General features: G+C 65.9%; 209 protein-coding genes and 2 tRNA genes (2 of these 211 only partly in view). 112 read left to right on the top strand and 99 right to left on the bottom strand.

The genetic code is table 11. The features are described 5' to 3' along the window. Positions 1–1,371, top strand: the 3' portion of a protein-coding gene (locus ABIC32_RS09010) for a cation:proton antiporter domain-containing protein (protein ID WP_354073935.1). It extends 465 nt beyond the left edge of the window; 1,371 of the gene's 1,836 nt are visible here — the last part of the coding sequence; the start codon falls outside the window, past its left edge; it ends in the stop codon at positions 1,369–1,371. Between the two features lie 191 nt (positions 1,372–1,562). Then, positions 1,563–2,204, top strand: a complete 642-nt coding sequence (locus tag ABIC32_RS09015; RefSeq protein ID WP_039243898.1) for a TetR/AcrR family transcriptional regulator — start codon at positions 1,563–1,565, stop codon at positions 2,202–2,204. 66 nt (positions 2,205–2,270) lie between these two features. On the opposite strand, the gene ABIC32_RS09020 is transcribed toward ABIC32_RS09015, so the two are convergent. The 3 genes from ABIC32_RS09020 to ABIC32_RS09030 are packed head-to-tail and all read right to left on the bottom strand — an operon-like array spanning position 2,271 to position 3,718. Beyond that, complete coding sequence (locus ABIC32_RS09020) at positions 2,271–2,852, bottom strand: Smr/MutS family protein (RefSeq protein WP_354073936.1); 582 nt, start codon at positions 2,850–2,852, stop codon at positions 2,271–2,273. Continuing rightward, positions 2,849–3,088, bottom strand: coding sequence for a helix-turn-helix domain-containing protein (locus ABIC32_RS09025; RefSeq protein WP_017504942.1), 240 nt, complete (start codon positions 3,086–3,088; stop codon positions 2,849–2,851). Before ABIC32_RS09025 ends, ABIC32_RS09020 begins: the two co-directional genes overlap by 4 nt. Positions 3,089–3,112: 24 nt before the next feature. After that, the gene (locus ABIC32_RS09030; protein ID WP_055807460.1) at positions 3,113–3,718 is read right to left on the bottom strand and encodes a DUF2975 domain-containing protein; all 606 of its coding nucleotides are present in this window, start codon (positions 3,716–3,718) and stop codon (positions 3,113–3,115) included. A 453-nt stretch (positions 3,719–4,171) separates the two neighbouring features. On the opposite strand from ABIC32_RS09030, the gene rdgB reads away from it, so the two are divergent. Together rdgB and hemW are read left to right on the top strand one after the other, a co-directional pair. Continuing rightward, a complete protein-coding gene (rdgB, locus tag ABIC32_RS09035) occupies positions 4,172–4,774 on the top strand; it encodes an RdgB/HAM1 family non-canonical purine NTP pyrophosphatase (protein ID WP_354073937.1) in 603 nt (200 codons plus the stop codon). Further along, positions 4,767–5,927 carry a radical SAM family heme chaperone HemW gene (gene hemW, locus ABIC32_RS09040; RefSeq protein WP_354073938.1) on the top strand — a complete coding sequence of 387 codons (1,161 nt, stop codon included), beginning with the start codon at positions 4,767–4,769 and terminating at the stop codon, positions 5,925–5,927. The genes rdgB and hemW overlap by 8 nt, the downstream gene beginning before the upstream one ends. On the opposite strand, the gene ABIC32_RS09045 is transcribed toward hemW, so the two are convergent. Then, on the bottom strand, positions 5,924–7,579 hold the full coding sequence (locus tag ABIC32_RS09045) for a GNAT family N-acetyltransferase (RefSeq protein ID WP_354073939.1): 1,656 nt from the start codon (positions 7,577–7,579) through the stop codon (positions 5,924–5,926). The two genes, hemW and ABIC32_RS09045, sit on opposite strands and share 4 nt — an antisense overlap. A 153-nt stretch (positions 7,580–7,732) precedes the next feature. Between ABIC32_RS09045 and ABIC32_RS09050 the strand changes: the two genes are divergently transcribed. After that, positions 7,733–8,224, top strand: coding sequence for a hypothetical protein (locus tag ABIC32_RS09050; RefSeq protein WP_354073940.1), 492 nt, complete (start codon positions 7,733–7,735; stop codon positions 8,222–8,224). Positions 8,225–8,366: 142 nt separating this feature from the next. Here the strand turns inward: ABIC32_RS09050 and ABIC32_RS09055 are convergent, their stop codons facing one another. Next, positions 8,367–8,621, bottom strand: coding sequence for a GlsB/YeaQ/YmgE family stress response membrane protein (locus tag ABIC32_RS09055; RefSeq protein WP_039243891.1), 255 nt, complete (start codon positions 8,619–8,621; stop codon positions 8,367–8,369). Between the two features lie 188 nt (positions 8,622–8,809). Between ABIC32_RS09055 and ABIC32_RS09060 the strand changes: the two genes are divergently transcribed. The 3 genes from ABIC32_RS09060 to ABIC32_RS09070 all read left to right on the top strand — a co-directional run bounded on the left by ABIC32_RS09060 (position 8,810) and on the right by ABIC32_RS09070 (position 10,691). Then, complete coding sequence (locus ABIC32_RS09060; protein ID WP_295184789.1) at positions 8,810–9,190, top strand: helix-turn-helix domain-containing protein; 381 nt, start codon at positions 8,810–8,812, stop codon at positions 9,188–9,190. A gap of 70 nt (positions 9,191–9,260) precedes the next feature. After that, complete coding sequence (gene hisN / locus ABIC32_RS09065) at positions 9,261–10,046, top strand: histidinol-phosphatase (protein WP_354073941.1); 786 nt, start codon at positions 9,261–9,263, stop codon at positions 10,044–10,046. A gap of 75 nt (positions 10,047–10,121) precedes the next feature. Continuing rightward, entirely contained in the window at positions 10,122–10,691 is a 570-nt protein-coding gene (locus tag ABIC32_RS09070; protein ID WP_354073942.1) for a hypothetical protein, read from the top strand. 4 nt (positions 10,692–10,695) lie between these two features. On the opposite strand, the gene ABIC32_RS09075 is transcribed toward ABIC32_RS09070, so the two are convergent. From ABIC32_RS09075 to ABIC32_RS09085, 3 genes are all read right to left on the bottom strand, one after another. Further along, positions 10,696–11,730 carry an alpha/beta fold hydrolase gene (locus tag ABIC32_RS09075; RefSeq protein ID WP_354073943.1) on the bottom strand — a complete coding sequence of 345 codons (1,035 nt, stop codon included), beginning with the start codon at positions 11,728–11,730 and terminating at the stop codon, positions 10,696–10,698. Next, complete coding sequence (locus ABIC32_RS09080) at positions 11,727–12,647, bottom strand: class I SAM-dependent methyltransferase (protein ID WP_091750894.1); 921 nt, start codon at positions 12,645–12,647, stop codon at positions 11,727–11,729. The genes ABIC32_RS09075 and ABIC32_RS09080 overlap by 4 nt, the downstream gene beginning before the upstream one ends. Positions 12,648–12,742: 95 nt before the next feature. Next, on the bottom strand, positions 12,743–13,549 hold the full coding sequence (locus tag ABIC32_RS09085; RefSeq protein ID WP_354073944.1) for a class I SAM-dependent methyltransferase: 807 nt from the start codon (positions 13,547–13,549) through the stop codon (positions 12,743–12,745). 271 nt (positions 13,550–13,820) lie between these two features. Between ABIC32_RS09085 and ABIC32_RS09090 the strand changes: the two genes are divergently transcribed. Continuing rightward, positions 13,821–14,300, top strand: coding sequence for an Hsp20 family protein (locus tag ABIC32_RS09090; protein WP_026108379.1), 480 nt, complete (start codon positions 13,821–13,823; stop codon positions 14,298–14,300). A 49-nt stretch (positions 14,301–14,349) separates the two neighbouring features. On the opposite strand, the gene ABIC32_RS09095 is transcribed toward ABIC32_RS09090, so the two are convergent. Both ABIC32_RS09095 and ABIC32_RS09100 read right to left on the bottom strand, forming a co-directional pair. Next, entirely contained in the window at positions 14,350–14,826 is a 477-nt protein-coding gene (locus tag ABIC32_RS09095; RefSeq protein ID WP_354073945.1) for an RNA pyrophosphohydrolase, read from the bottom strand. Continuing rightward, positions 14,826–16,016 (bottom strand): divergent polysaccharide deacetylase family protein, encoded by a 1,191-nt coding sequence (locus ABIC32_RS09100; protein ID WP_354073946.1) that lies wholly within the window; start codon positions 16,014–16,016, stop codon positions 14,826–14,828. The genes ABIC32_RS09095 and ABIC32_RS09100 overlap by 1 nt, the downstream gene beginning before the upstream one ends. 191 nt (positions 16,017–16,207) lie before the next feature. On the opposite strand from ABIC32_RS09100, the gene ppc reads away from it, so the two are divergent. Further along, a complete protein-coding gene (gene ppc / locus ABIC32_RS09105) occupies positions 16,208–18,907 on the top strand; it encodes a phosphoenolpyruvate carboxylase (protein ID WP_354073947.1) in 2,700 nt (899 codons plus the stop codon). On the opposite strand, the gene ABIC32_RS09110 is transcribed toward ppc, so the two are convergent. Both ABIC32_RS09110 and ABIC32_RS09115 read right to left on the bottom strand, forming a co-directional pair. Then, entirely contained in the window at positions 18,908–19,873 is a 966-nt protein-coding gene (locus ABIC32_RS09110) for a magnesium and cobalt transport protein CorA (protein ID WP_055807418.1), read from the bottom strand. It abuts the gene before it with no gap. Positions 19,874–20,012: 139 nt separating this feature from the next. Further along, positions 20,013–22,199, bottom strand: a complete 2,187-nt coding sequence (locus tag ABIC32_RS09115) for a M3 family metallopeptidase (protein ID WP_354073948.1) — start codon at positions 22,197–22,199, stop codon at positions 20,013–20,015. A gap of 129 nt (positions 22,200–22,328) precedes the next feature. Between ABIC32_RS09115 and ABIC32_RS09120 the strand changes: the two genes are divergently transcribed. Beyond that, the gene (locus tag ABIC32_RS09120) at positions 22,329–23,186 is read left to right on the top strand and encodes a glutamate racemase (RefSeq protein ID WP_045809950.1); all 858 of its coding nucleotides are present in this window, start codon (positions 22,329–22,331) and stop codon (positions 23,184–23,186) included. A gap of 4 nt (positions 23,187–23,190) precedes the next feature. Here the strand turns inward: ABIC32_RS09120 and ABIC32_RS09125 are convergent, their stop codons facing one another. The 5 genes from ABIC32_RS09125 to argH form a co-directional block, all read right to left on the bottom strand. Then, positions 23,191–24,180 carry a cation diffusion facilitator family transporter gene (locus ABIC32_RS09125; RefSeq protein ID WP_354073949.1) on the bottom strand — a complete coding sequence of 330 codons (990 nt, stop codon included), beginning with the start codon at positions 24,178–24,180 and terminating at the stop codon, positions 23,191–23,193. Positions 24,181–24,258: 78 nt separating this feature from the next. Continuing rightward, positions 24,259–24,888 carry a hypothetical protein gene (locus tag ABIC32_RS09130; protein ID WP_354073950.1) on the bottom strand — a complete coding sequence of 210 codons (630 nt, stop codon included), beginning with the start codon at positions 24,886–24,888 and terminating at the stop codon, positions 24,259–24,261. 76 nt (positions 24,889–24,964) lie between these two features. Beyond that, a complete protein-coding gene (gene lysA / locus ABIC32_RS09135; RefSeq protein WP_354073951.1) occupies positions 24,965–26,239 on the bottom strand; it encodes a diaminopimelate decarboxylase in 1,275 nt (424 codons plus the stop codon). A 1-nt stretch (position 26,240) separates the two neighbouring features. Continuing rightward, positions 26,241–26,471: a hypothetical protein gene (locus ABIC32_RS09140; protein ID WP_055807399.1), complete on the bottom strand. Its 231-nt coding sequence runs from the start codon at positions 26,469–26,471 to the stop codon at positions 26,241–26,243. Beyond that, positions 26,468–27,907, bottom strand: coding sequence for an argininosuccinate lyase (gene argH, locus ABIC32_RS09145; protein ID WP_502909324.1), 1,440 nt, complete (start codon positions 27,905–27,907; stop codon positions 26,468–26,470). The genes ABIC32_RS09140 and argH overlap by 4 nt, the downstream gene beginning before the upstream one ends. On the opposite strand from argH, the gene ABIC32_RS09150 reads away from it, so the two are divergent. Continuing rightward, positions 27,906–28,571 (top strand): TlpA family protein disulfide reductase, encoded by a 666-nt coding sequence (locus tag ABIC32_RS09150; protein ID WP_354073952.1) that lies wholly within the window; start codon positions 27,906–27,908, stop codon positions 28,569–28,571. The genes argH and ABIC32_RS09150 overlap by 2 nt on opposite strands. Before the next feature lie 6 nt (positions 28,572–28,577). Here ABIC32_RS09150 and ABIC32_RS09155 read toward each other — a convergent pair whose 3' ends face one another. Next, positions 28,578–28,889, bottom strand: coding sequence for a hypothetical protein (locus ABIC32_RS09155; protein WP_354073953.1), 312 nt, complete (start codon positions 28,887–28,889; stop codon positions 28,578–28,580). 512 nt (positions 28,890–29,401) lie between these two features. Beyond that, positions 29,402–29,478 (bottom strand) — tRNA-Met (locus tag ABIC32_RS09160). 188 nt (positions 29,479–29,666) lie between these two features. Here ABIC32_RS09160 and ABIC32_RS09165 point away from each other — a divergent pair. The 4 genes from ABIC32_RS09165 (at position 29,667) to ABIC32_RS09180 (ending at position 34,802) form a co-directional block, all read left to right on the top strand. Next, positions 29,667–30,902 (top strand): PQQ-dependent sugar dehydrogenase, encoded by a 1,236-nt coding sequence (locus tag ABIC32_RS09165; RefSeq protein WP_354073954.1) that lies wholly within the window; start codon positions 29,667–29,669, stop codon positions 30,900–30,902. 58 nt (positions 30,903–30,960) lie between these two features. After that, positions 30,961–31,182 carry a hypothetical protein gene (locus tag ABIC32_RS09170; RefSeq protein WP_055807382.1) on the top strand — a complete coding sequence of 74 codons (222 nt, stop codon included), beginning with the start codon at positions 30,961–30,963 and terminating at the stop codon, positions 31,180–31,182. A gap of 204 nt (positions 31,183–31,386) precedes the next feature. Further along, positions 31,387–32,592, top strand: coding sequence for an acetyl-CoA C-acetyltransferase (locus ABIC32_RS09175; protein ID WP_039243871.1), 1,206 nt, complete (start codon positions 31,387–31,389; stop codon positions 32,590–32,592). A 17-nt stretch (positions 32,593–32,609) separates the two neighbouring features. Further along, positions 32,610–34,802, top strand: coding sequence for a 3-hydroxyacyl-CoA dehydrogenase NAD-binding domain-containing protein (locus tag ABIC32_RS09180; RefSeq protein WP_354074122.1), 2,193 nt, complete (start codon positions 32,610–32,612; stop codon positions 34,800–34,802). Positions 34,803–35,094: 292 nt separating this feature from the next. Here the strand turns inward: ABIC32_RS09180 and recA are convergent, their stop codons facing one another. The 7 genes from recA to ABIC32_RS09215 all read right to left on the bottom strand — a co-directional run bounded on the left by recA (position 35,095) and on the right by ABIC32_RS09215 (position 42,580). Next, a complete protein-coding gene (gene recA / locus ABIC32_RS09185) occupies positions 35,095–36,177 on the bottom strand; it encodes a recombinase RecA (protein WP_055807377.1) in 1,083 nt (360 codons plus the stop codon). 169 nt (positions 36,178–36,346) lie between these two features. Beyond that, the gene (locus tag ABIC32_RS09190; RefSeq protein WP_307512976.1) at positions 36,347–37,987 is read right to left on the bottom strand and encodes an MHYT domain-containing protein; all 1,641 of its coding nucleotides are present in this window, start codon (positions 37,985–37,987) and stop codon (positions 36,347–36,349) included. Positions 37,988–38,066: 79 nt separating this feature from the next. After that, positions 38,067–39,917, bottom strand: coding sequence for a M20/M25/M40 family metallo-hydrolase (locus tag ABIC32_RS09195; protein ID WP_354073955.1), 1,851 nt, complete (start codon positions 39,915–39,917; stop codon positions 38,067–38,069). A 65-nt stretch (positions 39,918–39,982) separates the two neighbouring features. Then, on the bottom strand, positions 39,983–40,933 hold the full coding sequence (locus ABIC32_RS09200) for a right-handed parallel beta-helix repeat-containing protein (protein ID WP_354073956.1): 951 nt from the start codon (positions 40,931–40,933) through the stop codon (positions 39,983–39,985). Position 40,934: 1 nt separating this feature from the next. Further along, a complete protein-coding gene (locus ABIC32_RS09205) occupies positions 40,935–41,732 on the bottom strand; it encodes a phosphatase PAP2 family protein (RefSeq protein ID WP_354073957.1) in 798 nt (265 codons plus the stop codon). After that, positions 41,729–42,226 carry a hypothetical protein gene (locus tag ABIC32_RS09210; protein ID WP_091751416.1) on the bottom strand — a complete coding sequence of 166 codons (498 nt, stop codon included), beginning with the start codon at positions 42,224–42,226 and terminating at the stop codon, positions 41,729–41,731. The genes ABIC32_RS09205 and ABIC32_RS09210 overlap by 4 nt, the downstream gene beginning before the upstream one ends. Positions 42,227–42,301: 75 nt before the next feature. Beyond that, positions 42,302–42,580: a ribonuclease gene (locus tag ABIC32_RS09215; protein WP_091751419.1), complete on the bottom strand. Its 279-nt coding sequence runs from the start codon at positions 42,578–42,580 to the stop codon at positions 42,302–42,304. 102 nt (positions 42,581–42,682) lie between these two features. Here ABIC32_RS09215 and ABIC32_RS09220 point away from each other — a divergent pair, with 102 nt between their 5' ends. Further along, positions 42,683–43,687: an LLM class flavin-dependent oxidoreductase gene (locus tag ABIC32_RS09220; protein WP_091751423.1), complete on the top strand. Its 1,005-nt coding sequence runs from the start codon at positions 42,683–42,685 to the stop codon at positions 43,685–43,687. Here ABIC32_RS09220 and ABIC32_RS09225 read toward each other — a convergent pair. Continuing rightward, entirely contained in the window at positions 43,684–44,655 is a 972-nt protein-coding gene (locus ABIC32_RS09225; protein WP_091751426.1) for an alpha/beta fold hydrolase, read from the bottom strand. The two genes, ABIC32_RS09220 and ABIC32_RS09225, sit on opposite strands and share 4 nt — an antisense overlap. Positions 44,656–44,702: 47 nt before the next feature. Between ABIC32_RS09225 and ABIC32_RS09230 the strand changes: the two genes are divergently transcribed. After that, positions 44,703–45,539 carry an aldo/keto reductase gene (locus ABIC32_RS09230; protein WP_091751429.1) on the top strand — a complete coding sequence of 279 codons (837 nt, stop codon included), beginning with the start codon at positions 44,703–44,705 and terminating at the stop codon, positions 45,537–45,539. Here ABIC32_RS09230 and ABIC32_RS09235 read toward each other — a convergent pair. Beyond that, entirely contained in the window at positions 45,536–45,937 is a 402-nt protein-coding gene (locus ABIC32_RS09235) for an HIT domain-containing protein (RefSeq protein WP_369818854.1), read from the bottom strand. The genes ABIC32_RS09230 and ABIC32_RS09235 overlap by 4 nt on opposite strands. Continuing rightward, positions 45,934–46,827, bottom strand: a complete 894-nt coding sequence (locus tag ABIC32_RS09240; protein WP_354073958.1) for an SIMPL domain-containing protein — start codon at positions 46,825–46,827, stop codon at positions 45,934–45,936. The genes ABIC32_RS09235 and ABIC32_RS09240 overlap by 4 nt, the downstream gene beginning before the upstream one ends. Positions 46,828–46,965: 138 nt before the next feature. Here ABIC32_RS09240 and mdh point away from each other — a divergent pair, with 138 nt between their 5' ends. Then, positions 46,966–47,928 carry a malate dehydrogenase gene (mdh, locus tag ABIC32_RS09245; RefSeq protein WP_045809972.1) on the top strand — a complete coding sequence of 321 codons (963 nt, stop codon included), beginning with the start codon at positions 46,966–46,968 and terminating at the stop codon, positions 47,926–47,928. Between the two features lie 85 nt (positions 47,929–48,013). Here the strand turns inward: mdh and ABIC32_RS09250 are convergent, their stop codons facing one another. Together ABIC32_RS09250 and zapE are read right to left on the bottom strand one after the other, a co-directional pair. After that, on the bottom strand, positions 48,014–48,514 hold the full coding sequence (locus ABIC32_RS09250; RefSeq protein ID WP_354073959.1) for a YbjN domain-containing protein: 501 nt from the start codon (positions 48,512–48,514) through the stop codon (positions 48,014–48,016). A gap of 34 nt (positions 48,515–48,548) precedes the next feature. Continuing rightward, positions 48,549–49,640 carry a cell division protein ZapE gene (gene zapE, locus ABIC32_RS09255; RefSeq protein ID WP_354073960.1) on the bottom strand — a complete coding sequence of 364 codons (1,092 nt, stop codon included), beginning with the start codon at positions 49,638–49,640 and terminating at the stop codon, positions 48,549–48,551. A 143-nt stretch (positions 49,641–49,783) separates the two neighbouring features. Here zapE and ABIC32_RS09260 point away from each other — a divergent pair, with 143 nt between their 5' ends. From ABIC32_RS09260 to ABIC32_RS09270, 3 genes are all read left to right on the top strand, one after another. Continuing rightward, a complete protein-coding gene (locus ABIC32_RS09260; RefSeq protein ID WP_017506813.1) occupies positions 49,784–50,830 on the top strand; it encodes an aspartate-semialdehyde dehydrogenase in 1,047 nt (348 codons plus the stop codon). Positions 50,831–50,966: 136 nt separating this feature from the next. Beyond that, the gene (gene rarD, locus ABIC32_RS09265; RefSeq protein WP_354073961.1) at positions 50,967–51,893 is read left to right on the top strand and encodes an EamA family transporter RarD; all 927 of its coding nucleotides are present in this window, start codon (positions 50,967–50,969) and stop codon (positions 51,891–51,893) included. 25 nt (positions 51,894–51,918) lie between these two features. Beyond that, positions 51,919–53,433, top strand: coding sequence for an MFS transporter (locus ABIC32_RS09270; protein WP_354073962.1), 1,515 nt, complete (start codon positions 51,919–51,921; stop codon positions 53,431–53,433). Here the strand turns inward: ABIC32_RS09270 and ABIC32_RS09275 are convergent. The 6 genes from ABIC32_RS09275 to ABIC32_RS09300 form a co-directional block, all read right to left on the bottom strand. Continuing rightward, positions 53,418–54,551, bottom strand: a complete 1,134-nt coding sequence (locus tag ABIC32_RS09275; protein ID WP_354073963.1) for a serine hydrolase domain-containing protein — start codon at positions 54,549–54,551, stop codon at positions 53,418–53,420. The genes ABIC32_RS09270 and ABIC32_RS09275 overlap by 16 nt on opposite strands. Positions 54,552–54,636: 85 nt before the next feature. Then, entirely contained in the window at positions 54,637–54,906 is a 270-nt protein-coding gene (locus ABIC32_RS09280) for an ATP synthase F1 subunit epsilon (RefSeq protein ID WP_039243854.1), read from the bottom strand. A 2-nt stretch (positions 54,907–54,908) separates the two neighbouring features. Further along, complete coding sequence (gene atpD, locus ABIC32_RS09285) at positions 54,909–56,444, bottom strand: F0F1 ATP synthase subunit beta (RefSeq protein ID WP_502909326.1); 1,536 nt, start codon at positions 56,442–56,444, stop codon at positions 54,909–54,911. A gap of 37 nt (positions 56,445–56,481) precedes the next feature. Next, on the bottom strand, positions 56,482–57,360 hold the full coding sequence (locus tag ABIC32_RS09290; RefSeq protein WP_066628192.1) for a F0F1 ATP synthase subunit gamma: 879 nt from the start codon (positions 57,358–57,360) through the stop codon (positions 56,482–56,484). Between the two features lie 33 nt (positions 57,361–57,393). Continuing rightward, the gene (gene atpA / locus ABIC32_RS09295) at positions 57,394–58,926 is read right to left on the bottom strand and encodes a F0F1 ATP synthase subunit alpha (RefSeq protein WP_055754289.1); all 1,533 of its coding nucleotides are present in this window, start codon (positions 58,924–58,926) and stop codon (positions 57,394–57,396) included. Positions 58,927–58,998: 72 nt separating this feature from the next. After that, entirely contained in the window at positions 58,999–59,553 is a 555-nt protein-coding gene (locus tag ABIC32_RS09300; protein ID WP_307512989.1) for a F0F1 ATP synthase subunit delta, read from the bottom strand. A gap of 946 nt (positions 59,554–60,499) precedes the next feature. Between ABIC32_RS09300 and ABIC32_RS09305 the strand changes: the two genes are divergently transcribed. Together ABIC32_RS09305 and ABIC32_RS09310 are read left to right on the top strand one after the other, a co-directional pair. Further along, positions 60,500–61,327, top strand: a complete 828-nt coding sequence (locus ABIC32_RS09305; RefSeq protein WP_055807309.1) for a TerC family protein — start codon at positions 60,500–60,502, stop codon at positions 61,325–61,327. A 5-nt stretch (positions 61,328–61,332) separates the two neighbouring features. Further along, positions 61,333–62,106 (top strand): glutaminyl-peptide cyclotransferase, encoded by a 774-nt coding sequence (locus ABIC32_RS09310; protein ID WP_307512990.1) that lies wholly within the window; start codon positions 61,333–61,335, stop codon positions 62,104–62,106. A gap of 66 nt (positions 62,107–62,172) precedes the next feature. Here ABIC32_RS09310 and katG read toward each other — a convergent pair whose 3' ends face one another. Further along, positions 62,173–64,443 (bottom strand): catalase/peroxidase HPI, encoded by a 2,271-nt coding sequence (gene katG / locus ABIC32_RS09315; RefSeq protein ID WP_354073964.1) that lies wholly within the window; start codon positions 64,441–64,443, stop codon positions 62,173–62,175. Between the two features lie 146 nt (positions 64,444–64,589). On the opposite strand from katG, the gene ABIC32_RS09320 reads away from it, so the two are divergent. From ABIC32_RS09320 to ABIC32_RS09330, 3 genes are all read left to right on the top strand, one after another. Continuing rightward, a complete protein-coding gene (locus ABIC32_RS09320; protein WP_066553170.1) occupies positions 64,590–65,489 on the top strand; it encodes a hydrogen peroxide-inducible genes activator in 900 nt (299 codons plus the stop codon). Positions 65,490–65,561: 72 nt separating this feature from the next. Beyond that, on the top strand, positions 65,562–65,813 hold the full coding sequence (locus ABIC32_RS09325; protein ID WP_055807296.1) for a hypothetical protein: 252 nt from the start codon (positions 65,562–65,564) through the stop codon (positions 65,811–65,813). 93 nt (positions 65,814–65,906) lie between these two features. Further along, the gene (locus ABIC32_RS09330; protein WP_354073965.1) at positions 65,907–67,280 is read left to right on the top strand and encodes an NAD-dependent succinate-semialdehyde dehydrogenase; all 1,374 of its coding nucleotides are present in this window, start codon (positions 65,907–65,909) and stop codon (positions 67,278–67,280) included. Between the two features lie 77 nt (positions 67,281–67,357). Here the strand turns inward: ABIC32_RS09330 and acnA are convergent, their stop codons facing one another. Beyond that, positions 67,358–70,084: an aconitate hydratase AcnA gene (gene acnA, locus ABIC32_RS09335; protein ID WP_091751475.1), complete on the bottom strand. Its 2,727-nt coding sequence runs from the start codon at positions 70,082–70,084 to the stop codon at positions 67,358–67,360. 208 nt (positions 70,085–70,292) lie between these two features. Here acnA and ccmA point away from each other — a divergent pair, with 208 nt between their 5' ends. The 6 genes from ccmA to ABIC32_RS09365 are packed head-to-tail and all read left to right on the top strand — an operon-like array spanning position 70,293 to position 73,471. Beyond that, positions 70,293–70,916 (top strand): heme ABC exporter ATP-binding protein CcmA, encoded by a 624-nt coding sequence (gene ccmA / locus ABIC32_RS09340; protein ID WP_354073966.1) that lies wholly within the window; start codon positions 70,293–70,295, stop codon positions 70,914–70,916. Next, positions 70,913–71,623 (top strand): heme exporter protein CcmB, encoded by a 711-nt coding sequence (ccmB, locus tag ABIC32_RS09345; RefSeq protein ID WP_307512995.1) that lies wholly within the window; start codon positions 70,913–70,915, stop codon positions 71,621–71,623. The genes ccmA and ccmB overlap by 4 nt, the downstream gene beginning before the upstream one ends. A gap of 39 nt (positions 71,624–71,662) precedes the next feature. Beyond that, positions 71,663–72,382, top strand: a complete 720-nt coding sequence (locus ABIC32_RS09350) for a heme ABC transporter permease (RefSeq protein ID WP_307512996.1) — start codon at positions 71,663–71,665, stop codon at positions 72,380–72,382. Positions 72,383–72,386: 4 nt separating this feature from the next. Further along, positions 72,387–72,605, top strand: a complete 219-nt coding sequence (ccmD, locus tag ABIC32_RS09355) for a heme exporter protein CcmD (protein WP_354073967.1) — start codon at positions 72,387–72,389, stop codon at positions 72,603–72,605. Then, a complete protein-coding gene (locus ABIC32_RS09360) occupies positions 72,602–73,162 on the top strand; it encodes a DsbE family thiol:disulfide interchange protein (RefSeq protein WP_017506276.1) in 561 nt (186 codons plus the stop codon). The genes ccmD and ABIC32_RS09360 overlap by 4 nt, the downstream gene beginning before the upstream one ends. Positions 73,163–73,207: 45 nt before the next feature. After that, entirely contained in the window at positions 73,208–73,471 is a 264-nt protein-coding gene (locus ABIC32_RS09365) for a hypothetical protein (protein WP_271042314.1), read from the top strand. On the opposite strand, the gene ABIC32_RS09370 is transcribed toward ABIC32_RS09365, so the two are convergent. The 3 genes from ABIC32_RS09370 to ABIC32_RS09380 are packed head-to-tail and all read right to left on the bottom strand — an operon-like array spanning position 73,472 to position 76,203. Then, on the bottom strand, positions 73,472–74,332 hold the full coding sequence (locus ABIC32_RS09370; protein WP_354073968.1) for a M48 family metallopeptidase: 861 nt from the start codon (positions 74,330–74,332) through the stop codon (positions 73,472–73,474). Then, a complete protein-coding gene (locus ABIC32_RS09375) occupies positions 74,296–75,834 on the bottom strand; it encodes a cryptochrome/photolyase family protein (protein WP_354073969.1) in 1,539 nt (512 codons plus the stop codon). The genes ABIC32_RS09370 and ABIC32_RS09375 overlap by 37 nt, the downstream gene beginning before the upstream one ends. A 12-nt stretch (positions 75,835–75,846) precedes the next feature. Then, a complete protein-coding gene (locus ABIC32_RS09380; protein ID WP_161639833.1) occupies positions 75,847–76,203 on the bottom strand; it encodes a thiol-disulfide oxidoreductase DCC family protein in 357 nt (118 codons plus the stop codon). 95 nt (positions 76,204–76,298) lie between these two features. Here ABIC32_RS09380 and ABIC32_RS09385 point away from each other — a divergent pair, with 95 nt between their 5' ends. Further along, on the top strand, positions 76,299–76,763 hold the full coding sequence (locus ABIC32_RS09385; protein ID WP_354073970.1) for a DUF3429 domain-containing protein: 465 nt from the start codon (positions 76,299–76,301) through the stop codon (positions 76,761–76,763). 75 nt (positions 76,764–76,838) lie between these two features. Here the strand turns inward: ABIC32_RS09385 and ABIC32_RS09390 are convergent. Both ABIC32_RS09390 and ABIC32_RS09395 read right to left on the bottom strand, forming a co-directional pair. Further along, positions 76,839–76,913, bottom strand: a tRNA-Gly gene (locus tag ABIC32_RS09390). 118 nt (positions 76,914–77,031) lie between these two features. Further along, positions 77,032–77,814, bottom strand: a complete 783-nt coding sequence (locus tag ABIC32_RS09395; protein WP_284876400.1) for an SDR family NAD(P)-dependent oxidoreductase — start codon at positions 77,812–77,814, stop codon at positions 77,032–77,034. 55 nt (positions 77,815–77,869) lie between these two features. Here ABIC32_RS09395 and ABIC32_RS09400 point away from each other — a divergent pair, with 55 nt between their 5' ends. After that, positions 77,870–78,268 carry a YkvA family protein gene (locus ABIC32_RS09400; protein WP_055754271.1) on the top strand — a complete coding sequence of 133 codons (399 nt, stop codon included), beginning with the start codon at positions 77,870–77,872 and terminating at the stop codon, positions 78,266–78,268. 56 nt (positions 78,269–78,324) lie between these two features. Further along, positions 78,325–79,509, top strand: a complete 1,185-nt coding sequence (locus tag ABIC32_RS09405; protein WP_354073971.1) for a S41 family peptidase — start codon at positions 78,325–78,327, stop codon at positions 79,507–79,509. 4 nt (positions 79,510–79,513) lie between these two features. On the opposite strand, the gene ABIC32_RS09410 is transcribed toward ABIC32_RS09405, so the two are convergent. Beyond that, positions 79,514–80,515 carry an NADPH:quinone oxidoreductase family protein gene (locus tag ABIC32_RS09410; RefSeq protein ID WP_354073972.1) on the bottom strand — a complete coding sequence of 334 codons (1,002 nt, stop codon included), beginning with the start codon at positions 80,513–80,515 and terminating at the stop codon, positions 79,514–79,516. 99 nt (positions 80,516–80,614) lie between these two features. Here ABIC32_RS09410 and ABIC32_RS09415 point away from each other — a divergent pair, with 99 nt between their 5' ends. Beyond that, positions 80,615–81,484 carry an isoaspartyl peptidase/L-asparaginase family protein gene (locus ABIC32_RS09415; protein WP_354073973.1) on the top strand — a complete coding sequence of 290 codons (870 nt, stop codon included), beginning with the start codon at positions 80,615–80,617 and terminating at the stop codon, positions 81,482–81,484. On the opposite strand, the gene ABIC32_RS09420 is transcribed toward ABIC32_RS09415, so the two are convergent. Continuing rightward, on the bottom strand, positions 81,481–83,202 hold the full coding sequence (locus tag ABIC32_RS09420; RefSeq protein ID WP_354073974.1) for an ATP-binding protein: 1,722 nt from the start codon (positions 83,200–83,202) through the stop codon (positions 81,481–81,483). The genes ABIC32_RS09415 and ABIC32_RS09420 overlap by 4 nt on opposite strands. A gap of 247 nt (positions 83,203–83,449) precedes the next feature. Between ABIC32_RS09420 and ABIC32_RS09425 the strand changes: the two genes are divergently transcribed. Then, a complete protein-coding gene (locus ABIC32_RS09425; protein ID WP_354073975.1) occupies positions 83,450–86,314 on the top strand; it encodes a M16 family metallopeptidase in 2,865 nt (954 codons plus the stop codon). Between the two features lie 332 nt (positions 86,315–86,646). On the opposite strand, the gene ABIC32_RS09430 is transcribed toward ABIC32_RS09425, so the two are convergent. The 4 genes from ABIC32_RS09430 to ABIC32_RS09445 form a co-directional block, all read right to left on the bottom strand. Then, on the bottom strand, positions 86,647–87,480 hold the full coding sequence (locus ABIC32_RS09430) for a S1 family peptidase (RefSeq protein ID WP_295188813.1): 834 nt from the start codon (positions 87,478–87,480) through the stop codon (positions 86,647–86,649). Positions 87,481–87,492: 12 nt separating this feature from the next. Continuing rightward, a complete protein-coding gene (locus ABIC32_RS09435; protein WP_091751531.1) occupies positions 87,493–87,933 on the bottom strand; it encodes a DUF350 domain-containing protein in 441 nt (146 codons plus the stop codon). A 111-nt stretch (positions 87,934–88,044) separates the two neighbouring features. Further along, positions 88,045–89,205, bottom strand: a complete 1,161-nt coding sequence (gene rlmN / locus ABIC32_RS09440; protein ID WP_354073976.1) for a dual-specificity RNA methyltransferase RlmN — start codon at positions 89,203–89,205, stop codon at positions 88,045–88,047. An 82-nt stretch (positions 89,206–89,287) separates the two neighbouring features. Continuing rightward, positions 89,288–89,587, bottom strand: coding sequence for a DUF6356 family protein (locus ABIC32_RS09445; RefSeq protein WP_055807241.1), 300 nt, complete (start codon positions 89,585–89,587; stop codon positions 89,288–89,290). Positions 89,588–89,758: 171 nt separating this feature from the next. Between ABIC32_RS09445 and ABIC32_RS09450 the strand changes: the two genes are divergently transcribed. Continuing rightward, the gene (locus ABIC32_RS09450) at positions 89,759–91,090 is read left to right on the top strand and encodes a trypsin-like peptidase domain-containing protein (protein WP_354073977.1); all 1,332 of its coding nucleotides are present in this window, start codon (positions 89,759–89,761) and stop codon (positions 91,088–91,090) included. A gap of 320 nt (positions 91,091–91,410) precedes the next feature. Next, positions 91,411–91,746 (top strand): DUF2794 domain-containing protein, encoded by a 336-nt coding sequence (locus ABIC32_RS09455; RefSeq protein WP_354073978.1) that lies wholly within the window; start codon positions 91,411–91,413, stop codon positions 91,744–91,746. A 1-nt stretch (position 91,747) separates the two neighbouring features. On the opposite strand, the gene ABIC32_RS09460 is transcribed toward ABIC32_RS09455, so the two are convergent. Together ABIC32_RS09460 and ABIC32_RS09465 are read right to left on the bottom strand one after the other, a co-directional pair. Continuing rightward, positions 91,748–92,491 carry a hypothetical protein gene (locus ABIC32_RS09460; RefSeq protein ID WP_354073979.1) on the bottom strand — a complete coding sequence of 248 codons (744 nt, stop codon included), beginning with the start codon at positions 92,489–92,491 and terminating at the stop codon, positions 91,748–91,750. 172 nt (positions 92,492–92,663) lie between these two features. Next, positions 92,664–93,413: a Bax inhibitor-1/YccA family protein gene (locus ABIC32_RS09465; protein WP_185224981.1), complete on the bottom strand. Its 750-nt coding sequence runs from the start codon at positions 93,411–93,413 to the stop codon at positions 92,664–92,666. A gap of 130 nt (positions 93,414–93,543) precedes the next feature. Here ABIC32_RS09465 and thpR point away from each other — a divergent pair, with 130 nt between their 5' ends. From thpR to mmcB, 4 genes are read left to right on the top strand one after another with little or no spacing between them, the layout of a single operon-like run. Further along, a complete protein-coding gene (gene thpR, locus ABIC32_RS09470; RefSeq protein ID WP_354073980.1) occupies positions 93,544–94,083 on the top strand; it encodes an RNA 2',3'-cyclic phosphodiesterase in 540 nt (179 codons plus the stop codon). Then, the gene (locus tag ABIC32_RS09475; protein ID WP_354073981.1) at positions 94,080–94,664 is read left to right on the top strand and encodes a GNAT family N-acetyltransferase; all 585 of its coding nucleotides are present in this window, start codon (positions 94,080–94,082) and stop codon (positions 94,662–94,664) included. Before thpR ends, ABIC32_RS09475 begins: the two co-directional genes overlap by 4 nt. A gap of 57 nt (positions 94,665–94,721) precedes the next feature. After that, positions 94,722–95,246, top strand: coding sequence for a lipocalin family protein (locus tag ABIC32_RS09480; protein ID WP_199060145.1), 525 nt, complete (start codon positions 94,722–94,724; stop codon positions 95,244–95,246). Positions 95,247–95,291: 45 nt separating this feature from the next. Beyond that, complete coding sequence (mmcB, locus tag ABIC32_RS09485; RefSeq protein WP_055754257.1) at positions 95,292–95,735, top strand: DNA repair putative endonuclease MmcB; 444 nt, start codon at positions 95,292–95,294, stop codon at positions 95,733–95,735. Here the strand turns inward: mmcB and ABIC32_RS09490 are convergent. Both ABIC32_RS09490 and ABIC32_RS09495 read right to left on the bottom strand, forming a co-directional pair. Continuing rightward, positions 95,732–96,514, bottom strand: coding sequence for a C40 family peptidase (locus ABIC32_RS09490; RefSeq protein WP_354073982.1), 783 nt, complete (start codon positions 96,512–96,514; stop codon positions 95,732–95,734). The two genes, mmcB and ABIC32_RS09490, sit on opposite strands and share 4 nt — an antisense overlap. A gap of 83 nt (positions 96,515–96,597) precedes the next feature. Then, a complete protein-coding gene (locus ABIC32_RS09495; RefSeq protein WP_354073983.1) occupies positions 96,598–97,980 on the bottom strand; it encodes a leucyl aminopeptidase family protein in 1,383 nt (460 codons plus the stop codon). Between the two features lie 86 nt (positions 97,981–98,066). Between ABIC32_RS09495 and ABIC32_RS09500 the strand changes: the two genes are divergently transcribed. The 7 genes from ABIC32_RS09500 (at position 98,067) to ABIC32_RS09530 (ending at position 104,449) form a co-directional block, all read left to right on the top strand. After that, entirely contained in the window at positions 98,067–98,903 is an 837-nt protein-coding gene (locus tag ABIC32_RS09500) for a tetratricopeptide repeat protein (RefSeq protein WP_354073984.1), read from the top strand. Positions 98,904–98,945: 42 nt separating this feature from the next. Then, positions 98,946–99,605: an HAD-IA family hydrolase gene (locus ABIC32_RS09505; protein WP_354073985.1), complete on the top strand. Its 660-nt coding sequence runs from the start codon at positions 98,946–98,948 to the stop codon at positions 99,603–99,605. Between the two features lie 56 nt (positions 99,606–99,661). Next, the gene (locus tag ABIC32_RS09510; protein WP_354074124.1) at positions 99,662–100,117 is read left to right on the top strand and encodes an iron-sulfur cluster assembly scaffold protein; all 456 of its coding nucleotides are present in this window, start codon (positions 99,662–99,664) and stop codon (positions 100,115–100,117) included. Positions 100,118–100,196: 79 nt separating this feature from the next. Then, on the top strand, positions 100,197–100,433 hold the full coding sequence (yidD, locus tag ABIC32_RS09515) for a membrane protein insertion efficiency factor YidD (protein ID WP_082503497.1): 237 nt from the start codon (positions 100,197–100,199) through the stop codon (positions 100,431–100,433). Continuing rightward, positions 100,430–102,358, top strand: a complete 1,929-nt coding sequence (thrS, locus tag ABIC32_RS09520) for a threonine--tRNA ligase (protein ID WP_354073986.1) — start codon at positions 100,430–100,432, stop codon at positions 102,356–102,358. Before yidD ends, thrS begins: the two co-directional genes overlap by 4 nt. A gap of 99 nt (positions 102,359–102,457) precedes the next feature. Next, positions 102,458–102,958: a YciE/YciF ferroxidase family protein gene (locus tag ABIC32_RS09525; protein WP_354073987.1), complete on the top strand. Its 501-nt coding sequence runs from the start codon at positions 102,458–102,460 to the stop codon at positions 102,956–102,958. 153 nt (positions 102,959–103,111) lie between these two features. Further along, the gene (locus ABIC32_RS09530) at positions 103,112–104,449 is read left to right on the top strand and encodes a sensor histidine kinase (RefSeq protein ID WP_354073988.1); all 1,338 of its coding nucleotides are present in this window, start codon (positions 103,112–103,114) and stop codon (positions 104,447–104,449) included. On the opposite strand, the gene dapD is transcribed toward ABIC32_RS09530, so the two are convergent. The 3 genes from dapD to argB are packed head-to-tail and all read right to left on the bottom strand — an operon-like array spanning position 104,450 to position 106,916. Further along, positions 104,450–105,319, bottom strand: coding sequence for a 2,3,4,5-tetrahydropyridine-2,6-dicarboxylate N-succinyltransferase (dapD, locus tag ABIC32_RS09535; RefSeq protein WP_307513019.1), 870 nt, complete (start codon positions 105,317–105,319; stop codon positions 104,450–104,452). Beyond that, positions 105,316–105,990: a pyrimidine 5'-nucleotidase gene (locus tag ABIC32_RS09540; RefSeq protein WP_354073989.1), complete on the bottom strand. Its 675-nt coding sequence runs from the start codon at positions 105,988–105,990 to the stop codon at positions 105,316–105,318. Before ABIC32_RS09540 ends, dapD begins: the two co-directional genes overlap by 4 nt. Beyond that, positions 105,987–106,916 carry an acetylglutamate kinase gene (gene argB / locus ABIC32_RS09545; RefSeq protein ID WP_017506718.1) on the bottom strand — a complete coding sequence of 310 codons (930 nt, stop codon included), beginning with the start codon at positions 106,914–106,916 and terminating at the stop codon, positions 105,987–105,989. The genes ABIC32_RS09540 and argB overlap by 4 nt, the downstream gene beginning before the upstream one ends. Positions 106,917–107,489: 573 nt before the next feature. Between argB and ABIC32_RS09550 the strand changes: the two genes are divergently transcribed. After that, positions 107,490–108,353 carry a glycosyltransferase family 4 protein gene (locus ABIC32_RS09550; protein ID WP_354073990.1) on the top strand — a complete coding sequence of 288 codons (864 nt, stop codon included), beginning with the start codon at positions 107,490–107,492 and terminating at the stop codon, positions 108,351–108,353. Positions 108,354–108,356: 3 nt separating this feature from the next. On the opposite strand, the gene ABIC32_RS09555 is transcribed toward ABIC32_RS09550, so the two are convergent. Continuing rightward, positions 108,357–109,205 carry an FkbM family methyltransferase gene (locus tag ABIC32_RS09555; RefSeq protein WP_354073991.1) on the bottom strand — a complete coding sequence of 283 codons (849 nt, stop codon included), beginning with the start codon at positions 109,203–109,205 and terminating at the stop codon, positions 108,357–108,359. A gap of 161 nt (positions 109,206–109,366) precedes the next feature. Between ABIC32_RS09555 and ABIC32_RS09560 the strand changes: the two genes are divergently transcribed. From ABIC32_RS09560 to ABIC32_RS09570, 3 genes are read left to right on the top strand one after another with little or no spacing between them, the layout of a single operon-like run. Further along, complete coding sequence (locus ABIC32_RS09560; RefSeq protein ID WP_354073992.1) at positions 109,367–110,554, top strand: glycosyltransferase family protein; 1,188 nt, start codon at positions 109,367–109,369, stop codon at positions 110,552–110,554. Continuing rightward, complete coding sequence (locus ABIC32_RS09565; RefSeq protein ID WP_354073993.1) at positions 110,554–112,092, top strand: glycosyltransferase; 1,539 nt, start codon at positions 110,554–110,556, stop codon at positions 112,090–112,092. The genes ABIC32_RS09560 and ABIC32_RS09565 overlap by 1 nt, the downstream gene beginning before the upstream one ends. Further along, positions 112,089–113,990, top strand: a complete 1,902-nt coding sequence (locus ABIC32_RS09570) for a tetratricopeptide repeat protein (protein WP_354073994.1) — start codon at positions 112,089–112,091, stop codon at positions 113,988–113,990. Before ABIC32_RS09565 ends, ABIC32_RS09570 begins: the two co-directional genes overlap by 4 nt. Before the next feature lie 858 nt (positions 113,991–114,848). On the opposite strand, the gene ABIC32_RS09575 is transcribed toward ABIC32_RS09570, so the two are convergent. Genes ABIC32_RS09575 through ABIC32_RS09585 form a run of 3 tightly spaced genes read right to left on the bottom strand, consistent with a single transcriptional unit; the run spans position 114,849 to position 117,552 of the window. Next, the gene (locus ABIC32_RS09575; protein ID WP_354073995.1) at positions 114,849–115,526 is read right to left on the bottom strand and encodes an ABC transporter ATP-binding protein; all 678 of its coding nucleotides are present in this window, start codon (positions 115,524–115,526) and stop codon (positions 114,849–114,851) included. Continuing rightward, complete coding sequence (locus tag ABIC32_RS09580; protein ID WP_354073996.1) at positions 115,526–116,683, bottom strand: KpsE/RkpR family capsule polysaccharide export protein; 1,158 nt, start codon at positions 116,681–116,683, stop codon at positions 115,526–115,528. The genes ABIC32_RS09575 and ABIC32_RS09580 overlap by 1 nt, the downstream gene beginning before the upstream one ends. A gap of 26 nt (positions 116,684–116,709) precedes the next feature. Further along, the gene (locus tag ABIC32_RS09585) at positions 116,710–117,552 is read right to left on the bottom strand and encodes an ABC transporter permease (RefSeq protein ID WP_242077712.1); all 843 of its coding nucleotides are present in this window, start codon (positions 117,550–117,552) and stop codon (positions 116,710–116,712) included. A 150-nt stretch (positions 117,553–117,702) separates the two neighbouring features. Here ABIC32_RS09585 and gmd point away from each other — a divergent pair, with 150 nt between their 5' ends. From gmd to ABIC32_RS09605, 4 genes are all read left to right on the top strand, one after another. Next, the gene (gmd, locus tag ABIC32_RS09590; protein WP_354073997.1) at positions 117,703–118,776 is read left to right on the top strand and encodes a GDP-mannose 4,6-dehydratase; all 1,074 of its coding nucleotides are present in this window, start codon (positions 117,703–117,705) and stop codon (positions 118,774–118,776) included. Next, positions 118,766–119,710 (top strand): GDP-L-fucose synthase, encoded by a 945-nt coding sequence (gene fcl / locus ABIC32_RS09595; RefSeq protein WP_354073998.1) that lies wholly within the window; start codon positions 118,766–118,768, stop codon positions 119,708–119,710. The genes gmd and fcl overlap by 11 nt, the downstream gene beginning before the upstream one ends. 149 nt (positions 119,711–119,859) lie before the next feature. Continuing rightward, positions 119,860–121,353 carry a hypothetical protein gene (locus ABIC32_RS09600; protein WP_354073999.1) on the top strand — a complete coding sequence of 498 codons (1,494 nt, stop codon included), beginning with the start codon at positions 119,860–119,862 and terminating at the stop codon, positions 121,351–121,353. 8 nt (positions 121,354–121,361) lie between these two features. Continuing rightward, positions 121,362–122,096 (top strand): acylneuraminate cytidylyltransferase family protein, encoded by a 735-nt coding sequence (locus tag ABIC32_RS09605; RefSeq protein ID WP_354074000.1) that lies wholly within the window; start codon positions 121,362–121,364, stop codon positions 122,094–122,096. On the opposite strand, the gene putA is transcribed toward ABIC32_RS09605, so the two are convergent. Then, a complete protein-coding gene (gene putA, locus ABIC32_RS09610; protein ID WP_354074001.1) occupies positions 122,093–125,224 on the bottom strand; it encodes a bifunctional proline dehydrogenase/L-glutamate gamma-semialdehyde dehydrogenase PutA in 3,132 nt (1,043 codons plus the stop codon). The genes ABIC32_RS09605 and putA overlap by 4 nt on opposite strands. Before the next feature lie 109 nt (positions 125,225–125,333). Here putA and ABIC32_RS09615 point away from each other — a divergent pair, with 109 nt between their 5' ends. Continuing rightward, positions 125,334–125,795 (top strand): Lrp/AsnC ligand binding domain-containing protein, encoded by a 462-nt coding sequence (locus ABIC32_RS09615; protein WP_039243792.1) that lies wholly within the window; start codon positions 125,334–125,336, stop codon positions 125,793–125,795. 133 nt (positions 125,796–125,928) lie between these two features. Further along, entirely contained in the window at positions 125,929–128,148 is a 2,220-nt protein-coding gene (locus tag ABIC32_RS09620) for an AGE family epimerase/isomerase (protein WP_354074002.1), read from the top strand. A 34-nt stretch (positions 128,149–128,182) separates the two neighbouring features. Here the strand turns inward: ABIC32_RS09620 and ABIC32_RS09625 are convergent, their stop codons facing one another. After that, positions 128,183–129,037 (bottom strand): FkbM family methyltransferase, encoded by an 855-nt coding sequence (locus tag ABIC32_RS09625; protein ID WP_354074003.1) that lies wholly within the window; start codon positions 129,035–129,037, stop codon positions 128,183–128,185. Between the two features lie 175 nt (positions 129,038–129,212). On the opposite strand from ABIC32_RS09625, the gene ABIC32_RS09630 reads away from it, so the two are divergent. The 5 genes from ABIC32_RS09630 (at position 129,213) to ABIC32_RS09650 (ending at position 133,627) form a co-directional block, all read left to right on the top strand. Continuing rightward, positions 129,213–130,298, top strand: coding sequence for a glycosyltransferase family 4 protein (locus ABIC32_RS09630; RefSeq protein ID WP_354074004.1), 1,086 nt, complete (start codon positions 129,213–129,215; stop codon positions 130,296–130,298). A 35-nt stretch (positions 130,299–130,333) separates the two neighbouring features. Continuing rightward, on the top strand, positions 130,334–131,833 hold the full coding sequence (locus ABIC32_RS09635) for a phosphomannomutase/phosphoglucomutase (RefSeq protein WP_354074005.1): 1,500 nt from the start codon (positions 130,334–130,336) through the stop codon (positions 131,831–131,833). A gap of 69 nt (positions 131,834–131,902) precedes the next feature. Continuing rightward, on the top strand, positions 131,903–132,163 hold the full coding sequence (locus ABIC32_RS09640; protein WP_354074006.1) for a DUF6894 family protein: 261 nt from the start codon (positions 131,903–131,905) through the stop codon (positions 132,161–132,163). After that, on the top strand, positions 132,163–132,906 hold the full coding sequence (locus tag ABIC32_RS09645; protein WP_354074007.1) for a Crp/Fnr family transcriptional regulator: 744 nt from the start codon (positions 132,163–132,165) through the stop codon (positions 132,904–132,906). Before ABIC32_RS09640 ends, ABIC32_RS09645 begins: the two co-directional genes overlap by 1 nt. 52 nt (positions 132,907–132,958) lie before the next feature. Next, complete coding sequence (locus ABIC32_RS09650) at positions 132,959–133,627, top strand: Crp/Fnr family transcriptional regulator (protein ID WP_354074008.1); 669 nt, start codon at positions 132,959–132,961, stop codon at positions 133,625–133,627. On the opposite strand, the gene glmS is transcribed toward ABIC32_RS09650, so the two are convergent. Then, complete coding sequence (gene glmS / locus ABIC32_RS09655) at positions 133,588–135,402, bottom strand: glutamine--fructose-6-phosphate transaminase (isomerizing) (RefSeq protein ID WP_354074009.1); 1,815 nt, start codon at positions 135,400–135,402, stop codon at positions 133,588–133,590. The genes ABIC32_RS09650 and glmS overlap by 40 nt on opposite strands. Before the next feature lie 161 nt (positions 135,403–135,563). Here glmS and glmM point away from each other — a divergent pair, with 161 nt between their 5' ends. Continuing rightward, a complete protein-coding gene (gene glmM, locus ABIC32_RS09660; protein WP_354074010.1) occupies positions 135,564–136,910 on the top strand; it encodes a phosphoglucosamine mutase in 1,347 nt (448 codons plus the stop codon). On the opposite strand, the gene ABIC32_RS09665 is transcribed toward glmM, so the two are convergent. After that, positions 136,907–137,368: a hypothetical protein gene (locus ABIC32_RS09665; RefSeq protein ID WP_354074011.1), complete on the bottom strand. Its 462-nt coding sequence runs from the start codon at positions 137,366–137,368 to the stop codon at positions 136,907–136,909. The two genes, glmM and ABIC32_RS09665, sit on opposite strands and share 4 nt — an antisense overlap. Positions 137,369–137,432: 64 nt before the next feature. Further along, a complete protein-coding gene (gene rph, locus ABIC32_RS09670; RefSeq protein ID WP_354074012.1) occupies positions 137,433–138,158 on the bottom strand; it encodes a ribonuclease PH in 726 nt (241 codons plus the stop codon). 66 nt (positions 138,159–138,224) lie between these two features. Between rph and hrcA the strand changes: the two genes are divergently transcribed. Further along, positions 138,225–139,319, top strand: a complete 1,095-nt coding sequence (gene hrcA, locus ABIC32_RS09675) for a heat-inducible transcriptional repressor HrcA (protein WP_242078544.1) — start codon at positions 138,225–138,227, stop codon at positions 139,317–139,319. 44 nt (positions 139,320–139,363) lie between these two features. Beyond that, entirely contained in the window at positions 139,364–139,951 is a 588-nt protein-coding gene (grpE, locus tag ABIC32_RS09680; RefSeq protein WP_354074125.1) for a nucleotide exchange factor GrpE, read from the top strand. Positions 139,952–139,975: 24 nt separating this feature from the next. Here the strand turns inward: grpE and ABIC32_RS09685 are convergent, their stop codons facing one another. The 7 genes from ABIC32_RS09685 to ABIC32_RS09715 all read right to left on the bottom strand — a co-directional run bounded on the left by ABIC32_RS09685 (position 139,976) and on the right by ABIC32_RS09715 (position 151,030). Continuing rightward, a complete protein-coding gene (locus ABIC32_RS09685; protein WP_354074013.1) occupies positions 139,976–142,018 on the bottom strand; it encodes a S8 family peptidase in 2,043 nt (680 codons plus the stop codon). 297 nt (positions 142,019–142,315) lie between these two features. Beyond that, positions 142,316–143,215 (bottom strand): dienelactone hydrolase family protein, encoded by a 900-nt coding sequence (locus ABIC32_RS09690; RefSeq protein WP_354074014.1) that lies wholly within the window; start codon positions 143,213–143,215, stop codon positions 142,316–142,318. Between the two features lie 137 nt (positions 143,216–143,352). After that, complete coding sequence (gene purH, locus ABIC32_RS09695) at positions 143,353–144,957, bottom strand: bifunctional phosphoribosylaminoimidazolecarboxamide formyltransferase/IMP cyclohydrolase (RefSeq protein WP_354074015.1); 1,605 nt, start codon at positions 144,955–144,957, stop codon at positions 143,353–143,355. Positions 144,958–145,102: 145 nt separating this feature from the next. After that, positions 145,103–146,950, bottom strand: coding sequence for a heparinase II/III family protein (locus ABIC32_RS09700; RefSeq protein WP_354074016.1), 1,848 nt, complete (start codon positions 146,948–146,950; stop codon positions 145,103–145,105). Beyond that, positions 146,947–147,621 (bottom strand): ribulose-phosphate 3-epimerase, encoded by a 675-nt coding sequence (gene rpe / locus ABIC32_RS09705; RefSeq protein WP_354074017.1) that lies wholly within the window; start codon positions 147,619–147,621, stop codon positions 146,947–146,949. The genes ABIC32_RS09700 and rpe overlap by 4 nt, the downstream gene beginning before the upstream one ends. Before the next feature lie 47 nt (positions 147,622–147,668). Further along, positions 147,669–149,057, bottom strand: a complete 1,389-nt coding sequence (locus ABIC32_RS09710) for an RsmB/NOP family class I SAM-dependent RNA methyltransferase (RefSeq protein ID WP_502909327.1) — start codon at positions 149,055–149,057, stop codon at positions 147,669–147,671. Further along, positions 149,054–151,030 carry a potassium transporter Kup gene (locus ABIC32_RS09715; RefSeq protein ID WP_161639767.1) on the bottom strand — a complete coding sequence of 659 codons (1,977 nt, stop codon included), beginning with the start codon at positions 151,028–151,030 and terminating at the stop codon, positions 149,054–149,056. Before ABIC32_RS09715 ends, ABIC32_RS09710 begins: the two co-directional genes overlap by 4 nt. Positions 151,031–151,198: 168 nt before the next feature. On the opposite strand from ABIC32_RS09715, the gene ABIC32_RS09720 reads away from it, so the two are divergent. Continuing rightward, on the top strand, positions 151,199–151,669 hold the full coding sequence (locus tag ABIC32_RS09720; RefSeq protein ID WP_055807840.1) for an Rrf2 family transcriptional regulator: 471 nt from the start codon (positions 151,199–151,201) through the stop codon (positions 151,667–151,669). Positions 151,670–151,676: 7 nt separating this feature from the next. Further along, a complete protein-coding gene (locus ABIC32_RS09725) occupies positions 151,677–152,474 on the top strand; it encodes an SDR family NAD(P)-dependent oxidoreductase (protein ID WP_354074018.1) in 798 nt (265 codons plus the stop codon). Here the strand turns inward: ABIC32_RS09725 and lpdA are convergent, their stop codons facing one another. The 5 genes from lpdA to ABIC32_RS09750 form a co-directional block, all read right to left on the bottom strand. Further along, positions 152,475–153,872, bottom strand: coding sequence for a dihydrolipoyl dehydrogenase (gene lpdA, locus ABIC32_RS09730; protein WP_354074019.1), 1,398 nt, complete (start codon positions 153,870–153,872; stop codon positions 152,475–152,477). Next, positions 153,869–154,327 (bottom strand): hypothetical protein, encoded by a 459-nt coding sequence (locus tag ABIC32_RS09735; protein WP_354074020.1) that lies wholly within the window; start codon positions 154,325–154,327, stop codon positions 153,869–153,871. Before ABIC32_RS09735 ends, lpdA begins: the two co-directional genes overlap by 4 nt. A 130-nt stretch (positions 154,328–154,457) precedes the next feature. Continuing rightward, complete coding sequence (locus tag ABIC32_RS09740; RefSeq protein ID WP_354074021.1) at positions 154,458–156,107, bottom strand: 2-oxo acid dehydrogenase subunit E2; 1,650 nt, start codon at positions 156,105–156,107, stop codon at positions 154,458–154,460. 1 nt (position 156,108) lies between these two features. Next, the gene (locus ABIC32_RS09745) at positions 156,109–157,233 is read right to left on the bottom strand and encodes an alpha-ketoacid dehydrogenase subunit beta (protein WP_200918605.1); all 1,125 of its coding nucleotides are present in this window, start codon (positions 157,231–157,233) and stop codon (positions 156,109–156,111) included. Positions 157,234–157,235: 2 nt separating this feature from the next. After that, the gene (locus ABIC32_RS09750) at positions 157,236–158,471 is read right to left on the bottom strand and encodes a thiamine pyrophosphate-dependent enzyme (protein WP_354074022.1); all 1,236 of its coding nucleotides are present in this window, start codon (positions 158,469–158,471) and stop codon (positions 157,236–157,238) included. A gap of 161 nt (positions 158,472–158,632) precedes the next feature. Here ABIC32_RS09750 and ABIC32_RS09755 point away from each other — a divergent pair, with 161 nt between their 5' ends. From ABIC32_RS09755 to ABIC32_RS09780, 6 genes are all read left to right on the top strand, one after another. Further along, complete coding sequence (locus tag ABIC32_RS09755) at positions 158,633–159,121, top strand: Lrp/AsnC family transcriptional regulator (protein ID WP_055754211.1); 489 nt, start codon at positions 158,633–158,635, stop codon at positions 159,119–159,121. A 39-nt stretch (positions 159,122–159,160) separates the two neighbouring features. Continuing rightward, complete coding sequence (locus tag ABIC32_RS09760; protein WP_269220284.1) at positions 159,161–160,099, top strand: pirin family protein; 939 nt, start codon at positions 159,161–159,163, stop codon at positions 160,097–160,099. Positions 160,100–160,148: 49 nt separating this feature from the next. Then, entirely contained in the window at positions 160,149–161,114 is a 966-nt protein-coding gene (locus ABIC32_RS09765; RefSeq protein WP_205683036.1) for a WD40 repeat domain-containing protein, read from the top strand. Beyond that, complete coding sequence (gene mtgA, locus ABIC32_RS09770; protein ID WP_295185879.1) at positions 161,114–161,806, top strand: monofunctional biosynthetic peptidoglycan transglycosylase; 693 nt, start codon at positions 161,114–161,116, stop codon at positions 161,804–161,806. Before ABIC32_RS09765 ends, mtgA begins: the two co-directional genes overlap by 1 nt. A 64-nt stretch (positions 161,807–161,870) precedes the next feature. Then, entirely contained in the window at positions 161,871–163,766 is a 1,896-nt protein-coding gene (locus tag ABIC32_RS09775; protein WP_354074023.1) for a M2 family metallopeptidase, read from the top strand. A 96-nt stretch (positions 163,767–163,862) separates the two neighbouring features. Continuing rightward, on the top strand, positions 163,863–165,812 hold the full coding sequence (locus ABIC32_RS09780; protein ID WP_354074024.1) for a ubiquitin-activating E1 FCCH domain-containing protein: 1,950 nt from the start codon (positions 163,863–163,865) through the stop codon (positions 165,810–165,812). Between the two features lie 4 nt (positions 165,813–165,816). Here the strand turns inward: ABIC32_RS09780 and ABIC32_RS09785 are convergent, their stop codons facing one another. Continuing rightward, a complete protein-coding gene (locus tag ABIC32_RS09785; protein ID WP_354074127.1) occupies positions 165,817–166,728 on the bottom strand; it encodes an isopenicillin N synthase family dioxygenase in 912 nt (303 codons plus the stop codon). A 226-nt stretch (positions 166,729–166,954) separates the two neighbouring features. Here ABIC32_RS09785 and ABIC32_RS09790 point away from each other — a divergent pair, with 226 nt between their 5' ends. Continuing rightward, complete coding sequence (locus ABIC32_RS09790) at positions 166,955–167,629, top strand: YiaD family glycine zipper/OmpA-like lipoprotein (protein WP_045811096.1); 675 nt, start codon at positions 166,955–166,957, stop codon at positions 167,627–167,629. A gap of 191 nt (positions 167,630–167,820) precedes the next feature. Here ABIC32_RS09790 and ABIC32_RS09795 read toward each other — a convergent pair whose 3' ends face one another. From ABIC32_RS09795 to ABIC32_RS09805, 3 genes are all read right to left on the bottom strand, one after another. Beyond that, the gene (locus ABIC32_RS09795; protein WP_354074128.1) at positions 167,821–168,978 is read right to left on the bottom strand and encodes an outer membrane beta-barrel protein; all 1,158 of its coding nucleotides are present in this window, start codon (positions 168,976–168,978) and stop codon (positions 167,821–167,823) included. 239 nt (positions 168,979–169,217) lie between these two features. Then, entirely contained in the window at positions 169,218–169,685 is a 468-nt protein-coding gene (locus tag ABIC32_RS09800) for a MaoC family dehydratase (RefSeq protein WP_354074025.1), read from the bottom strand. 60 nt (positions 169,686–169,745) lie between these two features. After that, complete coding sequence (locus ABIC32_RS09805) at positions 169,746–170,726, bottom strand: threonine ammonia-lyase (RefSeq protein ID WP_354074026.1); 981 nt, start codon at positions 170,724–170,726, stop codon at positions 169,746–169,748. Positions 170,727–170,763: 37 nt separating this feature from the next. Between ABIC32_RS09805 and glpK the strand changes: the two genes are divergently transcribed. From glpK to ABIC32_RS09820, 3 genes are all read left to right on the top strand, one after another. Continuing rightward, positions 170,764–172,293, top strand: a complete 1,530-nt coding sequence (gene glpK / locus ABIC32_RS09810) for a glycerol kinase GlpK (protein WP_354074027.1) — start codon at positions 170,764–170,766, stop codon at positions 172,291–172,293. A gap of 37 nt (positions 172,294–172,330) precedes the next feature. After that, the gene (locus ABIC32_RS09815; RefSeq protein WP_354074028.1) at positions 172,331–173,407 is read left to right on the top strand and encodes a phosphotransferase family protein; all 1,077 of its coding nucleotides are present in this window, start codon (positions 172,331–172,333) and stop codon (positions 173,405–173,407) included. A gap of 167 nt (positions 173,408–173,574) precedes the next feature. After that, positions 173,575–174,597, top strand: a complete 1,023-nt coding sequence (locus ABIC32_RS09820; protein WP_354074029.1) for a glycoside hydrolase family 62 protein — start codon at positions 173,575–173,577, stop codon at positions 174,595–174,597. On the opposite strand, the gene ABIC32_RS09825 is transcribed toward ABIC32_RS09820, so the two are convergent. The 4 genes from ABIC32_RS09825 to ABIC32_RS09840 form a co-directional block, all read right to left on the bottom strand. Continuing rightward, on the bottom strand, positions 174,587–175,342 hold the full coding sequence (locus tag ABIC32_RS09825) for a DUF1223 domain-containing protein (protein ID WP_295188662.1): 756 nt from the start codon (positions 175,340–175,342) through the stop codon (positions 174,587–174,589). The two genes, ABIC32_RS09820 and ABIC32_RS09825, sit on opposite strands and share 11 nt — an antisense overlap. Before the next feature lie 67 nt (positions 175,343–175,409). Further along, positions 175,410–177,623, bottom strand: coding sequence for a prolyl oligopeptidase family serine peptidase (locus tag ABIC32_RS09830; RefSeq protein WP_354074030.1), 2,214 nt, complete (start codon positions 177,621–177,623; stop codon positions 175,410–175,412). Between the two features lie 164 nt (positions 177,624–177,787). Then, entirely contained in the window at positions 177,788–179,962 is a 2,175-nt protein-coding gene (locus ABIC32_RS09835; RefSeq protein WP_354074031.1) for a prolyl oligopeptidase family serine peptidase, read from the bottom strand. 100 nt (positions 179,963–180,062) lie between these two features. After that, positions 180,063–180,857 (bottom strand): potassium channel family protein, encoded by a 795-nt coding sequence (locus ABIC32_RS09840; RefSeq protein ID WP_165114807.1) that lies wholly within the window; start codon positions 180,855–180,857, stop codon positions 180,063–180,065. A gap of 40 nt (positions 180,858–180,897) precedes the next feature. Here ABIC32_RS09840 and dapF point away from each other — a divergent pair, with 40 nt between their 5' ends. From dapF to ABIC32_RS09865, 5 genes are all read left to right on the top strand, one after another. After that, complete coding sequence (gene dapF / locus ABIC32_RS09845; RefSeq protein ID WP_354074129.1) at positions 180,898–181,728, top strand: diaminopimelate epimerase; 831 nt, start codon at positions 180,898–180,900, stop codon at positions 181,726–181,728. Positions 181,729–181,861: 133 nt separating this feature from the next. Beyond that, positions 181,862–184,192 carry an NADP-dependent malic enzyme gene (locus ABIC32_RS09850; RefSeq protein WP_066553438.1) on the top strand — a complete coding sequence of 777 codons (2,331 nt, stop codon included), beginning with the start codon at positions 181,862–181,864 and terminating at the stop codon, positions 184,190–184,192. Then, a complete protein-coding gene (gene rsmI, locus ABIC32_RS09855; protein WP_197458392.1) occupies positions 184,189–185,061 on the top strand; it encodes a 16S rRNA (cytidine(1402)-2'-O)-methyltransferase in 873 nt (290 codons plus the stop codon). Before ABIC32_RS09850 ends, rsmI begins: the two co-directional genes overlap by 4 nt. Continuing rightward, a complete protein-coding gene (locus tag ABIC32_RS09860) occupies positions 185,058–185,468 on the top strand; it encodes a YraN family protein (RefSeq protein WP_199060916.1) in 411 nt (136 codons plus the stop codon). The genes rsmI and ABIC32_RS09860 overlap by 4 nt, the downstream gene beginning before the upstream one ends. 12 nt (positions 185,469–185,480) lie before the next feature. Further along, entirely contained in the window at positions 185,481–186,296 is an 816-nt protein-coding gene (locus ABIC32_RS09865; RefSeq protein ID WP_354074032.1) for a SirB1 family protein, read from the top strand. Here the strand turns inward: ABIC32_RS09865 and ABIC32_RS09870 are convergent. After that, on the bottom strand, positions 186,293–187,549 hold the full coding sequence (locus tag ABIC32_RS09870) for a UbiH/UbiF/VisC/COQ6 family ubiquinone biosynthesis hydroxylase (protein WP_354074033.1): 1,257 nt from the start codon (positions 187,547–187,549) through the stop codon (positions 186,293–186,295). The genes ABIC32_RS09865 and ABIC32_RS09870 overlap by 4 nt on opposite strands. 140 nt (positions 187,550–187,689) lie before the next feature. Between ABIC32_RS09870 and ABIC32_RS09875 the strand changes: the two genes are divergently transcribed. The 10 genes from ABIC32_RS09875 to ABIC32_RS09920 all read left to right on the top strand — a co-directional run bounded on the left by ABIC32_RS09875 (position 187,690) and on the right by ABIC32_RS09920 (position 200,858). Beyond that, the gene (locus tag ABIC32_RS09875; RefSeq protein WP_354074034.1) at positions 187,690–190,101 is read left to right on the top strand and encodes an FtsK/SpoIIIE family DNA translocase; all 2,412 of its coding nucleotides are present in this window, start codon (positions 187,690–187,692) and stop codon (positions 190,099–190,101) included. 533 nt (positions 190,102–190,634) lie between these two features. Beyond that, positions 190,635–191,318, top strand: a complete 684-nt coding sequence (locus ABIC32_RS09880) for a LolA family protein (RefSeq protein WP_354074035.1) — start codon at positions 190,635–190,637, stop codon at positions 191,316–191,318. Between the two features lie 70 nt (positions 191,319–191,388). After that, positions 191,389–191,937 carry a hypothetical protein gene (locus tag ABIC32_RS09885; RefSeq protein ID WP_354074036.1) on the top strand — a complete coding sequence of 183 codons (549 nt, stop codon included), beginning with the start codon at positions 191,389–191,391 and terminating at the stop codon, positions 191,935–191,937. Continuing rightward, positions 191,934–192,617 (top strand): DUF2459 domain-containing protein, encoded by a 684-nt coding sequence (locus tag ABIC32_RS09890; RefSeq protein ID WP_354074037.1) that lies wholly within the window; start codon positions 191,934–191,936, stop codon positions 192,615–192,617. Before ABIC32_RS09885 ends, ABIC32_RS09890 begins: the two co-directional genes overlap by 4 nt. A 65-nt stretch (positions 192,618–192,682) precedes the next feature. Beyond that, on the top strand, positions 192,683–193,135 hold the full coding sequence (gene rbfA / locus ABIC32_RS09895; protein ID WP_055809765.1) for a 30S ribosome-binding factor RbfA: 453 nt from the start codon (positions 192,683–192,685) through the stop codon (positions 193,133–193,135). Positions 193,136–193,178: 43 nt separating this feature from the next. Further along, on the top strand, positions 193,179–194,108 hold the full coding sequence (truB, locus tag ABIC32_RS09900; protein ID WP_354074038.1) for a tRNA pseudouridine(55) synthase TruB: 930 nt from the start codon (positions 193,179–193,181) through the stop codon (positions 194,106–194,108). 79 nt (positions 194,109–194,187) lie between these two features. Beyond that, on the top strand, positions 194,188–194,457 hold the full coding sequence (gene rpsO, locus ABIC32_RS09905; RefSeq protein ID WP_017506665.1) for a 30S ribosomal protein S15: 270 nt from the start codon (positions 194,188–194,190) through the stop codon (positions 194,455–194,457). A gap of 298 nt (positions 194,458–194,755) precedes the next feature. Beyond that, on the top strand, positions 194,756–196,990 hold the full coding sequence (pnp, locus tag ABIC32_RS09910; RefSeq protein WP_055809759.1) for a polyribonucleotide nucleotidyltransferase: 2,235 nt from the start codon (positions 194,756–194,758) through the stop codon (positions 196,988–196,990). A gap of 149 nt (positions 196,991–197,139) precedes the next feature. Then, the gene (locus ABIC32_RS09915) at positions 197,140–198,972 is read left to right on the top strand and encodes a DUF885 domain-containing protein (RefSeq protein WP_354074039.1); all 1,833 of its coding nucleotides are present in this window, start codon (positions 197,140–197,142) and stop codon (positions 198,970–198,972) included. Positions 198,973–199,049: 77 nt separating this feature from the next. Further along, complete coding sequence (locus ABIC32_RS09920; protein WP_354074040.1) at positions 199,050–200,858, top strand: DUF885 domain-containing protein; 1,809 nt, start codon at positions 199,050–199,052, stop codon at positions 200,856–200,858. Here the strand turns inward: ABIC32_RS09920 and ABIC32_RS09925 are convergent. Genes ABIC32_RS09925 through ABIC32_RS09935 form a run of 3 tightly spaced genes read right to left on the bottom strand, consistent with a single transcriptional unit; the run spans position 200,855 to position 203,117 of the window. Beyond that, positions 200,855–201,763 carry an NAD(P)/FAD-dependent oxidoreductase gene (locus ABIC32_RS09925; RefSeq protein WP_354074041.1) on the bottom strand — a complete coding sequence of 303 codons (909 nt, stop codon included), beginning with the start codon at positions 201,761–201,763 and terminating at the stop codon, positions 200,855–200,857. The two genes, ABIC32_RS09920 and ABIC32_RS09925, sit on opposite strands and share 4 nt — an antisense overlap. Continuing rightward, positions 201,760–202,908, bottom strand: a complete 1,149-nt coding sequence (locus ABIC32_RS09930; RefSeq protein ID WP_354074042.1) for a DUF1176 domain-containing protein — start codon at positions 202,906–202,908, stop codon at positions 201,760–201,762. Before ABIC32_RS09930 ends, ABIC32_RS09925 begins: the two co-directional genes overlap by 4 nt. After that, a complete protein-coding gene (locus tag ABIC32_RS09935) occupies positions 202,905–203,117 on the bottom strand; it encodes a hypervirulence associated TUDOR domain-containing protein (RefSeq protein WP_017506660.1) in 213 nt (70 codons plus the stop codon). The genes ABIC32_RS09930 and ABIC32_RS09935 overlap by 4 nt, the downstream gene beginning before the upstream one ends. 308 nt (positions 203,118–203,425) lie before the next feature. On the opposite strand from ABIC32_RS09935, the gene ABIC32_RS09940 reads away from it, so the two are divergent. The 3 genes from ABIC32_RS09940 (at position 203,426) to ABIC32_RS09950 (ending at position 206,068) form a co-directional block, all read left to right on the top strand. Next, positions 203,426–204,646, top strand: coding sequence for an NADP-dependent isocitrate dehydrogenase (locus ABIC32_RS09940; protein ID WP_039246750.1), 1,221 nt, complete (start codon positions 203,426–203,428; stop codon positions 204,644–204,646). 244 nt (positions 204,647–204,890) lie between these two features. Next, positions 204,891–205,463, top strand: a complete 573-nt coding sequence (locus tag ABIC32_RS09945) for a DUF2939 domain-containing protein (protein ID WP_354074043.1) — start codon at positions 204,891–204,893, stop codon at positions 205,461–205,463. 50 nt (positions 205,464–205,513) lie between these two features. After that, on the top strand, positions 205,514–206,068 hold the full coding sequence (locus tag ABIC32_RS09950) for a DUF2939 domain-containing protein (RefSeq protein WP_017506657.1): 555 nt from the start codon (positions 205,514–205,516) through the stop codon (positions 206,066–206,068). 383 nt (positions 206,069–206,451) lie between these two features. Here the strand turns inward: ABIC32_RS09950 and alaS are convergent, their stop codons facing one another. The 3 genes from alaS to ABIC32_RS09965 all read right to left on the bottom strand — a co-directional run bounded on the left by alaS (position 206,452) and on the right by ABIC32_RS09965 (position 210,873). Next, positions 206,452–209,097, bottom strand: coding sequence for an alanine--tRNA ligase (gene alaS / locus ABIC32_RS09955; protein ID WP_354074044.1), 2,646 nt, complete (start codon positions 209,095–209,097; stop codon positions 206,452–206,454). Positions 209,098–209,366: 269 nt separating this feature from the next. Continuing rightward, positions 209,367–210,227, bottom strand: a complete 861-nt coding sequence (locus ABIC32_RS09960; protein ID WP_354074045.1) for a pirin family protein — start codon at positions 210,225–210,227, stop codon at positions 209,367–209,369. Positions 210,228–210,279: 52 nt separating this feature from the next. Continuing rightward, positions 210,280–210,873: a hypothetical protein gene (locus ABIC32_RS09965; protein ID WP_354074046.1), complete on the bottom strand. Its 594-nt coding sequence runs from the start codon at positions 210,871–210,873 to the stop codon at positions 210,280–210,282. Between the two features lie 206 nt (positions 210,874–211,079). Here ABIC32_RS09965 and sdhC point away from each other — a divergent pair, with 206 nt between their 5' ends. The 7 genes from sdhC to ABIC32_RS10000 are packed head-to-tail and all read left to right on the top strand — an operon-like array spanning position 211,080 to position 216,096. Then, positions 211,080–211,544, top strand: coding sequence for a succinate dehydrogenase, cytochrome b556 subunit (gene sdhC / locus ABIC32_RS09970; protein WP_354074047.1), 465 nt, complete (start codon positions 211,080–211,082; stop codon positions 211,542–211,544). Continuing rightward, positions 211,541–211,945, top strand: coding sequence for a succinate dehydrogenase, hydrophobic membrane anchor protein (sdhD, locus tag ABIC32_RS09975; RefSeq protein WP_091751999.1), 405 nt, complete (start codon positions 211,541–211,543; stop codon positions 211,943–211,945). Before sdhC ends, sdhD begins: the two co-directional genes overlap by 4 nt. A gap of 7 nt (positions 211,946–211,952) precedes the next feature. Beyond that, positions 211,953–213,737: a succinate dehydrogenase flavoprotein subunit gene (gene sdhA, locus ABIC32_RS09980; protein ID WP_017506651.1), complete on the top strand. Its 1,785-nt coding sequence runs from the start codon at positions 211,953–211,955 to the stop codon at positions 213,735–213,737. A gap of 1 nt (position 213,738) precedes the next feature. Then, on the top strand, positions 213,739–214,533 hold the full coding sequence (locus ABIC32_RS09985; RefSeq protein ID WP_055755116.1) for a succinate dehydrogenase iron-sulfur subunit: 795 nt from the start codon (positions 213,739–213,741) through the stop codon (positions 214,531–214,533). Positions 214,534–214,586: 53 nt separating this feature from the next. Beyond that, positions 214,587–214,907, top strand: a complete 321-nt coding sequence (locus ABIC32_RS09990; RefSeq protein WP_354074048.1) for a 2Fe-2S iron-sulfur cluster-binding protein — start codon at positions 214,587–214,589, stop codon at positions 214,905–214,907. A 1-nt stretch (position 214,908) separates the two neighbouring features. Next, a complete protein-coding gene (locus ABIC32_RS09995; protein WP_313446217.1) occupies positions 214,909–215,724 on the top strand; it encodes a kinase in 816 nt (271 codons plus the stop codon). A 9-nt stretch (positions 215,725–215,733) separates the two neighbouring features. Continuing rightward, a complete protein-coding gene (locus tag ABIC32_RS10000) occupies positions 215,734–216,096 on the top strand; it encodes a PilZ domain-containing protein (RefSeq protein ID WP_354074049.1) in 363 nt (120 codons plus the stop codon). 9 nt (positions 216,097–216,105) lie between these two features. Here the strand turns inward: ABIC32_RS10000 and ABIC32_RS10005 are convergent, their stop codons facing one another. Then, the gene (locus ABIC32_RS10005) at positions 216,106–216,975 is read right to left on the bottom strand and encodes an HAD family hydrolase (RefSeq protein ID WP_091751986.1); all 870 of its coding nucleotides are present in this window, start codon (positions 216,973–216,975) and stop codon (positions 216,106–216,108) included. 35 nt (positions 216,976–217,010) lie between these two features. Further along, positions 217,011–217,523, bottom strand: coding sequence for an S-type pyocin family protein (locus ABIC32_RS10010; RefSeq protein WP_354074050.1), 513 nt, complete (start codon positions 217,521–217,523; stop codon positions 217,011–217,013). Between the two features lie 102 nt (positions 217,524–217,625). Between ABIC32_RS10010 and coaBC the strand changes: the two genes are divergently transcribed. The 3 genes from coaBC to ABIC32_RS10025 all read left to right on the top strand — a co-directional run bounded on the left by coaBC (position 217,626) and on the right by ABIC32_RS10025 (position 220,178). After that, positions 217,626–218,855: a bifunctional phosphopantothenoylcysteine decarboxylase/phosphopantothenate--cysteine ligase CoaBC gene (gene coaBC, locus ABIC32_RS10015; RefSeq protein WP_354074051.1), complete on the top strand. Its 1,230-nt coding sequence runs from the start codon at positions 217,626–217,628 to the stop codon at positions 218,853–218,855. Next, positions 218,852–219,307, top strand: coding sequence for a dUTP diphosphatase (gene dut / locus ABIC32_RS10020; RefSeq protein WP_045810990.1), 456 nt, complete (start codon positions 218,852–218,854; stop codon positions 219,305–219,307). Before coaBC ends, dut begins: the two co-directional genes overlap by 4 nt. A 76-nt stretch (positions 219,308–219,383) precedes the next feature. Beyond that, the gene (locus ABIC32_RS10025) at positions 219,384–220,178 is read left to right on the top strand and encodes a helix-turn-helix domain-containing protein (protein ID WP_354074052.1); all 795 of its coding nucleotides are present in this window, start codon (positions 219,384–219,386) and stop codon (positions 220,176–220,178) included. A 27-nt stretch (positions 220,179–220,205) separates the two neighbouring features. Here ABIC32_RS10025 and ABIC32_RS10030 read toward each other — a convergent pair whose 3' ends face one another. Together ABIC32_RS10030 and secB are read right to left on the bottom strand one after the other, a co-directional pair. Then, a complete protein-coding gene (locus ABIC32_RS10030) occupies positions 220,206–221,156 on the bottom strand; it encodes a DMT family transporter (protein WP_354074053.1) in 951 nt (316 codons plus the stop codon). Between the two features lie 9 nt (positions 221,157–221,165). Further along, positions 221,166–221,678 (bottom strand): protein-export chaperone SecB, encoded by a 513-nt coding sequence (gene secB, locus ABIC32_RS10035; RefSeq protein WP_017505358.1) that lies wholly within the window; start codon positions 221,676–221,678, stop codon positions 221,166–221,168. 198 nt (positions 221,679–221,876) lie between these two features. Between secB and timA the strand changes: the two genes are divergently transcribed. After that, a complete protein-coding gene (gene timA / locus ABIC32_RS10040) occupies positions 221,877–222,515 on the top strand; it encodes a TIM44-related membrane protein TimA (protein ID WP_354074130.1) in 639 nt (212 codons plus the stop codon). Next, the gene (locus ABIC32_RS10045; protein ID WP_354074054.1) at positions 222,515–223,639 is read left to right on the top strand and encodes an MltA domain-containing protein; all 1,125 of its coding nucleotides are present in this window, start codon (positions 222,515–222,517) and stop codon (positions 223,637–223,639) included. The genes timA and ABIC32_RS10045 overlap by 1 nt, the downstream gene beginning before the upstream one ends. Here ABIC32_RS10045 and ABIC32_RS10050 read toward each other — a convergent pair. After that, positions 223,636–224,055 carry an organic hydroperoxide resistance protein gene (locus ABIC32_RS10050; RefSeq protein ID WP_502909331.1) on the bottom strand — a complete coding sequence of 140 codons (420 nt, stop codon included), beginning with the start codon at positions 224,053–224,055 and terminating at the stop codon, positions 223,636–223,638. The two genes, ABIC32_RS10045 and ABIC32_RS10050, sit on opposite strands and share 4 nt — an antisense overlap. Before the next feature lie 125 nt (positions 224,056–224,180). Here ABIC32_RS10050 and ABIC32_RS10055 point away from each other — a divergent pair, with 125 nt between their 5' ends. Beyond that, entirely contained in the window at positions 224,181–224,648 is a 468-nt protein-coding gene (locus ABIC32_RS10055; protein ID WP_354074056.1) for a MarR family winged helix-turn-helix transcriptional regulator, read from the top strand. Here ABIC32_RS10055 and ABIC32_RS10060 read toward each other — a convergent pair. After that, on the bottom strand, positions 224,645–224,859 hold the final stretch of the coding sequence (locus tag ABIC32_RS10060; RefSeq protein ID WP_055809688.1) for a universal stress protein. The gene runs 253 nt beyond the window's last position; 215 of the gene's 468 nt are visible here — the last part of the coding sequence; the start codon falls outside the window, past its right edge; the stop codon is at positions 224,645–224,647. The two genes, ABIC32_RS10055 and ABIC32_RS10060, sit on opposite strands and share 4 nt — an antisense overlap.

Genomic DNA, 224,859 nt, shown 5'->3' on the forward strand with positions numbered 1-224,859 from the left:
GGGACGGTCGGCCGTTCCACCTTCGCCATCCTGCTGGCCCAGGATTTGTCGGTCGCCCCGATCCTGATCACCGTCACCGTCCTGGCGGCCCTGGCCCAGCAGGGCGGCGCGCTGGATCCCGCCGTGCTGGGACGCGCCCTGTTCACCCTGGTTCCGGCCGCCATCGGCCTGGGTCTGATGGTGCTGCTCGGGCGGGTGGTGCTGCGGCCGATGTTCCGATCGGTGGCCAAGGCGCGCAAGGCCGACCAGGGCGGCGAACTGTTTGTCGCCGCCTCCCTGCTGGTGGTGGTCGGGGCCGGTCTCGCCGCCCAAGCCAGCGGCCTGTCGATGAGTATCGGCGCCCTTCTGGCCGGCGTGCTGCTGGCCGAGACCGAGTTCCGGCGCGAGGTTGAAGTTTCTATCGAGCCGTTCAAGGGGCTTTTGCTGGGCGTCTTCTTCGTCGGCGTCGGCCTGGGCCTGGACCTGGACGCCATCGCCGCCGATCCGGTCGGCGTCTTCGGCCTGGCCCTGGCCCTGACGATCGTGAAGACCGGCGTCATCTTCGGCCTGGCGCGTTTCTGGGGCCTGGGCGCCCGCCCGGCGCTGGAGACGGCGCTCGTTCTGGCGCCGGCGGGCGAGTTCGCCTTCGTGGTCTTCGCCACCGGCCTGGTCGAGGGCCTCGCACCGCCGCAGTTGACCAACACCGTGGCCCTGTCGGCGACCGTCAGCATCTTTTCGATCCCCCTGCTCGCCCTGCTGGGCCAGAAGCTGGCGCGCAAGTCGGCAGCCGCAGGCCAACCCGTCGAGCTTCCAAAGCTGGAGGCGGCCGACGGCGCGGTCATCATCGTCGGCTTCGGGCGCGTCGGCCGTTTGATCGGGGAAATGCTGAAGGCGCACGATCAGCCCTTCATCGCCCTGGATACCGATGCGGGCGCCGTCGCTGCGGGCCGTCGTGACGGATTCGATGTCTTCTATGGTGATGCAGGGCGGCGCGAGATGCTCCAGCACTGTGGTGTTCAATCCACCCGCGCCCTGATCGTCACCATGGACGCGCCGACGAAAGTGGACGAGGTGGTCACTACGGCGCGGTCGATGCGCGACGACCTGATCCTGATCGCCCGCGCCCGTGACGATCAGCACGCCATTCGGCTTTATGGACTGGGCGTCACCGACGCCGTGCCAGAGACGACCGAGGCCAGTCTGCAGCTGGCCGAAAACACCCTGGTCGATCTGGGCGTGCCCATGGGCCTTGTGCTCGCCTCGGTCCACGAACGTCGCGATCAGTTTCGCAAGGCCTTCCAGTCGGCCATCCCGATCGAGCGTCGCAATCGCCCCAGCCGGGCGCTGCGCCGCACGCTGCGCCCGACGCGCGTCGATCCCGCGTCGGAGTAAGGGAAGCCCCTTACAGACCGTCGCCGGACCCATTTTCGTCATGGTTCCGTGATGCAAGCGCCGCTCTCCATGACTGCATCTGCGGAGCAGAAGCGCCCTTTCGGTTCGATCCAGGGGCTCAGATATTCATTCGAGGTCGCTGCCGGGCTCGCCCCGACCAGAGACCGAAAGTAGAGTAAAAGCCTGATTATATGACAGATACCGTCGCCTCCCTCGCTGTCGAGCCCCGCTTGAACCGCCGCCAGGCCGCCAAGATCCGCACGCGGCAAAAGGTTCTGGACGCCGCCCGCTCGCTCTTCGCCGAGCGCGGCTATGAGCCCGCCACGATCCGCGACATCGCCAAGGGCGCGGGCATGTCCACCGGCGCCGTCTTCGCCAACTTCCAGGACAAGGCCGAACTGTTCGAAGCCGTCCTCACCGAAGACATGACGCGTCTGGCCGAGGTGGTCGAAGCGGCGGCTCCGGAAGGCGAGCCCGTCCGCCAGCGCCTCGTCAGCGCGCTGAGCGCCGGCTATCACTCGTCGCTGGACCAACTGCCCCTGTTCCAGGCCATCGTGGCCCGCTCGTGGTTCCAACCCCTAGCCGCCGAAATGCGCGCCCGCGCCGCGACCAAGAACCTGCTGCTCGCCATCAGCAACATCCTTCAGGATGCGGTGGCCAAGGGCGAACTGTCCAAGGACGCCGACAGCCGTCTGCTGGTCGAGCTAATCTGGGACGCCTATCTGTCGAACTATCGCCGCGCCGCCTATGACGAATGGGACGCGCAGGCCCTGTCGGACCATATGGGCAAGCAGATCGACGTGATCCTGGCCGGCGCCATCGCCGCCAAATAAGCCAGAGCAAAGCCGCTTATCGAAAGGCCGGGGCCGCCAGCGCGGGCCCGGCCTTTTTCGTGAGCGTCAGGTCCGGCGTTTCAGGGTGACGTAGAAGGCGCCGTTTCCGCCGTGCTTCTGGTGGGCGATGGTGAAGCCTGACACCACGCCGCGCAGTGCGGGCGAATGCATCCATTCCGCAAAGGCCGAACGGATCACCCCGTCGCCCATCCGGCCCTGGCCGGTGATGACCAGCACGGCCCGCATGCCGCGCGCCTGGCAGGATGTCAGGAAGCCTCGAAGCTGATCCTCGGCCTCGAACCGGCCAAAGCCATGCAGGTCGATGCGCGCCTCGATGGGGTCGCGTTCGCGCGACAGCCGCTGCTTGCGGCGCGGCTCCAAATCCTCGGGCGCGGGCTTGGGTTTGTTCGGCGGAGGTCGCTTTTCCGCGGGCTGCGCGACATCGGTGCGTTTGGGAGACGCCTTGACCAGAGGGCGCGGGCGCTCGATCGGCGTCACCACGATCTCGGGCGGCGTTTCGGCGCCGGGCGTGACGCGGGCAGCCTTGCGCGTCCTCGGCGTCACGACCGATCCGGCCACACGGGTCCAGATGCGACGGTCTTCGGTCGTCAGTCCGTTCTCATCACGGCTCGAGCCCTTTCGCCTCATGCCTCGCCGTCGTCCTCGATCGTGTCGCCGGGACCAGGCTCGTGCGCCAGCAAGTCACCGGGCTGGCAGTCCAGTTCGCGGCACAGGGCGTCCAGGGTCGAGAACCGCACCGCGCGCGCCTTGCCGGTCTTCAGGATCGACAGGTTCGCCACCGTCACCCCGACCCGGTCGGCGAGTTCGGTCAACGACATGCGGCGTTCCACGAGGACGCGGTCGAGCTGGACGCGGATGGCCATGCGCAAATCCTACTTCTAAACGGCTCAGATCGTCAGTTCGGATTCGCGACGCAGGCGCGCGCCCTCGCGGAACACCTCCGCCAGCACGAAGACGATAAGCACGGAAAAGATGGGGGTCAGCAGTTCGCCAAAGCCCTGCGGATCCATGACGCCGGGCGCCAGCCGCTTGGCGACGAAGCCTTGGGCCACCCAGACGCCGCCGGTCACGACCGCCAGGGTCAGGCCGATCTGGCGCAGACGGCGCACGTTATCGGGCTGGAACGGGTCGCCCATGGTCAGGGTGCGGATGATGCGGCGCAGGCTGCGCAGGATTAGCATGAAACCGCCGAAATAGGCCGTCGCGGCGCCCAGGCCGAACAGCAGCAGGGTGCGCGTCAGCGGCAGTTGCTTGCCGCCGGAATCCCCGCTGACGGTGATGTTCACATTGTCCAGGGGAATGAAGATCGCGGCGATGACCAGCAGCAGCAGCACGCCGGTGATCAGCCAGAGAAGGATGTAGGCGACGTCCAGAACCACCTTCAACACGCTGGACACCGAACCCGGGCCGAGCGCTTTGATCGGCGCGCCCAGCCAGTTCGGAACGCTTGCCTCGCCTCGCTTCAGCGGATTTGGCGGCAGGGGCAGGCGCATGGTCTTTTTGATCTCAAGCCGGGGAAGGCGGGGCGATGGCCACGCGGGGTCCGGCGAACCCGCGCGCGGCGCTATACATCGCGGTCTTCATGCAGGTCGTCAAAGCTCCAGTGATCGAAAAGAAAGAGATCAAAGGGCTTGGAACAGGGTGACGACCAGGGCGGTGGGCAGGGCGGCGATCAGAACGGTGCTGACAAAAGCAGCGCCGACCTTGTCGAGCCACATCGAGGTGTTCATCGTATGCATTGTGGTTCTCCGTCTTTCATGTTTGGGCGATTATCGCCGTTTGGATTTGTTAGCCGCATGATCGTTCCCGGTTTTCCGGAAGTCGTGAACGCCGCGACCTCGTTCCTGACGATCAATAGATAGGCCGTGCAGGCGAAAAAGGCACGTTACATATCGTTTAACGATATTAAACTTTGGCAATAGACTGTTTCAGGAGCGTGATCGACGATGAATCTCAAGCTTATCAAGGGGATGCGGATCGTCGTGGCGACGCACAACGCCGGTAAGGTTCCCGAAATCTCGGCGCTGCTGGGCGGAAATTACGAACTCGTCACCGCCGGCCAGCTGAACCTGCTCGAACCCGACGAAACGGAGAGCACCTTCACCGGCAACGCCATGCTGAAAGCGCGCCACGCGGCGGAACTGTCGGGCGAGGTTTCGCTGGCCGATGATTCCGGCCTGTCGGTCGCGGCGCTGGATGGCGCGCCGGGCATCTTCTCTGCGCGCTGGGCCGGGCCGGGCAAGGATTTCGCCGTCGCCATGAAAAAGGTCGAGGAGCGGCTGGAAGAGATCGGCGCGACGGACCGCGCCGCCTGGTTCACCTCGGCCCTGGCGGTCGCCTGGCCGGACGGCCCCTGTGTGGTGGTCCAGGGCGAGGTTCACGGCCAGCTGACCTTCCCGCCACGCGGCGATCGCGGGTTCGGCTACGACCCGCTGTTCATTCCTAATGGCGGCGATCAAACCTTCGGGGAGATGGAGCCGGCGGCCAAGGACGCCATCAGCCACCGCACCGTCGCCTTCGCCAAGCTGAGAGCCGCCCTGATTGACTGATCCGCTTGATCCGGGATCGGACGTCGGCCTCTACGTCCACTGGCCCTATTGCGCGCGCATCTGCCCCTACTGCGACTTCAACGTCGTGCGCGATCGCGGGCGCACCGAGGAACAGGCCGCGCTGGTCGAGGCGATCCTGGCCGATCTGCGCGCCCAGAGAGATCTGACAGGCCCGCGCCGGCTGGCCTCGATCTTCTTCGGCGGCGGCACGCCGTCGCTGATGGCGCCCGACGCCGTCGCGCGCATCGTGGCGGCGGCCCGCGACCTGTTCCCGCCCGCTGGCGACATCGAGATCACGCTGGAGGCCAATCCCACGGACGCCGAGGCCGGCCGTTTCGCCGCCCTGGCCGACGCCGGGATCAACCGCCTGTCGATGGGCGTCCAGGCGCTGGACGACGCCGCCCTGCGTTTTCTGGGCCGCGACCATTCGGCGGCCGAGGCCCTGCGCGCGGTCGATCTGGCCCGCCGCGCCTTCGACCGTCTGTCCATCGACCTGATCTACGCCCGCCCGGACCAGACGCCTGAAGATTGGGCCGCCGAATTGACGGCGGCGCTGGCGCTCGGGTTCGAACACGTCTCGCCCTATCAGCTGACCATAGAGCCGACGACCGCCTTTGGCCGGGCCTTCGTGCGCGGAACCCTGACCCCGCCGGACGAGGACCGGGCCGCCTCCCTCTACGAAACCACCCAGGACGTCCTCTCCGCCGCTGGCTTCGACGCCTATGAGGTGTCCAACCATGCGCGCGGTCCCGCCGCCCGGTCGTCGCACAATCTGCATATCTGGCGCGGCGGCGATTTTCTCGGCCTTGGCCCCGGCGCCCATGGCCGGCTAACGCTGGACGGGGTCAGGACCGCGACCGTCGCCCACCGCCGCATCGACGATTATGTGGCGGGCGTTTCGGGCCGCACGCCCTGGTCCGAGCGCGACGCCCAGACGCCGGCCGACGCCGCCGAGGAACGGCTGCTGCTGGCCTTGCGCACTACCGAAGGCGCGCCTGTCGCCCTATTGTCGGCGCTCGGCCTGTCGCCTGAAGGCGCGCCGGTCGCGGACCTGATCGCCGACGGATTCCTGATGCTGAAGGCCGAGCGACTGATCGCCACCGAGCGCGGCCGACCTGTGCTGGATGGCGTGCTGAAGGCGCTGCTGACCTAAGCCTTCTTCAGCCCTAGCATCCCCAACCAGCCGCCGCTGGTCAGCAAAGCGACATCCAGCAGGGCCAGCGGCAGGGGCGTCGAAACCGGCGCGGCGATGAAACGCGAACGCCAGTCCGGGCCGAACTTGGCCTTGTAGCTGCGCAGACCCTGGAAGCCGTAGAGCGCCCCGCCCTCTTCGAACACCAGGGCGCCGACGCGGGCGAAGACCGGCGCGATGCGACGATCCTCCAGCCCGGCAAGCGGCGCCATGCCCAGGTCGAAGCTGGCCAAGCCTTCCGCCTTGGCCCACTGTGCGCAGCGAATGAACAGATAGTCCATCACCCCATGCGGCGCGTCCGGCCGATGGCGCATCAGATCCACCGCCGCTTCGTCGGGCGAGGTCAGCAGATTGGCGAAGGCGACGATGCGGCCGCCCTCCCTGACCACCGCCAACGGCGTCAGGTCCAGATAGTCGACGTCGAAGCGCCCCAAGGAGAAGGATTTCTCCGAGCCCTCGTGCATGGCCAGCCAGGCGTCCGAAATCTCGTGCAGCTCGTGCGCGATCTCTGCGGCCGAACCGGGCGGAAGAACCTCAAACGAAGAGCCTTCACGCTCGGCGCGATTGATGGCCGTGCGAAGGTTCTGCTTGCCCTTGCCCTCGATGGAGAAGCGGTGGGCGTCGATCACGGCCGTCTCGCCGACCTTGCGCACCGCCAGTCCCATGGTCGCCAGATCGCCCAGCACCTCTTCGCTGACAGAATAGAAGACCGCCGCCCCACCATAACTGTCGGCCATCTCGGCAAAGGACCACAGCAACTCCAGCCGTTCGCTCTTGAGCCCGGCCGGTTCGCCCATGGCGATCCAGCGCCGTCCCCGCACGCGATAGGCCAGGAAGCTGGAACCCGACGGGCTGAACATCAGCGCCTTGTCGCCCAGCATGGCCAGCCACGCCTCGGGCGTGGCCGTATCGGCCGTCTGCAGCGCCTGGAGCGCGCGATCGATGTCGGCCTTGCTGGCCGGTCCGTGACTGTGGGCGCCCGGCGAGCTCAGTAGCGAGCGGCCGGCCACGACCAGCGTCAGGATCGCCAGAACCAGCCCGGCCCGCAGGAAGCCGGACGCCTGGCGATCACTCAGGAAGCGCCACCAAAGCTCGTCATTATAGGCTACGTCGCGATAGGCGAAGAAGCCCAGCCACAGCATGGCCGCCACCACCGCCGTCAGCAGCAACAGCCAGCTGGGCCGCAGCGGTTCGCTGAGCCGCGAGCGCCGGTTGAAGGCCGTACGGCACGGCGCCAGCAGCGCGGCGACGACCAGCAGATCCGTCGCCTGCTGCCAGTCCAGACCCTTCAGCACCGAGAACACCGCCCCGGCCGCCAGGACGAGCAGGGCGGCCCAATAGGCGCCGCGTCGACGCCGCCATAGACCCGCCGATAACAGCAGAAGAAGGAAACCGGCGATGCTGCCAACAAAGTGCGACAGGTCGATCAGGATGGGAGACACGACGCCTGTCAGCTGACGCAGCCGACTGTCGAACTCGGGCGTCACCGCAGAGGCCAGCATCAGCGCGCCTGCGCCAAAGGCCACCACCGCAAAGATCTGGGGCGTCAGTTCGAAGGCCAGACCCGCCAGTCGGCGGATCAGACCGGATGTGTGCCGGGGGCGGCTGGACAAACGTGGCCTCTCGAATCGCGGATCGCCCGAACATAGACCAAGAATCGTCCATCCGGGGCGCTGCCAAGGTCATTTCGGGGCACACGAAACAATCCGTAACAGAGCGAGTATATAGGGGTGCGGGCGTCGGGCCCGTGCAACTGGGGATGACCCATGAATATCAAGACCGCTCTTCTGGCTGGCGCTGCAGCCGCCTTCATGACCGTCGCGCCGGCTCTGGCGCAAGAAACCACGCCCGCTCCCGCCGCCGCGCCTGCCGCCGCCGCGTCCTCGCAGCAATCGCTGTCGCTGAACCCCGGATCGAGCGTTTCCGGTCCTGACGGCGAGCTGGGCAAGCTGGAAGGCGTTCAGAACAACGCCGAAGGCAAGCAGGAGCTCACCGTTCGCGGCGCCGACGGCCAACTTCGCGCCGTGCCGCTGAGCGGCATCCGTCAGGAAGGAACCGGCGTCGTGGTGGCCTACACCAAGGCCGAGTTTGACGCCGCCGCTCCGATCGCCGGCGCTCCGGCGGCCCCCGCCGCTGATCCGGCCGCCGCGCCCGCTCCGACCTCGGAGCCTGCTGCTGAACCGACCAGTCCGGCGACCACCGAGCCGGCGACCCCGGCTCCGGACAGCGCCACGCCGGCTCCGACCGAGCCGCAATAAGACAGTCTTCCAAGGCTGAATGACCAAGGGCGGTCGGATTTCCCGGCCGCCCTTTCGTCTGTCTGCAACCCGGCGCCGACAATGGCGCAGCAAAAAGGGCGGCTCATGAGAGCCGCCCTTTCCTTATCGACCAACTGTCGGATCAAGCGCGACGCTTGACCAGTCCCAGAAGGAACAGCAGCAGGCAGGCGCCCAGGAACGCCACGATCAGGGTGACGAAGTTGAAGCCGCCAACCGGCGTGCCAAAGACGTTGTTCGAGATGAAGCCGCCGAGCAGGGCGCCGATGACGCCGACGATCAGATTCGTCAGCAGGCCGTGATTACGACCCATGACCTTTTCAGCCAGCCAGCCGGCGACGATGCCGATGACGAGCCAACCAATGATTCCGAGACCCATGCTGTGGTTCCTTCCTTTAAAAGCCAAGCTGTTGCAGTAAATGCGGCTCGGGCCATACGGTTGCGTCCTCGTTCCAACCTCGCCGCAATAAGGCCGAATTCGCTTCAGGCGCGATCCGGCATGGCGATTGCCGTGATCGACGCGTGTCGTCCCGCATCGGGACAGACGTTGAGACGAGGATCACCGTCATGGCCGACGACATCGACCTTCATCTGGGCCGCCGCCTGCGCCGCCGTCGTCGCCTGCTGGGCCTGACCCAGCAGCAGCTGGCCGTTCAGGTCGGCATCCGCTTTCAGCAGATCCAGAAGTACGAATGCGGCGCCAACCGCATCTCCGCCGCGCGCCTGTGGCAGTTGGCCGAGGCGCTCGAAACCCCCGTCGCCTATTTTTATGATGGTCTGGCCGAGGCGATGGACGCCGACGCCCCGCCGCCCAAGGGCGGCGAAGTCTTTTCGCGCAAGGAAACGCTGGATCTGATCCAGGCCTATTATCAGCTGGACGAACGGCCCCGCCGGCGTTTGCTGGATCTGGCCAAGTCCCTGCATGCGGGCGACGCGGCCGCCGCCTGATCGGCGCCTCTCCCTGATCTGCACGTCTCAAGGGGCGCCCATGCCGGGGAAAGCGCGGTAAGGGAGCCCCATGACCGAATATGAAGCCTTCGCCATCGAACTGGCGCGTGAAGCCGCGCGTGTGACCCTGCCCTTCTTCCGCTCGGATATCGGGCATGAGGACAAGGGCGGCGCGGCCGGCTTCGATCCCGTCACAGAAGCCGACAAACAGGCCGAGGCCGCCATCCGCCGCCTGATCGCCGCCCGCTATCCCGACCACGGCGTCATCGGCGAGGAGTATGGCGAGGATCGGCCGGACGCCGAGCACGTCTGGGTGCTGGATCCCATCGACGGCACCCGCGCCTTTATCTCGGGCCTGCCGCTGTGGACGACGCTGATCGCCCTGCGCACCAACGGAAAGCCCACGGTCGGCGTCATCGCCCAGCCCTATCTGGATGAAATCTTCATCGGCGGCCCGTCCGGCGCGCGCCTGTTGCGCGGCGATACCGAGACGCCGCTGGCCGTGCGGTCCTGTGAGACGCTGACCGACGCCGTGATTTCGACCACGGACCCCGACATCTTCAACGGCGCCGAACTGGGCGCCTGGACCCAGGTGCGCGCGACCGCCCGCCTGGCGCGCCTGGGCTGCGACGCCTACGCCTACGCCATGGTGGCGGCGGGCAAGATGGATCTGGTCGCCGAGACCAGCCTGAAGCCCTGGGACTGGTCGGCCCTCGTACCCGTCATCGAGGCGGCGGGCGGCAAGGTCGTGAACTGGCGCGGCGCAGCGCCGGACGACAGGGGTCAGGTCCTCGCCGTCGGCGACGCGCGTCTGATCGACCAGGCCCTGGTGACGCTGAAACGCGCGGCCGCATGAAGCTCTCACCTGGCGCATATTGACGCAGGTCGAGAGACGGCGTCAGGGTGCGAACGGTTGAGGGGACGGATTTCGATGACTGGGCAGTCCAAACTGGTTGTCGGCGTCGACGTGCCCTGGGTCACGAGTTGGAGCGGCGAAGAGATTACGGGCGCCGCTCCATGCCGAACCGTCGGCGGCCGTCTCGCCCTGATGCAGGCCAGTGCGCCCGGCGCGGGCAAGCCGCAATATTCGAAGAACCATCTGGTCCGACAGCGCCTCACCGTCGCGCGCATGCTGTGCCCGATGTGCGGCGAGCCGACCCAGGAGGGCGATCGCTGGACCCAGATCGCCGCGCGACGTTGCGCCGGTCAGCTCAGGGCGCGCGGCGGTCAGGTTCGCGCGGACATCGCCGACGACCGCGTGATGATCGACGCCGGCTCAATCGCGCCCCTGCACCGTCGCTGCGGCGACCGCTCGATGAAATACTGCCCGCACCTGCGCGCCAGCGACGATGTGATGGTCATGCGCTTCCCGCGCGAATGGATCGTCCTGCCGCTGCTGATCAAGGCCGAGACCGGCCCCGGCGTCGCCGTCGCCTTCCTGCAGCTATGCGGCGTCACCCAAACGATCGACCGACGCTGGCGTGCCGAAACCGCCGCCTAAACGATCAAACCGCCGTCACGTCCGCAGTCCTCGCCGAAGGATCGGCGGCCGCGTCGGCCGTAGGCGCGACCAAATCGGCCATGGCGTCGAACTCGTTCAGGAAGACCGCGCGCAGGTCGTCGGCCTCCATGATGACCTCGTGCTTGGCGCCGGCGACCTCGACGTAGCGGCCGCGCGGGATGCGTTTGGCGGCCCATTGATTGGTCTGTTTCCACACCACGTCGTCGGCGCTGGCCTGGACGATCACGACCGGCGCCTTGACCGCCTTCAGGGCCTTGGGCTTCAGCGCGCGCTCGCCGGCGTCCAGCGCAAAGGCCAGCCAGCCGTAGGTGGGACCGCCGATGGCCAGGTGCGGGCAGGCGTAAAGCTGCTGACGCCACATCTCATAGCGGGCCTCGTCCGAGGTCAGGGCGTCTTCGGCGAAGTTGTGGTCGAAGGGATCGTCGGGGTCGCCCAGGATATAGTCGCCGGCCTGGCCGTGGCGAATGTTCCAGCGCACCACCAGCTTGACCGACCACATCGACCGTTTGCCGGTCTTGATGCGCAGCATGGGGCTGGACAGGACCGCGCCGGCGAACCGGTCCTCGCCGCTCTCCAGCGACAACAGGTTCAGGCACGCGCCCATCGAATGGCCGACCATGATCCACGGCTTGGGGCACTGGTCTTCATAGGCGTTCAGTAGGCGATTGTAGTCATCCAGAAACTCCTCGACCGCACGGGCGTGACCCTTCAGCCGGTCGGGCAGCAGGCGGGCCGACAGCCCTTGGCCGCGCCAGTCGTGGGTCAGCACGCACCAGCCGCGCGCCAGGAAGTTGCCGATCACCTCATAGTATTTTTCGATCGGCTCGGTGCGGCCGGGGCTGAGCACCACGGTGCCGCGCACCTTGTCCGCTGCGAGATGAGACGGCTTCCACAGCCCGGCGCGCAGGCGCATTCCGCCCGCGCCGCGAAACCAGTCGCCCTTTCCGCCGGGCGGCGGGGCGGCGCCGGGGACCCCCATCAACGGGGCGTTGGCGGCGAAGGCTTGGGCGCGGTTCACTCGGGCTTCCTGAACTTCAAGGTCATGCGATCGCTCTCGCCGATCGCGTCATATTTGGAGCGGTCGAAGGCGGGGTCCGCCGGTTCGCCGCGCGGCGCCGTCAGGCGCGTGGGCGCCAGGGTGTCGACGCCGAAAGGATGGTCCTTGGTGTCTTCCGGATTGGCATTGATCTCGGACGCCTCGACGAAGACGAAGCCCGCCTCGGCCGCCAACTGGCGCACAAAGGCTTCCTGCACATAGCCGTTGGCCGCGACCGGGTCCTGATCCTGCGCAGGGGCTAGCCGGTGCTGTTCGATGCCCAGGATACCGCCGGGGCGCAGGGCGGCGAAGGCGTCGGCGAAGGCCTTTTCCGCAATGCCCGCCGCCATCCAGCCATGCAGGGTTCGCATGAACAGGCACATCTCGGCCGTACCCGCTGCGGTCACCGGGCCGGACCCCGCGCCGAAGACCGAAAACTGCGGCTCGCCATAAAGCTTCTTGTCGCTGGAGAACCGCGTGCGGAAGGCGGTGTTCAGCACGGCCTGCGCCGGATCGGCGGTCGGTCCTTCGGGGAACAGGGCGGCGACATAGGTGCCCGCCCCCTTGGCCAGATAGGGCGCGAGGATTTCGGTGTACCAGCCGCTGCCGGGCCAGAATTCCACCACCGTCATCTTGGGTTGAAGACCGAAGAACCGCAGCGTCTCCATCGGATGGCGGAAGGCGTCGCGCGCCTTGTCCTGGGCCGAACGCCACGATCCCTCGACCGCCCATTCCAGCGAGCCCTCCGGCGGCCCGGCCGGCGTAGGCGGCGCGGCGGGCGCCTTTGCGGCCTCGTCCTTGCGCCCGCAAGCCGCCACGCCGGTCAGCCCCAGCGCCGCAGCGCCGCTCAGCAGAAACCGACGCGACAATCCGCTCGCGCTCGCCAGACGATCAGCCATTCAAAACCTCCGCAGGACGCCGGGACCCGCGTCCGACGCACCCTGACGCCTTGGGCTTAATCGGGTTCGCAGGTCCGGTCAAAACGCAAGACAGCCTATTCGGGCTTGCGGAAACGCAGGGTCATCCGGTCGCTCTCGCCGATGGCGTCGAAGGCGGCGCGTTCCTCGGGCGTCAAGGTGCGGCCGGATGGATCGTTCCGCGCGGCCGACTGGCGGATCGGCGGCAAGGTCCAGACGCCGAACGGGTGATTGTGGTCGTCCTTGGGATTGGCGTTCAACTCGCTGCGCGCCTCCAGCACGAAGCCGGCGTTGCGCGCCTCATGGATCACGTAGCTTTCGGGCACATAGCCGGTGGAGGCGACGTCAGCGACATTCAGACCCTCCGCGCTGCGGTGCTGTTCGACAGCCAGCACGCCGCCGGGCTTCAAGGCCTTGAAGAAGGCCTGCAGATACGGCTGGGTCCGGCCGTCGCGTGACCAGTTGTGGAAGGCGCGGGCCACCAGAATGAAGTCGGCGGTTCCGTCCGCCACGCCCATGCTTTCCAGCGGGCGATTGACCGGCACATAACGCCCGCCGGTCGCCGCCGCATAGGGTTCAAGGATGTGCCGCCACCAGCTGGCGCCGCCCGGCTCGATCTCCACCACCGTCATGCCCGGCGTCAGGCCCCAGAAGGTCAGGGATTCATACGGATGACGATAGACGTCGCGCGCCCGGTCGGCGGCGGGGCGGGTCTCGGCGGCGATGGCGGTCTGCAAGGCCGTATCGTCGGAGAAGGTCGGCATGGCGCTGGACAGGGCCGAACGCGGCGGCGTCCACGCGCCCTGGGTCTGGGGCGACTGTTGGGCCAGGGCGGGGGCGGCGGACAGCAGGACGGCGGCGAGGCCGTAGACGGCAAGGCGCATGATCGAGGGCTCCAGGTTCAGGTCGTTCTCCATAGGCAGGCGGACCGCCCACGCAAATGAACTTCGCGAGACACAGGCGGATTTGACGCAAGCAAAATCGTGCGGGCGGCGCCCTTGACGCCATTTTACCGGTTCCCATCTTTGCTTCCGAGGACGCCGATTTCGGGTTCTCCAGACTGACGGCGCCGGTTTCGGGTCGTCGATCTGATCTCCTACCGTCCGGGCCAAAACGCCGGGCGGCTCAACCTTGCTGATCCTCAGGAGGATGCTGATGCGTACCTATGATTTCACCCCGCTGTACCGTTCGGCCGTCGGCTTCGACCGTCTGGCCAATCTGCTGGAAAACGCCTCGCGCGCGACCAGCCAGGACACGGGTTATCCCCCCTACAACATCGAGACCACGGGCGAGAACGCCTATCGCATCGAGATCGCCGTCGCCGGCTTCAGCCCCGACGAGCTGAACATCGAGGTGAAGGAAAACCTGCTCACCGTGACCGGCCGCAAGACCGCCAACGACGATACGGCGACGCAGAAGACCTATCTGCATCGCGGCCTGGCCGAGCGCGATTTCGAGCGCCGCTTCCAGCTGGCCGACTATGTCGTCGTCAACGACGCCAATCTGGTCAACGGTCTGCTGTCGATCTCGCTGAAGCGCGAACTGCCCGAGGCGCTGAAGCCCCGCCGTATCGAAATCGGCGCCGGCCAGCCGCTGATCGAAGGCCAGGCTGAGAAGAAGGCTGAAGCGGCCTAAGCCGTTTCAAGGCCAACTATGAAAGGGCGGCGTTCGCGTCGCCCTTTTTCTATGCCGCCAGGTGCGAGAAGGCGGCGACGACCTGTTCATAGGCCGGGCGTTTGAACGGCACGATCAGGTCGCAGGCGTCCGAGAGCGGCCCCCAGCGCCAGGCGTCGAACTCGACCTCGTCGTCGGCCGCCAGATCGATCTCGGCTTCGTCGCCGGTGAAGCGGAAGGCGAACCACTGCTGCTTCTGACCCTTAAAACCGCGCCAGGCCTTGGCGTTGTTCATGGCTTCGGGCGGGAAGTCGTACAGGATCCAGTCGTCCGTCCGCGCCAGCAGTTCGATCGAGGTGACGCCGGTCTCCTCATGCAGTTCGCGGCGGGCGGCCGCTTCCAGATCCTCGCCCGCATCGACGCCGCCTTGCGGGAACTGCCAGCTATGCGGGCCGGGAGTGGCGTGGCGCTGGCCGTACCAGACCAGGCCCTCGCGGTTGAACAGCACGACCCCGACATTGGGCCGATAGGCGTCGAGATCGGACACTAGCGCCCCGGCCGCATCGACATGGACGAGGCCGGCGCCAGTTGCAGGCCGCGCTGTTCCAGGCCGGCGGTCCAGCGGGCGGCGGCCTCGACCGTCACCGGATAGCTGAAGCCGGCCCCTAGGGCCGAACCGCGTAGCTTGGCCTGGGCCTCCAGACCATTCAGGGCGGCGACGATGGCGGCGGGCGACTGGGTCCGGTCGATGACGCGATCCGCGCTGGCCCGCGCCCAGGCGCCCGGCCGACGCTGGAACGAGCCGTCGTCCAAGAAGGCGACGCCGCGCTGGCGCAGGACGCTCAGGAAGGCGTTCATACCCGTGTCCGAGCCGGCGAACCGGTCGCCCAGATAGTTGGTCACGCCGAAATAGCCGGTGGCGCGGCTCAGCAGCCAGTCCATCTTGGCGGTCACGTCGTCGGCGCCGCCGTCGGCCAGCAGCGTATAGGGGCCGGGGTCGTTGTCGGGATAGCCGGTCGGCTCCATCGGCATTTCCAGCATGACCTCATGGCCCTGCGCGCGCGCCTGGTCGATCCAGCCCTGCAGATTGTCGGCATAGGGCACGAAGCTGAGCGTGACCTCCGGCGGCAGGCGTTCGATCGCCGCGCGGGTGGTGACGGCGTTCAGGCCCAGCCCGCCGACGATCAGCGACACGCGCGGCTTGCCGTTGGGACGGAACGGTCGGGCATAGGCCTGGGCCGGCACGCGGCCGTCGGGCGCGATCATCGGCAGGGGACCGTTCGATCCGGGTTGCGACAGGCCGGCGATGGGAGCCTTGGCCAGGGGCGAGGCGGCGTGGACCGGCGCCGTGATGGGCGCGCCCTGACCCGAGACGCTGCCGCCGTCCGGCAGGGTGATGACGGCGTCGCCGCCCGCGGTCGGATCGGCGCCGCCCGCGAGATTCTGATACAGCCCCATCGCGCCCATGGAGAAGGCTTCGAAGCCCGTCGGCGCCGGCGCTTGCGCTGCGGGTGCCTCGCGTTCCAGCGCGACATGGGCCGAGGGTGTTCCCGCCTTGGGATCACCCAGCACCGTCAGGAACAGGGCGCTGGTGCTGAGCAGCAGCAAGCCCGCGAGACCCGCCGCGACCGGCGGCTTCTTCAGGGCGTCGACGACAGGTTTCAGGCTCGGGCCGTCCTTGGCGCGCGGGGCGGTCCCGGCGGTGGCGGCGAGTGCGGATTGGCGTTTGGCGAACATGGGCAAGAGTGGAACCGATCTGGAATCCTACGCCCGCATCATCGCGCGCCGTCGGTTAAGAAACCCTAACGGGCGGTTCACCATGATCGACGCGGTGATTTCTGGTGGCGGCTGTCACGGATCGTGCGTTGACGCGGGCGACGTCGACCTTCCAGATGCCCATCTCCCCGTGCCGACCCAGGATATTTAAGATGATGAGCCCCGCCGCTGATGACGCCCTGCGTGACGAAGTTCGACTCCTGGGCGGCATTCTGGGCGACATCATCCGCGACGAGGGCGGTCAGGCCCTGTTCGACCATGTCGAGGCGGTGCGACAGGCTTCGATCGCCTATCACCGCGACCCGGCCTCGCACCCCGCCAAGCGTCTGGAGAAGCTGCTGACCGCCATGTCGGTGGATCAGGCGGCCGGCCTGGCGCACGGCTTTGCCTTGTTCTCGCTGCTGGCCAATATCGCCGAGGACCGCTCGACTCGCCGTCGCGCCCAGAGCCAGGCCGAGGCCGGCGCCCGGCCCGACACTCCGGAAGGCGCGCTGAAGCGTCTGGCCGATCAGGGTGTGGACCGCGAGGCCGTGCGCGCCCTGCTGGATCAGTCGCTGATCTCGCCCGTCCTGACCGCCCACCCGTCCGAGGTCCGGCGCAAGAGCGTCATCGACCGCATCGCCGCCATCACCGACCTGCTGGACGCCTGCGACAAGGCCGGCGACGCCTGCACCCTGGACGCCATCGCCGAACCGCTGCGCCGCCAGATCGTCATCCTGTGGGCCACGCGTCTGGTCCGCACCCAGGGGCTGGTGGTGCAGGACGAGATCGACACCGTGGTCTCCTTCCTGGACCGCATCTTCCTGCACGTCGCGCCAAAGCAGTTGTCGGCCTGGCGGCGGTTGCTGGAGGCGCCCGAGCTGAAGCCCTTCATGCGCGTCGGCACCTGGGTCGGCGGCGACCGCGACGGCAATCCGAATGTGGACGCCACGGTGATGGCCGCCGCCTTCCGCACCCAGGCGCGGGCCGTGCTGACCTTCTATCTGGACGAGGTCCACGCCTTGGGCGCCGAACTCAGCCTCGCGGCCGAACTGGCCCAGGTGTCGCCCGAGCTTCAGGCCCTGGCCGACGCCGCCCACGACCCCTCGCCCCACCGCGCGGACGAGCCCTATCGCCGCGCCCTGACCGGCGTCTACGCTCGCCTCGCCGCCACGCATGGAAAGCTGGGCGACGCCCCCCCACCCCGTCGCCCGGCGGTCCAGGCCGAACCTTATCCGGGTCCCGACGCCTTTGAGGCCGATCTGAAGACGCTTCACGACAGCCTGGTGTCGCACCACGGCGGCGTCTTCGCCGACGACCGGCTCAGCGACCTGATCACGGCGGTCGAGGTGTTCGGCTTCCATATGGCGACCCTGGACATGCGCCAGAACGCCGACGTCCACGAACGCGTCGTCGCCGACCTGTTGAAGGTCGCGGGCGTCCAGTCCGACTATCTGGCGTTGGACGAGGAAGGTCGCCTGAAGGTGCTGGCCGCCGAACTGGCCTCGTCGCGCCTGCTGTTCAGCCCCTATGCCGACTATGAGCCGGAAACCCTGAAGGAGCGCGCCATTCTTCAGGCGGCCGCGACCGCACTCGCTGCCTTCGGGCCCCAGGCGATCCGCACCCATATCGTGTCCAAGACGGACGCGGCGTCCGACCTGCTGGAAGTCTATCTGCTGCTGAAGGAGGTCGGTCTCTACCGACCCGAAAACCCCGCCGCCTGTCCCATCCAGGCCGCGCCTCTGTTCGAGACCATCGAAGACCTTCGCGCCGCGCGCCCCACCCTGGAGCGGCTGCTGCAGGAGCCCTCCGCCCTCGCCGTCGCCAAGGCGCGAGGCGTGCAGGAGGTGATGATCGGCTATTCGGATTCGAACAAGGACGGCTCCTATCTGACCTCGGGCTGGGAGTTGCACGAGGCCTCGCGCGCCCTGGTCGAGGTGACGCAGAAACACGGGCTGAAGCTGCAACTGTTCCACGGGCGCGGCGGCACGGTCGGGCGTGGCGGCGGCTCGGCCTTCGCCGGCGTCCTGGCCCAGCCCGAAGGCACGGTCCAGGGCCGCATCCGCACCACCGAACAGGGCGAGGTCATCGCCAACAAATACGGCGAGCCGGAGATCGCGCTGCGCAATCTGGACGCCCTGACCTGCGGCGCGATGCTGGCCTCGCTGGGCAAGGGGACGGATCACGCCTTCACCGCCGAACATGGTGCGACCCTGTCGGACCTGTCGGCGCGTTCGATGGCCGCCTATCGCAAGCTGGTCTATGAGACCGACGGCTTCGTCGACTACTACCGCGCCGCCACCCCCATCGCCGAGATCGCCGATCTGAAGATCGGCTCGCGCCCCTCGTCGCGCACCGCCTCGACGCGGATCGAGGATTTGCGCGCCATTCCCTGGGTGTTCAGCTGGTCGCAGAGCCGGGTCATGCTGCCCGGTTGGTTCGGCTTCGGCTCGGCGGTGCAGGGCCAGGACATGGGCGAGCTGAAGGCGATGGCCGAGGCCTGGCCCTTCTTCAAGACTTTGGTCCAGAACATGGAGATGGTGATGGCCAAGTCCGACATGACCATCGCCCGCCGCTATGCGACCCTGGTGCCCGACGCCTCTCTGGCTTCGCGCATCTATGGTGAAATCCGCGAGGAGTGGCAGCGCACCCACGACGCCATCCTGGCCATCACCGGCCATGACGCCCTGCTGGGCGGCCAGCCGGAGCTGGACCGGCTGATCCGGCTGCGCATGCCCTATGTCGAGCCGCTGAACCACGTCCAGATCGAACTGATCCGCCGCCGCCGCGCAGGCGACGACGACCCCCGCGTCCGCGAGGGCATCCTTCTGGCCATCAATGGCGTGGCGGCAGGCTTGCGAAACAGCGGCTGACTACAGCCACTTCGTCCGTTTGAACGTCACATACAGCGCCGCACAGATGGCCGCGATCACGCCCAAGACGGCATAGTATCCGTATTCCCAGCGCAGTTCGGGCATGTGCTCGAAGTTCATGCCGTAGATGCCGGCGATGGCGGTCGGCACGGCCAGAATGGCGGCCCAGGCGGCGAGTTTGCGGGTGATCAGGCCCTGACGCTGCTGTTCGAGCAGGTTGGCCACTTCGAAGACCGACGACAGGATGTCGTTCAAGCCCCCCAGCCGGCTGTTCACCCGCCGCACATGGTCCCCCACGTCGCGGAAATAGGGCCGCACGTCCGGGTCGATACAGGGCAGGTCCAGCGACTGGAGCCGTCCCAGCACCTCCTCCATCGGCCCCAGGATGCGCCTGAACTTCAGCAGCTCGCGGCGAAGGGTGAAGAGCCGGCGGATTTCCAGGCGTGACAGAAAAGCGTCCAGCGTCCGCTGCTCCATCTCCAGAACGCTGTCCTCGACATCGTCGACGATGGGGGCGTAGGCGTCGACGATGAAATCCAGAATGCCGTGCAGGACGAAGTCGGGACCCTTCTTGAGCTGCAGGGGCGAGGCTTCCAGCTGTGTGCGCAAATGGTTGTGGGCGCGGGCCGAGCCGTGACGGATGCTGACCACATGGTCGTCACCGACGAAGACGTGCGTTTCGCCATAGGCCAGCCGGTCATCGATCTTCATCGCCGTGCGCGCCACCACGAACAGCTCGCGGCCATAGACCTCGACCTTGGGCATCTGGTGCGCCGCCAGGGCGTCCTCGACCGCCAGCGGATGCAGCTTGAACCGTTCCACCAAGACGTCGATCTCGGCGTCCGTCGGATCGTATAGCCCCACCCAGACGAACTCGCCCGGCTCCAGCGCCAACCCCTCGGGCGTCAGCGGCGCCTCTCGCACCCGCTGGCCGTCACGATAGACGTAGGAGGCGACGACGGTCATGCGGGGGTTCCGGGATCTGCGCAGGTCTCGACCTGCTCTAGGCCAGGTTTCCGCCAAACGAAACGGCCGGCGGATCGCTCCGCCGGCCGTTAGGTTTACGAATGCGCTCAACTCGCGCGAAGCGCGGTAGCGCCCTTGATCAGGAAACCGGGAAGCCCCGGACCTTCAGCAGGGCCGCCACGTCCGGGTCGCGACCGCGGAAGGCGCGATAGGCTTCGGCGCGATCGGTGGTGTTGCCCGGCGCCAGCATGATCGACTTGAAGCGGCCGGCGATGTCTGGATTGAACACGTCGCCCGACTCTTCGAAATAGGCCCAGGTGTCGGCGTCCATCGTCTCGGACCACAGATAGCTATAATAGCCCGCCGAATAGGCGTCTGACGTGAACAGGTGATTGAACTGCGGAAGGCGGTGCCGCATCACGATCTCCTTGGGCATGCCGATCCGCGCCAGGCTGGCCTTTTCGAACGCGTCGATGTCGGTCGGCGGCACGGCCTGGGTGTGCAGGTCCATGTCGACGATGGCCGAGGACAGATAGCTGACCGTCGCATAGCCCTGGTTGAAGGTGGCGGCGGCCTCGATCTTGTTGACCAATTCGGCCGGCATGGCCGCGCCTGTCTGATAGTGCTTCAGATAGCCGTCCAAGATCGGGCGGCTCAGCACCCAGTGCTCGTGCACCTGCGACGGATATTCGACGAAGTCGCGCGGCGTGTTGCCGTACGACGGATAGGTCACCACCGACGACAGATAGTGCAGGGCGTGGCCGAACTCGTGGAACAGGGTCTCGGCGTCGTCCAGCGAGATCAGAACGGGCTCGCCTGGCTCCGGCTTGGTGAAGTTGTTGTTGTTCGAGGCCAGGATGACCTTGGCGCCGTCGAGCTGCGAGAACGACCGATAGGTGGTCATCCAGGCGCCCGAACGCTTGCCCGGACGGGCGTAGTCGTCGGTGTAGTACAAACCGATCAGTCGGCCGTCCCGGCTCTTGTCATAGACCTCGTAGGCCTCGACGTCGGGCTCGAAGGTCGGCACCGATCCCTTGGGCAGCTTCTTGAACTGGAAGCCGTACAGGCGTTCGGCCATGGCGAAGGAGCCGGCGCGGACCGCGTTCAGCTCGAAGTAGGGCTTTAGCTGGTTCTGATCCAGGTCGTATTTGGCCTTACGCACCTTCTCGGCGAAGTAGAGGTAGTCCCACGGCTCGATGTCGAAGCCGGCGATCGCCTTCATGTCGGCGACTTCCTCGGCGACGCGGGCCTTGGCCGGCGCCCAGACGCGGTCCATCAGGGCCTGAGCATTGGCCGGGGTCTTTGCCATCGTGTCCTGCATGCGCAGTTCGGCGTGGTTGCGATAGCCCAGCAGCTTGGCGCGTTGATCGCGCAGCTTCACGATCTCGGCGATGGTCGAGTTGGTGTCGTTGGCGTCGCCGTTGTCGCCGCGATTGACGAACTTCTTCCAGACCTGCTCGCGCAGGGCCCGGTCGTCAGCGAAGGTCAGGAAGGGATCGACCGCCGAACGCGTGTTCAGGATCGCCCAACCTTGCAGGTTGCGGCTGCGCGCCGCGCCGGCGGCGGCGGCCTTGTTGGAGTCTGGCAGGCCCCGCACGCCGGCCTCGTTGGGGATCAGCGTCCAGGAATTCTCATCAGCGACGACCTTCTGGCCGAAGCGGGTGAAGGCGTTGGACAGGGCGGTGTTGATCCGGCCCAGTTCGGCCTTGCCGGCCGCGTCCAGATTGGCGCCCGAACGGATGAAGGCGTCGCGGCGACGCTCGGCCAGACGCTTCTGCTGAGCGCTGAGGCCTGCTGCATCCGCGGTGTCGGCGACGGTCTTGACCCGCTGGAACAGCTTCTCGTTGAAGGTGATCTCGTCCGAAGCAGCCGACAGCAGCGGCGACAGCTCGGTGTCGACCGCGTCATAGGCTTCGCCCCCGATGTTGGACGTCATCACGCCATAGACGTTGGACGCCCGGTCCAGCGGCTCGCCGGCCAGCTCCAGCGCCGCCATGGTGTTGGCGAACGTCGGGGCCTCAGGGTTGTTCGCGATGGCGGCGATGTCGGCGCGTTGCAGTTCGATACCTTCCAGCATGGCTTCGCGCAGCTTGGCCGGCGTCACCTTGTCGAAGGGCGGAACGCCATCATACTTCCCGGTCCAGGCCTGCAGCAGCTCGGCGCGCGGCGTCTGGCTGGGCAGGACGGCGCGGGCGATGCGCGCTTCCTCGGCCACGCTGGCGGCGGACGGCGCCGCAGCGGACCCGCCCGAGGTCGCGCCTGTGGAAGCGCAGGCCGACAGGGCCATCAGGCTGCCGCCCGCGATGAGAAGCTGGCGTCTATGCATGGAATGCTCCGAAACAAGATCATGGTTGCGATACACTTAGGCGCACGGATCGGCCCCGTCACCTGACGCGGGGATAAACTTGTCGCCAATCCGGTTGGATACGTCGTCGCACTGTTCTAAAGCCGGGCCATGGCTATTGGCGTTTTCGACTCCGGCGTGGGCGGTCTGACCGTCCACCGTGAACTGACCCGACGCTTCCCCCAGCGGGACTTCGTCTATCTGGCCGATCAGGCCCACGCCCCCTATGGCGGGCGCGGCGGCGAAGACATCGTCGAACTGACGAAAACCGGCTGCGAAAGGCTGTTCGACGCCGGCGCCTCCGTCGTCGTCCTGGCCTGCAACACCGCCAGCGCCATTGCGCTTCGCCGCCTGCAACAGACCTGGCTGCCGGGTCTGCGCGAGCGTCTGGGCCGCCCGGTCAACATCCTGGGCATCATCGTCCCGACCATCGAGGCGGCGACCGGCAAGCCTTGGAGCTTCGAGGCCGAGCGCCCGCAGGAAGGCGAAAAGGTCGCCTCCATCGACATCACTGGCGTCTTCTGCACCGCCGCCACGGCCATCAGCCGCGTCTATGAAATCGAGATCGACAAGCGGCGCGAGGACATCGCCGTCTTTTCCGAGCCCTGCCCCGGCCTGGCGGGTTTGATCGAGCTGGGCGCGCCGCCGGAGGAGCTGAAGGTGGTGATCGACGACCACGTCGATGCGCTGCGTCGCCGCATCGGCCGCCACCCGGACAAGGCCATTCTGGGCTGCACCCACTATGAGATCGTCGCCGAACTGTTCGCCCAGGCCCTGCCGGCCGGCACCGTTCTGATCGAACAGCCGACGGCGGTGGCGGATGCGTTGGAGCGCTATTTCAAGGCGCACCCCGAATACGATCTGGGCGACAGCGGGCGTCGCGACTTCCTGACCACCGGCCAGGCCGGGCCTCAGTCGGAACTGGTGTCCCAGTTCTGGGGCGCGCCCGTGACATTCGAACAGGCCTGAGGGCTCAGCAGCCCGGGCAATCCGGCAGCGGCTCGGTCTCCAGCTGCAAGGTCGTATGGCCGATGGCGTAGCGCTTCGCCACCGCCTGGGCCTCGCAGATCAGGGCCGCCGTGTCGGCGCGGTCGTGGACCAGGTGGGCGGTCAGCGCCGTCTCGGTCGTCGACAGTCCCCAGACGTGCAGATCATGCACGGCCCGCACGCCCGGCAGGCCGACCAGCGCCTGTTCCAGAGCCGGCACGTCGACGCCCGTCGGGGCGCCGTCCATGGCCAGATTGACCGAGTCCTTCAGCAGGCCCCAGGTCGACCACAGGATCACGATCACGATCGCCAGGCTGACTAGCGGATCGACCACCGACCAGCCGGTCATCATGATCAGCCCGCCCGCCAGAACCACGCCCAGCGACACGCCCGCGTCGGCCATCATGTGCAGATAGGCGCCGCGCGCGTTCAGATCGTGCTGCGACTTCATGAACAGCAGCGCGGTGCCCAGGTTGATGACGAAGCCGATGCCCGCGACCGCCATGATGACGCCCGACCCGACCGGCGCGGGCTCGTTGAACCGCCGCACGGCCTCGAAGGCGATGGCCCCACAGGCGAAGATCAGCAGCAGCGCATTGGCAAGCGCCGCCAGCACCGTCGCCTTGCCGAAACCATAGGTGCGCCGACCGCCCGCCGCCCCATGTGCGCCGCGTCGCGCCAGCCAGGCCGCGCCGCCCGCCATGGCCAGACCCAGCACGTCCGACAGATTATGCCCGGCGTCGGCCAACAGGGCGGTCGAATCCGCGATCAGGCCGGCGCCGAACTCGCACGCCACGAAAACCAGATTGACCACCAGTCCGACGGCATAGCGCCAGTCGCCGGTGTCCACCGGGCCGTGGCTATGACCGCCGTGGCTGTGGCTGTGTCCGTGGTGGCTGTGGGAATGCCCGTGGTCGTGACCCGCATGATCGTGGTCATGCCGGCGGCTGGGGCTGTGGTCGTGCGCGGCGTTCATGGCTCGCCTATACGCCCTCTGGCGAAACAGCCAAGCCGATACATGATAACGCATTGAATGTTATCATGTAATATCGCGTCAGTGTTGATGCATGGCGACCATGAGGCCAAGACCGATCAGGGCCACGCCCAGCACCGCGCCCTCGTATCGCGCCCATCGCTCCAGCCGCAGGATCGAGGCGCCGGCGCTGGCCAGAGCCGTGAAGACCGCCATGCCGGCGATGGTCCCCGCCGCGAACACCACCGTCAGCAGCGCCAGGGCGCCAAGGCCCGCCGAGGCCGACGACAGATAGATGGGCAGCAGCACTTCACCTGGAGAAACCGCCATCATGGCGACCAGACCGAGGAAGGCGGCCTTATCGGACACGGCCGGCTCGGGCGTCTCGACCGCAGGCCCGCCGGCCATGGCAGGACGCTTAAGGGTCGCGCGGGCCAGATAGAAGGCGCCGAACAGGAACAGCAGCACCGCCGCCAGGTGGGGCAGCACGCCCTCAATCCACTGATCCAGCGCCAGACCCGCCGCCACGATCAGACCACCGACCACCGCCGTCGTGGCGATATGGGCCAGACCCGCCGCCGTCACCGCTATCAGAATCCGCGACGGTCGCCAGCCTTGCGCCCGCCCCACCAGGGTGAAGGGCAGCCAATGCGTCGGCAGGGCCGCATGCAGAAAGGCCGCAACGAAGCCGCCTCCCAGTAGGGAAAGCATGACAGACTGTTCGGGGCCGGGGGACATGACCGGCCCTATAGCGTGTTACTTTATAACAGTCGAGAAGAATCGGCGATCAAAGCCAATCGGCGAACGGCTCGCGGTCCAGCATCTCTTCATAGGTCGGGCGGGGCCGGATCACCGCCCACTGATCGCCATCCACCAGCACCTCGGGGATCAGGGGCCGGCTGTTGTATTCGCTGGACATCACCGCGCCGTAAGCCCCTGCGCCGGTGAAGACGATCAGGTCCTCGGCCTCCAGCGGCGGCAGCGCGCGGTCCCGCGCGAAGGTGTCGCCCGTCTCGCACACCGGCCCGACCACGTCATAGGACGTCGCCGCACCCCCGCGCGGATTGACCGGCTGGATGTCGTGAAAGGCGTCGTACAGCGCCGGCCGCATCAGGTCGTTCATCGCCGCGTCCAACACCAGAAAGCGCCGTCCGTCCGAACGTTCGTTGACCTGGATCACCTGGCTCAACAATACCCCGGCGTTGGCGGCCAGCAGCCGGCCCGGCTCGAACGCCGCCTCGACATCCAGCCCGTTCAGAACCCGCGCGGCCATGGCGACATATTCGGCCGGCGACGGCGGCTCGGCGCCGCCGGAATAGGGCACGCCCAGCCCGCCGCCCAGATCCAACCGGGTCACGGCATGACCCTGCGCCCGTAGTTTGCGCGTCATGTCCGCCAAGACCTCGAAGGCGGCCTTCAGCGGCTCAAGATCGGTGATCTGGCTGCCGATATGACAGGCCAACCCCACCGGCGTGACATGGGGCGAGGCCGAGGCGCGGGCATAGAGGTCCATCGCCTCCTCGACCGGCACGCCGAACTTGTCGCCCTTGCCGCCCGTGGTGATCTTGGCGTGACCGCCCGCGCCCACGTTCGGATTCACCCGGACGGCGATGGCCGGCGACGCATCCATCATGGCTGCAACGGCGATCAGCCGATCCAGCTCGGCGCCGGATTCGATATTGATCTGACGCACGCCGACGCTGATGGCGAAGGCCATTTCCACATCGGTCTTGCCAACGCCGGAGAAGATGATCCGGTCGGACGGCACACCGGCGGCCAAGGCGCGGCGGATTTCGCCCTCGGAGACGGTGTCCGCGCCGGACCCCAGTTTCGCCAGGGTCGCCAACACCGAAAGGTTGGAGTTGGCCTTAACCGCAAAGGCGATCAGGGCCTCGCCCAAAGCGTCCCGATGCGCATCGGCGGCGGCGCGCAGCAGGCCGTAATGCCGCTTCAGGGTCGCGGTCGAATAGACATAAGCCGGCGTGCCGACCTCGTCCGCGATCAGCTCCAGCGGCACGCCCTCAGCATGGAGGGCGCCGTCCTTCAGGTCGAAATGGTGCAACTTACCGCGGGTCGTTCTGGGCGGCGCCGGCGCCGATCGGGTTGGACGGGCCACCGTCGATCGGCACGCTGCTGGACGGACGGTTCATGGTCGCCGGCTCGGGCAGCCCCGGCGCGCGACTGCTGCGCGGCGCACGCTCGGTCTCGCGCACCGGCGATTCCAGATCGGCCATCCGGCCGCAGGCGGAGGTCAGGAGGGCGAGCGCGCCCGCGAGGATCAGAGATTTTTTCACAAGCGGGCTCTCCAGTCGGCGATGCGCGCACGGACCTGTTCCGGCGCGGTTCCCCCATAGCTTTGGCGGCTTTGGCACGAAGCCTCGGCGGTCAGCACCTTGTAAACCGCTTCGGTGATCCCCGGCTCCAGTTTCTGCATTTCTTCCAGCGGCAGTTGCGACAGATCCACGCCCAGCGTCTCTGCCTGTTTGACCGCCGCCCCCGTCACATGGTGCGCCTTCCTGAACGGCAGGTTCAGTTCGCGCACCAGCCAATCGGCCAGGTCCGTCGCAGTCGAAAAGCCCGCGCCCGCCGCCTGGGCCATTCGTTCGGTGTTGGGTTGCAGGGCCGACACCATCGCCGTCATCGCGACCAGGGCCAGATCCAGGGCGTCGAACGCCTCGAACACCGGTGGCTTGTCCTCCTGCATATCCTTAGAATAGGCCAGCGGCAGGCCCTTCATCACCGTGGACAGGGCCACCAGCGAGCCCATGATCCGGCCGGTCTTGGCCCGCACCAGTTCGGCGGCGTCCGGGTTGCGCTTCTGCGGCATGATCGACGAGCCGGTGGTCAGGTCGTCGGGCAGGCTGGCGAAACCAAACATCGGCGTCATCCACACCACGATCTCCTCAGCCAAGCGCGACAGATGCCCTGCCGTAATCGAGGCGGCGGCCAGGCTTTCCAGCGCGAAGTCGCGGTCCGACACGGCATCCAGCGAGTTCGCCATCGGCCGGTCGAAACCCAGATCCGACGCCGTCGCCTGACGATCGATGGGGAAGGGCGAACCGGCCAGGGCCGCCGCCCCCAGCGGGCTTTCGTTCATGCGGGCGCGCGCATCGCTGAAGCGCCCGGCATCGCGGCCAAACATCTCGACATAGGCCATCAGATGGTGACCCAGGGTCACGGGCTGGGCGGTCTGCAAATGGGTGAAGCCGGGCATCAGGTCGCCGGCATGCTGTTCGGCGCGCGTCAGCAGGGCGGCCTGCAAGGCCTTCAATTGCGCGACCGAGCGATCGCAGGCGTCGCGGACCCACAGGCGGAAATCGACCGCGACCTGATCGTTGCGACTGCGCGCCGTGTGCAGCCGGCCGGACGGCTCGCCGATCAGTTCATTGAGGCGCGCCTCCACATTCATGTGGATGTCCTCGAACTGATCGCGGAAGGGGAAGGTCCCGGCCTCGATCTCGGACTGGATGACGTCCAGCCCGCCCAGGATCGCGTCCGCATCGGCCTGCGCGATGATGCCCTGCTTGGCCAGCATGCGGCAGTGGGCCCGCGATCCGGACAGGTCCTGACGCCACAGGCGCTGGTCCACGCCGATGGAGACGTTGATCGCCTGCATGATCTCGGCGGGGCGCGACGAAAAGCGTCCGCCCCACATGTCTTGACCCGCGGGCTTCACCGGCGCAGTCGAACCGCCGGATGGATTGGCGTCGGAAGAAGGTGTTTCGGTCATGAGCGGCTCAAGAAAGGCGATCTGGGCGGTCGTCGGCGCGGTCGTCGTCGTCAGCACCATCGCCGGCGCCGGCGGCATGGCGATGTCGCTATACGCCAATCATCGCCAGAAGGCGCAAGTCGAACAGACGACAACCGCCGCTGCGGCGCCAAAAAGCGACCTGGCGCGCTTCGCGGTCGGATCCCTGGCCGCGCTTTCGACCCCGGCCGAGACGCCGCCGGCGCCCGAATACGCCTTCCGCGACCGCACCGGCACGGCCGTTCGCTTTTCGGCCTTCCAGGGCAAGGTCGTGGTCGTGAATCTCTGGGCGATGTGGTGCGCGCCCTGCAAGGCGGAGATGCCCACGCTCCAGGCGCTGGCGAAGGCTTATGAGACCAACGAGGATCTGGTCGTCTTGCCGATCAACGTGGACGCCACACCCGAAGCCGCAGCCGAGGCGAAACGTTTCCTGGCCGACCACGCCCCCCTGCCCTTCTACAGCGACGCCAAATTCCAGCTGCCGTTCGAGTTTCCCGGCAAGGGCGCCATGCCGCAGACCATCATCCTCGATCGTCAGGGCCGCATTCGCGCCGTGATGAAAGGCGAGGCGGACTGGTCCAGCCCGGAGGCCCGCGCCCTGATCGATGCGATCCTGGCGGAAGGCGGCGCGCCGCCTCCCGCCTGATTGACCTTAGTTGTTATTGGCCGGCACGCGCTGATCGGTCGCGGGATTGATCGCGCCGGGCTTGCCCTCGGCCGCAGCCTCAGCCTGTTCGTTCTCCAGCTTGTCGGCGACCTTGCCGGCGCCGCTCTCGACCGCCTGCGCCGCCTTCATCGCGCCGCCCTCGATCACTTCGCCGGCCTGAGACGCCACATCGGCCGTCTTGTCGGCGGCAGCCTCGGCATGCGCCTCGGTCTTTTCCTGCTCGGCCTGGGTGCAGGCGGCCGCGCCCAGCGTCATTGCGGCCACGGCCGTCATCAGGGCTTTGGTTCGGATCGTCACGACGAAACTCCGGTCAAGGTTGAAAGCTCGACCGAAAAACGCAGCACAACGGCGCAGGTTGCAGCCAGCCAAAGCAACGGCAGTCGTTACGCGCAACTCACGATCGATCGCTGCGCGCGTTGTATTTGCTAGTTGGGACGAGACATGAGACCGTAGATCATCAAGGAGACACGCATGTTCGCAACATCATTGGCCTTTGCATCCACGCTAGCATTGCAAGCATTAGCTCAAACCCCTCCAGCGACGACAGCGCCGTCACCTCAGGTTGCCGCTGAGGACCAAGCAGCGCCCCCTCCCCGGGCGCGCCGCGTCTGCGAGCGGCGAGCCCTGACAGGTCGCAGGCTTGAGCAGACCATCTGCTATACGCCTGAGCAATATGCTGCTCTGGTCGAGGCCAAGCGCAAGGAACTTCGCGAAATTCAGAGCCGAGACGCCGTGCAATACGACCGCTCGATCGTCGGCATTCCGCCTGGACCGCTTTGAACTGACGACTTTGCTCAGCATAGTGGAAATGGTGACTGGAGGCGGGATCGAACCGCCGACCTGTGGGTTATGAATCCACCGCTCTAACCATCTGAGCTACCCAGTCCCGGGCCCTGCGCGAGGCCGGGGCCAGCGCGAAAGAGGCGTGCCTATATCTCCGTCGGGCGCGCGGTTCAAGTCGTCTCGGACCAGAACCTGCGGCGATAGAGCGCAAGACGGCTTGCGGCAGGAACGGTAACGCTGGCCTCGCCGTTTCGTAACGACTGCCTACAGCCCAGCCGGAGCTCGCCCTTCATGCGCCTGATTGTCGCCGCCGCCTCGACATCCCTGCTCGTTCTCGCCGCCGCCTGTGGCGCAAATAGCGAGAGCGCCGGCGCCGCGCCTCAGGCTGGGGCCCCGCTGGAAACCCGTCCGGCGAACAATCCGGATCAGCAACCGGCCTTCGCCGGCCAGACCCGCGCGCCGGGCGTCAAGACCGAACAGGCCATGACCCACACGGTGGTCGCCTCGGGGCTTGTCCACCCCTGGGGTCTGGCGGCCCTGCCCGACGGCCGCTGGCTGGTGACGGAAAAGCCGGGTCGTCTGCGCATCATCACCGCTCAAGGCCAGGTCGGCGAACCGGTCGCGGGCTTGCCCGCCGTCGACGCGCGCGGTCAGGGCGGCCTGCTGGATGTGATTGTCGGGCCGAGCTTTGCGCAGGATCGCATGATCTATTGGAGCTATGCCGAACCCCGCGAGGGCGGCAACGCCACCTCGGTCGCGCGCGGGCGTCTGTCGGACGACGGTTCGCGTGTCGAAAATGTACAGGTCATCTTCCGCGCCCTGCCCGTCTATGACGGCGACAAGCATTTCGGGTCGTCCCTGGCCTTCGCGTCGGATGGCAAGCTGTTCATCACCCTGGGCGAACGATCGGACAAGCCGATGCGGCCCCAGGCGCAGGATCTGGGCTCGCACATGGGCAAGACCATTCGCATCAACGACGACGGCACGGTCCCGCAGGACAACCCCTTCGTCGGCCGCGCCGGCGCTCTGCCGGAAATCTGGAGCCTAGGACACCGCAACGTCCAGGGCGTCGCCGTTCAGCCGGGAACGGGGGCCATCTGGACCATCGAACACGGCACGCGCGGCGGCGACGAGGTCAATCTGGACAAGGCCGGCGCCAACTATGGCTGGCCGGATGCGGCCTACGGCGTCGAATATGCGGGCGGCGCGATCAACAGCGGCGCCACCCAGACCCCTGGCACCGAACAGCCCGTCTATTACTGGGATCCGGTCATCGCACCCGGCGGCGCGACCTTCTATCAGGGTGCCATGTTCCCCGGCTGGGACGGCAACCTGCTGGTCGCGGGCCTGAAGGAAAAACACATTGCGCGTCTGGTCATCCAGAATGATCGGGTGGTGGGCGAAGAGCGCCTGCTGACAGACCTAGGCGAACGCATCCGCGACGTGGCGGTCGGCGCCGACGGGTCGGTCTGGGCCATCACCGACGAGCAGAATGGCAAGCTGGTCAGGCTGTCGGCGACGCAGTAGTCTTCGAGGGCCGGGGGGCTATGTGGAGCGGTTGACGCTCCAAAGGGAGCACCGAACCATGCGTATCCTCATCCTTTCCGCCGCCATTGTCCTGCCGCTGCTTTCGGGCTGCGGCACGATGGGCGCGACCAATAGCTATCAGCAGGAGCTGAACGCCTTGGAAGCCGCCTGCACGCGTGACCAAGGCATTCTGACGCCGACTGGCGTTCAGACCGGCCGTCCGCAGACCGAATACGCCTGCAAGATCACCGGCGGCGCCACGCGTATTCCGCCGCGCTGACAGCGGGCGCTCGGCCGGCGTTTCCACGCTCTCATACCGTCAATTTGGCGAGGCATCCGCCTCAAGCGGCCGCGATCACGCGGCTTATTACTTGACGTTGACGTAAACGTAGGGTTCTTGGCGTCCACGCTTGGAACCGCCTTGTCCGTCGTGCCGCGACCTGCCGCACGTTGAGGATGGGCCCAAAGATGGAGACGCACTTCCATGGCTGACGCCTATATCTACGACGCCGTCCGCACGCCGCGCGGCAAGGGCAAGAAGGACGGCTCGCTGCACGAGATCACCGGCCTCAGCCTGGCGACCCAGGTGCTGGAAGCCCTGCGTGATCGCAACGACCTGGACACCTCCAAGGTCGACGACGTCATCCTGGGCTGCGTCACGCCCGTGGGCGAACTCGGCGCCGACATCGCGCGTACGGCCGTGCTCTCGGCCGGTTGGTCGCAATATACGGCGGGCGTCCAGATCAACCGCTTCTGCGCCTCGGGCCTGGAAGCCGTGAACATGGCGACGGCCAAAGTGAAGTCCGGCGAGGCCGACTTCGCAGTCGGCGGCGGCGTCGAAGTCATGAGCCGCGTGCCCATGGGTTCGGACATGGGCGCCTGGCCGACCGACCCTTCCTCGGCCTTCCCGACCTATTTCGTGCCGCAGGGCGTCTCGGCGGACATGATCGCCACCAAATACGGCTTCAGCCGCGACGACGTGGACGCCTATTCGGTCGAGAGCCACAAGCGCGCCGCCAAGGCCTGGGCCGAGGGCCGGTTCAAGAACTCGGTGATCGGCGTCAAGGACCAGCTGGGCCTGACCATCCTGGATCATGACGAGACGATCCGTCCGAACACGGACATGCAGGCGCTCGGCGGCCTGAACCCCTCCTTCGCCATGATGGGCGAAATGGCCTTCGACGGCGTGATCAACCAGCGCTACCCCGAGGTCGAACGCGTCAATCACGTCCACACGCCCGGCAACTCGTCCGGCATCGTCGATGGTTCGGCCGGCGTTCTGATCGGTTCGCTGGAAGCCGGCCAGGCCCTGGGCCTGAAGCCGCGCGCCAAGATCCTGGGCGGCGCCTCGATCGGCTCGGAGCCGTCGATCATGCTGACCGGCCCGGAATATGTGACCCGCAAGCTGCTGAACAAGCTGGGCATGACGCCCGACGACATTGACCTGTGGGAACTGAACGAGGCCTTCGCCGCCGTCGTCCTGCGCTACATGCAGGCGCTGGACATCGACCACGCCAAGATGAATGTGAACGGCGGCGGCATCTCGATGGGCCACCCGCTCGGCGCCACCGGCGCCATGATCACCGGCATCGCGCTGGACGAGCTGGAGCGCTCGAACAAGTCGACCGCTCTGGTCACCCTGTGCATCGGCGGCGGCATGGGCACCGCCACCGTCATCGAACGCGTCTGATCCAGGAGCAAATGGATATGGAAAACTTCAAGATCGACGTCGACGCCGACGGCATCGCCCTGATCACCTTTGATGTTCCGGGCCGTTCGATGAACACCCTGACCTCCTCGGTGATGAAGGAAATCCCCGAGCTGGTCGAACGCATCAAGACCGACGACGCCATCAAGGGCGCCGTCATCACCTCGGGCAAGGCCTCGGGCTTCTGCGCCGGCGCGGACCTGGGCGACATGGCCGGCGGCGTGCTGTCGGGCGGCGGCGACCTCCAGAAGGCGTTCGACGCCGGCTGGAAGCTGAACGGCGCCTTCCGTGCGCTGGAAACCTCGGACAAGCCGATCGCAGCTGCGATCAATGGCCTGGCCTTGGGCGGCGGGCTGGAGTTCACCCTGGCGGCCCACTACCGCGTGGTCGAGAATGACAACAAGATCCAGCTGGGCCTGCCCGAAATCAAGGTCGGCCTGTTCCCCGGCGGCGGCGGCACCCAGCGCCTGACCCGCCTGGTCGGCGTCCAGAACGCCATGATGGCGATGAGCGAGGGCAAGTCCTTCCGCCCGAACGACGCCAAGGGCGCCGGCATCGTCCATGAAGTTGTCGAAAAGGGCCAGTCGGTCGAGGCCGCCAAGGCCTGGATCAAGAACGGCGGCAAGGCCGTCCAGCCTTGGGACGAGAAGTCGTTCAAACTGCCCGGCGGCGGCCCCTATCACCCGGCCGGCATTCAGAACTTCATGGTCGGCAACGCCATGCTGCGCAAGCAGTCCTACGGCAACTATCCGGCCGTGGTGAACCTGATGAAGGCCGTTTACGAAGGCGCCCAGGTGCCGATGGACGCGGCCCTGCGTATCGAGACCCGCTACTTCATCAAGACCCTGATGACGCCGCAGGCCCAGGCCATGATCCGTTCGCTGTTCCTGTCCAAGCAGGAACTGGACAAGGGCGCCGTGCGCCCGGCCGGCGTGCCCAAGTCCGATCCGAAGAAGGTCACGGTCATCGGCGCCGGCATGATGGGCGCGGGCATCGCCTATGTGCAGGCGCTGGCCGGCATCGAAACCATCCTGATCGACCAGACGCAGGAAGCCGCCGACAAGGGCAAGGCCCACGTCGAGGAGCTGCTGAAGAAGCGCCTGTCACGCGGTCAGCTGACGCAGGAGAAGTATGACGCCCTGCTGGGTTCGGTCACGGCGACGACCGACTATGAGCTGATCAAGGGCTCGGACCTGGTCGTCGAGGCCGTGTTCGAGAACCGGGAGATCAAGGCTGACGTGACCAAGCGCGCCGAGGCGCAACTGGCCGAGGGCGCCGTCTTCGGCTCCAACACCTCGACCCTGCCGATCACCGGTCTGGCCGAGGCCTCGGTGCGGCCCGAGGACTTCATCGGCATCCACTTCTTCTCGCCCGTCGACAAGATGATGCTGGTCGAAATCATCCTGGGCGAAAAGACGGGTCAGGCCGCCATCGCCAAGGCGCTGGACTATGTGCTGAAGATCAAGAAGACCCCGATCGTCGTCAACGACAGCCGCGGCTTCTACACCTCGCGCTGCTTCTCCACCTTCCTGATGGAGGGCATGGCGATGCTGGAAGAGGGTTACGGCCCGGCCCTAATCGACAATGTCGGCCGCATGACCGGCATGCCGCGCGGCCCGCTGGAGATGCACGACGACGTCGCCCTGGACCTGTCCTACAAGATCGCCAAACAGACGGCGCTGGATCTCGGCGACAAATACGTCCCATCGGAAGGCGCCGACATCGTCGCCAAGATGGTCGAGGGCGGTCGCTTCGGTCGCAAGAACGGCAAGGGCTTTTACGATTATGACAGCAAGCCCAAGACGATCTGGAAGGGTCTGGGCGAACTGGCTCCGACAACCAAGGGCATCGACCAGCCGGAAGAGCCGACCGCCTTCGCTCAGATCGACGAGCTGAAGACGCGCCTGCTGTATCGTCAGGCCGTCGAAGTGGCCCGCTGCTGGGAAGAGGGCGTCATCGACGACCCGCGCGAAGCCGATCTGGGCGCCATCCTGGGCTGGGGCTTCGCGCCCTGGACCGGCGGCCCCATAAGCATGATCGACGGCATCGGTCTGGCCAAGTTCGTCGAGACCGCCGACCGTCTGGCCGCGACCTACGGCGACCGCTTCAAGGTCCCGCAGTTGCTGCGCGACATGGCGGCGAAGAACGAGACCTTCTACGGCAAGTTCGCCCCGGAGAAGGCCGCCGCCTGATCGGTTGCGGACATCCACAGAAGACGGAACGGGCGGCCTTGGGGTCGCCCGTTTTCGTTTGGCACCACTTTTTCTTTCTTCATTCCGGGCGCGCAGCGCACACCCGGAATGACGAAAGGGGAAGATGCTCCGCTATCAAAAGAAAGACCCGCTCGACACGAGGTCGAGCGGGTCGCTCCGCCGCCCTTCGCGGGGTCGGTGGCGGGTCGCTAGGGGCGACGGAGTAGCGGTGAAAAGACCGGACCGAGCCCGGGACAAACTCTGAAAGTCCGCCCAGTCACGGATGTTGGTGTTAGCCTTCCAGATCCTGGCCTTCGTCCGGCTCGGGCGTGCCCAGCAGTTCGTCGGCGATCTTGTTGGTCGAGGCGCGCACGGCCTTTTCGATCGAGGCCGCGATGTCGGGGTTCTGTTTCAGGAACTCGCGCACATTCTCGCGGCCCTGACCGATCCGGGTGGAGTCATAGCTGAACCAGCTGCCCGACTTTTCGATGATGCCGGCCTTAACGCCCAGGTCGATGACTTCGCCCAGCTTGGAGATGCCCTCGCCGTACATAATGTCGAAGATGACCTCGCGGAACGGCGGGGCGACCTTGTTCTTGACCACCTTGACCCGGGTGGTGTTGCCGACCACCTCGTCACGGTTCTTGATCGCGCCGGTGCGGCGGATATCCAGACGCACCGAGGCGTAGAACTTCAGCGCATTGCCGCCCGTCGTCGTCTCGGGCGAGCCGTACATGACGCCGATCTTGTGACGGATCTGGTTGATGAACAGCACAATGCATTTCGATTTGGAGATCGAGGCCGTCAACTTGCGCAGCGCCTGGCTCATCAAGCGTGCCTGAAGGCCCGGCAGGCTGTCGCCCATCTCGCCCTCGATCTCGGCGCGCGGCGTCAGGGCCGCGACGGAGTCGACGACCACAATATCGACGGCGCCCGACCGAACCAGCGTATCCACGATCTCCAGCGCCTGCTCGCCAGTGTCCGGCTGCGACACCAGAAGATCATCCAGATTGACGCCCAGCTTCTGGGCATAGACCGGGTCCAGCGCATGTTCGGCGTCGACGAAGGCGGCGACCCCGCCCTTCTTCTGCACTTCCGCGACGGTGTGCAGAGCCAAGGTCGTCTTGCCCGAGGATTCCGGGCCGAACACCTCGATCACCCGCCCGACCGGCAGGCCGCCGATGCCCAGCGCCATGTCCAGGCCCAGCGAGCCGGTCGAGACGCTGTCGATCTCGGCGACCACGCCCGCCTTGCCCAGTTTCATCACCGAACCCTTGCCGAAGGCGCGATCGATCTGCGCGATCGCCGCCTCCAGGGCGCGTTGCTTGTCGCCGTCGTCCTTGCCCACCAATTTGAGTGCCGCCTGTGAAGCCATTGCCTTCGTCTCCCTTGCCATGATTCCCGTCATTCAGCTTGGGAGAGACCCGCCTGGACCCGCCCCCGTTTCGTGAGGTCGACTATGTGCATGGTTTGTTCTGGTTCACAAGATGTTCTCATCGATCAAAACGAGAACATCCAAAACCTACGACCGTTTTTGACGCCAGCTAAAGCGGAAGGCGCAGGCTGAAGCTGGCGCCTTCGGGGTCGTAAGTCATGACCGCCGAGCCGTGCAGCGAGCGGTTGATGGTCGAATCGATCAGCACCGAACCGAAACCCTTGCGCTGAGGCGGCGACACCGCAGGCCCACCACTTTCCACCCAATCCAGCAGCAGATGGCCTTCCGCCACGGACCAGTCGATCCGCACACAGCCCGAGGCGTTCGACAGGGCGCCGTATTTGGCGGCGTTCACCGCCAGCTCGTGAAAGACCATCCCCATCCCCAACGTCTGTTGCGCGTTCAGATCGACGGCCGGACCGGTCAGGCGAACCTGTTCCTCGGCATAGGGGGCCAGTTCCTGAGCCAGCATGGCGCGCAGATCGACACGCTCCCAGTTCGCGGCCGTCAGCAGGTTCTGCGTATTGGACAGGGCCACCAGCCGCGCCTCGAACAGGGCGGTGAAGGTGGCGACGTCCGGCGTGCGCCGCGCCGTCTGATGGGCGATGGACTGCACCGTGGCCAGGGTGTTCTTCACCCGGTGATTCAGTTCGTTGATCAGCAGTCGCTGCAAGCGTTCGCTGTCGGCCAGGGCGGCGAAGGCTTCGCGGCGATCGGTGATGTCGGTGATGACGCCCGACATCTTAATCGGCCGGCCCGAACGACTGCGGATCAGGCGCCCGCGCAGATGGATCCAGCGACCCGAGGCCGGCAGACGCCATTCCTGATCATATTCGCCCTCTCCCGCCAAGGCGCGCTGCAGCGCCTGGCGATGCAACGGCAAATCCTCGGGCGACAGACGATCGCCGACCTCGGTTGCGCCAAGGCGGCAGGACGGATCAATGGACAGGATTTCGCGCGCGCGGTGCGACATCATCGTCGTCTTCATCGGCAGGGTCGCTTCCCAGAAGCCGACGCCGCCGGCGTCCACGGCCGCCAGAACATTGGCGCGTTGATCCACGATCGAGGCGCCCAGCGCGAGGAACAGCAGTGTCACCGCCCCGGTCGTCACCGCGACCGCCAGGACCACCGGCGACGCCCCGCCCTCCACCGGCCCTGCGTCAGCGATCGGGGTCAGGATCAGGGCCGCCATGCCGACATGGTGCATGGAGACGATGGCCAGACCCAGGATGACGGCGGCGACCGCGCGCCAGGCCAGGCTCCGCTCCTGGCGGGCCGCAATCAGGGCGGCGTAGGCGGCGGCGACCGCAACCAGCACCGACAGGGCGACCAGCACGGGCTGATAGCTCAGGACGGCGTTCATCCGCATCGCCGCCATCCCGACGTAGTGCATGGCGGCGACGGACCCGCCCATCAGCAGGGCCGCCGGCGCCAGTCGCAAGGGGCTGGCCTGCGCTGTCCCCGCCGTCAGGAAGGCCGCGGACGTGCCGGCCGTCGCCAGCAGGAAGGAGACCAGCGTCAGGCCGGGATCATAGAAGACGGGGCCTTCGGCCTCGAACCCCAGCATGGCGATGAAATGCATCGACCAGATGCTGACGCCCAAGGCCAGGGCGGCGACGCCCAGCCAACGCAACCGCGTCGCGCCGATCTGATCGCGGGTGCGGTTGAACAGATCCAGAGCCGTCCACGCGCCCAGGATCGCTATCGCCAGCGACAGGACGGTGAACGGATTGACGTGAAGATGGTGCAAATGCGCCGAGGCCCCGAGAAACAGCAGCGGTATGCTTAGCCCGGTTTCATCGCTCGGACGACTGCGAAACGCATCCGGATCAAGCGACCAACCTGGCCCCCACGGCGACCGCGACGGCCAGCGCCAGGCTGGCGGCGGCGAAGATCGGCAAGGCCCGCCCCGAGCGCGGCGCCAGCGGGCGGACCAGCATCGCGATCATCAGGGCGATCGGCCCCACCGCGCCAGGCATGTCCATGCCGACCCCCAGGAAGACGCCGTGCCCCTGAACCAGCAACCACCCGCCGACCAGCGCTGTGGCGACGCCGGCGGGCGCGAAGGACACCCACGACCCGAAGCGCGCGCCGATCACCGCCGTCGACGCGGCCGCCAGGGCGGCGATCAGAGCGGGCCACAGCAGCAGGAAGGCGGCTTCCGGCGCCGCCGCCTGCACCCCGCCGCCCAGGATCAGAACCAGGACGATCAGCCCCAGCCAGCCGCCCCAGACGGCGTCTGCGTCCTGCGGCCTCGGCCGCACCAGGCTGAGCGCCAGGGCGATCACCGTCGCCCCCAGGACCGGCAGGCTGAAACCGCCCAGCACCGCTGCAAGTGCGAATGCGGCCAGTATCACTCCAGCTGCGCCCCATCGGCCCAGCAGGCGTCGCCCTGCGGTCAGCATCAGAACCAGGGCCAGCATGGCCAGGGCCACGGCGATTTCGAGAACCGGCAGGCGACGCAGTAAGGTGTAATAGAGGTCGGCGGAATCCACGCGACGGCCGATCGGCCCGGCCAGGACGCGCACCGCCTGTCCCACCACCACCGCGCTGGCCAGCAGCCACAGGCCATCCGCTGCGCCGCGCACGACCGACATGGCTCTCAAGCCCGTCGCATGGCGCGCGCCCCAGGCGGCGAAGGCCGTCGCCAGAACCGCCACGGCCAGCAGCAGCCAGCCAATCGCCGGCGAATGCTGCACGACGAACAGGCCGAAGACGTCGGCATAGACGGCGTTCTGCGTCACCTGCGGCAGGGCCGGCGCCCGCAGCAGGTCATCGGCCATTTCCAGCGTCTGGGAGCCGATATGCTGCACGCTGCCCTGATCCAGCGCCTGTGGCGTCGAGGACGGCGAATGGTACTGCGCCGGGCGGCCGATGAAGGCCAGGTTGATCCCCGCCAGCCTCCGATCCGCCGCTACGGTGAAGTCCGTGCCGTTGGGCATCAGCCGATAGACGAAGATGGCCAGGGCGTTGCTGGACGGCCCGCCCGTCGCCCGCTGCGTCGCCTGGGCATAGCGGGCGATGGTCTGGGCGTTGCCGGGCCCGGTCTCGAACATCATGGCGCGCCCGCCGCCGCCCCGCGCCTCCAGATTGATCACCGCGCCGATGTCGTCGCGCAGCGGATGTTCGCTGAAGAAGGCCCGCGCCCCGTCCAGATTCAGCTCCTCGGCGTCGGTGAACAGGACCACCAGCGTGCGTTCGGCCCCGCCCCGCGCCTTGATCGCGCGCACGGCCTCCAGAATGGCGGCCACCCCGGACGTGTCGTCGGCAGCGCCCGGCGAGGTCGGCGAGGTGTCGTAATGCGCCATCAGGGCGACGGCAGGCAGGGCCGGATTCCGTCCCGGCAGGACGCCGATGATATTGACCGCCTGGACGCCGCCCGCATTTCCACCCTCCCGCTCGAGCCGCGCGACGGCGGCGGGCGACAGGGCGCCGGTCTGCAGGCTGGGCTGAAGCCCCAGCGCCGTAAGCCTTTGGACCAGATAGGTCTGAACCTGCCGATGCTCGGCCGAGCCGACCGGATGCGGCGCTCGGGCAATCCGGTTCACGTCCATCATGGCGCGCGCGGCCGAGAACTGGACCGCAGGCGTCGAGGCGGGCAGGGGTTTGGGCGTCTGGGCGGTCAGCACCGCCAAACCGATGGCCGCCGCCAGGGAGGCCAGAAACAACACCCAACGCATATCCAATCCCCCGATCGCTCTGTCCCGCAATCATCCCCGAACCGCCGGTGTGCGCAAGGCCTCGATCAGCGTCGCACGATGTTCCGCGCCGTCAGATTGCCCGTGGCCCCGTCGCCGTCGTCCGCGCTGGACCCGAACGGCCAGCCCCGGTCGTCGCCGCAGTAGCGTCGTCCGCCCTCGCGCGACCCGATCACCACCGCGCGCGGCCTCAGCCAGCCCGCGCCGGTGAACAGATTGTCCGTAATCTGATTATAGGACGGCGTCTGGTGGCGGATGACGCCGTCCTCGCCGCAGTTGCGGTACAGAAACACCCCGCCCTTGCCGTGCAACGCCAGCCGGTTGCCGACGATGCGGTTGGCGCCCGCCCCGTCCACCGCGATCTGCTCGCGTCCGGTGCGGATATCGAAATCGTTGTCCTGGATCAGCGCGCCTGCGCTCTCGGCGTCCAGATAGATGGCGGTGGCGGTCGAGCGCCCCGTAAAGCGGGATCGCGTCACCGTGGTGCGCGTCACCCCGGGTCCGACATACAGGGGAATGGTCCCCACGCCCTCGAACCGGACCCGGTCCAGGGTGACGCGGATCGGCGCAGCGGACTGGGCCGCTTGCGTGTGTCCGGCGGTGCGTGACGAGGCCAGCAGGTCGCGCATCGACCCGCCCGCCCCCATGCCCCAGATCCGCACATTGCCGACGACGGTGCAGTTTCGGATCGTCACATCGACCGGCCGCGACCACCGATCGCCCTCGCGGCGAGACCAGACGGCGAGGGTCGGGGCGGCGGTCGTCGCCGGGCCCGGCGCGCGGATGGATCCGCCTCCGCAATCCAGTGAGGCCCCTGAGCCTTCCGCGCCCTCGATCATTACGCGGCGGCGGATATCGACGCCCGACAGGTCGGCTTGGCATGTCAGGCGATAGGGCTGCGTCGACGGCGTCGTCAGCGCCGCGACCTCTTGCGGCGTGCACGGCCGGTCGGCCGGGGCCTGAAAGGTCAGCAAGGCCAGGGCCAGCGCCGCCGTCATATCAGGGCAGCGGGATCGCCAGGGCCGCGCGCTCGGCCGCGCAGCCGGGATTGGTCAGGCCGCTGCGGCGCGCGGCCGCCAGCTCGGCCCTCGCCGCCGCCATGTCCGCCTGGAAGGCCGGGGTGGCGACGACCCTGGCCGCAACATCCCGCCCGATCCGTTCGCCGACCGCGACATCGGTCGGATAGTGCATAGCGCAAATCAGGCGGCTGACCCCGATCTCGTAGCCGATCCGGCGCACGGCCTCGGCCCGGTCCGGCTCCAGCGCCGCAAAGGCCTCGCCATAGGCCGTCGCGACCGCTGCGCTGCCGGACGGATAGGAGGCGCTGCGTCTCGCCGCCGGCGTCAGGGTCTGGCAGGCGCGCCGGTTGGGATCTTCGCCGACCGGCCGCAGCCGCGCCTGGCGCGCCTTGACGCGTTCGGCCGCACTGTTCGCATCATGGAAGATCCGCGCCATCACGCGGTCCAGCGCCGGCGTCTCGGCCGACCCCAGCCGCACGCCCAAGGCGCAGTCGAAATGTTGTAAGGCCAGGGGCGGGCGCAGCTCGGCATGGGCGGTCGCCAGCAGCCATCGGTCGCCGTCTTCCAGCGCTGCAAACCGCGCCGAAGCCGCCTTGTCCGCCAGGTCTGCGACGGACCCCGGGGCCGGCGCCGGCGGGACCGCATCCGTCAATTGGGCGATCGCTTCATCGCTGAGGAAGCCCGCCGTCGGCATCGCGCCGTCCGGCTTGGGTGCGCCGGCGCACCCCACGGCCAGCAGCACCGCCGTCGCCGCGCCCCAGGCGGCGACCCGCCTCACTGACCGGCGCTCCAGCCCAGCTGGACCGAGGTCTGGCCGGTCTCGGTCGGCGTGGCGACGACCTGCAGCGAGGCGCCGTTCACCGCGTCCGCCGCCGCGCCATAGGCGCGCGTGTCGCCCTGGTTCATTCCGGCGACGGACCGCAGGCCCGCCTTCTCGGCGCGCTCGCGATAGAAGGCGACGACATCGTCCGGCGAGGCGGTGGTGGTGAAGGTGATCAGGCCGCCCGGCCCGGCCTCGCCGCCAGCGGCCAGCGGCTGCCCGTCCACCTGTGCGCCGGGATAGAGGACCGCAAAGGACGGCGCGCCGTCGGCGGCGGCGAGCGCAGCCCCCCCTACGACGGCGGGGGCTTCAGCTGCTGGAGGCGTCGCATCGGCGGTGACCGGCGCCGACGCTTCGGGCGCAGCCTTGGTCTCGACCGATTGGGCCGAGCGATCACATCCTGCGAGGCAAAACAGAACCAAGACGGCGGAGACCGCCAAGCGAAGCGTCATCGAGAGATCGTCCTTGGACCGAGAGGGTCAGAGCGCCACCGTGGCGCATGGTTGCGGCGGCGACAAGGCGCCCGCTCAGTCGGCGGCGTCGTCCTGATCCGCCGCGCCTTTACCGGCCGACCCTTCTTCGGCCAAACGTGCATTGATCTTGGCCGAATCCGGGTCGTCATCCGTGCCTGCTGCCGACCCGCCGCGCAGCGAGCCTGCCCGCGTGTCCGATCCCGAATCGCTGCCGTCCAGCGCGTCGATCAGCGTATCCGCCTTGTGACCCAGATCCGGCTTCTCGCCCATGTCGGCGGCTTCGCGGGCGTCGTCGCAATCCGCTTCGGGCTTGGTGGGATCGGTGTCGGTCATGACGCAGTCTCCGTTCGTCGAGATGAGTTTAAAGCGCCTGATCCGGTTGCGGTTCCAGACCCTCGCCCTTGAACCCCGAGGGACAGACCCGATCTAGGCGTCATGATCCCGTTTTCAGTTCTCGACCTCTCCCCCATCGTCGAAGGCGGCGACGCCCGACGCGGCCTGGATGAAACCCTGGCCCTGGCCCAGGCCGCCGACCGGCTCGGCTATGAGCGGTTTTGGCTGGCCGAACATCACAATATGCCCGGCATCGCCAGCGCCGCGACCGCCATCGTCATCGGCCATGTCGCGGCGGGGACCGAGCGCATCCGCGTCGGCTCCGGCGGCGTCATGCTGCCCAACCATGCGCCCCTGGTCGTCGCCGAACAGTTCGGCACGCTGGAGACCCTGTTCCCTGGCCGCATCGACCTCGGCCTGGGCCGCGCGCCCGGCACGGACGGTGCCACCGCTCGTGCGCTGCGGCGCTATTTCGAAGGCGCAGACCAGTTCCCGCGCGATGTGGTCGAGCTGATCCACTGGTTCGAGCCGGCGTCGGAGAACCAGCCCGTCCGCGCCGTCCCGGGCGCCGGCCTGCGCGTACCGATCTGGCTTCTGGGCTCCAGCCTATTTAGCGCCCAGCTCGCCGGCCAGCTCGGCCTGGCCTACGCCTTCGCCAGCCATTTCGCACCCGAACTGCTGCTGGAGGCCCTGGCCCTGTATCGCCGCGAGTTCGTCTCCTCGGACCGCCTGGCCAAGCCCCACGCCATGGCCGCGATCAATGTCTTCGCCGCCGACACGGACGCCGAGGGCGTGCGCCTGTCCACCTCGATGCAGCAGAGCTTCGCCCGCCTCTCGACCGGGAGGCCGGGTAAGCTGCCACCGCCGGTCGATGACATCGCCGCGATCCTGACGCCGCAGCAGATCGCCGGCGCCAAGGGCCGGCTGCTCTATTCCGCCATCGGCGGCCCGGAGACCATCAAACGCCAACTGGCCGACTTCATCGCCCTGACCGGCGTGGACGAGCTGATGGTCACCGGCATGATGTTCGACAACGCCGCCCGCATCCGCAGCCTGGAGATCGTGGCCGAGGCGCGTGATCAGATGGCGACGAAGCAGGCGGCCTAAAGGCCGTTCAGAAAATCCAGCAGCAGACGGTTGATCTCGTCCGCCCGTTCCTGCTGGATCCAGTGGCCCGCGCCCGGCACGACGACCGAGCGGATCAGGTTCGGCGCCCAGTCCTTCAGGCCCGCCTCGTGCGCGCCGGCGTAGTGGCGCACTGGATCGTCCTCGCCGACGATGAACAGGGCGGGCACGGTGATCTTCTGGTCCTGCACGAAGGCCGTCAGCGACCAGTTCAGGTCCATCGCCCGATACCAGTTCAGGGGTCCTTCGAACCCGCCCGCCGAAAAGCCGTGCACATATTCGTCGAAATGCGCCTCGCTCATCCATGGCGGCAGGGTCGCGTCGTCGGCGATGGTGTCGAGCAGAGCCACGCCTTCGGGCATGAAGCCGGTCGATCTGCGATCGGCGGGGGTCGCGCCGTCATAGGCGTAAAACAGTTTCCTCAGCGCCATCGCCGGATCGGCGTCCAGCACGCGGTGCGCATCCGGCGCCTGGAAGCGGCTGATATAGAGGTCGCCCAGCCCGGCCCGTTTCGAGATGGCGGCCATGGCGGCCGTGGGCGGTCCCTTGGGTCGGCGCGGCTGGAACGGCACCGACAGGCCCGCGACCGCCGTGAACAGATCCGGCCGCAGCAGGGCGCAATGCCAGGCGACCGGCGCGCCCCAGTCATGCCCGACGACGACGCCAGGCCCCTTGCCCAGCGCGCGGATCAGATCGACCATGTCGCCGACGAGATGCAGAATGGAGTAGGCCTCCACCCCCGCCGGCTTGTCCGTCCCGCCATAGCCCCGCATGTCCGGGGCGACGACATGATAGCCCGCCTGCGAGATCGCCTGGACCTGGGCGCGCCAGCTGATCCCCAGTTCTGGGAAGCCGTGGATCAGCAGGACCAGCGGCGCGTTGTCATCCTCGAACCCGGCCTCCAGAACCTGTTGGACCAGACCGTCGGTCTTGATATGCCGGGTTCGCATCGCTTCCTCCGACGGCGTCTTCGCCGCTCATTATCGTCAGGACGGACATGACCCGCCTCGTCACTTTTGCGGACGGTACGACCGTTCCCGCCCTCGGCCAAGGCACCTGGGAGCTGGGCGACGACCCGGCCTGGCGCGATGAGGAGCAGCAGGCCCTGGCGCGCGGCATCGACCTGGGCATGACCCTGATCGACACGGCTGAACTCTATGGCGACGGCCGCTCGGAACGTCTGGTGGGCGAGGTCATCGCCGGACGCCGCGATGAGGTCTTTCTGGTCTCCAAGGTCCGGCCCGAGAACGCGTCGGAGATGAAGATGATGCTGGCCTGCGAGAAGTCGCTGGAACGGCTCGGTGTCGAGCGGCTGGACCTCTACTTGCTGCACTGGGAAGGCCATGTTCCGCTGGAAGAGACCGTCGAAGCGTTCCGCGACCTGGTCGACGAAGGGATGATCGCCCGCTGGGGCGTGTCGAACCTGGACCTGCGCGCCATGGAGCAGTTGATGGAGATCGAGGGGGGCGAGGACTGCGCCGTCAACCAGCTGCTCTATAATCTCGCCTCACGCGGGGTGGAGTTCGACCTCTTCCCGTGGATGCAGGCGCGCGACATGCCGATGATGGCCTATTCGCCGCTTGGGCGCGGCGAACTGCTGGAGCAGCCCCTGATCCGCGACATCGCCAATCGCCATTCCGCCAGCCCGGCCCAGGTGGCGCTGGCCGCCGTCCTGCGCCACGACGGCGTCATCGCCATCCCCAAGGCCAGTTCGGTTGAACACGTCGAGGCCAACGCCGACGCCCTGGACATCCAGTTCGACCTGGAAGACCTGGAACGGCTGGATGCGGCCTTCCCGCCCCCGAGACACGCCGTGCCGCTGGATATCATCTAGCCGCCGGAGACGATCGTCAGCCGCCGCGCCCGCTCACCGTCCGCATACGGAATAACCGGTCCGCGACCCCAGACCGGATCGGGCCAGAGACCGTCGTCGCGGCGGCGGCCGACCACATGGACATGCAGCTGCGCCGTCACATTGCCGATGGCGCCGACGTTCAGCTTTTCGACCGCACCCAGCCGCCGAACCAGCGCCCCGGCCCGCACCGTCTCCTCCATCAACACGGCTCGCTGTTCGACGCTCAGATCCTCCAGCTCCACTGCGCCCTCGACGCGAGGGATCAGGATCAGCCAAGGAAAGCGGGCGTCGTCCTGAAGCCGCACATGGCACAGCGGCCATTCGACAGCGGCGACCGATCCTGCCTCGAAGGCCGGAGCGACCTCGAACCCCATCAATTCAGCCCGTAGATGACGCAGGCGCTGTCGGTCATCACCTGCAAGGGCGGTTGCAGCGCCAGCCGAGCCGCCTCGATCTGGGCCTCGCTCGGCGCCCCGCCTCCGGGCGGAGGGGGCGGGGCTGGCGGCGCGGCATATTCCATGCGCGCTTCCGACCGCGACCCCGTCACCACGATGTCGTCCACCGTCGTCTCCTGCCCGCCCCCTGCGGCGTATGAAGGCCAGCCCGCCAGCACGTCCGTCTGGCAGACTCGGCCCGACGGATCGATGATCTTGACCCGGCCCAGGGTCGCGCCGGCGTTGGTCGCCGCCGCCTCGGCCCGACGTCGCGCATCCTTCATCGCCTCGGCCTGCAGATTGGCCTTCCAGCTGTTGTCGGGGTCCAGGTTGAAATTGACTTGTCCGATCGAGGTCGGACGCGAAGCCACGATGGTCGCATAGACCCGCTCGATCAGGCGCACATCGCGCACCGTCACATTGACCGAGGCGTCGGCCTGATAGCGGGCCACGCGGTCGGCGCGGGTGTTGTCGCGCATCACCCCGTTTTCGTCGCGGTACTGGTCATAGAGCGGCCGAGTGGTGACGCTGGTCTCGACGCGCACCTTGTCCGCCCCATAGGCCGACAAGGCCTGGCTCAGCGCCCGAACCTGATCGGCGGCGGCGCGCGAGGCCTCGGCGACGCTGCGGTCCACCGACTGGAAGCTGGCCGAAACGAAGGCGCGGTTGGCCTGAATCTCCACCCGCACCTGGCCGACGGAGGCGATGACCGGATCGCGCATCCACCAAGGTGCGGGAATATAGCGGTCGCCGATGGTCGCGGGCGGCGTCTGGGCCAGCACAGGCGTGGCGACCGACGCCAGCAGCAGGGCGAAAGCGAATGAACGGCGCATCGAAATCCTCCGGTTTTCGCCGGACCTTCGCAAGCCTGACCAAGGCCGTAAAGCGAGGTTCTTGCGACAGCCGCGCGAGGGGTCTAGACCGCCCGCACGATTAATCCCCTTTCGCACACGCAATAAACGGAGACATCCATGGCTCGCGCGAAGATCGCCCTTATCGGCGCCGGCATGATCGGCGGAACCCTGGCCCACGTGGCCGCGCGCGAAGCCCTGGGCGACGTGATCCTGTTCGACATCGCCGAAGGCACCCCGCAGGGCAAGGCGCTGGACATCGCCGAGGCCTCGGCCGTCTTCGGCCAGGACGTGGCCCTGAAGGGCGCCAACGACTATGCCGACATCGCGGGCGCAGACGTCTGCATCGTCACCGCCGGCGTGCCGCGCAAGCCGGGCATGAGCCGCGACGACCTGATCGGCATCAACCTGAAGGTCATGAAGGCCGTCGGCGAGGGCATCAAGGCCCACGCCCCCAACGCCTTCGTCATCTGCATCACCAACCCGCTCGACGCCATGGTCTGGGCCCTGCAGAAGTTCTCGGGCCTGCCGAAGGAGAAGGTGGTCGGCATGGCCGGCGTGCTGGACTCGGCTCGCTTCGCCTACTTCCTGGCTGAAAAGACCGGCGTGTCGGTGCAGGACATCCACGCCTGGACCCTGGGCGGTCACGGCGACGACATGGTGCCGATGGTGCGCCACTCGACCGTCGGCGGCCTGCCCCTGCCGGACGCCGTCGCCGCCGGCTTCCTGTCGCAGGACGAACTGGACGCTATCGTCGAGCGCACCCGCAAGGGCGGCGGCGAGATCGTGGCCCTGCTGAAGACCGGATCGGCCTTCTACGCCCCGGCTGAATCCGCCATCGCCATGGCCAAATCCTATCTGCTGGACCAGAAGCGCGTCCTGCCCTGCGCCGTCTGGCTGTCGGGCGAATACGGCCTGTCGGACCTCTACGTCGGCGTTCCCGCCCTGATCGGCGCCGGCGGCGTCGAGAAGATCGTCGAGTTCACGACCAACGACGAAGAAAAGGCGATGTTCGAAAAGTCCGTCGCCTCGGTCCAGGGCCTGCTGCAAGCCTGCAAGGACATCGATTCCTCGCTGGCTTAAGCCGCGCGGCCATCGAATGACGAAGGGCCTGCGGAGCGATCCGCAGGCCCTTTTTCTTTTCCCTTCTCCCGTTGGGACAGGGACATCATTGCGGCGGGACGTAGCCCATGCCTGCCGCAAACTTGGGCAGCAGTTGCAGCCAGACCGTCAGCGGGTCCGCCAGTTGCGTCACGCCTTCGCCCGACAGCACGACGACATCGTACTGCACCGTCGCGGTCGGCGTTTCGGCCGCGGTGTGGAAGGCTTTCAGATAGCGGTTGTCGCGGTTCCAGGCGTTGACCTTGTCCAGCGTCACGCCGGCGCCCGGCACAACGGCGCTGAACTGAACCTCGCCGCAGCCAGACGCCTCGCAGCCATAGAAGAAGACCGCCCAGGTCAGGCCCGCATTGGTCACTGTGAAGAAGGTCAGGCCGTTCTCGGTCTGCACAGGCCCGACCCGCCCGCCCAGCCCGGTGATCCACGTCGCGACCTCGGCCGGCGTCAGCCCGCGACTGGCCGCAGCCGGCGCCGTTTGGGCGAACGCTCCTCCCGCCGTCAGCGGCGATAAGGTCAACGAAAGGGCGGCAGCGAGGGCGAGACGGCGCATGGAAACACTCCGAGGGTCAGCCCTACCCTAGCCGTCAGTCGCGGACGTGCGCCAGCCAGTCCTTGCTCTGCATTTCATTGAAGCGCGACACGGTGCGCTCGAACTCGAACGCCCCCACTCCTTCGGTATAGAGGGCCTCCGGCTTGGCCGCCGCCAGCACGATCAGCTTGGTCTTGGCCTCATAGAGCGCGTCCACCAGGGTCACCAGACGCCGCGCCTCGTGGTGGTTGGCCGAACTCAGGATCGGCACGTCCTCCAGGAACAGGGTGTGGAACCGCTGGGCGATGGCCAGATAGTCCTGCGGCCCCAGCGGCCTGGCGCACAGGTCATTAAACGTCGCCCGCGCCATCGACCCGACGGTGCGCTCCACCACCACATCGCGGCCCAACACGCTCAGGTGCGCCGGCTCTTCTGGTTCGCCCCCCTTCAGCTCGCGCCATAACGCCTCGAACGCCGCGCGGTCGTCCGGCGTGTGCCAGACCTGGGCCGAGGTCATCCGATCCAGCCGCCAGTCCCGCGCCCCGGCCGTCTCCACGACCACGCAGCGCTCGCGGATGATGTCGATGAAGGGCAGGAAGAGCTGACGATTGATGCCGTTCTTGTAGAGGTCCTCCGGCGCGCGGTTCGAGGTGATGGCCAGCACCACCCGATCCTCGAACAGCGCTTCGAACAACCGGCCGAGGATCATGGCGTCGGCGATGTCGGTGACCTGCAGTTCGTCGAAACACAGCAGCCGGGCTTCCGACGCGATCAGCTTGGCGATCGGCGGGATGGGGTCGTCGCCCTTATGGGTGCCGAACACGGCCTTGCGAGCCTTCGCATCCCCCTCGCGCCACTGTCTCACCAGATCGTGGATCCGGGCCATGAAGGCGTGAAAGTGGGCGCGCGTCTTTCGCGGCTCGGGCGTCGCCGAATAGAACAGGTCCATCAGCATCGACTTGCCGCGTCCGGGCGGGCCGTAGAGATAGACGCCCCGCACCTCCGGCGCCTTGCCGAACAGGCCGCGTTTGGCCAGATCGACCTCCAGCCGCTCCAGCGCCGTGATCACGCTCTCCTGCGCTGGATCGGGCGTCAGCACGCCCTCTTCCACGCGGATGTCGTAGGCGTTGCGGATACGGGAGGTCATGGGAGGACTGCTTAAAGCCCGGCACAGTGAAAAGCGATTGCTTCGCGGCCGCGAACGCCTAAATGCACAGCACACACCAAACCGCGCTCAAGCAGCAAGGCTCCGCTGAGCCGAGCGGTAGCGCGTCCGAAGGACCAAGCATCATGGGTTATCGCGTCGCCATCGTCGGAGCCACGGGCAATGTGGGCCGCGAAATGCTGAACATCCTCGAGGAGCTGGAATTCCCCGTCGATGAAATCCACGCCATCGCCTCGCGCAAGTCTAAGGGCGTCGAGGTCTCCTTCGGCGACAAGACCGTCAAATGCCAGGACATCGAGCAGTTCGACTTCTCAAAGGTCGATATCGTACTGATGTCCGCCGGCGGCGCGGTGTCCAAGGAATGGTCCGAAAAGATCGGCAAGGCCGGTCCTATCGTGATCGACAACTCCTCGGCCTTCCGCAAGGACCCCGATGTGCCGCTGATCGTGCCCGAGGTGAACCCGGACGCCATCAAGGACGCGACCAAGAAGAACATCATCGCCAACCCCAACTGCTCGACCATCCAGCTGGTGACGGCGCTGAAGCCGCTGCACGATGCGGCCAAGATCAAGCGGGTGGTGGTCTCGACCTATCAGTCGGTGTCCGGCGCCGGCAAGGAAGGCATGGACGAGCTGTGGAACCAGACCAAGGCCATCTACGGCTTGGGCGACGCCACGCCCAAGAAGTTCCCCAAACAGATCGCCTTCAACGTCATCCCCTACATCGGTTCCTTCCTCGAAGACGGCTCCACCGACGAGGAGAAGAAGATGTCGGATGAGACGCACAAGATGCTGGACCCCGACATCCAGGTCACTGTCACCTGCGTGCGCGTGCCGGTCTTCGTGGGTCACTCCGAGGCCGTGAACGTCCAGTTCGACCGCCCCATCGAACCCGACGAGGCCCGCGCCATCCTGCGCGAGGCGCCGGGCGTGCTGGTCATCGATAAGCAGGAGCACGACGGCTACATCACCCCCGTCGACGCGGCCAGCGAACACGCCGTCTATGTCAGCCGCATCCGCAAAGACACGACCGTCGAGAACGGCCTGAACCTTTGGGTCGTGTCCGACAACCTGCGCAAGGGCGCCGCCCTCAACGCGGTGCAGATCGCCCAGCTGCTGGACGAGACTGGCGTGATCAAGTCGTCGTCGGGATATCGTTCGATCACGGTCTGACGCTCCACCCCGTCATCCTCGGGCTTGACCCGAAGAACGGATGTTCCGCCGCTGGTGCGAACGAGCGACGCACACTCGCCCGCCGCGCCCGATCCTCGGGTCAAGCCCGAGGACGACGGCGGGGATGAAGGACCCCATGACCGCCTCCTCCTCTCCCAACGACCCCCGCGCCGTCGGTACGGCTATCGCCTGCTACACCCTGTGGGGGTTGCTGCCGCTGCTGTTCATGGCGATGGCCGCGCACGGCTTCGGCGCGCCCGAAATCCTGGCGCACCGGGCGGTCTGGTCGGTCTTCGTGGCGGGCCTGGTCCTGCTGCTGGCCGGGCAATGGGGCGAGGCGCGCCGGGTGCTGGCCACACCGCGCACCCTGGCCTGGCTGGCCCTGTCCGCGCTGCTGATCGGCACGAACTGGAGCCTCTACGTCTTCGCCACCACGCATCACGCGACGCTGGAGGCCAGCCTCGGCTACTATATCAATCCCCTGCTCAACATGGCGGCCGGCGCCGTGCTGTTCCGCGAGAAGATCGACCGCTGGAGCGCGCTCGCCATCGGTCTGGCCGCCATCGGGGTCGTGATCCAGACGATCGCCCTCGGGCATGTGCCGATTATCGGCCTGACCCTGGCCTTCACCTTCTGCGCCTATGCGGTGATCCGAAAACGCGTGCCCGCCTCGGCCCAGACCGGTCTGTTCGTGGAATGTCTGGTGCTGCTGCCCATCGGAGCGGTCTTCCTGGCCTGGTTGACCACCCACGGTCAGGCGGTCGGATTTGCGTCGCCCTCCGGCCTGATCTGGGCGCTGGTGAACGGCCCGGCGACCGTGATCCCGCTGGCGCTGTTCGCCTGGTCGGCGCGCCGCCTGCCCCTGTCCACGGTCGGTTTCATCCAGTTCCTGGCCCCAACGCTGCAGTTCGCCTGCGGCGTCGCGACCGGCGAGCCGCTGACCCTGCTGCGGATCGTCTCCTTCGTCTTCATCTGGGCCGGCGCCGGCGTCTTCGCCCTGGCCGCCTTCAATCGCAGCCGCGCCGCACGCGAGGCGTTGAAGACCACGGCGGAACCGGCGTAGCCTTCGCCCATACGGAGGCGAGGCCATGACGACCGCCCAACCGGGCCCCTGCGAAGGCGGACAGGTCCACGCCGCCGCCGAACCGGCCCATCCGCTGTCAGCGTCGCGCAAACGCTGGGTGCTGGCCGCGACGGTGCTGGGCTCCAGCCTGACCTTCATCGACGGCTCGGCCCTGGGCGTCGCCCTGCCCGCCGTGCAGCGGGATCTCGCGGCCGGCACGGCGGCGGTCCAGTGGGTGTCGAACGCCTATCTGCTGACCTTGGGCGCTCTCGTTCTGATCGGCGGCGCGGCCGGCGATCGGTTCGGACGGCGGCGGGTCTTTCTGATTGGGGTCGCGATCTTCGCCCTGGCCTCCATCGGCTGCGCCCTGGCGCCCACCGTCCAAGCCTTGGTCGCCGGCCGAGCGATCCAGGGGATCGGCGCGGCCCTGCTGACGCCCGGCGCCCTGGCGGTGATCGGCGCCACCTTCCCGCCCGAGGAGCGCGGCAAGGCCTTTGGAACCTGGGCCGGGTTCGGGGCCCTGACCGGCATGGTCGGGCCGCTGATCGGCGGATGGCTGGCCGACGCCGCCGACTGGCGCGCCATCTTCTGGATCAACGTCCCGCTGGCGATCCTGACCGCCGTCGTGACCCTGGCCGCCACGCCCGAGAGCCGCGATTCCGACGCGCGCGGTCTGGATGGTCTGGGCGCGGTTCTGGCCGTCGTCGGACTGGGTGCCTTGACCTGGGCCCTGACCGCCGCGCCCGATCTGGGGTTCGCATCGCCCGTCATCCTGGCCGGGCTGGCCGTGGGCGCGGCGCTGCTGGCCGCCTTCGTCTGGGCCGAGGCGCGCCAGAGCCACCCGATGATGCCGCTGGGCCTGTTTTCGTCCTCGGTCTTCAGCGGCATCAATCTGCTGACCCTGCTGCTCTATTTCGCCCTGGGCGGGGCGATGTTCTTCCTGCCCTTTGATCTGATCCGGGTGCACGGCTGGAGCGCGACCGAGGCGGGCGCCGCCATGCTGCCCTTCGCCGCCGTCATGGGCCTGTTTTCCGGCCTCGCGGGTCGGGTCGCCGATCGGTTCGGCGCGCGTCTGTCGCTGAGCGTCGGGCCGGCCCTGGCCGGGATCGGACTGGCGCTCCTCGCCGTGCCTGCGCCGGGCGCCGGCTATGTCGATGGACCGCTGGCGGGGATGACGGTGCTGGCGATCGGCATGACCCTGGCGGTCGGCCCTCTGACGGCGACGGTGATGGGGGCGGTCAAGGCGAGCCACACCGGCGTGGCCTCGGGCGTCAACAATGCGGTGGCGCGCGTGGCCAGCCTTCTGGCTGTCGCCCTCCTTGGCCTCGTGCTGTCTGCGGTCTTCGCCGGGGTCGCCAACCTGCCTGACGCGCGCGCCCAGCTGGCCCAGGCCATGTCGGGCGCCGAGATCACGCCCGTCGTCCGCGACGCTTTCCACGCGGCGTTTCGGGCCGTGATCCTCACCTGCGCCGGCTGCGCGGGCTTGGCCGGCCTGATCGGCCTGCTGACCGCGCCCGGCCCGGTTCAGAAGGCGGCGTAAAGCGCGTCCAGCAATCGCTTGGGCCGGGGGTCGCCGATCAGGTGCGGCGACTGGCGCGTCATCACATAGGCCGCCGACAGCTTCCGCGACGGATCCGCCATGGCCATCGATCCGCCCCAGCCGTAATGGCCAAAGGCGTCGTTCGGCCCGAACACCTTGAGCCGGTCATTGCGCATCAGCCCCGCCGCCCAGCTGATCGTATAGGGCAGCACCTTGTCCGGCCCATGGATGCGCTCGCGCGTCAGCTGATCCAGCGTTCCCGCCGACAGCACCGACCGGCCGTCCAGCACGCCGTCATTGGCGACCACGCCAAGCATCTTCGCCAGCCCCAAGGCCGTGCCGTGCAGATTGGCCGAAGGGATTTCCATCTCGCGCCAGGCCGCCGAACCGCGCCCGCCCGGCGCCGAGCCACGATCCAGAAAGGCCGCCTGTTTGATCGGATCGATGGCCCCCAGGCTAGGCGCCGCTGTGGGTTTGCGCATCTGCGCCACGCGCCCGTGTTCGCTTTCGGGCAGGCCGATCCACAGGTCCAGCTCCGGGAAGTCCTGGCGCAGCGCTTGGCCCATCGTCCGTCCGGTCGCGCGGCGATAGACTTCATTGGCCAGATAGCCGACAGTGATCGGGTGATAGCCGGAAGCTGAACCCGGCGCCCACATCGGCTGCTGAGCCGCCAGACGCGACAGAACCGCGGACACATCGAACCAGATCGTTGGATCGACCGCCTCGGAAAAGCCCGGTAGCCCCGACTGGTGGCTCATCAGCTGGGCGACGGTGACCTCCGCCTTGCCCGCCGCGCCGAACTCGGGCCACAGCGAGGCGACCGGCTGGTCATAGTCGATCTGCCCGGCCTCGACCGCGCTCGCCATCAGGATGGCCATCACCGCCTTGCCGGTCGAAAACACCGAGGTCAGGGTGGCGTCGGTGAACGGCGTCGTCCTGGCCGTATCCGCATGGCCCGCCCACAGATCGACGACCGTTTCGCCCTTGACCAGCACGCTGAACCGCGCCGCCTGCTCGTTCAGCCCCTCGGGAGCGTCGGTGAAGTTGGCGGCGAACGCCTCGCGGACGGCCTCAAAACCGGGTGCGCAAACGCCGTGGATGTCGATGAGATCGGTCATGGGCCGGTCCTAGCGCGCCCACCGCCCACGAAAAAGGCCTCCCGCCGAAACGGGAGGCCTCAAATCGTTCGACCCGTTGCCAGTATCAGGCGGCGACGACCTCGGTGGCCTGTTCGGCCAGGATGGTCAGGCCTTCGCCGTTCACGTCGGCGAAACCGCCGTGAACGTCGTACTGGGTCTTTGAGCCGTTGTTATAGACGGTCACCAGACCCTCGCGCAGGGCGGTCATGAAGGGCGCGTGGTCCGGCAGAACGCCGAAGTCGCCCTCGACGCCCGGTGCATCGACCTGGTCCACGAGGCCCGAGAAGACCTCGCGTTCCGGCGAGACGAGGGAGAAGTTCAGCTTGCCGGCCATGATCAGGCTTCCGACGCCATCTTCTCGGCCTTGGCGACGGCCTCTTCGATGGAGCCGACCATGTAGAAGGCGGCTTCCGGCAGGTGGTCGTATTCACCGGCGACGATGCCCTTGAACGAGCGGATCGTGTCGGCCAGCTCGACGAACTTGCCGGGCGAGTTGGTGAACTGTTCGGCCACGAAGAAGGGCTGAGACAGGAAGCGCTGGATCTTGCGGGCGCGCGAGACGACCAGCTTGTCCTCTTCCGACAGCTCGTCCATGCCCAGGATGGCGATGATGTCCTTCAGGCCCTTGTACTGCTGCAGCACTTCCTGAACCGAACGGGCGACGTTGTAGTGTTCGTCGCCGATGACCAGCGGGTCCATGATCCGCGAGGTCGAGTCCAGCGGGTCAACGGCCGGGAAGATGGCTTGGGCGGCGATGTCGCGGCTCAGAACCGTCGTCGCGTCCAAGTGGGCGAACGAGGCGGCGGGCGCCGGGTCGGTCAGGTCGTCGGCGGGCACGTAGATGGCCTGGACCGAGGTGATCGAACCCTTCTTGGTCGAGGTGATGCGCTCCTGCAGGTTGCCCATCTCGGTGGCCAGCGTCGGCTGATAGCCCACGGCCGAGGGGATGCGGCCCAGCAGAGCCGACACTTCCGAACCGGCTTGCGTGAAGCGGAAGATGTTGTCGACGAACAGCAGCACGTCCTTGCCTTCTTCGTCACGGAAGTATTCCGCGATCGACAGGCCGGTCAGGGCGACGCGAGCGCGGGCGCCGGGGGGCTCGTTCATCTGGCCGTAGACCAGGGCGCACTTGGAGCCCTCGGTCGAGCCGCCGTTCTTGGACGGGTCCACGTTCACGTTGGACTCGATCATCTCGTGATACAGGTCGTTGCCTTCGCGGGTGCGCTCGCCCACGCCGGCCAGAACCGAATAACCGCCGTACGCCTTGGCGATGTTGTTGATCAGCTCCTGCATGGTCACGGTCTTGCCCACGCCGGCGCCGCCGAACAGGCCGATCTTGCCGCCCTTGGTGTAGGGGCACATCAGGTCGATGACCTTGATGCCCGTGACCAGGATTTCCGACGAGGTCGACTGCTCTTCGAAGCTGGGCGCTTCCTTGTGGATCGGGCGGTATTCGGTGGTGGCGATCGGGCCGGCTTCGTCGATCGGCTGGCCGACGACGTTCATGATGCGGCCCAGGGTGCCGGGGCCGACCGGCGCCTGGATCGACGATCCGGTGTCGGTCACGGGCTGGCCGCGCGTCAGGCCTTCGGTCGTGTCCATCGAGATGGCGCGGACCATGTTCTCACCCAGGTGCTGGGCGACTTCCAGAACCAGAGTGAAAGGCTCGCCCGTCTTCTGGTCGATGTTCTGGGTGTGCAGGGCGTTGAGGATCGCCGGCAGGTGGCCGTCGAACTCGACGTCGACGACGGCGCCGATGACCTGGGCGATCTTGCCCGTGCCGGCGGCGTTGACGGGAGCGGCGTCCGGAGCGGCCTTCTTGACGGCGGGCTTGCGGGCTGCGGGTTTCTTGGCGGCGACGGTGTCGGTCATGGTCAGGGTCCGTATCGGAATGTCTGTTCGGTCGGGATCAGAGGGCTTCGGCGCCGGCGATGATCTCGATCAGCTCGGTGGTGATCTGGGCTTGGCGCTTGCGGTTGTATTGCAGCGTCAGGGCGTTGATGAGGTCGCCCGCATTGCGCGTGGCGTTGTCCATCGCCGCCATCTGCGAGCCGAAGAAGCCGGCCTGGTTCTCATACAGCGCGGCCAGGATCTGGGTCGTCAGCGCGCGCGGCAGCAGGGTTTCCAGGATTTCCTCTTCCGAGGGCTCGTACTCATAGACCGCGCCGTTCAGGTCGATCGGCTGGGCGTCACCCTCGACCACGGCCGGGATCAGCTGCTTGGCCGTCGGGACCTGTTGGATCACCGACTTGAACTGGCTGTAGAACAGGGTGACCACATCGGCCTGACCCTCTTCGAACGCCGTGGCGATCATCTCGGCGACCGGCTGGGCCGACGGCAGGCCGATCGTCTTGTGGTCCGACAGTTCGAAGGTGTGGACCACCTTGTCGCCGTACAGACGCGCCAGCTGATCGCGCGACTTCTTGCCGACGGCGATGATCTTTACATCCTTGCCGGCGTTGATCAGGCTGTTGATCCGCTCGCGCGCGGCGCGGATGACGTTGGTCGAGAAACCGCCCGCCAGACCCTTGTCCGCTGTCGCCACGACGATCAGGTGGCGCTGATCCTGGCCCGTGCCCGATAGCATCTTGGGCGCGTCGGCGCCCGAGACGCCGGCGGCCAGATTGGCGATGACTGAGGCCATCTTCTGCGCATAGGGCCGGGCGCTTTCGGCCTGGTCCTGGGCGCGCTTCAGCTTGGCCGCGGCGACCATCTGCATGGCTTTCGTGATCTTCTGCGTGGCTTTCACGCTTCCGATCCGATTGCGCATTTCCTTGAGGCTGGCCATCCGGCGCTTACTCTCTCAGCTTACCAGACGGGTTCAGGCGAAGGTCTTGACGAAGGCGGCCAGGATGTCCTTCAGCTCGGCTTCGAGGTCCGAGGTCAGGTCCTTCTTGGTGCGGATGCCTTCAAGCAAGGAGGCGTGGTTCGCATGGATGCGCGCCAGCAGCTCCTTCTCGAAGCGGCCCACGTCGCCGACGGCGATGCCATCGATGTAACCGCGCGTGCCGGCGTAAACCGAGACGACCTGCTCTTCCATCGCCAGCGGCGAATACTGCGGCTGCTTCAGCAGTTCCGTCAGACGGGCGCCGCGCGCCAGCAGCTTCTGGGTCGAGGCGTCCAGGTCCGAGCCGAACTTGGCGAAGGCGGCCATCTCGCGATACTGGGCCAGCTCACCCTTGATCGAACCGGCGACCTTCTTCATCGCCTTGGTCTGGGCCGACGAGCCGACGCGCGACACCGAGATGCCGACGTTCACGGCCGGACGGATGCCCTGATAGAACAGGTCCGATTCCAGGAAGATCTGACCGTCGGTGATCGAGATCACGTTGGTCGGGATGTAGGCCGAGACGTCGTTGGCCTGGGTTTCGATGATCGGCAGGGCGGTCATCGAACCCGAACCGTAATCCTCGTTCAGCTTGGCCGAACGCTCCAGCAGGCGGCTGTGCAGATAGAAGACGTCGCCGGGATAGGCTTCACGGCCGGGCGGACGGCGAAGCAGCAGCGACATCTGGCGATACGCAACAGCCTGTTTCGACAGGTCGTCATAGACGATCAAGGCATGCATGCCGTTGTCGCGGAAGAACTCGCCCATGGCGGTACCGGCGAACGGGGCCAGGAACTGCAACGGGGCCGGTTCCGACGCCGTCGCGGCGACAACGATCGTGTATTCCAGCGCGCCCGACTCTTCGAGGGTCTTGACGATCTGGGCGACGGTCGAACGCTTTTGACCGATGGCGACGTAGATGCAGTAGAGCTTGGCGCTCTCGTCGTCGGTCTTGTTGACGTTCTTCTGGTTCAGGATGGTGTCGACGGCGACGGCGGTCTTGCCGACCTGACGGTCACCAATGATCAGCTCGCGCTGGCCGCGGCCGACGGGGATCAGGGTGTCGATAGCCTTCAGGCCGGTCTGCATCGGCTCGTGAACCGACTTGCGCGGGATGATGCCGGGCGCCTTGACGTCCACGCGGCGGCGCTCGGTGAACTGGATCGGACCCTTGCCGTCGATCGGCTCGCCCAGCGGGTTGACGACGCGGCCCAGCAGACCCTTGCCGACCGGAACGTCCACGATCTCGCCCAGGCGGCGCACGTCGTCGCCCTCGGCGATGGCGGCGTCGGCGCCGAAGATCACGGCGCCCACGTTGTCGCGCTCGAGGTTCAGGGCCATGCCCTTCACGCCGGCCTTGGTGAACTCGACCATTTCACCAGCCTGGACATTGTCCAGACCGTGGATGCGGGCGATGCCGTCGCCGACCGACAGCACGCTGCCGACGTCGGAGACATCGGCTTCGACGCCGAAGTTGGCGATCTGCGACTTGAGGATGGCCGAGATTTCAGCGGCGCGGATGTCCATGACGGGCTCTCTGTTCTTCAGTCTTCTGCGGGTGCGCCGTTCAGGCGCGCATTCTTGGTGGCGGGAGCGCGTTTAGGCGCGCTTGAGGGCGAACTTCATCTGGTCGAGCTTGGTCTTCAGCGAGGCGTCGAACAGTTTCGAGCCGACCTTGACCTTCAGGCCGCCCAGGATCGACGGATCGACGCGCGCGGTCAGTTCCGGAGCCTTGCCCAGGCTCTTGGACAGGGCGGCGGTAATGGCGGCGACCTGTTTGGCGTCCAGCGGCTGGGCCGAGACGACCTCGGCGGCGACCACGCCGGCGTGTTTGGCGTAGCGCGCCTCGAAGCCGGCGATCACGGCCGGCAGATCCTTGGCGCGATGGTTCTGACCCAGCAGACCCAGGAAGTTGGTCGTGGTCTGCTCGAACTTGGCCTTGGCGGCGATAGCCACCAGACCCTTGGCCTGGTCCGGCGCGGCGATGACGGGCGAGGTGGCCAGGCGACGCAGATCGGCGCTTTCGGTCCAGGCCGCCCTCAGCGACTTCAGGTCGGCGCGGACGGCGTCCAGGCGGCCGGTTTCCAGCGCCAGGTCGAACAGCGCCTGTGCGTAGCGATCGCCGACTTCCGTCGTTCTGAAATCATCAGCCACTGATTAGGGTCCGAGGTCGTTGTGTCAGGGTCGCAACCGACTGCGAGGCTCGCAACGGTCAAAAGCTTGAAATGCTTACGGAAAGCACGACGGAGGCCGTATCCGTAAATACGCCCCCTTCAAGCCGGGCGCCTGATAGCACGGGGTTTCGCCGCTCGCAACATTGCGTGAAGGCGCACCGATGCCGCAGGGGACCGACGAGGTATCTCGTCTCCTCCCCACGCGTGGGGAGGGGGACCGCGAAGCGGTGGAGGGGTTCTTCAAGTCCCACGGGCGCCGGGGATGCGAAGGAGAGCCCCTCCGTCTCTTCGCTGCGCTTCGAGCCACCTCCCCACGGATGGGGCGGAGACGATACTTAGCCATCGCAATGCCGCTGGTCCATTTCCTGCGACTTCAAACGCTTGCCGATTTATGTGCGCCTTTTCCCGTCCACGGGGTCAAACAGCGCCATAATGCACCCGTCTCGTCGCATGGAGGGCTCGTAAGGCCTGCGACCTTGCGGCGGCGAGAGCGGATGGAACGGGAGCGGGTCTGAAACGGCTCGCGCCGACAGCGACTCATGGAGCGGTGTCGGAGGGTCGAGGGGGATACTCGATCGCACTCGGGCCGGTCCTCGCAGGGACCGCCGACCCGTCGCAGGCTTATGGGGTTAGGCGATAAGACCGCCACCGCTCGGCGCCCCGAGCTTGCAGGCCAACCTTCCGCGCGGAGCGTCACACCCTTCGTCGAAACGGTAATTACAAACTCACACTCCGGGCGAAGGCCCGGCGCTCCGCCCAGCCCTCCACCAACTTCGCTGCGATGGCGCGAAGGCGCCGTCGCGTGTCCAGTCGCCTCCCCGACAGACAGGGGGGTGCGACCATGACGCCGCACCCCATCGCTTGATCGGAACCTGCGTCGGCCCTAGCGCTTTCCGCTCAAGCTTTATCCTCCACCAGGAAACCCCATGCTCGACAGCATAACCCCCCTGCTCTCCGATCCGGCCGCCTGGGCCGCATTGGTGACCCTCATCGTGATGGAGGTCGTCCTCGGCATCGACAACCTGATCTTCATCTCGATTCTGTCGAACAAACTGCCCGAGCATCAGCGGCAGAAGGTGCGGCGCATCGGTATCGGCCTGGCGCTGATCATGCGTCTGGCCCTGCTGTCGATCATCGCCTGGCTGGTCGGTCTGGTGCAGCCGGTCTTCACCGTCATGGGCAATGAATTCTCGTGGAAGGACCTGATCCTGATCGCGGGCGGTCTGTTCCTGGTCTGGAAGGCGACCAAGGAAATCCACCACACGGTCGATCCCACCCCCAGCCACGATGTCATGGACAAGAAGGACGTGGTCATCGCCAACGCGGGCGCGGCCATCTTCCAGATCATCCTGTTGGACATCGTCTTCTCGATCGACTCGATCCTGACCGCCGTCGGCATGACCGAGCACCTGCCGATCATGGTCGTCGCCGTTCTGGTCGCCGTGACCGTCATGCTGCTGGCCGCCGACCCCCTGGCCAACTTCATCAACAAGAACCCCAGCGTCGTCATGCTGGCGCTCGGCTTCCTTCTGATGATCGGCATGGTGTTGATCGCCGACGGCTTCGGCTATCATGTGCCCAAGGGCTACATCTATGCGGCCATGGCCTTCTCGGCCGGTGTTGAGGCGTTGAACATGCTGGGTCGCAAATCCGCATCCAAGAAGGAAAAGGCCGAACTGGCCCGCAGCGAGGCGAACGCCGCCGAGGCCCGCGCCCAGAAGGCCGAGGCCGAAGCCGCCGCCGAGCGGGGCTGAGGGTCATGATGCGCCTGTCGTCCCGGCTCGCCGGCCTTGCCGCCGGCCTGCTGTTGACGACAGGCGTCGCCCTGCCGGTCAGGGCCGAAGTGCCGGTCCAGTCCTACGAGGTCGTGCGAGCTTATCCGCACGACACGGGGGCCTTCACCGAAGGCCTCTTCTTCCACGACGGCGGTCTTTACGAGAGCACAGGCCTTTATCCGTCCTTCATCCGCAAGGTCGATCTGGAGACCGGCCGCGTGGAGCGTCAGCGCGACCTGCCGACCATCTATTTCGGCGAGGGTATGACCACGCTGAACGGCAAGCTCTACAGCCTGACCTGGCGCAACCACATCGGCTTCATCTGGAAGCTGGACGATTTCTCGCCTCTGGGCGGCTTTTCCTATCCGGGCGAGGGCTGGGCCCTGACCACCGACGGCCGCCGTCTGATCATGAGCGACGGCACCGATCAGTTGCGCTTCCTCGATCCCGAGACCCTGGCCGAGACGGGCCGCGTCTCCGTCACCGCCGACGGTCGGCCGCTGGATCAGATTAACGAGCTGGAATGGATCGACGGCGAGGTCTTCGCCAATATCTGGCAGGACAACCGCATCGCGCGCATCGATCCCGAGACCGGCGTGGTCAAGGCCTTCATCGATCTGACCGCCCTGGTCCCCAAGGGCGCGAACCTCGACCCCAACGACGACGTCCTGAACGGCATCGCCTGGGATGCGACGGGCAAGCGCCTGTTCGTCACCGGCAAACGCTGGCCGCAGCTGTTCGAGATCAAGCTGCGCTGATCCGCACGAAGAAAAGGCCGGACACTGCGACGCGCCCGGCCCTCTTTTTTTAGCCTCTGCCCCGGCTCAACCGTGCAGGTCGAACCGATCCAGCTCCATCACCTTGGTCCAGGCCGCCACGAAGTCCGAGACGAGCTTCCGTTCGGCGTCGGCCCCGGCATAGACCTCGGCCAGCGCGCGCAGTACGGCGTTGGAGCCGAACACCAGATCGACGCGTGTGCCGGTCCACTTGGCTTCGCCCGTCTTGCGGTCGCGGCCTTCGAAGACGTCCTTGGCCTCCGAGGTCGCCGCCCACTTCACGTCCATGTCCAGCAGGTTGACGAAGACATCGTTGGACAGCACGCCCGGCCGCTCAGTCAGCACGCCGTGCGTCGCGCCGCCCGTATTGATGTTGATCGCTCGCAGGCCGCCGATCAGCACCGTCATCTCCGGCGCCGTCAGCGTCAGCCGCTGCGCCTGATCGATCAGCAGCGACTCGGCCGGCACCGCATAGCGGGCCTTCTGGAAGTTGCGGAAGCCGTCGGCGACCGGTTCCAGATAGCCGAAGGATTCGACATCCGTGTCCGCCTGGCTGGCGTCCGTCCGGCCGGGCGTGAACGGCACGCTGGCGTCGTGGCCCGCCGCCTTGGCCGCCTGCTCGACGCCCGCATTACCGGCCAGCACGATCAGGTCGGCCAGTGACACCTTCTTGCCGCCCGTCTGCGCCTGGTTGAACTCGGTCTGGATGCGCTCCAGCGTCTTCAACACCCGGTCCAGCTGTTCGGGCTGGTTGACGGCCCAATCCTTCTGCGGCGCCAGGCGAATGCGGGCGCCGTTGGCCCCGCCCCGCTTGTCACCGCCGCGGAAGGTCGAGGCCGAGGCCCAGGCTGTGCCCACCAGTTCGGCGGCGCTTAGGCCCGAGTCCAGCACCTTGGCCTTCAGACCCGCCGCGTCCGTCGCGTCGATCAGCGGGTGATCGACCTCCGGCACCGGATCCTGCCACAACAGGACTTCGCTCGGGACTTCCGGCCCGACATAGCGCGAACGCGGCCCCAGATCGCGGTGCGTCAGCTTGAACCAGGCCCGCGCAAAGGCGTCCGCAAAGGCCTGCGGATCGTTCAGGAAACGTCGCGAGATCTTCTCGTATTCCGGGTCGAACCGCATCGACAGGTCGGTCGTCAGCATGGTCGGCCGCTTCTTCTTGGCCGGATCGTGGGCGTCGGGGATGATCTCGCCCGCATCCTTGGCCACCCACTGATGCGCGCCCGCCGGGGACTTCTCCAGCTCCCAGTCGAAGCCGAACAGGTTTTCGAAATAGAAGTTGCTCCACTGGGCCGGCGTCTGGGTCCAGGTGACTTCCAGGCCGCTGGTGATGGCGTCGGCGCCGTGCCCCGTGCCGAAGCTGGAGGTCCAGCCCAGGCCTTGCGCCTCCAGGCCGTCGCCTTCCGGCTCTGCGCCAACGTGGTCGGCCGGGCCCGCGCCGTGCGTCTTGCCGAAGGTATGGCCGCCCGCGATCAGGGCGACCGTCTCCTCGTCGTTCATCGCCATCCGGGCGAAGGTGTCGCGGATGTCGCGCGCCGCCGCGATCGGGTCGGGATTGCCGTCCGGCCCCTCCGGATTGACGTAGATCAGGCCCATCTGCACGGCGGCCAGCGGGTTCTCCAGATCGCGCGAATGCTTGTCGCCGTCCGCATTGTCATCGCTGACCAGCACGGCCTCGTCGCCCGGCTTCACCACCCCGTCCGAGCCGTGGGCATAGCGTTCGTCGCCGCCCAGCCAGGTCGTTTCGCGACCCCAATAGACGTCCTGATCCGGCTCCCAGGTATCGGCGCGGCCGCCCGAGAAGCCGAAGGTGCGGAAACCCATCGTCTCCAGCGCGACGTTTCCGGTCAGGATCATCAGATCTGCCCAGGAGATGGCCTGGCCGTACTTCTGCTTGATCGGCCACAGCAGGCGGCGTGACTTGTCGATGTTGACGTTGTCGGGCCAGGAATTCAGCGGGGCGAACCGCTGCTGGCCCCGCCCGCCGCCGCCGCGACCATCGCCGACGCGATAGGTGCCGGCGCTGTGCCAAGCCATGCGGATGAACTGCGGGCCATAATGGCCGAAGTCCGCCGGCCACCAATCCTTGGAGTCCGTCATCAGGGCGCGCAGATCCGCCTTCAACGCCTCATAGTCCAGCTTGGAAAAGGCCTCGCGGTAGTCGAACGACTCGCCCAGCGGATCGGACTTGGTCGAATGCTGGTTCAGCAGATCGACCCGCAGCTGATTGGGCCACCAATCGCGGTTCTGAACGCCGCCGCCTGCGACCGACCTAGGCGTCCGGCCGGAAAAGGGGCATTTGGCTTCGTCGGTCATGGTGTTTTCTCCCTGCTGGTCTGGCGCACGACGGCGAGCGATTTTTCCATCGCTCTGTAGATGATGGGGTCATACGACACGGGTCAAACGGATAAAGCCAATCGATTATCCTTGGCGTCAGCATAGGACGGGCCTATTTCGCTTCCATGCTCCCCACCCTGCGTCAGCTCCAGTATCTCAAGCTTTTGGCCGAACACGGCAGCTTCTCGCGCGCCGCCGAGGCCGCCCACGTCAGCCAGCCCGCCCTCAGCGCCGGGGTGCAGGAGCTTGAGCGCATCCTGGGCGCGCCGGTGGTCGAACGCGCGCGCGGCGCCGTGATCATGACCGCCGTTGGAGCCGAGGCCGTTCGCCGCGCCGAGGACGTCCTGGCCCGCACCGAGGATCTGGTCGAGGCGGCCAAGAACGCCGGGCGTCTGCTGTCCGGCCGATTCCGCCTCGGCGTGATTCCGACCGTGGCCCCCTTCCTGCTGCCCGCCAAGCTCCCGTCGGTGAAGGCCGCCTATCCCAGCCTGAAGCTGTTCATTCGCGAGGATCTGACGCCCCGGCTGATCGCGGCACTGAAGGCGGGTCAGATCGACGCCGCCGTCATCGCCCTGCCCTATGATGCGCCAGGCATCGCCCACGCCCGCATCGGCGATGATGAGATCATGGCTGCCGCCCCCGCCGACCATGCCTTGGCCGCACCCGGCCCCATCCGCCCCGGCTCGCTGCGGGCCGAGGATTTGATCCTGCTGGAGGACGGCCATTGCCTGCGCGACCACGCTCTGGCGGCGCTGGACATCGAGGCCCCGCGCGGCGACGACGTCTTTGCAGCCACCAGTCTGCACACTCTGGTCCAGATGGTCGGCTCGGGCCTCGGCGTCTCCTTCCTGCCGAAGATGGCGGTGCAGGCCGGTCTGGCCGACAACCCCTCCGTCGCCATTCGCGCCTTCGAAAACCAGGCCGACGGCGCCCCGCCCCATCGCGAGATCGTCGTCGCTTGGCGCGCCGGCTCCAGCCGCGCCGCCGAGGCCCGGCTGCTGGCCGAGGCCCTGAAGCTAGAGTGAAGCTTGAATGAAACTGGGCTGACACTCGACTGATCGATTGACCTGAGCGCCGAACAGGTCGTTTGGAAGCGGATGGCAACCGAAACCGTCTATATCGTCCAGGCCTACGTCCAGGGCCGGGGCAAGGCCCTGCGCGCAGAACCCCAGGTCGGCTGCAAAGACGCCGAAGAGGCGCGTCGCAAGGCCGAACGGCTGGCGCCGTTGCGTCTTGGCGTCGTCGCCTTCGCCGTCTCGGCCGACACCGAAATGGGCGACTACGACGAAGAGCCCACCATCCTCTTCAAGTCCGGCCAACTGCCGCCGCCGTTCAGCGATCCGGACTGACGACCAAGCAACCCGCCCCGACAGGTCGCGTTTGCTTTCCTGACAACGGATCGGCGCCGCCCCGGGCGTCCGACCGAAACTTCAGGACGCCCCATGGCCTATCGCACCCTCAATCCCTTCACCGAACAACTGGTCGAGGACTATCCGGAACACACCGACGACGCCGTCGAGGCCGCCCTGGCCAAGGCCGACGGCCTGTTCCATTCGGATTGGTCCAAGGGCGACATCCAGCCGCGCCTCGCCGTGCTGAAATCCCTGTCGGGTCTGCTGACCGAAAACCGCGACGACCTGGCCCGCACCATGGCCGAGGAGATGGGCAAGCCCCTGGCTCAGGGGCAGGGCGAGATTGATCTGTGCGCCGGCATCGCCGCCTACTATGCCGAGAAGGCCGCCGATTTCCTCAAGCCCGAAAAGATCGACAGCGAACTGGGCGAAGCCTGGGTCGAGTTTCACCCGATCGGCGTGCTGCTGGCGGTCGAGCCGTGGAACTTCCCAATCTACCAACTGATCCGCGTCGTCGCTCCCGCCATCGCGGTCGGCAATCCCGTGCTTTACAAGCACGCGGGCATCGTGCCGCGCTCCGCCGCCCGGTTCGCCGAACTGGTGCGCGAGGCCGGCGCGCCCGAGGGCTTCGTCGCCAACCTCTACATCTCCTCGGACAAGGTCGCCGAACTGATCGGCGACGACCGCATCCAGGGCGTGGCCCTGACCGGATCGGAGGGCGCCGGCGCCAAGGTCTCGGCCCGCGCCTCGGAAATGCTGAAGAAGTCCACGCTGGAACTGGGCGGCAGCGACGTCTTCGTGGTGCTGGACGACGCCGACATCGAAAAGGCGGTGGCGGCCGGGGTCGAAGGCCGCCTGTCCAACGCCGGCCAGGTCTGCACCGGCTCCAAACGCTTCATCGTTCAGAAGTTGGTTTCCGATGCCTTCATCACCGGCTTCGTCGAAGGCATGAAGAAGGCCGTCATGGGCGACCCGCTGGACGAGGCCACCGACCTGGGCCCGCTGTCGTCCGAGGATGCGCTGAAGACCCTGACCAAACAGGTGGACGAGGCGATCCAGCACGGCGCCAAGGCGGTGACCGGCGGCAAGCCCGCCGATCGCACCGGCTTCTTCTACGAGCCGACCGTCCTGACGGACGTCGCGCGCGACAACCCGGCCTTCTATCAGGAGTTCTTCGGCCCCGTAGCCCAGGTCTTCGTGGTCGAGGACGACGACGCGGTCGTGGCCCTGGCCAACGATTCCCACTTCGGCCTGGGCGGCTCGATCTTCTCGGGCGACACCGACCGCGCCCGCAAACTGGCCTCTCGCATCGAGACCGGCATGGTCTTCATCAACACCACCACGACCTCCATGCCCGAACTGCCGTTCGGCGGCGTCAAACGCTCGGGCTTCGGCCGCGAGCTGGGCGATGTGGGCATCAAGGAGTTCGTGAACCGCAAGCTGGTGGTCGTCAGCGCCGACTGACCACCGCCTTTCGGCAAACGGAAAAGGGCCGGCGGATCGCTCCGCCGGCCCTCTTTCTTGTCTGGACGAACCGCGACCTATTCGGCGGCGATCGGCGCTTCGGTTTCCGGGCCGCGCGCCAGGTTGCGCAGCACATAGGGCATGACGCCGCCGGCCAGCAGATAGTCCAGCTCGGTCTGGTTATCGATCCGGCAGCGGACCGGGAAGCGGGCCATCTTGCCGTCCGACGGGCGGAACAGCTCGACCCACAGGTCCTGACGCGGCTTCAGCTTGCCGATGTTGGCGTCCGACAGGCCGCGGATCGTGACGATCTCTTCGCCCGTCAGGCCCAGCTTCAGCCAGCCGTCCTGCTTGAACTGCAGCGGCACGACGCCCATCCCGACCAGATTCGAACGGTGGATGCGCTCGAAGCTTTCGGCGATGACGGCGCGAACGCCCAGCAGACGCGTGCCCTTCGCCGCCCAGTCGCGCGACGAGCCGGTGCCGTATTCCTTGCCGGCGAAGACGACCAGCGGGCGACCTTCCGACTGATACCGCATGGCCGCGTCGTAGATCGACATGGTGTCGCCCGACGGGAAGTGCTTGGTCACGCCGCCTTCGATCTCGGGCGTGATGCGGTTCTTGATGCGGATGTTGGCGAAGGTGCCGCGCATCATGACTTCGTGGTTGCCGCGACGGGCGCCGTAGCTGTTGAACTCGGCCGCCTCGACGCCGTGGTTGGTCAGATAGACGCCGGCGGGCGAGGTCTTCTTGATCGAACCGGCCGGGCTGATGTGGTCGGTGGTGATCGAGTCGCCGAAGATGGCCAGAACGCGGGCCTCGACCACGTCCTGAACCGGGGTCAGGTCCATCGACAGACCGTCGAAATAGGGCGGGTTGGCGACGTAGGTCGAGCTGTCGTCCCACTCATAGGTCTGACCGCCGGTGACCTTGATGGCCTGCCAGTGCTTGTCGCCCTTGAACACGTCCTTGTAGCGCTTGGCGAACATGGCCGGGGTGACGGACTTGCGCTGGATGTCGGCGATTTCCTGCGTGGTCGGCCAGACGTCCTTCAGGAAGACGTCGTTGCCCTTCTTGTCCTGACCGATCGGGTCCTTGGTGATGTCGATCCGCATCGAGCCGGCGATGGCGTAGGCCACGACCAGCGGCGGCGAGGCCAGATAGTTGGCCTGGACGTCGGGGTTCACGCGACCTTCGAAGTTGCGGTTGCCCGACAGGACCGAGGTCGCGACCAGGGCGTTGTCGTTGATCGCCTTGGAGATGGCCGGATCCAGCGGACCCGAGTTGCCGATGCAGGTAGTGCAGCCGTAGCCGACCAGGTTGAAGCCCAGGGCATCCAGGTCCTTTTGCAGGCCGGCGTCGGTCAGATAGTCGGTCACGACCTGCGATCCGGGGGCCAAGGACGTCTTGACCCAGGGCTTGGCCTTCAGGCCCAGCGCATTGGCCTTGCGCGCCACCAGACCGGCGGCGATCAGGACCGACGGGTTGGAGGTGTTGGTGCAGGAGGTGATGGCCGCGATGACCACGTCGCCGTCGCCGACGGTGAACTTCTCACCCTCGACCTCGGCGCGCGGGGCGTCGGCCGGGCGGGCGAAGACGTCGGTCAGGGCGGTTTCGAAGGCCGGGGCGGCGGTGGTCAGTTCGACGCGGTCCTGCGGACGCTTCGGGCCCGCCAGCGACGGCACGACGGTCGAGATGTCCAGTTCCAGCACGTCGGTGAAGACCGGATCTTCCGAATTCTCGTCGATCCACAGGCCTTGCGCCTTGGCGTAGGCTTCGACCAGGGCGACGCGCGCCTTGTCGCGGCCCGTGGCGGTCAGATAGCCGATGGTCGCGGCCGAGACGGGGAAGAAGCCGCAGGTGGCGCCGTATTCCGGCGCCATGTTGGCGATGGTCGCCTGGTCCTCGATGGTCATGTTCGGCAGGGCGTCGCCGAAGAATTCGACGAACTTGCCGACCACGCCCTTCTTGCGCAGCATCTGGGTGACGGTCAGCACCAGGTCGGTCGCCGTCGTGCCTTCGGGCATCGTGCCCGTCAGCTTGAAGCCGATGACCTCGGGGATCAGCATCGGAATCGGCTGGCCCAACATGGCCGCCTCGGCCTCGATGCCGCCCACGCCCCAGCCCAGGACGGCCAGGCCGTTGATCATGGTGGTGTGGCTGTCGGTGCCGACGACGGTGTCGGGATAGGCGACGGTCTTCTTGCCTTCGTCCAGGGTCCAGACGGTCTGGGCCAGGTTCTCCAGATTCACCTGGTGGCAGATGCCGGTGCCGGGCGGCACGACGCGGAAGTTGTTGAAGGCCGACGAACCCCAGCGCAGGAAGTTGTAGCGCTCGATGTTGCGCTCATACTCGCGCTCCACGTTCTGGCCGAAGGCCTTGGACGTGCCGAAGTTGTCGACCATGACCGAGTGGTCGATGACCAGATCGACCGGCACCAGCGGGTTGATCTTGGCGGCGTCGGCGCCCAGGGCGCTCATGGCGTCGCGCATGGCGGCCAGATCGACCACGGCGGGCACGCCGGTGAAGTCCTGCATCAACACGCGGGCCGGACGGAAGGCGATCTCGTGCTCGACCGAGCCCTTGTTCTCGACCCAGGCGGCGACGGCCTTCAGGTCGTCCTCGGTGACGGAAACGCCGTCCTCATTGCGCAGCAGGTTCTCCAGCAGCACCTTCATCGAGCGCGGCAGGCGGGAAATCCCGGTCAGACCGGCTTCCTCGGCGGCGGGAAGGCTGTAATAGGCGTATTTCTTACGCCCGACGGAAAGGTCCTGGCGGGTCTTGAAGCTGTCGATCGACGGCATGGAGAGTTCCTCTGGTCAGCGCCGCCCGACAATCCGGTTGCGCCTTCGCGCGGCAGACGCAGCGGCTCACAGGGCCCCTGCGCGCGCGGCGAAAGCCTGCTGCGGCGACCGTGCCTATAGCCCCGCCACGCCGCACCGTCCATGTGTCCACACCCCTGACGTGGACATTGAGAAGGGTTCGCAGATTTGGCGCAGCGGGTGAAACGCGATGATCCACACCCTCGCCCTCTCCGGCCTGACCGTCTCGCGCGGCGAGCGGCGATTGTTCGACGGTCTCGACCTGACCCTGCGCGCCGGCGAGGTGCTGGCCCTGACGGGCGCAAACGGGGCGGGCAAGACCAGCCTGCTGCGCGCGATCGCGGGCCTGTTGCGGCCCGACGCCGGGACGGTCGCCTTCCAGGACGGCGACGGCAATCGGCTGGACGAACGACAGGCGCGTGGACGCGAAACCCATTTTCTCGGTCATCTGGACGGGCTGAAAGGCGGCCGCACGGCACGCGAAGAGCTGGGGTTTCAGTGCGACTGGTTGGGCCACACCCAGTACGACGTCGACCACGCCGTCGAGGCCTTCGGTCTGAAACCTCTGCTGGACCTGGAGGTCCGGCGTCTTTCGGCCGGCCAGCGCCGTCGCCTGGCCATGGGCCGGCTGGTCGGATCGCCGCGCGCCTTGTGGCTGCTGGACGAACCGATGGCGCCGCTGGACGCCCGCTGGCGCGAAGCCTTCGCCGAGCAAATGCAGCGTCATCTGGACGCCGACGGCCTGATCGTCGCCGCCGTCCACGACCCCCTGCCGCTGCCGACCCGCGCTCTCGATCTGGGGGCGCTCAAGTGAGCCGCCGCGATGTCGATCAGGAACCCCGTCCGCCTGGCCTGCGCGGCGCGACGCGCGTGCTGCTGGAGCGCGAGCTGGATCTGGCTTGGGGCGGGGGCGGCGGCCCCTTGCTGGCCTGCGGCTTCTTCGCCTGTCTGACCGCCATACTGCCGCTGGCGGCCGGCGGCGACCCGCGCACGCTCGGCCCTGTCGCCGGCGGCGTCGCGTGGTTGGCCCTCGCCCTGGCCTCCCTGCTGTCGCTGGAGCGACTGTTCGAGCGTGACATGGAAGACGGGGCGCTGGATCTGCTGGCCCTCGGCCATCTGGCGCTGGAGCAGGTCGTCCTGATCAAGGCCCTGGCCCAGTGGATCGCCGTCGGTTTGCCGCTCGCCCTGACCGCCCCCATCGCCGCCCTGGCGCTTGGCCTGCCCGCGTCGCTGACGCCGCTGGTCGCCCTGACGGCCCTGATCGGCGGCGCGGGCTTCGCCTTCACCGGCGCGCTGGGCGCCGCCCTTGCGCTGGGCGCCAAGCGTGGCGGGCTGCTGATCGCCGTCGTCGTCCTGCCGCTGTTCATTCCCCCGGTCGTCTTCGGCGCCGGCGCCCTGGAGCGCGCCGGATCGGGCCAGCCGGTCGGCCCGGCGCTGGCCTTGCTCTGCGCCTACGTCCTGTTCGCCGCCGTCGTCGCGCCCTTCGCCGGAGCCGCCGCTGTTCGCAGCGCGCAAGGGTGAGCTTGCCCGCCGTCCATTCGTTGCGTAAGCGCTGAACCGATGTTCGGCCTGTCCAATCCGCAGCGTTTCATGGCCTTCACCGGCCCGTTGACGCCCGTTCTGTGGGGGCTCGCCGCCGTGCTGCTGGGCGTCGGCGCCTGGCTCAGCTTCACCGTTCCGGCCGATTATCAGCAGGGCGACACGGTGCGGATCATGTTCGTCCATGTCCCCGCCGCTACCCTGGGCCTGGCCGCCTATGCGGCGCTGGGCGTGTCCAGCTTCTTTGCGCTGATCTTCCGTCACGCCCTGGCCGACGCCGCCGCCCGAGCCGCCGCCCTGCCGGGCGCCGCCTTCACGGCCCTGGCCCTGTTCACCGGCTCGCTGTGGGGCCAGCCGATGTGGGGGACCTGGTGGGTGTGGGACGCGCGCCTGACCAGCGTGCTGGTGCTGTTTCTCTTCTACCTCGGCTATATGGCGCTGAGAGCCTCGATCGACGACGAGCAGAAGGCCGGGCGCGCCGCCGCCGTCCTGGGTTTGGTCGGCCTGATCAATCTGCCGATCGTGAAATTCTCGGTCGATTGGTGGAACACCCTGCATCAGCCCGCCAGCTTCCTGACGCCTGGCTCCTCGGGCCTCGACCCCGTCTATCTGCCGCCCTTCCTGACCATGCTGGCGGCCTACGGGATGCTGTTCGCGGCCCTGTGGCTGACGGCCATCCGCACCGAGATCCGCCGCCGCCGGGTCATGACCCTGCGCGCCCGTCTGGCTCAGGAGGCCTGACGCCATGCTCGACCTCGACATGACCCCTTACGCCACCTTCGTCTGGCCCGCCTGGGGCGTCAGCGCCCTGGTGCTGATCGTCCTGACCATCCGCGCCGTCGTCGCCTCCCGCAAATGGAAGCGCGAACTGGCGCGACTGGAGCCAGAGCAAACGCCCTCGTCAGAAGGGGCGGATTCCAACCGTCCTCAAGCAGCGCGAAGCGCGTTAGGACAAGAGAAATGAACCGCTGGCTGGCCCTGATCCCGCTGGCGGTCCTCGCGGCGCTGGCGGCCCTGTTCGTCGGGTGGTCGCTGAAGCGCGATCCGGCTTTCAAGCCCGACGCCCTGGTCGGCCAGACCATTCCCGAGACAGTCCTGCCCCTGCTGTCGGGCGACCAGGCGGGACCGGGCAATCTGGACCTGAAGACCGCCGGCGTCGGTCGGCCCATGCTGGTCAATGTGTTCGCCTCCTGGTGCGCGCCGTGCCGGATCGAACACCCCAAGCTGCTGGCGCTGAAGGCGCGCGGCGTCGCCGTGGTCGGCATCGCCTACAAGGACGAGCCGGTCGCCACCCGCGCCTTCCTAGACGAACTGGGCGATCCCTATTCGATGGTGCTGGTGGACCGCGAAGGTCGTGCGGGCCTCGACCTCGGCATCTCCGGCGTGCCCGAGACCTTCGCCGTCGACGCCATGGGGCGCATCACCGCCAAACAGTCCGGCCCCCTGCTAGACGACGCTGACATCGACCGACTGGTCGCCTCCATGCAGGCCCCGCCTCGTCCCGCACCGACCAAGCGGTGAGGCCGCGTTAACCCTTTTTCGAGGGTTTCCGTTAACCATGTCGGCATGAGCGCGATTCGTCCCGGCCTGCCGCTGAACACGCCCGCCCAGGGCCTTGATCTGCCGAGCGCCCGCAGCGCCCAGGCGGCCTTCTTCCGCGCTGCAATGGAGCAGACTGCGGCACCCAAGCCGCCGGTCCCGGCCGCCGCCGTCATGTCCACGATCCGAACCGCCAACCCGGCCCGGCCGGTGGAGGCGCCCCCCGCCCCGGCCCAGCGCGAGGAACCGCGGATTATGCGCCCCGGCTCCTACCTCGACATCCGGGTCTGATCAGTTCCAGCCCCGGCTGGCGATATACTGCTGCAGCGCCTCGATCCGGGTCGCGTCCGACGGGTGGGTCGAGGCGAACTGCGGCGTCTGGGTCTGACGCTGCGCCGCCATCAGCCGCCACAGCGCGACCGCCTGCGACGGCTTGAACCCGGCGCCGGCCATATAGTCCACGCCCAGACGGTCGGCCTCCAGCTCGTCGCGCCGCGAATAGGGCAGCAGAAGGCCGTATTGGGCGGCCAGACCGCCATAGGCGTTCACTGCATCTCCGTATCGACCCGCCGCCCCGCCGACAGCCGCCAGACCGACGCTGGTCACCGTCTGGTTCGAGGCGCGCTCGGCCGCATGGTTGGCGACGACGTGCCCGATTTCGTGACCGATCACGCTGGCCAGCTGGTCGTCATTCTGGACCAGGGCCAACAGGCTGGTCGTCACGCCGATCTGGCCGGACGGCAGGACGAAGGCGTTGGGGCTGGCCTCCGTGAACACCGCATAGTCCCATGTCCGATTGCCCAGACCCGCCGCTTGGACCAGACGGTCGCCGACGCGCCGGATCCGGTCGACCTGGGCGCCGGTGGTCATCACGCCTGGCTTGGCGATAGCCTCGCGCCAGGCCGCCGTCGATTGCTGCGACAGGGCGGCGTTGTCCACCAGAAGCAGCTGATTACGGCCCAAGGCTTCGTTATAGGCGCAGGCGGACAGGGCCGAGGCCGCGACGGCGGCGGCCAGGACAAGGGCGGAACGGCGGGGCAGGATCACGGGGGCGACCTCTTCGAGCAGGACGAAACAGCAAGGCAAATGGTCGCGCTGCGCCTGAGGTTCCACCGTCAATCGATCGGCGTCGCGCCCAGCATAGTCCGGCATGCCTCCGCCTCGGCCGCCAGGGCCTTGCGCTTGGCCTCCCCGAACTTCTCCAGCGTGCGATAGGGCATGGCCAGCCGCACATTGTCCCGCAGCCGGCTGCGATTGCGCTCCAGAAAGCCCCAGTACAGCCGGTTGAACGGACAGGCCGCATCGCCGCTCTTGCTCTTCACGTCATAGCGACACGCCCCGCAATAGTCGCTCATCCGGTCGATATAGGCCCCCGACGCAGCATAGGGCTTGGACCCCACGATGCCGCCGTCGGCGAACAGGGCCATGCCGCGCGTATTGGGCATCTCGACCCATTCATAGGCGTCGGCATAGACGCACATGTACCAGTCATCGACCTGATCGGGATGCACGCCCAGCAGCAAGGCCAGATTGCCCGTCACCATTAGCCGCTGGATATGGTGGGCGTAGGCGTTGTCGCGCGTGGTCTTCACCACATCGGCGACACAGGCCATGTCGGTCTCACCGGACCAGTAGAACCAGGGCAGCTTGCGGTCCGCATCCAGGAAGTTGCGCGCCCGATACTCCGGCGCCTTCAACCAGTAGATGCCGCGCACGAACTCGCGCCATCCCAGGATTTGCCGGATGAAGCCTTCGACCGCATTCAGCGGCGCCTTGCCCGCCCGATAGACCGCCTCGGCGCGCTTACAGACGTCCAGCGGGTCCAGCAGGCCCAGGTTTATCGAGGTCGAGATCAGCCCATGCCACATCCATGGCTCATTCTCCGCCATCGCGTCCTGCCAGTCCCCGAACGACGGCAGGACATCCTTCAGGAAGTGCTTCAGCGAAGCTTCCGCCTCCTGCGCCGTTGTGGCCCAGCCGAACCCGTCTAGCGAGCCGAAATGGTCGCCGAACAACCGCTCGACATCCGCCATCGCCTCGCACGCCACGGCGTTGGGCGGGATGCGCAGGCGATCGGGCGGCGTCACGCCCTTGGCCAGCTTCTTGCGGTTCTCGGCGTCATAGTTCCAGCGCCCGCCCTCCGGCTGATCGCCGTCCATCAGTATGCCCGTCGCGCGGCGCATCTCGCGATAGAAGAACTCCATGCGCAGCTGCGACTTGCCCGAGGCCCAGCGGCGAAAACGGTCGTGGCTGCTGATGAAGCGGCGATCCTCGCGAATCTCGACCGGCAGCTCCGCCCCTTCCGCAAAGGCGGCCAGATGCTCGGCCAGCCGCCACTCGCCGCATTCGGTCATCACCACCGTTTCATAAGCGCCGTCGTCCAGCGCCCGGGCCAGTTCGCCGGTGATGGAGCCGCTGTTGTCCGCATCGTCTATGCGCACATAGCGCACGTTGACGCCCCGCCCCTTCAGCCGCTCGGCGTGATTGCGCATGGCGGCGAAAACCAGGGCCAGCTTCTGCTTGTGATGCCGGACATAGGTCGCCTCGTCGCGAACCTCGGCCATCAGAACCGTATCGACGTCCGGGTTCAGATCCTTCAGCGCCGACAGGTCGTCCGACAGCTGATCACCCAGCACCAGCCTAAGCACGGACATGCGTTATTCCTATCACCGGGCCCATTTGCGAGCGAGAGACTGAAGTCGAGGACGCAGGCGCAGAAACACCCGGTACGCTCTCTCCAACGCCGCAAGGACCCAGGGGATGCGTGCGGCCAGGCCCAGCGGACGCAGCAGCGGGATGGCCCGCCACATCGCCGCAAAAGCCGCCGCACCCGACAGCAGCCTTCCGTTTTCCGTCGCGTGGAATCGCGCCAACAGCGTCTCGCGATCCAGCGGGCAGCTCGTCTGACCGTCCGACACATCGACGAAGCGGATCGCGCCGCGTCGATCCAGCCGCCGCATCAGGGCGATCTCGCGTCGGCACAGGGGACAGCCGCCATCGTACCAGACAAGCAAGGGGGTCATGACGGTCGAAGGCTCTCGGCGACGGCGAACGGGCTCGCCATCCTATACGGGCGTCCTCTACAGTCTGGATCGCAACCCGCCTCGACAGGTGTCCGATGACGATTGAACCCACCGGCCGACATCGCTTGCCGCCGCTCGCCCGCATCCTGGGTTTCGCCGGCCTGCTGCCCCAGGCGGCGGCGGTTGTCGTCCTCCTTGCAGGCGATGCTGACCAGCAGACCGCCGCCCTCGGCCTGGCCTACGCCTACGCCGCCCTGATCTTCAGCTTCTTGGGCGGCGTCTGGTGGGGACTGGCGGCCGCGACGGGCCTGAAGGCGCCCAAATGGGTCTGGATCGCGTCTGTGGCGCCCTCGCTTCTCGCACTGACGACCAGCGTCGTTTGGGCGGCGGGTTCCGACCCGGCCGCGTCTCTGATTTTGCTGGGCGTCTTCATCGCCGCCAGCGTCCTGGTCGATCTGAAGCTGAAGGCGGCCGGTCTGACGCCGGAGGGCTGGCTCGCGCTGCGGGCGCCGCTGTCGATCGGTCTGGGCGTGCTGACGCTCGTCGCCGGACTGATCTGAAAACATCTCAGGCAGCGGTCAAAAAAATCGGGGCCTGCCGCAACCGACAGGCCCCTGATTTTATTCGTCTCGACTTGGAGCGGGCGAAGAGATTCGAACTCTCGACCCCAACCTTGGCAAGGTTGTGCTCTACCACTGAGCTACGCCCGCACTCCGTAGGAGCTAGGTGCGCTCCCCGTCGAGGAGGGGGCGTATAGCGGAGGGTTGATCGGTCCTGCAAGAGAGAATTTGCAAAAAGCGATCAAGTCCCGCTCACGCCCCCCGCGCCTCAGCGCGGCGCCAGACGAATGGCGCCGTCCAGACGGATGCATTCGCCGTTGATGTAGATGTTTCGCGCCAGCTCCAGCACCAGCGACGCATAGTCGGCCGGCGTGCCCAAGCGGCTGGGGAAGGGGATGGCGGCGGCCAGGGCGTCCTGGATCTTCTGGTCCATGCCGGCCATCATCGGCGTCCACATGATCCCGGGCAGGATGGTGTTGCAGCGCACCCCTTCCTGGGCCAGATCGCGCGCGATCGGCAGGGTCATCGCATAGACGCCGCCCTTGGACGCCGAATAGGCCGCCTGGCCGATCTGGCCGTCCTGCGCCGCCACCGAGGCGGTGTTGACGATCAGGCCGCGCTCGCCATCCGCCATCGGCTCCAGCGTCACCATGCCCGCCGCCGACTGCGACAAAACGCGGAAGGTGCCGAACAGGTTGACCCGTACGGTGCGCTCGAACTGGGCCATGTCATGGGCCTTGATCTCGCCGGTGTCCTTCTTGCGCGATACGGTCTTCTGGCCTGTGGCGATGCCGGCGCAGTTGACGGTCAGACGTTCCTGGCCGTGGGCGGCGCGGGCCTTTTCGAAGGCGGCGGCGACCGAGGCGTCGTCGGTCACGTCCACCTGGCAGAAGACGCCGCCGATCTCTTTCGCGATTTCCTCGCCGCGTTCGGCGTTGAGGTCGAACAGGGCGACCTTGGCCCCCGTCGCCGCGATGGCGCGCGCGGTGCCTTCGCCCAGGCCCGAGGCGCCGCCGGTGACCACTGCGGCGATGGTGTTGTCGAGTTTCATCCTGATCGTTCCTATATTGTCGTGAACCTGAGTTTCGTTTGAGGATTTAGCGGCCATGACCGCCAAAGCCAAACCCGCCGATCCGTCGGATGTCCTGGACCCGAAAAAGGCGCTCGTGCCGTCGGTGGTGAAGATCAACGAGGCCCGCGTGGCCAAGGGCTTCTGGCCCAAGATACAGCGCACGGCCGCCCGCATTCCCTTTGCGGACCAGGCCCTGGCCGCCTGGTACGCCGCGCGCGATCCGCAGACGCCGATGGCGGCCAAGGGCATGATCTTCGCGGGCCTGGCCTATTTCGTCATGCCGGTGGACGCCATTCCCGACATCTTCGCGGGCATCGGCTATACCGACGACGCGGCCGTCATCACCGCCCTGCTGGCCCTGGTCGGCGCCAACATCAAACGCCGCCACCGCGACCAGGCCGAGGATGCGGTGCAGCGGCTGAAGGCGAAATAGCTCAGCTTACCGATTATTCAGTTGTCTGGTGACCAGGCGAGACTCAATCTTGGGCCATGTCCTTGTTGAAGCGCCTGGCGCCGTTCGTCGCCCTCACCGCATTCGGCCTGCCGCTTGCCGCCCTGGCCCAAACAAGCGCGCCGACAGCCGAAGACTTCAGGAGCGATGCCCGGTCCATCGAGGCGTTGGTCGCGGCCAACTACGCCTATCTGGATCGTTTTCCGCTTGGCCAGGCGCCCATGACTGAACGTCTGCGCGGCGAAGCTGATGTGGTTCACGACAGCACCACCCTGCTGCGCTATGCCGAACGGCGACTGGCGTTGCTGGCGGACGCCCATGTCATCACCGGCAGTTCGTTTTCCGATAGCTGGGCCATCGTGCCCAGCTACGCCGACCTCTGGGTCGAGCCGGAGGGCGACGCCTATCGCGTGACCGCCGTGCGGGAGGGATCGCCGGCCCGGGCCGCCGACGTGGCGCCGGGCGACCGGCTGGTTCGGATCGACGGCGTCCCGGTCGCCGAGGCCGTCGCCGCCTATTGGCGTGATCTGGGCCTGGAGTCGGTCGCCGACGCCGGCTACGCCGTGCGCGTCCTGGCGGCGGGACGCCGCGACCGCCCGCGCCGCCTGACGGTCCAGCGCGGCGACGGTCCGCAAAGGGAGCTGGCGCTGCCCAACCTTTATGCGGTGCCGCGCCCCGACACCGGGCCGATCACGACCACGCGCGGACGTGACGGCCTGACCATAACCTTCAACGATTCCTTGGGCGACGACCGCACCATCGCCGCCTTCGACGCCGCCATGACCCAAGCCCGCCGCAACGAGACGATAATCCTGGATTTGACCGACACCCCCAGCGGCGGCAACACGGTCGTCGCACGCGCGGTCATGGGCTGGTTCGTGAGCGAAGCCCGCCCCTATCAGGTGCACCGCCTGATGGCGGAAGAGCGCGAGACCGGCGTGGCGCGCCAGTGGATCGAAGAAGTGCTGCCCCGCCCCGGCCGCCATCACGCCGGCGCGGTTCGGGTCAAGGTCGGGCGCTGGACCGGAAGCATGGGCGAGGGCCTCGCCCTGGGTCTAGATGCCCAAGGCGCACAGGTCACAGGTTGCCCGATGGCCGGCCTTTTGGGCGCCATCTATGACTTCCGGCTCGAGCACTCAGGCCTGACCATCAAGCTGCCCGCCGAGCGGCTGTCGTCCGTATCGGGCGTCCCGCGCGAAGATTTCCGGTGCCCGGCGTCCTGATGTCTCAGCTCTCGACCGTCACCACGATCTTGCCCAGGGCCTGACGGTCGCCCAGGGCCTTGATCGCTTCGCCGGCCTTTTCCAGCGGGAAGATCTTTGAGACCCGCGGCCTGATCTTGCCGTCGGCGTACATCTGCATCAGTTCGGCCATGTTGGCGGCGTGTGCCTTGGGATCGCGCATCACCGCCGCGCCCCAGAAGACACCGATCACCGACACCGACTTCAGAAGCGTCAGGTTCAGCGGCAGGGACGGAATGCCCGCCGGGAAGCCGACCACCAGATAGCGCCCGTTCCAGTCCATGGCCCTCAGCGCCGGATCGGCGTAGTCGCCGCCGACCGCGTCATAGACCACGTCCGCCCCGTCGCGGCCGGTCGCCAGCTTGAACTCGCCGGACAGTTCTTTCTGCGCCGCCTTGTCCATCGGTCCCGACGGATAGATCAGGCCGTTGTCGGCGCCCAATTCGAGCGCGAACTCGACCTTGTCGTTGGTCGAGGCGGCGGCGACCACCTTGGCCCCCATAGCCTTGCCCAGTTCGACGGCGGCGGCGCCGACGCCCCCGGCCGCACCCAGCACCAAGAGGGTTTCGCCCGCCTTCAGCTGCGCCCGGTCCTTCAGTGCATAGTAGCTGGTGCCATAGGTCATGATCAGGGCCGCCGCCTCTTCGAAGCCCATGGCGTCGGGGATGGGGATGACCGTCTCGGCCCGCACCGCCAGCCGCTCGACCAGCCCGCCCCAGCCCGGCACGGCGATGACCCGGTCGCCCTTGCGCACGCCCTTGACGCCCTCGCCCACCGCCTCGACCACGCCGGCGACTTCAGCGCCCGGCGAGAAGGGCCGCTCGGGCCGGAACTGATATTTGTCCTCGATGATCAGGGTGTCGGGATAGTTGATCCCAACCGCCTTGACCTCGATGATCACCTCGCCCGCCTTGGGCGTCGGGTCGAGCACGTCCTCCACGACCAGGGTTTCGGGGCCACCAGGCGTGTTGGACAAAACAGCGCGCATCTTTCCTCCTTGGCCGACATGGCGCGGCCTTCATCGCGACGCTAAAGAGCGCCACGCCCGTTTGAAAGAGGCGATAAGGACAAGGCTCAGGAAGACGACATGACCGCCCTCATCCTCCACGGCGGCGCCGGCGCCCGGCGCGAACGCAACTATGACGCCGAGGTCGTGCATATGCGCCAAGTGGTCGAGGCCATGAAGGTTCGGTTGGATGCTGGCGACAGCGCCTTGGACGTCGCCACCGCCGCCGTCGTCATGCTGGAGGATTCCGGTCTTTACGTCGCGGGCAAGGGCGCCTCGCCCAATCTCGCTGGCGCCTATGAGCTGGACGCCAGCATCATGGACGGATCGACCAAACGCGCAGGCGCCGTCGCCGCCCTGCAAGGCTTCCGCAACCCCGTCGTCGCCGCGCGCGCGGTGATGGAGAAGACACCGCATATCATGCTGGCGGGCGAAGGCGCGGCCCTGTTCGCCCACGACCAGGGGCTGGAGCTCATCGCCGACGAGGCCGCCTGGTTCACCGGTGCCGGCAAGGGCGAGGACAACCATCCACCCGGCACGCTCAGCCACGGCACTGTCGGCGCCTGCGTGCTGGACAGCCAGGGCCGTCTCGCCGCCGCCACCTCGACCGCCGGCGTGTTCGGCAAGATGCCGGGCCGCGTCGGCGACACTCCGATCCCCGCCGCCGGAACCTGGGCCGACGCCCACTCCGCAACGTCCTGCACCGGCCAGGGGGAATATTTCATCCGCGTCGCCGCCTCCGCCCAGGTCGCCTGGCGCGTCGCCGCCGGCCAGACCTTGGCCCAAGCGACCCAGGCCGTGATCGACGAAATCGGATCCATGGGCGGCGACGGCGGCATGATCGCCCTGGACGCCGCCGGAAACATCGCAGCCCCCTTCAACAGCCAGGGCATGAAGCACGCCTGGCTGACGCCCGCCGGCGGGATCGGCGTCCAGGTCTTCCGCGACTAGGTCTTTGCGGACATCACGTCGGAAATGGTGGTCAGCAGCAGTTTCAGATCGACGGGCTTGCTGACCACCGCATCCATGCCCGCCGCCAGATAGCTCTCCACCTGCTCCACCATCGCATTGGCCGTCAGGGCGATGATCGGCGTGCGGACCAGCCCCTGGTCGGCCTCGCGTTGCCGGATCGTCCGTGTCGCCGTCGGACCGTCCATGTTCGGCATCTGCACATCCATCAGGATCAGGTCCCAGTCGCGCGTTTTCGTCGCTTCGACCGCCTGAAGGCCGTCGTCGACGATCTCGACCTCGATCCCGACCTGGCCCAGAAGGCCGCGGATCACCTGCTGGTTGACCGGGTGATCCTCGGCGACCAGCACCCGCAGCGCCCTCTCCGGCTCGGCGTCCGGCGCATCCTCGCTGGCCTCCACAGGTTGCGCCGGCGTCAGCGGCAGCGTGACGACGAAGATCGCCCCTTCGCCCGCTTCGCTCTCCACCTCGATCCGGCCGCCCATCAGCTCCACCAGCGTCGCCACGATCGACAGGCCCAACCCGGCCCCGTCACGCCGGTCGACGGCCGCCGCCTCGATCTGGGCGAAGCGCGTAAAGAGCTGCCCGATCTGGTCCGTCGGTATGCCCCGCCCGGTGTCCGACACTTTGAACACCACTCCGGCGTCCGTGCGCGCGACATCCAATGCCACCTGCCCCTCCGCCGTGAACTTGATGGCGTTGGACAGCAGGTTGAACAGGATCTGACGCAGCCGGACCGGATCGGCGCTGACCCATCCCAGGCCCGTCGACACGACATGGAACACCAGGCCCTTGCTTTCAGCCAATGGCCGCAGCGTCTCAGTCACCTCGTGCACCAAGGCGTCCGCATCGATGGGCTGGGGCACGATCTCCAGTTGCCCCTCTTCGATCCGCGACAGGTCCAGGATCTGGTTGATCAGGTCCAGCAGCGTGTGGGCCGACCGATCCAGAATCTCCAGTCGCGCCTTCTGCCGACCCTCCAGCGCGTCGCCCGCCATGATCTGCGCCATGCCAATGACGCCGTTCAGAGGGGTGCGGATTTCGTGGCTCATATTGGCCAGGAAACGGGATTTGGCGGCATTGGCCTCGTCCGCCTCCTGACGCGCGCATCGGGCGGCGTCGCGGTCCAGCACGGCCGCCTCATGCGACGCCTGCACGTCTATCAGCAACGCCTTGTTGCGCTGGTCCGCCGCGAACAGGTCGCACCACAGGGCGTGGGTCGCGCGCGAGATGATGAACAGGATCGTCGCCAGCATGACGAAGGCCGCCGCCACCGCCAGACCGTGCGGACCCATCAGCGAGGGATAGATCACGACCAGCACGGTCGCGCAGATCGGAGCCGCCGCCAGCGCCAACAGCCTAGGCGCCGCGCTGAACTGAACGAAAGCCACACCGATTGACCAGACCTGGATTAGCACCACCACCAGCATCACATCGGCGCGCGGGTTTATCAGCCAGGCGATCAGCGGCCCGGACACCCCCAGGGCGAACCGGATCGCCACGATGGCCATCAGCAGCGGGGGCCAGCCCGAGACGGGCGCCTCAGCCTTCTGGTATCGCCTGACCCGCCCTTGCGCCCAGGCGTCGAACGCCATGCCGACCAAGGCGAACCCCAACCCCACCCACGGCTGCCCGAGGGCCGCCAGGATCAGCCCGGCGGCCGCCCAACTCCCGTAAAGTACGGCGGGCGGAGTAACCATATTTTGCAGGACGAAGGCCCAGACCGCGATCTTTTCGTCGGAGACAGAAGTCGCTTTCGCTCGTCTCGGCACGCATCCTCGGCAGGGGGTCGCCGCTGACATGCGACATTGGGCGAATAGATCGCCGCCGGAGATTTGTCCATGAACGACCTGCGCTCCCTCCGCTTCATTACATCTCGGTAAGGTGCAAGACGCCCAATCGCTGATACGGTCTCGCCGCCCGGCGTTCCGGGCTTCGGAGCCTCTCATGAAATCCCGTCTGATCGCCACAGCCGCCGCCTCGGCTCTCCTTCTCGGCCTCGCCGCCCCCGCCTTCGCAGAGGGCGCCGCGCCCGCCGCAGCCGCCGCTCAATCGACGGGGCAGGCGCCGCAGGGCGTGACCGTGCCCCCGCTGGGCTTTACCAAGCGCGTTCTGGCGAACGGGCTGGAGGTCTATTCGGCGCGTGACGCCGACACCTCGAACGTCACGGTCCAGGTCTGGTACAAGGTCGGCTCCAAGGACGATCCAGCCGGCCGTTCGGGCTTCGCCCACCTGTTCGAACATCTGATGTTCAAGTCCACCACCAACCTGCCGCCCGAGACCTTCGACCGGCTGACCGAGGACGTGGGCGGCTCCAACAACGCCTTCACCGCCGACGACACCACCGCCTATTTCGAGACCGTGCCCGCCAACCATCTGGAGCGGATGCTGTTCGCCGAGGCCGACCGCATGGGTTCGCTGGTCGTGGACGAGCCGACCTTCGTCGCCGAGCGCGACGTAGTGAAGGAGGAATATCGTCAGCGAATCCTCGCCAACCCCTACGGCCGCCTGTTTGGCCTGTTCGTGCCCGAGACGATCTATCAGGACAGCCCCTATCGCCGTCCGGGCATCGGCTCGATCGAGGAGCTGGAGGCCTCGTCGCTGGAGGACGTGCGCCGCTTCCACGCCACCTATTATCGTCCCGACGCCGCCTATCTGATCGTGGCCGGCAACTTTGATCAGGCTCAACTGGACCGATGGGTCGATCAGTATTTCGGCCCGCTGAAGAACCCGACCACGCCGATCCCGACCAACAATGTCGTTGAGCCCGAGCCGACGGGTCCGCGCAACGTCACCTACTATGCGCCGAACGTGCCGCTGCCGGCCGCCGTCGTCGCCTGGCCGACGGTGAAATACGCTGACGCCGACCGCGCCGCCCTGACCGTTCTGGACGGCATCCTGTCCACCGGCGAATCCAGCCGCCTGTATCGCTCGCTGGTCTATGACAAGCAGATCGCGGCCCAGATCGGCTCGACCCCCGACTTCTCGCAGCAGGCCGGCAATCTGTCCGCCCTGGCGATCATGGCCCAAGGTCACACGGCCGAGGAAGGCATCGCCGCCCTTAACGAAGAAATCGGCAAGCTGCGCGACACGCCTGTCAGCGCCGCTGAACTGGACGAGGCCAAGAACGAGATCGTCGCCAATACGCTGCGCAGCCGCGAAACGGTGGACGACCGCGCGACCGCCCTGGGCTTCTCGCTGATCAACACCGGCTCGGCCGCCGCCGCGGACGAAGAGGTCGCCCAGATCCAGGCCGTCACCGTCGCCGACATTCAGCGCGTCGCCCGCAAATATCTGACGCCGCAGCGCCAGTCGACGATCACCTTCCTGGCCGCCGACGATCAGAACCCCGCCTCGGTCCAGAAGATGAACGTGGACGCCCCCGTGAAGGTCGCCGACTTGGCCCCCGCCGGCCCGCCCGCCGTCCTGCTGCCCGAGGCGGAGCGGAAGCCCTTGCCTCAGCCGGGCGCCGAGGTCGCACCCGTGACGCCGACCGTCGCCGACTTCCGCCTGGACAACGGCCTGCGCGTCTTGGTCGCCCCGACCGACGGCGTGCCGCTGGTCTCGGCCCGCCTCAGCTTCGACGCCGGTTCGTCGGATGATCCGACGGGCAAGGCTGGCGTCGCCGCCATGACCGCCGCCCTTCTGACCCAGGGCACCAAGACCAAAACCGCGCCCGAAATCGCCACCCAGATCGAACAGTTGGGCGCCAGCGTGGGCGCATCGGCCGGTGTCGATTTTTCGAACGTCTACGCCAACGCGCCGTCGAACGCCTTCCCGGCGACCGTCGCCCTGATGGCGGATCTGGTGAAGAACCCGACCTTCGCCGGCGAAGAGCTTGAACGTCAGCAGGCCCAGACCCTGGACGGCCTGCGCGTCGCCCTCAGCCAGCCGGCGTCCATCGCCGGCATGACGGTCGGCCGCGTCATCTACGGCGACGCCCCCTATGGCGCGACGATCACCCAGCAGACGGTCCCGGCCATCACGGCGGCCGACGTCGCCGCCTTCCACGCCGCCCGCTACCGGCCGTCGGACGCGACCCTGGTCTTCTCGGGCGACATCACGCCGGCCGCCGCCCGCGCCCTGGCGCAACAGGCGTTCGGCGACTGGCGCCCGGCCGGCGCGGCCCCGGCCGCTGCGACCAATCCGGCCGGCCAGCCCCTGGCGCCGCGCATCGTCGTGGTGAACCAGCCCGGCGCCGGTCAGGCCGCGGTCGTCGCCGCCGTTCGCGGCGTGTCGCGCACCGATGCGGACTTCTTCCCGCTGACGGTCGGCAACACCCTGCTGGGCGGCGGCTTCTCGTCGCGCCTGAACCAGGAAATCCGCATCAAGCGCGGTCTGTCCTACGGCGCCTCGTCGTCGCTGGGCGCACGGGCGGATGCGGGCCTGTTCACGGCCTCGACCCAGACCAAGAACGAGACCGCCGACGAGGTCGCCGATCTGATCCTGGCCGAGATCGCCAAGCTGGGAACCGAGACCCCGACCCAGGCCGATCTGGCCCCGCGCCGCGCCACCCTGATCGGCGGCTTCGGCCGCTCGCTGGAGACGGTGGACGGCCTGGGCGCCCTAGTCGCCAACCTGGCGCTCTATGATCTGCCGATGAGCGATCTGGCCGACTACGCCGGCCGGGTCCGCGCCGTCACGCCCGAACAGGTCGAGGCCGCCTTCGCCGAACACCTGCCGGTCAACCGCGCCAGCCTGGTCATCGTCGGCGACGGCTCGAAGTTCCTGGACGATCTGCGCGCCAAACATCCGAACCTCGAAGTCATCGAGGCGGGCGCCCTGAACCTGAACACCGGCTCGCTGAAGTAAGACCGGATCGGCAAGCCCCCTCCTTCCCTTGCGGCGAAGGAGGGGGATCGGCCGCCAGCCGTCCTATTTTCAGAACCGAAGTCGTCTCTTTTCAGGGACTTTCGGGCCGCCGTCGACAATCACCCATACAGGCGTCGAACGGGGATATGATCCATCCCCGATCTTTGACATCGCGATCCCCACGCCGAGCCCTTGGGTCTCAAGGCCGGGCCCGACCTGCCTCAACAATTGCACACGTCCAATTCGAGTGCAGATTTATCCAAACGATTTCCGTCCTTTGCCGCCGAATTGCACGCCATTGCACCTTTCTCGCCGCGTACAATTTCCGTCCGCTACACCGACAGACACACCACCTGGGCCACGCGCAGGTCGCGCCTTAACCGGTTGGACACCTGGCCGTAATCCTCGGTCGTGATGGTCTGACCGCGCGCGTCGTCGGCTGGCGTCTGTTCGCCGCGGATGGCCGGCCCGAAGGTTTCGGGCGCCGTGGTATAGATCCGGCCCCGCCTCGGCGCCTCGGCGATGGTGACGCCCACGACGCGGCCCTGCGCATCCAGGGCCGGCGCGCCGGACAGACCCGACAATGTGCCCTCAAGCCCGTTGGTGCGTCCGACCTCGGCCCAGGACAGCACCGGCTCGTCGCGCGCGCCGCGCCCGAAGACCTTCAGCGTCTCGCGCCCCAGCAGGCGTGATGTCACCTCGCCGGGACGCCCCTGAGGAAAGCCCGGATGGAAGGCGCGCTGACCCTTGCGCAGCGGCGCCTCGACCGCGACCGGCAGCGCGGCGGGACCGCCGTCGGTGATCAGCAAGGCGACGTCGGCGCGCGGCGCCAGACGGACGTCGGCTGCGACCGCCCGCCCCTCGCCCACCACCAGCGCCGGTTTGCGGCATCCTTCGACGACATGGCGCGCCGTCACCCAGCGCCCCCGTCCTGCGATGGAGAAGGCCGTGCCCGACGACGGCTTGAACGGCGCCTCGCCCGCATCGACGGTTACGGCGGCGTCGAAGGGGGTGATGGGGCCCAACAGCGCGCCCTCGGCGACATCGGCGTCGGCCTCCGCGACCGGCGGCGCATCGGCGTTCTCGCGTCGCCCCAGGGACACCGCCAGAAACACGGCCGCCACCGCTCCATAGATGGCCCAGTCCGGCAGGCGGGGAAACTGCATCGCTCCGGCCGATCAGCCGGTCAGCGCGGCGGACAGGATCACGGCCGTCGCCAGCTTGGCGCCCAGCAGCACCACCGCCGCCGAAATCTCGCCGTGGCGGATCCGCTCGGGCAGGCCCGTCAGCAGCAGGTCCACGACCCGGAAGGCCAGAAGCTGCAGCACCACGGTCGCCACACCCCAGATGGCGATGTCGCGCACCGAGGTCGACACCGCCAGCGACACCGCCAGCGGCACGGCCAGCCCCACCAGAATGCCGGCGAAGGCGATGGCGGCGGCGACATTGCCCTGACGGATCAAGGCGACCTCCTTCCACGGCGTCAGCAGCGCATAGACCGTCGCCCCCGCCGCAAGCAGCAGCAGGGTCACGATCAGGTGCATCACCATGACCGGGAAGCCCGAGGCGAAAGCCTGCACCTCGGCGCTGGAAAGGACGTTCGACAAGGAGGGGTCCATGCCCAGACGCCTTGCCCGATTGTCGCCCCAATCCGCAAGCGCGCCGGGGACACACTGCGTGACATTATGTGTCCGAAGGTTGTGCCCTCTCATCAAGAGAGGGCATCAGGATCAGGCCGCCTCTTGCTCCGCCTTCCGCAGAGCAGAAGCCCTGATCTTCTCGCTCTCCGACTTCAGCTGACCGCACGCAGCCAGGATGTCGCGCCCGCGAGGGGTGCGGATGGGGCTGGCGTAGCCGGCCTTGTTCAGGATGGCGGCGAAGCGTTCGATCGTCTTCCAGTCCGAGCATTCGTATTCGACGCCGGGCCAGGGATTGAACGGGATCAGATTGATCTTGGCCGGTATGCCCTCGATCAGCTTCAGCAGCGCCCGCGCCTCTTCCGGGCTGTCGTTGACGCCCTTCAGCATGACGTATTCGAACGTCACCCGCCGCGCGTTCGACAGGCCCGGATAGGCCCGGATCGCCGCCATCAGCTGGTCCAGCGGGTATTTCTTGTTCAGCGGCACCAGCACGTCGCGAAGCGCGTCGTTGGTGGCGTGCAGGCTGATGGCCAGCATGGCCGCCGTCCGGTCGCCCAAGGCCTGAAGCTGCGGCACCACGCCCGAGGTCGAGACCGTGATCCGACGGCGCGACAGGGCGATGCCCTCATTGTCCGAGATGATGTCGATGGCGTCGGCGACGTGGTCCAGATTGTAGAGCGGCTCGCCCATGCCCATGAAGACGATGTTGGACAGGCGCCGGTCTTCCTTGGGCGACGGCCATTCCTCCAGGTCGTCGCGCGCGACCTGGACCTGGGCCACGATCTCGGCGGCGGTCAGGTTGCGCACCAGCTTCTGCGTGCCGGTGTGGCAGAAGGTGCAGTTCAGGGTGCAGCCGACCTGGCTGGACACGCACAGGGCGCCGGCCCGGCCCACGTCGGGGATGTAGACGGTCTCGATCTCGATGCCCGGCGCGGTGCGGATCAGCCATTTGCGCGTGCCGTCCTTGGACACCTGGCGCTCGACGACCTCGGGGCGGGCCAGGGTGAAACGCTCGGCCAGCTTGGCCTGCATGTCTTTGGCGACATTGCTCATGGCCGAAAACTCGGTCACGCCGTAGTGGTGGATCCAGCTCCACACTTGGCTGGCGCGCATCTTGGCCTTCTCGGGCGGACAGACGTTCGCGTCGATCAGGGCCTGGCGCAGGCCGGCGCGCGTCAGACCGCTGAGGTTGACGGGCGCCTTGACGGCGGGCGCGTTAGAGACGCGCGAAAGATCGAGCGTGATGCTCAAGGCGGCGATCCTGCGTGAGGTTGAGCCGGCCTATATAGCACGGATCCCGGCGATTGCATGGCCGGGGCGGATTTGACCGCCCTTAGAGCCCCACGTCCCAGACGCCGGCGTCGCGCATTCGGGTCTCGCGCGCCTCTTCGGCCCGGCCGCCCATGTCCTTGGCCATGCTGCGGATCGCGGTCGAGACGGTGGCCTTGTGCACGCCCGGCACGATCGCGTGGGCGAAGGCGGCGCCCGCCAGACCCAGCAGCTTGAAGCCGAAACCAGCCGAGGCGACCATATGCTGCAGATAGGTTTCATCGACCTCGCGCGGATGGTCGCGGAAGAGGCGGTCGAACGCGGTCGAGCCCGAACGGCGGCGGTCGATCGTCGTCTGACTCATGGCGGCGGCCTTCCCTGCTTCGTCGCCTCATGGTCACGCCGGACGGCCGGCGACGCAACCCCCATCGTGATCTGTTCATTGGACGTGACCGACGCGCGACCCGCTCGCTTCAGACCCATCGTCAGAAACGAAAACTCGGTCTAGGGTCGGCGTTCGATCAAGGAAATGCCCATGCCGATCCGCCTTTCGCCCGCCTCTTCCATGGCCGTCGCCCTGGCCCTGATGGCCTCGGCGACGCCGGTGCTGGCGCAATCGGGCGCGGCAGGCCTGCCCTATGACGCCCGGCGCGGGGTCTTCAGCTTCTCGTCGGGGCTCGAGGGCTCGCTTCCGGCGGTGGTTCAGGTCACGACCCTGGGCCAGTCGCGTGGTCCAAGTTCGGACGCGGCCGACCCCAAACCGTACGCCTCCGGCTCCGGCGTCATCGTCGATGCGGCCGAGGGGCTGGTGATCACCAACAATCACGTGGTCGAGGGCGGGCGTAAGTTCACCGTCGATCTGACGGACGGCCGGTTGTTCGACGCCGTGCTGGTGGGGGCGGACAAGGCGACCGACATCGCCGTGCTTCGCATCACGCCCGATGGTCGGCCGCTGAACCTCAAACAGGTCCAGACGGTGGATTCCGACACCCTGCGCACCGGCGACCTCGCCTTCGCGGTCGGCTATCCGCTGGGCCTGGACCAGACCCTGACCATGGGCGTCATCTCGGGCCTGAACCGCTCAGGCTTGGGCGATGCGGTCGAGGACTACATCCAGACCGACGCGGCCGTAAACTCTGGCAACTCCGGCGGGCCGCTGCTGGATAGCCGGGGCCGGCTGATCGGCATCAACACCTCGATCTTGTCAGGAGGCCTCGGCGGCGGCAATGACGGCATCGCCTTCGCCGTGCCGACGCGGATCATGCTCTACGTCGCCGACCAGCTGAAGAAGAACGGCGAGGTCAAGCGCGGCGCGACCGGGGCCATCTTCGGCTCGCTGAACGCCGAACGCGCGCGCGATCTGCACCTGGGCATCGTGCGTGGGGCCGTCGTCGCCGATGTCGCGCCGGGATCGCCAGCCGAACGCGCGGGCCTGCGCCATAACGACGTGATCACCCGGATCCAGGGCCGCCCAGTCGCCAACGCCGGCTCGGTCAACGCCACCATCGGCATCGCCGCGCCGGGCTCGGATCTCAGCGTCTCCTATCTGCGCGGAGGACGCGAAGCGACCACGTCGCTGGCGGTCGAGACACCCGCTGATCAGCCCGTGATCGTTGGGGCCCAGTCGGTGCTGGCCTATGGGGCGACGCTGCGAGACCAGGACGGCGGCGCCCAGGTCACGGCCGTCGCGGCCGGCTCGCCCGCCGCCCAGGCCGAACTGACGGCCGGCGATGTGATTACCGCCATCGCAGGCGCGCCCGTCGCCGACGCTCGCGCGGCCGCCACCGCCCTGCAGGGCGCCTCGGGATCGGTCGAAGCGACCGTGCTCAGAAACGGAGAGACCCTGAACCTGACCCTGTCGCTCTAGGCGGGATCAAACGCCGACGTTTCGCTGCTGGCAGGCTCCAGACAGCGAAACGCCCGCCTTGCCAGGGAGGGGGAGGGGAAAGGCAGGGCGGGCGCTCGCTTGGAGGAAGCATCGGCCGCCGGAGCCCGTAAACTGGAAACATCCAGGGGGGGCTGGGGGGGCTGTTCAGGATCCGGGACGCTTCCGAACTCCGACGAGCCGATGGTCGATATTTCGTTGCGCATACGGGCGGGCGAAGGACCGAAACGGGGCCATTTCGTGTCTGCGTCGATTTCCTGGCCGCCTCTGGCGTCGGGCCGCCAGCGGCCTAAGTTGAACCTATGAGCCTGAACCCTCACGACACGACGCCGGCGCCCGGCCCCGTCTTCTTCGACCGCCGCGAACTGGACCCGATCCTCAGGGTCTATGGCCGCATGGTCGCGCAGGGCGAATGGCGCGACTACGCCATTGTCGGGCATAAGGACTTCGCCGAGTTCGCCGTCTTTCGCCGCAGCGGCGACGCCCCGCTCTACCGGATCGAAAAGCGACCTGCCCTTCAGACCCGCCAGGGCCAGTGGGCCGTCATCGGCGAAGGCGGCCAAATCCTGAAACGCGGCCGCGACCTGGCCCAGGTGCTGCGCGTCTTCGACAGCCGCCGGTTTCAGGTGGTGGAATAGATCATCGGCGGGCGGGCGGCGTTGCATCACGGATGCGCGCGCCTTCGACCGCCCACAGCTTGTCGCCCGCCATCGCGTAGATCGGCAGTCGATTGAGCAGTGACAGAAAAACGTGCACCTCCAGAGGTTGCGGCGCCACGACGATATTGGTGACCAGACCGACGGTTTGCCCCCCTTGTTGAGCTTGCCGTCGATCCATATCCAGGCAACCGCTGGATAGCTGCTCGCGCTTCTCCACGATCTTGCCGTCCGCGCTCACATGGAAGCGATAGTGGCCGCCCATCGGCACGATATTCGCCTGTGTCGTAGAAGAAAGGAGCCAGACCAGCCAGCCCTCGCCATCCGTGTCTTTCAGCACCACAGCATTATACCGCGCGGCGCATCGTAGCGGACCGATGGCTTGGGCCGCAGAGTTGCGCGCCGCGAACTGGGCCAACTCCTCGGGCGTCAGTTCGGGATTTTCAGCGTCGATGACCACACCGGCCTTGAACTGCGCATCCACGACGACGTCCTTGAACGCACGCGGCGTATCGGGTTCGCCAGCCAGGAAACGAACCCGCTGGGCGTCACCCTCCGGCGTCACGATCCAGCCGATCAACCCTTCGGGCGCCTTACCGCCAGATTGCGCCAGCAGCGCATCAGTGGCGCGTGCGGCCGCGCTATCCTGACGCCAGATCGCCTGACCCAACCGCCCTGTTTCGGCAATTGAAAATGTCTGGACGAGTGCGGGGCGCTCCTGCGCCATGACCGGGCCGCCCACCGCACACAGAGCAAGAAAGAGCGATAAAGTTCGACGGTTCATAAAGCGCTTTCAGTTCAGGGCGATTAGTCCGCACAACCCTGACGTATCCATACCATCACTGAAAAAGAAAGGGCCCCGCGAAGGGGCCCTTTCCGTATCCGTCTTTCGACAGGTCTTAGTTCCGGTTGCCGCCCATGAAGGCCAGCAGGAATTGGAACAGGTTCACGAAGTTGATGAACAGGCTCAGAGCGCCGAAGCCGGTCGCCACGCCCATAGCGTTCTGGTCGCCGCCCAAGGCGTAGTAGGTCATCTTCAGACGCTGGGTGTCGTAGGCGATCAGGCCCGAGAAGATCAGCACGCCCAGGCCCGAGATTATCAGATAGAAGGTCCCGGACTGCAGGAACATGTTCACGATCGAGGCGATGATCAGGCCGATCACGCCCATGATCAGGAAGGTGCCCATGCCGGTCAGGTCCTTCTTGGTCGTATAGCCCACCAGGCTAAGACCGCCGAAAGCCGCGGCCGTCACCAGGAAGGTGGTGGCCAGCGAACCGCCCGTGTAGCGCAGGAACAGGATGCCCAGGCCCGCGCCGATCGTGGCGACCACGGCCCAATAGAGCATGTTCACGCCCTTGGCCGTCGGGTTCTTCATGAAAAACATCGAGCCAAACAGCATCACCAGGGGCGAAAACTGGACGATCATGCCCAGCACCGTCAGACCAACGCGGCCGTCTGGCGTCACGCCGAACAGCAGCTGCTGCACCGCCGGCACATTGCCGGTGACGTAGGCCAGGGCGCCGGCGACCACGAGGCCCAGGGCCAGCTTGTTGTAGACGCCCAGCATGAAGCTGCGCAGGCCGGCGTCGACCGACATGTCGGCCGTCTGCGGCAGAGGACGGGCGTAACCGTTGTTGAAATCGCTCATGGCGACGAACTTTCTCCGATTGGCCGGAGAGGCTTCTCCGGTCACAGGCTTTGAATATCGTGAGCCGAGGCCCGCGCTGCAAGGAAAACCGGACTTGGAGGCTTGTGTTCCGGCCGCTACTTTCGGTCGCATGCTTCGTCTGTTCACCGCCCTGACCCTGCCGCCTGACGTCGCAGAGACGCTGAAACGACGGCAATCGGGCCTGCCCGGCGCACGGTGGCGGCCGCTGGACGCCCTGCACGTCACGCTCGCCTTCTATGGCGAGATCGACGAACGCCGCGCCGACGATTTGGCGTCGGAACTGACGCGCGTGACGGGCGGCCCGTTCGAGATCGCGCTGAAGGGCGTCGGCTGTTTCGGCGACGACCACCGCAGCCACACGCTGTGGGCTGGGGTCGAGACGCCCAACGAGCGCCTGTCGGTTTTGGCCGGGCGCTGCAAGGCCGCTGGCGAACGCGCCGGGATCGGCATGGAGGCGCGCGCCTACAAACCGCATCTGACCCTGGCGTATCTGAAAACCCAGACCAATCCCGACCGGCTCGGCGCCTGGGTGTCGGGGCACAATCTGCTGCATTCGCCGCCGATCCGCATCGACCGCTTCGGCCTGTATTCCAGCGTCCTGACCGACAGCGGCAGCCATTACGAACTGGAGCGGGAGTATCTGCTGTGACCACTGCCGCATACGCCGTTCCGCCCCATGTGACCTTGGGGCCGACGCTGGAGACGGGACGACTGATCCTGCGTCCGCCGGCGGTTGAGGACTTTCCGCGCTGGGCTGAGTTCATGGCCGATCCCGAGACCGCCCGCTTCATCGGCGGGGTCCAGCCCGCGCCCCAGGTCTGGCGCCTGATCTGTACCGTCGCGGGCATGTGGGCCCTGACGGGCGAAGGGATGTTCTCCATCCTGGAAAAGGAGACCGGCCAGTGGATCGGCCGTATCGGGCCGCTTCACCCCTATGGCTGGCCCGGCCGCGAGGTGGGCTGGAGCCTGCATCGCGACGCGACCGGCAAGGGTTATGCGGTAGAAGCGGCCGCAGCCACGATGGACTACGCCTTCGACGTGCTCGGCTGGGAAGACGTAATCCACTGCATCGCGCCCGAAAACCTGCCCTCCGCGGCGGTCGCGACACGGTTGGGTTCGCGCAATCGCGGGCCGGGCGTCCTGCCCCAACCGCTCCAGGACATCGCCATCGATCTGTGGGGCCAGACGCGCGACGAATGGGCGATCAATCGGACGCGCCTGAAGCGCTGATCACAACCGAACGCGTCGTCGCGTCGTATCCCTTCCAAACCGAACGAGGATACGCCCATGTTTCGCGCCAGCCTGATCGTCGCCGTCGCCGCCGTCGTCGCCCTGCCGTCATTGGCCTTCGCCCAGGCGTCGAACGTCGATCTGAACCGCTTCGACGGCCGGTGGTTCGAGATCGAGCGCAATCACAATAACGTCCAGAAGGACTGCAGCCGGGCGCAGATCGACTTCACGCCGCAGGGCTCCGCCGACCGCTACGCCATCACCGTCACCTGCGTCCGGCGCGCCGACGGCAAGGTCGAGACGCTGCGCGCCAACGCCCGCGTCACCGACACCACGACCAATGCCAAGTTCCGGTTCAGCCTGACCGGCCTGCTCAGCTTCGGCGGGCTCGCGGGCCAGAACTATTGGGTCTACGACCATGCCCCGGACTACAGCTGGGCCATCATGGGGCTGCCGGACAAGTCGAACTGGTGGATCTGGCACCGGAACCAGAATGCGCCGCAGGCCGAACGCGACCGCATTCTGAGCCGCGTCCGCGCCCTGGGCTTCAGCACCGGCCGCCTGGTCCACACCGGCCTCTAAGGCGCCGCTTGCGATAGGAACGTAGGCGGAACATAAGCTGTCGGCATGTCCGCCGTCGCCCATCTCGAACTCGTCTTCAGCCGTCCCGAGACCACCCTTTCGGTCACGCGCGGTGCGGCGCGGCTGATGATGGACATGGGGTATGCGCCGCTTCTGGAAGTCTGCCTGCCCAACGGTCGCCGCGCCGATGTCATGGCGATCGGGCGCAAGGGCGACATCGTCATCTGCGAGGTCAAATCAGGCGTCGAGGACTATCGGGTCGACCGCAAATGGCACGAGTACGGACCGTTCTGCGACGCCTTCTTCTTCGCCGTCGCGCCCGAGTTTCCGCAGGACATCCTGCCCGACGAACCGGGCCTGATCGTCGCAGACGGTTTCGGCGGGGCGGTCGTGCGAGACGCGCCCGTGATCGGCCTGGCGCCCGCCCGCCGCAAGGCGCTGACGCTGGCCTTCGCCCGGTTGGGGGCGATGCGGACCTTGCGGGACTAAAGTCGGCGGAAGACGGCGGTTGCGAAACCCTCGGCGACCAGACGCGCCTCGACCTCGGCCAGGCTCTCGATCACCACGCCCTTGCCGCCTGTCGCGTGAATGATGCGTTCGCCATCCAGCATCAGCGCCGAATGGCCGGTCCAGTCCTGATCGTCGTTCGGCGCCAGCCAGACGACGATGTCGCCGCGCTGTAGATCCGATGAAGACGCCGCGCGACCCATCTGGGCCTGCGCGTCCGACCAGCGGGGACCGGGCAGGCCGCATGCCAGCAGGGCCTGCTGCACCAGGCCGGAACAGTCGGTGGAGATCGAGGACCGCGCGCCGAACTCATGCGGACGGCCAAGCAGCCGCTCCGCCACCGCGACCATATCCGTCTCGAACGCGCCGACCGGCTTCAGATCAGCCTCGGCCACATCCGTCGCCTCGACCACCAGAGCGTTTAACGGCAGGGCGGCATCCACGCCGGCGATCCAATGCGTCGCCAGCGGCGCGCCGGCCGACAGACTGTCCAGCACGACCCAGCCAACGACGCCGTCTCGACGCGCCCGGCCCCAGGCTCGTCCGTTCGAACGATCAAGGACGTCGAAGATCTCGCCATGCAGCAGCTGGTCGATCCGACCGTCGGCGTCCGACAGGATGTCGGCCACGGCGACACGACAATGCATGGCCTCGGTCGCCCGATAGGCGTCTGCGCGCACCAGCCCTTCCAACGCCTGTTCGGCGAGTTCAGGGCGAACGAGTCGATCGCCGGGCGGAAGAAGGTCGAGGACGTCGGTCAACGTGAACTCGCATTGCTGAACCCACAGCCTTATCCCCCGATGGCTTAGGGGCCGTTAACGCGAAACGCTTTTGCGAAAGAAAATCAACAGAACCGCGTTCTTAGATATTGGAAGCAGGCTCTCAGCGCCTGGGCCTCGCCGCCTTCTGGATAGCCGGGGCGGGCGCGGGGGTTCCAGGCGAAGATGTCCATGTGCGCCCAGGCCCCCGTGGTCGGGGCGAACTTTTGCAGGAATAGGGCCGCCGTCACCGATCCGGCCTGGGCCCAGCCGGCCGGGTCGTTCCGGAGATCCGCGATCTCGGCGTCCAGCGCGCCGCGATAGCCGGGCCACAGCGGCATCCGCCACAGGGGATCGCGCACCTGACCCGCCGCAGCAAGCAGCCCGGCGGCCAGACCTTCGTCGTCAGTATAAAGCGGCGGCAGCTCCGGGCCCAGGGCGATCCGCGCAGCGCCGGTCAGGGTTGCGAAGTCCAGCGTCAGGTCGGGTTGGTGCTCGCCTGCCCGTGTCAGGGCGTCGGCCAGGATCAGCCGGCCTTCGGCGTCCGTATTGCCGATCTCGATCGTCAGCCCCTTGCGGCTGTTCAGGATGTCGCCGGGCCGGAAGGCGTCGGCCGACACGGCGTTTTCGACCGCCGCGACGATCACCACCAACCGCACGGGCAGGTCGGCCTGCATCACCAAACGCCCCAAGGCCAAGGCATGGGCCGAGCCGCCCATATCCTTCTTCATATTGCGCATTCCGGCGGCGGGCTTCAGGTCCAGGCCGCCGGTGTCGAACACCACCCCCTTGCCGACCAGGGCGACCAGCGGCAGGTCGGTCCGGTCCAGCTTCCAGCCGATCTCGATCAGACGCGGCGCCCGGTGCAGGGCAGCGGCGCGTCCCACCGCGTGGACGGCCGGATAGTTGTCTTCCAGCAGGGCGTCGCCGGTGGTGACGGCGATCTCGGCGCCGGCGCTCTCTGCGATCTCGCGGGCGATGGTCTCGATCTGCAACGGCCCCATATCGGCGGCGGGCGTATCGACCATTTCGCGCGCCAGGGCGCATGCGGCGGCGATGCGCGAGACTTCGGCGACATTCACGCCGTCCGGCGCGACCAGCCGCACGGGCGTCCGGTCCGGCCGGGCCTTGTAGCGGTCGAAGACATAGGCCCCCAGCAGGAAGGCCAGGGTCGCCAGTTCCGCGTCCTGCGCGGCGACCTCAAGCCGATACAGACCGCCCGGCAGTCGCGCCGACAGTCCCCGCACGCTCATCGGATCGAAGGTCGCGCCCGCGCCCACGACCACTTGGCCGATCTCGCCGTCCGCGTCCGGCACGACCAACAGCTGGCCCGGCTTGCCTTCGAACCCGTGCAGGGCGCCCCAGCGGCGGGCCGGATCGTCCAGCACGCCACCCGCCTGAACGAAGCGGATCGGGATGGCGCCGTCGCCGTCTTGGGCGGGCACCAGAAGAGGATGCGAGACGGACATGAGGCCCTCGAAACGAAGTTAACCATCGGTTGACGCGAACCGGCGATTCTAGGGGCGAGACCTCTAGGACCGTCTGGACCTGACCCATGTCGCGCATGCCCGCCCTTCTCGCAACCGTCGGCCTGATCGCGCTGTCCGGCACGCCGACGCTGGCGGCTGATCCGACGGCGGCGACCACGGCCCAGGCTCGCGCGCCGTCGTCCGTTGCGGTGCGGGCCACCTACGACCGGATGGACGCCCTTTCGCGCTCGGTGTTCTGGGCCTCGGAGCAGCAGGCCGATCCGACCGACGCCGTGGCGGGCGTGAAACTGGCCCAGGCCCTGCGTGAGCTGGGCCGCTACGATCAGGCGGCCGAGGCCGCGCAGGCGACATTGACGCTCCAGCCCAACAATCTGGACGCCCTGCTGGAGCTGGGCCGCGCCCACATCGCGCGCGGCCAGGCCTTTTATGGAGTCGCGCCGCTGGAGCAGGCGCGCGACTTGGCGCCGCGCGATTGGCGCCCCTACTCCCTGCTGGGCGTGGCCTATGAGCAGGTGCGTCGCACCGACGACGCCCGCGCCGCCTGGAACCAGGCCCTGGCCCTGTCGCCCGACAACCCCGATGTCCTGACTAACGCCGCCACGGCCGCCCTGACGCATGGCGATGCGCCGGGCGCCGAGACCCTGTTGCGTCGCGCCGTGGCCCAGCCGACCGCCTCGGCCAAGGTGCGCCAGAACCTGGCCATGGTGCTGGGCCTTCAGGGCAAGATGGGCGAGGCCGAACAGATCCTGCGCCGCGAACTGCCGCCCGAACAGGCCGAGCAGAACCTGCAATGGCTGCGTTCGCGCAGCACTGGCGGCGCGGCGACGTCCGGCGGCGGCGCGGCGAGTCCTTCGCCCGCGACCGACACCGCCCGCACGTGGAATTCGCTGCAAGGCGGCTGATCCGCCCGTTGCGGTCTGACCGCCCGCATGGTGGATGAGGCCATGACCGCCCTCCCCGCGTCCCGCGCCTATCAGGCCTTCCTGTTCGACATGGACGGCACCCTGATCACCTCGACCCCGGCCGCCGAGCGCGTCTGGACCCGCTGGGCCGCGCGCCACGGGCTGGATGTCGCCGCCTTCGTTCCCACCATCCACGGCGTGCGCGCGCTCGACACCATTCGTCGCCAGAACCTGCCCGATATCGACCTGGACGCCGAGGTGGCTTGGGTCGAGCGCGGCGAGATCGAGGACGTGGACGGCGTCGCCCCCATCCCCGGCGCCGTCGACTTCGTCAAACGCCTGCCGCCCGACCGCTGGGCCGTGGTCACCTCCGCCTCGGTCCCCCTGGCGCGCGCCCGTCTGAAGGCCGCAGGCGTGACCCCGCCCGCCGTCATGATCACCGCCGAGGACGTCGAGCGCGGCAAGCCCGACCCCGCCGGCTATCTGAAGGCCGCGGCGACCCTGGGCGTCGATATCGCCGACTGTCTGGTGTTCGAGGACGCCGAGGCCGGCATCAAGGCGGGCGAAGCCGCCGGCGCCGATGTGGTGGTCGTCACCGCCGCCTGGACCCATCCGCTGGAGACGGATCATCCCACGCTGGTGGACTATGCGGATGCGACTTTGGAAGTCCGATCCGATGGGCGTCTCGTCCTGACGCTGTAATCCTCCCCCTTTACGCCGCGCTTCACGGCGGAGGATTGAGCGCCTATCTTCATCCCATGATCGACGACCTCTACAGCGCCCGCATCCTGTCGTTGGCGGCGAACCTGCCGCATGCGGGGCGTCTGCCCACGCCGCAGGGCACCGGGGAACGGGTGGCGAAACTGTGCGGGTCGCGCGCAACGGTCGATGTGACGCTGGACGACGAAGGCCGCATCGCCGACTTCGCCCAGGACGTCAAAGCCTGCGCCCTCGGCCAGGCCGCGGCCGGGGTTCTGGGTCAATCTGTGATCGGCGCGTCGGTCGATGATCTCAGCGACGCCCGCGACGCCATGATCGCCATGCTGAAATCCGGCGGCGACGGCCCCCTCGGCCGGTTTGAGGATCTGCGCCTGCTGAAACAGATCGCCGACTACCCCGCCCGCCACGCCTCTACCCTGGTCTCGCTGGAGGCGACGCTGGAGGCGGTAAACAATGCCTTGGCCGCCCGAACTCGCCTCGCCGGCGCGGCCTGACGGGCACGACCGGTTGATCCCCCTGCGATGACAGGGGATAAGCGCGGCGAACCTCTCAAGCCCCCGGCGAAGGGACGTGATGTCTCTCTACGAACGCGGCGTCCGCGCGGCCCATCGGGGCTACAAGCTGACGCTGTCTCCCCTGATCGGCCAGCAGTGCCGGTTCCTGCCGACCTGTTCGGATTACGGGCGCGACGCCCTGATCCAGCACGGACCGGTAAAGGGGGGATGGCTCACCGTGCGCAGGCTCTGTAAATGCCATCCCTTCGGCGGGTCGGGATACGACCCGGTTCCGCCAGTAAAGACGAAGCCATGATCGACTTGAAATTCCCCGATGGCGCGGTGCGCCAATACCCGGCCGGCTCCACGGCGCGCGATGTCGCCACCTCCATCTCGCCGTCGCTGGCGAAGAAGGCCGTGCTGGCTGAACTGAACGGCGAGCAGCGAGACATGGGCCGGGTGCTGGAGACGGGCGGCGACTTCCGCCTGATCATGCGCGACGATCCCGCCGCCCTCTATACGATCCGCCACGACACCGCCCACGTCCTGGCCGAGGCCGTCCAGACCCTGTTCCCTGGCACCCAGGTCACGATCGGCCCGGCGATTGAGGACGGTTTCTACTACGACTTCTACCGCGAAGAGCCCTTCTCGACCGACGACTTCGCCGCCATCGAAAAGGAGATGGGCCGGATCGTGGATCGCGACGCCAAGTTCGAACGCGAGGTCTGGGAGCGGGACGACGCCATCCAATTCTTCGAGGCGCGCGGCGAGAAGTTCAAGGCCGAGCTGATCCGCGACCTGCCGGGCACCGAGACCATCACCCTGTACAAACAGGGCGACTGGATCGACCTGTGCCGGGGTCCCCACTTCCCCTCGACGCGCCACGTCGGCAAGGCGTTCAAACTGACCAAGCTGGCCGGCGCCTATTGGCGGGGCGACTCCAAGCGCGAGCAGCTTCAACGCATCTACGGCACCGCCTGGGCGACCAAGGAGGATCTGGACGCCCATCTGCAGCGTCTGGAAGAGGCCGAAAAGCGCGACCACCGCAAGGTCGGCAAGGCGATGGAGCTCTTCCATATGCAGGAAGAGGGCCGGGGCATGGTCTTCTGGCACCCCAAGGGCTGGGTTCTGTGGCGCGTGCTGGAGGCCTATATGCGCCGCCGCCTGGACGCCGCCGGCTATGTCGAGGTCAAGACGCCCCAGGTGCTGGACCGCAAATTCTGGGAGCAGAGCGGTCACTGGGACAAGTACCGTCCGAACATGTTCGTCTGCGAGACGGTCGAGGGCGAGGAGTTGTCCCTCAAGCCGATGAACTGTCCGGGTCACGTGCAGATCTTCGACCAAGGCCAGCGGTCCTATCGCGAACTGCCGCTGCGCATGGCGGAGTTCGGCGCCTGCCACCGGTATGAGCCGTCCGGATCGCTGCACGGCCTGATGCGGGTGCGCGGCTTCACCCAGGACGACGCCCACATCTTCTGTCGCGAAGACCAGATCGTCGAGGAGACGGCCGAGTTCATCAAACTGGCCCGCAGCGTCCATGCCGACCTGGGCATGGAGACGGCCTACATCAGCCTGGGCACCCGCCCCGAGAACCGCGCCGGCACGGACGCGTTCTGGGACAAGGCCGAGACCCTGATGGCCGAGGCCGCCCGTGCCGCCGGAACCGAGCCGGTCGTGACCGAAGGCGACGGCGCCTTCTACGCGCCCAAGCTGGACTTCATCGTCAAGGACGCCATCGGCCGCGAATGGACCTGCGGCACGATCCAGCTGGACTACGTCCTGCCCGAACGCCTGAACGCCACCTACATAGCCGAGGACGGCCAGAAGCACCGCCCGGTCATGTTGCACCGCGCGATCCTGGGCTCGTTCGAGCGCTTCATCGGCATCATGATCGAGAACTACGCCGGCGCCTTCCCGCTGTGGCTGGCCCCGACCCAGGCTGTGGTGGCCACCATCACCTCGGACGCCGACGATTACGCCCGCGATGTGATGGCCAAGTTCAAGGCCGCCGGCCTGCGCACCGAGATCGACCTGCGCAACGAAAAGGTCGGCTACAAGGTGCGTGAACACTCGGTCGGCAAGGTCCCGGTCATCGCCGTGGTTGGCAGGAAGGAAGCGGAAGACGGCATGGTCGCCATCCGCCGCCTGGGCTCTCAGGCCCAGACGTTGGTCACGGTCGAGGAGGCCATCCGCATCTTGACCGACGAAGCGACCCCGCCGGATCTGAAGCGCGCGGGCTGATCCGCTGCGCGCGCGAATTCGCGCATAGGAACACTAATGGGATGGATTGCTTGTGATGGGGCGCGCGCCTGCGCTCCATCACAGATGCGAGACCTCACCATGGCCGACAAGACCCTGGACACTCTGTTCCACGACACGCTCAAAGACATCTATTACGCCGAGCGCAAAATCCTGAAATCCCTGCCCAAGATGGCCCGTGCGGCTCAGTCGCCAGAGCTGAAGGCCGCCTTCGAGAAGCATAAGGGTCAGACCGAAGGCCAGATTGAACGCCTGCAACAGGTCTTCGAGCTGATCGGCAAGCCCGCGCGTGGCAAGACCTGCGACGCCATTGAGGGCATCCTGGCCGAAGGCGACGAGATCATGGAAGAATACAAGGACACCCCTGCGCTGGACGCTGGGCTCTTGGCCGCCGCCCAAGCGGTCGAACACTATGAGATCACCCGCTACGGCACACTGAAACGCTGGGCGCTGGTGCTGGGTTTGAAGGACGCCGCCGCTCTTCTGGACAAGACGCTTCAGGAGGAAGCCCAGACGGACGAAGACCTGACCGGCATCGCCGACGCGGCTGTCAATGCGGACGCCATGAAGACGGCCGCCTGATACAGGGATGGGAGGCGGCTGACGACCGCTTCCTGCCTTTCCGCTCATTCCGCGCTATGTCCGACGCCGGACACTTCACGCATAAAGCTTAGCGTTCATAGTCTCTTAGTCGGATTTGGGCGACGATGCGTCATCGAACCCCGAGATCCGACGATGACGAACCACACGCCAGGCCAAGATCGCTCATTGCTGCAGCATCTGATCGCCAACGGTCATATGCGGTATCTGATCATCGCCAGTTGGGCGGTCGCTTTGTTTACCGTCACCGATTGGGCGACCGCAGTCTTGTGGTTTGCAGCCGCGACCGCATCAGGTCTGCTTCGGACGTTCGCCGAACGTGTGCTGGTATTGCGGGATCAGGGGCTTCACAGCCGGATCAAGTTGATGGCCGCCACCATTTCCTGCATCGCCTGGTCAGCGGCGCCGCTGCTCGCATTCATCTACGGCGGCGCCTATGGCGTGCCGTTGGGCGTCGCCCTTCTCATGGCCGGCTATGTGCTGGTCTTCACCCAGATGCGCGCCGCGCCCCGTGAGGCCCTGATCGTGTCGGCGCCCTATTCGGTGGTCGTGGTGCTGCTGTTCGCGAAACTGTGGGGCACGCCCGGCTTTTGGGTGGTCGTCAGCATGATCCCGGTTCTGGCGCTGGCCTTGTTGATCAAGGTGGCCATCACCCAGATGAAGGACAGCGATCTGGAAGCCGTCAACCGCCGCCAGGCCGAACTGATCGCCGAGTTGGAAACCGCCCGTGACACGGCCAACGCCGCCAGCGCCGCCAAATCCAACTTCCTGGGCGTCATCTCGCATGAGCTTCGCACGCCGATGAATGGGGTTCTGGGGGCCGCGCAACTGTTGCAGATGTCGGAGCTCAGCGACCGCCAGAAAGAATTCGTCGGGGTCATCCGCGACTCCGGCGAAGGGCTTATGGTGCTGCTGAACGACATCCTCGACATCACCAAGATCGAGTCCGGCAAGATGGAGCTGGACTTCGTCGATGTCGAAGCCGAGACCCTCGCCGCCCGCCTGACGGGCCCGTTCAAGGCGCAGGCGGAGGCGCGCGGCCTGACCTTCACGACCGACATCCGCGGCCCGTTGCCGCCGCTTCTCAGAATGGACCCGCTGCGCCTGGCGCAGGTGACGCATAACCTGCTGGCCAACGCCATCAAGTTCACGCCGCAAGGCGAGGTTCGCCTGATTATCGACAGCGAGCCGGCAGGCGACGGCCGCACGACCTTGCGACTTGGTGTCGTCGATTCCGGCATCGGTATCGCCGCCGACGATCTGACGCGCCTGTTCCAGCCCTTCTCTCAGGTGGACGGGTCCTCCACCCGCAAGTTCGGCGGCACCGGCCTGGGCCTCAGCATTTGTCAGCGGCTGGCCGCCCTGATGGACGGCGAGATCACGGTGACGTCGACCCCCGGCAAGGGATCAACCTTCACCCTGCACGCGACGTTCGACGCGCCTGCGATTCAGCCTGTCCGCGCCGCCGCCTGATCAGTCGCGGAGAAGCTCGTTGACCCCGGTCTTCGCCCGCGTCTGCGCGTCCACACGCTTTACTATCACGGCGCAGTACAGCGACGGCCCGCCATTGGGATCCGGCAGCGACCCCGGCACGACCACCGAATAGGCCGGCACCTCGCCCCGGAAGACTTCGCCGGTCGCCCGGTCCACGATCTTGGTCGAGCCCGACAAGTAGACGCCCATGGCAAGGACCGCGCCCTCGCGCACGATCACGCCCTCGGCCACCTCGGCGCGGGCGCCAATGAAGCAGCCATCCTCGATAATGGTCGGATTGGCCTGCAGCGGCTCCAGCACGCCGCCGATGCCCGCGCCGCCCGACAGGTGCACATTCTTGCCGATCTGGGCGCAGGAGCCGACCGTGGCCCAGGCATCCACCATCGAGCCCTCATCGACGAAGGCGCCGATGTTCACGAACGACGGCATCAGCACCACGTTCTTGGCGATATGCGCGCCGTGACGGACGATGGCGCCGGGCACCGAGCGGAAGCCGGCCGACTGATAATCCGATGCGGTCCAGTCGCCGAACTTGTTGGGCACCTTGTCCCAGAAGGGACCGACGGCGACGGGATGATCCACCGACAGCGGCATGACGGATGGTGCGCCCGCCCGCATGATCTGGTTCTCGTTCAGGCGGAAGGACAGCAGCACCGCCTTCTTCAGCCACTGATGCGTGGTCCAGACGCCATCCGCGCCGCGCGAGGCGACGCGCGCCTGCCCGGAATCCAGCAGGGCCAAGGCGGTTTCAACGGCGTCGCGCACCTCGCCATGCGTGGCGGCGGACACCTCGGCGCGCTGTTCCCAGGCGGCCTCGACGACGGATTCGAGATGCGACAGATCGGTCATGCGGCGTCCTTGAAGTTCAGATCAGAAAGGAAGTCGAAAAGGTCCGGGGCCACATGGTCGATATGCGGCCCGATCGGCTTGCCATGGCCGTCGCCGATCAGGACCGTGGCCATGCCCAGCGCCTTGGCCGGCTCCAAATTCTTGGGCGTGTCCTCGAAGAAGGCGGATCGGTGCGGATCGATACCGAACTGCTCCAGCATCCGGCGGAAGGTCGCGGGATTGGGCTTGGGCGTCAGATCGCCATCCTCGATGGCGAAGACGCCTTCGAAACAGTCGGCGACGCCGATCCGCTCCAGCACACGGTGGGCGTATTCACGCGCGCCGTTGGTGAAGACATAGCAACGACCGGGCAGGGCCTTCAGCCGCTCGGCCAGACGCGGATTAGGCTCGACCCCGTCCAGCGGCACGTCGTGCACCTCGCGCAGGAATCGTTCAGTATCGACCGCATAGTTGGCCATCAGCCCGGCCAGGGTGGTGCCGTGCTCGTCCAGAAACTGGCGCTGCATCGCGGCTGCGGCCTCGGGTTCCAGCCCGACGGCCTCGACCACGAAGGCGTTGATGCGCGCCTGGACCAGCCGCATCAGACCCTGCTCACGCGGATACAGGGTGTCGTCCATGTCGAACACCCAGGCGCGCACATGCCCAAGGGATGTGGAATGGGGGTCGATCAAGACGCCTTCACCAGGGTGCCGGCGCCGAACTCTGTGAACAACTCGACCAACATCGCGTGCGGTCGGCGCCCGTCCAGAATCACTACCGCCTCGACGCCCGCGCGAACGGCGGCCATGGCGGTCTCCAGCTTGGGGATCATGCCGCCGGTGGCCACGCCGGTGTCGATCAGGTTTTGCGCCTCGTCCAGCGTCATCTGACGGATGATGTCGCCGTCCGCGCCCTTGACCCCCGGCACGTCCGTCAGCAACAGCATCCGCTTGGCGTTCAGCGAACCCGCGACCGCGCCCGCCACCGTATCGGCATTGACGTTGTAGGTCTGACCGTCTTCGGCTACGCCGATCGGGGCGATGACCGGCACCCAGTCTTCGGTCTCGGATGCGATCAGGCCGGCGATCAGCTTGGGATCCACCTTTGTCGGCTCGCCGACATAGCCCAGGTCGACCTCGTGTTCGATCATGCTGTCGGGATCGCGCTTAGTGCGACGCGTCTTCTCGACGGTCAGCAAACCGGCGTCCTTGCCCGACAGGCCGACGCCGCGCACGTCCGCCTCCTTGCCGGCCATGGTGATCCAGTGGGCGATCTCCTTATTGACCGCGCCCGACAACACCATCTCGGCGACTTCCATCGTCGCCGGATCGGTGACCCGCAGCCCGTCGACGAAGCTGGACTTCACCCCCGCCTTGTCCAGCATGGCGCTGATCTGAGGCCCGCCGCCATGCACCACGACCGGGTTCACGCCCATCAGCTTCAGCAGCACCACATCGGCCGCAAACTGCCGCGCCACGGCGCTCTCGCCCATGGCGTGGCCGCCGTATTTGATGACCACGGTCTCGCGGTCATAGACCTGGATATACGGCAAGGCCTCGGCGAGCGTCTTCGCCGTCTCCCAGCTGCGTTCTTCCGACTGGCGTTCTGTTTCGTTCATCACGCGCGCGAGATAGCGGGGGATGCGGGCGGTGTCACGCTACCACGATAATTCTCCTTTCCCGTTATCTCAAACTTCCAATCTTTCCGGAGAATTCTACGGAGCTGCATTTCAATAGGTTTCGAAAGGCATTAGGCCTTCGACATGAGCACAGTTTGCATCGACGGCTACAACTTAGCCCTGCCTAATGGCACAGGCATAGCGACATACGGCCGAAACCTCCTGACGTCACTGAGTTCGCTCGGTCTAAGTGGTCAGGTCCTGTATGGACCGCCAAACGCCATCAGCGCGGACAATGTACTCAACGAAGTTGCGCTTGCAGACTCGCTGAATACATCCGCAAAAGTTCGAAAAAGCCGCCGTTATATCGATACTATCTCGACGCGGTTCGGGCGAAAGGCTGTCCCCGTCCTGCCAAGCGGAGAAGTTATCTGGCCAAGTCGGTCAGGCGGTCGGCCAGATGCAAAGTCCTTTTGGGCGGCTCAAAATCTGTTTCACTATGCCCAAAGGGGTTTCCAAGTTTACGGTACGCCAACCCCAGTCACATTCGAGGGCGCCCCCAAACCGGACATCATGCACTGGACGGCCACCCTGCCTCTCCACGCGACTAATGCTCTGAACATTTACACGATACACGACCTGATACCGCTCCGGCTCCCCCACAGCACGACTGAGAACAAGTCCGCATACCGCCGACTTTGCAACAACATAGCCAAAAAGGCAGACCATATAGTCGTCGTTTCCGAAACCACGAGGCAGGATGTTATCCGCTTGCTGGGCGTACCGGAAGAGAGAGTCACCAACACGTATCAGGCAGTGAAGGTCCCGTTGGAGCTCCGCGAGCGTCCTCAAGAGGAGGTGGCGCTAGAGCTTGAAGGCATATTCAATCTTGGATGGAAAGACTATTTCCTCTACTTTGGTGCAATTGAGCCAAAGAAGAACGTCGGGCGGATCATCGAGGCCTACCTTTCCTCCGGCGTCAAAAAGCCTTTGATCATAGTTGGGGGGCGCTCCTGGCTAGCTGAGGGTGAGACTGCCTTGTTGGAACAGGTCAAGCGAGATGGCGGCCCGAGCGCCGATCGTATTCGACGTTATGAATATATGTCCCAATCGATGTTGATCAGCTTGATACGCGGCGCGCGTGCCACGTTGTTTCCTTCCCTATATGAGGGCTTTGGCTTGCCCGTTTTGGAGTCGATGCTCCTAGAGACGGCGGTCCTAACATCTACTACTGGATCGCTTCCCGAGGTTGGCGGCGAGGCAGCGCTGACCGTAGATCCGTACGATGTCAGCGCCATAACAAGGGGTATTCAGGCATTGGATTCAGATGATGATTTGACGCACAATTTGGTTTCGAAAGGCACCAAGCAGGCGGCGCTATTCTCTGAACAACGGTACGTGGATAGGCTAAGCGCCTTGTACGAAAAGTTAATGTGACATTTATTCAGTCACAAAAAACTCATCCCCCCACGGACTCTTCAGAGCAAATTCATGCGTTACGAGATCTAGCTTGACTGCAATCACGTCGTAGTAGTGGCATAGAGCCATCCCTCGCCGGTATCCAGTTTCTAGAGCTGACAGGGCCGCCGCCGCTCCACCGACTTCTTGTGAGTAAGTGTAAGGCATTCCTACATTCGTTAGGAACAACAGACCGTAACCTTGCAATACCAATTGATCGCAAACAGCGACATACTCCAAGTAGTCTCCGCTCCTCATCTGTGCTTCGCTTGGGCCTTCAAAATAAAGTATTGGGATTTCTCGTCCGCTTGAAATATGCGGAAGCGCAGACTTTATTATATCCGCATCAAATCCATCAGTATCAGTCTTTATGATTACAGGGCCACTTCTATTTGAAAGAAGATCCGAAAACGTAATGTAGGGCCCTGACCAAATATCATCCCCTTCCGACGAAATCCGAGTAGCGCCAGTTTGCTCATTTCCCGAGAACGCCACCTTTCCAACCATATCATCTGGCACCAGCAGGCTCTTGACGAGCTCGACATTTGCAAACTTGAGAGCGTTCCGCTTCAGCACTGCAAAAAAATTGTCAGCTGGCTCAATACAAATAGCGGGCCCCTCTGAGAAGCGACGATAGTGAGCAAGGCTGTCGCCAACATTAGCCCCAACGTCGATTAGCGTCGGCGAAGATAGCTGAGCGCTCTTTATGACGTGGTTTACCACATTCCAAGGGACATAATCATATGTGGCGGGAAGATGCGGATAAAGATAAATGTGCCCAGGTGTGACCTCTATCTGGCTTGAGCCTACGCTTGCTATCTCTGTGTACACCTAGGATTTCCTCGTCAGGACCGGTCGCAGCCATGATTGACACTGCGAGTCGGCAACCGCATATCATCTAATCCGAAAACCCCACAATAAGCTATTGGATAGAGATAGTGGGAGAGGGCTTCGCTGGAAAGCGTTGGTCGTACGGTGAATTTGGAAGGGCGATGAGCTTGGGCAGAGTTTTGATCTGTGATCCTATGTGCGTATTGCCATTTGGACACAACGTACCAGCGATGGGCTACTTCCGACAGCTGATCCAGAATAATACTAAAGATGTATATGCTGTGTGCTGTAAAGAGCTATCGTCCGACATTGCCAAAGCCAAATGTTTGACACCATTTTTCCGTTTCTACTACAGCCGCTATTTTCCGAATATCCGAACTGAATCTACTGGAAAAACATCGCCTTCGGCAGGTTGGTTTGTAGATGATGAAGAGAGGCTGGCAACCGAAGACGCCTTAGCGCTACTTAAAGAATTTGATATTGGCGCTAAAGATACTTTGTTCCACCCGCATGTCGATTTCTACGGCGCGGTCGGTTTACTGAATGCTCTGGAAAAGTGGCCGCGAGATAGGAGACCTCGTCTTCTTTTGCGCTTTATCGGTGTGATGGAAAATGCATCCCATACATATAGGGATCCGCTTGAAGAGTTGATCGGACGCCTCAGGCTGGCAATGAAGGACGGGATTGAAATGTCTTTCAGCGCCGAAACACCGCTTTACGCTGACATGCTCGCGGAAAAACTAGAGTCGATTGTCACCGTAACGGCTTATCCCGAAATGTCGAAGCCGATTCCAATGCGCGAACATGGTCCGTTCGTCTTCTACTGCGCGGGGTCAGCGCGTCACGACAAAGGGTTCATGCACTTGCCGGAAATTTTCTCGGCCGTGCGGCGCCGCGATCCGGAAATGACGATCCGGTTCATCACGCAAATGCTGCCTGCGGCGGACCTTAAACACAGCATGACGACGGCGCGAGCGCTTTACGCCCTTCCTGGCGTCGAAGTGCAGGCTTCGGCCATTTCATCCGAGGAAATGATTACGGCCTATGAACGCAGCCATGCCGTCCTTCTTCCCTATGATGCGGCCACCTATCGCTATCGTGGCTCGGCAGTTCTTATGGAAGCAGCTTTTCACGGAAGACCTGCAATTACCCTGGAGGGTACGGCATTCGCCGGGATTGCTCGCCACTACAATCTAGGCGTGGTCGTAGACAGCGTTCCCGCCATGGTAGACGCGATATTCGAGATGGCGGGGACGAGGCGGTCAGTTCTCGCCGGCCGAGCAGCGCAGGCGCGACATCGATTTCATTTGGACAATACTGCCGCATTCCAGAGCTGGTTGAAGATTTGATGAAAACGCTCCTTTTTGTGGATCACGCCTTCCACACTTCGACGGCTTCAAGTCAGTTTTTCATAGATTTGCTCAAACGACGATTTGATGTAAAAATTGCGCATATAGATCCTCCGTCGAATATCGCCGAAGAAACCATCGCCCTTGCCGCAAGCATGGATGTCGTTGTGATCTGGCAGATGGACTATATCGCGCCGGTGTTCTTGGCGCTCGGGATCCCTACGGTTGTTGTCCCGATGTATGATGGTTCCGCGACGATGCCGGATTTACACTGGATATGGTCCGCCAAAGCACAGTTTGTGAATTTCAGTTTTACGCTGCATCATCGCGTCGCTGGACTGGGGAATAAGTCCTTTCTGGCGCGCTATTTCACGCCGGTTGTTTCACAGAGCGAGCGGGCAACATTCAAGACTGGCCTAAGAGCTTTCCTTTGGCAGCGACGTCCCGAACACGGCATCAGCGCACCGGCCATCATGAAGTTGTTGCACGGCCAGATCGAGTCACTTCACGTGCATAACGCACCTGATGAGCCACACCTCGATACGCGTGCGTACAAGGTGTCCTCCACGTCGTCTTGCACGGTCACTCAAACAAGCTGGTTCCCTAACGCAGCCGATTATCATGCCGCCCTAGCGCAAGCGAACGTCTTCATTGCCCCACGGCGCGCCGAGGGAATAGGCATGGCACTTCTAGAGGCTATGAGCCGCGGGATGCTGATCGTGGCATGCGACGAACCCACGCACAATGAATACATTTCAAACTGGTTAAACGGCGTCCTTTACAACCCCGATGAAGCTCATTCGGTAACAATCACCGCTGATCAAGCCGAGTCTCTTGGGCATTTGGCGTACGAAACTGCAAAAATTGGTCGACAGAACTGGGAGCTGCAAGCTCTCGAGCTTTTAGATGTTGTGGAAAACTGTGAAGCGCCAAGCAAACTCGACATTCCAAATATCGCCGCGTTTTCGCGAGCGCTTTCCACCTCTTATTACAGTGGCATTACCGCGTATACGACATTTTTGATAAAGCATGCGGATCTTGTAGGTTCGATGTCGGGTTGTCCCGTCGCTACGTACATCCCAGTTGGGAGTAACGGGGCATCGTCACCTCATGATATGCACCATGAACGTGGCGATGCGCCTTGGCTGGAGGGCGCCCGAGTTCCGTTAACCCCCGGCAGAGCCGATGCCTACGTGAGTTCCGGCCAGCTGGAGCATGTCGGAAGCGCTGCATGGGTAACGGGCCATGGCTGTGAGATTCGCTTCCGGACCGACCCAATTGCGACCGCCTTCAGCAATTTGAAGCTATCCGTGATGGTTCCCGCGGGCATGGGGAGCCAAACGCTGATCGCGACTCTGAACGAGTGGACACTAGGGGTAAGAGAACTTGCGGAGGGGGCTTCAGAAGTAAACTTTGACCTGCCGCTTCATATTCAGCGCGGCTACAGCTTGCTTCGCCTTCAAGCGACGACAGTCTGTCAAGGCGTATCCGATGATGTTTTGGTCTCCTTCGGGATTAACGATATCCTGTTTTCATGAAACGCCAAATAGCCAGACTGTATCGGAGAGCTCAAAGGGCGCTCAATCCCGGAACCGTTTTGCCTCGCGAACATGCGCGTCGTGGCGATCTGGCGCGGGATAGTGGGGATTGGTCTCAGGCCCGCGAGCACTATTCGATTGCCCTCGCCGGTGATCCTTCTCTGGAAGCGATTTGGGTGCAGTTGGGCCATGCCCACAAAGTTGCATCGAACATGCCGGAAGCTGAGAAAGCCTATCGAAGGGCGCTCGCGCTCGACGCCGCTAACGCCGACACGTGGCTTCAACTCGGACACGTCTTGCGGCTTCAAGGAAAGCTGGACGAAGCCCGTAAAAGCTACGAACAGTCCGCAGCGCTTTCTCCCGACAACGTCTACGCCATTCAAGAAGCCGCTAATCTCGGCGCAAGCGTAACGGCGCTAAGGCAGGCGCGAGGTGAGTTCGTGCGTGCCACGCAGACACCGCGCTACGGGAATCGAACAATAGGGGACGGAACCCTTTTATTGGATATTACGGGGGCGCTTGATCACGGCCTAGTCGTAGCAGCCACCGTTACAGCTTCAATGAAGTCGCAATACGACAGAGTCGATGTCATACAGTGGCGAGAAGGTCGCTGGCATGATTTTAAAGGTATACCTTACGATTTACCAGCTAGTTGTGCGGCGCTAATCGTAACCGGGCCTTGGCTAATTCACCGGCCCGAACACATCGAAGGCCTTTTGTACGATGCCAAGTCAAGGGACATTCCGATTCTTGGCGGATTGGTAGATTTGCCGCAGTCCACTGCGGCGAATGACGATCTCAGCGGAGTTAAAGTCGCGCAGGAGTTCTATCTTGCCTTGTTGAACGAGGTGGCGTCTGGCGCTGTCACATTCCTTGATCTGGATCCCGGCGACATTCAGAACATTGCGCAGTCGTTTTCGGCGCAGATCGCCACCATCCGCCCAGAGCTATCTGGTCAGAAGTCTATAGATCCGAGCGGACCAATATTAGTTTGTGGTCCGGAATCTTCCGACGAAATGAAGATCGCCAAAGCGGCTCTTCCGTTATTGGATGCGGAACGGGCGTCATTATTCCGATTGATCCATTCGCTCTCCGATTCCGATGTCGAGGTTAGCGCGTCTGGTGTTGTGCTGGCCGCATCGGACCCAGGAGCACGATTACTCGGCTTGAGCATAGCGAGGCAAGGCCTACCGCTAGCGCTGGCCTTGAGACATGGTTTGGGAGGACTGGCACCTCGTGCGGACATGAGGTTGACGACCAGCGACATATCGTCGGTCGCGGTTCAGCTTAAAGCCTTCGCATCGCTCGTTGAGGGAAGAAGGCTCATGCGGGACGTGCCCCCCCCCCCCTACCGCGACAATACGGTTGACGAACTACATAAATGGAAGGTGCGCCTCGGGAACAGTCCAGCGAGGGCCCGCTTGAGTATACTTGGAAGACGCAACACCCTTCCCTTCACAGACATTGACTCGCGACTGGTCATTAAGCCCGAAAGCCTTGCGTTTCTCGATAAAGATGGTTTTTTATTGACTAAAGAACCGATTCAACTGGGCATAGTTTCTGGGCATGCACCAGTCATTGCGATGTTGCTGTTCGTTTCACCACATGAGCCTGACAGCATTTCTCTCCAAGTCGGCACAACTCATGCCACGATCGAGGAAAGGCTGCCGAGCGGAACCATGAGATGGCTAAAAGTGCGTGTGAACGCACGGAGCATCACTGAGACTATCATCATCAAGGGTGATAAGATATTGAAAAACAATGCGTCTAGGCTTGCGGCAGTATGTATCTATCCCGCTAATCAGCCAAACGCGTGGAGCAATTTTTTAGATCAAACTTCGCGCGGCACCTATCCGCACATAACGTCTATCGCTCGAAGATTTGCGAACGGGCAGTAACGCCTGCGCATTATCTTTTCCCACCAACGATCAGTTTACCCTTTCTAATATTACGTCTGTGAGTTCTATTTCCCCAGAAAGACTACTATTTGCCAGTATCAGTCTGAGCTCGACTTGATCTGCATTTTGGAGAGTTGCATCGATTGCTATGCTGTACCTCCCCGCGTCACTTGGGCGGAAGTTATGGTGAGAAAAGTCCTTTACCGAACCCCACTCAATCCGAAAATGCTGATTTGAAGCATCGCGGTCTACCGAAAATATAATAGTTGCTCTCCACGTCCCTCGTGGCAGCCAGTGATAGGCTCCATAGAGCAGGTACCGCGCGCGTCCCGCCAGCCCGAGACGCCAAGGCACCCGTCCGTCCGCAGAATGACGCCTATCCAAGGCGAACATTGTGAGTGGAAGATGAGCCGAATCGCCAGGCCTTCCGGGTCCGCCAGCGAGCAAAGCGAGAAGTGGGTGCTCCGGTGTAGGACGCTCCGACTGAATCGCCTGCAACATTTCTTTCATGCCCGGTGGATTGTCGGGAAGCACACCACTTTGATTCCGCGATACACCGTCGTAAGTTATAGAGAGAAGACGCGAAACCGTGTCAACGTCAGCACCCTCTATCACGTTTGGTGAAGGGCTTGCGAAAACATGGAATGCTGGCGATGCGGCAAGGCCGACCGCAGCATCTCCCACAACAATGACATCAGCTGCGCGGCTGGATTCGTATTCAGAAAAGAAGAGCTGAACCTCGTGTTTGCGCGCCATCACGAGTAGCGCAGCCCTGCCAGCCTCACCCTCTAATGCAAGGCCGGGAACTACCAGACATCCAGGCGCCTTCGCGGCCATCAACATCAGTGTCCCACTGCCTCACTCAGCCCGGAGCCACTTATAAACATCCACGCCCTCTTCAATGTCATCAAATAATCTCGTCTTGCCGCTTTCAATAACTAGCGCTCGTTCGCAAAGATTACTGATCAGATTCATATCGTGCGACGCCATTATGAAAGCCCGTTTACCGCGCTTTATAAAAAGTTCATCTTGGCATTTCTGCTGAAATCGCGCATCCCCCACTGCAACTAACTCATCTATCAAGTAACAATCGAACTCAATTGCGAGCGAAAGACCAAATGCAAGCCGGGCCCGCATGCCTGAAGAGTAGTGTTTGACGGGTTGTCGTAACGCGCTGCCCAATTCGGCGAAATCATCTACGCGACTTAGAAGGTTAGAAAAGTTTCTTTTGTATATTCGCGAAAGAAATCTAATGTTGTCCAGGCCAGAGAGGCTGCCTTGAAAGCCGCCGCCAAATCCTATAGGCCAGGAACTCGACATCGACCACGTTATTTTTCCGGACGTCGGCGGGAGAATCCCCCCCAGCATCTTAATCAAGGTAGATTTTCCCTGACCATTGCGTCCAAGGATAGCAATGCGCTCTTCATGTGCCAGCGTGAAGGTGAGATCAGAAAACACCTGTTTCGATCCGCTGGGATAGACCTTGGATAACTGTTCGACCATAAGGCCAACTTTTTGGCCTGCCTCGATTGTCATTACTGGCGATGCTCCTTGACGCCAGTCCAGATCAGCCAGCCCACCCCGTAAAGCAATAACATTGTCCCAAAGACGGCGAGAATGGCCAGCAGTCGCTTCGGCTGTGTCGGCTTATCGGCAAGGCTAGGACTTACAACCCGCTCCAAATATAGCTGCTGACGTCGGGCATCCTGCCGTGCGCCATTAAGCGTGGCTGTGGCGGAAGCTAGGTTTCTCGAAGCTAACTCGCGCCTCCCGACAAGAAGTTCATAGTCACCCACCTGCGGCGCCAGAGAACCGTTTGCTCCCGCGATCCGTTGACGCTGCGCTTCGATTTGGCCTTCGATTGCGCGCAGACGGGCATTCAGTGCAGCAAGTTGGGGACTTTGGGGGGCTTGGGACTCGAGTTGTTGCTTCTCGGCCGAAAGCTCTGCTTGGTTCAAAAGGAGGCCACCGAGCAACTCAGAGGTTTCGGTCGCGACATTGGCGGGGTCGATGAATCGTTGGCTAGTACGGAAACGGGTTAGCTCAGCCTGAACCCGAACGACTTCTTCCTGAGCGTCCTTGACGGCCGCTTCGGCCTCTACCACAGCTGTTGCTGTAGCGCGTCGGTTCAGGCGGTTTACAAGATTCTCTCCGCCGTCCAACAAACCGTTGGCGATGGCCGTGGCGTCTTGCGGACTGAAGGCTTCGACGCGCAGCGTGCTCATGCCATTTGTCGAGTCATGGCCGACAACCACGAACCGCTGAAATCCCTCATAAAAAGTTTCGCGACTGTCACCCTCCCATGGACGTCGAAGACGCGAGAAGGGATCGACGCCCGGTCTACTCAGCATGGCTCGAACATCATATTTACCCTGAAGGTCTTTCAAGGCGTCACGTGACTTAATGTACTCATGGACAGCAAAGGCATCGGTCTGGGCGGTACCAAGCCCAACTCCCTGCAAAGCGACTCCAAGAGGCGATGGCGTTTGCTGAGCTTGGGCGCGAACGATAAATCGGGCTTCCGACACGTAACGAGGGGTCGCGATGAAGGCATAGTAGATTGCAGCCACCAAGGTAGGAAAGACGACAACAACAATGAACGGCCATGAAACGCGTTCGCGCCAGCCCTTTCGCTTTTGGCCAAGAGCTTGACCCGAAACAGGTCCCAAGAATGTAAGTTTTGCTTCAGACATCGTCACCACAGGGACAGACCCCGTTCCTATTCCACATCAACGTACTTTAAGGCGGTTGAAAGCACGAGGAGGCCGACAAAAAGAAGAACCGTCCCACAGAGGGCCGGATAGAAGGGATGATAGTACGCTTCGAAAAATTCCCCGAAAAATCCGGCGCGCACCATTTCCACAGCATTAGGCATGGGCACCAACAAGAACGCTTCTCGATAAGCCGGCGGGACAATCGATACCGTAAAAAATGCCCCGGACAATGGTATGAGCATATAAGTAAATAGCTGCGTAACGCGCTCTACCACTTCGAACCTTACAGCAAGCGCGCTCAGCAGAAGAGCGAGGCCAAACGAAAGCCAAGCTAAAGACAACCACCCCCAATAAAGAAGAAGAGGTATTTTAGGGAACGACACTTGCCCCATCGCATACAAAATCACAAATACAGCCAAAAATGCTGCTGTAGTGCCCATGAATTCCACCAGCGATCTTGCGGCATACACATGGATGATTCTGACTTGGCGATGGTGAAGAAGGCCGACATTGGCCTGAATAGCGCCCAAGCTGTGTTGAATGAAATGGCGCAGAAGCAGCAAGCACATGTACCCCGTCATGACGAAGGCACCCACCCGAACGCCGTGCTCGTAGGGAGGCTTCAGCACACTCCACATGGCGATAACGCCGATACAGAAAAGCAGAGGTTCGCCAATGACCCACAAAAATCCTAGGCCTTCCCGTCCATACCGGGTGACCATTTCGCGCATCATTAGAGCCCGGGTGATCCGCGCCTGCCTAGCGATCCCGCCGCCGAGTTCGCGGATTGAAATAATCACGCGCGCCAAAAGTCTGCCTTGAGATTGTTGCCTTTGATGCGCCTGCATACACCATATGTCGGGCCAGGAAACGTTTGTTGGGCTAGGTTGCATCAATTGCCCAGAGAAAGCGAAAAACAGCCTCGCGTCAGCTATGAAGGGCGGCTATTTAGCAGCGCAGGCGCGTCCTTAACTGCGCATAGAATGCTTGAGAATAAAATGGTCCAATTTAATGGTAAGGTCGCGCTCGTCACGGGCGTTACGGGACAGGATGGCGCATATCTGTCGGAGTTGCTGTTGGAAAAAGGCTATATTGTCCACGGCTTGAAGCGGCGATCGTCATCATTCAATACGGGGCGGATCGAGCATCTCTACCAAGACCCTCATGAGAAAGACCCGCGGTTCATCCTTCACTACGGCGACCTGACGGATTCAACCAATCTGATCCGCATAGTTCAGGAAACTCAACCCGACGAGATCTACAATCTAGCAGCTATGAGCCACGTTCAGGTGTCGTTCGAAGCGCCGGAATACACGGCCAATGCCGACGGCATTGGCGCCCTGCGTATCTTAGAAGCGATCCGCATTCTAGGTCTCGAGAAAAAGACGAGGTTCTACCAGGCCTCAACATCGGAGCTTTATGGTTTGGTCCAGGAAGTGCCGCAGTCAGAAACGACGCCCTTCTATCCGCGCAGCCCGTACGCCGTAGCTAAAATGTACGCTTACTGGATCGTGGTGAACTACCGTGAGGCCTATGGCATGCACGCTTCCAACGGCATCCTGTTCAATCATGAGAGTCCGCTTCGCGGCGAGACCTTTGTGACACGCAAGATAACCCGTGCGGTCGCCGCCATTAAACACGGCTTCCAAGACCGGTTGTATCTCGGAAACATCGACGCAAAGCGCGACTGGGGTCACGCACGCGAATATGTGCGCGGAATGTGGATGATGCTGCAGCAGGACCAGCCCGACGATTATGTTCTTGCAACAGGCGAGACAACGGTTATTCGCGACTTTGTCACATATGCCTTCAGCCAAATCGGCGTGGTGCTCCGCTGGGAGGGGAAGGGAATTGATGAGAAGGGGATATGTACGGCGACCGGCCGTGTCTATGTCGAGATCGATCCGCGCTATTTCCGCCCGACGGAAGTCGACCTTTTGATCGGCAACCCTGCCAAAGCCAAAGCCAAACTGGGTTGGACTCACGAGACAAAGTGGGAAGCTCTGTGCGCCGAGATGGTGGCTGCAGATTTGGTTTCAGTGTCGCGGGAGCAGCGCGGCAATGGCGAGTGAGGTCATTTTCCCGCTTAAGGGCAAACGAGTATGGGTCGCTGGCCATCGCGGCATGGTCGGCTCAGCTATCGTTCGCCGTCTAGCCAGAGAGGATTGCGAGATCATCACGGCGAGCCGCAGCGAGGTCGATCTGAGGAGCCCCGCCGACGTCAACGCCTTCCTCGCCCACAGGAAGCCGGCCGCGATATTCATGGCGGCCGCTAAAGTCGGCGGCATACTTGCAAATGACACCTATCCAGCCGACTTCCTCTACGACAACCTGATGATCGCGGCGAACGTCACCGAGGCCGCGTATCGCAACGATGTCGAGAAGATGCTATTCCTTGGTTCCAGCTGTATCTATCCGAAGTTGGCTCCTCAGCCCATTCCAGAAGACGCCCTGCTGACTGGCCAGCTAGAGCCTACCAACGAGTGGTACGCGATCGCCAAGATCGCCGGCATCAAACTGGCTCAGGCTTATCGCAAGCAGCATGGTTGCGACTTCATCAGCGCCATGCCTACAAATCTCTACGGGCCCGGGGACAACTTTGATCTGAACACCAGCCACGTTCTGCCAGCGCTTATCCGAAAAGCTCACGAGGCAAAGATCAACGGCGAGGATCACATCACGATTTGGGGGACTGGCACACCGCGTCGGGAGTTCCTGCACTCTGATGATTGCGCCGATGCCTGCGTTTTCCTGATGCAGCGATACTCCGACGTTGAGCACGTCAACGTGGGGTCAGGTAGTGACATCGCGATCATCGATTTGGCGCGCCTCGTCAGCAATGTTATAAAGTTTAGCGGCAACATCCGCACCGATCCCCTTAAGCCCGACGGCACTCTGCGCAAGCTCATGAGCGGCGATAAGCTTAGGCAGCTTGGGTGGAAAGCGGATATCCCTCTAGAAGAGGGCATTGCGGCAGTATACGAGGAATTTTGCCGTCATCTCTAATCCTTAAAGTGAGGCATTATGGTGACTGGTGACGTAGAGGCTTGGTGCCGATGACGAGTGACCGAAGACGTCTATTTATCCAAGCTAACAAGACTATTTCGGAACTGTACCTTAGACGCGGTACTTCGAAGTTCGTCTATGCGGACCTCATGCATAACAATCTGCAATATCTTCTTCGATCACTTTATATAGCTCGATCTACGGCAGTTATAACAGGTTGTGATCTTATTGGTATTGCCGGAAATCCAGGCGTCGTTGAAAGATCGGCGTATTTGGATCCAAAGCAATTTGACTTCGAACTCGCTGAGTCTTTTGGCGTAAAGCAAATTATTTTTGCACCAGTCAAGAGTAAGCACGAAGCGTGTTCGGTCTTCGAGCCACTCCTGGATCCAAGCTCGCGCTGCGATACAATTGGCCGAGCTTCCGTGGAAACTATTCGCAACCTTCAGAACCTGCAGGATCAGGATGGTGTGCAGATCGGTCGCATAGTTCAAGACACCTTCATGAGATCGAACCTTTGGCCCACAGTTTATGAATGCGATGCCCTAAACTCCACACGCGAAGAGATTGATACTCTGAGCGAATGGCTAAGAGATATTTTCCGCGACCGACCTCCTGAGGCATTTGTTTCTGGTCACATAGATTACTCCCCATGGGGACTCGCCATGCAGCACTGCTTGGCTGAAGGCGGAAAGGGAATATACTATAGGTGCGACGTAAGAACTCCAATTTACGTCTTGGGTCATAGGGAAAATAAGGAAACGCTAAATGGATTGTTACGTCGGGCTGACGAAAGAGCTTTTCTAGAGCACCGCGATATCTCGCAAATTTCTCGGACAAGTATAGATATAAGGCACGCGTTAAACGACTCGATTTCAAAGAACTGGCGCTGGACGACTCATCCCGATGCAGGCGATCACTTTGAGTGGCCTTTTTCAACCAACCTCCCCACCGCCTGCCTATTCAGCCACACTTTCACTGACCAGCCCAGCGCAGATGAATCTGTCTTCATCGACCATCTAGATTGGCTTGAAAAAACGTTGGCCCATGCCGCCGCACGAGGGGACTATAATCTGTTGGTGAAGGTTCACCCGTTGGATGGTCTATTTGATCTATCTAAATCTATAGACCGCCTAGAGAATGAATTTTCGATACACAAAAATATTGTGTTTTCGCGCCAGCCTATTCCGACAAGCACTATAGTTAACAACTGCGCAGTCGGAATCACAGTAAGAGGAACGCCTGGAACTGAATTTTCCGCATTAGGCCTGACAATGCTTCTCGCAGGTCGCGCCTACTATGATCATGTCGAGTGCGTTATAAGGGCCAACTCGGAACTTGAATACTTTTCTTATCTAGAAGACATATTGTTTAGCAGAATTAAACCGGTTGATACCGTTATTGCTAAAGAATATGTAGCTTTTGATCGCTACTGGGCAGCTCCTTTCTCGTCTTTACTAGGCTCTTTTAGCCCCAATCGGGATCCTGAGTTGATTTGGTCGAATGCATTATCCGCATGCCCAGCTACTGCATTTGAGGTGGATGAAATTACACAATGCTTATCAGACGCGATTAATAACTGCGAAAAATACGGCTCGGCGCGCGCCGTTCCTCGGCACGCAAATTCACTTCTACTGAATTGATAATATTGATGAACAACTCTATAGATTGTTACATTCCTGCTAGGCTTGGAAGTTTACGAGTCCCTGCAAAGAATCTTCGCCTTCTTGGAGGTATGCCACTCATAGCGCACGCAATTAATACGCTAAAACGGACTGAAACTATCTCGTCATTTTGCGTCAACACTGAAAGTGCGATCATATCCGAGGTCGCAAGGAAATACGGGGCCGCCGTTTACGACAGGCGACCAGACCTTGCCATTTCATCGACCTCTACAGACGAAATAATATATGATTATGCGCTTAACTCTTCCTCTGACCATCTTTTGCTCGTAAACCCCACTGCTCCCTTCCTAAAAAGTGAATCTATAGATTCCGCTGCACGGCAATACTTGAAAACAGGCCAGAATCTGTTTTCATCAACGTTAACCCGACGTCATGCATACTTTAATGGCGAGCCGCTTAATTTTTTGCCCGCATCAAAGAGCCCAAGAACTCAGGAACTCACGTCAGTCGAATTTATCAACTTCATATTCATTTTCCTAAACCGAGCAAAGATGGTCAGTGCGTATGAGAATAGTGGAAGCTGTTTATATTCTGGAGACATGCAACTTTGGCCTCTAGATGGCTTGGAAGCATGGGATATAGATGACGAGTTTGATTTCCAAATTGCACAGCTAGCGATCGATCGCCAAATTGCCGCGAAGCCCGAATATGTACCAGAGGTGGCTTCCTTAATTCGTTCTGGCTTGCGTTTTGAGAATTAGAGGTTCAGCAGCGCCGGATCGCCGCCCTGTGCTGCGATGTTCACGCTGATCGCCTTCTCGGCCGCGTAACGGATCAGGCTGTTCGGCCCGCCCGCCTTAGGACCAGTGCCCGACAGTCCCTCGCCGCCGAACGGTTGAACGCCGACCACCGCGCCGGTGATCGAGCGGTTGACGTAGACGTTTCCGGCGGGGACCAGGTCGACGACTTCAGCGGCGAAGGCTTCGATGCGGCTGTGGACGCCCAGGGTCAGGCCGTAGCCGCGGGCGGCCAGTTTGCCGGCGACCGACTTCAGGTCGGACGGGGCGTAGCGGTAGATGTGCAGGATGGGGCCGAAGACCTCGCGTTCGAGGAAGTCGGGCGTCGGGATTTCAGCGATAGTGGGGGCGAACAGGTCGCCTTTGTCGGCGCCCATCGGCAAGGCGGCGCGAGCGATGATCTTCGCTTCCTTCGACAGGCGCTCGACGTGCGCTTCGAGGGCCCGGCGGGATTCGGGATCGATGACCGGGCCGATGTCGGTTTTGGGATCGGCAGGGTCGGCGACGGTCTGGACCGCCAAAGCGCCCTTCAGGCCCTCGACCAGGGCGTCGGCCGAATCCTTGGGCACATAGAGGACGCGAAGGGCCGAGCAGCGCTGGCCGGCCGAGCCGAAGGCCGACTGGATCACGTCGTCAATGACCTGTTCCTTGAGCGCTGTCGTATCGATGAACATGCCGTTCAGGCCGCCAGTCTCAGCGATGAAGGGGATGATAGCGCCGGGCCGGGCGGCGATGGATCGGTTGATGGCGGCGGCCGTGTCGGTGCCGCCGGTGAAGGCGACGCCGTCGATGCCCAGATGGGTGACCAGCGCTGCGCCGACCGTCTCGCCACGTCCTGGGACCAGGGCCAACAGGTCGGGGTTCAGGCCGGCCTTGTGATAGAGGCGCACAGCCTCGGCGGCGATCAGCGGCGTCTGTTCGGCGGGCTTGGCCAGCACGGCGTTGCCGGCGGCGAGGGCCGCAGCGATCTGGCCGGTGAAGATGGCCAGGGGGAAGTTCCACGGCGAGATGCAGGCGAAGACGCCCCGTCCGTGCAGGAACAGTTGGTTGGTCTCGCCGGTCGGGCCCTTCAGCGATTCTGGGGCGGTGAAGTCGCGCTCGGCCAGCAGGGCGTAATAGCGGCAGAAGTCGGCGGCCTCGCGCACCTCGGCGACGCCGTCGTTCAGGGTCTTGCCCGCCTCGCGGCTGAGCAGGGCGACCAGCCGATCCAGATCGGCCTCCAGCGCGTCTGCCATGGCGCGCAGCACGATAGCGCGCTTGGCGCCGCCCTGTCGGTCCCATTTGACTTGAGCCTCGGCGGCCGCCTGGACGGCGGCGTCGATGTCAGCCGTCTCGGCTTCCGAGACATGGCCCAGCACCTGTGATCGATCGAAGGGATTGGTCACGTCCTGGGCGGCGATGCCGGCGCGCAGCTTGCCGCCGATGATCGGGCCGCTGGTCAACTTCTCGCGGTCGACCAGTTCCAGCGCCTTGGCGTGGGCTTCACGGTCGGCGGCCTGAGAGTAATCGCGGCCGAGGGAGTTCTGACGATCGCCGTACATGTCTTTCGGAACCGGAATCTTGGGGTGACGGTCGGGCGCCTGCTCGACCAGGGAAATGGGATCGGCCGCGACGGCCGAGGCGGGCACGCGCTCGTCCAGAAGGGCGTGGACGAAGGAGGAGTTGGCGCCGTTTTCAAGCAGGCGACGCACCAGATAGGGCAGCAGTTCCTCGTGCCCGCCAACGGGGGCGTAGGCGCGGACGATGACGATTTCATCGGCCCAGGCCTCGTGCGCGGCGTCATAAAGCGCCTCGCCCATGCCGTGCAGCCGCTGGTGCTCGACCGTGACGCCGTGATCACGCGCCATACGCCGCACGGCCGCCAGCGTATGGGCGTTGTGGCTGGCGAACTGGGAATAGATAGCCGGCGCGGCCTCGATCATGGCCTTGGCGCAGACCAGGTAGTTCAGATCGGTCGCCGCCTTGGTCGTATAGACGGGATAGTCGGTGCGGCCGAACACCTGGGCGCGCTTGATCTCGGTGTCCCAATAGGCGCCCTTGACCAGGCGCACCATCAGACGACGGCCCGAGCTACGGGCGAGGTCAGCGACGCGTTCGATCGTCTCCAGACCGCGCTTCTGATAGGCCTGAACCGCCAGACCGAGGCCCGTCCAGCCGCCAAGCGACGGCTCGTGCGCCAGCCGGTCCAGCAGTTTCAGCGACAGGGCCAGACGGTCTGCCTCCTCGGCGTCCATTGTGTAGTTGATGTCGTATTTCGCCGCGATCTGGGCCAAGCGCAGGATGCGGGGATACAGGGTCGCCCAGACGTCATCCTCATGCGTCGCCTCATAGCGGGGCGACAGGGCCGACAGTTTCACCGAGACGCCGTGGCCGTGCTCCGGCCCCTGACCTTTTGACGTGCTGCCCACCGCCTCGATGGCGTCGGCGTAGATTTTCTCGTAGCGGTCTGCGTCGGCCATGGTCCGGGCGCCCTCGCCCAGCATGTCGAAGCTGCACAGCCAGCCTTCCTTGTTCGACCGCTTCAGCGCGCCCTGGATGGTGCGGCCGACGACGAACTGCTCGCCCATGATCTTGACGGCGGTGGCCACGGCCTGACGGATGACCGGCTCGCCCAGACGACCGGCGATCCGCTTGAGGAAGCCGGGCAGATCGGTGCGCGCCTCGTCGTCCACATCGACCAGCTTGCCGGTCAGCATCAGACCCCAGGTCGAGGCGTTGACGAAGAGGCTGTCGGACTGACCCAGGTGGGCGGCCCAGTCGGCCGAGCCGATCTTCTCGGCGATCAAGCGGTCGCGGGTGTCCTCGTCCGGCACGCGCAGCAGGGCTTCGGCCAGACACATCAGGGCCAGACCTTCGCGGGTCCCAAGCGAGAATTGCTGCAGGAAGCTTTCGACGACGCCCTGCTTCTTCTGGCTGCGACGCGCGTGTTCAACCAGGGCCGTCGCCTCAGCGACCACATCCGCCCGTTCGGTCGCATCCAGGGGCATGCGCGCCAGATTTGCGGCGACGGCCTCACGCTCGTCTCGGAACTTGTGCGCATCCAGACCATCCCAGGCGGCCAGGCTCGAAGGCATGAAGGCGGGCGTGGTCATCGGTGACAAATCCTGTGGATTTCAGCCGTATATGCCGGAGTTCATTGAAGGTGCTTCGTATGATACAGGACTGAACCGAAGATCGTTCGGTGTGAGGCCGTGATTCCCGATGATCGATATCGACGCTGTTGATCGCCGCATCCTGCGGGTGCTTCAGACCGACGCCCGCATTTCAAACGCCGAACTGGCGCGACGCTGCAACCTGTCGCCCGCCGCCTGTTTCGAACGGGTCAAACGACTGCGCGAAAAGAAGATCATCACCGGCTACGCCGCCATGATCGACCCGGCTCAGGTTGGTCGGGACCTGCTGATCTTCGTTGAAGTCCTGCTGGACCGCACCACCGGCGACGTCTTCGAAGCCTTCGCCGCTGCCGTTCGCAGCCAGCCGGAGGTGCTGGAGTGCCACATGGTCGCCGGCGGCTTCGACTATCTGATCAAGGCTCGCGTCGGCGACATGGACGCCTACCGCGCCTTCCTGGGCGACGTTCTGGTGCGGATGCCGGGGGTGCGAGAAACCCGCACATATGCGGTGCTGGAAGAGGTGAAATCGACGACGGTGCTGCCTTTGTGACCCAACATCTGCCAGGACGTAGACAAGCGACAGCGTTTAAACTTAGTCACAACTTCGGGTCGGCGAAATCAGATGACGTGTGACAATGCCTGACCTAAGATGCTGATACACCTGACAGATCACAGCGTAGGCAATGGCCATCATCTATCCCGTCATTATGTGCGGCGGCTCCGGAACACGCCTTTGGCCGGCATCGAGGCCCTCTCTGCCAAAGCAGTTCATACCGCTGGCTGGCAATCGATCTTTGTTCCAGGAAACCGTGGCTCGCGTGGCTGGGCTTTGTCAGAACGGCGGCGAATTGGTTGTGGTCGGGGGGCTGACCCACAAACGCGCCATTCTGGATCAGCTAGAGGAAATCGGCGTCAGCGCCATCATTCTGCTGGAGCCCGAAGGGAGAGATTCTTCGGCGGCCATGGCCGCCGCTGCCGAATGGACGGCGCAGCGCGCGCCCGAGGCCATCAATCTCTTTGTGGCCTCAGACCATCACATTCCAGACGCCGAAGCGTTCCGACAGTCCGTCGGCAAAGCCGCATCTGCGGCCGCTCAGGGCCGGATCGTCACTCTGGGTGTCGTGCCGACCGAACCCTCATCCGCTTACGGATACATCGCGCCATCAGGGCCTGACCTCTCAGCCGTGTCCGCTTTCGTCGAAAAGCCCGATCAGGCAACCGCGCGTCGCTATATTTCGGAGGGTTACCTCTGGAACAGCGGCAACTTCATCGTCCGCGCCGACGTGCTGTGTCAGGAAATCGCCGAACGCGCGCCTGCGGTAAGCGAAGCCGTTCGCAGCGCGTTGGCTGGCGCCGAGATTGATGGTTCATGCTTGACCTTAGGGGCCGGGTTCAAAGCAGCACCCAAAATCTCAGTCGACTACGCCGTCATGGAGAAGACGACGCGCGCCTCCGTTCTGCCGGTTCGCTTCGAGTGGTCCGACTTGGGCGCCTGGGATTCGGTCCATGCATCCGGCGAAGGCGATGTGGGGCTTCACATCCTTGAGGACTCGGAGGGCTGTCTGGTTCGAGCATGCGACGGCGTGATGGTGGCTGCGATCGGCCTGCGCGATGTCGGAATCATCGTGGAACGTGATGCGGTTCTGGTGACGGATCTGAAAAAGAGTCAGGACGTCAAAAAGGTGGTGGAAAGACTGCGCAAGCTGTCACCGCAACATCTCGACTTCCCATCGGCCAGGCCCCTAGAAACGTTGGAGGCTGGCGCTTGCCGCCTGACGACCTGGCTCAGACAAGCCGCACTCCCCGCCTGGTCAAGCCTGGGGCAGGATGAGACAGGCGCATTCGAAGAGGTCCTGGCGCTCGACGGCCGACACATCGCCACATCCCGTCGGGCCCGCGTCCAAGCGCGCCAGTTGCAGGTCTACGCCGAGGCTGGCCGCCAAGGGTGGCAGGGGCCATGGAAAGCCGTTGTTGAGAGCGGACTGGATCGCCTTATGTCTGCCTATCTGCGCCCAGATGGTCAGATGCGCACCTTGCTAGCGGCGGATGGATCCCCGCTGGAAGAGACTGCGATGGTTTACGATCAAGCCTTCCTGATCTTCGCCCTCGCCTGCATCTCGGGCGTGACGGCAAAGCCTTCGCTTGAACATAAAGCCGCGGCGACCCGGGATCTGCTGATGCAAGGTGCTGATGCGGTGGGCGGGCTCAAGGAAGCTGGAAGCCATCCCTATCAATCCAACGCTCACATGCATCTTCTTGAGGCGGCCCTGGCATGGGAAGAAGTCGGCGGCGGGCCTCAGTGGACCGTGCTTGCCGACCAGATCATGCATTTGGCCCGGACCAAGTTCATCGATGCAGAAACCGGCAACCTACGGGAGTTCTTCAATGCGGACTGGTCGCCCGCCATAGGCGACGACGGACGCTTGGTCGAACCCGGTCATCAGTTCGAATGGGCGTGGCTGATGGCGCGGTATGGCCGTAGCCGAAACGACGAGGCGGTGATCGCTGACGCCTGGAGACTTTACGAAGCCGGCCTGAAGGGCGTCGATCCGAAACGAAGCATCGCTATCGACGCCATGAACATCGACGGTAGTGTGCGTAGCCCGCGCTCGCGCCTGTGGCCTCAGACCGAATGGCTGAAGGCGTCGCTTATACTTGCCGCGCTCAGCGACGACGGGCGACGCGCCAAATGTCTCGATCAGGCGGCGCGTGCGCAACGGGCCCTGTGGCTGTATCTAACGCCGCAAGGTCTGTGGCATGACAAGATGTTGGAAAATGGAAGCTTTATCGACGAGCCTGCTCCCGCAAGCTCATTCTACCACATCATGGCCGCCTATGTTCAGGTGCGCCAAGCGGTCATTGCTTTAAATCCAAACATGAGCGCCACCTTGTCCCTCGCTTGAAATTTACAGTTGATGCACTTCTTCAGACACGCCTTCAGCGTTCATCAAATGGATTTGACCGAGCAACCACGAGATCGCACGGGTCCATATTTCCAAGAAGGCTGCAATCAACGGACAAAAGTTGCGCTTTGGTGGTAATCCGCCAGAAGCTAAAACCCATTCCTTGAAGTCGATTGGCTAGCTGTTGTGGGTCCGCGCGCGAACGTATCTGCACTACGTCCCATTCAATGCATAGAATGATGTCAGGCTGCTGAAGAAGATTTTCGGCTCCCAACAAAATCAAAGGCTCCGACCCTTCCGCATCAATCCGAAGCAATCTTACGTTCGGCAAATCAAGATCATCCAAACGGATCGCTTCGACCTCAAGTACCTGAGTATCGCCGCCTAGCGCATTATCCCCCACATAGACGTGGCCGCCGCCTCCATATTGGCGGGAGATCGAGAACCTGACAGCACCCGCCGAGTCGCTTGCGACTTTTTGAACGATTTGCACCCAAGACGCATAGCCGTTCAGGCGAACCGACTTGGCGGAAAGCGCAGCAAGTCTCGGGTTCGCTTCGAATGTCAGAACACTTCCGCTAGGCCCTACTCGATGAGCCATTGCCACGGTGTAAAACCCGACGTGCCCGCCAACCTCGACGACACGATCTCCTGGTCTCAGCAGGCTCAGCACAACCTTAGCGATCCAAGGCTCCCATGTTCCGTGCGCAATTAGATGCGCGCAAACACTTTCTTCCATCGGGTCAACATAAAGGAAGTGGCCGCTTCTAAGCTTCGTAAGGGCTAGCCCATCGCCTAAATAAAAATATGGCCGCTCGGTCATATCGTTGCGCACAACGTCTTTTTTCGGTCTCCACAACTTGGAAACCGATTTCGACCAGTTTTTCATAACGCTTTCCGAATCCACGACGGTCACTGCCGCAGCAGAGCCAATGCGCGCCTGCCAAGCAGACCGCCGATTATCCTATTGGTATTGACCAAACAACTGCAACCGTCTCGCCTTCGTCATTCGAACCGTCTAGAAGTTCGTCCCTTACTCAACGGCTCAGGGTCCGCCCGCCTCAATGCGCATCGTTCTGGCCACCGACGCCTGGGAACCTCAGGTCAACGGCGTCGTCCGTACCCTGACGCGCACGGTCGCGGAATGTCGCGGCATGGGTCATGAAGTCGAGGTCATAGAACCCAGCCTGTTCAAGACCATCCCCTGCCCCACCTATCCGGAGATCCGGCTGGCGCTCGGAGCGGAAGAAGAAATCCGCGAGATGCTGCGGGCCTTCGAACCCGAGGCCGTCCATATCGCCACCGAGGGCCCGATCGGCATCGCCACGCGCCGCATCTGCGTGGAATGGAGGCTGCCGTTCACGACCAGCTATCACACCAAATTCCCCGAATATGTCTCGGCCCGTTTCCCGATCCCGGTCCAGGTCGGCTACGCCTATATGAAGTGGTTCCACAAGCCGTCCGGACGGCTGATGGTGGCGACGCCGACCCTGCGCGACGAGCTGGTCGAGCATGGCTTCAAGAACGTCTCGCCTTGGTCGCGTGGCGTGGACACGGAGGTGTTCAACCCTGACTTGGAGCGCATCTACGTCGAGCTTGGGGGCGAGGACTGGCCCCGGCCCTTCTTCCTGAACGTCGGGCGTGTGGCGGTCGAGAAGAACATCGAGGCCTTCCTGCAACTCGACCTGCCCGGCACCAAGATCGTCGTGGGCGATGGCCCGGCCCGCGCCGAGCTCGAAGAGAAATATCCGGACGCCAAATTCCTGGGCGCCAAGTTCGGCGACGACCTGGCCCGCTGCTTCCGCGACGCCGACGTTTTCGTCTTCCCCAGTTGGACCGACACCTTCGGTCTGGTGATTCTGGAAGCCATGGCCGCCGGTACGCCGGTCGCGGCCTATCCCGCCCACGGCCCGATCGACATCATTCCGGGATCGAACGCAGGCGCAATCGACGAAGACCTCAAGACCGCCTGTCTGGAGTGCCTCGGGCTCGACCGCCGAGCTGTGCGTGCCTACGCGGAAAAGTTCAGTTGGCGCGCCTCCGCCGAGCAGTTCGTCGAGAACCTGCAACCCTATCCGGAACCCGAGCGCGGGCGATTCTGGCGTCGTCTGCGGCGCATCGCCCGTATTCGCAAACGCGCCGCTGCGTGATCGCCCGGCCGTCGAGTCGACCCCAAGGAAAATCCATGATGAAACCCCGCCAAGACCTGAAGCCGAACACGGCCGCCTATGAGACTCAGGCCCTCGTAAAGCCGACCGGTTTCCGCGAATACGACGCGCGCTGGATCCTGGAAAAAGAGATCAATCTTCTCGGTATTCAGGCGCTAGGGCTTGGCCTTGCCACCTATGTCCACGAAATTGGTGTCGCGCCGAAGATCGTCACCGGCCATGACTTCCGCGGGTACAGCCTCAGCGTCAAACAGGCCCTGATACTCGGGCTGCTGGAAGGCGGGATGGAGGTTCTGGACGTGGGGCTGGCCTTATCGCCCATGGCCTATTTCGGTCAGTTCGAACTGAACGCGCCCTGCGTCGCCATGGTCACCGCGAGCCACAACGAGAACGGCTGGACCGGCGTCAAGATGGGCGCAAACAAACCCCTGACCTTCGGCCCCGACGAGATGGGTCGCTTGAAAGAAATCGTCCTCAACGGCAAAGGCGTGGCCCGGCCGAACGGAAAGCTGGTGCGGATCGAAGACTTCCGCGAAACCTATATCGCCGACGTGGCCTCCAAAGTGCAGATCAAGCGTCCTTTGAAGGTCGTGTGCGCCTGCGGCAACGGCACGGCCGGCGCCTTCGCCCCCGACACCCTTCGCCGCATGGGCGTCGAGGTGATCGAGATGGACACCGACCTCGACTATACCTTCCCGAAATACAATCCAAACCCGGAAGATCACGCCATGCTGGTGCAGATGGCCCAGCGGGTGCGTGAGACGGGCGCCGATCTGGCCCTCGGCTTCGACGGCGACGGCGACCGGTGCGGCGTCGTAGACGACACGGGCGAGGAGATTTTCGCCGACAAGATCGGCCTGATGCTGGCGCGCGACCTGTCCAAGGTCTACCCGGACAGCACCTTTGTGGTCGATGTGAAATCGACCGGCCTCTACAAGACCGACGAAATCCTGCAGGCGAACGGCGCCGAGGTCGTCTACTGGAAGACCGGCCACTCCTACATCAAGCGCAAGACCGCCGAACTGGGCGCCTTGGCCGGGTTCGAGAAATCGGGCCACTTCTTCATGGCCGGCGATCTGGGCCACGGTTACGACGACGGTCTGGTCGCGGCTGGTGCGGTGCTGGCGATGCTGGATCGCAATCCGGACAAGAAACTCAGTGAACTGAAGACAGCCTTGCCGGATGCCTGGACCAGCCTGACCATGTCGCCCCATTGCGACGACGAGCTGAAATACGGCGTGCTGGAGCGGATCGTGAAGGAGTATTCCGATCTGGCCGCAGCGGGCGGCGAAATCCTTGGCCGTAAGATCGTCGAGGCTATCACCGTCAACGGCGTTCGCGTGCACCTGGAAGACGGATCTTGGGTCCTGGTCCGCGCCTCGTCCAACAAGCCGGAGCTGGTCGTGGTGGTCGAAAGCATGCGGTCCGAAGACGACATGCGCGACCTGTTCCGCAAGGAGATCAAGCCGCGCCTCGCCGCCTACCCCGAAATCGGCGCCTTCAATCAGGAAATCTGAAACATCACAGCGGACTGAACCAATCGCGCCCGTGACCGCTTCCCTCTCGGCTGAGGCCAGGAGGGAAGATTGCCGCGTTACTTTTTCCATACCCAGAACGGAGATTGCATCCGCGACGATCAGGGCGAGGAACTGAGGAGCGTTGACGCGGCCCGCGAGGAAGCGGTCGCCGTACTGGGCGAAATCCTGCGCTATCGGGGCGCATCGTTCTGGACGACCCGCGCCTTCAGCGTCATCGTCACGGATGACGAGGGGCAAACGGTCGTCAGCGTCACGGCGTCCGCATCCGATAAAGCGCCCGAGGGCTGGACATTGACGAGGGACGCGTGATGACCAAGGCTGGCAGCGTCTCAAAGATCACCACGCTGGTCGACAAGTTGTCGCTTCGGGACCGGCTCAATTCCGAAGAGATCGAGGCGTTGAGCGCTGTGCTCGATGCGCCCAAAACCGTCTCCGCCGGATTTGACATCGTGCGCGAGCACACCCGCCCGCTGCACAGCACGCTGCTGATCTCCGGCTTTTCCGCGCGGTATTCTACGCTGGAGGACGGGTCGCGTCAGATCACCGAAATCAACGTGTCGGGCGACTTCATCGACCTGCACAGCCTGTTGATGAAGCAGATGGATCACGGCGTCGTCGCCTTGACCGACTGCGTGATCGCAGAGGCGCCGCACAGCGGCTTGATCGACATCACCGAACGACATCCACACCTGGGCCGATTGCTTTGGCTGGACACCATCATCGACGCCGCCATCCATCGGCAGTGGCTGGTCGCCATGGGCCGGCGCAGCGGCCTTGGCCATATGGCGCATCTGGTATGCGAGCTTTACCTGCGCCTTCAGGCCGTCGGCCAGACGGGCGATCTGACCTTCGAACTCCCGCTGACGCAAACGACGCTGGGTGATGCGCTGGGCCTTTCGACCGTTCATGTCAGCCGTCTGATTTCCGAGCTCCGCAGCGAGGGCGTCGTCGCATGGGCGGGCGGAAGGATCGATATCCTAGACTGGCGTCGCTTGGCCGAGATCGCCGAGTTCGACCCCACCTATTTGCGCCTGCAATCCGAGCCCGTCTGAGCGCTTAACGCATGTTATCGCACCGAACGGCGATCGGCCGTCTAGACGGGTCATGTCTCAGTCGAACCTCGCCCACGCTCTATTGTCCGCCCTTGCGGTGCAGGGCCTGGACGAAGGCGACGCCTTCTTCGCCGAGGCTGGTGCGAGAACATCAACCGCACAGAATGGCGAGGCTGTCGTCACTCTGATTTTGTCTGGCGTCCTGGCGCGGATCGGGCTCGACGGCGCTCTGTCGCAGGGGCTGGCGTCCGGCGACGATGTGATCAACTTCGACTCTGTATTGGGCGGCGGTGAGCCAGAGTCGGCCGTTTGGTTGACGGCCGGACGATACCTGACCGTCTCCGCTCGCAAGCTGGCGCAAAAGGTCGATCGCGACAGTCTGGTCGAGATGGCGCTGATTGATCTTCGCCGTCGCAACATCGCCCTTCAGGCCGAGCTTTCGCGCCACGCCACATTGAAAGTCAGTCAGCGCCTGGCCGCTCTGTTGCTCGACGTTCACGACCGAAAGGGAGGCGACGTCCTGGCCCTTCGTCAAACCGAGCTGTCGCAGTTGATGGCTGTGCGACGCGCCAGCATATCGACCGCCTGCACCGAACTGTGCGCCGCCGGCGCCGTGCGGCTGCGGCGCGGCGCGATCCAAATCATCGATGCGAACGCCCTGCGCCGGATGACGGACGCGGCCTATTCGACCGTGACGGACTTGGCCAGGTTGCGGGGCTGATCGACGTCGGTGCCCTTCTGGACGGCTGTGTAATAGGCCAAAAGCTGCACCGGCACGGCATAGACCAGGGGCGCGATCAGCGGGTGACAGTCGGGGGCGTGGATGCGGCGAATGCCGGCGCCGTGCGGATCGGGCGCCTTTTCCGGCGCGATCATGATGACCGGACCGCCCCGCGCGGCGACCTCTTGTAGATTAGACGCGGTCTTTTCGAACACGTCGTCCAGCGGAGCCAGGGCGATGGTCGGGGTCTTTTCATCGATCAGCGCGATGGGGCCGTGTTTTAACTCTCCAGCGGCATAGCCCTCGGCGTGGATATAGCTGATCTCCTTCAGCTTCAGCGCGCCTTCCATGGCCAGCGGGAACATGGCGCCCCGGCCCAGGAACAGCACGTCGTCGGTCTTTGACAGATCGTGAGTCACGGCGCGGATGCTGTCGCCCATCGTCAGGGCCTCGGCGATCAGGCGCGGGCTTTCGAACAGGGCCTTGACCAGCTCGGCCTCGTGAGCCGCATCGATCCGACCGCGCGCCACGCCCGCCGCCACGGCCAGAGCCAAGAGCGCGGCAACCTGGGCGGTGAAGGCCTTGGTCGAGGCGACGCCGATCTCGGGTCCGGCATGGGTGGGCCACAGGACGGCGGCTTCGCGCGCCATCGAGGACGAGTGAACATTGACGACAGCGGCGGTCTGCAACCCCTGCGCCTTGCACCAAGTCAGGCTGGCCAGGGTGTCGGCCGTCTCGCCCGACTGGCTGACGGCGACCGCCAGCGTCTTGGGCGACACGGCAGGCGAGCGATAGCGGAACTCGGACGCGATCTCGACGTCGCAGGGCAGGCCGGCCAGCTTCTCGAACGCATAACGGCCGACCTGGCCGGCGTAAAAGGCCGTGCCGCAGGCGACGATCTGGATGCGGTCGATGGCGGCGAAATCGACGGGATTGGTCTTGGCCTTGCCGGTCACCAGGTCGAGATATTCCGACAGGGTGTGCTGGACGCTGTCGGGCTGTTCATGGATTTCCTTCTCCATGAAGTGGCGATATTCGCCCTTCTCGACCATGGCCGATGAGGACGAGACTTGGACGATGGCGCGTTCGACCGGCTTGCCCGCCACGTCGAACATCTGGGCGCCGGCCTTGGTCACGGCGACGTAATCGCCCTCTTCCAGATAGGAAATCTTCTGCGTGAACGGACCGACGGCCAGCGCGTCCGAGCCCAGATACATTTCATCCTCGCCCCAACCGACCACCAAGGGGCTGCCGCGTCGCGCGCCCAGGATCAGGTCGTCCGTCCCGTCGATCAGCACCGCCAGTGCATAGGCGCCGGTCAGGCGATCCAGAGTGGTCTTGAACGCCTCCAGCGGCGCGCGACCCGTATTCAATTCGGCGTCCAGCAGGTGGGCGATGACCTCGGTGTCGGTCTGGCTTTCAAAGACATGGCCTTCGGCGGCCAGCTCGGCTTTCAGCTCGGCGAAGTTTTCGATGATGCCGTTATGGACCAGGGTGACACGACCGGCCTTGTGTGGGTGGGCGTTGGCGGTCGTGGGCGCGCCGTGCGTGGCCCAGCGCGTATGGCCGATGCCGACCGTCGCCGTCATCGGCTCCTCGGCCAGGACGGCTTCCAGATTGCGGATCTTTCCTTTGGCGCGGCGGCGCTCGACCGCGCCATCGACCACCGCGGCGACGCCGGCTGAGTCATAGCCGCGATACTCAAGCCGCTTCAGGCTGTCGATCAGCCGGGGAACGACAGGTCCGTTGCCGGTGACGCCGATGATGCCGCACATGAGCGAAGGCTCCGAGAAGTCAGGAAAAGGGCGCCGCTTTGCACTGGCGGCGATCCGGGGCTAAGCCACACATCAAGCCCCATCGGCCGTCTATGCAATCTTAAGGCGGGCCGCATCAAAAAAGGGGTTTCGGAACGTTACCCGAAACAAAGGACCAGGCCTTGGGCGACAGAAAATATTTCGGCACCGACGGCATTCGCGGCCGCGCCAACACCCATCCGATGACGGCCGAGGTCGCGCTGCGCGTCGGTTTGGCCGCCGGGAAACTGTTCCGCACCGACGATGACCGCCGCCATCTGGTGGTGATCGGCAAGGACACCCGCCTGTCCGGCTATACGATCGAGCCGGCCCTGGTCGCGGGGTTTGCTTCGGTCGGAATGGACGTGCGCACCTTCGGACCCGTGCCGACGCCGGGCGTGGCCATGCTGACCCGCTCGATGCGGGCCGATCTGGGCGTGATGATCTCGGCCTCGCACAACGACTATGCCGACAACGGCATTAAGCTGTTCGGGCCGGACGGTTACAAGCTGTCGGACGAGATCGAACTGAAGATCGAGGCCATGATGGACCAGGGCCTGGACCAGGGCCTGGCGCCGTCGAACAAGCTGGGCCGGGTCAAACGCATCGATGACGCCCAGGCGCGTTATATCGAGATCGCCAAACAGGCCTTTCCGAAGCGGCTGACGCTGCAAGGGCTGCGCATCGCCGTCGATTGCGCCAACGGCGCCGGCTACAAGGTCGCGCCGACCACCCTGTTCGAACTGGGCGCCGAAGTCTTCCCCGTCGGCGTGACCCCGAACGGCAGCAACATCAACGCCGAATGCGGCTCGACCCATCCGGCGACCCTGGCCGATGCGGTCAAACGCTATCGCGCCGATATCGGCATCGCCCTGGACGGCGACGCCGACCGGCTGATCATCTGCGATGAGACGGGTCGGGTCGTGGATGGCGATCAGATCATGGCCCTGGTCGGGTTGGACTGGGCCAGACGCGGCCTCCTGACCGGCGGCGGCGTGGTGGCTACAGTCATGTCGAACCTGGGGCTGGAGCGTAAACTGAAAGCCGAAGGCCTGACGCTGGAGCGGACCAAGGTCGGCGACCGCTATGTCATGGAGCGGATGCGCGAAGGCGGCTTCAACATCGGCGGCGAGCAGTCGGGCCACATCATTCTGCACGACCACGCCACCACCGGCGACGGCCTGATGGCGGCGCTGCAGGTGCTGGCCGTCCTGGTCGAATCCGGCAAGCCGATGAGCGAACTGGCCCGCCAGTTCGATCCGGTGCCGCAGAAGCTGGAAAACGTCCGCTTCACCGCCGACAAGCCGCTGGAGACCGACGCGGTCAAGGCCGCCATCGCCGAGGCCGAAGCGGCCCTGAGCGGTCAGGGACGACTGCTGGTGCGTCCCTCGGGCACGGAAAAGCTGATCCGCGTCATGGCCGAGGGCGACGACGAGGCGCTGGTGAAGCGCGTGGTGGCCGATGTCGCGGGCGCGGTGCGCTCAGCCTAGGGCTTGCACGCCGCCGGCAGGTCGCCGTCGCGTTTCCACAGCTTGCAGGACCGGTCGATCTCGCCCTGGATCAGGTCGCAGGGGTTGGCGGCGTTGCAGGGCGGGCGGGTCGCCGGGCTGACCTGGATGCAGCGCTCGACCAGCCGGGCCGAGGCTGCGGCGCCGATGGCGTCGCGGCAGGGGACCTCGCTGACCGGCGCCGGCTGAGCGGGCATGTCCGGTCCTTCGGGGATGCTGGCCTCGACGTCCTCGGCCGGTTTGGTCGCTTCCTTCTCTGCGGCCGCCGGCTTGGCGGGCGCGGCAGGCGGCGGAGCGTCCGGCGCCAATGGAACCGCGTCGATGACGTCGCTGCGCGCCGCAGTGTCTCCGGACGCAGGCTGATCGGCTGGATCAGCGCGCTGACATCCGGCCATCAACACAACGCAGGCGGCCATCGAAAGCCAGGGGGATCGACGCATCGACTTGTCTCCGGTCAAGACTGACCTGACGAGGATGCCCGTCCGCGCCCCGAGGTGAAACCCCCTATCGCTTCACCGCCGCCAAGGCCGCCTTCTGCAGGGCGAACAGTTCGGCGCAGCCGGTCTCGGCCAGCGAGAAGAGACGATCGAACTCGGCGCGCGAGAAGCCGCGCTTCTCGCCGGTGGCCTGGACTTCGACGATCTGGCCCGAGCCGGTCAGGACGAAGTTTGAATCCGCCTCGGCCTCGGAGTCTTCTTCGTAATCCAGGTCCAGCACCGGCACGCCGTCGCAGACGCCGCACGACACGGCCGCCACCTGGTCCGTGATCGGGTCGGCCTTCAATACACCCTCGTCGCGCAGATAGTTCAGCGCCAGGCTCATGGCGACCCAGGCGCCGGTGATCGACGCCGTGCGCGTGCCGCCGTCGGCCTGGATGACGTCGCAGTCGATCAGCACCTGACGTTCGCCGAGCGCTTTCAGGTCCACCACGGCGCGCAGGGAGCGGCCGATCAATCGCTGGATCTCTTGCGTGCGGCCCGACTGTTTGCCGGCGGCGGCTTCACGACGCCCGCGCGTGTGGGTGGCGCGGGGCAGCATGCCGTATTCGGCCGTCACCCATCCCTGCCCCGAATTGCGCATCCAGCCGGGCACCTTGTCCTCAATCGAGGCGGTCACCAGCACCTTGGTGTTGCCGAAGCTGATCAGGCACGAGCCCTCGGCATAGCGGTTGACGCCGGTCTCGATGGTCACGGGACGCAGTTGATCGTCGGTGCGTTGCGAATGGCGCATGGGCGGGATCCTTGGAAGTCTGACCTTGGAAGCTGTGGCGGCGGTGCTTATCCTGAAACCGTGAGCCTGTATGCCCCGAAAAACCCGCCGTTCGACGCCGGCCAGTCCCTCGCAGGTCTGGCGGGGCTGGATGCGCGGGCGCGCGACATCTTCCGTCGCATCGTGGAAAGCTATCTGGAGACTGGCGAGCCGGTCGGGTCGCGGACCCTGTCGCTGGGCGGGATCGCCCTGTCGCCAGCCTCGATCCGCAACACAATGCAGGATCTGACCCTTGCGGGCCTCTTGGCCGCGCCACACACCTCGGCCGGGCGGATCCCGACCCACGCGGGCCTGCGCCTGTTCGTGGACGGCCTCTTGGAAGTCGGCGACCTGACCAAGGAAGAACGGCGCGAGATCGATGGGCGGCTGGCGGGGCGCGGTCGGAACTTCGAGGCGGCGCTGGATGAGGCGTCTAACCTCTTGTCAGGCCTGGCCGGCGGGGCAGGCGTCGTCTCCAGCCCCGTGCGCGATTCTGGCGTCAAGCATGTCGAGTTCGTCGCCCTGGGCGGCGATCAGGCCCTTGCTGTCATCGTCGCTGACGACGGCACGGTCGAGAACCGGATCATGACCCTGTCGGCCGGGGTCACGCCCTCGACCCTGGTCGAGGCCTCCAACTTCCTGAATGCCCGCCTGCGCGGCCGGCCCTTCGCCGACGCCCGGCGCGAGATGACCCAAGAGTTGGAAATCGCACGGCGTGAATTGGACCAGACCGCCGCCCGCCTGGTCGAGGACGGTTTCGCCGCCTGGTCCGGCGGCGCCGACCGGGAGCGCGCCCTGATCGTGCGGGGTCGCGCCAACCTGCTTCAGGACCGGGAAGGCCTGGCCGATCTGGAGCGGGTCCGCGTCCTGTTCGATGATCTGGAGCAGAAGGAACAGCTGATCGGCCTGCTGGACGGCGTCGATGCGGCCCAGGGCGTGCGCATTTTCATCGGCGCCGAGACACGGTTGTTTTCACTTTCGGGTTCCGCCGTGATCGCGGCGCCCTATATGAGCGGCCGACAGCGGGTTCTGGGCGCCATCGGCGTCATAGGCCCCGCAAGACTGAACTACGCCCGTGTCATTCCGTTGGTGGACTATACCGCCCGGGTGCTGGGCCGGATGCTGGACGGGAACGACAAGTGAGCGACAAGCCCCTTAACGACGAACTGAACGCCGTGGACGCCGACATGGCCGAAACCAATGCCGAACACGGGCTGGACGCCCATCCGTCCGACGATCTGGCGCCGCTGGACGCCGTGATCGCCGAGCGTGACGAGTGGAAGGACCGCGCCCTACGCGTCGCCGCCGAGATGGAGAATCTGAAGCGCCGTTCGGAGACGCAGCAGAACGACGCGCGCGCCTTCGCGATCCAGCGCTTCGCCAAGGACCTGCTGGGCGTCGCCGACAATCTTGAACGCGCCCTGATGGCTGCGCCCAAGGACGCCGAGGGCGCAACGGACGGTCTGGTGACCGGGCTGGAACTGACGCAAAAGGCCTTGCTGCAAGCCTTCGACGCCAACGGCCTGAAGCGCGTCGCGCCCCAAGCCGGCGAGGCCTTCAACCCACACCTGCACCAGGCGATGATGGAGCAGCCGTCCGAGACCGTGCCCGGCGGATCGGTGATCCAGACCATGCAGTCCGGCTTCGAACTGTTCGGCCGCACCGTCCGCCCCGCCATGGTGGTCGTCGCCGCCAAGGGATCCGGCGCCCAGGCTCCCAACCCCTACGGCGCCGCCCCCGCCGCCGACGGACAGGCCTTCGACGGCAAGGCATGATCCGCAGTCGTCAGGCGGCGTCGGTCAGAACTGACGCCGCCAGGCTCCGATCAAGGCGAACTCCGGCGGCGCGTCTGCGACATGGCGCGGCTCGCGGCTGGCGACCGCTTGAAGCGTCATGCTGGACCCATCCCACAGCTGGCGTTCGCCCCCGAGGATGAAGTCGATCTGACGGCCGCTGGGCGTCGCCGAGAAGCTGCGGCGCGAATAGGTCAGCGGATCGAAATATTCGACCGGAACATCCGCCAGCATGGCCGAGAAGGTTCCGCGCTCGATCCTGAGCGGCTGAGCCAGGGTGAAGCTGATCCGGTCGCAGATCATCGAACAGCCCGTCAGCAGGCCCAGCCGCCAGTTCGAACTGATCGCCGCCTGATCCATCGACAGGAACCGGCCCTCGATCCGGGTCGACCCCATCCCCGCCTCGCCGATCAGGCGCAGGCCCGGCCGAAGGGTCCAGTCGCCGCCCAGCGCATAGAAGCTGGTCCGCGACGGCAGGGCGAAGTCGGATCCGCCCGGCAGGAAGGCGCCCAAGGGCCCGAGCCGTTCATCCAAGGCGCCCACGCTGAACGACAGACCGCCGTCCGCTCCGCGCCATCCAATCGCCGCGCGACTATAGGTCGAGGCGTCCTGCTCGACGCGACGCAGCGGCATCCGGCGATCGCCGCCGCCGCTCTCGCCCGAGATCGTCACCGCGCCGAACCGCATGGCGCCGCGCACGGCGTGGTCGGCCTGGGCCAGGGCGGCGAAACCGTCGCCCGCTGCGCCGTTGAACGGCGATATCGCCCCGCCCTTGCCTTGCCAGACCGAAAAATTCATCCGGCCCGTGGCGACGTCGAGCATCGCCTCCTGACGCGGCTCGTCCCCCATCCAAGGCGCATCATACAGATCGTAACGAGGCGCAATCGGGTCAGGGCGGACACTGGGTTGCGCCGCAATCAGGTTCAATCGACCGCCGCCCGGCAGGGCCAGGGTGGTCGTCGCCGTGGTGTTTTGCTCGAACGGCGCCGCCTGATAGGACCGGCTGGGCGCAGTCGAATAGGCGCCGCCCAGTTGGACGGCGAACATGCGATCATAGGCGTCGTAAAGCACCGTGTTCAGCGCCGTCTGCCGACCGAAAGCGTCCCCGAACGCCGCGCCGACGAAGCTGCCCGGTTCGCTCATGCTGACGATGGAGCTTCCGTCGGCCATCGGCGTCGAGGTCGTTCCGACCGGTCTGAACGCGCCGGCCATATCCAGCAGGCCGCGCCCATAGACGATGTCCGTGCCGGGGTCGCCGGCGTCGCGTGCGGTCGTCAGCAAGATATCCAGAGCCGCACGCGCCGTCAGATTGGGGAAGGCCTGCATCAGCAAAGCGAGCGCGCCGGAGACATGCGGCGCCGAGAAGGATGTGCCGTTGACGCGCCAACACGACGTGCCCTCGCACCCAGTGATCACATCCTCGCCCGGCGCTGAAATATACCCGGCCGCCGTATCCCCTGCCCGGTTCGAGAAGCTGGACATCGCATCGGTCGCGCCGTGCGATCCGACCGCGATGACGCTGCCAGCGAACCGGGGGTCGATGGCGTAACGCGCGGGCCAGCCCGGATTGGCGTTGCCGTCATTGCCCGAAGAAGCCACGATCACGGCGCCCGAGTTGACGGCGCGCAGCAGCGCCGCCTCAAACGCCGAGCCCAGCCGCCCGTCCCCGCCCAGCGACATGTTGATGATCTTGACGCCATTGGCGACGGCGTAGTCCAGCGCGCGCACCAGATCCGAACTGCTGAAACAGACGTCCGTATTCTTGTCCGTGCAGTCAGAGATATCGGTACGGATCGACAGGATGGTCGAATTGTACGCCACCCCGATCGTACCGAACCCGTTGAAGTTCGAGGCGATCACGCCCGACACGCGCGTACCGTGGCTGCTTGACGCCACATAGGGCGTGTTGCGTCCGACGACCACGTCAGTCGAGGCGCTGGAAATACGCCCCTCCAACTCGGGCAAGGTATTGGCAATGCCGGAGTCGACGACGGCGACGGTGACGCCGGCTCCGGTCGCACCGGCCTGCCAGGCGGATTGGACCTTCATATTGGCCAAGCCGTAGTTCCGCAGATACTCGCTCGACGTGACCGAGGGAGGGGGCGGCGGCGGCGGAGGCGGTGGTGGGGGCGGAGGTGGGGGAGGCGGCGGGGGTGGCGGGGGCGGAGGAACGGGGGGCGTGATCGTGCCGCCGCCGCCACCGCCTCCACCACCGCCTCCGCACCCTGCGAGAGGCAGAAACAGCAGACCGATACCCAGGACGATCGCCCCACGAAGCCGCAATCCGTTCACGCCCTACCCTCCCATACTCGGGCTGCTCCCCGCAGCCTTGGCGCCAGTAACGCCCTAATTCTTTAACGCTTTATCGAACGTCGCCAGCAGCTTGGACCAGCCGTCCTTGGCGTCTGCTTCCGAGTAGCTTGCGCGGTAGTCGGCGTGGAAGCCGTGCTGGGCGTCGGGATAGACGACGATCTGGCTGCCGGTCTGGCCGGCGCGGGCCAGGGCTTCGCGCATCCGTTCGACGCTGGCCAATGGGATGCCCTGGTCCTTGCCGCCGTACAGGCCGAGCACGGGCGCCTTCAGATCGTCGGCGATGTCGACCGGCCAGGGTTGGCCCGATGAGATCTGAACCGGCGTGGCGTCTGCGGCGGGCGCCAAACGGCCATACCAGGCCACGCCCGCGCCGATGGCGGCGAACCGGGCCGCCGCCTGCCACACCACCTTGCCGCCCCAGCAGTAGCCGGTGATGCCGACCTTGCCGTCCTTGGACCACGACTGTTGGCTGGCCCATTCCAGCGTCGCCGACAGATCGCCCATCACCTGCTCGTAGTTCGCCGCCGCGACGATCTGCATGATCCGCTGCATATCCGACAGCGGCGCGGGATCCTCGACCCGGACGAAGAAGGCTGGCGCAATGGCGGCGTATCCCTGCTTGGCCAGACGGCGGCAGATGTCGCGGATATATTCGTGGACGCCGAAGATTTCGGACACCACCACGACGACCGGGAAAGGCCCGTCGCCCGCCGGCCGGGCGACATAGGCCGGAAGCTGGAACCCGTCCGGCGCGGCATAGGTCACGGTCTCGGTCGACAGGCTCTCGGCGTCGGTCGTTATGGGCTTGGCTTCTTTGGCCAGGGCCGCGACCGCATAGCCGGAAAAGAGCAAGCCCCCCAAGGCGCCCAGAGTTCGACGACTCAGTTTCAGATCGTCGGCGGTCTGGCCTTCGGGGCGGATCAGCACGGTCATGGGACGCTCCAACGCGGGAAAGACGTCAGAGCATCACGGCTGACGGCAGTCGTCCAGTCACGATAAGGCGCGGATAAGAGAAAGCGCTTAAGCAGCGAGCGACCGCGTCGCGAGCGTCAGCGCCCTTCCTTCCAGCATCAGTGTCTGAAGACCCGCACCCCGGTGAAGGCCATGGCGATGCCCTTCTCGTCGGCGGCGGCGATTACCTCGGCGTCGCGCATGGAGCCGCCGGGCTGAATCACCGCCGTGGCCCCGGCTGCGACAGCTTCCAGCAGCCCATCGGCGAAGGGGAAGAAGGCTTCGGACGCACAGGCCGACCCCTCGGCCAGCGACTGCGTCAGCCCCTTGGCTTCACCCGCCTCCTTAGCGCGAATAGCGGCGATGCGGGCGCTGTCGCGACGGTTCATCTGGCCGGCGCCGATGCCGGCCGTCTGGCCGTCCTTGGCGTAGACGATGGCGTTGGACTTGACGTGCTTGGCCACGGTGAAGGCGAACAGCATGTCCTGGATCTCGGTCGGCGTCGGCTGGCGCTTGGTGACGATCTTCAGGTCCGAGGGCTTGATCAGCGACCGGTCGCGGCTCTGGACCAGGAAGCCGCCGGCGACCGAGCGGAATACCTCGCCCGCGCCGTGGGGGTCGGGCAGGCCGTCGGTGATCAAAAGGCGTAGGTTCTTCTTGGCCGCGAAGACGGCCTTGGCTTCGTCGTCGGCGCCGGGGGCGATAACGACCTCGGTGAAGATGCCGGTGATGGCGCGGGCGTCTTCGCCGTTCAGCGGACGGTTGACCGCGATCACGCCGCCGAAGGCTGAGACGGCGTCGCATTCCAGCGCGCGAGCATAGGCTTCGGACAGGTCCTTGCCCACGGCCACGCCGCACGGATTGGCGTGTTTGACGATGACCACGGCCGGCTGTTCGAACTCGGCCACCAGCTCATAGGCGGCGTCAGCGTCGGCGATATTGTTGTAGCCCAGTTCCTTGCCTTGAACCTGGTCGGCATAGGCCACGCCCGGACGGCGTTCGCCGGTGCAGTAGAAGGCGCCGGTCTGATGCGGGTTTTCGCCATAGCGCAGGGTCTGGGCCAGGGCGCCCGCGATGGACTTGCGGGCCGGGGCGGCATCCTCGATCTGACCGGCGAACCAGCTGGAGACGGCGGCGTCATAGGCGGCGGTACGGGCGAAGGCGCGGGCGGCCAGGCGCTTGCGCAGGGCCAGGTCGGTCGAGCCTTCGGCCTTCAGCGCCTCAAGGATCAGACCGATGCTCTCGCCGTCGACGGCGACGGCGACGTAGCCGTGGTTCTTGGAGCCAGAGCGGATCATGGCCGGGCCGCCGATGTCGATGTTCTCGACCGCCGCCTCGAACGCGCCGCCGGCCGCGACGGTGCTTTCGAACGGATAGAGGTCGATCCAGACGATATCGATGGCGCCAATGCCGTGGTCGGTCATGGCCTGGGCATGGTCGGCCGCGTCACGCACGCCCAACAGGCCGCCGTGAACGATGGGGTGCAGGGTCTTGACCCGGCCGTCCATCATCTCGGGGAAGCCGGTCAGATCGGCGACATCCTTGACCGGTAGGCCCAGTTTCTCGATCGCCGCGCGTGTGCCGCCGGTCGAGACCAGTTCGACGCCCAGATCGTGCAGCGTGCGGGCCGCATCCTCCAGCCCGGCCTTGTCGGACAGAGAGATCAGGGCGCGTTGCGGCTTGACCCGGTCAGGGGCGGGCGGAAAGTCGGGAGCGGCGGGCATGGGCGGCGTCCGTGATGGCAGGGGAGGATGGCGCGCCGTCTAGACCCAAACCGCTTCGCCGTCACCCCACGGACGGTTTCAGAGCCTGATCGGCAGAGGTCAAATCGCTACGCGATTTGTCGATGCCGTGAATCAGGCTCTTGCATCAGGTCGGTTCGCCGCTGGCGCCGGCTGGGCTCAGCTTCCAGCGGATCTTTGTCTCGCTGTCGGTGCGGGCCGAGCCGCGCACCACGATCTGCAGCGAACGGCGGGTCAGGCCGGCGTCGATATGGACGCTGGGCTCGATGGCCACATCCGGTCCATCGGTCCTGAACCACCAGCCCCGGCCCGAGGCGCCGCGCAGCAGGATCGACCGCCGGTCGCGCGCCAGCGAGGCCTGAACCCCCGGCTCCAGATGGAAGCGGATGGCGTAAGGTGCCGCAATCTGGCGCACCATCTCCTTGCGGCCTGGCGTGGGGAACAGCTTTTCTTCGGCCCGCAGTTCGTCCAGGCGCTGGTCCAGATACAGCCGGCGCTGATGATTCAGGCCGAACAGTTCATTCCAGCCGTCGTGTTCCATCTCCAGCCAGACGGCGCCGTCGCCGTCGCGCAGGTCGGTGGTCACATGGATCGGCGGTCCGACCAGGCGCGGACCCAACAGGTCGCCCTTCCAGCCGCCCAGCGGTTCGTTCAGCGACCGCTCGCCCAGGGTCAGGGTAGAGTGGGCGGGCGTCAGGCGCAGGGCCTGGCGATCCGTCGAGGCCGGCGTCCACCCCGAGCCGGTCACCAAACGGTCCTTGCCGCAGGCGATCTCCAGCGCCAGCGGCTGGGCGCAGGCGGCAGCCCCCCAGGCGTCGCGCGCCGGCGGGGCGGTGTCGGCGATGATGGTCAACAGCGGGCTGGCGATGCGCTTCAGGCCGGCGACCGCACCGGTCGCTGCAGGCGCTACGTCGCTGCTGGCCACCGCTTCGTCATCGTGGGCGCGGGCGGCCGCGACGCGTTCAATGGTGGAGGGGCCGCCGCCCTGGAAGCTGGCCAGACGACCGTCGGGCAAGGTCAGCAGGCGCAGGCCCTGCGTCAGCCGGGCGATGGCGGCCGAGACGCTCTCCGGCGTCGGTTCGGAAAGTTGCGACAGGGCGTCGTCCAGCGTCAGGAGGTCGAGCAGCAGCTCAAGCCCCGCCTCGGGACTGCGCGAGGCATGGCCGCCGTCTGCCTTCACCGTCGTCTTCAGGGCGCCGTCCAGCCGCGACAGCGCGCGGCGACGCAAGGCCTGCCCTGGCGCGCCCGCCAGCACGCAGCCGCCGATGGCTGCCGCCGTCAACCGCTCGGCCCGGCTGGCCAGACCGCCGGGCGGACGCAGCAGTTGTCGGGTCTGGCGCGCCAGACTGTCGGCCAGTTTCAGTCGCTCGGCCTCGGTCGCAACGGCGCCCATCCGCCGTGCGCCGCACGCCAGATTGACGACCCGCCGCGCCAGGATTTCCGGTCCCCAGGCGAAGGGCGACCACCGTGCAAAGGCGTCGGCCCAGGCCAGCGTCAGACGCAGCGCCTCGCGCGCGCCTCGGTCGCCTTGGGCCATCAGCCCCGGCATCCAGGCGAAGGCGTGAAGCTCGACCGCGAATGGCCGCGAGGGACTGGGCCGGTTCCAAGGATCGGACGGCGGTTCGACCTCCATCGAGGCGCCGGCCAGCATGAAACGTCCGGCCAGAACATTGCGGCCCGGCGCGGGATCGTGCGGGCGGAAATCGCGCGGCGTGGCGGCGAACGCGGTCACCTTGCCCCCGCCCAGCGGCGCCCCCAGCGTCAGGCCGTAGCCGGGCAGGCCGTAAAGCTCGATCCATAGCTGCCGCGTCGCCAGTCGGCCGGCGATGGCGGGCCACAGGCCGGGTCCTGCGACCGTGTCGCCCGACCGCACGGGCGTGCGCACCGGCGCGCCAGGCAGGCCGGGGATCTGACCCGAGGCGACGTCCAGCGTCGTTTCCTGCCCTCGCGGGGCGAAGGGGCCGAGCGGGCTCACGCGACGCTCAGAGCAGCCGGCGCGGCTTTCAGGGCGGCGATATTGGTCGCGTAATCGCCGTTGAACACGAACGAGCCGGCGACCAGCGCATCGGCGCCGGCGGCGACGCAGGCTGCGGCGTTGGCGGAGGTCACGCCGCCGTCTACCTGAAGGTGAGCCGACGAACCGGCGCGGTCGAGAATGGCCCGCGCGCCCGCGGTCTTCTTCAGCGAACTATCGATGAACTTCTGACCGCCAAAGCCCGGATTGACCGACATGATCAGCACCAAATCGACCAAATCGACCACCTCTTCCAGGATCGACAGCGGCGTCGCCGGATTGAACACGACGCCGGCCTTTGCGCCCAGCTGGCGAATGCGACCAAGGGTGCGGTGCAGGTGCGGCCCGCTTTCAGGGTGAACGGTCAGGACATCGGCGCCCGCCTCGCGGAACGCCTCCAGCCATGGATCGACCGGCGCGACCATCAGGTGCACGTCGAAGGGCAGGGTCGTGTGCGGCCGGATGGCCTTCACGATGTCGGGGCCGAGCGTGATGTTCGGCACGAAATGCCCGTCCATCACATCGACGTGGATCCAGTCGGCGCCCGCCGCCTCCAGCGCGCGGACTTCTTCACCCAGCCGCGCGAAATCGCTGGCGAGGATCGACGGGCAGATCAGAGGGGTAACGGCCATGGCCTTCCGGATAAGGCGGGTTGCGGGCAGGAGCAAGGCGCTCCCGCTCAGGACACCCGTTCCAGCCTTGCCGCGAAGAAGCCGTCCAGTCCGCCGTGTTCGGCCCACATGGAGGGAAGGATGCGCAGCCAGCCTTCAGGCGTCAGCGCCTCGGGCGGGGCGCCGACTTCGGCCGGATCGGCGGCGACGGTGCGGAAGGCTGGATTGCGACGCAGGAAGGCGATGATCTGGGTTTCGCCCTCCTCGCGCTCCAGTGAGCAGGTGCAATAGACCAGACGGCCGCCCGGCTTCACGCGCTCGGCGGCGGCGTCGAGCAGTCGGTGCTGGACGTCGGCCAATTTGGCGACCTCTGCCGGTTTGGTGGCGCGCAGGACCTCCGGATTGCGGCGGAAAGTGCCCGTTGCGGTGCAGGGCGCATCCAGCAGAACGGCGTCGAAGGTGCGGGCGTCCTCCCAGTCCTCGGCCGGGACGGCGATGACCTCAGCGGTCAGGCCGGTCCGCTCGAGATTCTGTGTCAGGCGTTTCAGGCGCGGGGCTGAACGGTCCAGCGCGACGACCGCGGCGGCGGCGGCCGCCAGTTGCAGCGTCTTGCCTCCGGGCGCGGCGCACATGTCGAGCGCCGTCTCGCCGGGCTTCACATCCAGCAGCCGGCCGGGCACAGCGGCGGCCGCGTCCTGGACCCACCAGTCGCCGTCCTCGAAACCGGGCCAGCCGGCCACATCGCCGCGACGGCCGGTGCGAACCGTGCCCCCGGGCAAAGCTTCGCCCTCTACAGCCGCAGCCACGGCGGAGGGATCCACGCCCGGCTTCAGGCTGAGATCGGTCGCGGGTTCTTCGCGCGCGGCCAAGGCCAGGCCCGCCAGGGCGGCCTCGCCATAGGTCGCCTTCCAGCGCGCCGCGATCCAGTCCGGCAGATTGCTCTCGGCCGTCGTCAGGCCGGGGCCTTCACGCCCAACTCCGCGCAGCACCGCATTGACCAGGTTCTTGTAGGGCCGGGTCTTGGGATCGCGCTCGGCCAGTTTCACCGCCGTCGAGACGGCGGCGAAGGCCGGCGTTTCCAGCACAAGGGTCTGGGCCAGGGCGATGCGCATCAGGGTGCGCACAGCCTCGGGCGGCGACTTCTTCAGGCGGCGATCCAGGATCTGATCGATCTCGCCCAAACGACGCAGGGCCGCCATGGCGACGGCGCGGGCGAAGGCGCGATCCACCGGCTCCAGCGCGCGGGCGGCGGGCTGAGACAGGGCTTCGTCCAGTCCGTTGCGCTTCTCCAGCGCGGCGTTCAGCAGGATGCCGGCGACGACGCGGGCCTCGACGCCGATATCGTCCTGCGACGGACCTTGAGCGGCCTCGGCCGAGGCCGGGCGCGGGCGGCCCTTGGTGGCCATGCGACGGCCGCGCGCCTGCGAGCTCTGCCCGCCCCGTCCCTCGGCGCTCATACCGCCACCTGCGCGCCCAGCTCGACCACGCGGCCGGGCGGGATGTGGAAGAAGTCGGTCGGATTGGCGGCGTTGCGCATCAGGAAGATGAACAGTTTGTCCTGCCACAGCGGCATGCCCTGACGCGCCGACGGGATCAGCGAGCGACGACCCAGGAAGAAGCTGGTCGACATGATGTCGAACTTCAGCCCCTGTTTTCGGCACAGGCCCAGGGCGCGCGGCACGTTCGGCGTCTCCATGAAGCCATAGGTGACCGTCACCTTCTTGAAGTCGTCGTTGATCGGCTCCATCCGCACCCGGTCAGCCTCCTTGACGCGCGGGCGCTCGGAGGTGCGCACGGTCAGGATGACGTTCTTCTCGTGCAGCACCTTGTTGTGCTTGAGATTGTGCATCAGGGCGACCGGCGCGACATCGGGATCCGAGGTCAGGAAGATGGCCATACCCGGCGCACGGTGCGGTGGCCTGGCCTGAAGCATCTCGATCAGGTCGTTCAGCGGCAGGCTGTCCTTGCGCGTCTTGGCCGTCAGGATCTGCGTCCCGCGCACCCAGGTCCACATCACGACGACCAGCAGCGCGCCCAGCACCAGCGGCATCCACGCCCCGTCCGGAATCTTCAGCAGGTTGGACGTCAGGAAGACGCTGTCGATGAAGGCGAACGGAAGCAAGGTTCCGACCACCGCCCACATGGGCCACTTCCAGCCCTTGCGAATGACCGAATAGGCCATCAGCGTGTTGACCAGCATGGTGCCCGTCACCGCCACGCCATAGGCGGCGGTCAGGTTATGCGAGCTCTGGAACACGACCAGCAGCACCAGAACCCCAACCATCAGGAAGGTGTTGACCGCCGGCACGAAAATCTGGCCGGCCTGGGTCTCGGAGGTATTCTTAATGTCGATGCGCGGCAGTAGGCCCAACTGAACCGCCTGCTGCGTCACCGAGAAGGCGCCGGTGATCACGGCCTGGGAGGCGATGACGGTCGCGGCGGTCGCCAGGATCAGCATCGGCCAATAGGCGAACTGCGGCACCATGTTCCAGAACGGGTTCTCGGACGCGGCCGGATTGTCCAGGATCAGGGCGCCCTGACCCAGATAGTTCAGCGTCAGGCACGGCAGGACGAAGGCCAGCCAGCCCATGCGGATCGGCGCCTTTCCGAAATGGCCCATGTCGGCATACAGGGCCTCAGCCCCCGTGACGGCCAGGAAGACGCTGCCCAGGATCACAAAGCCCAGGAAGCCGTCGTTGAGCAGAAGCATGACGCCATAGTGGGGCGACAGGGCCCGCAGCACGCTGATGTCGTCGAAGATATGATACAGGCCCAGCGCCCCCAGGCTCAGGAACCAGACGGCGGTGATCGGGCCGAAATACTTGGCCAGGCTGGCCGTGCCGCGCGACTGGACCAGGAACAGGGCGATCAGGATGCCGGCCGAGATCGGCACGATGAAGGAATCCAGCCGCCCGGCCAGACCCGGCGCGTCCTGCAGGCCCTCGACGGCGGACAGGACCGAAATGGCGGGCGTGATGATGCCGTCGCCATAGAACAGGGCCGCGCCGCAGACGCCAAGGATGAAGATCCAGGCGCTGCGCCGACCGACCGCGAACTGGGCCAAGGCCATCAGGGACAGGGTGCCGCCCTCGCCCTTGTTGTCGGCGCGCATCAGGAAGAAGACATATTTGAACGTCACCACCACCATCAGCGCCCAAAACGCCAGCGACACGACGCCGATTACGGCCAGATCGCCGCCGACGCCGGAGCGCGCATGGTCGATCGCCTCGCGCAGGGCGTAGAGCGGGCTGGTGCCGATGTCGCCGAACACCACGCCGATCGCGCCGATGGTCAGAGCCCAGAAGCCGCCGTGCTTGGCGGCCTGGCCGCCCGGGATGTGGGATTCCGGACCCGTGGCGTGGGTGGGCTTGTCCGGCGTGTTCGACGCGGGCGAGGGAGCGCTCGCGTCGTGGGGAGTGTCCCCGGCCATGCGTATCCTCCGGGTCTCCGACGCGGCGTCGGTCCCTTCAAAGCGGCGAGCCTTTAGGCCCATTCCACGCGGTCTTCAATCGCGCCGCAGCGGATTCGGTTTCGGCGTTCTGCGGCGCGATTTGTGATTCGGCCCCTGAACGCCTATTTTCGCATCAGGAACAGAACCATGTCAGACAGCCAACGCTTCCCCGTCGCCGCCCACGCCCTGGCCTATATGGCCCACAAGGGCGCGTTCGGGCCTGCGCAGGCGATGCCCAGCGGCGTGCTGGCGTCCTCGATCCCGACCAATCCCGTCGTGGTGCGCCGCGTGACCGCCCTCTTGGCAAAGGCCGGACTGATCGCCACCCGTCCGGGCGCGACCGGCGGCTCCTGGCTGTTGCGTCAGCCCGAGGACATCCGGCTGGATCAGGTGCTCAAGGCGGTGAACGGCTGCGCCCACATCGGCTCGCCACCCGCCGGCGCCAAGGGCTGCCCGATCAGCGAACACATTCCGCGCCAGGTCGCCAAGGCCCTGACCGCCGCCGACGAAGCCGCGACGGAAGCCCTGTCCAAGATCACCATCGCCGACCTTCTGGCCGATAACCCGATCGCTCTGGCGGCCTTTGCGCCGCACAAGTCCTGCCCCGTCGCGGCCTGATCGATCTGTGAGCCGAACCGTTCTGATCACCGGCGCCTCGGCCGGCATCGGCGCGGCCCTAGCCCGGACCTATGCGGCCGAGGGCTGGAATCTGATCCTGACGGCGCGTCGCGAAGCCCCGCTGCAGGCCTTGGCCGACGAACTGACCGCCGCCCACGGCGTCACCGCGACCGTGATCCCCGAAGACCTGTCCGACCCCGAGGCGCCCGAACGGCTGGTCGCCGCAATCGCCGCGCGCGGCCTGACCATCGACGGCCTGGTCAACAATGCGGGATTCAGCCGGGTCACCGGCTTTCTGGATACCGACCTGAGCGCTCATCGCGCCATGATCCAGGTCATGCTGACCGCGCCGGTCGAGCTTTCGCGCCTGTTGCTGCCCGATATGATCCAGCGCGGCTTCGGGCGGGTGCTGAACGTCGCCTCGTTGGCCGGCCAGATGCCCGCGACGGGCGGCGACACCCTGTATGGGCCGATCAAGAGTTTTCTGATCAAGGCGTCGCAGGGCCTGCATCTGGAAACGCAGGGGACCGGCGTTCACGTGACGGTGCTGAACCCCGGCTACACCCTGACCGAGTTCCATGACGTCAATGGTTCGCGCGAGCAGGTCTCCAGCGCCTATCCGGCTTGGATGTGGATGGACGCCGCGCGCGTGGCGCGCATCGGCTATGACGCCTGCGAGGCCAACCGTCCCAGCGTCACCCCCGGCGTCATGAACAACGTCATGGCCGGACTGGCCCGCTTCCTGCCCGATGGCCTGGCGCTCCGCATGGTGGCGAACCATGCGGAGCGGCTGGACCGGATCTGATTAGATGTGGATGGCGTGCCCGAGGGCGCGCAGGCTGGCCTCGTGGAAGGCTTCGCCCAGCGTCGGGTGGACGTGAATCGTCCCGGCGACGTCTTCCAGCACGGCGCCCATCTCCAGCATCTGGGCGAAGCTGTTGGACAGTTCCGACACATGCTGGCCCACCGCCTGGATACCCAGGATGCGATGATCGCGCTTGTTCGCGATCACCCGCACGAAGCCGCCATCCTCACCCGCCTCGATGGCCAGGGCGCGACCGATCGCGGCGAAGGGGAAGACCGACTGGATCACATCGTCGCGGCCCGCGACGTCGTTCGGGCCCAGACCGGCCGAGACGATTTCCGGCTCGGTGAAACAGACCGCGGCGATGGTGACGGGGTCGAAGATGCGGTCATGGCCGGCGATGATTTCGGCGACCACTTCGCCTTGGGCCGAACCCTTGTGGGCCAGCATGGGTTCGCCGGTCAGGTCGCCGACCGCCCAGACGTTCTTCATCGAGGTGGCGCAGCGCTGGTCGATCTTCACGAACGGACCGGCCATGGCCACGCCCATGTTTTCCAGACCCCAGCCTTGCGTACGCGGACGCCGACCGACCGTGACCAGCACCTTGTCGGCGTCCAGTTGCAGCGGCTCGCCATCCTTGGTCGTGATCGACAGCTTTCCGTCGCCGAAGCCCCCGGCTCGCGCCCCCAGATGCAGCTCGACGCCATGCTTCTCAAGCCACTTGGCGACCGGATCGGTCAGGGCCTTGTCGTAGAGCGGCAGGATACGGTCGGCCATTTCGACGATGGCTACTTCGGCGCCCAGCTTGCGATAGGCGATGCCCAGTTCCAGCCCGATATAGCCGCCGCCCACGACGACCAGCTTCTTGGGAACCTCCGACAGGCTCAGCGCCTCGGTCGAGGAAATGACGTCGCCGCCGAACGGCAGGAAGGGCAGTTCGACCGGCTCGGATCCCGTCGCCAGGATGACGTGTTCGGCGGTGATGCGGATGTCGCCTTCGTCGGTCTTGACCACGCAGGTCTTGGCGTCGGCGAACTCGGCCCAGCCCTTGATGACCTTGACCTTGGCCTTCTTCAGCAGGGCCGCGACGCCGGCGTTCAGCTTACGGACGATGCCATCCTTCCATGCGACCGTTTGCGACAGGTCGATGGTGGGCGCCGCCGCCGTGATGCCCAGGGTCCCGCCGCCGGCCGCCTTGGCCACCGTCTCGAACTTGCCCGCCGCATGGATGATGGCCTTAGACGGAATACAGCCGACGTTCAGGCAGGTGCCGCCCAGCCCATCGCCGCCGTCCACCAGCACGGTGTCGAGGCCCAGCTGGCCGCAGCGAATGCCGGCGACATAGCCGCCGGTGCCCGCCCCGATGATCAGGACTTTGGTTTTCAGGGTCTGGGTCAACGATAGGCCTCAAGGCGGGTGCTGAACTGCGGAGGAACTTGCTGGGGTTCGAAAACGCGGACCGCGCCGGTCTGGGTTTCCATGGCCAGTACGACGTCGCCGGGTTTGACGCGCTGAAAATCGACGCAAATCATGCCTTGATAGCCGCCCAACGGACGGGCGGTTTCTGCAGCGGTCAGGGTGTATGTCTCTTGCGGCGCGCCTTGAAGCGTTTCCAGTCTGGCGATGGTCGCCTTGGATTGAATGACCTCGATGGTCGGCGTCCGGCTGGGTTCAGCCAAACGCTCCACGGTTGTCACGCGCCCGATGAACAGCGCCGGCCCATCGGTCTGTAGCAGAGACGACCAAGCCGGCGGCGGCTCGGGAATGCAGGCGTTAGCGGACGAGGCGACGACGCCGACGGCTGCTAGCAGGCTGGCGCCGATGGTCAGCGCTTTGACTTTGATTTGCCGCATCACATTACCCTTCCGATCCCGATGATCCTCTCTCGGCGAGGAGAGAGGATCATCAAGAGCCATGGCGCCGATTTTGAGGTGATGGCCATAGACGTGGGCGGACCTCGCTTTCCCGCTTAGAAAATGGGCATCACCCCATCCACAGCGTCGCCGGGTTTTCCAAGAGCCCCTTGATCCGCTGCACGAACACCGCCGCATCGTGCCCATCGACAATGCGGTGATCGAAGCTGGACGACAGGTTCATCATCTTGCGCACGACCATCTGGCCGTCCTTGACCACGACCCGCTCGGCGATCTTGTTGGGACCGACGATGGCGACCTCGGGGTGGTTGATGATCGGGGTGTGGACCACACCGCCCAGCGTGCCCAGCGAGGTGATGGTGATGGTCGAACCGGACAGTTCCTCGCGCTTGGCCGACCCGTCCTTGGCCGCTCCCGAAACGCGGGCGATCTCCAGCGCCGTATCGTAGGGGTCGCGCGCCTCGGCATGGCGGACCACTGGCACCATCAGGCCGTTCGGGGTCTGGGCGGCGATGCCCAGATGGACCGGGGCGTGCTGGGTCAGGACGCCGGCTTCATCATCATAGGTGGCGTTGATCTGGGGCTGGTCTCGCAGGGCGACCACGATGGCGCGGGCGATGAAGGGCAGGACGTTCAGCTTGGGCTGGTCCTTGGACTTCGTCGCGTTCAGGTGGGCGCGCAACTCCTCCACCGCCGTCATGTCGATTTCCTCGACATAGGTGATGTGGGGAATGCGGCGCACGCTCTCGGCCATCTTCTCCGCAATCTTGCGGCGCAGGCCGATGATCTTGACCTCGGTCGTCCCTTGCGCCTTCGCATAGGTCGAGCCGCCGCCGGAGGGCGCCGACGCGGGTTGCGAACCGCCGCGCGCGATGAAGCCGTCCAGATCCTCGTGCGTGATCCGACCCGCCGGGCCGGAACCGGGCACGAAGGTCAGATCTACACCCAGGTCCCGCGCGCGATTGCGCACGGCCGGCGAGGCCGACGGACGTTCGCCAGGCGCACGTCCCGTCAGGGCGGGAACGGGCTTGGAGGGCGCGGTCGCTGAAGTCGCGCTTTGAGCCGTCGAAATCGCGGCGGAAGCCTTCGTCGCATTCTCTGCCGGTTTTGCGGCCGGTTTCGGCGCCGCGACGGGCGTCGAAACATTGCCCCGACCCTCGACATCAAACGCCACCAGCGGCCCGCCGACCGGCACCGACTTGCCCGGCTCGCCGTACAGGGCGACGACCGTTCCGGCGACCGGCGAGGTGATTTCGACCGTGGCCTTGTCGGTCATGATGTCGGCGATGATCTGGTCTTCCTCGACCGCATCGCCGACCTTGACGTGCCAGCCGACCAGCTCGGCCTCTGCCGTGCCTTCACCAACGTCAGGCAGTTTGAAGACATAGTTGCCGGATGTCGGCGCCTCAACAGCGGGGGCTGCCGGTGTCTCGACCTTCGGCGCTTCGGCGACCACGGGCGCGGAATCCGGCTTGGCGGAGGCGACGGGCGTCGGGGCGTCATCGGCATTGCCCGTCCCCTCGACCTCGAACTCCACCAGGGGGCCGCGCACCGGCACCATGGCGCCGGGTTCGCCGTGCAGGGCGACGACCTTGCCGCTCACCGGCGCGGTGATCTCGACCGTGGCCTTGTCGGTCATGACGTCGGCGACGATCTGGTCCTCGGCGACGACATCGCCGACCTTGACGTGCCAGCCGACCAGTTCGGCCTCGGCCGTGCCTTCGCCCACGTCGGGCAGTTTGAAGACGAAACGACCCATCTTATCGACCTCCCGTCATGACGCTCTTCAAGGCGTCTGCGACCCTTTGCGGTCCGGGGAAATATTCCCATTCAAAAGCGTGCGGATAGGGCGTGTCCCAACCGGTGACGCGCGCGATCGGGGCCTCCAGATGATAGAAGCAGCGCTCCTGCACCAAAGCCGACAGCTCGCCGCCGAAGCCTGAGGTCTTGGGCGCCTCATGCACGATGACGCAGCGGCCGGTCTTCTTCACCGAGGCCTCGATGGCTTCGATGTCCAGCGGCACGAGCGAGCGCAGGTCGATAACCTCGGCGTCCACGCCTGCGTGTTCCGCGCCGGCCAGGGCGACCCAGACCATGGTCCCATAGGCCAGGATGGTGACGTCGTTTCCTTCGCGCATCACGCGCGCCTTGCCGATGGGCTCGACATATTTGCCGGTCGGGACCTGGGCCAGATCCTGGGCCTTCCACGGCGAGACCGGCTTCTCGTGCCAACCGTCGAACGGGCCGTTGTAGAGGCGTTTCGGTTCGAAGAAGACGACCGGATCGTCATCCTCGATGGCGGCGGTCAGCAGGCCCTTGGCGTCATAGGGGTTGGACGGAATGACGACCTTCAGGCCCGCGATATGGGTGAACAGGCTTTCGGGCGACTGGCTGTGGGTCTGGCCGCCGAAGATGCCACCGCCATAGGGGCTGCGCACCGTGATTGGCGAAGTGAACTGACCGCCCGAGCGGTAGCGCATCTTGGCCGCTTCCGAGACGATCTGGTCGTAGGCTGGGTAGATGTAGTCGGCGAACTGGATCTCGACGACCGGACGCAGGCCATAGGCGCCCATGCCGATGGCGGCGGCGACGATGCCGCATTCCGAGATCGGGGCGTCGAAACTGCGGGTCAGGCCGTGCTTCTGCTGCAGCTTGTCGGTGACGCGGAAGACGCCGCCGAAATAGCCGGCGTCCTCGCCGAACGACAGGACGTTAGCGTCTTCGGCCATTTTGACGTCGATGGCCGAGTTCAGCGCCTGGATCATGTTCATGGGGACCACGCCCGCGCCCGTCGCTTCCGAGGCGGGGGCGGCGTTCTGGTCGACCATGTCGGGCTCGACGCCGTCGTTGCGATCGGCGTCGGTGAAGGTGGTTTGCTCGCTCATGGTCAGACCCCCACCTCGCGGCGCTGTTCGATCAGCCGCCAGTCTTCGGTCGCATAGACCTCTTCGAACATCGTCTTCACGCTGGGGCGCGACTGGCCCAGGGTGCCGATGGCTTCGGATTCCTTGCCGGCGGCGCGGACCTGCTCGACGGCGTCCTTCAGCGCGGCGGCGTGACGCTCGTCGTCCCATTCGCCGATGACGGTCAGATGCTGGCGCAGACGTTCGATCGGATCGCCCAGCGGCCATTTCTCATGCTCGTCGCCCGGGCGATAGCGGCTGGGGTCGTCGGAGGTCGAGTGCGGGGCGCCGCGATAGGTGAACAGCTCGATCACCGTCGCCCCCTGGTTCGACCGCGCCCGTTCCTCGGCCCACTGGGTCGCCGCCCAGACCGCCAGGAAGTCGTTGCCGTCCACCCGCAGGGCCGGCAGGCCATAGCCGATGGCCTTGGAGGCGAAGGTGGTCTCAAGCCCGCCTGCGATGCCCTGGAAGGAGCTGATGGCCCACTGGTTGTTGACGACGTTCAGGATGACCGGGGCGCGATAGACGGAGGCGAAGGTCAGGGCGTTGTGGAAGTCGCCTTCGGCCGTGGCGCCGTCGCCGATCCAGCTGATGGCGATCTTGTCGTCGCCCTTGTAGGCGCTGGCCATGGCCCAGCCCACGGCCTGCGGGACCTGGGTGCCCAGATTGCCGCTGATCGTGAAGAAGCCGTAGTCCTTGGCCGAATACATGATCGGCAGCTGGCGGCCTTTGATCGGATCTTCGGCGTTCGAATAGATCTGGTTCATCATCGCGACCAGCGGATAGCCGCGCGCGATCAGAAGCCCCTGCTGGCGATAGGTGGGGAAGCCCATGTCCTCGCGGCTCAGGATCATGCCCTGCGCCACAGCGATGGCCTCTTCGCCGGTGCACTTCATATAGAAGCTGGTCTTGCCCTGGCGGTGGGCGCGGTGCATCCGGTCGTCGAAGGCGCGCGTCAGGATCATGGCCTTCAGGCCCCGGCGCATCGTCTCGGGATCCAGGCGCGGGTTCCACGGACCGACTGCGGCGCCCTCATCATCCAGCACCCGAATCAGGCGGAAGGCGAGATCGCGCATCTGATAGGGCGTCGATCCGCCCTCGGGCCGTTCGACGACACCCGCAGGGTCCATCTGCAGATGGCTGAAGTCCGGCGTATCGCCGGGACGGCCGGACGGCTCCGGCACGCGCAAGGACAGGGGCTGGCTGTTCTTTTTGTTCATTTTATCGTTCATGCGGGCGTCCATATCCATTCTGGGGTCCGTCCGTGTTTCCTCTGGACGTGTGATAACACGACCCCTAAGCAGGTGCTCGCTCAATTTGACCTTGCGCAATCCCGATATCGGGTATTTTATTTCGCGATAATCATAATCGGAGAAACGCATTGGCCGACGAACTCGACCCCATCGACGCCCGCATCCTGGATATCCTGCAACAAGACGCCGGGCTCTCGGTCGCAGAGGTCGCCGATCGCGTCGGGCTGTCGGCCTCGCCCTGCTGGCGGCGGATCAAGCGGCTGGAAGACTCCGGCCTGATCACCAAGCGCGTCACCCTGCTGAACGCGCAGCTGCTGGGCCTGGACTTCGAGGTCTACGCCATCGTCAAACTGATGCTGCCCTCGGCCGACAATCTCAATGTCTTCGAGGCCGCCGTGGCCAAATGGCCGGAAGTGGTCCAGTGCGCCACCATCACGGGGCGCGAGGACTATGTGCTGCGCATCATCACCTCGGACATGCACGCCTTCGATTTGTTCCTGCGCGAGAAGCTGCTGGCGCTGGGCATCGTCTCGGACTGCGAAAGCCACATCGTCACGCGCGGCGTGAAGAATGTGACCGCCCTGCCTCTTGGCATCATCACGCCTCACGTCGGATAACGTGGCTCAGGCGGCGCGGGCCGCACTGGGAGCCGACACATGATCGAACTGGTGATCGACGCACGCCGCAAGGACCTGGGCGGGTTCGAGGTCGGGCGCGTCCTGCCCTTCCATTCGCGCCGGATGGTGGGGCCCTTCATCTTCCTGGACCAGATGGGACCGGCGGAGTTCGCGCCGGGCGCCACGGCCATCGACGTGCGCCCCCACCCGCATATCGGCCTGTCGACACTGACGTATCTGTTCGAGGGCGAGATCATGCACCACGACAATCTCGGCTACGATCAGGCGATCCGGCCGGGCGAGGTCAACTGGATGACCGCCGGCAAGGGCATCGTCCATTCCGAGCGCACCGATCCGCTGAAGAAGAGCAAGGGCGGGCCGATGCACGGCATGCAGGCCTGGGTCGCTCTGCCCGACGAGGCCGAAGAGATGGACCCGGCCTTCCATCACCTGGGCGAGGACGCCCAGCCGGCCTACGAGAACGGCGGCCTGTTCGCGCGACTGGTGGCCGGTGAGGCCTACGGCGCCAAGGCGGCCGTCCCGGTGTCGTCGCCGCTGTTCTATATCCATTGGGAGCTTCAGCCCGGCGTGCGAACCGCCCCGCCGTCCGGCAAGGGCGCCGGAGGCATGAGCGAGCGCGCGCTCTATGTGGCCAAGGGCTCCATCGAGGTCGGCGATCGCACCTTCCACGAGGGCCAGATGATCGTGCTGGAGCCGACGGCCGAGCCGACGGTCAAGGCCCTGACCCAGTCGACCGTCATGGTGCTGGGCGGAGAGCCGGTGGGGGAACGGCTGATTTGGTGGAATTTCGTCGCCTCCAGCCAGGCCCGCATCGATCAGGCCAAGGCCGATTGGAAGGCAGGCCGGATGACGCTGCCGGACGCGGACGACCTGGAGTTCATCCCCCTGCCCGACGAACCGGCAAAGGCGCAGGCGGAGCCTGCGCCAGTGACGCCCAAGCCGACCGATCCGGTCTAGCGGTCAAGCAGAAGGTGACGCGGCAAGGTCGGATCGCTACATGCGGCCTATGAACTTCGATTTCGACGCCCAGGTCACCGCCGCCCTGTTCGACAACACCGGCGCTGTCTTCGCCCTCGGCGACGGCTCGATCCGGTTCGAGGACCGGACGCGGGTGGAGGCGCACGACGGCGCCGTACTGTGCGCCTGCGTTCACCCGTCCGGCGACGGGATCGTCACAGGCGGCGATGACGGCAAGGTCGTCTGGACCCGTCGCGACGAGGACCCGGTCGTTCTCGCCACGGCCAAGAACCAGTGGATCGACGCCATCGACGCCTCGCCGGCCTCGGGTCTGATCGCCTTTTCCTTCGGCCGCACCCTGTCGGTGATCGACCCCAAGGAGGTCGGCTTCCGCCGCGACTTCCAGCACGAGCGCACCGTCTCCGGCGTCGCCTTCGAGCCCAAGGGCCGGCGCATCGCCACCTCGACCTATGGCGGGGCGGCCCTGTGGTATGCGCGGATCGAGAAACAGCAACCGGTGAAGCTGGCCTGGGCCGGGTCGCACACCGGCGTCGCCTTCTCGCCCGACGGCGCCTTCGTCGTCACGACCATGCAGGACAATCAGATGCACGGCTGGCGCATCAAGGACGCCAAGAATCTGCGCATGGGCGGCTATCCGGGCAAGGTGCGCTCGATGGCCTTCCTGGCAAATGGTCAGCTGATGGCGACCTCAGGCGCGCAGGGCGCGGTCCTATGGCCCTTCATCGGATCGAACGGACCGATGGGGCGCGAGGCGACCGAGATCGGCTATGACGACACGACCCTGGTCAATCTGGTCTCGGCCCGCGCCGATCAGGGCCTACTCGCCGCCGGCCTGACCGACGGTCGGGTCTGGGTGGCGCATCCGGCCGCCCAGGGTCTGAACTTCGTCAAGGCTGAGAAGGGTCCGGCCATCGTCGCCCTGTCGCTCAGCCCCGCCGTCGACAAGGTGGCGTGGGCCGACGAAGACGGCGCCGCTGGGGTCCTGATCCTCTGATGGCGACGGGCCGCAAGAGCTGGCGTCGCGTTGTGCTGACCGCGCTTCTGATCCTGGCCCTGATCCCGGTCGCAGGCGTGCTGATCGTCGCCATCGTCCCGCCGCCGCCCACCATTCTGATGCTGCGCCAACTCGCGAGGGGCGACGGCATGGACTATCAGTGGCGCGGTCTGAACCAGATTTCGCCCAACCTGGTGAACGCCGCCATCGCCGCCGAGGACGCCCGGTTCTGCAGCCACCACGGCTTCGACATGGAGGCGATTCAGAAGGCCCTGGACCACAACGCCGAAGGCGGGCGTCTGCGTGGCGGGTCGACCATCAGCCAGCAGACGGCCAAGAACGTCTTCCTGTGGCCCGGGCGCGACTGGATCCGGAAGGGTCTGGAGGCGGGCTACACCGTCCTGATCGAGGCCGTCTGGTCCAAGCGTCGGATCATGGAGGTCTATCTGAACGTGGTGGAATGGGCGCCCGGCGTCTATGGCGCCCAGGCCGCGTCGCGCCACTGGTTTGGCAAGGACGCCCGCGACCTGAGCCCGCGTGAGGCGGCGCGTCTGGCCGCCATCTTGCCGGCCCCGCGCCGTTACGAGGCCGCCGCGCCCGGCCCCTATGTGCGTCGGCGGGCCTCGCGCGTTCAGGCCGCCATGGGCACCGTGCGCAACGAAGGTCTGAACACCTGCGTCGTCGGCCGCTGAACGGTCACGCTTGACGGGCGACCAGGCCTGACCTCTCCTGCCCGCGCTGTTCAGGAGATCCACCATGAAGCGTCAGATGATGACCGCCGTCGCGGTCTGCGCCCTCGCCTTCGCCGCCGGCTGCGCCAGCACCAGCGAACCCGCCGCCGCAGCCCCGGGCGTCGAACAGACGGCGTCGACGACGCCCGCGCCGGCCGTCAGCGGCATGCGCGCCGACTATCCGATCACCGCCGAGGGCGCGACCGCCTTCATCGCTGACGCCGAAAGCAAATGGGCCGAGGTCAGCGAATATGTTGCCCGCATCCAGTGGGCGCGCGCCACCAACATCACCTTCGACACCATGTGGCTGGAATCCAAGGCCAACGCCGAGGCGACCGAGCTTCAGGTCCAGCTGGCCAATCAGGCGGCCAAGTTCAACGACGTCCAGGTCGATCCGGTCGTGCGCCGCAAGCTGAACCTGCTGCGGCTCAGCCTCGTCCTGCCCGCGCCCAACCGTCCCGGCGCGGCCGAGGAGTTGGCCCAGATCACCACGCGGCTGGACTCGACCTATTCGACCGGCAAGTTCGATTTCCAGGGCAGGCCGATCACCCTGGACGAAGCCTCGCTGATCCTGGCCGACAGCCGCGATCCCGCCGAGACCAAGGCGCTTTATGAAGGCTGGCGCACCATCTCGCCGGTCATGCGCGACGACTACGCCCGCATGGTCGAGATCGCCAATGAGGGCTCGCGTGAGTTGGGCTTCGCCGACACCGGCGCCCTGTGGCGGTCAGGCTACGACATGCCCGCCGACGATTTCGCCGCCGAGACCGACCGGCTGTGGGCCCAGGTGAAGCCCTTCTACGAGAATCTGCACTGCTATGTGCGCGCCAGGCTGAACGCCAAATACGGCGACGCGGTCCAGCCCGACCACGGCCCGATCCGCGCCGATCTGTTGGGCAATATGTGGTCCCAACAGTGGGGCAACATCTATGATGTGGTTGCCCCGCCCAGCGGCGGCGCCTCCAGCTACGACCTCACCGAACTGCTGAAGGCCGCCGACTACGACGCGACCAAGATGGTCAAGACGGGCGAGGGCTTCTACGTCTCGCTGGGCCTCGACCCGCTGCCTCAGACCTTCTGGGAACGCAGTCAGATCACCCGCCCGCGCGACCGCGAAGTCGTCTGTCACGCCTCGGCCTGGGACCTGGACAACGCCGACGACATCCGCATCAAGATGTGCACCAACGTCAACGGCGACGACTTCTACACCGTCCACCACGAACTGGGTCACAACTACTATCAGCGCGCCTACAAGAACCAGCCGATGCTGTTCCGCAATGGCGCCAACGACGGCTTCCATGAGGCCATCGGCGACTTCGTCGGCCTGTCGGCCCTGACCCCCACCTATCTGAACCAGATCGGCCTGTTGAAGACCACGCCGGGCGCGGAGGAAGATATTCCCTTCCTGCTCAAGATGGCCTTGGACAAGATCGCTTTCCTGCCGTTCGGCCTGATGGTCGACAGGTGGCGCTGGGACGTCTTCTCGGGTGAGACGGCGCCGGCAGCCTACAACACCGCCTGGACCGCCGACATGCTGCAGTACCAAGGCCTGGTTCCGCCGGGTCCGCGTCCGGCCAACGCCTTCGATCCGGGCGCCAAATACCATGTGCCCGGCAACACGCCTTACACGCGCTACTTCCTGGCCGCCATCTATCAGTTCCAGTTCCAGCGTGCGGCCTGCAAACAGGCCGGCTGGACCGGGCCGCTGCATCGCTGCTCCGTCTATGGGAACAAGGAGGTCGGCGCCCGCTTCAACGCCATGCTGCAGATGGGTCAGTCCCGCCCGTGGCAGGAGGCGATGAAGGCCTTCACCGGCGACGACGGCAACGACGCTTCAGCCATCGCCGACTATTTCGCCCCGCTGAACGTCTGGCTCCAGGAGCAGAACCGCGGTCACCAATGCGGATGGAGCGCCGCCTGATCACGCCGCGGCGTTAACCGTCCCCTTCACAATTCCCTTAACCGCCCGATGGCAGACTGAGCGCTAATCGGGCGGTCCGCGTCCTTTGGGATGGGCATGGTGAAGGTTTCCAATCGGATCGGCAGGGCGGTGAAGGCTCTGCGCATGTTCACGTCGCGCCTCTCGTCGGACCGCGACGGCAATGTCGTGATGATCTTCGCTTTGGTGATGCCGGCGCTGATCATGCTGACCCTGGGCGGCATCGACATCAACCGGGTCACGACAGCGAAGGCCCGCGTTCAGGACGCGCTGGACGCCGCCGCCCTGGCTGCGGCGCGCTCGTCCTATACCGATCCGAAAGACCTGAAGACCGTCGCCCTGGTGGCGCTGAGAGCCAATCTACGCAACGCGTCCGTGGAGCCGTTCGCCGATGACGCCGTCAAGATCGAGCTGACGAAAGACCAGATCGTCATCGCCGACATCCAGGTCCAGGTGAAGACGCTGATCGCCAATGTCGTCCTGCCCCCCTACGGCAAAATTCTGGACGACACCCTGCCGGTCAGCGTCCACTCCGAGGTGAACCGGTCGTCCAAGGACATCGAGGTTTCGCTGGTGCTCGACATCACCGGCTCGATGGGCAGCAACAATCGGATCGGTGATCTGAAGAACGCCGCGAACCAGCTGATCAAACTGGTCGTTCAGCCGGCCGCGAAACAGACGCCCTACTATTCCCGCATGGCCATCGTGCCCTATTCGATCGGCGTGAATCTGGGTTCTCGCGCCGACGCCGCACGCGGCGCCTCGATCGGATCGACCGGCATCAGCGGCGCCGCATGGGCGGCGGCGGCGGCCAAGTCGATCTCCGGCATAACGCGCGCTTCGCCGGGCGTCGTGACCGCCAACGGCCACGGCCTATCGACCGACGACTACGTCTGGATCAGCGGCGTCAGCGGCATGACCCAAATCAACAACCGCGCCTACAAGGTCGTGCGGATCGACGCCAACAAGGTGTCCCTGCAATATCAATCCGGCGCGAACTGGTATGCGCTGAATACCACTAGCGGCAATGGATACAGCAGCTACAGCTCGGGCGGTCAAATCCGCAAATGCATGCGCTCCGACTGCTTCGTCACCATCACGTCCACCAATCACGGCTTGGCGAAAGGCGACACGCTTCAGATCGCTGACGTTAAGGGCATGACGGCGCTTAACACGACGAATGATGAAGGCCTTTACGAAGTCCTGGAGAAGATTTCGAACGACGCCTTTGTAATCCCTGTCGGCGGCGCCGCGTTCGCTGATTATTCTGGTGGCGGCTCCGTTCAATGTGGGCGCGATGGATGCGCCACGCGCGTCTTCCGCGACGCTCAGTACAATCGCTTGACCGCCTTTAGTAACACCAGCTGCGTCAGCGAGCGTACGGGTTCACAAGCCTACACCGACGCGGCTCCGAGCACGGCCACGGTGGGTCGCAACTATGCCGCGCCACCCCGCACGACGCCCGTAAAATCGGCGGGTAACCCCTGCCCGGCAGCGACGATCCAGCCGTTGACATCCAATATCAGCACCTTGACCAGCCTAGTAAATGGGCTGTCTGTGACGGGCTCGACATCCGGGCAGATTGGTCTCGCCTGGGGTTGGTATACGGTATCCAACCAGTTCAATGGGCTCTGGTCATCGAACCCCGCAGCGGCCTATGCACCGACCAAGGTTCTGAAGGCGGTGATCTTGATGACGGACGGGGAATTCAACACGCCCTATTGCGGTGGCGTCATCGCGCGCGATGCGGGCTCAGGGTCCGGCAACCTCTTTGACAAGATTGCCTGTGATGCGACGAATGGCGACCCGTTCGATCAGGCCGCAAAACTGTGCAGCGGTATGAAGGCCAAGGGCGTGATTGTCTACACCGTGGGCTTCTCGATCACGCCCGGCAGCGACGCAGCCAGCATCCTCAGCACCTGCGCCACCGACAAGGATAAGGCCTTCCTGCCGCAGTCGGGCGCGGACCTGTCCAACGACTTCCAAGCCATCGGACGCGACATCACCCGACTACGGATTTCCCGCTGACGGCCTAGAGCAGGCGGATTTCCCGCAGGCGTTCGGTCAGATAATCCTCGGCCAGGATGGTCTTGCCCGCATAGCGATCGGGATTGTCCGGCGTGATGGCGCTGGGCAGGGTGTCGATCGGGAAGTCCGGGTTGAAATGCAGGAAGAAGGGCGTCGAATAACGGGCGAAGCCGCGACGCTCTGGCGCGGGATTGACCACGCGGTGGGTCGTCGATGGCAGGACGTGGTTGGTCAGCCGCTGCAACATGTCGCCGATATTGACGACCAGGGCGCCGGGCGGCGGGGCGATGTCGAGCCAGCTGCCGTCCTTGTCCTTCAGCTGAAGACCGGCTTCTTCGGCGCCGAGCAGCAGGGTGATGACATTGATGTCTTCATGCGCGCCGGCGCGCACGCCAGGCGCATCGGCCGGAACCGGCGGATAATGCAGCATGCGCAGGACGCTGTTGCCCATGTCGACCTTGTCCGCGAAGAAGTTGTCGCCCAGCTTCAGATAGCGGGCGATGGCGCGCAGGATCTTGGCCCCGAGCGCATCCAGGTCCTCGAACATGCCATACAGGTGCTCGCGGAAGCCTTCGATCTCGGTCGGCCAGAGGTTGTCGCGCATATAGCGGCGATAAGGATGGCCTTCGGGCAGTTCCCGGCCGACGTGCCAGAATTCCTTCAGATCGACCGTTTTGGCGTCCTTGGCCGCCTCGACTCCGAACGGGGTCAAGCCGCGCGCGCCGCCGGTACCGGGCTGGTGATACTGACGCTTCACCTCTTCCGGCAGGGCGAAGAAGGCCTTGGCGTCGTCGATGGCTGCGGTGATGCGCGCCTCATCCAGACCATGGTCGGCGACGACAGCGAAGCCATAGCGGGAGAAGGACGCGCCCAATGCGTCGCTGAACTCTTGAAAATCGGCGTCGTACAGCGTCATCGAAACCGGCTGAATGGCGCGGTCGGTCGTGTGGTCCGTCTGGGTCACGCTCACGGCGTCGTCCTCGATTTGGGGATGTGCGGCGGTTCCCATACGCCTAATCGGCGACCTTGTCAGGGTCATGGCGCGTGCGGACGTGGAAGGCATTCATGCCCCGTACAGATTGGAACCTTCACAGTAAGCGCACGTTTCCGCGCCAGATCGCTCAAAAGAAAGGGACTATTCCATGCGCGCCAAGTTCATCGTCGCCAGTGTTTCCATCGCCGCCCTGCTGGGGGCAGCCGCCTGCACCACCACCGACCCCTATCGTTCGGGTCCGGTTCGCAACAACACCGGGACCGGCGCCATCGCGGGTGCGTTGGGCGGCGCGGTTCTCGGCTATCTGACCAACACCTCGAATGGCGAACAGGGCCGCAAGAACGCTCTGATCGGCGCCGGGATCGGCGCGCTGGGCGGCGCCGCCGTCGGCCAATATATGGATCGTCAGCAACGTGCGATGGAAGCCGAACTGTCCGGTTCCGGCGTAGGCGTGGCGCGTCAGGGCGACCTGCTTGTGCTGCGCATGCCGTCGGACGTGACCTTCGCCACGAACCAGTCCTCCATCGATCCGCGCTTCCTGCCCGTGCTGGACGATGTCGCCCGTGTTCTGCAACAGTACGACCAGTCGACCGTGGACGTGATCGGCCATACCGACTCTTCAGGCGGCGACGCGATCAACCAGCCTCTGTCGGAGCGCCGCGCCAGCAGCGTCGCCTCTGAACTGGTGCGCCGTGGCGTTCTGGCCCAACGCCTCTACGTCGCCGGTAATAGCTCGCGTAACCCGGTGGCCTCGAACGCCACCGCCGAAGGCAAAGCGCAGAACCGCCGCGTCGAAATCCTGATCCGGCCGTTCACCGGCTGATCGGCGTCAACATCAGAATGCTTGAGGGCGGCGTCGCGAGGCGTCGCCCTTTTTCTCTGCGTAGACGCGTCACGCAGTAGGTAAGACGGCGCAAAGAAAAACGCCGCCTCCTGTCGGAAGCGGCGTTCTGTCTTTCGACAACTTCGAAGGTTGAAGCCGATCCGGACGAACCAGATCGGCTCCTGAAAGTCTTAGAAGTTGATGTCGATGGTCGCGCGGCGGTTGAGCGGTTCGCGCACACCGTCGGCGGTCGGCTTGGCCAGGTTGGTTTCGCCCTTGCCGTCCAGGGCGATCACGCCGCCGTTGACGCCTTGAGCAACCAGGGCGTCCGCGACGGTGCGCGAACGACGGTTGGACAGACCCAGGTTATAGGCGGCCGAACCCGAGGTGTCGGTGTAGCCGACGATCAGGACGCGCGTCGGTGCGCCCGACTTGGCGTAGTTGGCGGCCTGCGTCACCACCGAACGGGCTTCCGCAGTCAGGTCCGAACGATCCCAGTCGAAGTAGACGACGAACTGGCGAGCGACCGGCTTCTGCGCAACCGGCGGCGGGGGCGGCGGGGGCGGAGGAGGCGGCGGGGGCGGCGGGGGCGGGGGAGGCGGCGGCGGCGGCGCGTCTTCCGCACCGAAGCTGTAACGCAGACCCAGGGTCACGGTGTGCGACTGATCGTAGTCGCCGTCCCATTCGCCGAACGACGTGGCGCCCACGCCCGTGCCGAAGGTCGACGAGTTGAACGAAGCATCGCCCGTCAGATAGCGGTAGGTCAGATCAACATTGGCGCGGTCGCTGATGGCCCACGCCAGACCAGCGATGGCCTGAGCGGCGAACTTGGTCGAATCATCGTCGATGGCGAACGTTGCGCCGCGGTTAGCGCGCAGATTACCGATCGTTTGAGTGCGGACTTGGTTCACACCAGCACCGAGGCCAACGAAGGGACGAACGCCCCAGGCTTCGTAACCGAAGTCGTACAAGACGTTGGCCATCAGAGTATAGGACTCGATGTCGCCTTCAGGAGAGAAGCAACCGCCCGTCGCCGGCGTGAAGTTGCATAGGCCCTGCGTGCCGCTTACAGCGCGAATCTTGCCGATGTCGCCCGAGCGGTAGCCGCCTTCGAGTTCAACGCGCCAGTTGGGGTTGAAGCGATAACCGAGACGAGCGAACGCCGCCCAGCCGTCGTTGACTTCATAGTTCCACGACGCGCCGGTAGTCGATGACTCGGCGTTGATATCGTCGATGATGTGGTAGCCGGCGTCGATGGCGCCGTACCAGCCGTTCGGCTCCGCCGACGCAGCGCCAGCCGACAGGGCCAGGGCGGCCGCTGCGCTGGAGGCCAGCACGAAAGTCTTCATACGCATAGGGGGGTATCCCTCCGCCTCTGTTATAGTAGGGGGCGGGTCTACCGCCTACGCGGGTCTTACCAGCCTTGCTGTACAAGGTCGAGGCGGAAACGTGACGGTATCGATCAGCAAAGGCGAGACCGTGGCCTTGATGATACAGATGAATTTGGCGTCAAGGCACAGAATAGTTAACGTCCAGCCTTCGGCGCGTCACAATCCACGACGGCGCGGCACTATAACCTATGCGAGCGTCACGGCTCAATTTTTCGATCGACCATCTGCATCCCGAGCCACTCGGCAATCAGCGCCGGCTTGTCGGCACCGTCGATCTCAACCGTCAGTTCATGTTTCAGCAACCAGCGTCCGCCGCCCTTGTCGTCGGCCGATAAGAGCTTGAAACGACCGCGAATGCGTGATCCCGCCGGCACCGGCGCCAGGAATCGCAGTTTGTCGAAGCCGTAATTCACGCCCATCACGACGCCCTCCAGCGGCGCCACCGTGTCATAGCTCATGGCCGAAGCCAGGCTCAGGGTCAGAAAGCCGTGCGCAATCGTTCCGCCGAACGGCGTGGCCCTGGCCGCCTCCGGATCGACATGGATGAACTGGTGGTCTTCGGTGCAATCGGCGAAGGCGTCGATCCGGGCCTGGGTGACGTCGAACCATTTCGACACCCCGACCTCCTGTCCGATAAACGCCTGTAGTTCACTGGCTTTGGTCATCGTGCGTTTCCTGTGCGTGTGCGGAGAGGTTGGCCGACCGTCACGGGGAAGGGAAGCCCTTCAGCCGCCGAAGCGCCCCTCGATGATCTCGGCGTACAGCGTCGGATCGACGTTGCCGCCAGACAGCACGATGGCCGTCGTCCGTCCTGTCGTCCCGATCTTTCCGGCAAGCAGGGCCGCGAGCGAGACGGCGCCGCCGGGTTCGAGGACGATCTTGAGATGGCGGAACGCGAAACGCATCGCTTCCGCGACCTCGGCATCCGAGACAGTGATCGCCCCCACCAGCCGTCGATTGATCGGCCAGGTCAGCACGCCCGGCATCGGCGACATCAGGGCGTCGCAGATCGACGGCGCGCCTTGCGGATGACCGACCCGCTCTCCGGCCGCCAGCGACCGCGCCGTGTCGTCGAAGGCTTCGGGCTCAACCACGAACACCTGCGTCGCGGGACTGCGTTCGGCCATGACCAGATTGATCCCGGCCATCAACCCGCCTCCGGACGCCCCGCACAGCAGCTGGTCGAACGGCGCATCCGCCTGATCCAGCATTTCCAGCGCCGTCGTCCCCTGGCCTTCGATGATGAAGGGATCATCGAACGGCGGAACCAGGATCGAGCCACGCTCGGCGGCGATGGCCGCGCCGATCGCCTCGCGGCTTTCGGTCCAGCGGTCGTAGAAGCGTACCTCGCCGCCGAAGCCGATCACCCCCTCGACCTTCACCCTGGGCGAATCCGACGGCATGACGATGATCGCCGGCGTCCCGACCATGGCGGCGGCGGCGGCGACGCCCTGCGCATGGTTTCCGGATGAGAAGGCGACGACGCCGCGCGCCTTCTCCCCGTCGGTCAGTCGGCTGATGCGGTTGTAGGCCCCGCGAAACTTGAAGGCTCCGGCGCGCTGCAGGCTTTCGGTCTTCATGAGAACCCGCCCGCCGACCACCGCGTTCAGGGCGGGGCTTTCGAGCAGGGGAGTGCGGACGGCGACCCCGTCGATCTGGCGGGCGGCGTCGAGGACGCCTTCATAGCTGGGCAGGTGCGTCGTCATATGCTCCCCTTACCCAAGACGCAGCCGGGAGAGAACCATGAGCCTGATCCTCGCCATCGACCAGGGCACGACCTCGACCCGCGCCATCGCCTTCGAGGTCGCGTGTCAGGCAGCGCGAAGCGCGGTCGGCGAAGAAGAAGGGGACCTGAGGCCCGTCGCAGTCAGCCAGATCGAGCTGGCCCAGCATTTCCCGAAGTCCGGCTGGGTCGAACATGACGCCGCCGAAATTTGGGCCGCAACGCTCCAGACCTGTCGCGAGGTGGTGCGCAAGGCCGGCGGCGTGGCCCGCTTCAACGCCATCGGCATCACCAATCAGCGGGAAACGGCCGTGATCTGGGACGCGGCGACCGGCGAGCCTCTGCATCGCGCCATCGTCTGGCAGGATCGCCGCACCGCCGACGTCACCGCCCGCCTGACCGCCCAGGGCCACGAGCCGAGGGTGCAGACCGCGACCGGCCTGATCCTCGATCCCTATTTCTCGGCGACCAAGTTCGCTTGGCTCCTGGACGCTGTGCCCGGGTCGCGCGAGCGTGCGGCGAAGGGCGAGGTCAAGCTGGGCACGATCGACGCCTGGCTGATCTGGAAACTGACCGGCGGCCGGGTCCACGCCACCGATGCGACCAATGCTTCACGCACGTCTTTGATGGATCTGAGGACGGTCGAGTGGCGGGACGACCTATGCGCTTTGTTCGACATCCCGCGCGAAGCCCTACCTGACATCGTCCCCTGCGCGGGTGTGATCGGAGAGAGCGATCCGGCGCTGTTTGGCCAGCCTCTGCCCATTGCCGGATCGGCGGGCGACCAGCAGGCGGCCCTTGTCGGGCACGGGGCGCTGAAAGCTGGGGACGCCAAGATCACCTATGGCACCGGCGCCTTTCTGGTCGCCAATGTCGGCGCGGAGCCCGTGGCCTCGACACGGCGTCTGTTGGGCACGCTCGGCTATCAGGCCGACGGCCAGTCCGCCTATGCGCTGGAGGGGTCGATCTTCTCGGCTGGCTCGGCGATCCAGTGGCTGAGAGACGGGGTCGGGTTGATCTCAGAGTCGCGTCAGTCGGAGGCGATGGCGCAGACGCTCAGGGACAACGGCGGGGTCTATATGGTCCCCGGCTTCACGGGTCTGGGCGCGCCATGGTGGGAGCCGGAAGCGAGGGGAACCATCGTCGGGCTGACACGGGATTCCGGTCCGGCCCATTTCGTGCGCGCCGCGCTGGAGGCCCTGGCCTATCAGACGCGCGACCTACTCGACGCCCTGGCCGCCGATGGCGCCCCGCCTCTGAAGACGCTGAAGGTGGACGGCGGCGTCACCGCCAACAGTTTCGCCATGCAGTTCGTCGCCGACATCTGCGAGGTCGAGGTGGAGCGTCCTGCCTTCCAGGAGATGACGGCCCTGGGCGCCGCGCGCCTGGCGGCCCTGGGCGTCGGCCTTTTGCCGGACTTGGAGGCGCGCCCGGCCGAGGCGCCCGCCTGCTGGAAACCACGCATGAAGGCGGACGAGCGCGAGCGTCTGCTTTCCGGCTGGCGTCGCGCAGTGAAGGCCGCCATCATCGCCGCGTCGGAACGGGCGTGAGATCCGGACGGCTCAAGGAAACGACGAGGACCGCCGCATGACCGACGCCGCCCCGCTGGACGCCCAAAGCGCCTTTTCCGGCACGCGCGAGGTCGATCCGCGCTATCGCCTGGACGAGGCGGCGCTGGATGCCTGGATGCGCGCCCACGTCTCGGGATACGCCGGCCCGCTCACGGTGCGACAATTCAAAGGCGGCCAGTCGAACCCGACCTATGAACTGGTGACGCCCACGCACGCCTATGTGCTGCGTCGCAAACCGCCCGGCGTCCTGCTGCCCAGCGCCCACGCCGTGGATCGCGAGTTCCAGATCATCTCGGCTCTGGCCGCGCAAGGCTTCCCCGTCGCCAAGCCTCATGCCCTATGCCTGGACGAGACGGTCATCGGCTCGATCTTCTATGTGATGGACAAGGTCGAGGGTCGGATCTTCTGGGATTTGAAACTGCCCGGCCTGACGCCCATGGAGCGGCGCGCCGTCTATGAGGCCCAGACGGACACGCTGGCTCGGCTGCACGCCTTCGATCCCGCCGCCATCGGCCTGGGCGACTACGGCAAGGCCGGCAACTATTTCGCGCGTCAGGTCGCCCGTTGGACCAAGCAGTACCATGCGTCTGAGACCGAGCCGGTTCCGGCGATGGACCGGCTGATCGCCTTCCTGCCCGAAAGCCTCCCGGCCGAGGGCCCCAGCCGCATCGTCCACGGCGACTTTCGTCTCGACAACATGATCCTGGCGCCGGACCGAGCAGAGGTTCGCGCCGTGCTGGATTGGGAGCTATCGACCTTGGGCGATCCGATGGCCGACTTCTCCTATCTGCTGATCGCCTGGGCCATTCCGGCTTCGCTGCGCAACGGCCTCGCCGGCGCCGATCTGGAGGCCCTGGGCATCCCGTCCGTCGAGGAGACCGTCGAACGCTACGCCGCGGCGACAGGCATGCGGCCCGCCAATCTCGACTGGCTCTACGCCTATAATCTGTTCCGCTTGGCGGCCATCTGTCAGGGCATCGCCGGCCGGGTCCGCGACGGCACCGCCGCCAGCGCCCACGCCAAGACCATGGCCGCCCAAGTCGGTCCGCTCAGCGATGCGGCCTGGGGCTTTGCGAAGCAGGCGGGAGCCTAGACGTCTTTAACGTCAGCGCCATTTATGGATAGGCCGGGTCTGATTTCCGTTTCAAAGCGCTTAAGGCAGTGATCATGCTAAGGAACAACCGTCGATGGACACGGCCGATCATTGCCGCATTGGCCTGCGTGTTTGTCGTCCAGTTCAATCCAGCGACGGCGCAGTCCGTGGAAGACGCGGCGTCGCCTCCACGATTCCACTGGCGCTCTTCGGCCCAACTCATCGCCCCAAGGGCCGGTGACGGGAACGGATATTCGGCCCTGAAGGACCCCACGATCGTCTATGTGGATGGCGAGTATCATCTCTTCATGACCTCGGTCGGCGCCGAGGGCTGGCACATGGCCTATACCCATTTCACAGACTGGTCGCAGGCATCGACCGCCCCCATCGTCGATCTGAAGCAGTCGGGTATCGGGCCCGGTTACAGAGCCGCCCCGCAGGTTTTCTACTTCGCGCCGCAGAAGCTCTGGTACATGGTCTATCAGAGCGGGCCGCCCGTCTATTCGACGACCGCGACGATTGGCGACCCACTATCCTGGAGCGGGCCGAAACCCTTCTTCGATCAGGCCCCGGACATCATTAAAGCCGCCACGGGCCAGGAGGCCTGGCTCGATTTCTGGGTCATATGCGATGACGTGTCCTGCTATCTGTTCAACACCGACGACCATGGAAATCTGTTCCGGTCGCGAACCTCGCTCCAGCAATTTCCGGCCGGCTTCTCCGACACACGCCGCATGATGACAGGGCCGCGAGACGACATCTTCGAAGCCAGCATGCACTATCGACTGGCCGGCACGAACACCTACCTGACCCTGGTCGAGGCCATTGGACCGCAGGGCCGCTATTTCCGCGCCTGGACCAGCGACCGCCTAGATGGCGACTGGCGTCTGCTGGCCGGCAGTCCATCGCGTTCCTTCGCCGGATCGGACAACGTCGTCTTCGATGGAGAGGCCTGGTCTCAGGGCGTATCGCATGGCGAGTTGGTTCGCAGCGGCTATGATCAGACCCTGACGCTAGATCCCTGCCAGCCGCTTCAATTCCTTTATCAAGGCCTGGAGCCGCATGCGGCGGACACGGCCTATATCGACCTGCCCTATCGCCTGGGCCTGATGACGGCGACAGGGCCCAATCCGATCAGCGCCCTATGCCCTTCGGCGACGAAAGGCAACGTCTTGCCGCCTAGTCCCTGACGGCGGCGCCCAGGATGCGCTTGTCCGTCTTGCCTTGCACCAGCACCGCCACGGCCTCGCCGGGGCGGGCGGACGGCAGGGCGTAGAGCATCGGGCGGCCGCGCCATTCGCCCAGGCGCGTCACACCGCGCACGACGTTCATATGGCGAACGGCCTGACCCCGGTTCTCGCCCTGACGGACCTCGACCACCTGAGGGCCGGGCGTGTAGGTCACCGCCACCACCTCGGCGCCGCCGACCGGCGCGCGGCCGGAACCGACGCCGACGCCGGCTCCGTTCTCGCGGAATTCGATCTCGGGCGGCCAGGCCTGACGCACCGCCTCCTGACCGATGGCAGTTTCAAGCTCGACGCTGCGGGCGCCCGACACCTGACGTCGGCCGTCGATCACGACCTGGGGTGTCGAGACGCCGCGCTGGCGCAGGGCGGCGCGATAGGCGCGCTGGCGCTGAACGAACTCTGGCCGGGCGAAGGTGTCGGTCCAGCCCAGATAATCCCAGTAGTCGACGCCATAGGTCAGGGCGATGACGCCCGGCTGGGCCGCTGCCTTCTCCACCGCCGCATTCGCCTCGATGCAGCCGCCGCAGCCCTGGGCGGTGAACAGTTCGACGACCACCGGCGGGCCGTTGGCCGTCGCATGGCGCGGCGCAAGCGGCGGACGCCCCGCCGCCGGCTGGGCCGCCGAGGCGACGGACATGAGGGCGCCCGCCATGACCGTGCCCGCGATGATCCAGCCCTTGGTGTTCATGCCGTCGTTCTAGTCCTTGGGCCGCGACGGAGCGCCTCATATTCGCGTGAAGCTCTCTCGGTTTCGCTCAATCCATCAGCTGTTGCGACAGATAGACATAGTGGCGGGCCCAGCGACGGGCGTTGGCGACCGGGTCGGCGTCGTTGGAGTGACCGCCCGCCGTGTCCTCATAATAGAGGTGGTCATACCCCATATCGCCCAGGCGCGCGGCGAACTTGCGCGCATGGCCGGGGTGGACCCGGTCGTCGCGCGTGTTGGTGGTCAGATAGACGCGGGGATAGGGTTGGCCCGGACGGAGCTGCTGATAAGCGGAGTATTTCGCGATCCACTCGGCTTCTTCCGGGATGCGCGGGTCGCCGTATTCGCCGATCCACGACGCCCCGGCCGGCAGTTCGTGATAGCGCAGCATGTCCACCAGCGGGCTCTCGATCACCGCCGCATTGAACAGTTCGGGGTGCTGGGTGATCGACACCGAGGTCAGGACCCCGCCGTTCGACCGACCATAGATGCCCAGGCGACGCGGGCTGGTGATCCCGCGCTGTTCGAGATCGCGCGCCACGGCGGCGAAGTCGTCGAAGGCCTTCTGACGATCGCCGTCCAGCGCCGCCTGGTGCCAGTCGGGCCCGAACTCGCCCCCGCCGCGGATGTTTGCCTGCACGAAGACGCCGCCGCGCTCCAGCCACAGCTTGCCCATTTCGGGCTTGTAGGCCGGGTTGAGACTGACTTGGAAACCGCCATAGCCAAGCATGACGGTAGGGTTCGACCCGTCCAGCTTCATGTCGCGCGGGCGGGTGACGAAATAGGGGATCTTGGTCCCGTCGGTCGAGGTCGCCTCGAACTGTTCGGTCACGTCGCGCGACGCGTCGAACTTGGCGGGCGCCGACTTCAGCGTGGTCAGGGTCGCGGCGCCCGCATCGGCCAGGCTTAGGGTTGGCGGAACGAGGAAGCCCTGGGTCGAGACGAAGACCTCGCCGCGTGATTTGGACGAGTCGCCGAGACCGACCGCGAGGTTGTCGGGGACCGTGATGTCCTGACGGCTCCAGCCGCGCTCGCCGTTCGAACGGAAGACGCCAGCACGTCCACGCACATTGTCCGTGTAGGAAACGACCACGCGATCCGACAGAACGCGAACGTCGCCTACAGCCTGACGCGCGTCAGGCGAGAAGATCAGCGGCGCGGCGTTGCTGACAACCGTCTCGCCGTCGGCCCGCGCCTGCAGCACCTCCAACGGCATCGACAGCAGGTCGCCGCCCTTGAACGCCGTCCCGCCGGTCAGGCTCCAGTTCTCTTCCGGCGAGAAGATCAGGGCGTCGTTCAGGACGCCATAGACCGAGACGCGGGCGGGCAGCCTAAGCTGGGTCGTCTTGCCGTCGTGCGCCAACTGCCATGTCTCGGACCGGAAGGTGTCCAGCGGACGGGTGATGATGACGGCCGTCACCTTGCCGTCCTTGGCGCGATAGACGGCGGGGCTCACGCCGTATCCGCCGTCGCCCTGTTCGCCGCGATAGACCTCGGTCGCCTGGGCCAGGGTCTGGCCGCGCTTCAGCGTCTTGACGATGAAGGGATAGCCGGACTCCGTCATGGTGCCCGCGCCGAAATCGGTGGCGACCAGAAGCGTGTCGCGGTCCAGCCATTCGATGCGGTGCTTGCCTTCGGGCAGGCTGAACCCGCCGTCCACGAAACGCTTGGTCGTCAGGTCGATCTCGCGCACGACCACCGCGTCCTTGCCGCCGTCGGACAGATTGATCAGGCAGCGGGTGTCGTCCGGCGCCAGGCAGTCGGCGCCTTTGAACACCCAGTCTTTGCCCTCCGCTTTGGACAGGGCGTCGATGTCCAGCAGCGTCTCCCATTGCGGCGTTGCGGTCCGGTAGCTGGCCAGCGTCGTGCGACGCCAGACGCCCTTGGGATTGGTCGCGTCCTGCCAAAAGTTGCCGATGCCGTCGCCCAGGAAGGACGGGCTGGGGATGCGATCGGTCGCCGTCAGGATCGCCTGGGCCTCGGCGCGGAAGGTTTCGTAGCGCGGGTCGCCGGTCAGGACGGCGAGAGACTTGCGTTTCTCCTCGGCGACGAAGGCCATGGCCTCGGCCCCGTCCACCTGCTCTAGCGCCAGATGATCGTCCGCCGCCGCAACGCCCGCCGGGGTCAGATCGCGGGGGAAGTGGGGCGGCAGCCTGTCGTTGGTCGAGACCACCATTCCGTCGCCGCCGGTTGCGACCGGCGAGCTCGCGCAGGCGGCCAGCAGAAGGGCCGGGATGGCGGCGGACAGGATCAGGTGACGCATGGCTTGAACTCCGCAAATCTGATCCTCCCCCGCGTCGCGGGGGAGGGGGACCGCCGTCAGGCGGTGGAGGGGGCGGAACCAGACACGGTGCGCGAGGTCGCCCCCTCCACCACTTCGTGGTCCCCCTCCCCCGTTCGCAAGCGCTCACGGGGGAGGATTGAGTGCTATTCCTGGGCCGGCGTGTCCATCAGGCGGCGCGACAGATAGGTGTATTCCAGCGCCAGACGCCGTGCAGTTTCACGCAGATTTGCCCCGGCCGCGTGACCGCCGTCGACGTTCTCGTAGAACAGCACCGGATAGCCCAGCTCTTCCAGACGCGCCGCCGCCTTGCGGGCATGGCCCGGATGGACGCGGTCGTCCTTGGTCGAGGTATGGATGAAGACCTCGGGGTAGGGCTGGCCCGCGCGCAGGTTCTGATACGGCGAATATTGCTGAATCCAGGCGCGCTGCTCGGGGATGTCCGGGTTGCCGTATTCGCCGATCCACGAGGCTCCGGCCAGCAACTTGTGGAAGCGCAGCATGTCGAACAGCGGCACCTGGATGACGGCGGCGTTGATCAGGTCGGGTCGCTGGGTCAGCATCGCCCCCATGAACAGCCCGCCCTGCGAGCCGCCCATGATGCCCAGCTTGGGCTGGCTGGTGATGTCGCGGGCGATCAGATCCAAGGCCACGGCCTGGAAGTCCTCATGCGCGCGCTGGCGGTTCTGTTGCAGGGCCGCCTCGTGCCAGCGAGGTCCGAACTCGCCGCCGCCGCGCGTATTGGCGATGACGTAAACGCCGCCCCGCTCCAGCCACAGCTTGCCGACCGTCGCCGAATAGCCGGGCAGCAGCGAGCTTTCGAATCCGCCGTAGCCGTACAGTAGCGTGGGGTTGGAGCCGTCCAGCGGCATGTCCGCTTTATGCACCACGAAATAGGGGATCATGGTCCCGTCGGCCGAGCGGGCCTCGTGCTGATCGACCGTCATGCCGGCGGCGTCGAACTTGGCCGGCATCGACTTGACCTGATCGACCGCGCCGGTCGCCGCATCCGCCAGCCACAGGCTGGAGGGGTTTAGATAGCCGGTGACGCTGACAAAGACCTTGTCGTCCTTCTCCGAAGCCGAACCGACGCCGACCGAGACGTTCTGGGGCAGGTCCAGCGTCGTATGCGCCCATTCGCCCTGACCGTGGGTATAGACCCGCACCGAGCCGCGCACATTATCATACAAGGCCACGACCAGCCTGTTGCGCGTGACGTTAACGCCCTCGATGGCCTGACGCTCGCTCGGACGCAGCACCAGCTGAGCCGGGGTCGACTGATCGGCGAGCCAGGCCTCCAGCGGCCAGGCGATCAGGTCGCCGGTCTTGAAATCCTGACCCGACGGCGCGGTCCAGTCCTGTTTCAGCGACACCAGAAGCTGGCCCTGGACCAGACCGGTGATGTCGGACTTGGCCGGCAGCTGAAGCTGCGTCAGGGCGCCGTCGTCGCCCAGGCGCCAGGTCTCGGACGAATAGAAGTCCACCGAACGGTTGATCAGCGTCGCCTTCACCACCCCGTCGGCGTCGCGCAGCGTATAGCCGGACACCGAAACGTCGGTCGGCTGGCCGGTGAACAGGGTCTCGGCCTGGTCCGGAGTCTGGCCGCGCTTCATCCGCTTGACCACCATCGGATAGCCCGAGTTAGTCAGAGTGCCGGGACCGAAGTCGCGCGAGATCAGCAGGGTGTCCTTGTCGATCCAGGATGCGCCGCCCTTGGATTCCGGCAGGGTGATGCCGCCGTCGACGAACTTGCGCTCGACCGTGTCGAACTCGCGCAGGGTCACCGCGTCCTTGCCGCCGTTCGACAGGCTGATCAGGCAGTAGCGCTCTTCAGGCTGCAGGCAGGTCGAGCCCTTGTAGACCCAGTTCTGGCCCTCGGCCGCCGCCAGGGCGTCGATGTCGAGGATGGTCTGCCACTCGGGCGTGGCGGTGCGATAGCTGTCCAGCGTCGTGCGACGCCACAGCCCGCGCACATGCTGGGCGTCCTGCCAGAAGTTGTCGATATGGCCGTCGTGGGTGAAGCCAGGCGACGGGATGCGGTCCTGGGCCTGGACGATCTCCAGCGCCTGCTGATGCAGGGTTTCGTAGCGGGGATCGCCTTGCAGGACGGCGAAGGTGCGTTCGTTGTGGGCCTTCACCCACTCCATCGCCCGCTCGCCCTCGACCTCTTCGAGCCACAGATAGGGGTCGGTAGCATCGCTGGTCGCGAAACCGCCGGAGGCCGGAGCGGGTGAGGAGGCTGGGGTCTGGGCCATGGATACCGAGGTCAGGCTGGTGGAGGCGAGAAGCGTGGCAAGCGCGACGGCGGAAGCACGGATCATGGACAGGTCCCCGAAAACGAAGCCGGCACCTTAACGACGCCTTCCCGTGCGGCAAGCCGTGCGACCTTACCGTTTTGTCACACCGGCGGGACGCGCCGCCTCATCCCTCGTCTGGAATGCAGAGCAGCTTGCCGCACGCCTTGCAGTGAACGGCGTCGGGGTCGTGGTTCTGCAGGCCGCAGCGATCGCACGGAAAGTGCACCTTGTGCGGTCGGATCAGGGCCTGGGCGAGGCGCAGGAACAGGGTGATGCCGACAAGCATGACGGCGATGGACAACAACCGCCCCCACGGCCCCGGCAGGGTGACGTCGCCAAATCCGGTCGTCGTCAGGGTGGCCACTGTGAAATACAGCGCATCCACATAGCCGGCGATGCCGTCATGCCCCCTGAAGGTCGCATAGACGAAGCCGGTCGCCACGAAGACGAAGGTGATCAGATTGGCCAGGGCCCGCGCGATCCCTTCAACCCGCGTATCGTCGAACCGCGCCCCCACGGTGCGCCAGAAGAAGTCCGAGTTCAGCAGGGTCCACAGCCGCAACATCCGCAGGAAGCCGAGATTGAACAGCCAGGCCGGAAACAGCAGGGTCGCCAGCACGAAAAGGTCGACCCAGACGATCGGCCGCTTCAGCCAGTCCTTGATGTTCGCATAGGCATAGGCCCGCGCAGCCAGGTCCAGGGCCAGGATGGCGGCGATGAAATAGTCCAGCGCATAAAAGGCCCAGCCCATGTTCTTCAGGATGGGCGCCGCAAGGAAAAAGCCGATGATCGCCAGATCGATGACGATGACCATCAACCGGAACCGCACCGCCGGCGGTTGACTGCCGTGATACAGGTATCGCAGCCGGGCGCGCAGTCGCAGGCCGTTGTCCTTGGGGTCGGTTTCGGTCTGGGACACGCTGGTTTCCGCGACGCTGGGTTGGGCCTATATGGCCTGCATGACCCGTCCTTTCGTCAAGATGAACGGCGCCGGCAATGACTTCGTCGTCGTCAATGCGCTGGAACAGCCGTTCGCTCCCAGCGAGGACCAGATTCGTGCGCTGGGCGACCGCCAGACTGGCGAGGGCTTCGATCAGTTGATCGCCATTGAACCGTCAGACACGGCCGACGCCTTCATGCGGGTGTGGAACGCCGATGGATCGATGGTGGAGACCTGCGGCAACGCCCTGCGCTGCGTCGGCTGGCTGTTGATGCAGGCCAACGCCTTGGACCGCGTGGTGATCGACACGGCGGGCGGCCCGACCACCGCCACCCGCGCCGGTGACCATCGCGTGACCGTGGACATGGGCAAGCCTCGCCTGGATTGGACCCAGGTGCCGCTGGCCGAAGAAATGGACACACGCGGGATCGAGCTTCAGGTCGGCCCGATCGACGCGCCACTTCTGCACACGCCCGGCGCCGTCTCCATGGGCAATCCGCATGTGGTCTTCTTCACCGACCGCCAGGACGACGGCTTCGTCACCGGATCCGGCTCGCTGGTCGAGCATCACCCGCTGTTCCCGCAAGGGGTCAATGTCGGCTTCGCAAACGTGCTGGACCGGGACCACATCCGCCTGCGGGTCTGGGAGCGGGGCGCCGGCCTGACCAAGGCCTGCGGCACCGGCGCCTGCGCCGCCCTGGTCGCCACTGCGCGGCGTGGCCTGACCGAACGCAAGGCGACGGTGGTCGTCGATGGCGGCGAACTGCTCATCGACTGGAATGCGGAAACCGATCACGTCCTGATGACCGGGCCGGTCGAGATCGAACGGACGGGCATGCTGTCGATCTGACGGCGTTGACGCTGACGCGCAGGTAAGGCTCCGGGCCGATTGCGCAGGCTTCCTCCGCGTCAAGGGTTGGCGCGGCCCGTCCCAGCCTCTAGGACACGAACGGTTACAGCCACGCCGACGCCCTGGACGACCGATGCCCGATCAGACCGAAAAGCAAACCTTCTCCGACGACGAAGCGCTGGACTTCCACCGCATCCCGACGCCGGGCAAGATTTCCATGGCGCCGACCAAGCCGATGGCGACCCAGCGCGATCTGTCTTTGGCCTATTCGCCGGGCGTGGCCGTGCCGGTCCTGGCCATCGCCGCCGATGCGGACAAGGCCTACGACTACACCTCCAAGGGCAACCTGGTCGCCGTCATCTCGAACGGCACCGCGATCCTGGGCTTGGGCAACCTGGGTCACATGGCCTCCAAGCCGGTAATGGAGGGCAAGTCGGTCCTGTTCAAACGGTTCGCCGACGTCGACAGCTTCGACGTCGAGGTGAAGACCACCGATCCGGACGAGTTCATCACCGTCGTCAAGAACATCGGCGACACCTGGGGCGGCATCAATCTGGAGGACATCAAGTCCCCCGAATGCTTCGTCATCGAAAGCGAGCTTCAGGATCTGCTGGACATCCCCGTCTTCCATGACGACCAGCACGGCACCGCCATCATCTCGACCGCCGGCCTGATCAACGCCGTGCATATCGCGGGCAAGAAGCTGGACGAGATCAAGGTCGTGCTGGCCGGCGCAGGAGCGGCGGGCCTGTCCTCCATCGCCCTGATGAAGGCCGCGGGCGTCAAGGCCGAGAACACCGTGATCTGCGACCGCGACGGCGTCGTCTACAAGGGTCGCGACCACGGCATGGACCAGTGGAAGGCCGCCCACGCCACCGACACCCCACTGCGCACCCTGGCCGAAGCCATGGTCGGCGCCGACGTGGTGCTGGGCCTGTCCGCCAAGGGCGCGATCACCAAGGAGATGGTGGCCTCAATGGCGCCCAATCCGATCATCTTCGCCATGGCCAACCCCGACCCCGAGATCACGCCCGAGGACGTCAAGTCGGTGCGCTCGGACGCCATCATCGCCACGGGCCGCTCGGACTATGTGAACCAGGTCAACAACGTCCTGGCCTTCCCCTATCTGTTCCGCGGCGCGCTGGACGTGCGCGCGCGCCGCGTGAACCACGAGATGAAGATCGCCTGCGCCCAGGCCCTGGCCGCCCTGGCGCGCGAAGACGTGCCGGACGAGGTCGCCGCCGCCTATCGCGGACGCAAGCTGAAGTTCGGCCCGGACTACATCATCCCGACGCCCTTCGACCCGCGCCTGATCTGGTACATACCGCCCTTCATCGCCCAAGCGGCGATGGACACCGGCGTGGCCCGCGTCCAGATCGAGGATATGGACGCCTATCGCCACGCGCTGCGTTCGCGCGTCGATCCGTCCGCCGCCCTGATGCAGAAGATCAGCTCGGCCGTGCGCGGCGGGCCGAACAAGCGCGTCGTCTTCGCCGAGGGCGAAGAACCCGCCGTCATCCGTGCCGCCTGGGGCTTCAAGCAGGCCGACCTGGGCACGCCGATCCTGGTCGGCCGCGAGGATCTGATCCGTCAGAACGCCGCCGAGGCCGGTCTGAACTTCGACGAGCTGGGCATCGAGATCACCAACGCCCGCGTCTCCGACCACAATGTCGAGGACACCGACTGGCTGTACGAAAAGCTGCAGCGCCGGGGCTATCTGCGCCGAGACGTGCAGCGGATGATCAATCAGGACCGCAACTATTTCGCCGCCACCCTGGTCGCCAAGGGCCGGGCCGACGCCATGGTCGCGGGCGTGACCCGCAACTTCAACATGGCGCTGAAGGAGGTCCAGCGCGTGCTGGATGTGGACGACACCCTGATCGGCCTGTCGATCCTGCTGGCCAAGGGCCGCACCCTGTTTGTCGCCGACACCACCATTCACGAACTGCCGAACGCCGAAGAGTTGGCCGACATCGCCGTCAAGGCGGCCGATACGGTCAGGAAGCTGGGCCGCAATCCGCGCGTGGCCTTCCTGTCCTATTCCACCTTCGGCAACCCGCCCGGCGATCGCGCCGAGAAGGTGCGCGAGGCGATCCGCATCCTGGACAAGAAGGGCGTCGATTTCGAATACGAAGGCGAAATGCCGCCGGAAGTCGCGCTGGATCCCAAGGGGCATTCGGCCTACGCCTTCAACCGCCTGACCAAGCCGGCCAACGTCCTGGTCATGCCCGCCATCCATTCGGCCGCCATCTCGACCAAGCTGGTTCAGGCCCTGGGCGGCGCGACCGTGATCGGTCCGCTGCTGGTCGGTCTGGAGAAGCCGGTGCAGATCGTCAGCTTGGGCGCCTCGGTCAGCGAGATCATCACCGCTGCCACCTTCGCCGCCTATGACGCCGGTCCCGCCTTCCAAGGCTCGGGCCTGACCTCGGCGCCGCGTCCCCCCGCGGCCGTGGTCGAGCGTTGAGCGAACCCTCGCCCTTTCCCCCCGCCGCCCCGCCGCCCCGGCGGGTGGAGCCGGGTCTCTATCTGGTCGCCACCCCGATCGGCAACCTGCGCGACATGACGCTGAGGGCGCTGGACGTACTGGCCGCCGCCGATCTGGTGCTGGCCGAGGACACCCGCGTCACCGCCAAACTGCTAAGCGCCTATGGGCTGAAGGCCAGGCTGGAACGCTGCGACGATCATGCGTCCGGCCGCGCCGCCGAACAGGCGATCGAACGGTTGCGTGAGGGACAGGTGGTGGCCTTGGTGTCGGACGCCGGCACGCCCCTGGTCAGCGACCCCGGCTTCGTCGTCGCCCGGGCGGTGATCGCCGAGGGCCTGCCCGTCCATCCGATCCCCGGCGCCTCAAGTCTGTTGGCCGCCCTGTGCATCGCCGGCCTGCCGGCCGATCGGGTGCTTTTCGCCGGCTTCCTGCCGCCCAAGACGGCCGGCCGCACCGCCGCGTTGGAAGCCTTGAAGAGTCAGCGCCAGACCCTGGTCTTCTTCGAAAGCGGGCCGCGTCTGAAGGACAGTTTGACCGACATGACCGCCGTGCTGGGCCCGCGACCCGCCGCTGTCGCCCGCGAACTGACCAAACTCTATGAAGAATGTGTGCGCGGGACGCTGGACGACTTGGCCGTCGATCCCCGTCTGGACAGTCCCAAGGGTGAGATCGTCGTGGTCGTCGGCCCCGGCGAAGAGGTCCAGGCGACCGAGGCCGACGCGGACGCCGCCCTCATCGACGCCCTTCAGACCCTGTCCACCGGCGACGCCGCCTCCGAGGTAGCCAAGGCCCTGGGGCTGAACCGAAAGACCCTGTATCGCCGGGCGCTGGAGCTGAAGGGCAAGTGAAGCGCCTATCTCGTCCCGCGCCGGTCCGTCGCCCCAAGGCGGCGTGGCGTCAGGCGAAGGGCGGGACGGCGTTCAAGTCCGGTCACGCCGCCGAATGGATCGCGGCCTTCTGGCTGATCCTGCGCGGCTACCGCGTTCTCGGCTTCCGTCTGAAAAGCCGGGCCGGCGAGATCGATCTGCTGGTCTGTCGCGGTCGGGTGTTGGCGGTCGTCGAGGTCAAACGCCGCGCGACGATGGAGGCGGCCCTCCTGGCGCTGAAGCCGGTCCAATACGATCGACTGGTCGCAGCGGGCGAGGCGATCCGACGCAATCGGCCGGGTCTGCAACGTCTGGATTTGAGAATTGATATGGTGGCGCTGGCTCCTTGGCGCGTTCCACGTCATCTTCGCGGCGTCGAGAGGCGCTGACGAGGGGATCGCATGACGCGCGAGGAGGCCGAGGCCGTCCTGACCGCCGCCGGTCAGGCCGAAGACGACGCCTTCCCCCTGCTGGAGGCGGCGATCGCCTGCGCCATCCATGACCATCCGTTGCGTGATCCCGAGCCTGTTCGCGCTCTGGCCCGTAACGCCTGCGAGCGGCTGAAGGAGCGGATTGGCGGCGAAGGGCCCGACGAGGCGCTGGCCGAAACCCTGTGCGCCGACCTGCGGCTGAACGGCGACCTGATCCATTACGACCATCCCGACAACACCGACATCATCGCAGTCGCCGAGCGACGGCGCGGCCTGTCTGCGGTGCTGGCGGTCTTCTATCTGCACGCGGCTCGCGCGGCCGGCATCACGGCGGCTGGCGTCGATTTTCCCGGCCATTTCATGGTTCGCGTCGAGACGCCGGAAGGTCCCGTCGCCCTGGATCCGTTCAGCCAGGGGCGGCTGATCCTGCCCAGCGAACTGACCCGGCGCGCGCTTCGCGCCGGTCTGATGCCGCACGTCGCGGATCGGCTGGATATTCTGATGGCGCCGGTGACGGATCGTCAGTCGCTGATCCGGCTGCAGAACGTGCTCTTCAGCCGCGCTATTCGCGGTCGGGACTATGAAGGCGCCGAGCGATCGGCCCTGCGGCGCGCCTTGCTTGACCCCGAGGACCACCGACCGTGGCTTGATGTCGCCTCGGCGCGTGAGAAGCAGGGGGCGCTCGCCGGCTCGTTGCAAGCCCTGGCGCGCGCCCAGGGTCTGGACGGCGTCGAGGAGGCGCGGCGGTTCACGACCTTCGAGCGCGTGCGGATGCAGTTGAACTAGACGACAGCCTCGCCGCGCAACAATCGAGGCAGGTCGCCCGTCGCGCCACCGGCTTCCTGCATGAAGGCGCGGCGCAGAAAGCCGATGCGGTTGACCGCCGCCATGCCCAAATCGCGCGCCAGACGCACCGGCGCGATGTCGTTCGAGAACAGACGCACAAAGGCGTCGAAACCGGCCGCTAGGGCCGCATTGTCGAACCGGCGCCAGCGCGCGTAACGCTCCAGAACGGTTTCCGACCCGATGTCCTCGCCCAGGCGTGCGGCCTCGGCCACGACCTCGGCCAGAGCCGCCGCGTCCTTCAGCCCCATGTTCAGACCCTGACCGGCGACCGGGTGCACGCCGTGCGCGGCGTCCCCGATCAGGGCGATGCGCGGCGCGACAAGTTTCTCCGCTAGGCTGAGCGACAGCGGATAGACGAAGCGCGGGCCCTCGACCGTCGCCCCATCCAGAAACTCGCCGAACCGCCGCATCAGATGGGCGTGGAAGGCGGCGTCCGAGGCGTCGCGCAACGCCTCGCCTCTTCGCGTCGTCTCGGTCCAGACCAGGCTGGCGCGCTGATCGGTCAGGGGCAGGATGGCGAAGGGGCCGCTGGGCAGGAAATATTCGTGGGCGACATTGCCGTGGTCGCGACCTAGCCGCACCGTCGCCACCACGCCGCTCTGGCCATAGCCCCAGCCGACGGTCTCGATCCCGGCCGCGCGGCGCACGGTCGAGCCTCTTCCCTCGGCGCCGACGACCAGGGAGGCGATCAGGGTCGATCCATCGGCCAGGGTCACGGTCGCCTTGCCCGCATCGGTCGCGACGCTGGCGACGGTCGCCGGAGCCCGCACCGCGATCCCCGCGCGCGTCACCGCCTCGGCCAGAGCCGCGCGGATGCGGCGGTTCTCGACCATATAGCCCAGCGGCTCGCCGCCGGTTCGGCCGCCGATCTCGTCGGCGTCGAAGCGCAGGAAGGCGGGCGAGGCCGATCGGCTGGCAGCGCCCGGCCGACGCCCGTCCGTCACCAGAATATGATCCATCCGACAGGCATTCGGACGCAGGGTTTCGCCCAAGCCCAGCGCGTCCAGCATGCGGAAGGTCGAAAAGGCGACGGCGGTCGACCGTCCGTCGAAGGTCGGCGCCAACTGGGCGCTGAACGGCTGCGGGTCGACCATCACGACCTTCAACCCGCCTTGCGCCGCCGCCAGGGCGAAGGCCGCCCCGGTCAGCCCCGCGCCGGCGATGACGATGTCGTAGCGTTCGGTATCAGCCATGGAAGGCTTGTCGCGCCGTCACGGCCAAAGGTCCAGAGGACGGTTTGTCCATCGCCAAGGCCAAGCTGGTAAACAGCCCCTTAACCCTGTGGGTGCGACAAGGGCGGTCGAACGTCAGCCGCCGGAAGGTTCGACCCTTCATGTCCACCGCCCTTGTCATCGGCCGTCAGGCCTGGATCAGCGCCCGCATCCTGTGGGACGCGCCCTTCGTGGTGCGGTTCAGGGGCGTCTTGCAGGCCCTGCTGGCGACCCTGCTGCTGGTCGCCCTGGTGTCGTGGAATCCTGCGGACGCCAGTCTGAACGCGGCCTCTAGCCTGCCGACGACCAACTGGCTGGGAGCGAACGGCGCCCTGTTCGCCGACCTGTTCATGCAATCGCTGGGCCTTGCGGCCTGGCCCGCCGCCCTGCTGCTGGTCGCCTTCGGCCTGGCGCGCGCGGTCGGCGATGCGATCCAGCAAAGGCTCAAGCCCACGCCGTTGAAAGCCCTGGCCGCGACCGGCGGGGTGCTGCTGCTGTCCGGCGCGCTCGCCGCCCTGGCCGCGCCCGCCGCCTGGCCGCTCGCCGCCGGTCTGGGCGGTCTTTGGGGCGATGCGGTGACAGGCCTGGCGGCGCGCGGTCTCGGCGCCCTGCATATCCCTGGCGGCCGCGTCATTGCGGGCCTCGTCTTCCTGATCGCCGGACTGTGGCTGGTCGGTTTCGCCATCGGCCTGCGCGCCATGGATTTCTTGGACGCCCTGCATTGGGGCAAGTCGCTGCGCGCACCCGCGCCGCCCCAGCCGAAGCCCCAGGCCGCCCGCGAAAAGGCGCCCGCCAAGGCCCGAGCGCCCCGCGCCGCCCCACCGGAAGAGGCGCCGCTGGCCCCGACCTACGCCGAAGAGCCGCCTCAGACCGCCTACGACGACCTGCCGCCGTGGGAGGACGACGCCGCCCAGCCCGCGCCACGTCCCTCGGCCGCCCGCCCGGTCGAGCCGCGCGTCGCCGCGGTCAAGGCGCCGAAGGCCCGCAAGGACGACGTGGACCAACAGGCCTTCGACTTCGTGCGACCGGAAGGCGATTTCGACCTGCCACCGCTCGGCATCCTGACCAAGCCGGCCCAGCGCGTCGGTTCGGTGGACGAGGACTCCCTGAAACAGAACGCCAAGATGCTGGAAGGCGTGCTGCAGGAGTTCGGCGTGCGCGGCGTGATCGACCAGATCCGCCCGGGCCCGGTCGTCACCCTGTACGAACTGGTGCCCGCGCCGGGCGTGAAGCATGGCCGCGTGGTCGCCCTGGCCGACGATATCGCCCGGTCGATGTCCGCCCGCGCCTGTCGTATTTCCGTGGTCCAGGGCCGCAACGCCATAGGCATCGAACTGCCCAACGCCAAGCGCGAGACCGTGTATCTGCGCGACCTTCTGGCCAGCGCCGAATACGACAAGAAGGGTCACCTGCTGCCCCTGGCGCTGGGCGAGACCATCGGCGGCGAACCCTATGTCGCCGACCTGGCGCGCATGCCTCACCTGCTGATCGCGGGCACCACCGGCTCGGGCAAGTCGGTCGGGGTCAACGCCATGATCCTGTCGATCCTGTATCGCCACAGCCCGGCCGAATGCCGCTTCATCATGATCGACCCCAAGATGTTGGAGCTGTCGGTCTATGACGGCATCCCGCACCTGCTTGCGCCGGTCGTGACCGATCCGAAGAAGGCCGTCGTCGCCCTGAAGTGGACGGTGCGCGAGATGGAGGATCGCTATCGCCGCATGTCCAAGCTGGGGGTGCGCAACATCGCCAGCTACAACGAGCGCGCCCGAGAGGCCCAGGCCAAGGGCGAGCATTTCGAACGCACGGTCCAGACCGGCTTCGACGACCAGGGCCGCCCGGTCTATGAATCCGAGAAAATCCGGCCCGAGCCCCTGCCCTTCCTGGTCGTGGTCATGGACGAGATGGCCGACCTGATGCTGGTCGCCGGCAAGGACGTCGAGGGCGCGGTTCAGCGTCTGGCCCAGATGGCCCGCGCCGCCGGCATCCACCTGATCATGGCGACCCAGCGCCCGTCGGTGGACGTCATCACCGGCACCATCAAGGCCAACTTCCCGACCCGGATCTCCTTCCAGGTTACGTCTAAGATCGACAGCCGCACCATCCTGGGCGAACAAGGCGGCGAGCAGCTGCTGGGCCAGGGCGACATGCTCTACATGGCCGGCGGCGGGCGCATCACCCGTCTGCACGGCCCGTTCGTCGACGACAAGGAAGTCGAGGACGTCTGCAAACACCTGAAGGCGCAGGCCGAACCCGACTATCTGGATCTGATCACCGACGAGCCCGACGGCGACGGCGACAACGGCTATGACGAAGGCGGCGGCGGAGGCTCGGGCGACGACCTGTACGACCGCGCCGTCGCCGTGGTCACCCGCGACCGCAAGGCCTCGACCAGCTACGTCCAGCGTCGGCTCCAGATCGGCTACAACCGCGCCGCCTCTCTGATCGAGCGGATGGAGCAGGAAGGTGTGGTCAGCCCCGCCAACCACGCCGGCAAGCGCGACGTCCTGGCCGGCCCGCCGCCGATGGTGTGACGGTCCACAGATTTTTTTCTCGACCAATTTGACTTAGACGCAGAATCGAGTCCGCACGCCTTGAATCTCGATTCGAATCAGACGACCCTAAGCACAATAAAAAAAGGGGCGACCCCGAAAGGCCGCCCCAAGTCTACCAGTGTATTCCTAGCCTCGCGGCCAGGAGCGGTAGTGGGCGGTAACCCACTCCGTCTTGCCGTAGCGGAGTCGAACATAAGCGTGAACGAACACGTTTTTTTCGACTTCCGCGCGGTTTGCGGACACCATCTAAATCACCCCCTTTCGCTAAACGGCCGGATTGCCGCGCCGTAACAGCTCACCGCGCCGTAGCCGAAAGTGAGAATCAGACGATTTCCGTCGATATGTTGTGCGTGTTTGCGTCGCCACGTCAACTCATAGTGGTTGGGAACCATTAGCGATGAACAGGGCTTCATCGCAGCGCCGGAATATGGTCAGGCTCGCGTCATTCCGACGCCAAGCCGACCGGGCAAGACGGCAGGATCGACAACCATCCCGAACGGGAGACGAACTTCATGACCTCGCGCGCCAAGACCGTGGCTATGGCCACCTCCGACCTGCACCGCCGCAGCCTGCTGCTGGGCGCCGGCCTGACGACCGGCCTAATCGCGCTGGGCGCCTTCGACGCCGCCCACGCCCAGTCCAACCTGTCGGCCGCGGATCGCGCTGTGGTTCAACAGGCGCAGGGCTATCTTCAGGCCCTGACCTCGGCGCAAGGGACCTTCACCGAAACGGGCCCGAACGGACAGACGCGCCAGGGCCGATTCTACCTGCAGCGTCCCGGCAAGATGCGATTCGAATACACCAACCCGGCCGGTCTGCTGGTGGTGTCGGATGGCTATAACGTCAAACGCTACGACCCGCGTCTGAACAGCTTCCAGCAGGTGCCGCTGGGTCGCACCCCGCTGTCCACCTTCCTGGCGCGCAATGTGCGGCTGGACCAGGGCGTCCGCATCGAGCGAGTGACCCGGATGGCTTCGGGCGCCTTCGCCATCACGGCGCGGGATTCCAACCGCCCGAACGACGGTCAGGTCGTGCTGGCCTTCGCCGGCAATCCGATGCGTCTGCAAGAGTGGACCATCACCGATCCGCAGGGCGCCCGGACCCGGACCCAGCTGACCTCGCTGCAACCGGCGTCCGGCCTGTCGGCGCGCCTGTTCCAGCTCAGCGATCCGACCCGTCGTCCCGGCCGCAACTAAGGGCGTTCAGTCTAGGGTGTTCTGGGGGCGGGTGACCATTCCTCAACCCCTGTTTCGCTAGACTAGCCGCATGAGCGCGACCGCCCCGCCATCCGGCGTCCCATCGCTGAAATGGATCGCGGCGGTCGGCGCGGGCGCCTTTGCTCTGTTCATGCTGGGCGCCCTGGTGGTCGAACCCGCTCTCAACCGCCTGATCGCGCCGATCGACGCCTCTGCCAGACCTCGCGTGTCCGGACAGGTCGAGGTCGGGGAGGTCGTGCTGTCCGGGCGCTACGTCGCCAAGTCCGACATGGCGCTCGACGTGGACGGCGGCGCGCTGAGCACGACCACGGGCGGCCGCCTGACCTCGGCGCCGCATCGGCTGGTTCAGGCGGATCAGCCGGCCAGCGTCTCCAGAAGTTTCACCGAGGCCATGACCGTGCCGCCGATGGCCCAGATCGAGGTGCGGCGTGTCACGGCTGACGAGGACACGCGGCTGTGCGCCGGTCATTCCGTCGGATGGCTGGCCCTGGCCGTGCGGCGCGACGGCTTCGTCCTGATGCCCGTGCGACAGGGCCCGCCGCCGGGCGCCCTGCTGGCCGACGACCGCCTGTGCGCCGTGCTGGATCTCAGCCGATGATGCGAGCCTTGGTGCTGGCGGCGCTGGCCGGGCTGGTCGCCGCGCTTCTGAGCTGGACCCGGCCCGGCGTGGAGGATCGTGGGGCGACGGACCCCGTCGTCATTCAGGTGCTCGACAACGGCTTTCACACCGATATCGCCGTGCCACGCGTCGCGCTTGAACGCCGCGGCGGTCCTCTGGCGCTTGCGGTCCAATCCTTGGGGCCCGGCGACTGGGTCCTGATCGGCTGGGGCGATGCGAAATTCTACGTCGATCAGCGCCCGATTTCAGATCGGCTGCCCGACGGGGCGCGCGCCTTCCTGCGTCCCGGCAATCGATCGGTGCTGATGCTGGCCCCTCGACGCGAGGATCCGCGGCTGGCCTATGGCGAAGACAGCGCCGCACTGACCCTGAGCCGCGCCCGGTTCGAGCGTCTGGCCGCGCGGGTCGAGGCCTCGCTTGATCTGTCGAACGGCCGGCCGCGCATCGCAGCCCTGCGTCCCGGCGACGACGCGCGCTTCTTCGCCAGCCGCGAGACCTTCTCCATCCTGCATCTGTGCAATCACTGGACGGCCGGCGTGCTGAACGCCGGCGGCGTGGCCATTCGTCCAGTGCCGGCCATCACCTCGGGCGAGGTGATGCGCTCGGTTCGAGCCGCCGAACGGGCGCGAAAACTGGACAGACCCCCGCTGCGGGACTAGACCGCCCGACTTTCGCCTATCCGGCCGGGTCCGATCCCCAGCGGGCGAACAAGAAGGAGAGGCCGATGGCCCACAAACAACACACCCGCAACGCCTCCGGCCCCGCCGGACCCAGCCAGCGCCAGCTGCGCGCCGGCGAGCTGATCCGTCACGCCCTGGTCGACATCCTGCGCGAGGAGGATATCCGCGACGAGGCCCTGGCCGGGGTGTCCATCACCGTGACCGAGGTGCGCCTGTCGCCGGACCTGAAACACGCCACCTGTTTCGTCGAGCCTCTCGGCGCCGGCGTCGAGGCCGCGCCGACCAATGGCCATGAGAGCGAGATCATCAAGGCGCTGAACGTCCACGCCAAATTCGTGCGCGGCCAACTGGGCCGCCGCCTGGACATGAAGTTCACACCCGACCTGAAGTTCCGCCACGACGAAAGCTTCGACGCCGCCAGCCACATCGACCGCCTGTTCGACGACCCCCGCGTCCGCGCCGACCTGGAGCGCCGCGACGACGAGGGCGATCAGTGATCATCCGGCCTCAAGCAGCGCGAAGCGCGGTAGGCCAAGCATAATGGGCCGCAAGAAGAAGGGCGACATCGTCGACGGCTGGGTCTGCCTGGACAAGCCGTTCGAGATGGGATCGACCGAGGCCGTCAGCCGCATCCGTCGCCTGTTCAACGCCCAGAAGGCCGGTCACGCCGGAACGCTCGACCCGCTGGCCAGCGGCATCCTGCCCATCGCGCTGGGCGAGGCGACCAAGACTGTGCCGATGATGATGGAGGCCCAGAAGGTCTATCGCTTCACCATCAACTGGGGCGTCTCGACCGACAGCGTGGACCGCGAGGGCGAGATCATCGGCCGCTCCGACGTGCGACCCACGGTCGATCAGGTGAAGGCCGCCCTGCCGGCCTTCGTCGGCGAGGTCGATCAGACCCCGCCGCGCTTTTCCGCGATCAAGGTGGACGGCGCCCGAGCCTATGACCTGGCGCGCGACGGCGTCGAGTTCGAGCTCCAGGCCCGGCGCGTGACCATCCATTCCGCCGAGGTCAGCGACGCGCCCGACGCCGACCACGTTGAAATCACAATCCGCACCGGCAAGGGCGTCTATGTCCGCTCGATGGCCCGCGATCTGGCTGCGGTTCTGGGCGCCGAGGGTCATGTCAGCGCCCTGAGACGCGAGCGCGTGGGGCCGTTCAGCACGCAAAACGCCGTCACTCTGGATTCTCTGGAGGAAATGGTGCATAGGGGCGCCGCCTCGGAAGGCTTGCTTGCCGTCGCGACCGCTCTGGACGACATCCCGGAACTGGCCGTGAATGAACAGGACGCCTTCTCGCTTCGGCAGGGACGCCCGATCGTTCTGCTCCCCCGTCAGGTGGAAACCCTCAAGGATCGTCTTACCGGCGGTTCGCGCACGGTTTCAGCCTTTCAGGGCCAGACCCTCGTCGCTCTGTGTCAGTTGCGGGCCGGCCGGCTAGAACCCGACCGCGTTTTCAACCTCTAGGCCCGCGCCATCCGGCAAGGGCCGAGACCCCACGGCCTCAAGTCGCGCGTAGCGCGATAGGCCAAGAAAGGATTCTACGATGTCGGTTACTGCTGAACGCAAGCACGAGATCATCGCCGATAACGCCCGCTCCGCCGGCGACACCGGCTCGGCCGAGGTTCAGGTCGCGATCCTGTCGGAACGCATCGCCAACCTCACCGAACACTTCAAGACCCACAAGAAGGATAACCACTCGCGTCGTGGCCTTCTGAAGATGGTGTCGCAACGTCGCCGCCTGCTCGACCACCTGAACAAGGTCGACGCCGGTCGCTACCAGGCGCTCATCTCCAAACTGGGCCTGCGCCGCTAAGGCGTCGGAACAGTGTAGAATACGCTTTCGAGGCGCGGGCGGTCACGTCCGCGCCTCGTTGTGCAACTAAGCGCTTCCAGGCCAAGTGGCTGCCGGTTGGCCGCCCGGGAAGCGTGACTACGAAAATACGACCTGTGCGCCGCAGGACTTACCGGCGCAGCTGCGAGGGCCATGACGGTCCTCTCCCGGTCGTCGCGATGGCGCGACGGCCTCTGGATCGAAGGACTGAACGCCGACGCATCCGCCCCATGATGGGACCCCGCACGGAATACGCCGTCCGGGATACGAAAGACGAAATATGTTCGATATCAAACGCAAGACGATCGACTGGGCCGGCCGCCCGCTGACCCTGGAAACGGGCCGCATCGCCCGTCAGGCCGATGGCGCCGTGCTGGCGACCTACGGCGAGACCGTGGTTCTGGCCACCGTCGTCTATGGCCGCGCGCCCAAGCCCGGCCTGGATTTCTTCCCCCTGACGGTCAACTACCAGGAAAAGACCTTCGCCGCCGGCAAGATCCCGGGCGGCTACTTCAAGCGTGAAGGCCGTCCGTCCGAGAAGGAAACCCTGGTTTCCCGCCTGATCGACCGTCCGATCCGCCCGCTGTTCGTCAAGGGCTTCAAGAACGAGACCCAGGTCGTCGTGACCGTGCTGCAGCACGACATGGAAAACGACCCCGACGTTCTGGGCATGGTCGCCGCCTCGGCCGCCCTGACCATCTCGGGCGTGCCCTTCATGGGCCCCATCGGCGCCGCGCGCGTCGGCCTGATCGACGGCGAACTGGTGCTGAACCCCGCCATCGACCTGATCCCGTCCTCGGACCTCGACCTGGTGGTCGCCGGTACGCAAGACGCCCTGATGATGGTCGAATCCGAAGCCAAGGAGCTGTCGGAAGAGAAGATGCTCGAGGCCCTGATGTTCGCGCATGCGGGCATGCAGCCGGTGATCGACGCCATCATCGAACTGGCTGAACACGCCGCCAAGGAGCCCTTCGACTTCCAGGCCGAAGACCACTCCGACGTCGTCGCCTCGATCAAGTCGCTGGTCGGCGAAGACATCAAGAGCGCCTACACCCACGCCGGCAAATACGAGCGCCGCTCGGGTGTCGACGCGGCCAAGAAAGCCGCCGCCGCCAAGCTGGTGAAGACCGACGAGAACCCCGACGGCGTCGACGGTTCCAAGTTCTCGGCCGCCTTCAAGGAGTGCGAAGCCGAAGTCCTGCGTCGCGACATCATCGAGAACGCGCACCGCGTCGACGGCCGCGCCCTCGACAAGGTCCGCGCCATCGTGTCGGAAGTCGGCGTCCTGCCGCGCACCCACGGTTCGGCCCTGTTCACGCGTGGGGAAACCCAGGCCCTGGTCGTCGCCACCCTGGGCACCGGCGAGGACGAGCAGTACATCGACAGCCTGCAGGGCACCTACAAAGAGAACTTCCTGCTGCACTACAACTTCCCCCCCTATTCGGTGGGTGAAGCGGGCCGCATGGGTTCGCCCGGCCGTCGCGAAATCGGTCACGGCAAGCTGGCTTGGCGCGCGATCCGTCCGATGCTGCCGACCAAGGAAGACTTCCCCTACACCATCCGCTTGGTCTCCGAGATCACCGAATCGAACGGCTCGTCCTCGATGGCCACCGTCTGCGGTTCGTCGCTGGCCCTGATGGACGCCGGCGTGCCGCTGGTCCGTCCGGTCTCGGGCATTGCCATGGGCCTGATCCTGGAGCCGTCGGGCGAGTTCGCCATCCTGTCGGACATCCTGGGTGACGAAGACCACCTGGGCGACATGGACTTCAAGGTCGCCGGCACGTCGGAAGGCATCACCAGCCTTCAGATGGACATCAAGGTCGCCGGCATCACCAAGGAGATCATGAAGCAGGCCCTGACGCAGGCTTCGGCCGGTCGCCTGCACATCCTGGACGAGATGTCCAAGGCCATGGATGCGCCACGCGCCGAACTGGGTGAACACGCGCCCAAGATCGAAACGGTCAAGATCCCCGTCGACAAGATCCGTGAAGTCATCGGTTCGGGCGGCAAGGTCATCCGCGAGATCGTCGAGAAGACCGGCGCCAAGATCGACATCGGCGATGACGGCACCATCAAGGTCGCCGCCAACGATCAGGAGAAGATCGACGCCGCCAAGGCCTGGATCCAGTCTATCGCCTCGGAGCCGGAAGTCGGAACCATCTACTCCGGCAAGGTCGTCAAGGTCGTCGATTTCGGCGCCTTCGTGAACTTCTTCGGCGCCAAGGACGGCTTGGTCCACGTGTCCCAGATCGCGCTGGAACGCGTCGCCAATCCGGCCGACGTCCTGTCGGAAGGCCAAGAGGTCAAGGTCAAGTTCCTGGGCTTCGACGATCGCGGCAAGACCAAGCTGTCGATGAAGGTTGTCGATCAGGCCACGGGTGAAGACCTGACGGCCAAGATCAACGCCGAGCGCGCCGAGCGTGGCGAAGAGCCCCTGTCGGAAGACACCGGCGGTCGTCCGAAACGTGACGGTGGGGATCGCGGTGGCGATCGCGGACGTCGTCGTCGCGACTAAGCGACCTCGCATCCAAGACTGATGAGGCCCGGCGGAGCGATCCGCCGGGCCTTTTTCTTTGGGGCCGCGCAACGGCTGTCCGCGATTTCACTTGCCGCTTCGGCCCATGCAGTTTCCATTGCCGCATCCAAGTTTCGAGGGGCCGTTCCATGTTCGATCGTCGTCGTCTTCTTCAGTCCGCCGCGCTGGGCGCCGGCCTCGTCGCCGTCGGCGGCCCCGCCTTCGCGCGTCAGGCCGGGGCATCTCAGGGCGACGCCGCCGCCCAACTCAAAACCTTTATGGACGCCACGTTCGAGCAGACGCTGGACAAGAGCCCCGAGGTCGTCACCATGTTCGGCCTGGACAAGGGCGACCGCGCCGCCGCCAAGTCCAAACTGACTGTTCCGACACGCGCCGAGGAAGACGACCAGCGCGCCTTCACGCGTCGCCAACGCGCCGAACTGTCCCGCATCGACCGCTCTAAACTCGATGCCCGCAACGCCAACTACTACGACAGCCTGACCCAGAATCTGGACGGGGTGATCGCCACCTACGACATTCCCTACGGCCAGGGCGGCTGGCCCAATCCGTACCGCGTCAGCCAGCAGGGCGGCGCCTATCAGTCCACGCCCGACTTCCTGGCCAACCAGCACACCATCGAGACGGCCGCCGACGCCGACGCCTATGTCGCCCGCGTCAACGCCTTCGCCGACGTGTTGATGGCCGAAACGGATCGACTGAAGGAAGACTATGCGCTGGGCGTCATCCCGCCCGACTTCATCCTGGCCAAGGCCATCCGCCAGCAGGACGGCGTCCTGGCGACCCCCGCGGCGACCTCGCCCCTGACCCAGTCGGTCGTGGATCGGGCCCGCGCCAAGGGCCTGACCGGCGACTGGGGCGCCCAGGTCGAACGGCTTGTGACCGAGCGGGTCTATCCGGCCCTGGCCGCCCAAAACGCCGTGCTGAAGGCAGCCCAGCCGAACGCCGTGCACGAGGCCTCGGTGCGCCGCCTGCCGCAGGGCGAGCAGTATTACGCCAACAGCCTGCGCTACATCACCACGACCCGGCTGACGGCGGACGAGATCCACCGCACCGGCGTCGAACAGATGGCCGATCTGACGGCGCGCGCCGATGTGTTGCTGAAGGCGCAAGGCCTGACGCAAGGCTCGGTCGCCGAGCGGATCAAGGCTCTGGGGGACGATCCCAAATACGTCTACGCCAACACCGACGCCGGCAAGGCCGAGCTGATCGCCAAGCTGAACGCCCAGATGGCCGACATGCAGGCCCGCCTGCCCAACGCCTTCGGCCGTCTGCCCAAGGCCAAGGTCGAGATCAAGCGCGTCCCGCCCGAGATCGAGGCCGGCGCGCCGATGGGCTATTACAACTCGCCCAGCCTGGATGGGACGCGGCCCGGCATCTACTGGATCAATCTGAAGGACACGGCGGAATGGCCGTCCTGGACCCTGCCGACCCTGACCTATCACGAGGCGACGCCGGGCCACCATCTGCAGATCAGCCTGCAGCAGGAGAGCGAGTCCGCGCCGCTGCTGATGAACCTGCTGGGCTTCTCGTCCTACGTCGAAGGCTGGGGGCTATATGCCGAACAGCTGGCCGACGAACTGGGCGCCTATGAGAACGATCCGGTCGGTCAGATCGGCTACCTGCAATCGTTGATGTTCCGCGCCGCGCGCCTGGTTGTCGACACCGGCATCCATTCCAAGGGCTGGAGCCGCGAAGAGGGCATCCGGTACATGATGGAGGCCTATGGCGATCAGGAAGGCGCGGCGACGTCCGAGGTCGAACGCTATTGCGGCTGGCCGGGCCAGGCCTGCGCGTACAAGGTCGGTCACAACGAATGGGTTCGCCTGCGCGAAAAGGCCAAGACGATCCTGGGGCCCAAGTTCGACATCAAGGGCTTCCACGACACGGCGCTCGCCGCCGGCGGCGTGCCGCTGTCGGTGCTGGAACGGATCGTCGACGGCTGGGTCGCGACCCAGGCCTGAGCACGGCGGCCGCGCCGGGCCGACGAAGAGGATCGGGACGCGTCGGCGCGACGCGTCCGCCCTTTGAGAGTTGCCGCATGATCGATCGTCGCCGACTTCTGCTGACCGCCGCCGCCACGGCTGCGGTCGCCCCCGCCGCAGCGAAGGCCAAAGCCCAGACCCAGACGACCGCTACCGATGCGCGCCTGAACAGCCTGCTGGACGGCTGGTTCGAAGCGGACATCGACGAAAATCCGGAGGGTGCGACCAACCTTGGCCTGGACCGCGGCGCGCGGGCGGCGCTTTCGGCAAAACTCAGCGAAGCCGGGCCGGCCGCCATCCGCAAGGATCGTCAGAAGGCTGTGAGCCGCTGGGCGCAGTTGGACGCCTTCGACCAGAGCGGCCTGTCGCCGGCCGGGGCGCTGAACTACGCCATCGCGGCCTTCGGGGCCGAGACGACCGCGCAAACGGCGCGCTTCGACTACGGATCGGGACCGGGACGGCCGTCGCCCTATACCGTGACCCAGCTGTCGGGCGCCTATTTCAGCACGCCCGACTTCCTCGACAACCAGCACCGGATCGAGGACGCGGCGGGCGCCGACGCCTTCCTGTCGCGGCTGGAGGCCTTCTCCAGCGTGCTGGAGGGCGAGACGGCCAAGATTCAGGAAGATGCGGGTCTGGGCGTCATTCCGCCGGACTTCATCATCGACCGGATGCTGCCGCAGATACGCACCCTGCACGACACGCCCGCTGCCGATCTCGCCATGCTGAAGTCTTTGGCGCGCAAGACCGCCGGGCTGAACCTGACCGGTTATAACGTCCGCGCCGCCGCTATCGTCGATCAGAAGGTCAAGCCGGCCCTAGCCGCCCAGATCGAAGCTTTCGAGGCCCTGCGCCCGCGCGCCACCCACGAAGCCGGGGTCTGGCGCCTGCCTGACGGCGAGGCCTTTTACGCCGCCGGGCTGAAGGCCAATACGACCACAACTTTGACGGCCAAGGAAATCCACGCGCTGGGTCGCGAACAGGTCGCCGAGATTAGCGCCGAGATCGACGCCATCCTGAAGGCGCAGGGCTATACGCAAGGCACGGTCGGGGAACGCATCCAGGCTCTGAACAAGGAACCCGCCCAACTCTTCGCCAATACCGATGCGGGCAAGGCCGAACTGTTGGCCTGGCTGAACACGCTGGTCGCCGATCTGGAACCGAAACTGCCCCAGGTGTTCGGCCGTCTGCCCAAGTCCCACGTCGAGATCCGGCGCGTGCCGGTCTCGATCCAGTCGGGCGCGCCGGGCGGTTACTATCAGGGACCGCCGCTGGATGGATCGCGGCCGGGCGCCTACTACATTAACCTGCGCGACACCGGAAACTGGCCGCGCTTCGCCTTGCCGACCCTGACCTATCATGAGGCGTCGCCGGGGCATCACCTTCAGGTCGCGTTGCAGCGCGAGTCCGGCGAACTGCCGCAATGGCGACGGGCGGGGGGCTTCTCGGCCTATAATGAAGGCTGGGCCCTGTATGCCGAGGCGGTGGCGGCTGACGATCTGGATGTCTACGCCGGTAATCCATTGGGCCGGGTCGGCTTCCTGATGTCCTATCTGTTCCGGGCCGTGCGATTGGTTGTGGACACGGGCTTGCATTCCGAGCGCTGGAGCCGTGAACAGGCGGTCGACTATATGGCGGCCTCGGGCGCCAAGCCGTTGGATGCGTCCAACAGCGAGATCAACCGATACTGTGTCTGGCCCGGCCAGGCCTGCGCGTACAAGGTCGGCCACACCGTCATCGCACGGCTGCGCAAAGAGGCCGAAGACCAGCCCGGTTTCGATCTGCGGGCCTTCCATGACAAGGTGCTGGAGAACGGATCCTTGCCCCTGGCCGTCCTCGAACGCGTGGTCCGAGGACAGGCCTAGTCGGCGACGGTCAGGCCGTCGGCCTGGCGCAGGCGGTTGTGGATGTCGGTGGCGGCGACGGCGGCTTCGGCGGTCGCGACGGCGATCTGGTTGAGGCCGCGCACCACGTCTCCGGCGGCATACAGGCCCGGCACGCTCGTGGCCTGGTGCAGATCGACCTCCAACCGGCCGTCGTCGGCCAGACGCGCGCCCAGCCCCCGGGCCAGTTCGGCGTTCGGCGATGTGCCCAGCGCCGAATAGACCAAATCAAATGCGCGGCTCTGGCCGGCGTAACTCAGGGCCGTCACCCGGTCGTTCTCGATGTCGATCGCGTCCAGCGACGCCAGGATCAGTTCGACGCCCAGCCGTTCCAGTTCGTCACGCCGGCTGAGCGCGTCGGGCGCGCCTATATGGATCAGGGTCACACGGTCGGAATAGGTGCGCATGAAGGCGGCCTCGCGCGCGCCCTTGTCGCTTTGGCCGATGATGGCGACAGCCTTGTCGGTCGCCTCATAGCCGTCGCAGATGGGACAGATGCGGACCAGCGCCTTTTGCACCGCCGCTTCAACGCCGGCCAGATCCGGATGGTGATCGACGACCCCGGTCGCCAACAGGACGGCGCGGGCGCGAACGACGCGGCCATCCATCTCAGCGACGAAGCCGTCGCCGTCGTGGGTCAGGCGCTGGACGCGACCCGGTTCGACGACCGCGCCATATTCCTCGGCCTGTTCGCGCATCCGCATCAGGATGTCCGCGCCGGTGATGCCGGCCGGAAAGCCCGGCATGTTGTGGCTGAGCGGGATCCAGCAGGCGCGGGGCGCGCCGCCATCCACCACCAGGGTCCGCCGACGAAAGCGCCCCAGATAGGTCGCCGCCGTCAGACCGGCCGGGCCCGCGCCGATGATCAGAACCTCCGGATCGGTCACCGCGTGCGCCAAGTGACAGGCCAAAGGTCGGACGGCACGCCAGCGCATTCGCCCATCACGCTTTCCTGCGTCAGGGTGAAGCCCTGTCCCGTCCAGGCCCAGGTCTGCGCCGCGCCGCAATCCCCGATGCCCCGCGCCTTGGCGAAGGCCGATAGGGTGCGGGTCTTGGGATCATAGGCGCCGTTGACGGTCGCGTTGTCCGGCATGACGGGATCGGAACCCGGCCCTTCCGATCCGGCGAGGATCGCGGGCCGAGGGTCGCGACCGCCCGGTCCTGTCAGGTACCAGTTGTGGGTGACATTGTAGGCGCCCGATCCGCAGGGCACGGCCCACAGCTCGGTGCGGGCGTCCAGCCGGGCGGACATGACCATGTCGCTGACAGCCGGCATGGCCGACTCCTTGAGGCAGTCGCCGACCTCGGTGCGGGCGCGCAGCGCGGCGGGCACCTTCTGGCTCTGATCGCCGAACCCAGCCTGATCGACGGCCGGAGCGGGGGTGACGATCGGCAGCGGCGGCGCGATCGGCACAAGGGCGGCCGGGCGGTCGCCGCGTCGGATCAGGGCGGTTGGCGTATCCAGACGTCCCTGCTTCTCATCGATCCACAACAGGGCGGCGGCGGCGCCGTGCAGCGAGACCTCCTGGGTCGAGGCGCCGCGAATGATCATGACCTTGCCCTGGGCCAGGGCGTCGAGGGCGGCGCGAGCGCCTTCGCGGATTTCCCCGATCGGCGTCTCGACGTTGCTCGCGTCGCTGAGCACGGCCGGATAGGCGCGGCCGTCGATGGTCAGGCTGAGCGGCTCAGCAGCCTTGGCGTCGCCGTCGGGCCAATAGCCGAAGAGGATTTGCGGCTGGGCGTCCGGACCGGGCGCCAGGGTGATGCGGACCCAGCCGGCGGCGAACTCGGGCGCGAAGCCGAAGGCCCAGCAGGTCCCGTCGTTACCGCAGGTGGCGCTCCAGTCCCGGAAGGTCTTGGTTTCAGGGCGGATCTGCAGCACCGGCGCGGCGGCGGCGGGCGCAGCAGGACGGGCGGCCTTGGTCGCGGCAGGCGTCTTGGCCGCATCCTTGTCTCCGCATCCGGCGATGGACAGCGCAGACAGGACAAGGGCCGAAAGGGCGACGCCGCGCCACAGGCCTTTCGGGGTCATGCCTTCTTCAACTCCGACGGCTTGTGCGCCGCGCGAGCGCCGGTCTTGGCGCTTTCAACGATATACTCCGGATTATCCTTGGAGGCCGCAACCTTGTGGCCCTTGATCTTGGTTTCCGAAGTGACCTTCTTGACCACCTTGCCGGTCGTGGTGCCCTGGCTGTGGTCCCACTTCACCTTGTCGCCGGCCTTGAACGTCTTTTCTGACATGACGATGACTCCTGCTGTGTCGCTTCCTGTTCAGCGATCAGCCTGCGCATCAGTTCCGCGTCGATCACGGGCGGCGCCTCGCAGAAGGTGACGATCCAACGATCCACCAGCTGGCGCTCTTCTTCCGTCATCCTGCCGTCCGTCTCTGTTGCTGGGCCCAAGAGAAGTCCGGGCTGGCCAAAGGGTTCAGGAACGATCTGCGTTATTCCGGGCGGCGACGACGGGCGGCGGGGTTTGCGCGGGCGCGCGGCCTCGCTATACCGCCGCCACGACATTCCCTTCCCCACAGTCACAGGCGGACCGCACGCATGGCCAAGATCAAGGTCGAAAACCCCATCGTCGACATCGACGGCGACGAAATGACCCGCATCATCTGGCAGATGATCAAGGACAAGCTGGTCTTCCCGTTCCTGGATCTCGAGCTGGACTACTACGACCTGGGCATGGAGCACCGCGACGCCACCGACGACCAGGTGACGATCGACGCGGCCCACGCGATCCAGAAGCACGGCGTTGGCGTGAAGTGCGCCACCATCACCCCAGACGAAGCCCGCGTGCAGGAGTTCGGCCTGAAGAAGATGTGGAAGTCGCCGAACGGCACCATCCGCAACATCCTGGGCGGCGTGGTCTTCCGCGAGCCGATCATCTGCTCGAACGTGCCGCGCCTGGTTCCGGGCTGGACCCAGCCGATCGTCGTCGGCCGTCACGCCTTCGGCGACCAGTACAAGGCCACCGACTTCCTGATGCCCGGCCCCGGCACCCTGACGATCAAGTTCGTCGGCGAGGACGGCGAAGTGATCGAGCACGAGGTATACAAGGCCCCGGGCGCCGGCGTGGCCATGGCCATGTACAACCAGGACGCCTCGATCCGCGAGTTCGCCCACGCCAGCTTCGCCTATGGCCTGCAGCGCAACTACCCGGTCTATCTGTCGACCAAGAACACGATCCTGAAAGCCTATGACGGCCGCTTCAAGGACCTGTTCCAGGAAGTGTTCGACGAACACTACGCCGCCGAGTTCAAGGCGCGCGGCCTGACCTATGAGCACCGCCTGATCGACGACATGGTCGCGGCAGCAATGAAGTGGTCGGGCGGTTTCGTCTGGGCGTGCAAGAACTACGACGGTGACGTGCAGTCCGACGTCGTGGCGCAGGGCTTCGGCTCGCTGGGCCTCATGACCTCGGTCCTGATGACGCCGGACGGCAAGGTGCTGGAGACGGAAGCCGCCCACGGCACCGTGACCCGCCACTATCGCCAGCATCAGAAGGGCGAGGCCACCTCGACCAACTCGATCGCCTCGATCTTCGCCTGGACGCGCGGCTTCAAGCACCGCGCCAAGCTGGACGGCAACGCCGCCCTGGACCAGTTCGCCGACACCCTGGAGAAGGTGGTCGTGGACACCGTCGAGGCCGGCTTCATGACCAAGGACCTGGCGCTGCTGGTCGGCGACCAACAGGGCTGGCTGACCACCGAGGGCTTCCTCGACAAGGTGGCCGAGAACCTGAAGACCGCTCTGCCGGACGTGGGGTGAGGATAAGGGGAGCTGGAACGTCACGAGGCGTCCGGCCCCCTCCACCGCTTCGCGGTCCCCCTCCCCCGATGGGGGAGGAGACGTCCTCAAGCAGCGCGAAGCGCGGTAGGACAAAGAAGACGTCCTCAAGTAGCCCGAAGGGCGGTAGGACAAAGAAGAATGGCCCCGTCGGATCGCTCCGGCGGGGCTTTTCGTTGTGTGATCGGCCGGGGCGTGCATGATCGGCGGTAATGAGGATGCGTTCGTGAAGCGGCTGTTCGGAAACCTGGTGCTGGCGGCGGTGGTCGTGGCGGTGCTGTCCTTCTTCGCGGCGCCCGCGGTGGCCTTCTTCGCCATTCGGTCGGCGGCCGAGGCGAACGACGTGGCGGGGCTGGCGCGGCTGATCGACTTCAACGCCGTGCGCCAGTCGTTGCGGCCGCAGCTGGCGGGACGGCCCGAGGCAATGGCGCCTGCGCCGTCCTTCCTGGAAGACCCCATCGGCGCCTTCCGGCGTCAGATCGAGCAGAACCCGATCCTGCGCCAGCCGGATGTCGACGCCTATCTGACGCCGGCCGCGCTCACCGCCCTTCTGAAGGGTGAGGGCCGATACGCCAGCCAGCGCACGTCGGCGGGCGTGGCGCCGGCCTCGGAGCGCAGCCGCAAGCCCTGGCCCAGCCCCGCCTACTGGAGCGTCAATCGGGCGCGGATGGCGGTGACGGATCAGGGCGGGTCGCGCACCCTGTTCACCTTCGAGCGGCGCGGGCCGTTCGAGTGGAAGCTGGTTCACATCGGCCTGCCCGACGGGACGGCCCCGGCCGTCACCGTCACCCCGCGATAAACCCGGCAACCGACGCCGCCCAGCCTGCGTTGGCTTTCCAAGGAGACGACATGAGCCGCAAGATCATTACCGGAGCCCTGATCGCCGTCGTCATCGGCGTAGTCGTCGCCCTGTTCGTTTCACCCTTCATCGCCGCCCAGGCGCTGGTGCGGGCCGCGCGCACAGGGGATGCGGCCGGGCTGGAGCGGCAGGTGGACTTCCCGGCGTTCCGCACCAGCCTGAAGAGCGAGCTGAACGCGCGCGCGGCCCTGGAAATCCGCAATCGGACCAAGGGGGACACCGGCCTGGCGGCGCTGGGCATGCTGCTGGCCCCGTCGCTGGTCGAAGGCGCGGTCGACAACTTCGTCACGCCGCAAGGCATCGCCGCCATGGTCCGCTCCGGCGAGACGCCCGAGCCGGAACGGCCCGTGCCCGCTGACGACACGCCGGCGGTGGACAAGGACAAGATCCGCCAGTCCTGGGCCTATCGCGGGCTCAACACCTTCGCCGTCACCCTGACGCGCGACGACCGGCCGGACGATGCGCTGGTGCTGATCATGGAACGCCGGACGCCGTTTACCTGGAAGCTGGCCGGGGTCGATCTGACGCCCGACCCGATGGGTTGAGACGGTCGGGGACAAAAACACCGTCTAAAGTGTCTAATTCGTCTGATTGGACGGCGGGGCGCAGATCAGAAAGTGAGTGCAATTGGTGCGCTTTGCCTTGGGTGCGCGGCCTCTTCTGTGGTGAGCGGAGAGTATAGGGCCGGTGTAGGGACCGCTCAGGAAGCGGACGCTGCTGCCGGTTAAGCCGCTGAACTGCAAGGCTGTCAGGTTCGAAATTGCGATGGATTACCCTCTCCCATTGGGTGAGGGCTTGAGCGCACGAACGCGCAGCGTTCGTACTTGCGCGAAAGGGTGAGGGTCGACTGGTGCGACATGGTCCGCCGGCCGACCCTCATCCGGCCCTTTGGGCCACCTTCTCCCAACGGGAGAAGGTCATCGTATTTTTACGCCAGCGCCGCACGAACCGCCGCCAGGCCGTCTTCGGCCTTGGAGCCGTCGGGGGCGCCGCCCTGGGCGAAGTCGGGTTTGCCGCCGGCGCCCTGGCCGCCCATGGCGATGACGGCGGCGCGGGCCAGGTCGGCGGCGTTGACGCGGTCGGTCAGGTCGGAGGTCACGGCGACGGTGACCGCCGCCTTGCCCTCGGTGACGCCGATCAGGGCGACCACGCCGGTTCCGACCTGTTTCCTGAAGTCTTCGGCGACGCCGCGCAGACCCTTTCCGTCCACGCCGTCCAGCACGCGGGCCATCAGTTTGACGCCGTTGATCTCCTCAGGCGCAGACGACGCGCCCGAGCCGCCGCCCAGGGCCAGTTGTTTCTTCAGCTCGGCGACCTGTTTCTCCAGCGTCTTGACCGAGGCGGTCAGGCTGTCGACGCGGGCGGGGACGTCGGCGGTCTGGGCCTTGAAGCTCTGGGCCAGCGAACGGGCGACGCCGGCCTGGGCCAGCAGATACTGACGCGCGGCCTCGCCGGTCAGGGCCTCGATGCGGCGCACGCCGGCGGCGACGCCGGTTTCCTGAACGATCTTGAACAGGGCGATGTCGCCGGTGCGGGCGACGTGGGTGCCGCCGCACAGTTCGACCGAATAGGGGACGTTGTCGCTGACCAGCGAGCGCCCCAGCGTCAGCACGCGGACCTCGTCGCCGTATTTCTCGCCGAACAGGGCGATGGCGCCGGCCTCGATGGCCTCTTGCGGGGCCATCAGCTTGGTTTCCGCCGGGACGTTCTGGCGGATGACGGCGTTGACCTCGGTCTCGATGGCCGACAGTTCGGCCTCGGTGAGCGGGGCGCCGTGGCTGAAGTCGAAGCGGGCGCGCTCGGCGTCGACCAGCTGACCCTTCTGGGCGACTGCGGGGCCGAGCACATTCTTCAGCGCCGTATGCAGCAGGTGGGCGGCGGAGTGGTTGGCGCGGCTGGTGCGGCGTTTTTCAGCGTCCACCAACTGGGCCGCGCGGGTTCCGATCTCCAGCTTGCCGGCCGTGACCTGGGCCACCAGGACGTGCAGGTCGCCGGCGTGTTTACGTACGTCGATGACCTCGGCCTCTCCGCCCGGCCATTCCAGCGTTCCGTGATCGCCGGCCTGGCCGCCGCTTTCGGCATAGAAGGGGGTAGTGTCGAACAACACTTCGACGATGTCGCCGGCCTCGGCCGTTTCGACCGGCGCGCCGGCGTTCATCAGGGCCAGGACCTCGCCCGAGCCTTCGATGTTGTCATAGCCCGTGAAGACGGTCGGCCCCATCCGGTCGCGGATCGCCAGCCATTCGTTGGTGTTGGCGGTCTGGCCCGAGCCCTTCCAGTTCTCGCGCGACCGCTGGCGCTGCTCAGCCATGGCGGCCTCGAAGCCGTCGACATTGACCGAGAAGCCGCGACGACGGGCCTCATCCTGGGTCAGGTCCAGCGGGAAGCCGTAGGTGTCGGACAGGGTGAAGGCCGTCTGGCCGTCCAGCATGTCGCCGGGACGGAAGCCCTGAACCGCCGTGTCGAACAGGGCCATGCCGCGGCCGAGCGTGGTGCGGAAGCGGATCTCTTCCTGCTTCAGCGTATCCTCGATGAAGGGCTGGGCGCGGGCCAGTTCGGGATAGGCGTCGCCCATCTGGGCCACCAGGGTCGGGACCAGACGGTGCATCAGGGGGTCGGCGGCGCCCAGCAGGTGGGCGTGACGCATGGCGCGGCGCATGATGCGGCGCAGCACATAGCCCCGGCCTTCGTTCGACGGGGTGACGCCATCGGCGATCAGGAAGGAAGACGAGCGCAGGTGATCGGCGATGACCCGGTGGCTGGCGGCCTGATCGCCGTCCGACTTGGTCGAGGTGGCGTCTTCAGACGCGGCGATCAGGGTCTTGAACAGGTCGGTTTCGAAGACCGAATGCACGCCCTGGAGCACGGTGGTCATCCGTTCCAGACCCATGCCGGTGTCCACGCTGGGCTTGGGAAGGTTGCGAACGATCTGATCGTTCTCCTTCTCATACTGCATGAAGACGTTGTTCCAGATCTCGACGTAGCGATCGCCGTCCTCGTCCGGCGAACCGGGAGGGCCGCCCGCGATCTTGTCGCCGTGGTCCCAGAAGATTTCAGTGCAGGGACCGCACGGACCCGAGTCGCCCATGGCCCAGAAGTTGTCCGAGCCGGCGATGCGGATGATCTTGTCGTCGGAGAAGCCGGTGACCTTTTTCCAGATCGCGGCGGCCTCGTCGTCATCGATATAGACGGTGACCAGCAGGCGTTTGGGGTCCAGGTCGAAGTCCTGGGTGACCAGGTTCCACGCCTTCTCGATGGCGTGTTCCTTGAAGTAGTCGCCGAACGAGAAGTTGCCCAGCATCTCGAAGAAGGTCAGGTGGCGGGCGGTGTAGCCGACGTTGTCCAAGTCGTTGTGCTTGCCACCGGCGCGGACGCATTTCTGCGAGCTGGTCGCGCGCGGATAGGGCGGCTTGGCGGCGCCGGTGAAATAGTCCTTGAACGGCACCATGCCGGCATTGACGAAGAGCAGGCTCGGGTCGTTCTGCGGCACCAGCGGGGCCGAATGGACCTTGGCGTGGCCGTCCGCCGCGAAATAGTCGAGGTAGGTGGCGCGGATCTCGTTCAGGCTGGGCATATGCGGTCTTCGGCTGGGGCGGTCGCTAGGAACCGGCGTCATATAGGGTTTTGGCAGGGAGCGCATCATCTGCGCGGGGAGAGGCGCGCGCCCCAGAGAAGACGATGTCTCCTCCCCGCTTTGCGGGGAGGGGGACCGCGGAGCGGTGGAGGGGTTGTGCCGCCTCACGTCCCTTGATCAGTGACGCTCCGAAGAGCCCCTCCGTCACGGCGCTGAAGAAGCGCCGCGCCACCTCCCCGCAAAGCAGGGAGGAGACGAAAGCGCCCGCTTCACACCCTCGGGGGCGGGCCGAACTTGCCGGACTGGTAGTCCTGGATCGCCTGGATGATCTCGTCGCGGGTGTTCATGACGAAGGGGCCGTGGCTGAAGACCGGCTCGCCGATGGGATCGGCGTGGCCCAGGAGGACGACGGCGTCGGTGGTCGCCGTGATCTGAACCGCATCGCCGTCGGACAGGGCGGCGAGGTTCCATTGCGGCACGGGGGTTCCGGCGACGGCGATCTCGCCCTTGACCCCATAGAGGAAGACATTGCGGCCGGGGGCGACGGGCGTCTCGAACGTCGCACCGACGGGCAGGCGCACGACCGCCAGATGGATGTCGATCAGGGACTGGATCGGCGCCTTCACACCCAGCCAGTCGCCGGAGACCGGCTCGACCGTGACGCCGGCCTCGGTCGTGAAGGTCGGGATGTCGGACTTCTGCAAACCGATATAGTCCGGCCTGGTCATCTTCAGCCGCGACGGCAGGTTGACCCACAGCTGAAGGATCTCCATCGGCCCGCCGTCGCGCTTGAAGGCGGCCGGGGACAGTTCGGCGTGAATCAGGCCCGAGCCGGCGGTCATCCACTGGATCCCGCCCGCCTTGATGATGCTCTCGCCGCCGCCGGAATCGTTGTGGGCCAGCTCGCCGTCCAGAATGAAGGTGACGGTCTCGAAACCCCGGTGCGGGTGCGGGCCGAACGGCAGGCCGGCGTTGCCCGGCGCATAGGTCTGGGGGCCGTGGTGGTTCAGGAACAGAAAAGGATCGATCTGGTCCACAACGGGGCCGGGCACCGGACGGCGGGTGGTCAGGTCGCCGATGTCGTCGCGATGGGCGGGGTGCAGGCGAAGAACGGAACGAGGCTGGGTCATTCGCTACATATAGGGTGGCGGATCGGCGCTGGCGAGATCACGGGCGGCGAGATCAGCCTGAACGGGTCGCCGTGACAGGACGGGCGCGGCCGTCCTGAACCCATTCTCCGGCCCAGCCAGTCGCCGCCGCATGCAGACGCAGTTCGCCCTCTGACAGAGGGATGACGACGACCTCGCCCTGGGTCGAAACCGGCCCGGCGAAGCCCATTTGGTCGACCCCGGCCGGCGCATCCAGACGTCGCCAGGCGCCTTCGACCCGACGGCCCTCGCCCCGGTCGGTCAGGGACAGCGACAGCAAGGGGCTTCCGTCCGGCTGGGCGATGCGCCAGCGGCCGTCCAGCGGGCCCATTCCGGCTTCGGCGTCGATCGCGGCCTGGGCCACGCCCTGGTCGTAGGTGGTCTGGCTGTCGGAGGGGCTGAACTCATAATCGCCGGCGTAGTCGTCGACCGCGACGGGGGCCGTCAGAGGACGGCGATGCAGGTCGATCTCGCCATCCCCCTCTGCCGTTTCGCGCCCGAAACGGGACGGCGGCTGATAGGGGCGAACGGCCGGCGCGCGATAGGTCTCCGGCGTCGCGTCCAGAAGACCGGTCGTCTGAATGGCGGGCTCCAGGGCGACGGCGGACATCAAGGCGAGCAGCAACATGAGCCCACCCTGCCAAATCGTCTGGCGCGTCGCCTAGCCGTCGATCGGGCGCTGAACGCAAACGTGATCCGTCGTGATGGAACCCACGTAAACCGCACAATCCGTCGATCTGGGGGTCTGTGCGTTGACACCGGCCCCACAGGGTCACAAAAGCCTTCGCAACCGCACACGGCGATTGAATTCATTCGCTTTTGAGAACCATTCGCATGAACCAGCCCAACCCGACGCCGGGTGGCGCCTCAAGCGACCGGACGGGTCGCTTCGTCACTCAACCGAACGGACATATCGCGCCGCTGTCGCCCCACATGGGCGTCTGGCGTTGGCACGTCACCATGACGGCCTCGATCCTGTTTCGCGCGACGATCATCGCCGCCACGGTCGGCGTGCTGTTCGTCCTGGCCTGGCTGGGCGCGCTGGCGTTCGGGCCCGAAGCGTTCCAGAGCGCACTCGATCTGGCCGGATCGCCGCTGGGCCTGCTGGTCTTCTTCGGTCTGACGGTCGTGCTGTTCTCCTTCATCCTGAACGGCGCTCGCCACACCTATAACGACACCGGCAACGGGCTGACGGTGAAGTCGGCGACCGCCCTGTCGAACATCGCCGTTTGGGGGCCGATCCCGATGGCCGTGCTGTTCTGGATCGTGCTGTTCGCCACGGGGAGGGTTTCGCTGTGAGCGGCGCCGCAAAGTTCAAGAACAACGTCAAGGTCTCCGAGCGTCACGGCGCCGGCGAATGGCTGATCGAGCGCATCCTGCTGGTGGCCCTGCTGCCGCTGGGCCTGTGGGTCGCCTCGACCGGCTTCACCCTGGCGGGCGCCGGCTATGACGCGGCGATGGCCTGGTTCGCCAATCCGCTGAACGCCGCCCTGATGGCGATCACCGCAGTGATCTTCTTCGGCTACGTCAGCCTGGCCTGGAAAGTCATTCTGGAAGATTACGTGCCCAGCGTCGGAACGCGCGGCCTTCTCGTCCTGCTGCTGAACGTCGTCTTCCTGGTGCTGGCCGCCGCCAGCGTCTTCTTCATCGTGCGGCTGGCGCTGGGTTCGGCGCCGCTGCCCGCTGGTTTCGGAGCCTGATTAACTGATGGCCGCTTACGAACTGATCGATCACGAATACGACGTCGTCGTCGTCGGCGCCGGCGGCTCGGGCCTTCGCGCCGCGCTCGGCGCCGCCCAGCAGGGGCTGAAGGTCGCCTGCGTGACCAAGGTCTTCCCCACCCGCTCGCACACCGTCGCGGCCCAGGGCGGCATCTCCGCCTCGCTCGGCAACATGGGCGAGGACAGCTGGCAATGGCACATGTACGACACCGTCAAGGGGTCGGACTGGCTGGGCGACCAGGACTCGATCGAATATCTGGTCCGTAACGCGCCCAAGGCCGTTTATGAGCTGGAACACTGGGGCGTGCCCTTCAGCCGCACCGAAGAAGGCAAGATCTATCAGCGCGCCTTCGGCGGCATGACCCGCAACTTCGGCGAAGGCCCGGTGCAGCGCACCTGCGCCGCCGCCGACCGCACCGGCCACGCCATCCTGCACACCCTGTACGGCCAGTCGGTGCGCCGCGAGGTGAAGTTCTTCGTCGAATATTTCGCGCTCGACCTGATCATGCAGGACGGCGCCTGCACCGGCGTGACGGCGCTGCAGCTCGACAACGGTCAGCTTCACCAGTTCCGCGCCAAGATGGTGGTTCTGGCGACCGGCGGATACGGCCGCGCCTATTTCAGCGCCACCTCAGCCCATACCTGCACCGGCGACGGCAATGCGATGGTGCTGCGCGCCGGCCTGCCGTTGCAGGACATGGAGTTCGTGCAGTTCCACCCGACCGGCATCTATGGCGCCGGCTGCCTGATCACCGAGGGCGCGCGAGGCGAGGGCGGCTATCTGACCAACTCGGAAGGCGAGCGCTTCATGGAGCGCTATGCGCCGACCGTGAAGGATCTGGCGCCGCGCGACATGGTCTCGCGCTCCATGACCATCGAAATCCGTGAAGGCCGCGGCGTGGGTCCGAACAAGGACCACATCTTCCTGCACCTGGATCACCTGGATCCGAAGATCCTGCACCAACGCCTGCCGGGCATTTCCGAAAGCGCCAAGATCTTCGCCGGCGTGGATGTGACCAAGGAGCCGATCCCGGTCCTGCCGACCGTCCACTACAACATGGGCGGCATCCCCACGAACTATCACGGCGAAGTCCTGACGCTGCGCGACGGCAACCCCGATAGCGTGGTCCCGGGCCTGATGGCCGTGGGCGAGGCGGCGTGCGTTTCGGTGCACGGCGCCAACCGCCTGGGCTCCAACTCGCTGACCGATCTGGTGGTGTTCGGCCGCGCCGTCGGCCTGCGCTGCGGTGAAGTCGTCGACAAGGCCTCGGCCGTGCCGTCGGCCTCCAAGGCCCAGACCGACCAGCACCTGGCCCGCCTGGACCGCTTCCGCTACGCCGACGGCTCGACCCCGACCGCCGAGCTGCGTCTGTCGATGCAGCGCGCGATGCAGGCCGATGCGGCGGTGTTCCGTACCGGCGAAACCCTGCAGCAGGGCACCGACAAGCTGCGCGCCATCGAGGCGGCCGGCGCCGACATCAAGACCACCGATCGCGGCCTGATCTGGAATACGGACCTGGTCGAGACGCTGGAGTACGACAACCTGATCGCCCAGGCGATGGTGACGATCGAGGGCGGCCTGAACCGCACGGAGTCGCGCGGCGCCCACGCCCGCGAGGACTATCCCGATCGCGACGACGTCAACTGGATGAAGCACACCCTGGCGTGGAAGCGTCCGGGCGAGCAGGTCCAGATCGATTATCGTCCGGTCCACAACTACACCATGTCCGACGACATCGCGTATATCGAACCGAAGGCGCGGGTTTACTAAGATGGTCCAGCTTACTCTCCCCAGAGGCTCCAAGCCGACGACCGGCAAGGTCCACAAGGCCGCGCCGGGCTCTAAGGACGTGAAGACCTACAAGGTCTATCGCTACGATCCGGAGACCGACGCCGATCCGCGCTGGGACACCTATGAGGTGCCGACCGGCGACCACGGCCCGATGCTGCTGGACGCCCTGATCCACATCAAGAACACCATCGATCCGACCCTGTCGTTCCGGCGCTCGTGCCGCGAGGGCATCTGCGGCTCGTGCTCGATGAACATTGACGGGCGCAACGCCCTGGCCTGCACCAAGGGCTGGGACGAATGCGCGTCCAACAACATCACCATCTCCCCCCTGCCCCACCAGCCGGTGGTCAAGGACCTGGTGACGGACCTGAGCCTGTTCTACGCCCAGTACGACTCGATCCAGCCGTATCTGCAATCGGACGAGCCGGACCCCGAGAAGGAACGTCTGCAGACCCCGGCCGAGCGCGAGAAGCTGGACGGCCTGTACGAGTGCATCCTGTGCGCCTGCTGCTCGACCTCGTGCCCCAGCTACTGGTGGAACCAGGAAGAATACCTCGGCCCGGCGGCGCTGCTGCAATCCTATCGCTGGATTTCCGACAGCCGCGACGACGCGACCCAGAAGCGTCTGGACGACCTGGAAGACCCGTTCAAACTGTATCGCTGCCACACGATCATGAACTGCGCCCAGGTCTGCCCCAAGGGTCTGAACCCGGCCAAGGCCATAGCCGAGACCAAAAAGCTGATGGTCGCGCCGAGCCGCAAGAAGGCGGCCTGAGTATCCGGCGCCGGGGGCCTTGCCTCCGGCGCCGCCTCGTTTAAGAGCGGCGCATGGCCAGCATCACCTATATCGAGCATGACGGAACCGAGCACGTCGTCGACGTGAAGTCGGGGCTGAGCGTCATGGAAGGCGCGATCCGCAACAATGTGCCGGGCATCGACGCGGACTGCGGCGGGGCCTGCGCCTGCGCGACCTGCCATGTCTATGTCGACGACGCCTGGGGCGAGGCGACGGGCAAGCCGTCGGCCATGGAAGAGTCGATGCTGGACTTCGCCGAAGAGGTCGAGCCGAACAGCCGCCTGTCGTGCCAGATCCGGGTGTCGGACGCGCTGAACGGCCTGATCGTGCGGTTGCCGGAAAACCAGCACTGAAATGATCGACGCGGGGCTGATCGACCAGATCGGCCGATGGATCGACCAGCGCGCCGAGGCGATGGGCCAAGACGGTCCGCTGCCGATCCTGGGGATCGCGGGATCGCAGGGTTCGGGAAAATCGACCCTGGCCAAGGCCGTCGCCGAACGGTTCGGCGGGGCGAGCCTGTCGCTGGACGACATCTATCTGACGAAGGCGGAGCGGGCGGCGATGGCGGCGCGGGTGCATCCGCTGTTCGCCACGCGCGGGCCGCCGGGGACGCATGACCTGGGGCTTTTGAACCGTTTGCTGGATCGGTTGCAAGCGGCCGGGCCGGACGATCTGACGCCTCTGCCGCGTTTCGACAAGCTGGCCGACGACCGGGCAGCCGAGGCGGACTGGCCTGTCGTGAAGGGTCGGCCGCGGGTCATTGTGCTGGAGGGATGGTGCCTCGGCGCGACGCCGCAGGCCGAGACGGATCTGGTTGCGCCGATCAACGCCCTGGAAGCCCGGCAGGACATCGGAGCCGAATGGCGCAGGGCGGTCAATGATGCGCTGGGTCAGCCTTACGCCCGCCTGCGCGCGCGGCTGGACGCCCTGATCTTTCTGAAGGCGCCGGGGTTCGATGTCGTGCTGGACTGGCGCTGCGAGCAGGAGGCGGGATTGATGGGGCAGGACGACGTATCGCTCGAGCGACGCGCGGCCCTGGCGGTCTTCATCCAGCATTATGAGCGCCTGAGCCGGCATATGATGACGGGCGGCGTGGAGGCCGACATGATCGTCGCTCTGGACCGGAAACGCGGGGTTCGCAGCCTTGAAGGCGGGCTTGGCGCCTGAGCCGCATCTGTGCGTTATCGGACCATGAGCCTGTTTGGATCCAAGCCCGCCGTCGAGCCCGACCGCCGCATGGGCGCGCGCCGACCCGCCAATGTACGCGGCGTCATCTGCGCGCCCAGCCTGGAGACTGCGTGTCTGATCGTCGATCTGTCGGACGCGGGGATGAAGCTGCGGCTGGACCGGGGCGGGGCCTTGCCGCACGAGGTGGTGGTGGTCGATGTGGCCGCGGGCGTCGCCTATCCCGCCACCGTCGTCTGGCAGCGCGGGCAGGAGGCCGGGCTGAGGCAGACCGGGGCGAAGTCGCTGAGAGGCCTGGCGCCGGCGAGGCTGATCCCCGCGCGCGACGCCTGGCTGAGGGCCGGCGGGCGCTGATCGGCTCGGTTAGTCCGCCGTGTCGGCGGGCATGGAGCCGGCGTTGATGGCGATGCGGCCCACCAGCCCCTTGACGATCAAATCCAGCGCCGATCCCTCACGATAGTCGGCGGCGGCGACGAAGTTCACCCGGTCCTCCGAGATCAGGGAATAGACCTTCTTCTGATCCCGCTCGTTCGAGCGCGGATCATAGACGGCGATCGAGAAGCCGCCCTTGGTGTGCATCATCTTCATGGTCGGCACGTCGGTGTCGCCGTCGCCGATGAAGATCATCCTGTCGAAAGGCACGGCGCGCTCGTCGTCGGGGATGAAGTGGTTGATGCGTTCGTGCTCCCAGTGGTTCTTCACGCCCTTGTTGATGCGGAACAGATACTGGGTCTTGGTGGTGTAGTTGACGCCGACCGCCGGCCAGGCCGCCTCGCCCTTGTCGTCATAGACGTAGTGGGAGGCGAAGACGTGGGTCAGGGCGGGGCGGATCGGCGTGCCGTCGATCATCTCCTCCAGCCCGGCGGAGATGATGTAATGCTCGATCTCCAGCCCGTATCTGGCGCCGAAGGCATTCATCCGGTCGAACCAGCTGAGATCCTTCAGACCCTCGAACAGGGCCACCGCCTCGCCGTGCTGGCGCAGGGTCTCGCGCGTCACCGGGGCGCCGTTCTGACGCGCGTGGTGCAGCATCAGCTGCATGTACATCAGGATGCCGTCGCCGTCGGCGTCCTTGGTCAGGCGTTCGGCCTCTTCCCAGAAGGCGCCGATGCCCATGCCGACGGAGGGGATGAAGGACACCTCCTGCATATTGCCGCGCGCCAAGGTGCCGTCGAAATCATAGATCAGGGCGGTCTTCAGCAGCGGGGTCTTGGGTTCGGCCGTATCGGACATGGGGCGAGATCCTTGGTGGAACCCCGCCCTCTATATCAGCCCGCCGCGCCCGTCGATTGGCGCCGCTGGCCGAAGGTGGGCGCCGCCGCCTTCTGCTCGGCCCAGTAGTCGGCGCCCGTCGTCGGCTTGAACATGGTGCGCGGCGACCCGTTGCGGGCCACCACGGCGAAGGTGTTGGTCGAGGCCTGATAGATCAGGGTGTCGCCATTGGGACGTTTGACGGTCTCGGCGTCGCGCGGAGGCTTTGTCGTGAAAGCCGTGACCTTCGTCAGATAATCCTCGGCTGAACGCGCGCCAAAGTCTGCGCCGTTGCGGTCGTAGAGACGCGCGATCTTGGCGTCGACTGTTTCGCGCCGATTGGCGGTCAGGACGGGTTTGACCTCCTCGGTCGTCGTTGTGGAGACCGAGACGTCCACCGGACCAGCCGAAGCGATGGGCGTGGTCGTGGTTCTTTCTCGCGTCTCGACCGCCGAACTGTTGTCGCAGCCGGCAAGCGCCAGCAGAGCGCACAGGACCAGCGCGGCCCCTCCCCTCGTCAGCATTCTCATTCTTCCCTCCAGATACCCGCTGGACGCGACGAAAGCACAACTTTATTGTTCGTGCAATGTTCTCGTCTCGACGGCGTCACGCGCGGCGGCTAGACCGTGGGCATGGACAATCGCCCCCTTTCGAACCGCAAGATCCTGCTGATCGTGGGCGGCGGCATCGCGGCCTATAAGGCGTTGGAGCTGGTGCGGCTGATCGCCAAGGCGGGAGGGCGGACGCGGGTGATCCTGACCGAATCCGGGGCCGAGTTCGTGACGCCCCTGTCGCTGGCGGCGCTGAGCGGCCATCCGGTGCGCTCGGGCCTGTTCCACCCCGACGACGAGACCAGCATGGGCCATATCGAGCTGTCGCGCTGGGCCGATCTGGTGGTCGTGGCGCCAGCGACGGCGGGGCTGATCGCCAAGGCGGCGAACGGATTGGCCGACGACCTGGCCTCGACGACCCTGATCGCGACGGACAAGCGGGTGCTGCTGGCGCCGGCGATGAATGTGCGGATGTGGGAGCATCCGGCGGTCCAGGCCAATATGGAGCGGTTAAAGGCCTTTCCAGGCTTCCATGGCGTGGCGGTGGTGGGGCCGGACGACGGCGAGATGGCCTGCGGCGAATATGGGCCGGGTCGGATGGCGGAGCCCGCCGCGATCCTGGAGGCCATTGCGGGCCTGCTGGCAGGCGCGGCCGGACGACCGCTTAAGGGACGCAAGGCCGTGGTCACTGCCGGGCCGACGTTCGAACCGATCGACCCGGTGCGGGGCCTGACCAATCGCTCCAGCGGCAAACAGGGCTACGCCATAGCCGCCGCTTTGGCCGAGCTGGGGGCCGAGGTGACGCTGGTGTCGGGGCCGACGGCGTTGGCGGCGCCGACCGGCGTGACGCGGATCGATGTCGAGAGCGCGCTGGAGATGCAGGCAGCGACGCAGAGCGCCCTTCCCGCCGACATCGCCGTGCTGTCGGCCGCCGTCGCCGACTGGCGCGTGGACACCATCGCCGGCGGCAAGATCAAGAAGGGACCCGGCGGCCCGCCGACCCTGGCCCTGATCGAGAACCCCGACATCCTGGCCGGCGTCGCCGCGCCAGGTCCGAACCGCCCGGCCCTGGTCATCGGCTTCGCCGCCGAGACGACGGATCTGGAAGCCAATGCGCGCGCCAAGCTGTCGCGAAAGGGCTGCGACTGGATTCTGGGCAACGACGTGTCCGACGACGTGTTCGGATCGGACGGCAACGCTGTGCTGCTGGTCACCGCCGACAGAACCGAAACCTGGCCGCGCCAGTCCAAGACCGCCATCGCCCGGGCCGTCGCCACCCGCATCGCCGATCATTTCAAGGCCGCCCAATGACCGAAACCGCCATCCAGATCCTGCGCCTGCCGCATTCCGAAGGTCTGCCCCTGCCCGCCTATGAGACGGCCGGATCGGCGGGCATGGACCTGCGCGCCGCCGTGCCCGAGGATCAGCCGCTGACCCTGGCGCCGGGTCAGCGGGCGCTGGTGCCGACGGGGCTGAAGATCGCCCTGCCGCTGGGGTACGAGGCCCAGGTGCGGGCGCGCTCGGGACTGGCGCTCAAACATGGCATCATCTGCCCCAATGCGCCGGGCACCATCGACAGCGACTATCGCGGCGAGTGCGGCGTGATCCTGGCCAACATCGGCGCCGAGCCCTTCGTCATCCGCCGCGGCGAACGCATCGCCCAGCTGGTGATCGCCCGGCACGAGCGGGCGGACTGGATCGAGGTCGAAACGTTGGACGAGACCGCACGTGGCGCCGGTGGTTTCGGATCGACGGGGCGCTGATACGACGACGCCGACCAAGGGGTGGCGGAACAACCACCGGTCGCCTAAGGCTCGCCCTATTATATGAGGGGACGGGATGGACGACGCGCTACAGGCCCTAAGCGAGCGGGAAAAAGAGGCGTTGCGGCTGCTGGCTGGCGGTCATGACGCAAAGTCCGTCGCCCGACATCTAGGTCTGTCTATCCACACGGTGAATGAGCGGCTCCGCTCAGCGCGGGGTAAGATGGGTTTGACAAGCAGTCGGGCTGTTGCTCGACGGCTAGCGGAGGCCGAGGCGAGGACCGAAACAGAACAACCCAACTTTCTTGGAGACAAGCAATTTGGGGACGACGCGACGGTTCCGGACGTGGGAACCGTGACCTCTTTACAAAGTCGCCGAGGGCTGTTTGCGCCCCGGTGGATCATCGGAGGTCTAACCGCTATGTTGTCGCTCGCCGTCGCCGCCCTTGTCTTCACCCAAGCCGCAGCGCCCGTCGCTCCCGCTGCGTCGTCCTCGGCGCCGGCCGCTTCCCCTACCCCCGCCGTAATGATTGCGTCCGAAGCGGGCGAGGCGGCCCTTGCCTGGATCGCCCTGCTTGACCGCGAACAGTGGGCTGACAGCTGGAACGCGGCTGGAAATCTGTTCCGGACACAGGTGTCCCAGACAGACTGGGCCTCGACCGTGGCATCGGTGCGTGGGTCTGTCGGTCCGGTTGTCTCCCGCACCCAGATTAGCGCGGTCCCATCGACATCACTGCCAGGCCTACCTGCCGGAGAGTATGAGGTCGTCCAATATCGGACCGCCTTTCGCGACAAGCCTGACTCCGTCGAAACTGCAGCATTGACGCGCGAGGGCCAGACCTGGCATGTGATTGGTTACTTCATCCGCTGACGACACGCCTAGCCTATAGGCGTCGCCCTAAACCAACGGCGCGGTCGGCTGGATGAGGGTGGCTTTGCGGCGGATGTGTTCGCGCCAGGCGGTGTAGAGACCGCTGCTGGCGATCAGGGCGGCGCCGGCCAGGGTGCTGAGGGTCGGGGTGGTGGACATCAGCCACCAGCCGAAGACGATGGCGCCGACGATCTGGAGATAGTCGAAGGGCGCGACCACGGAGACGGGGGCCTTTTGCAGCGAGGCGGTCATGAAGAGCTGAGCCAGGCCGCCGGCGATGCCCGATCCGATCAGCAGGCCGAAGGTGCCGAGCGCGTGCCAATGGCCGACGAAGGGGAGCAGGATCGCCCCCACGACCGAACAGGCGACGAAGAACCAGAAGACGATGGCGGCGACGTGTTCGGTGTCGCGCAGCTGTCGCAGCGTAATGGTCACACCGGCCGTCAGCACCGCCCCGATCAGGGCGAAGGCCACGCCCGCCAGCGGCAGGACCGAATGGCCGACGCCCGGTCGCATGACGACGATCACGCCGATGAAACCGACCGCAACGGCAGCCCAGCGGCGCGGGCCGACCGCCTCCTTCAGCACGAAGAAGGACAGGATGGTGGCGAAGATCGGAGCGGTGAAACTGAGGGTCGTCGCGTCGGCGAGAGGCAGCAGCGTCAGCGTCTGGAACAGGCACAGGATGGCCGCGACGCCCAGGGCGCTGCGTCCCAGATGAGCCAGGGGGCGGCGCGTCGACAGGGCCGAGAGGCCGCCCGGCTGGGTCAGCACCCAAGCCAACACCACCGGCAGGCCGAAGAAGGCGCGATAGAACAGCATTTCCGGCGCCGCGACGCCGTCCTGCGACGCCAGCTTCAACGTCGCCGTCATGATCGAAAAACAGCCCGCGGCGGCGACGCGCAGAAGAATGCCGCGGACGATGTCCTCGCCCGCTGCATTCGATGGATCAGGCGAAGGCCGCGCGGCGGCGACCATGTCGCGCGCTTAGGCCTGGCCGGTTTCGACCGGCTGCTGGGCGATCTGTTGCTGGCGCGCGATGTAGATGGCGGCGAAGTCGATCGGGTCCAGCTGGAACGGGGGATAGAAGCCGCCGTCGGCCGTGGCGCCCGAGATGATCTCGCGCGCGAACGGGAACAGGTAGCGCGGGCATTCGATCAGCAACAGCGGCTCGATGTCCTGCTCCTGAACATTGGCCAGCTGGAACAGGCCGCCATAGACCAGTTCGACGTGGAAGACGGGCTGGTTCTCGTGCGTCGCCTTGATCGAGAGCTTCAGATCCAGTTCGAACAAGCCGTCGGGGCGGCCCTGGGCGGCCATTTCGACGCCGAGGTCGATTGCGGGCTTGCCGTCGATGCGCAGGGATTCCGGGGCGCGCGGGTTCTCGAACGAGAAGTCGCGAACGTATTGCGCCAGGATGCGGAAGCCGGGACCGGCGGGTTGGCCCTGTTGGGCGTCGCCTTGCTGGGGCTGTTCGGCGGGAGGAGCGGCGTCGGTCATGAAACGGTCTTTGGCGCAGTTTGGGGCCGATGAGGCCGGAATGAGGCGCCGCGACTACCATGCCGGGACGCTTGGCCGCAACGTCGCGCGCGCGATTGGGGGCGCGCTTCGCCTTGCCTCACCCTATATGAGCCCGTAATCACGCCAGACTCAGTGTTTGGCGCACCCGTCGTTCGCTACAGGAATCTCCTCTTGAACATGCCGGTTCAGTTCCAGGTCGTCATCTTCGCCTTCATCGCAGCCTTTGTGCTGTTCCAGCTCTACAATGTGCTGGGCAAGCGGGTGGGCCGTCAGCCGCAGGAAGACGCCAAGATCGCGCCGCCCGGCCCGGCCCAGGCCGAGACGCCCAAGATCGCGGCGATCGACCCGGCGACCCTGGCCTCGATCGCCAGCCTGAAGGCGCGCGATCCGGCGTTCGACCCGGCCCGTTTCCTGGACGGCGCGCGTCAGGCCTATGAGACCATCGTTCGCGGCTACGCCGCCGGCGACCGGGCCGCGCTGAAGCCGTTGCTGAAGCCCAACGTCTTCGCCTCGTTCGAGGCCGGCATCGCAGCGCGCGAGACGCGTGGCGAAACCGAGTCGGTCGAGTTCCTGTATCCGCCCCGGGCCGATCTGGAAGGCGCAGTCGCCGAGGGCGACAAGGCCGTGGCCAAGGTGCGTTTCCTGGCCGAACTGCGCAGTCGGGTGACCAAGGCGTCTGGCGAAACGGCGGACGCGACGACGGGCGAGCCGCTGGTCGAGGAACGCCGCACGGCCGAACACTGGACGTTCGAACGCACCCTGGGCGCGACGGACCCGAACTGGGTGTTGGCGCGCGTCGAGCCGGCCAACGCCTGATGGCGGTTCGCGGCCGGTCGGGCGGACTGGCGACGCTGACGGCCGCCTTGGCTGTCGCCGCCTGTTCGACCGGGCCGATGACGCCGACGGGCGCGACGGGGACGACAGGGCCGCAGACAGGGCCGATCCCCTATACGCCATCGCCCAATCCGATCCCGCTTCCCGCGCCGTCCAACGCCCTGAGCCCCGCCGTGCTGCCGGGCTGGAGCCAGGAGGACCATCTGGCCGCCTTCCGGGCCTATGTGGACGGGTGCGGCGCGGCGCGTGACGAGGCCGCCCGCCGGGTCTGCGGACGCGCCAAGGCCATGGCGACGACAATGACGATCACGCCGTCGCAGGCGCGCGCCTTCTTCGAGGCCAGCTTCAGCGCGATCCCGGCCCAGACGCCGGACGGGCGACCGGGCCTGCTGACCTCCTATTTCGCGCCCGAATATCCGGCGCGGCGACGGCCGGACGCCGAGTTCTCGGCCCCCGTCCTGCCCAAGCCCGCCAATCCACGCGCGGCCGGCGACCGGGCCTATATCGAATCCGCCGCGCGGCCTGAGCAGGCCCTGGCCTGGATGCGGGCCGAGGACCTGTTCTTTCTGCAGATCCAGGGGTCGGGCTATCTGACGTTCGAGGACGGCACGCGCGGCCGCGCCGCCTATGCCGCCGACAACGGCAAGCCGTTCGTGGGCATCGCCCGACCGATGGCGCAGCAGGGATTGTTGCCGCAGAACGGCACCTCTGGCGACGCGATCCGGGACTGGCTGGCCAGCCACCGCGGCTATGAGGCGCAGGCGGTCATGGCGCTGAACCCGCGCTACATCTTCTTCCGGCTGGACCCGGACGATGACGGCCACCCTGCGGGGGCGGCGGGCGTGCCCCTGACCGAGCGGCGGGCCATCGCGGTCGACCCGGCTCACTGGCGTTATGGCGAACTGGTCTGGCTGGAGGCCGACGGGGGCAATCTGCGCGGCGCCACGGCCAGCTATCGCGGTCTGGCCATGGCCCTGGACACGGGATCGGCCATTCGCGGACCGGTGCGCGCCGACCTCTATATGGGGCGCGGCGACCGCGCGGGGGCAGAGGCCGGGACCGTGCGCCACCCCTTGCGGATGTGGCGCCTGGTCCCGAAGGGTTAGGCGACGGTCAGGGTCACCGCGATATTGCCCCGCGTGGCGTGCGAATAGGGGCAGACCGTATCCGCCTCGGCGACAAGGGCCTCGGCCTCGGCGCGATCCACGCCCGGCAGGCTGACCTCCAGCGCCACCTCCAGGCCGAAGCCCTTGTCGCTGCGCGGACCGATGCCGACCGTGGCGCTGACGGCAGCGTCGGCAGGCACCTTGGCGTAACCGCCCTGAGAGGCGACGAACTTCATGGCGCCAAGGAAGCAGGCCGCATAGCCGGCCGCGAACAGCTGTTCGGGGTTGTTGCCGACGCCGGCGCCGCCCAGCTCCTTGGGCGTGCCCAGGGCGACATCCAGAGCGCCGTCGGTGGTGGCGGCGCGGCCGTCGCGGCCGCCCGTGGCGACGGCGGTGGTGCGGTACAGGGTGTTGATGGACATGGGGATCAGCTCCGGGAGATCATAAATGTCGTGCGCGATCTAATCGCGTGACGTGATTTAGTGCGCCAGACAGGAGGCGTCAAGCTTGCGATTTTATCGCGTGCGATTATTATCTGCCTGTGAGCTCAGCCGCCCCCTCCCCCGCCGCCATGGCCGTCGATGACATGCTTTGTTTCGCCGCCTATTCGGCGAACTTGGCGTTCAACCGGTTCTACAAGCCTCTGCTGGACCGGATGGGCCTGACCTATCCGCAGTTCCTGGCCATGGCCCTGCTCTGGCGTGAGGACGAACAGACGGTCGGCCGGCTGGGCGAGCAGCTGTTTCTGGAATCCAACACCCTGACCCCGCTGATCAAACGACTGGAGGCGGCCGGGCTGGTGAAGCGCGCCCGCGACAAGGCGGATGAGCGGGTGGTGCGCGTCAGCCTGACCGACGCAGGACGGGCGTTGGCTGTCGAGGCCGCCTGCCTGCCGCAATCGGTATTGGACGCCACCGAGATGACGCCCGAAGCCCTGACCGACCTGCGCCAAGGCCTGGGGGCGCTGCGCGACAAGCTGCGGGCCGCCCAGCCGCCGGCCGAGGGCTAGGCCAGGTCTTCGATCTCGTCTTCGGTCAGTTCGCCGGGGACGATGGTGACGGGCAGTTTGCGGCCGCCGATCTGCGCGCCCTGTTTGATGATGGCCGAGACCAGCGGGCCGGGGCCGCGCGAGCTGGTTCCGGCGGCCAGGACCAGGATCTTGATCTCAGGGTCGGCGGCGACGACCTTCTTGATCGCGGCCTGGGCGTCGCCCTTTTCAA

Origin of the sequence: Brevundimonas sp. 1080 (genome assembly GCF_040545985.1) — a bacterium.
GTDB lineage: Bacteria > Pseudomonadota > Alphaproteobacteria > Caulobacterales > Caulobacteraceae > Brevundimonas.

What these genes read in the sequence shown, in the direction of transcription:
- ABIC32_RS09360 (WP_017506276.1), top strand. Translation starts at nt 72,602, where the DNA reads ATGAACCGCTGGCTGGCCCTGATCCCGCTGGCGGTCCTCGCGGCGCTG.
- ABIC32_RS09585 (WP_242077712.1), bottom strand. Translation starts at nt 117,552, where the DNA reads ATGCAGGCGCATCAAAGGCAACAATCTCAAGGCAGACTTTTGGCGCGC.
- ABIC32_RS09020 (WP_354073936.1), bottom strand. Translation starts at nt 2,852, where the DNA reads ATGAGGCGAAAGGGCTCGAGCCGTGATGAGAACGGACTGACGACCGAA.
- ABIC32_RS09025 (WP_017504942.1), bottom strand. Translation starts at nt 3,088, where the DNA reads ATGGCCATCCGCGTCCAGCTCGACCGCGTCCTCGTGGAACGCCGCATG.
- ABIC32_RS09330 (WP_354073965.1), top strand. Translation starts at nt 65,907, where the DNA reads ATGGCCTATCGCACCCTCAATCCCTTCACCGAACAACTGGTCGAGGAC.
- ABIC32_RS09740 (WP_354074021.1), bottom strand. Translation starts at nt 156,107, where the DNA reads ATGGGTCGTTTCGTCTTCAAACTGCCCGACGTGGGCGAAGGCACGGCC.
- ABIC32_RS09570 (WP_354073994.1), top strand. Translation starts at nt 112,089, where the DNA reads ATGAAACGCCAAATAGCCAGACTGTATCGGAGAGCTCAAAGGGCGCTC.
- ABIC32_RS09120 (WP_045809950.1), top strand. Translation starts at nt 22,329, where the DNA reads ATGGCTATTGGCGTTTTCGACTCCGGCGTGGGCGGTCTGACCGTCCAC.
- ABIC32_RS09115 (WP_354073948.1), bottom strand. Translation starts at nt 22,199, where the DNA reads ATGCATAGACGCCAGCTTCTCATCGCGGGCGGCAGCCTGATGGCCCTG.
- ABIC32_RS09800 (WP_354074025.1), bottom strand. Translation starts at nt 169,685, where the DNA reads ATGACCAAAGCCAGTGAACTACAGGCGTTTATCGGACAGGAGGTCGGG.
- ABIC32_RS09180 (WP_354074122.1), top strand. Translation starts at nt 32,610, where the DNA reads ATGGAAAACTTCAAGATCGACGTCGACGCCGACGGCATCGCCCTGATC.
- ABIC32_RS09790 (WP_045811096.1), top strand. Translation starts at nt 166,955, where the DNA reads ATGCGCGCCAAGTTCATCGTCGCCAGTGTTTCCATCGCCGCCCTGCTG.
- ABIC32_RS09850 (WP_066553438.1), top strand. Translation starts at nt 181,862, where the DNA reads ATGCCCGATCAGACCGAAAAGCAAACCTTCTCCGACGACGAAGCGCTG.
- ABIC32_RS09225 (WP_091751426.1), bottom strand. Translation starts at nt 44,655, where the DNA reads ATGCGAACCCGGCATATCAAGACCGACGGTCTGGTCCAACAGGTTCTG.
- mdh (WP_045809972.1), top strand. Translation starts at nt 46,966, where the DNA reads ATGGCTCGCGCGAAGATCGCCCTTATCGGCGCCGGCATGATCGGCGGA.
- ABIC32_RS09565 (WP_354073993.1), top strand. Translation starts at nt 110,554, where the DNA reads ATGAAAACGCTCCTTTTTGTGGATCACGCCTTCCACACTTCGACGGCT.
- ABIC32_RS09220 (WP_091751423.1), top strand. Translation starts at nt 42,683, where the DNA reads ATGATCCCGTTTTCAGTTCTCGACCTCTCCCCCATCGTCGAAGGCGGC.
- rpe (WP_354074017.1), bottom strand. Translation starts at nt 147,621, where the DNA reads ATGGCCGTTACCCCTCTGATCTGCCCGTCGATCCTCGCCAGCGATTTC.
- ABIC32_RS09100 (WP_354073946.1), bottom strand. Translation starts at nt 16,016, where the DNA reads ATGTTCGCCAAACGCCAATCCGCACTCGCCGCCACCGCCGGGACCGCC.
- grpE (WP_354074125.1), top strand. Translation starts at nt 139,364, where the DNA reads ATGGCCGAAACCAATGCCGAACACGGGCTGGACGCCCATCCGTCCGAC.
- ABIC32_RS09815 (WP_354074028.1), top strand. Translation starts at nt 172,331, where the DNA reads ATGACCGACGCCGCCCCGCTGGACGCCCAAAGCGCCTTTTCCGGCACG.
- rpsO (WP_017506665.1), top strand. Translation starts at nt 194,188, where the DNA reads ATGTCGGTTACTGCTGAACGCAAGCACGAGATCATCGCCGATAACGCC.
- ABIC32_RS09380 (WP_161639833.1), bottom strand. Translation starts at nt 76,203, where the DNA reads ATGACCCCCTTGCTTGTCTGGTACGATGGCGGCTGTCCCCTGTGCCGA.
- ABIC32_RS09290 (WP_066628192.1), bottom strand. Translation starts at nt 57,360, where the DNA reads ATGGCCAGCCTCAAGGAAATGCGCAATCGGATCGGAAGCGTGAAAGCC.
- ABIC32_RS09875 (WP_354074034.1), top strand. Translation starts at nt 187,690, where the DNA reads ATGTCCACCGCCCTTGTCATCGGCCGTCAGGCCTGGATCAGCGCCCGC.
- ABIC32_RS09200 (WP_354073956.1), bottom strand. Translation starts at nt 40,933, where the DNA reads ATGACGGCGGCGCTGGCCCTGGCCTTGCTGACCTTTCAGGCCCCGGCC.
- ABIC32_RS09060 (WP_295184789.1), top strand. Translation starts at nt 8,810, where the DNA reads ATGGCCGACGACATCGACCTTCATCTGGGCCGCCGCCTGCGCCGCCGT.
- glpK (WP_354074027.1), top strand. Translation starts at nt 170,764, where the DNA reads ATGAGCCTGATCCTCGCCATCGACCAGGGCACGACCTCGACCCGCGCC.
- ABIC32_RS09460 (WP_354073979.1), bottom strand. Translation starts at nt 92,491, where the DNA reads ATGGCGCAGGAGCGCCCCGCACTCGTCCAGACATTTTCAATTGCCGAA.
- atpD (WP_502909326.1), bottom strand. Translation starts at nt 56,444, where the DNA reads ATGACCGACACCGTCGCCGCCAAGAAACCCGCAGCCCGCAAGCCCGCC.
- rarD (WP_354073961.1), top strand. Translation starts at nt 50,967, where the DNA reads ATGACCGCCTCCTCCTCTCCCAACGACCCCCGCGCCGTCGGTACGGCT.
- secB (WP_017505358.1), bottom strand. Translation starts at nt 221,678, where the DNA reads ATGACCGACGCCGCTCCTCCCGCCGAACAGCCCCAGCAAGGCGACGCC.
- ccmA (WP_354073966.1), top strand. Translation starts at nt 70,293, where the DNA reads ATGATCCACACCCTCGCCCTCTCCGGCCTGACCGTCTCGCGCGGCGAG.
- rbfA (WP_055809765.1), top strand. Translation starts at nt 192,683, where the DNA reads ATGGCCCACAAACAACACACCCGCAACGCCTCCGGCCCCGCCGGACCC.
- ABIC32_RS09720 (WP_055807840.1), top strand. Translation starts at nt 151,199, where the DNA reads ATGTCAGACAGCCAACGCTTCCCCGTCGCCGCCCACGCCCTGGCCTAT.
- ABIC32_RS09420 (WP_354073974.1), bottom strand. Translation starts at nt 83,202, where the DNA reads ATGGTTACTCCGCCCGCCGTACTTTACGGGAGTTGGGCGGCCGCCGGG.
- ABIC32_RS09495 (WP_354073983.1), bottom strand. Translation starts at nt 97,980, where the DNA reads ATGTCCGTCTCGCATCCTCTTCTGGTGCCCGCCCAAGACGGCGACGGC.
- ABIC32_RS09560 (WP_354073992.1), top strand. Translation starts at nt 109,367, where the DNA reads ATGAGCTTGGGCAGAGTTTTGATCTGTGATCCTATGTGCGTATTGCCA.
- ABIC32_RS09275 (WP_354073963.1), bottom strand. Translation starts at nt 54,551, where the DNA reads ATGACCGATCTCATCGACATCCACGGCGTTTGCGCACCCGGTTTTGAG.
- ABIC32_RS09735 (WP_354074020.1), bottom strand. Translation starts at nt 154,327, where the DNA reads ATGCGGCAAATCAAAGTCAAAGCGCTGACCATCGGCGCCAGCCTGCTA.
- ABIC32_RS09125 (WP_354073949.1), bottom strand. Translation starts at nt 24,180, where the DNA reads ATGAACGCCGCGCACGACCACAGCCCCAGCCGCCGGCATGACCACGAT.
- glmS (WP_354074009.1), bottom strand. Translation starts at nt 135,402, where the DNA reads ATGTGCGGCATCATCGGCGTCACCGGCAACGGACCTGTCGTTCCCCGG.
- ABIC32_RS09960 (WP_354074045.1), bottom strand. Translation starts at nt 210,227, where the DNA reads ATGACCCAGCCTCGTTCCGTTCTTCGCCTGCACCCCGCCCATCGCGAC.
- ABIC32_RS09150 (WP_354073952.1), top strand. Translation starts at nt 27,906, where the DNA reads ATGAGCGGCTCAAGAAAGGCGATCTGGGCGGTCGTCGGCGCGGTCGTC.
- ABIC32_RS09430 (WP_295188813.1), bottom strand. Translation starts at nt 87,480, where the DNA reads ATGCAGTTTCCCCGCCTGCCGGACTGGGCCATCTATGGAGCGGTGGCG.
- gmd (WP_354073997.1), top strand. Translation starts at nt 117,703, where the DNA reads ATGGTCCAATTTAATGGTAAGGTCGCGCTCGTCACGGGCGTTACGGGA.
- alaS (WP_354074044.1), bottom strand. Translation starts at nt 209,097, where the DNA reads ATGCCCAGCCTGAACGAGATCCGCGCCACCTACCTCGACTATTTCGCG.
- ABIC32_RS09920 (WP_354074040.1), top strand. Translation starts at nt 199,050, where the DNA reads ATGATCGATCGTCGCCGACTTCTGCTGACCGCCGCCGCCACGGCTGCG.
- ABIC32_RS09835 (WP_354074031.1), bottom strand. Translation starts at nt 179,962, where the DNA reads ATGATCCGTGCTTCCGCCGTCGCGCTTGCCACGCTTCTCGCCTCCACC.
- ABIC32_RS09965 (WP_354074046.1), bottom strand. Translation starts at nt 210,873, where the DNA reads ATGTTGCTGCTCGCCTTGATGTCCGCCGTCGCCCTGGAGCCCGCCATT.
- ABIC32_RS09510 (WP_354074124.1), top strand. Translation starts at nt 99,662, where the DNA reads ATGATCGACGACCTCTACAGCGCCCGCATCCTGTCGTTGGCGGCGAAC.
- ABIC32_RS09665 (WP_354074011.1), bottom strand. Translation starts at nt 137,368, where the DNA reads ATGCGTCGATCCCCCTGGCTTTCGATGGCCGCCTGCGTTGTGTTGATG.
- putA (WP_354074001.1), bottom strand. Translation starts at nt 125,224, where the DNA reads ATGACCACGCCCGCCTTCATGCCTTCGAGCCTGGCCGCCTGGGATGGT.
- ABIC32_RS09745 (WP_200918605.1), bottom strand. Translation starts at nt 157,233, where the DNA reads ATGAGCGAGCAAACCACCTTCACCGACGCCGATCGCAACGACGGCGTC.
- ABIC32_RS09995 (WP_313446217.1), top strand. Translation starts at nt 214,909, where the DNA reads ATGATCGACGCGGGGCTGATCGACCAGATCGGCCGATGGATCGACCAG.
- ABIC32_RS09605 (WP_354074000.1), top strand. Translation starts at nt 121,362, where the DNA reads ATGAACAACTCTATAGATTGTTACATTCCTGCTAGGCTTGGAAGTTTA.
- ABIC32_RS09055 (WP_039243891.1), bottom strand. Translation starts at nt 8,621, where the DNA reads ATGGGTCTCGGAATCATTGGTTGGCTCGTCATCGGCATCGTCGCCGGC.
- ABIC32_RS10010 (WP_354074050.1), bottom strand. Translation starts at nt 217,523, where the DNA reads ATGAGAATGCTGACGAGGGGAGGGGCCGCGCTGGTCCTGTGCGCTCTG.
- argB (WP_017506718.1), bottom strand. Translation starts at nt 106,916, where the DNA reads ATGAACGAAACAGAACGCCAGTCGGAAGAACGCAGCTGGGAGACGGCG.
- ABIC32_RS09465 (WP_185224981.1), bottom strand. Translation starts at nt 93,413, where the DNA reads ATGAGCGATTTCAACAACGGTTACGCCCGTCCTCTGCCGCAGACGGCC.
- ABIC32_RS09615 (WP_039243792.1), top strand. Translation starts at nt 125,334, where the DNA reads ATGATCGATATCGACGCTGTTGATCGCCGCATCCTGCGGGTGCTTCAG.
- ABIC32_RS09110 (WP_055807418.1), bottom strand. Translation starts at nt 19,873, where the DNA reads ATGACCGTCGTCGCCTCCTACGTCTATCGTGACGGCCAGCGGGTGCGA.
- ABIC32_RS09885 (WP_354074036.1), top strand. Translation starts at nt 191,389, where the DNA reads ATGAGCGCGACCGCCCCGCCATCCGGCGTCCCATCGCTGAAATGGATC.
- ABIC32_RS09830 (WP_354074030.1), bottom strand. Translation starts at nt 177,623, where the DNA reads ATGCGTCACCTGATCCTGTCCGCCGCCATCCCGGCCCTTCTGCTGGCC.
- hisN (WP_354073941.1), top strand. Translation starts at nt 9,261, where the DNA reads ATGACCGAATATGAAGCCTTCGCCATCGAACTGGCGCGTGAAGCCGCG.
- ABIC32_RS09635 (WP_354074005.1), top strand. Translation starts at nt 130,334, where the DNA reads ATGATGAAACCCCGCCAAGACCTGAAGCCGAACACGGCCGCCTATGAG.
- ABIC32_RS09550 (WP_354073990.1), top strand. Translation starts at nt 107,490, where the DNA reads ATGCACTGGACGGCCACCCTGCCTCTCCACGCGACTAATGCTCTGAAC.
- ABIC32_RS09445 (WP_055807241.1), bottom strand. Translation starts at nt 89,587, where the DNA reads ATGAGTCAGACGACGATCGACCGCCGCCGTTCGGGCTCGACCGCGTTC.
- mmcB (WP_055754257.1), top strand. Translation starts at nt 95,292, where the DNA reads ATGTCCGCCGTCGCCCATCTCGAACTCGTCTTCAGCCGTCCCGAGACC.
- dut (WP_045810990.1), top strand. Translation starts at nt 218,852, where the DNA reads ATGACCGAAACCGCCATCCAGATCCTGCGCCTGCCGCATTCCGAAGGT.
- ABIC32_RS09650 (WP_354074008.1), top strand. Translation starts at nt 132,959, where the DNA reads ATGTCTCAGTCGAACCTCGCCCACGCTCTATTGTCCGCCCTTGCGGTG.
- ABIC32_RS09505 (WP_354073985.1), top strand. Translation starts at nt 98,946, where the DNA reads ATGACCGCCCTCCCCGCGTCCCGCGCCTATCAGGCCTTCCTGTTCGAC.
- ccmD (WP_354073967.1), top strand. Translation starts at nt 72,387, where the DNA reads ATGCTCGACCTCGACATGACCCCTTACGCCACCTTCGTCTGGCCCGCC.
- ppc (WP_354073947.1), top strand. Translation starts at nt 16,208, where the DNA reads ATGATGAGCCCCGCCGCTGATGACGCCCTGCGTGACGAAGTTCGACTC.
- purH (WP_354074015.1), bottom strand. Translation starts at nt 144,957, where the DNA reads ATGCCCGCCGCTCCCGACTTTCCGCCCGCCCCTGACCGGGTCAAGCCG.
- atpA (WP_055754289.1), bottom strand. Translation starts at nt 58,926, where the DNA reads ATGGACATCCGCGCCGCTGAAATCTCGGCCATCCTCAAGTCGCAGATC.
- ABIC32_RS09455 (WP_354073978.1), top strand. Translation starts at nt 91,411, where the DNA reads ATGAGCCTGAACCCTCACGACACGACGCCGGCGCCCGGCCCCGTCTTC.
- sdhA (WP_017506651.1), top strand. Translation starts at nt 211,953, where the DNA reads ATGGCCGCTTACGAACTGATCGATCACGAATACGACGTCGTCGTCGTC.
- ABIC32_RS09690 (WP_354074014.1), bottom strand. Translation starts at nt 143,215, where the DNA reads ATGACCGTGCTGATCCGCCCCGAAGGCCAGACCGCCGACGATCTGAAA.
- ABIC32_RS09280 (WP_039243854.1), bottom strand. Translation starts at nt 54,906, where the DNA reads ATGGCCGGCAAGCTGAACTTCTCCCTCGTCTCGCCGGAACGCGAGGTC.
- ABIC32_RS09625 (WP_354074003.1), bottom strand. Translation starts at nt 129,037, where the DNA reads ATGAAAAACTGGTCGAAATCGGTTTCCAAGTTGTGGAGACCGAAAAAA.
- ABIC32_RS09580 (WP_354073996.1), bottom strand. Translation starts at nt 116,683, where the DNA reads ATGTCTGAAGCAAAACTTACATTCTTGGGACCTGTTTCGGGTCAAGCT.
- ABIC32_RS09175 (WP_039243871.1), top strand. Translation starts at nt 31,387, where the DNA reads ATGGCTGACGCCTATATCTACGACGCCGTCCGCACGCCGCGCGGCAAG.
- ABIC32_RS09880 (WP_354074035.1), top strand. Translation starts at nt 190,635, where the DNA reads ATGACCTCGCGCGCCAAGACCGTGGCTATGGCCACCTCCGACCTGCAC.
- argH (WP_502909324.1), bottom strand. Translation starts at nt 27,907, where the DNA reads ATGACCGAAACACCTTCTTCCGACGCCAATCCATCCGGCGGTTCGACT.
- ABIC32_RS09395 (WP_284876400.1), bottom strand. Translation starts at nt 77,814, where the DNA reads ATGAAACTCGACAACACCATCGCCGCAGTGGTCACCGGCGGCGCCTCG.
- ABIC32_RS09210 (WP_091751416.1), bottom strand. Translation starts at nt 42,226, where the DNA reads ATGACGCTTCGCTTGGCGGTCTCCGCCGTCTTGGTTCTGTTTTGCCTC.
- ABIC32_RS09410 (WP_354073972.1), bottom strand. Translation starts at nt 80,515, where the DNA reads ATGCGCGCTGTTTTGTCCAACACGCCTGGTGGCCCCGAAACCCTGGTC.
- ABIC32_RS09305 (WP_055807309.1), top strand. Translation starts at nt 60,500, where the DNA reads ATGCTCGACAGCATAACCCCCCTGCTCTCCGATCCGGCCGCCTGGGCC.
- ABIC32_RS09620 (WP_354074002.1), top strand. Translation starts at nt 125,929, where the DNA reads ATGGCCATCATCTATCCCGTCATTATGTGCGGCGGCTCCGGAACACGC.
- ABIC32_RS09015 (WP_039243898.1), top strand. Translation starts at nt 1,563, where the DNA reads ATGACAGATACCGTCGCCTCCCTCGCTGTCGAGCCCCGCTTGAACCGC.
- ABIC32_RS09870 (WP_354074033.1), bottom strand. Translation starts at nt 187,549, where the DNA reads ATGGCTGATACCGAACGCTACGACATCGTCATCGCCGGCGCGGGGCTG.
- ABIC32_RS09325 (WP_055807296.1), top strand. Translation starts at nt 65,562, where the DNA reads ATGGCAACCGAAACCGTCTATATCGTCCAGGCCTACGTCCAGGGCCGG.
- ABIC32_RS09990 (WP_354074048.1), top strand. Translation starts at nt 214,587, where the DNA reads ATGGCCAGCATCACCTATATCGAGCATGACGGAACCGAGCACGTCGTC.
- ABIC32_RS09165 (WP_354073954.1), top strand. Translation starts at nt 29,667, where the DNA reads ATGCGCCTGATTGTCGCCGCCGCCTCGACATCCCTGCTCGTTCTCGCC.
- ABIC32_RS09270 (WP_354073962.1), top strand. Translation starts at nt 51,919, where the DNA reads ATGACGACCGCCCAACCGGGCCCCTGCGAAGGCGGACAGGTCCACGCC.
- fcl (WP_354073998.1), top strand. Translation starts at nt 118,766, where the DNA reads ATGGCGAGTGAGGTCATTTTCCCGCTTAAGGGCAAACGAGTATGGGTC.
- coaBC (WP_354074051.1), top strand. Translation starts at nt 217,626, where the DNA reads ATGGACAATCGCCCCCTTTCGAACCGCAAGATCCTGCTGATCGTGGGC.
- ABIC32_RS09930 (WP_354074042.1), bottom strand. Translation starts at nt 202,908, where the DNA reads ATGACCCCGAAAGGCCTGTGGCGCGGCGTCGCCCTTTCGGCCCTTGTC.
- ABIC32_RS09630 (WP_354074004.1), top strand. Translation starts at nt 129,213, where the DNA reads ATGCGCATCGTTCTGGCCACCGACGCCTGGGAACCTCAGGTCAACGGC.
- ABIC32_RS09865 (WP_354074032.1), top strand. Translation starts at nt 185,481, where the DNA reads ATGACGCGCGAGGAGGCCGAGGCCGTCCTGACCGCCGCCGGTCAGGCC.
- ABIC32_RS09450 (WP_354073977.1), top strand. Translation starts at nt 89,759, where the DNA reads ATGCCGATCCGCCTTTCGCCCGCCTCTTCCATGGCCGTCGCCCTGGCC.
- rph (WP_354074012.1), bottom strand. Translation starts at nt 138,158, where the DNA reads ATGCGCCATTCGCAACGCACCGACGATCAACTGCGTCCCGTGACCATC.
- ABIC32_RS09525 (WP_354073987.1), top strand. Translation starts at nt 102,458, where the DNA reads ATGGCCGACAAGACCCTGGACACTCTGTTCCACGACACGCTCAAAGAC.
- ABIC32_RS09530 (WP_354073988.1), top strand. Translation starts at nt 103,112, where the DNA reads ATGACGAACCACACGCCAGGCCAAGATCGCTCATTGCTGCAGCATCTG.
- ABIC32_RS10005 (WP_091751986.1), bottom strand. Translation starts at nt 216,975, where the DNA reads ATGTCCGATACGGCCGAACCCAAGACCCCGCTGCTGAAGACCGCCCTG.
- ABIC32_RS09935 (WP_017506660.1), bottom strand. Translation starts at nt 203,117, where the DNA reads ATGTCAGAAAAGACGTTCAAGGCCGGCGACAAGGTGAAGTGGGACCAC.
- ABIC32_RS09310 (WP_307512990.1), top strand. Translation starts at nt 61,333, where the DNA reads ATGATGCGCCTGTCGTCCCGGCTCGCCGGCCTTGCCGCCGGCCTGCTG.
- zapE (WP_354073960.1), bottom strand. Translation starts at nt 49,640, where the DNA reads ATGACCTCCCGTATCCGCAACGCCTACGACATCCGCGTGGAAGAGGGC.
- ABIC32_RS09260 (WP_017506813.1), top strand. Translation starts at nt 49,784, where the DNA reads ATGGGTTATCGCGTCGCCATCGTCGGAGCCACGGGCAATGTGGGCCGC.
- ABIC32_RS09795 (WP_354074128.1), bottom strand. Translation starts at nt 168,978, where the DNA reads ATGAAGACTTTCGTGCTGGCCTCCAGCGCAGCGGCCGCCCTGGCCCTG.
- ABIC32_RS09375 (WP_354073969.1), bottom strand. Translation starts at nt 75,834, where the DNA reads ATGTCCGTGCTTAGGCTGGTGCTGGGTGATCAGCTGTCGGACGACCTG.
- thpR (WP_354073980.1), top strand. Translation starts at nt 93,544, where the DNA reads ATGCTTCGTCTGTTCACCGCCCTGACCCTGCCGCCTGACGTCGCAGAG.
- rdgB (WP_354073937.1), top strand. Translation starts at nt 4,172, where the DNA reads ATGAATCTCAAGCTTATCAAGGGGATGCGGATCGTCGTGGCGACGCAC.
- ABIC32_RS09890 (WP_354074037.1), top strand. Translation starts at nt 191,934, where the DNA reads ATGATGCGAGCCTTGGTGCTGGCGGCGCTGGCCGGGCTGGTCGCCGCG.
- ABIC32_RS09575 (WP_354073995.1), bottom strand. Translation starts at nt 115,526, where the DNA reads ATGACAATCGAGGCAGGCCAAAAAGTTGGCCTTATGGTCGAACAGTTA.
- ABIC32_RS09765 (WP_205683036.1), top strand. Translation starts at nt 160,149, where the DNA reads ATGAACTTCGATTTCGACGCCCAGGTCACCGCCGCCCTGTTCGACAAC.
- ABIC32_RS09230 (WP_091751429.1), top strand. Translation starts at nt 44,703, where the DNA reads ATGACCCGCCTCGTCACTTTTGCGGACGGTACGACCGTTCCCGCCCTC.
- ABIC32_RS09350 (WP_307512996.1), top strand. Translation starts at nt 71,663, where the DNA reads ATGTTCGGCCTGTCCAATCCGCAGCGTTTCATGGCCTTCACCGGCCCG.
- ABIC32_RS09600 (WP_354073999.1), top strand. Translation starts at nt 119,860, where the DNA reads ATGCATAACAATCTGCAATATCTTCTTCGATCACTTTATATAGCTCGA.
- ABIC32_RS09050 (WP_354073940.1), top strand. Translation starts at nt 7,733, where the DNA reads ATGAATATCAAGACCGCTCTTCTGGCTGGCGCTGCAGCCGCCTTCATG.
- ABIC32_RS09940 (WP_039246750.1), top strand. Translation starts at nt 203,426, where the DNA reads ATGGCCAAGATCAAGGTCGAAAACCCCATCGTCGACATCGACGGCGAC.
- thrS (WP_354073986.1), top strand. Translation starts at nt 100,430, where the DNA reads ATGATCGACTTGAAATTCCCCGATGGCGCGGTGCGCCAATACCCGGCC.
- ABIC32_RS09825 (WP_295188662.1), bottom strand. Translation starts at nt 175,342, where the DNA reads ATGAACACCAAGGGCTGGATCATCGCGGGCACGGTCATGGCGGGCGCC.
- ABIC32_RS09415 (WP_354073973.1), top strand. Translation starts at nt 80,615, where the DNA reads ATGACCGCCCTCATCCTCCACGGCGGCGCCGGCGCCCGGCGCGAACGC.
- ABIC32_RS09365 (WP_271042314.1), top strand. Translation starts at nt 73,208, where the DNA reads ATGAGCGCGATTCGTCCCGGCCTGCCGCTGAACACGCCCGCCCAGGGC.
- ABIC32_RS09785 (WP_354074127.1), bottom strand. Translation starts at nt 166,728, where the DNA reads ATGACGCTGTACGACGCCGATTTTCAAGAGTTCAGCGACGCATTGGGC.
- katG (WP_354073964.1), bottom strand. Translation starts at nt 64,443, where the DNA reads ATGACCGACGAAGCCAAATGCCCCTTTTCCGGCCGGACGCCTAGGTCG.
- ABIC32_RS09085 (WP_354073944.1), bottom strand. Translation starts at nt 13,549, where the DNA reads ATGCGCCTTGCCGTCTACGGCCTCGCCGCCGTCCTGCTGTCCGCCGCC.
- ABIC32_RS10030 (WP_354074053.1), bottom strand. Translation starts at nt 221,156, where the DNA reads ATGGTCGCCGCCGCGCGGCCTTCGCCTGATCCATCGAATGCAGCGGGC.
- ABIC32_RS09750 (WP_354074022.1), bottom strand. Translation starts at nt 158,471, where the DNA reads ATGAACAAAAAGAACAGCCAGCCCCTGTCCTTGCGCGTGCCGGAGCCG.
- dapD (WP_307513019.1), bottom strand. Translation starts at nt 105,319, where the DNA reads ATGACCGATCTGTCGCATCTCGAATCCGTCGTCGAGGCCGCCTGGGAA.
- ABIC32_RS09170 (WP_055807382.1), top strand. Translation starts at nt 30,961, where the DNA reads ATGCGTATCCTCATCCTTTCCGCCGCCATTGTCCTGCCGCTGCTTTCG.
- ABIC32_RS09805 (WP_354074026.1), bottom strand. Translation starts at nt 170,726, where the DNA reads ATGACGACGCACCTGCCCAGCTATGAAGGCGTCCTCGACGCCGCCCGC.
- ABIC32_RS09500 (WP_354073984.1), top strand. Translation starts at nt 98,067, where the DNA reads ATGTCGCGCATGCCCGCCCTTCTCGCAACCGTCGGCCTGATCGCGCTG.
- ABIC32_RS09405 (WP_354073971.1), top strand. Translation starts at nt 78,325, where the DNA reads ATGTCCTTGTTGAAGCGCCTGGCGCCGTTCGTCGCCCTCACCGCATTC.
- ABIC32_RS09195 (WP_354073955.1), bottom strand. Translation starts at nt 39,917, where the DNA reads ATGCGTTGGGTGTTGTTTCTGGCCTCCCTGGCGGCGGCCATCGGTTTG.
- ABIC32_RS09685 (WP_354074013.1), bottom strand. Translation starts at nt 142,018, where the DNA reads ATGAAGGTCCAATCCGCCTGGCAGGCCGGTGCGACCGGAGCCGGCGTC.
- ABIC32_RS09780 (WP_354074024.1), top strand. Translation starts at nt 163,863, where the DNA reads ATGGTGAAGGTTTCCAATCGGATCGGCAGGGCGGTGAAGGCTCTGCGC.
- ABIC32_RS09425 (WP_354073975.1), top strand. Translation starts at nt 83,450, where the DNA reads ATGAAATCCCGTCTGATCGCCACAGCCGCCGCCTCGGCTCTCCTTCTC.
- ABIC32_RS09090 (WP_026108379.1), top strand. Translation starts at nt 13,821, where the DNA reads ATGCGTACCTATGATTTCACCCCGCTGTACCGTTCGGCCGTCGGCTTC.
- ABIC32_RS10045 (WP_354074054.1), top strand. Translation starts at nt 222,515, where the DNA reads ATGGCGGTTCGCGGCCGGTCGGGCGGACTGGCGACGCTGACGGCCGCC.
- ABIC32_RS09130 (WP_354073950.1), bottom strand. Translation starts at nt 24,888, where the DNA reads ATGCTTTCCCTACTGGGAGGCGGCTTCGTTGCGGCCTTTCTGCATGCG.
- ABIC32_RS09070 (WP_354073942.1), top strand. Translation starts at nt 10,122, where the DNA reads ATGACTGGGCAGTCCAAACTGGTTGTCGGCGTCGACGTGCCCTGGGTC.
- ABIC32_RS09030 (WP_055807460.1), bottom strand. Translation starts at nt 3,718, where the DNA reads ATGCGCCTGCCCCTGCCGCCAAATCCGCTGAAGCGAGGCGAGGCAAGC.
- ABIC32_RS09915 (WP_354074039.1), top strand. Translation starts at nt 197,140, where the DNA reads ATGTTCGATCGTCGTCGTCTTCTTCAGTCCGCCGCGCTGGGCGCCGGC.
- sdhC (WP_354074047.1), top strand. Translation starts at nt 211,080, where the DNA reads ATGAACCAGCCCAACCCGACGCCGGGTGGCGCCTCAAGCGACCGGACG.
- ABIC32_RS09215 (WP_091751419.1), bottom strand. Translation starts at nt 42,580, where the DNA reads ATGACCGACACCGATCCCACCAAGCCCGAAGCGGATTGCGACGACGCC.
- ABIC32_RS09760 (WP_269220284.1), top strand. Translation starts at nt 159,161, where the DNA reads ATGATCGAACTGGTGATCGACGCACGCCGCAAGGACCTGGGCGGGTTC.
- mtgA (WP_295185879.1), top strand. Translation starts at nt 161,114, where the DNA reads ATGGCGACGGGCCGCAAGAGCTGGCGTCGCGTTGTGCTGACCGCGCTT.
- acnA (WP_091751475.1), bottom strand. Translation starts at nt 70,084, where the DNA reads ATGCCGTCGATCGACAGCTTCAAGACCCGCCAGGACCTTTCCGTCGGG.
- ABIC32_RS09950 (WP_017506657.1), top strand. Translation starts at nt 205,514, where the DNA reads ATGAGCCGCAAGATCATTACCGGAGCCCTGATCGCCGTCGTCATCGGC.
- ABIC32_RS09435 (WP_091751531.1), bottom strand. Translation starts at nt 87,933, where the DNA reads ATGGACCCCTCCTTGTCGAACGTCCTTTCCAGCGCCGAGGTGCAGGCT.
- ABIC32_RS09240 (WP_354073958.1), bottom strand. Translation starts at nt 46,827, where the DNA reads ATGCGCCGTTCATTCGCTTTCGCCCTGCTGCTGGCGTCGGTCGCCACG.
- ABIC32_RS09370 (WP_354073968.1), bottom strand. Translation starts at nt 74,332, where the DNA reads ATGCCGGACTATGCTGGGCGCGACGCCGATCGATTGACGGTGGAACCT.
- pnp (WP_055809759.1), top strand. Translation starts at nt 194,756, where the DNA reads ATGTTCGATATCAAACGCAAGACGATCGACTGGGCCGGCCGCCCGCTG.
- ABIC32_RS09775 (WP_354074023.1), top strand. Translation starts at nt 161,871, where the DNA reads ATGAAGCGTCAGATGATGACCGCCGTCGCGGTCTGCGCCCTCGCCTTC.
- ABIC32_RS10025 (WP_354074052.1), top strand. Translation starts at nt 219,384, where the DNA reads ATGGACGACGCGCTACAGGCCCTAAGCGAGCGGGAAAAAGAGGCGTTG.
- ABIC32_RS09385 (WP_354073970.1), top strand. Translation starts at nt 76,299, where the DNA reads ATGACGATTGAACCCACCGGCCGACATCGCTTGCCGCCGCTCGCCCGC.
- ABIC32_RS09320 (WP_066553170.1), top strand. Translation starts at nt 64,590, where the DNA reads ATGCTCCCCACCCTGCGTCAGCTCCAGTATCTCAAGCTTTTGGCCGAA.
- truB (WP_354074038.1), top strand. Translation starts at nt 193,179, where the DNA reads ATGGGCCGCAAGAAGAAGGGCGACATCGTCGACGGCTGGGTCTGCCTG.
- ABIC32_RS09080 (WP_091750894.1), bottom strand. Translation starts at nt 12,647, where the DNA reads ATGGCTGATCGTCTGGCGAGCGCGAGCGGATTGTCGCGTCGGTTTCTG.
- ABIC32_RS09985 (WP_055755116.1), top strand. Translation starts at nt 213,739, where the DNA reads ATGGTCCAGCTTACTCTCCCCAGAGGCTCCAAGCCGACGACCGGCAAG.
- dapF (WP_354074129.1), top strand. Translation starts at nt 180,898, where the DNA reads ATGACCCGTCCTTTCGTCAAGATGAACGGCGCCGGCAATGACTTCGTC.
- ABIC32_RS09250 (WP_354073959.1), bottom strand. Translation starts at nt 48,514, where the DNA reads ATGCGCCGTCTCGCCCTCGCTGCCGCCCTTTCGTTGACCTTATCGCCG.
- ABIC32_RS09480 (WP_199060145.1), top strand. Translation starts at nt 94,722, where the DNA reads ATGTTTCGCGCCAGCCTGATCGTCGCCGTCGCCGCCGTCGTCGCCCTG.
- ABIC32_RS09710 (WP_502909327.1), bottom strand. Translation starts at nt 149,057, where the DNA reads ATGAGCGCCGAGGGACGGGGCGGGCAGAGCTCGCAGGCGCGCGGCCGT.
- timA (WP_354074130.1), top strand. Translation starts at nt 221,877, where the DNA reads ATGCCGGTTCAGTTCCAGGTCGTCATCTTCGCCTTCATCGCAGCCTTT.
- ABIC32_RS09715 (WP_161639767.1), bottom strand. Translation starts at nt 151,030, where the DNA reads ATGGCCGGGGACACTCCCCACGACGCGAGCGCTCCCTCGCCCGCGTCG.
- yidD (WP_082503497.1), top strand. Translation starts at nt 100,197, where the DNA reads ATGTCTCTCTACGAACGCGGCGTCCGCGCGGCCCATCGGGGCTACAAG.
- ABIC32_RS09645 (WP_354074007.1), top strand. Translation starts at nt 132,163, where the DNA reads ATGACCAAGGCTGGCAGCGTCTCAAAGATCACCACGCTGGTCGACAAG.
- recA (WP_055807377.1), bottom strand. Translation starts at nt 36,177, where the DNA reads ATGGCTTCACAGGCGGCACTCAAATTGGTGGGCAAGGACGACGGCGAC.
- ABIC32_RS09400 (WP_055754271.1), top strand. Translation starts at nt 77,870, where the DNA reads ATGACCGCCAAAGCCAAACCCGCCGATCCGTCGGATGTCCTGGACCCG.